This window comes from Corynebacterium sp. HMSC064E08 (assembly GCF_001811805.1).
GTDB lineage: Bacteria > Actinomycetota > Actinomycetes > Mycobacteriales > Mycobacteriaceae > Corynebacterium > Corynebacterium jeikeium_D.
In genome coordinates this window covers 171,166-347,398 of the sequence record NZ_KV806698.1, presented here as the reverse complement: position 1 = coordinate 347,398, position 176,233 = coordinate 171,166, and the positions used below count along the sequence as shown (strand labels likewise).

General features: G+C 58.9%; 149 protein-coding genes, 3 tRNA genes, 1 other RNA gene and 3 pseudogenes (1 of these 156 cut by a window edge). 78 read left to right on the top strand and 78 right to left on the bottom strand.

Annotation, left to right across the window (positions count from 1 at the left end):
• The 6 genes from sucB to HMPREF2820_RS04725 all read left to right on the top strand — a co-directional run.
• The coding region (sucB, locus tag HMPREF2820_RS04750) for a 2-oxoglutarate dehydrogenase, E2 component, dihydrolipoamide succinyltransferase (protein ID WP_070603041.1) at positions 1 to 1,469 on the top strand (1,469 nt) is incomplete at its 5' end.
• A gap of 569 nt (positions 1,470 to 2,038) precedes the next feature.
• On the top strand, positions 2,039 to 3,664 hold the full coding sequence (locus tag HMPREF2820_RS04745) for an inorganic phosphate transporter (RefSeq protein ID WP_016423042.1): 1,626 nt from the start codon (positions 2,039 to 2,041) through the stop codon (positions 3,662 to 3,664).
• Between the two features lie 152 nt (positions 3,665 to 3,816).
• Entirely contained in the window at positions 3,817 to 4,620 is an 804-nt protein-coding gene (lipB, locus tag HMPREF2820_RS04740) for a lipoyl(octanoyl) transferase LipB (protein ID WP_049192903.1), read from the top strand.
• 9 nt (positions 4,621 to 4,629) lie between these two features.
• Entirely contained in the window at positions 4,630 to 5,688 is a 1,059-nt protein-coding gene (gene lipA, locus HMPREF2820_RS04735; protein ID WP_070603040.1) for a lipoyl synthase, read from the top strand.
• Between the two features lie 93 nt (positions 5,689 to 5,781).
• Positions 5,782 to 6,561, top strand: coding sequence for a DUF4191 domain-containing protein (locus HMPREF2820_RS04730; protein ID WP_070603038.1), 780 nt, complete (start codon positions 5,782 to 5,784; stop codon positions 6,559 to 6,561).
• A 264-nt stretch (positions 6,562 to 6,825) separates the two neighbouring features.
• Positions 6,826 to 8,445, top strand: coding sequence for an aspartate:alanine exchanger family transporter (locus HMPREF2820_RS04725; RefSeq protein ID WP_188015579.1), 1,620 nt, complete (start codon positions 6,826 to 6,828; stop codon positions 8,443 to 8,445).
• 2 nt (positions 8,446 to 8,447) lie between these two features.
• Here HMPREF2820_RS04725 and HMPREF2820_RS04720 read toward each other — a convergent pair whose 3' ends face one another.
• On the bottom strand, positions 8,448 to 8,966 hold the full coding sequence (locus tag HMPREF2820_RS04720) for an RDD family protein (protein ID WP_016423046.1): 519 nt from the start codon (positions 8,964 to 8,966) through the stop codon (positions 8,448 to 8,450).
• Positions 8,967 to 9,370: 404 nt separating this feature from the next.
• Here HMPREF2820_RS04720 and glnA (HMPREF2820_RS04715) point away from each other — a divergent pair, with 404 nt between their 5' ends.
• The 6 genes from glnA (HMPREF2820_RS04715) (at position 9,371) to HMPREF2820_RS04690 (ending at position 16,134) form a co-directional block, all read left to right on the top strand.
• Complete coding sequence (gene glnA / locus HMPREF2820_RS04715; RefSeq protein WP_070603034.1) at positions 9,371 to 10,807, top strand: type I glutamate--ammonia ligase; 1,437 nt, start codon at positions 9,371 to 9,373, stop codon at positions 10,805 to 10,807.
• 955 nt (positions 10,808 to 11,762) lie between these two features.
• Complete coding sequence (locus HMPREF2820_RS04710) at positions 11,763 to 12,935, top strand: ornithine cyclodeaminase family protein (RefSeq protein WP_070603033.1); 1,173 nt, start codon at positions 11,763 to 11,765, stop codon at positions 12,933 to 12,935.
• A gap of 72 nt (positions 12,936 to 13,007) precedes the next feature.
• Complete coding sequence (gene glnA, locus HMPREF2820_RS04705) at positions 13,008 to 14,465, top strand: type I glutamate--ammonia ligase (protein ID WP_049170204.1); 1,458 nt, start codon at positions 13,008 to 13,010, stop codon at positions 14,463 to 14,465.
• A gap of 162 nt (positions 14,466 to 14,627) precedes the next feature.
• The gene (locus HMPREF2820_RS04700; protein ID WP_048732581.1) at positions 14,628 to 14,822 is read left to right on the top strand and encodes a PspC domain-containing protein; all 195 of its coding nucleotides are present in this window, start codon (positions 14,628 to 14,630) and stop codon (positions 14,820 to 14,822) included.
• Between the two features lie 52 nt (positions 14,823 to 14,874).
• Positions 14,875 to 15,165, top strand: coding sequence for a PspC domain-containing protein (locus HMPREF2820_RS04695; RefSeq protein ID WP_070603031.1), 291 nt, complete (start codon positions 14,875 to 14,877; stop codon positions 15,163 to 15,165).
• 309 nt (positions 15,166 to 15,474) lie between these two features.
• On the top strand, positions 15,475 to 16,134 hold the full coding sequence (locus HMPREF2820_RS04690; RefSeq protein ID WP_049189581.1) for a hypothetical protein: 660 nt from the start codon (positions 15,475 to 15,477) through the stop codon (positions 16,132 to 16,134).
• 83 nt (positions 16,135 to 16,217) lie between these two features.
• Here the strand turns inward: HMPREF2820_RS04690 and HMPREF2820_RS04685 are convergent, their stop codons facing one another.
• Positions 16,218 to 16,835, bottom strand: coding sequence for a DNA-3-methyladenine glycosylase I (locus HMPREF2820_RS04685; protein WP_049189582.1), 618 nt, complete (start codon positions 16,833 to 16,835; stop codon positions 16,218 to 16,220).
• 52 nt (positions 16,836 to 16,887) lie between these two features.
• A complete protein-coding gene (locus tag HMPREF2820_RS04680; protein WP_049189583.1) occupies positions 16,888 to 17,805 on the bottom strand; it encodes a 2-dehydropantoate 2-reductase in 918 nt (305 codons plus the stop codon).
• A 261-nt stretch (positions 17,806 to 18,066) separates the two neighbouring features.
• On the opposite strand from HMPREF2820_RS04680, the gene HMPREF2820_RS04675 reads away from it, so the two are divergent.
• The 9 genes and pseudogenes from HMPREF2820_RS04675 (at position 18,067) to HMPREF2820_RS04640 (ending at position 31,439) form a co-directional block, all read left to right on the top strand.
• Positions 18,067 to 20,187, top strand: coding sequence for a glucose PTS transporter subunit IIA (locus tag HMPREF2820_RS04675; RefSeq protein WP_049189584.1), 2,121 nt, complete (start codon positions 18,067 to 18,069; stop codon positions 20,185 to 20,187).
• A gap of 41 nt (positions 20,188 to 20,228) precedes the next feature.
• A pseudogene (locus tag HMPREF2820_RS11035) lies at positions 20,229 to 21,068 on the top strand (PRD domain-containing protein); the annotation flags it as partial.
• 177 nt (positions 21,069 to 21,245) lie between these two features.
• Positions 21,246 to 21,512 (top strand): HPr family phosphocarrier protein, encoded by a 267-nt coding sequence (locus HMPREF2820_RS11030; RefSeq protein ID WP_224433282.1) that lies wholly within the window; start codon positions 21,246 to 21,248, stop codon positions 21,510 to 21,512.
• 88 nt (positions 21,513 to 21,600) lie between these two features.
• Entirely contained in the window at positions 21,601 to 23,292 is a 1,692-nt protein-coding gene (gene ptsP, locus HMPREF2820_RS04665; protein ID WP_070603027.1) for a phosphoenolpyruvate--protein phosphotransferase, read from the top strand.
• 467 nt (positions 23,293 to 23,759) lie between these two features.
• Entirely contained in the window at positions 23,760 to 25,163 is a 1,404-nt protein-coding gene (gene brnQ / locus HMPREF2820_RS04660; protein WP_069359208.1) for a branched-chain amino acid transport system II carrier protein, read from the top strand.
• Positions 25,164 to 25,243: 80 nt separating this feature from the next.
• The gene (locus HMPREF2820_RS04655; RefSeq protein ID WP_070603023.1) at positions 25,244 to 26,488 is read left to right on the top strand and encodes a dicarboxylate/amino acid:cation symporter; all 1,245 of its coding nucleotides are present in this window, start codon (positions 25,244 to 25,246) and stop codon (positions 26,486 to 26,488) included.
• Positions 26,489 to 26,611: 123 nt separating this feature from the next.
• Positions 26,612 to 28,060 carry a threonine synthase gene (thrC, locus tag HMPREF2820_RS04650; protein WP_070603020.1) on the top strand — a complete coding sequence of 483 codons (1,449 nt, stop codon included), beginning with the start codon at positions 26,612 to 26,614 and terminating at the stop codon, positions 28,058 to 28,060.
• A gap of 137 nt (positions 28,061 to 28,197) precedes the next feature.
• The gene (locus HMPREF2820_RS04645) at positions 28,198 to 29,934 is read left to right on the top strand and encodes a thiamine pyrophosphate-binding protein (RefSeq protein WP_246822217.1); all 1,737 of its coding nucleotides are present in this window, start codon (positions 28,198 to 28,200) and stop codon (positions 29,932 to 29,934) included.
• A gap of 77 nt (positions 29,935 to 30,011) precedes the next feature.
• Positions 30,012 to 31,439, top strand: a complete 1,428-nt coding sequence (locus HMPREF2820_RS04640; RefSeq protein ID WP_070603017.1) for an MFS transporter — start codon at positions 30,012 to 30,014, stop codon at positions 31,437 to 31,439.
• 29 nt (positions 31,440 to 31,468) lie between these two features.
• Here the strand turns inward: HMPREF2820_RS04640 and HMPREF2820_RS04635 are convergent, their stop codons facing one another.
• The 3 genes from HMPREF2820_RS04635 to HMPREF2820_RS04625 all read right to left on the bottom strand — a co-directional run bounded on the left by HMPREF2820_RS04635 (position 31,469) and on the right by HMPREF2820_RS04625 (position 38,367).
• Positions 31,469 to 33,682 carry a hypothetical protein gene (locus HMPREF2820_RS04635; RefSeq protein WP_070603015.1) on the bottom strand — a complete coding sequence of 738 codons (2,214 nt, stop codon included), beginning with the start codon at positions 33,680 to 33,682 and terminating at the stop codon, positions 31,469 to 31,471.
• 98 nt (positions 33,683 to 33,780) lie between these two features.
• Positions 33,781 to 36,963 carry a bifunctional [glutamine synthetase] adenylyltransferase/[glutamine synthetase]-adenylyl-L-tyrosine phosphorylase gene (locus HMPREF2820_RS04630; protein WP_070595652.1) on the bottom strand — a complete coding sequence of 1,061 codons (3,183 nt, stop codon included), beginning with the start codon at positions 36,961 to 36,963 and terminating at the stop codon, positions 33,781 to 33,783.
• A 63-nt stretch (positions 36,964 to 37,026) separates the two neighbouring features.
• A complete protein-coding gene (locus HMPREF2820_RS04625) occupies positions 37,027 to 38,367 on the bottom strand; it encodes a glutamine synthetase family protein (RefSeq protein ID WP_005511085.1) in 1,341 nt (446 codons plus the stop codon).
• A 140-nt stretch (positions 38,368 to 38,507) separates the two neighbouring features.
• Between HMPREF2820_RS04625 and panB the strand changes: the two genes are divergently transcribed.
• On the top strand, positions 38,508 to 39,317 hold the full coding sequence (gene panB / locus HMPREF2820_RS04620) for a 3-methyl-2-oxobutanoate hydroxymethyltransferase (protein ID WP_101687482.1): 810 nt from the start codon (positions 38,508 to 38,510) through the stop codon (positions 39,315 to 39,317).
• A 30-nt stretch (positions 39,318 to 39,347) separates the two neighbouring features.
• Positions 39,348 to 41,171, top strand: coding sequence for a CYTH and CHAD domain-containing protein (locus HMPREF2820_RS04615; RefSeq protein WP_070546228.1), 1,824 nt, complete (start codon positions 39,348 to 39,350; stop codon positions 41,169 to 41,171).
• A 10-nt stretch (positions 41,172 to 41,181) separates the two neighbouring features.
• Here the strand turns inward: HMPREF2820_RS04615 and HMPREF2820_RS04610 are convergent, their stop codons facing one another.
• Complete coding sequence (locus HMPREF2820_RS04610; protein ID WP_016423068.1) at positions 41,182 to 41,385, bottom strand: SPOR domain-containing protein; 204 nt, start codon at positions 41,383 to 41,385, stop codon at positions 41,182 to 41,184.
• Between the two features lie 263 nt (positions 41,386 to 41,648).
• Between HMPREF2820_RS04610 and HMPREF2820_RS04605 the strand changes: the two genes are divergently transcribed.
• Complete coding sequence (locus HMPREF2820_RS04605; RefSeq protein ID WP_070438627.1) at positions 41,649 to 42,812, top strand: galactokinase family protein; 1,164 nt, start codon at positions 41,649 to 41,651, stop codon at positions 42,810 to 42,812.
• An 11-nt stretch (positions 42,813 to 42,823) separates the two neighbouring features.
• Here the strand turns inward: HMPREF2820_RS04605 and rnpB are convergent.
• The 5 genes and pseudogenes from rnpB to cobC all read right to left on the bottom strand — a co-directional run bounded on the left by rnpB (position 42,824) and on the right by cobC (position 47,177).
• Positions 42,824 to 43,288, bottom strand: an RNA gene (gene rnpB, locus HMPREF2820_RS04600) — RNase P RNA component class A.
• 59 nt (positions 43,289 to 43,347) lie between these two features.
• Positions 43,348 to 44,013, bottom strand: a pseudogene (locus HMPREF2820_RS04595) (histidine phosphatase family protein); the annotation flags it as partial.
• Positions 44,014 to 44,037: 24 nt separating this feature from the next.
• The gene (locus HMPREF2820_RS04590; protein ID WP_049189597.1) at positions 44,038 to 44,781 is read right to left on the bottom strand and encodes a zinc ribbon domain-containing protein; all 744 of its coding nucleotides are present in this window, start codon (positions 44,779 to 44,781) and stop codon (positions 44,038 to 44,040) included.
• A gap of 5 nt (positions 44,782 to 44,786) precedes the next feature.
• Complete coding sequence (locus HMPREF2820_RS04585) at positions 44,787 to 45,974, bottom strand: Nif3-like dinuclear metal center hexameric protein (RefSeq protein ID WP_070603011.1); 1,188 nt, start codon at positions 45,972 to 45,974, stop codon at positions 44,787 to 44,789.
• A gap of 69 nt (positions 45,975 to 46,043) precedes the next feature.
• A complete protein-coding gene (cobC, locus tag HMPREF2820_RS04580) occupies positions 46,044 to 47,177 on the bottom strand; it encodes an aminotransferase class I/II-fold pyridoxal phosphate-dependent enzyme (RefSeq protein ID WP_070603008.1) in 1,134 nt (377 codons plus the stop codon).
• Positions 47,178 to 47,212: 35 nt separating this feature from the next.
• Here cobC and HMPREF2820_RS04575 point away from each other — a divergent pair, with 35 nt between their 5' ends.
• Together HMPREF2820_RS04575 and HMPREF2820_RS04570 are read left to right on the top strand one after the other, a co-directional pair.
• Complete coding sequence (locus tag HMPREF2820_RS04575) at positions 47,213 to 47,893, top strand: HAD hydrolase-like protein (RefSeq protein WP_070603006.1); 681 nt, start codon at positions 47,213 to 47,215, stop codon at positions 47,891 to 47,893.
• Positions 47,894 to 47,961: 68 nt separating this feature from the next.
• Positions 47,962 to 48,465: a low molecular weight protein-tyrosine-phosphatase gene (locus HMPREF2820_RS04570; RefSeq protein WP_369707166.1), complete on the top strand. Its 504-nt coding sequence runs from the start codon at positions 47,962 to 47,964 to the stop codon at positions 48,463 to 48,465.
• Here HMPREF2820_RS04570 and HMPREF2820_RS04565 read toward each other — a convergent pair.
• Complete coding sequence (locus HMPREF2820_RS04565) at positions 48,462 to 49,043, bottom strand: GtrA family protein (protein WP_042388795.1); 582 nt, start codon at positions 49,041 to 49,043, stop codon at positions 48,462 to 48,464. The two genes, HMPREF2820_RS04570 and HMPREF2820_RS04565, sit on opposite strands and share 4 nt — an antisense overlap.
• Positions 49,044 to 49,179: 136 nt before the next feature.
• Between HMPREF2820_RS04565 and HMPREF2820_RS04560 the strand changes: the two genes are divergently transcribed.
• A complete protein-coding gene (locus HMPREF2820_RS04560) occupies positions 49,180 to 50,166 on the top strand; it encodes an SURF1 family cytochrome oxidase biogenesis protein (RefSeq protein ID WP_049170162.1) in 987 nt (328 codons plus the stop codon).
• Here the strand turns inward: HMPREF2820_RS04560 and HMPREF2820_RS04555 are convergent.
• From HMPREF2820_RS04555 to HMPREF2820_RS04540, 4 genes are all read right to left on the bottom strand, one after another.
• Positions 50,163 to 51,122 carry a cobalamin biosynthesis protein gene (locus tag HMPREF2820_RS04555; protein WP_222864964.1) on the bottom strand — a complete coding sequence of 320 codons (960 nt, stop codon included), beginning with the start codon at positions 51,120 to 51,122 and terminating at the stop codon, positions 50,163 to 50,165. The two genes, HMPREF2820_RS04560 and HMPREF2820_RS04555, sit on opposite strands and share 4 nt — an antisense overlap.
• A gap of 1 nt (position 51,123) precedes the next feature.
• Positions 51,124 to 51,729 carry a zinc metalloprotease gene (locus tag HMPREF2820_RS04550; RefSeq protein ID WP_141698021.1) on the bottom strand — a complete coding sequence of 202 codons (606 nt, stop codon included), beginning with the start codon at positions 51,727 to 51,729 and terminating at the stop codon, positions 51,124 to 51,126.
• A gap of 72 nt (positions 51,730 to 51,801) precedes the next feature.
• Positions 51,802 to 51,873, bottom strand: a tRNA-Val gene (locus tag HMPREF2820_RS04545).
• Positions 51,874 to 52,060: 187 nt separating this feature from the next.
• Positions 52,061 to 52,471, bottom strand: a complete 411-nt coding sequence (locus HMPREF2820_RS04540) for a DUF3052 domain-containing protein (protein ID WP_005511050.1) — start codon at positions 52,469 to 52,471, stop codon at positions 52,061 to 52,063.
• A 276-nt stretch (positions 52,472 to 52,747) separates the two neighbouring features.
• Here HMPREF2820_RS04540 and aceE point away from each other — a divergent pair, with 276 nt between their 5' ends.
• Together aceE and HMPREF2820_RS10680 are read left to right on the top strand one after the other, a co-directional pair.
• Positions 52,748 to 55,504: a pyruvate dehydrogenase (acetyl-transferring), homodimeric type gene (gene aceE, locus HMPREF2820_RS04535; protein ID WP_070603004.1), complete on the top strand. Its 2,757-nt coding sequence runs from the start codon at positions 52,748 to 52,750 to the stop codon at positions 55,502 to 55,504.
• Entirely contained in the window at positions 55,504 to 55,869 is a 366-nt protein-coding gene (locus HMPREF2820_RS10680) for an acyl carrier protein (RefSeq protein ID WP_083308422.1), read from the top strand. Before aceE ends, HMPREF2820_RS10680 begins: the two co-directional genes overlap by 1 nt.
• On the opposite strand, the gene HMPREF2820_RS04525 is transcribed toward HMPREF2820_RS10680, so the two are convergent.
• The 4 genes from HMPREF2820_RS04525 to HMPREF2820_RS04510 form a co-directional block, all read right to left on the bottom strand.
• Positions 55,845 to 56,468 carry a DUF3145 family protein gene (locus tag HMPREF2820_RS04525; protein ID WP_070603002.1) on the bottom strand — a complete coding sequence of 208 codons (624 nt, stop codon included), beginning with the start codon at positions 56,466 to 56,468 and terminating at the stop codon, positions 55,845 to 55,847. The two genes, HMPREF2820_RS10680 and HMPREF2820_RS04525, sit on opposite strands and share 25 nt — an antisense overlap.
• Before the next feature lie 268 nt (positions 56,469 to 56,736).
• Positions 56,737 to 57,591, bottom strand: a complete 855-nt coding sequence (locus tag HMPREF2820_RS04520) for a serine hydrolase domain-containing protein (protein ID WP_070603000.1) — start codon at positions 57,589 to 57,591, stop codon at positions 56,737 to 56,739.
• A 10-nt stretch (positions 57,592 to 57,601) separates the two neighbouring features.
• Entirely contained in the window at positions 57,602 to 58,984 is a 1,383-nt protein-coding gene (locus tag HMPREF2820_RS04515; RefSeq protein ID WP_070602998.1) for a dicarboxylate/amino acid:cation symporter, read from the bottom strand.
• 330 nt (positions 58,985 to 59,314) lie between these two features.
• Positions 59,315 to 60,964: a DHA2 family efflux MFS transporter permease subunit gene (locus HMPREF2820_RS04510; protein WP_246822216.1), complete on the bottom strand. Its 1,650-nt coding sequence runs from the start codon at positions 60,962 to 60,964 to the stop codon at positions 59,315 to 59,317.
• Between the two features lie 279 nt (positions 60,965 to 61,243).
• On the opposite strand from HMPREF2820_RS04510, the gene HMPREF2820_RS04505 reads away from it, so the two are divergent.
• Positions 61,244 to 61,317 (top strand) — tRNA-Ile (locus tag HMPREF2820_RS04505).
• Between the two features lie 212 nt (positions 61,318 to 61,529).
• Here HMPREF2820_RS04505 and HMPREF2820_RS10895 read toward each other — a convergent pair.
• The 3 genes from HMPREF2820_RS10895 to HMPREF2820_RS04490 form a co-directional block, all read right to left on the bottom strand.
• The gene (locus tag HMPREF2820_RS10895; RefSeq protein ID WP_210398700.1) at positions 61,530 to 61,685 is read right to left on the bottom strand and encodes a hypothetical protein; all 156 of its coding nucleotides are present in this window, start codon (positions 61,683 to 61,685) and stop codon (positions 61,530 to 61,532) included.
• 424 nt (positions 61,686 to 62,109) lie between these two features.
• A complete protein-coding gene (locus tag HMPREF2820_RS04495) occupies positions 62,110 to 63,294 on the bottom strand; it encodes a hypothetical protein (protein WP_070602993.1) in 1,185 nt (394 codons plus the stop codon).
• On the bottom strand, positions 63,291 to 63,851 hold the full coding sequence (locus HMPREF2820_RS04490) for a DUF4365 domain-containing protein (protein WP_070602991.1): 561 nt from the start codon (positions 63,849 to 63,851) through the stop codon (positions 63,291 to 63,293). Before HMPREF2820_RS04490 ends, HMPREF2820_RS04495 begins: the two co-directional genes overlap by 4 nt.
• 197 nt (positions 63,852 to 64,048) lie before the next feature.
• Here HMPREF2820_RS04490 and HMPREF2820_RS04485 point away from each other — a divergent pair, with 197 nt between their 5' ends.
• On the top strand, positions 64,049 to 65,191 hold the full coding sequence (locus HMPREF2820_RS04485) for a HindVP family restriction endonuclease (protein WP_070602989.1): 1,143 nt from the start codon (positions 64,049 to 64,051) through the stop codon (positions 65,189 to 65,191).
• On the opposite strand, the gene dcm is transcribed toward HMPREF2820_RS04485, so the two are convergent.
• Positions 65,188 to 66,330, bottom strand: coding sequence for a DNA (cytosine-5-)-methyltransferase (dcm, locus tag HMPREF2820_RS04480; RefSeq protein WP_083308421.1), 1,143 nt, complete (start codon positions 66,328 to 66,330; stop codon positions 65,188 to 65,190). The genes HMPREF2820_RS04485 and dcm overlap by 4 nt on opposite strands.
• Before the next feature lie 281 nt (positions 66,331 to 66,611).
• On the bottom strand, positions 66,612 to 66,824 hold the full coding sequence (locus tag HMPREF2820_RS04475; protein WP_070602987.1) for a hypothetical protein: 213 nt from the start codon (positions 66,822 to 66,824) through the stop codon (positions 66,612 to 66,614).
• 1,394 nt (positions 66,825 to 68,218) lie between these two features.
• Between HMPREF2820_RS04475 and HMPREF2820_RS04470 the strand changes: the two genes are divergently transcribed.
• Together HMPREF2820_RS04470 and HMPREF2820_RS04465 are read left to right on the top strand one after the other, a co-directional pair.
• Positions 68,219 to 68,587: a proline racemase gene (locus tag HMPREF2820_RS04470; RefSeq protein ID WP_070602985.1), complete on the top strand. Its 369-nt coding sequence runs from the start codon at positions 68,219 to 68,221 to the stop codon at positions 68,585 to 68,587.
• Positions 68,588 to 68,680: 93 nt separating this feature from the next.
• Positions 68,681 to 69,958 carry a Shedu immune nuclease family protein gene (locus HMPREF2820_RS04465; protein ID WP_070602983.1) on the top strand — a complete coding sequence of 426 codons (1,278 nt, stop codon included), beginning with the start codon at positions 68,681 to 68,683 and terminating at the stop codon, positions 69,956 to 69,958.
• A 134-nt stretch (positions 69,959 to 70,092) separates the two neighbouring features.
• On the opposite strand, the gene HMPREF2820_RS04460 is transcribed toward HMPREF2820_RS04465, so the two are convergent.
• A complete protein-coding gene (locus tag HMPREF2820_RS04460) occupies positions 70,093 to 70,659 on the bottom strand; it encodes a thymidine kinase (RefSeq protein ID WP_070602981.1) in 567 nt (188 codons plus the stop codon).
• A gap of 95 nt (positions 70,660 to 70,754) precedes the next feature.
• Here HMPREF2820_RS04460 and HMPREF2820_RS04455 point away from each other — a divergent pair, with 95 nt between their 5' ends.
• The gene (locus HMPREF2820_RS04455; protein WP_070602978.1) at positions 70,755 to 71,759 is read left to right on the top strand and encodes a PfkB family carbohydrate kinase; all 1,005 of its coding nucleotides are present in this window, start codon (positions 70,755 to 70,757) and stop codon (positions 71,757 to 71,759) included.
• Positions 71,760 to 71,837: 78 nt separating this feature from the next.
• On the opposite strand, the gene HMPREF2820_RS04450 is transcribed toward HMPREF2820_RS04455, so the two are convergent.
• The 9 genes from HMPREF2820_RS04450 to HMPREF2820_RS04410 form a co-directional block, all read right to left on the bottom strand.
• Positions 71,838 to 72,470: a MusI family membrane protein gene (locus HMPREF2820_RS04450; RefSeq protein ID WP_070602977.1), complete on the bottom strand. Its 633-nt coding sequence runs from the start codon at positions 72,468 to 72,470 to the stop codon at positions 71,838 to 71,840.
• 115 nt (positions 72,471 to 72,585) lie between these two features.
• Positions 72,586 to 73,482: a carbohydrate ABC transporter permease gene (locus HMPREF2820_RS04445; RefSeq protein WP_042389412.1), complete on the bottom strand. Its 897-nt coding sequence runs from the start codon at positions 73,480 to 73,482 to the stop codon at positions 72,586 to 72,588.
• 18 nt (positions 73,483 to 73,500) lie between these two features.
• The gene (locus HMPREF2820_RS04440; protein ID WP_016423090.1) at positions 73,501 to 74,346 is read right to left on the bottom strand and encodes a carbohydrate ABC transporter permease; all 846 of its coding nucleotides are present in this window, start codon (positions 74,344 to 74,346) and stop codon (positions 73,501 to 73,503) included.
• A gap of 179 nt (positions 74,347 to 74,525) precedes the next feature.
• Entirely contained in the window at positions 74,526 to 75,809 is a 1,284-nt protein-coding gene (locus HMPREF2820_RS04435; RefSeq protein ID WP_088611979.1) for an ABC transporter substrate-binding protein, read from the bottom strand.
• Positions 75,810 to 76,334: 525 nt separating this feature from the next.
• Positions 76,335 to 77,546, bottom strand: coding sequence for a DUF4032 domain-containing protein (locus HMPREF2820_RS04430; protein ID WP_172620277.1), 1,212 nt, complete (start codon positions 77,544 to 77,546; stop codon positions 76,335 to 76,337).
• Positions 77,547 to 77,627: 81 nt separating this feature from the next.
• Complete coding sequence (locus tag HMPREF2820_RS04425; RefSeq protein WP_070602974.1) at positions 77,628 to 78,764, bottom strand: ABC transporter ATP-binding protein; 1,137 nt, start codon at positions 78,762 to 78,764, stop codon at positions 77,628 to 77,630.
• A 97-nt stretch (positions 78,765 to 78,861) separates the two neighbouring features.
• A complete protein-coding gene (locus HMPREF2820_RS04420; RefSeq protein ID WP_070602972.1) occupies positions 78,862 to 80,136 on the bottom strand; it encodes a PhoH family protein in 1,275 nt (424 codons plus the stop codon).
• 188 nt (positions 80,137 to 80,324) lie between these two features.
• A complete protein-coding gene (locus tag HMPREF2820_RS04415; RefSeq protein ID WP_070549793.1) occupies positions 80,325 to 81,761 on the bottom strand; it encodes an FtsX-like permease family protein in 1,437 nt (478 codons plus the stop codon).
• Positions 81,758 to 82,474, bottom strand: a complete 717-nt coding sequence (locus HMPREF2820_RS04410) for an ABC transporter ATP-binding protein (protein ID WP_042389415.1) — start codon at positions 82,472 to 82,474, stop codon at positions 81,758 to 81,760. The genes HMPREF2820_RS04415 and HMPREF2820_RS04410 overlap by 4 nt, the downstream gene beginning before the upstream one ends.
• 126 nt (positions 82,475 to 82,600) lie before the next feature.
• Here HMPREF2820_RS04410 and HMPREF2820_RS04405 point away from each other — a divergent pair, with 126 nt between their 5' ends.
• The 3 genes from HMPREF2820_RS04405 (at position 82,601) to HMPREF2820_RS04395 (ending at position 85,756) form a co-directional block, all read left to right on the top strand.
• Complete coding sequence (locus HMPREF2820_RS04405; RefSeq protein ID WP_083308420.1) at positions 82,601 to 83,341, top strand: sensor histidine kinase; 741 nt, start codon at positions 82,601 to 82,603, stop codon at positions 83,339 to 83,341.
• Positions 83,342 to 83,376: 35 nt separating this feature from the next.
• A complete protein-coding gene (locus tag HMPREF2820_RS04400) occupies positions 83,377 to 84,114 on the top strand; it encodes a LuxR C-terminal-related transcriptional regulator (RefSeq protein ID WP_070602970.1) in 738 nt (245 codons plus the stop codon).
• A gap of 121 nt (positions 84,115 to 84,235) precedes the next feature.
• On the top strand, positions 84,236 to 85,756 hold the full coding sequence (locus HMPREF2820_RS04395) for an acetaldehyde dehydrogenase ExaC (protein ID WP_070602968.1): 1,521 nt from the start codon (positions 84,236 to 84,238) through the stop codon (positions 85,754 to 85,756).
• Between the two features lie 186 nt (positions 85,757 to 85,942).
• Here the strand turns inward: HMPREF2820_RS04395 and HMPREF2820_RS04390 are convergent, their stop codons facing one another.
• Both HMPREF2820_RS04390 and HMPREF2820_RS04385 read right to left on the bottom strand, forming a co-directional pair.
• Positions 85,943 to 86,380 (bottom strand): hypothetical protein, encoded by a 438-nt coding sequence (locus HMPREF2820_RS04390; protein ID WP_070602966.1) that lies wholly within the window; start codon positions 86,378 to 86,380, stop codon positions 85,943 to 85,945.
• 429 nt (positions 86,381 to 86,809) lie between these two features.
• A tRNA-Asn gene (locus HMPREF2820_RS04385) sits at positions 86,810 to 86,881 on the bottom strand.
• Between the two features lie 274 nt (positions 86,882 to 87,155).
• Between HMPREF2820_RS04385 and HMPREF2820_RS04380 the strand changes: the two genes are divergently transcribed.
• Positions 87,156 to 88,313, top strand: a complete 1,158-nt coding sequence (locus HMPREF2820_RS04380; RefSeq protein WP_070602963.1) for an S-(hydroxymethyl)mycothiol dehydrogenase — start codon at positions 87,156 to 87,158, stop codon at positions 88,311 to 88,313.
• A complete protein-coding gene (locus HMPREF2820_RS04375) occupies positions 88,310 to 88,942 on the top strand; it encodes an MBL fold metallo-hydrolase (protein WP_048732678.1) in 633 nt (210 codons plus the stop codon). The genes HMPREF2820_RS04380 and HMPREF2820_RS04375 overlap by 4 nt, the downstream gene beginning before the upstream one ends.
• Before the next feature lie 14 nt (positions 88,943 to 88,956).
• Here the strand turns inward: HMPREF2820_RS04375 and dnaG are convergent, their stop codons facing one another.
• Positions 88,957 to 90,888: a DNA primase gene (gene dnaG, locus HMPREF2820_RS04370; protein WP_083308437.1), complete on the bottom strand. Its 1,932-nt coding sequence runs from the start codon at positions 90,886 to 90,888 to the stop codon at positions 88,957 to 88,959.
• Between the two features lie 120 nt (positions 90,889 to 91,008).
• Between dnaG and HMPREF2820_RS04365 the strand changes: the two genes are divergently transcribed.
• The gene (locus HMPREF2820_RS04365; RefSeq protein WP_049170742.1) at positions 91,009 to 91,512 is read left to right on the top strand and encodes a guanyl-specific ribonuclease; all 504 of its coding nucleotides are present in this window, start codon (positions 91,009 to 91,011) and stop codon (positions 91,510 to 91,512) included.
• Positions 91,513 to 91,538: 26 nt separating this feature from the next.
• Here the strand turns inward: HMPREF2820_RS04365 and HMPREF2820_RS04360 are convergent, their stop codons facing one another.
• Positions 91,539 to 92,249, bottom strand: coding sequence for a GAP family protein (locus tag HMPREF2820_RS04360; protein ID WP_246822215.1), 711 nt, complete (start codon positions 92,247 to 92,249; stop codon positions 91,539 to 91,541).
• A gap of 69 nt (positions 92,250 to 92,318) precedes the next feature.
• Between HMPREF2820_RS04360 and HMPREF2820_RS04355 the strand changes: the two genes are divergently transcribed.
• Positions 92,319 to 92,894, top strand: coding sequence for a TetR/AcrR family transcriptional regulator (locus tag HMPREF2820_RS04355; protein ID WP_070602961.1), 576 nt, complete (start codon positions 92,319 to 92,321; stop codon positions 92,892 to 92,894).
• 15 nt (positions 92,895 to 92,909) lie between these two features.
• On the opposite strand, the gene HMPREF2820_RS04350 is transcribed toward HMPREF2820_RS04355, so the two are convergent.
• A complete protein-coding gene (locus tag HMPREF2820_RS04350) occupies positions 92,910 to 94,202 on the bottom strand; it encodes a deoxyguanosinetriphosphate triphosphohydrolase (RefSeq protein ID WP_016423106.1) in 1,293 nt (430 codons plus the stop codon).
• 28 nt (positions 94,203 to 94,230) lie between these two features.
• Between HMPREF2820_RS04350 and HMPREF2820_RS04345 the strand changes: the two genes are divergently transcribed.
• Positions 94,231 to 96,264, top strand: a complete 2,034-nt coding sequence (locus HMPREF2820_RS04345) for a TPM domain-containing protein (protein ID WP_246822214.1) — start codon at positions 94,231 to 94,233, stop codon at positions 96,262 to 96,264.
• An 8-nt stretch (positions 96,265 to 96,272) separates the two neighbouring features.
• On the opposite strand, the gene HMPREF2820_RS04340 is transcribed toward HMPREF2820_RS04345, so the two are convergent.
• The 3 genes from HMPREF2820_RS04340 to HMPREF2820_RS04330 are packed head-to-tail and all read right to left on the bottom strand — an operon-like array spanning position 96,273 to position 98,631.
• The gene (locus tag HMPREF2820_RS04340) at positions 96,273 to 96,689 is read right to left on the bottom strand and encodes a hypothetical protein (RefSeq protein ID WP_070602957.1); all 417 of its coding nucleotides are present in this window, start codon (positions 96,687 to 96,689) and stop codon (positions 96,273 to 96,275) included.
• The gene (locus tag HMPREF2820_RS04335) at positions 96,677 to 97,246 is read right to left on the bottom strand and encodes a hypothetical protein (protein WP_070602954.1); all 570 of its coding nucleotides are present in this window, start codon (positions 97,244 to 97,246) and stop codon (positions 96,677 to 96,679) included. Before HMPREF2820_RS04335 ends, HMPREF2820_RS04340 begins: the two co-directional genes overlap by 13 nt.
• On the bottom strand, positions 97,246 to 98,631 hold the full coding sequence (locus HMPREF2820_RS04330; RefSeq protein WP_049189626.1) for a glycine--tRNA ligase: 1,386 nt from the start codon (positions 98,629 to 98,631) through the stop codon (positions 97,246 to 97,248). The genes HMPREF2820_RS04335 and HMPREF2820_RS04330 overlap by 1 nt, the downstream gene beginning before the upstream one ends.
• Before the next feature lie 190 nt (positions 98,632 to 98,821).
• On the opposite strand from HMPREF2820_RS04330, the gene HMPREF2820_RS04325 reads away from it, so the two are divergent.
• The gene (locus HMPREF2820_RS04325) at positions 98,822 to 99,316 is read left to right on the top strand and encodes a Fur family transcriptional regulator (RefSeq protein ID WP_016423111.1); all 495 of its coding nucleotides are present in this window, start codon (positions 98,822 to 98,824) and stop codon (positions 99,314 to 99,316) included.
• 30 nt (positions 99,317 to 99,346) lie between these two features.
• Here the strand turns inward: HMPREF2820_RS04325 and HMPREF2820_RS04320 are convergent, their stop codons facing one another.
• The 12 genes from HMPREF2820_RS04320 to HMPREF2820_RS04265 all read right to left on the bottom strand — a co-directional run bounded on the left by HMPREF2820_RS04320 (position 99,347) and on the right by HMPREF2820_RS04265 (position 111,602).
• On the bottom strand, positions 99,347 to 100,069 hold the full coding sequence (locus HMPREF2820_RS04320; protein WP_016423112.1) for an isoprenyl transferase: 723 nt from the start codon (positions 100,067 to 100,069) through the stop codon (positions 99,347 to 99,349).
• Positions 100,070 to 100,097: 28 nt separating this feature from the next.
• On the bottom strand, positions 100,098 to 100,847 hold the full coding sequence (gene recO, locus HMPREF2820_RS04315; RefSeq protein ID WP_016423113.1) for a DNA repair protein RecO: 750 nt from the start codon (positions 100,845 to 100,847) through the stop codon (positions 100,098 to 100,100).
• 4 nt (positions 100,848 to 100,851) lie between these two features.
• Complete coding sequence (gene era, locus HMPREF2820_RS04310) at positions 100,852 to 101,793, bottom strand: GTPase Era (RefSeq protein WP_049192908.1); 942 nt, start codon at positions 101,791 to 101,793, stop codon at positions 100,852 to 100,854.
• A gap of 4 nt (positions 101,794 to 101,797) precedes the next feature.
• Positions 101,798 to 103,126 (bottom strand): hemolysin family protein, encoded by a 1,329-nt coding sequence (locus tag HMPREF2820_RS04305; protein ID WP_016423115.1) that lies wholly within the window; start codon positions 103,124 to 103,126, stop codon positions 101,798 to 101,800.
• Entirely contained in the window at positions 103,123 to 103,656 is a 534-nt protein-coding gene (gene ybeY / locus HMPREF2820_RS04300) for an rRNA maturation RNase YbeY (protein ID WP_005511056.1), read from the bottom strand. The genes HMPREF2820_RS04305 and ybeY overlap by 4 nt, the downstream gene beginning before the upstream one ends.
• A 16-nt stretch (positions 103,657 to 103,672) precedes the next feature.
• Positions 103,673 to 104,701 (bottom strand): PhoH family protein, encoded by a 1,029-nt coding sequence (locus tag HMPREF2820_RS04295; protein WP_005511086.1) that lies wholly within the window; start codon positions 104,699 to 104,701, stop codon positions 103,673 to 103,675.
• Between the two features lie 12 nt (positions 104,702 to 104,713).
• Complete coding sequence (locus tag HMPREF2820_RS04290) at positions 104,714 to 105,493, bottom strand: 16S rRNA (uracil(1498)-N(3))-methyltransferase (RefSeq protein ID WP_070602952.1); 780 nt, start codon at positions 105,491 to 105,493, stop codon at positions 104,714 to 104,716.
• A gap of 44 nt (positions 105,494 to 105,537) precedes the next feature.
• Positions 105,538 to 106,668 (bottom strand): molecular chaperone DnaJ, encoded by a 1,131-nt coding sequence (gene dnaJ / locus HMPREF2820_RS04285; protein WP_049170716.1) that lies wholly within the window; start codon positions 106,666 to 106,668, stop codon positions 105,538 to 105,540.
• A 2-nt stretch (positions 106,669 to 106,670) separates the two neighbouring features.
• Positions 106,671 to 107,708, bottom strand: coding sequence for a heat-inducible transcriptional repressor HrcA (hrcA, locus tag HMPREF2820_RS04280; RefSeq protein ID WP_016423119.1), 1,038 nt, complete (start codon positions 107,706 to 107,708; stop codon positions 106,671 to 106,673).
• Positions 107,709 to 107,717: 9 nt separating this feature from the next.
• Complete coding sequence (hemW, locus tag HMPREF2820_RS04275) at positions 107,718 to 108,881, bottom strand: radical SAM family heme chaperone HemW (RefSeq protein ID WP_070602950.1); 1,164 nt, start codon at positions 108,879 to 108,881, stop codon at positions 107,718 to 107,720.
• On the bottom strand, positions 108,878 to 109,651 hold the full coding sequence (locus tag HMPREF2820_RS04270; RefSeq protein WP_246822213.1) for a hypothetical protein: 774 nt from the start codon (positions 109,649 to 109,651) through the stop codon (positions 108,878 to 108,880). The genes hemW and HMPREF2820_RS04270 overlap by 4 nt, the downstream gene beginning before the upstream one ends.
• Positions 109,652 to 109,769: 118 nt before the next feature.
• Positions 109,770 to 111,602 (bottom strand): AMP-dependent synthetase/ligase, encoded by a 1,833-nt coding sequence (locus HMPREF2820_RS04265; RefSeq protein WP_016423122.1) that lies wholly within the window; start codon positions 111,600 to 111,602, stop codon positions 109,770 to 109,772.
• A gap of 154 nt (positions 111,603 to 111,756) precedes the next feature.
• Here HMPREF2820_RS04265 and malQ point away from each other — a divergent pair, with 154 nt between their 5' ends.
• Positions 111,757 to 113,964, top strand: a complete 2,208-nt coding sequence (gene malQ, locus HMPREF2820_RS04260) for a 4-alpha-glucanotransferase (protein ID WP_070602948.1) — start codon at positions 111,757 to 111,759, stop codon at positions 113,962 to 113,964.
• A 360-nt stretch (positions 113,965 to 114,324) separates the two neighbouring features.
• Here malQ and HMPREF2820_RS04255 read toward each other — a convergent pair whose 3' ends face one another.
• Positions 114,325 to 114,540, bottom strand: a complete 216-nt coding sequence (locus tag HMPREF2820_RS04255) for a hypothetical protein (protein ID WP_070602946.1) — start codon at positions 114,538 to 114,540, stop codon at positions 114,325 to 114,327.
• Between the two features lie 75 nt (positions 114,541 to 114,615).
• Positions 114,616 to 116,670, bottom strand: a complete 2,055-nt coding sequence (locus tag HMPREF2820_RS04250) for a M3 family metallopeptidase (protein WP_070602944.1) — start codon at positions 116,668 to 116,670, stop codon at positions 114,616 to 114,618.
• Positions 116,671 to 116,778: 108 nt separating this feature from the next.
• On the opposite strand from HMPREF2820_RS04250, the gene HMPREF2820_RS04245 reads away from it, so the two are divergent.
• The 6 genes from HMPREF2820_RS04245 (at position 116,779) to HMPREF2820_RS04220 (ending at position 125,423) form a co-directional block, all read left to right on the top strand.
• Positions 116,779 to 118,053, top strand: coding sequence for a carboxylesterase family protein (locus HMPREF2820_RS04245; protein WP_070602942.1), 1,275 nt, complete (start codon positions 116,779 to 116,781; stop codon positions 118,051 to 118,053).
• Positions 118,054 to 118,284: 231 nt separating this feature from the next.
• A complete protein-coding gene (locus tag HMPREF2820_RS04240) occupies positions 118,285 to 118,773 on the top strand; it encodes a PH domain-containing protein (RefSeq protein WP_070602940.1) in 489 nt (162 codons plus the stop codon).
• A gap of 60 nt (positions 118,774 to 118,833) precedes the next feature.
• Entirely contained in the window at positions 118,834 to 120,153 is a 1,320-nt protein-coding gene (locus tag HMPREF2820_RS04235; RefSeq protein WP_070602938.1) for a PH domain-containing protein, read from the top strand.
• A 108-nt stretch (positions 120,154 to 120,261) separates the two neighbouring features.
• On the top strand, positions 120,262 to 122,061 hold the full coding sequence (gene treS / locus HMPREF2820_RS04230) for a maltose alpha-D-glucosyltransferase (protein WP_070602936.1): 1,800 nt from the start codon (positions 120,262 to 120,264) through the stop codon (positions 122,059 to 122,061).
• Between the two features lie 32 nt (positions 122,062 to 122,093).
• Positions 122,094 to 123,446: a maltokinase N-terminal cap-like domain-containing protein gene (locus HMPREF2820_RS04225; protein WP_070602935.1), complete on the top strand. Its 1,353-nt coding sequence runs from the start codon at positions 122,094 to 122,096 to the stop codon at positions 123,444 to 123,446.
• A gap of 60 nt (positions 123,447 to 123,506) precedes the next feature.
• Entirely contained in the window at positions 123,507 to 125,423 is a 1,917-nt protein-coding gene (locus HMPREF2820_RS04220; protein WP_070602932.1) for an ABC transporter ATP-binding protein, read from the top strand.
• Between the two features lie 54 nt (positions 125,424 to 125,477).
• Here the strand turns inward: HMPREF2820_RS04220 and HMPREF2820_RS04215 are convergent, their stop codons facing one another.
• Positions 125,478 to 126,437 carry a diacylglycerol kinase gene (locus HMPREF2820_RS04215; RefSeq protein ID WP_070602930.1) on the bottom strand — a complete coding sequence of 320 codons (960 nt, stop codon included), beginning with the start codon at positions 126,435 to 126,437 and terminating at the stop codon, positions 125,478 to 125,480.
• A 224-nt stretch (positions 126,438 to 126,661) separates the two neighbouring features.
• On the opposite strand from HMPREF2820_RS04215, the gene HMPREF2820_RS04210 reads away from it, so the two are divergent.
• From HMPREF2820_RS04210 to HMPREF2820_RS04200, 3 genes are all read left to right on the top strand, one after another.
• On the top strand, positions 126,662 to 128,356 hold the full coding sequence (locus tag HMPREF2820_RS04210) for an FAD-binding oxidoreductase (protein ID WP_083308418.1): 1,695 nt from the start codon (positions 126,662 to 126,664) through the stop codon (positions 128,354 to 128,356).
• A gap of 684 nt (positions 128,357 to 129,040) precedes the next feature.
• Complete coding sequence (locus HMPREF2820_RS04205) at positions 129,041 to 130,624, top strand: glycerol-3-phosphate dehydrogenase/oxidase (protein ID WP_070602928.1); 1,584 nt, start codon at positions 129,041 to 129,043, stop codon at positions 130,622 to 130,624.
• 97 nt (positions 130,625 to 130,721) lie between these two features.
• Positions 130,722 to 131,873, top strand: a complete 1,152-nt coding sequence (locus tag HMPREF2820_RS04200) for a MalY/PatB family protein (RefSeq protein WP_070602926.1) — start codon at positions 130,722 to 130,724, stop codon at positions 131,871 to 131,873.
• A gap of 8 nt (positions 131,874 to 131,881) precedes the next feature.
• Here HMPREF2820_RS04200 and HMPREF2820_RS04195 read toward each other — a convergent pair whose 3' ends face one another.
• From HMPREF2820_RS04195 to HMPREF2820_RS04175, 4 genes are all read right to left on the bottom strand, one after another.
• Entirely contained in the window at positions 131,882 to 133,240 is a 1,359-nt protein-coding gene (locus HMPREF2820_RS04195) for an acid phosphatase (RefSeq protein WP_049170684.1), read from the bottom strand.
• Positions 133,241 to 133,520: 280 nt separating this feature from the next.
• Positions 133,521 to 134,387: a 3-hydroxybutyryl-CoA dehydrogenase gene (locus tag HMPREF2820_RS04185; protein ID WP_070602923.1), complete on the bottom strand. Its 867-nt coding sequence runs from the start codon at positions 134,385 to 134,387 to the stop codon at positions 133,521 to 133,523.
• A 188-nt stretch (positions 134,388 to 134,575) separates the two neighbouring features.
• The gene (locus tag HMPREF2820_RS04180) at positions 134,576 to 135,193 is read right to left on the bottom strand and encodes a hypothetical protein (RefSeq protein WP_049189381.1); all 618 of its coding nucleotides are present in this window, start codon (positions 135,191 to 135,193) and stop codon (positions 134,576 to 134,578) included.
• Positions 135,193 to 135,516 carry a putative quinol monooxygenase gene (locus tag HMPREF2820_RS04175; RefSeq protein ID WP_038629105.1) on the bottom strand — a complete coding sequence of 108 codons (324 nt, stop codon included), beginning with the start codon at positions 135,514 to 135,516 and terminating at the stop codon, positions 135,193 to 135,195. Before HMPREF2820_RS04175 ends, HMPREF2820_RS04180 begins: the two co-directional genes overlap by 1 nt.
• Before the next feature lie 106 nt (positions 135,517 to 135,622).
• Here HMPREF2820_RS04175 and HMPREF2820_RS04170 point away from each other — a divergent pair, with 106 nt between their 5' ends.
• Positions 135,623 to 136,177, top strand: coding sequence for a gamma carbonic anhydrase family protein (locus tag HMPREF2820_RS04170; protein ID WP_005510604.1), 555 nt, complete (start codon positions 135,623 to 135,625; stop codon positions 136,175 to 136,177).
• A 62-nt stretch (positions 136,178 to 136,239) separates the two neighbouring features.
• Here the strand turns inward: HMPREF2820_RS04170 and HMPREF2820_RS04165 are convergent, their stop codons facing one another.
• Positions 136,240 to 136,947, bottom strand: a complete 708-nt coding sequence (locus tag HMPREF2820_RS04165; protein WP_016423140.1) for an isochorismatase family protein — start codon at positions 136,945 to 136,947, stop codon at positions 136,240 to 136,242.
• A 171-nt stretch (positions 136,948 to 137,118) separates the two neighbouring features.
• On the opposite strand from HMPREF2820_RS04165, the gene HMPREF2820_RS04160 reads away from it, so the two are divergent.
• Entirely contained in the window at positions 137,119 to 138,072 is a 954-nt protein-coding gene (locus tag HMPREF2820_RS04160) for a DUF808 domain-containing protein (protein WP_049189378.1), read from the top strand.
• Here HMPREF2820_RS04160 and HMPREF2820_RS04155 read toward each other — a convergent pair.
• Both HMPREF2820_RS04155 and HMPREF2820_RS04150 read right to left on the bottom strand, forming a co-directional pair.
• Positions 138,069 to 138,518, bottom strand: a complete 450-nt coding sequence (locus tag HMPREF2820_RS04155) for a YchJ family protein (RefSeq protein ID WP_088611608.1) — start codon at positions 138,516 to 138,518, stop codon at positions 138,069 to 138,071. The genes HMPREF2820_RS04160 and HMPREF2820_RS04155 overlap by 4 nt on opposite strands.
• Before the next feature lie 167 nt (positions 138,519 to 138,685).
• Positions 138,686 to 140,119, bottom strand: coding sequence for a GuaB1 family IMP dehydrogenase-related protein (locus HMPREF2820_RS04150; protein ID WP_070602922.1), 1,434 nt, complete (start codon positions 140,117 to 140,119; stop codon positions 138,686 to 138,688).
• Between the two features lie 152 nt (positions 140,120 to 140,271).
• On the opposite strand from HMPREF2820_RS04150, the gene HMPREF2820_RS04145 reads away from it, so the two are divergent.
• From HMPREF2820_RS04145 to HMPREF2820_RS04125, 5 genes are all read left to right on the top strand, one after another.
• Complete coding sequence (locus tag HMPREF2820_RS04145) at positions 140,272 to 141,522, top strand: glutaminase (RefSeq protein ID WP_070602919.1); 1,251 nt, start codon at positions 140,272 to 140,274, stop codon at positions 141,520 to 141,522.
• A 98-nt stretch (positions 141,523 to 141,620) separates the two neighbouring features.
• Entirely contained in the window at positions 141,621 to 142,493 is an 873-nt protein-coding gene (locus HMPREF2820_RS04140) for a patatin-like phospholipase family protein (RefSeq protein WP_070602917.1), read from the top strand.
• Between the two features lie 295 nt (positions 142,494 to 142,788).
• A complete protein-coding gene (locus HMPREF2820_RS04135; RefSeq protein ID WP_049189374.1) occupies positions 142,789 to 143,313 on the top strand; it encodes a CBS domain-containing protein in 525 nt (174 codons plus the stop codon).
• A 51-nt stretch (positions 143,314 to 143,364) separates the two neighbouring features.
• Positions 143,365 to 144,606, top strand: coding sequence for an MFS transporter (locus tag HMPREF2820_RS04130; RefSeq protein ID WP_070602915.1), 1,242 nt, complete (start codon positions 143,365 to 143,367; stop codon positions 144,604 to 144,606).
• Positions 144,607 to 144,752: 146 nt separating this feature from the next.
• On the top strand, positions 144,753 to 145,637 hold the full coding sequence (locus HMPREF2820_RS04125; RefSeq protein WP_070602914.1) for a hypothetical protein: 885 nt from the start codon (positions 144,753 to 144,755) through the stop codon (positions 145,635 to 145,637).
• A 47-nt stretch (positions 145,638 to 145,684) separates the two neighbouring features.
• Here HMPREF2820_RS04125 and HMPREF2820_RS04120 read toward each other — a convergent pair whose 3' ends face one another.
• A complete protein-coding gene (locus tag HMPREF2820_RS04120; protein ID WP_049170665.1) occupies positions 145,685 to 146,179 on the bottom strand; it encodes a 2'-5' RNA ligase family protein in 495 nt (164 codons plus the stop codon).
• Between the two features lie 371 nt (positions 146,180 to 146,550).
• Here HMPREF2820_RS04120 and HMPREF2820_RS10890 point away from each other — a divergent pair, with 371 nt between their 5' ends.
• The 3 genes from HMPREF2820_RS10890 (at position 146,551) to HMPREF2820_RS04105 (ending at position 149,404) form a co-directional block, all read left to right on the top strand.
• Positions 146,551 to 146,826, top strand: a complete 276-nt coding sequence (locus HMPREF2820_RS10890; protein WP_168164046.1) for an amphi-Trp domain-containing protein — start codon at positions 146,551 to 146,553, stop codon at positions 146,824 to 146,826.
• A 260-nt stretch (positions 146,827 to 147,086) separates the two neighbouring features.
• Positions 147,087 to 147,395 (top strand): hypothetical protein, encoded by a 309-nt coding sequence (locus tag HMPREF2820_RS04110; protein ID WP_070602909.1) that lies wholly within the window; start codon positions 147,087 to 147,089, stop codon positions 147,393 to 147,395.
• 284 nt (positions 147,396 to 147,679) lie between these two features.
• Entirely contained in the window at positions 147,680 to 149,404 is a 1,725-nt protein-coding gene (locus HMPREF2820_RS04105) for a SulP family inorganic anion transporter (protein WP_070602906.1), read from the top strand.
• Positions 149,405 to 149,530: 126 nt separating this feature from the next.
• Here HMPREF2820_RS04105 and HMPREF2820_RS10960 read toward each other — a convergent pair whose 3' ends face one another.
• Positions 149,531 to 149,851, bottom strand: coding sequence for a hypothetical protein (locus HMPREF2820_RS10960; protein ID WP_210384763.1), 321 nt, complete (start codon positions 149,849 to 149,851; stop codon positions 149,531 to 149,533).
• Between the two features lie 26 nt (positions 149,852 to 149,877).
• On the opposite strand from HMPREF2820_RS10960, the gene HMPREF2820_RS04100 reads away from it, so the two are divergent.
• From HMPREF2820_RS04100 to HMPREF2820_RS04090, 3 genes are all read left to right on the top strand, one after another.
• Positions 149,878 to 150,552, top strand: a complete 675-nt coding sequence (locus tag HMPREF2820_RS04100) for a DUF998 domain-containing protein (RefSeq protein ID WP_070602904.1) — start codon at positions 149,878 to 149,880, stop codon at positions 150,550 to 150,552.
• Between the two features lie 274 nt (positions 150,553 to 150,826).
• On the top strand, positions 150,827 to 151,186 hold the full coding sequence (locus HMPREF2820_RS04095) for a Cd(II)/Pb(II)-sensing metalloregulatory transcriptional regulator CmtR (RefSeq protein WP_070602902.1): 360 nt from the start codon (positions 150,827 to 150,829) through the stop codon (positions 151,184 to 151,186).
• Positions 151,183 to 153,075, top strand: a complete 1,893-nt coding sequence (locus HMPREF2820_RS04090) for a heavy metal translocating P-type ATPase (protein WP_070602900.1) — start codon at positions 151,183 to 151,185, stop codon at positions 153,073 to 153,075. Before HMPREF2820_RS04095 ends, HMPREF2820_RS04090 begins: the two co-directional genes overlap by 4 nt.
• A gap of 78 nt (positions 153,076 to 153,153) precedes the next feature.
• On the opposite strand, the gene HMPREF2820_RS10670 is transcribed toward HMPREF2820_RS04090, so the two are convergent.
• A complete protein-coding gene (locus HMPREF2820_RS10670) occupies positions 153,154 to 153,390 on the bottom strand; it encodes an oxidoreductase (protein ID WP_246822211.1) in 237 nt (78 codons plus the stop codon).
• Between HMPREF2820_RS10670 and HMPREF2820_RS11025 the strand changes: the two genes are divergently transcribed.
• Positions 153,373 to 153,528: a hypothetical protein gene (locus HMPREF2820_RS11025; RefSeq protein ID WP_246822210.1), complete on the top strand. Its 156-nt coding sequence runs from the start codon at positions 153,373 to 153,375 to the stop codon at positions 153,526 to 153,528. The genes HMPREF2820_RS10670 and HMPREF2820_RS11025 overlap by 18 nt on opposite strands.
• 458 nt (positions 153,529 to 153,986) lie before the next feature.
• Here the strand turns inward: HMPREF2820_RS11025 and HMPREF2820_RS11120 are convergent.
• From HMPREF2820_RS11120 to HMPREF2820_RS04055, 5 genes and pseudogenes are all read right to left on the bottom strand, one after another.
• Positions 153,987 to 154,675 (bottom strand): annotated as a pseudogene (locus HMPREF2820_RS11120) (DUF305 domain-containing protein).
• A gap of 88 nt (positions 154,676 to 154,763) precedes the next feature.
• The gene (locus tag HMPREF2820_RS04070) at positions 154,764 to 156,959 is read right to left on the bottom strand and encodes a copper-translocating P-type ATPase (RefSeq protein ID WP_070602896.1); all 2,196 of its coding nucleotides are present in this window, start codon (positions 156,957 to 156,959) and stop codon (positions 154,764 to 154,766) included.
• A 52-nt stretch (positions 156,960 to 157,011) separates the two neighbouring features.
• The gene (locus HMPREF2820_RS04065) at positions 157,012 to 157,338 is read right to left on the bottom strand and encodes a heavy-metal-associated domain-containing protein (protein ID WP_070602894.1); all 327 of its coding nucleotides are present in this window, start codon (positions 157,336 to 157,338) and stop codon (positions 157,012 to 157,014) included.
• Between the two features lie 115 nt (positions 157,339 to 157,453).
• Positions 157,454 to 158,581, bottom strand: coding sequence for a sensor histidine kinase (locus HMPREF2820_RS04060; RefSeq protein ID WP_070602892.1), 1,128 nt, complete (start codon positions 158,579 to 158,581; stop codon positions 157,454 to 157,456).
• Complete coding sequence (locus HMPREF2820_RS04055; RefSeq protein WP_070602890.1) at positions 158,578 to 159,300, bottom strand: response regulator transcription factor; 723 nt, start codon at positions 159,298 to 159,300, stop codon at positions 158,578 to 158,580. The genes HMPREF2820_RS04060 and HMPREF2820_RS04055 overlap by 4 nt, the downstream gene beginning before the upstream one ends.
• 404 nt (positions 159,301 to 159,704) lie before the next feature.
• Between HMPREF2820_RS04055 and HMPREF2820_RS04050 the strand changes: the two genes are divergently transcribed.
• Both HMPREF2820_RS04050 and HMPREF2820_RS04045 read left to right on the top strand, forming a co-directional pair.
• Positions 159,705 to 160,280: a CueP family metal-binding protein gene (locus HMPREF2820_RS04050; RefSeq protein WP_070602888.1), complete on the top strand. Its 576-nt coding sequence runs from the start codon at positions 159,705 to 159,707 to the stop codon at positions 160,278 to 160,280.
• Between the two features lie 71 nt (positions 160,281 to 160,351).
• Entirely contained in the window at positions 160,352 to 161,833 is a 1,482-nt protein-coding gene (locus tag HMPREF2820_RS04045) for a multicopper oxidase family protein (protein ID WP_070602886.1), read from the top strand.
• Between the two features lie 77 nt (positions 161,834 to 161,910).
• Here HMPREF2820_RS04045 and ychF read toward each other — a convergent pair whose 3' ends face one another.
• A complete protein-coding gene (gene ychF, locus HMPREF2820_RS04040; protein WP_070603206.1) occupies positions 161,911 to 162,993 on the bottom strand; it encodes a redox-regulated ATPase YchF in 1,083 nt (360 codons plus the stop codon).
• A 94-nt stretch (positions 162,994 to 163,087) separates the two neighbouring features.
• Between ychF and HMPREF2820_RS04035 the strand changes: the two genes are divergently transcribed.
• The 4 genes from HMPREF2820_RS04035 to HMPREF2820_RS04020 all read left to right on the top strand — a co-directional run bounded on the left by HMPREF2820_RS04035 (position 163,088) and on the right by HMPREF2820_RS04020 (position 167,568).
• Entirely contained in the window at positions 163,088 to 164,638 is a 1,551-nt protein-coding gene (locus tag HMPREF2820_RS04035; protein WP_049172279.1) for an AI-2E family transporter, read from the top strand.
• Between the two features lie 146 nt (positions 164,639 to 164,784).
• A complete protein-coding gene (locus HMPREF2820_RS04030) occupies positions 164,785 to 165,873 on the top strand; it encodes a DUF6542 domain-containing protein (RefSeq protein ID WP_246822221.1) in 1,089 nt (362 codons plus the stop codon).
• 107 nt (positions 165,874 to 165,980) lie between these two features.
• Positions 165,981 to 167,216: an exodeoxyribonuclease VII large subunit gene (gene xseA / locus HMPREF2820_RS04025; protein ID WP_016423170.1), complete on the top strand. Its 1,236-nt coding sequence runs from the start codon at positions 165,981 to 165,983 to the stop codon at positions 167,214 to 167,216.
• Positions 167,217 to 167,277: 61 nt separating this feature from the next.
• A complete protein-coding gene (locus tag HMPREF2820_RS04020) occupies positions 167,278 to 167,568 on the top strand; it encodes an exodeoxyribonuclease VII small subunit (RefSeq protein WP_070602881.1) in 291 nt (96 codons plus the stop codon).
• A gap of 118 nt (positions 167,569 to 167,686) precedes the next feature.
• Here HMPREF2820_RS04020 and HMPREF2820_RS04015 read toward each other — a convergent pair whose 3' ends face one another.
• Complete coding sequence (locus tag HMPREF2820_RS04015) at positions 167,687 to 168,316, bottom strand: DUF4245 domain-containing protein (protein WP_005510716.1); 630 nt, start codon at positions 168,314 to 168,316, stop codon at positions 167,687 to 167,689.
• Positions 168,317 to 168,686: 370 nt separating this feature from the next.
• Between HMPREF2820_RS04015 and glpX the strand changes: the two genes are divergently transcribed.
• The 5 genes from glpX to HMPREF2820_RS03990 all read left to right on the top strand — a co-directional run bounded on the left by glpX (position 168,687) and on the right by HMPREF2820_RS03990 (position 175,277).
• Entirely contained in the window at positions 168,687 to 169,712 is a 1,026-nt protein-coding gene (glpX, locus tag HMPREF2820_RS04010; RefSeq protein WP_005510610.1) for a class II fructose-bisphosphatase, read from the top strand.
• A gap of 163 nt (positions 169,713 to 169,875) precedes the next feature.
• Positions 169,876 to 171,276, top strand: a complete 1,401-nt coding sequence (locus HMPREF2820_RS04005) for a class II fumarate hydratase (protein WP_070602879.1) — start codon at positions 169,876 to 169,878, stop codon at positions 171,274 to 171,276.
• 283 nt (positions 171,277 to 171,559) lie between these two features.
• On the top strand, positions 171,560 to 172,801 hold the full coding sequence (locus HMPREF2820_RS04000) for a TIGR01777 family oxidoreductase (protein ID WP_246822209.1): 1,242 nt from the start codon (positions 171,560 to 171,562) through the stop codon (positions 172,799 to 172,801).
• A gap of 288 nt (positions 172,802 to 173,089) precedes the next feature.
• Entirely contained in the window at positions 173,090 to 173,689 is a 600-nt protein-coding gene (locus HMPREF2820_RS03995; protein ID WP_246822208.1) for a TetR/AcrR family transcriptional regulator, read from the top strand.
• A complete protein-coding gene (locus HMPREF2820_RS03990; RefSeq protein WP_070602872.1) occupies positions 173,679 to 175,277 on the top strand; it encodes an MDR family MFS transporter in 1,599 nt (532 codons plus the stop codon). The genes HMPREF2820_RS03995 and HMPREF2820_RS03990 overlap by 11 nt, the downstream gene beginning before the upstream one ends.
• 30 nt (positions 175,278 to 175,307) lie before the next feature.
• On the opposite strand, the gene HMPREF2820_RS03985 is transcribed toward HMPREF2820_RS03990, so the two are convergent.
• Both HMPREF2820_RS03985 and HMPREF2820_RS03980 read right to left on the bottom strand, forming a co-directional pair.
• On the bottom strand, positions 175,308 to 175,940 hold the full coding sequence (locus tag HMPREF2820_RS03985; protein ID WP_016423177.1) for a GNAT family N-acetyltransferase: 633 nt from the start codon (positions 175,938 to 175,940) through the stop codon (positions 175,308 to 175,310).
• 64 nt (positions 175,941 to 176,004) lie between these two features.
• On the bottom strand, positions 176,005 to 176,233 hold the end of the coding sequence (locus tag HMPREF2820_RS03980; protein ID WP_070602870.1) for a type 2 periplasmic-binding domain-containing protein. The gene runs 524 nt beyond the window's last position; the window shows 229 of its 753 coding nt (coding positions 525–753); its start codon lies off the right edge, out of view — the gene reads right to left on this strand; its stop codon occupies positions 176,005 to 176,007.

Here is a 176,233-nt window from a genome sequence, read left to right as displayed (position 1 = left end):
TCTACGACGAAGACGACACCGTTGACGTCGGCGAAGTCATCGCTCGCGTTGGCGATGCAGACGCTGCTCCGGCCGCCAAGGAAGAGGCCGAGGAGGCATCTGCCGCAGTCGAGAAGGACGAGGAGCCAGTAAAGGCTAACGAGGAGACTGAGGAAGACTCCACTGACGTTGACGCTGGCGACGCTACTGACGTTGAGATGCCGGAGCTCGGCGAATCCGTCACCGAAGGCACCATCACCACCTGGCTGAAGAAGGTCGGCGACACCGTCGAGGTCGACGAACCGTTGCTCGAGGTTTCCACCGACAAGGTCGACACCGAAATTCCTTCCCCGGTCGCAGGCACCCTGCTCGAGGTCCTCTACGACGAAGACGACACCGTTGACGTCGGCGAGGTCATCGCTCGCGTTGGCAGTGGCCAGCCAAAGAAGGCTGCACCGAAGAAGGAAGCTCCAAAGGCTGAATCCAAGCCGGAGCCGAAGAAGGAAGAGCCGAAGAAGGAGACTCCGAAGGCTGAGGCTCCGAAGGCTGAATCCAAGCCTTCCGCTAACAAGGACGTTCCTTACGTCACCCCGCTGGTCCGCAAGCTGGCTGACAAGCACGGCGTTGACCTGACTAAGGTCGAGGGCTCTGGAATCGGCGGCCGCATTCGTAAGCAGGATGTTCTGCGCGCTGCCGAGGGCGGCCAGGAGACTACTGCTGAGTCCGGCTCCAACTGGTCCACCAAGGGCGTTCGCCCTGAGCTCGCTGAGCTGCGCGGCACCACCCAGCGTGTCAACCGCATCCGCGAGATCACCGCTGCCAAGACCCTCGAGTCTCTGCAGACTTCCGCACAGCTGACCCAGGTCCACGAGGCCGATATGACTGCCATCTGGGATTTGCGCGCTACTAAGAAGGCTGAGTTCGAGAAGAAGCACGGCGCAAAGCTGACCTTCCTGCCATTCTTTGCAAAGGCAATCGTTGAGGCTCTGGTCAGCCACCCGAACGTCAACGCTTCCTGGAACGAAGAGACCAAGGAGATTACCTACCACGAGCAGGTCAACCTGGGTATCGCTGTCGATACCGAGCGTGGTTTGCTCTCCCCGGTCATCCACAACGCTCAGGATATGTCCCTGCCGGAGCTGGCTGCTGCTATTGCGGACATCGCAGACCGCGCTCGCAACAACAAGCTGACCCCGAACGACCTGTCCGGCGGCACCTTCACCATTACCAACATCGGCTCCGAGGGCGCTCTGACCGACACTCCGATTCTGGTTCCGCCGCAGGCCGCAATGGTCGGCACCGGCGCGATTAAGAAGCGCGCAGTAGTCGTCACCGAGAATGAGGCAGATGCCATTGGTATTCGCGCCATGGTCTTCCTGCCAATTACCTACGATCACCGCCTGATTGACGGCGCTGATGCAGGTCGCTTCATGACGACCGTTGTTGATCGCCTCGAGGTTGCTAACTTCGAATCGGATTTGCAGCTCTAAGCAGCTTGCTCCCGTCCTGGGGTAGTAGCGCCGCGGGAAGCTAGCTGGCTTGCTAGCAGGAGGTTCTACCTCTTCCCTGCCCGCGTTAGTCGCACTTTGCGGCTGACGCGGGTATTTCTTTTGCCGCATTCGTCCCGCAGTTGAACCTAATCAGCGATTCCTTCAAATGCGCAGGCCCCCTATTCTTGGCTAGTGCTCAGATTTCACGTAGCCACACATAGCTAGCAAAGGCTCCATCGGCACAAAGAATTAACGTGCTGTTATTGCGCCGTTAAGCCATTAGCAGACAGCGGGAGGGTCGAACCGAAAGCAAAGCTGCAAGTAGCAAATGCGCATACTTTTTGTCCTGCCGAAATGCGAGAACACCACACACCCCCGCACACAGTTCCGGCTATCGCTTTCAGCTACACCGACGAGAGCTGAAGATAGCGATAATTAAATTCATTATTTGTTAACCTCGCCGTCACCTAGTTAGCAATTAGCCTTTACCAATCTAAGAAATCATTAGACAGCGGGCTTCTTTGGCGTGCCTATTTTTGCTCTCTGTACGTAACTTAGAAAGGTGGAGCATGTCCTCGGCTCCAGCGAATACTAGTTCGTCGACCGGGACCACATCATCTGAGCAATCGAGCTCCTCAGATAAGTGGTGGCACCTCTTCTTCGGCGGGCTTCTCGCAATCAACATCGTAATTTTTGTCTTCTGGGCTTATGACTTTGTGGGCCCGCAGGCAAATACGGCAATCCTTCTGATTACCATCGCGTTCGCCGTCTTCATGGCGTTCAACATCGGCGGTAACGACGTTGCTAACTCCTTCGGTACTTCAGTCGGTGCCGGCACCCTGAGCATGAAGCAGGCGCTTGTTGTCGCTTCAGTCTTTGAGGTTTCGGGCGCCGTCCTCGCTGGTGGCGAGGTTACTGACACCGTCCGTTCCGGCATTGTGGACCTGAACGCAATCCACGGTTTGGACCCGATGGAGTTCGCCTTCATCATGATGTCCGCGCTTCTCGGCGCGGCAGTGTGGCTCCTCGTTGCCACCCGCATGGGTTGGCCAGTCTCCACTACCCACTCCATCGTCGGCGGTATCGTCGGTGCCGCACTGACGGTCGGTTTCATCACCGGCAAGGGTGGCTGGAGCATGGTCCAGTGGGATCAGATTGGTCAGATCGCCGTTTCCTGGGTCCTCTCTCCGCTCCTCGGCGGTTTGGTCGCGTTCCTCCTGTTCGGCGGCATTAAGAACTCGATTCTCGTCTACAACGACAAGGCTTCCAAGCAGCTGCAGGCCATCCACCAGGAAAAGGCGGACCTCAAGGCGCAGCACCGCGACGACTTCGAAAAGCTCCCTGAGCACGATCAGATCTCGTACACCAACGCGATGCTTCGCGACGCGACGACGATGCGTGACAACGACTGGACTCCGGATGACCTGGAGTCTGAGTACTTCCGCAAGCTCGTCCACATCGAATCCAAGGTTGATGATGTCCGCGCTCACCGTGCGCTGGAAGCTTGGGTTCCGGGTCTAGCAGCCCTGGGCTCTATTGTCATCTCCGCGATGATGCTGTTCAAGGGTCTGAAGAACCTTCACCTAGGGCTTTCCAGCCTGGACAACTTCCTGATTATGGGCATGATCGCCACCGCAGTGTGGCTTGCCGTTTACATCTTCGCGCGTACTTTGAAGCGTCAGGATTTGGATCGTTCCACCTTCCTGCTGTTCAGCTGGATGCAGGTCTTCACCGCTGCTGCGTTCGCTTTCTCCCACGGCTCGAACGACATCGCTAACGCGCTTGGCCCGTTCGTGGCAATTCTGGATGTTCTCCGTACCAACGAGATCTCTTCCGAGTCCGGCGTCCCGCTGGCAGTCATGACCACCATGGGTGTCGCTCTCATCTCCGGTCTGTGGTTTATCGGCCGCTTCGTTATCAAGACCGTCGGATCCGGCCTGACTGAGATCCACCCAGCATCGGGTTTTGCCGCAGAGCTTTCCGCTGCTGTGGTCGTTATGATTGCTTCCCTGCTGGGTCTGCCGGTTTCCTCCACCCACATTCTGATTGGTGCCGTTCTCGGTGTCGGTATCGTTAACCGTGCCGCTAACTGGAACCTGATGAAGCCGATTGGTTTGGCCTGGGTTATTACCCTTCCGGCCGCTGCAGGTATCTCGGCAATCACCGTTTCCATCCTCCGCGTCGTCTTCGGTTAAGCCCACAAAAGCACGCCACTTTTACCCCAGCGGTCACTTTCTAGTGACCACCGGGGTATTTTTACGTCTGGCGCTATCCAAGTAAGTTTGGCGCTATCCAAGTAACAAGTAATCTGAGGCCTACAGAATTTCGGCGTATCCTATAGGCCACCATGACTGCCCCAAGAAAACCTTTTACTCGCGCAGATAAATCCATTCGGGAATCAAGCTCCGACATCGAGATTCAACATCTCGGCCTTGTCGACTACGAAGAGACCTGGCACCTACAGGCAGACCTTGCTGCCAAGCGTGCGAAAGACCTAATTCCAGATCAGGTTCTCGTGCTTGAGCACCCGAGTCTTTACACAGCAGGAAAGCGCACCCAGCCGGAGGACCGTCCTACCAATGGGTTGCCGGTCGTCGATGTCGACCGCGGTGGCCGCATCACCTGGCACGGCCCGGGCCAGCTTGTGATGTATCCCATCATCAAGCTCGCTCAGCCGGTCGATGTGGTGGACTACGTCCGCAGACTGGAAGAAGCCCTCATTCAAACCGTTCGCCGAGCCGGCATCGCGGCTGCTGGCCGCATCGATGGCCGCTCGGGGGTATGGGTTCCCGCATCAAACGGACTGAGCGACCGAAAGATTGCGGCACTGGGAATCCGCGTGACCCATGGTGTAACCATGCACGGACTCAGTCTGAACTGCGACAACTCTATGGAGTTCTACAACTACATCATCCCGTGTGGCATCTCCGATGCTGGAGTGACCGCCCTATCCCGGGAGCTTGACCGAAATGTTAGCGTGTCAGAGATGACAGAGCCGCTTCTGGCAGATTTGCAAGATGCTTTGGAAGGCCGTTTGACCGTTGCCGACCATTCCTTCGGCTCCGCGCCCGACCCCACGAAGGACCTGCCACACCGGGTGAAGCACAACTCCACCACCGGCATATTCGAGTACTCATCAACAAAAGAGTAGGATGAAACTGTGACTGTTAAGCCAGAAGGACGTAAGTTACTGCGCGTCGAGGCACGAAATGCCGAGACCCCTATCGAGAACAAGCCCCGGTGGATTCGCAACCAGGTTCGTCCGGGCCCCAGCTACAAGGACATGAAAAACCGTGTCTCGGGTGCCTCTTTGCACACGGTCTGTCAGGAGGCTGGCTGCCCGAACATTCACGAATGTTGGGAAGACCGCGAGGCCACCTTCCTCATCGGCGGCGATAAGTGCACCCGCCGCTGCGACTTCTGCCAGATTAACTCAGCCAAGCCCGACCCATTGGATAAGGATGAGCCGCGTCGTGTTGCGGAATCCGTCCGCGAGATGGGTCTTCGTTACGCCACTATCACCGGTGTCGCCCGCGACGATCTGCCCGACGGTGCATCCTGGCTCTACGCTGAGACCTGCCGCCAGATCCACGAACTCAACCCGAATACCGGAGTCGAGCTCCTTGTCGATGACTTCCGTGGCGACGAATCTGCAGCACAGCAGGTCTTCGATGCCAAGCCTGAGGTTTTCGCCCACAACGTGGAGACGGTGCCTCGTATCTTCAAGCGCATCCGCCCCGCATTCCGCTACGAGCGTTCCTTGGAACTCATCACTCGCGCTCGCGAAGCTGGACTGGTTACCAAGTCCAACCTCATCCTGGGCATGGGCGAAACCTATGACGAGATCATCTCCGCTATGCAGGATTTGCACGATGCCGGCTGCGATATTCTGACGATTACTCAATACCTCCGCCCCACTCCACTGCACCATCCAATTGAACGTTGGGTTAAGCCGGAGGAGTTCGTCAAGCTCTCCAAGACCGCTGAAGAGATGGGCTTTGCCGGCGTCATGTCCGGCCCGCTGGTCCGCTCTTCCTACCGCGCTGGACGGCTCTACGCCCGCGCACTGGCGCACCGCGGTCAGGAACTGCCGGCGCATCTGTCCGCGCTTGCCGACGACAACGACAACAACCTCGCGCTTCAGGAAGCCTCGACTCTGCTCGACCGCTATGGCGCATCGGAGGATACGCCAGTCACTTCGACTATTCCGGCTTCCTAGAGGCCGACGGCCGCAGCGCCGTCGTAAAGCGAAACGGCGCTACGGCGCGGTCTATTGCCTAAAACTACATCGCATGCCCTAAAGTTGGTGATTATGGCGACCAATGATGCGAAAGAAATGAAGAAGGCGAACCGCGCCGCCAAGCGCGCTCAGCGTAAGCAGACTCGTAGCCAGATGTGGCAGGCGTTTAAGCTGCAGCGCTCGCGGGACAACAAGCTCGTGCCTTACATGGCACTGGGCTTCTTCGGTCCAATTATCCTGCTGTTACTGCTTGGTCTGCTCATTGGTGGAGTCTGGCCCTGGGTTCTGACGATTATTGGTATCTCGATCGGCTTTATGGTCGCGATGTACATCTTCTCTAAGCGTCTTGAGGCGTCCTTCTACACAGAGGCGGAAGGCCAGGCCGGCGCTGCGGCGTGGACGCTGGACAATATGCGTCAGGGCGTTGGCTATGTCTGGCACGTCAAGACTGGTGTTGTCGCTAATCAGCACATGGATGCTATTCACCGTGTTATTGGTAACGCCGGTGTTGTGCTGGTCGGTGAAGGTGATCCGAACCGCGTCAAGCAGATGATTGCTCGTGAGAAGAAGTCGCTGGCACGCATTGCGGGCGAAGCTCCGATTTACGACATGATTGCTGGTAGCGACGAGGGCCAGGTCCCGCCGAAGAAGCTGCAGCGCGAACTCATGCGTTTGCCGCGCAACCTGAATAAGGATCAGGCCAACGCTCTGAATGAGCGCATCCAGTCGATGGACCGTATTCGCGATGCGCGCGCGAACATGCCCAAGGGTCCAATGCCGAAGGGCGCTAACCCACAGGCCGGCATGAACCGTCGTGCGCGCCGTGCCGCCAATCGCGGCAAGAAGCACTAGAGGTTTTAGCTAGGTTTCACCAGGGTCGGTTGCTCGGGCAACCCGCCGAGGGGCAATCTAGGTTGAAGCAGAAAAAGGGGCTTTCGAGCCCCTTTTTTGTGCTCTAAAGCTTTAAAACGAAGACTAAAGCCATGACTTCAAACACAGTTATTGATGTCTTGTTGAAGTGATTGCTCTCACTTATCACGCTGTCAGCAAAGGTCATATCCTTGCTGGAAACAATGCTTAATGAAGATTACTGCTAGTTGTGCCACCATGGGATATGTGCAACTCTTGGCTGAAAATGAACTCTTAGCGCTTCTAGTGATTTTGTTTCTTGGCCTGGCAATTGGCCAGATCAAGATCTTCGGCTTCAAGCTTGGCGTGGCTGCCGTCCTCTTCGTCGGCCTTATCCTCGCGACTATTGAGCCGGAAATTCAAATCTCCCCGTTGATTTACATCGTGGGCCTGGCATTATTCGTCTACACCATCGGGCTGGAGGCGGGCCCCGAGTTCTTCAGCTCGTTACGCTCGCGCGGCATCAAGCACAACCTGTTCGGCATTGGTGTGCTCGCAGTTGTCACCATCGAGTCTTTCCTGCTGATCAAGTTTTTGCCTATCGATCCGGTGGAAGGCGCAGGCGCCTTCACAGGCGCCCTGACCAACACCCCGGCTATGGCAGCAATCGTCGATGCTCTTCCTAGCCTCATTTCGGATAAGGGCGAGCTGGCCGCTGCGCACGATATGCCGGTGATTGGTTACTCCCTGGCCTACCCAATCGGCGTGCTGGCAGTGATTGCCTCTATCGGTATTATGTCGAAGGTCTTCCGTGTCGATCACGACCAGGAAGCTATTGACGCAGGTGTCGCCGCGCTTCCGCTGCATACTCGGGACATCAAGATCCTCAAGGACGACCTGCCTTCCATCACTGACCTTCCGTCGAAGTTCGGTTTGGACATTACGGTTTCACGCATTGAGTACAAGGGCCACCTCTACATCCCATCACCGGGTGACACTGTCTCCGTCGGCGATATTATTTCCGTCGTCGGTACAGAGGAAGAAATTGCTCGTGCCGCCGAGCACCTTGGCGAGCTTATGCCAGGCGATCCGACACACGACGGCCGCCTGGACTTCCGCCGCATCTTCGTCTCTGCATCTGACGTGGTTGGCGTACCCATCGCGGAGCTTCAGACTCGCATGGACGGTATGATCATTACGCGTATCCGCCGCGGCGACCACGACATCGTCGCGGAACCAAACATGCGCCTAGAGCTTGGTGATCGCGTCCGCGTAGTTGCACCGCCAGAGAAAATCAAGGACGCAACAAAGTTCTTCGGCGACTCCTACAAGAAGCTTTCCGACGTCAACCTCTTGCCGCTCACCCTTGGGCTTACGCTGGGTGTCTTGGTGGGTCTCATCAAGATTCCGCTTCCGGGCGGCAGCTCGTTAGCCCTGGGATCTGCTGGTGGCCCACTGGTTGTGGCGCTGATCCTGGGTGCTGTCGGTCGCACTGGCCCGTTGGTTTGGCCTATCCCCTACTCGGCCAACCTGGCGTTCCGCACCATGGGTCTAGCACTGTTCCTGGCTGGTATCGGCACCACTGCTGGTAAGGGATTCCAAGCTGCGTTGTCTGACCCGGCATCACTGACAGTTCTGGGTCTTGCCGCCATCATCGCGTTTAGCTCCGCACTATTGACCCTCATTGTCGGTCACCGTGTGCTGAAGATTCCATTCGGCCAAACTGCGGGTATCCTCTCGGGCTTGCAGACTCACCCGGCAGTGCTCTCATACGTCAACGACCAGGCCAAGAACGAGTTGCCGGCAATGGGATACACAACGGTGTATCCAATGGCAATGATCATGAAGATTATTCTCGCCCAGGTCCTGGTCGTGTTGGTGCTATAGCGCTAACCCAAAATGACGGCCGTGCCAGTGGCACGGTCGTGCATGCCGCGCATATCCGAGTCGGTGATTGCTGGCGGCAGCAAGAAAAGAGTAAGCAAGCTGCGGAAGAAGGCACGAACAAAGCCAACTCGCTCGCCGGGCTTGTCCACGCGAGCGACACCCATCTTCATCATCCACTGGCCCGGAGTGCGGGCGAACAGCCAAACCGACACCGTGCCAATAATGAGGAAGACAACTGGCGAATAGGTCGCAAGGAATGACTGCCAGGCGATAAACGAATCCCCGAACTGGTCAATCTGCGCCTCGCTCGGGCCGAAGAACATCGAAAAAGCGCCGGCAATCATCAAGGAAATAATCCAGTCAATGAGAATGCCGCCGACGCGACGCATCAACGTCGCTTGCGATCCTGGGCCATCGGGGGCAAGACCCAATGCCTGGCCGGGATAGTCCGAGAGCTTGTCCGGATTATCGAACTCTCCCGGAATCTGAGGGCCATCTAACCAACTGTGCTTTTCTTCCATGGGTTCATAGTCTAATGCAGCAATCCGGCTATCAAATCACGGGCTGGGACAGCCATTCAGCGCGTGCGGGGGTAATCCGGGGGCGATGTTGCGTCGCCTTTTCCATTTTCTTATCAGCATGGGAGCTAAAGGCGCGTCGTAAAGCGTGTGTGACATGAATGCGCAGGGTATTGCCTTGTTTCCACAAATAGATAACCCGCTCCCTATTTGCGTAACCCATTCCGTATTGGCGAATTCCTCACGCGCCATGCCAGAAATTCGTGGTTCTAATTCCAGAATGAATGCGTGGTTCGTTAAGCTTGAAGGCGTCAACCGGCCAGTCCTTGACAGCGCGGCAGGTGCACGAAACAGCGTGCAAGAATTCCCTGCTGCGTACTAAACAAGGCCAACTAAGGAGACCGCACATGTCCTTCAAAACTCCCGAGGAAGTAGTCGCGTATATCAAGGAAGAGGGCGTCGAGTTCGTAGACGTCCGCTTCACGGATGTTCCCGGCATCGAGCAGCACTTCACCATCCCGGCATCCGCATTTGACGAGGACGCGATGGCCGAAGGCCTGGCATTCGACGGTTCCTCGATTCGTGGTTTCACTTCCATCGACGAGTCCGACATGGCACTGCTGCCCGACCTGAGCACTGCGCGCATTGACCCGTTCCGCAAGGCAAAGACTCTGAACGTAAAGTTCTTCGTCCACGATCCGTTTACCCTCGAGCCGTTCTCCCGCGACCCACGTAACGTCGCGAAGAAGGCGGAGGAATACCTCATCTCTACCGGCATCGCCGACACCTGTTTCTTCGGCGCTGAGGCGGAGTTTTACATCTTCGACAACGTCAAGTTCGAGACCGACACCAACCGCGGCTTCTACGAAGTTGATTCCATCGAAGGCTGGTGGAACCGCGGCAGGGACCAGAACCCGGACGGCTCTGCAAACCTGGGTTACAAGACCCGTCTGAAGGGCGGCTACTTCCCTACCGCTCCGTACGACCACTACCAGGACCTGCGCGACAAGATGTGCCTGAAGCTCGCTGACGCCGGCTTCGACCTGGAGCGCGCCCACCACGAGGTCGGCACTGGTGGCCAGCAGGAGATCAACTACAAGTTCAACACGATGTTGCACGCTGCAGACGACCTGCAAACCTTCAAGTACATCATCAAGAACACCGCCTGGGAAGAGGGCAAGTCCGTCACCTTTATGCCGAAGCCGCTGGCTGGCGACAACGGCTCGGGCATGCACGCTCACCAGTCGCTATGGAAGGACGGCAAGCCGCTGTTCCACGATGAGGCCGGTTACGCAGGCCTGTCGGACATCGCTCGCTGGTACATCGGCGGCATCCTGCACCACGCAGGTGCGGTACTGGCCTTCACCAACCCGACCCTGAACTCCTACCACCGCCTGGTCAAGGGCTTCGAGGCTCCGATTAACCTGGTCTACTCGCAGCGCAATCGCTCTGCCGCTGTTCGCATTCCGATCACCGGCTCCAACCCGAAGGCAAAGCGCATCGAGTTCCGCGCCCCGGACCCGTCGGGCAACCCGTACCTTGGCTTCGCTGCCATGATGATGGCCGGACTGGACGGCGTGAAGAACCGCATCGAGCCGCACGCTCCGGTCGACAAGGATCTCTACGAGCTCCCGCCGGAGGAAGCCGCCGACATCCCGCAGGCTCCGACCTCTCTCGAGGCCGCACTCGAGGCCCTGCGCAACGACCACGAGTTCCTGCTCGAGGGCGATGTCTTCACCGAGGACCTCATCCAGACCTACATCGACTACAAGTACGAAAACGAGATCGAGCCGGTTCGCCTGCGCCCGACTCCGCAGGAATACGAAATGTACTACGACTGCTAAAGTTTTCGCTTCACGACGGCCACAGCGAGCAGCCCCCATTGCTCCTAGTGGCCGCCCAACGAGCTTGTTAGATGCCGCCTGACCACAGTTAATGTGGCCAGGCGGTTTTTCGTTGCGGTCATGCTGGCTGCGGGCGCCTGGGCCCGCATACGCGCGCGTATGTGAGCACGAATTTGTGCGCGGTTCCGGGCCACTCCCCTGAACAGGGTCATACACCACCACAAAAGGGCCGCGACTCCTGCACGAGTAGAGTTGCACACTCTCCGCCCCAGTCTTATCGATGCAATACTCACTTGTCGATGCGCTATAGCGTGGCCATAAGTGAACAGCGCATCGACAAGTGACAGGGTGGGGAGGATACCGTGCGCATAAGTGCCGGACAGCCGTCGATAAGTGACGAAAAATCGTCGACAAGTGAAGGAAAATCATCGATAGGTGCCAGAAAATTGGCCATAAGTGCGAGGGCGGCGCTAGGGACAATGCAAGGGGCGGATGCGAGGGCAGGGATGGGCGGCCACCAAGAGCGGATGGGGCATGCTGCGAAGGTAAGGTGCCAGGCAATCACGCCCGTTGAACCAGAAATGTGTCGCAGATTAATGACATGTGACAAAGTTCATAAACATTGATGCGTGGGAGGATAATTCACTCATCTGTAATCGTTCTCAAAAAGTATCAATTGTGCATGTCGAAGTAGTTATTACGGGCAACTTATTGACGGAAATTGGGCTCTGTCGCTGTGACCGTCGTAAAGCGGGAATGTCGTGCTGAAAACTGCGTAAACGCCCCCTACGCTGTGGTTTTTCCGTATGGTAGTACGACATACCCCTCGGAAATGGCGCCTCGAGAGCCCGCGCCGAGGCGTTTTGATTGATTCTGGAGAGCATGCATCTGGAATAACTTAAGCCCAGCCGCCGCATAGGGTGGCCGATGAACATTAAGAAGGATTTGAGCATTCTTGACTAACGAAAACGCTGCCAACCCAGAAAACTCAACTCGCATTGATTTTCTCTACCTCAGCGAACCGGACATGGTTGAAGCTGGTGTCACGGATTTCGCCGAGTGTGTTGAGACCATGGAAGAAACCCTGATTCTGCTGGCTGACGGCGACTACCGGATGGCCGGCGCTTCCGCTAACTCCCACGGTGCCCAGATCAACTTCCCGGATAACCCAATCCATGAGGGTATGCCGGCAAATGGCCCTGACCGTCGTTTCATGGCAATGCCCGCTTACCTCGGTGGTCGCTTCAACGGCGCAGGTGTGAAGTGGTACGGCTCCAATGCCGATAACCGCCAGAACGACCTGCCACGTTCGATCCACCTGTTCATTCTCAACGATGCAATTACGGGTGCGCCGAAGGCTGTCATGTCGGCAAACCTCCTGTCGGCATACCGCACCGGCGCTGTTCCGGGTGTCGGCGTCAAGCACCTGGCCGTCGAAGACGCCGAGGTCGTTGGCATCATTGGCCCGGGTGTTATGAGCCGCACCATTCTCGGCTCTGCCATGTCGCAGCGTCCGAGCATTAAGAAGGTCAAGGTCAAGGGTCGCTCCCAGGCCTCGACTCAGAAGGCTGTCGATTGGATTAAGAACGAGTTCCCGCAGCTGGAAGAGGTCCGTATCGTCGAGACCGAAGAAGAGGCCATCCGCGACTCCGACATCCTCATCGCCGGCACCTCGACTTCCTCCGATGGCCCGTCCGGTTTCCCGTACTTCAAGAAGGAGTACCTGAAGCCCGGCGCGCTGCTGCTCATGCCGGCCGCTGCACGCCTCGACGACGACTTCGTGCGTTCCGACGACTGCAACCTCGTCGTTGACTACACCGGCCTGTACGAAGAGTGGTTCAACGAGAACGGCCCAGACGTGACCTATGAGCGCTTGCTCGGTATTCCGGGTAACCGCTGGTGGGACATGAAGGAAGAGGGCACTCTTCCCGCCGAGAAGCTTGTCAACATTGGCGATATCGCTTCCGGTAAGGCCCCGGGTCGCCAGAACGACGAGCAGATCTTCTGCTACTCCATCGGAGGCATGCCAGTCGAGGACGTCGCCTGGGCCACCGATGTCTACGACAACGCCCTGGCAAAGGGCATCGGCACCAAGCTGAACCTGTGGGATGTTCCGCTGCTGAAGTAATAGTGACCAGCAAGTTCGATAACACGATTAGTAAGCTCAACAAGCTAGACGCGAAGTAGGCGAGTTTTACCAATGGGTAAGTTCAAACCCAGCAGTGACCAGACAACTCCGGAAGGAATCCAACGATACATCCGGGACAATGACATTCGCTGGGTAGACGTCCAGTTCACCGACGTTCCCGGCATCGAACAGCACCTAACCGTTCCGGTATCCGAGTTTGATGAGGACTCAGCCTACGAGGGCCTCGCCTTCGACGGATCGTCCATTGCGGGTTACACCTCGGTGGATAACTCCGACATGATGCTGCTGCCCGACCTGGACACGGCTTTCATCGACCCGTTCCGCAAGTCGAAGACGCTGAACATGAAGTTCTTCGTCCATGACCCGCACACCCGCGAGCCATTTAGCCGCGACCCGCGCAATATTGCCCGTAAGGCCGAGAACTACCTGAACGAACTGGGCTTCGCCGATACCTGTAATTTTGGCGCTGAGGCAGAGTTCTACATCTTCGACTCCGTCCGCTACGACTCCAGTTCAAACAAGTCATTCCACGAGGTGGACTCGGTTGAGGGCTGGTGGAACTCCGGTGTGAAGGTAAACCCGGACGGATCGCGCAACCTCGGCCACAAGGTGCGCACCAAGGGCGGCTACTTCCCTACTGCTCCGTATGACCACATGCAGGATCTCCGTGACGAAATCGGCGAGCACCTGCAGGATGTTGGCTTCCATGTTGAGCGCTCCCACCACGAGATGGGCTCCGGCGGTCAGCAGGAGATTAACTATCGTTTCAATACCCTGCTGCACGCCGCCGATGACATGCAGACTTTCAAGTACGTGGTGAAGAACACCGCCAAGTTCAACCAGAAGTCCGCTACCTTCATGCCGAAGCCGTTGGCCGGCGATGGCGGCTCTGGTATGCACATCCACCAGTCACTGTGGAAGGATGGCAAGCCACTATTCCACGATGAAAACGGTTACGGTGGCCTGTCCGACATGGCGCGCTACTACATTGGCGGCATCCTGAAGCACGCCGGTGCAGTCCTGGCTTTCACCAACCCGACGATGAACAGCTACCACCGCCTGGTTCCGGGATTCGAGGCTCCCGTCAACTTGGTCTACAGCCAGGAGAACCGCTCGGCCGCCATCCGAATCCCGATTACCGGCGCAAACCCGAAGGCCAAGCGCATCGAGTTCCGCGCTCCGGACCCGTCGGGCAACCCGTACTTGGCTTTCACCGCCGCAATGATGGCTGGTCTCGACGGCATCAAGAACCGCATCGAGCCTGGCAAGCCGATTGACAAGGACCTCTACGAGCTGCCACCAGAGGAACTCAAGGACGTCCCTACCGTCCCGCATTCGCTGGAGGGTGCGCTGAAGGCGCTGGAGGAGGACCACGAGTTCCTGCTCGCCGGCGATGTCTTCACACAGGATCTCATCGACGCGCATATCCGCTACAAGTTCGATCAGGAGATTATGCCGGCACGTCTGCGCCCGACGACGCAGGAGTTCGAGCTCTACTACGACTGCTAGCATTCGCCCCGTAAAGCTCGCTTAACGACGCCCACACCGCTACCCCACCTAACCGTATTGGGGTAGCGGTGTTTTTAGCTGGGACACGCTGTTTTTAGTCGGCACATTTAGTAGAGCTAGCACCACTGCGAACTAAACGGATTGGGGCTACCCTTGATTGTTATGAACAACAAGTCACTGACCCGTTCCACCAATAACAAAATGGTTGCCGGTGTGCTCGGTGGGTTCGCTGAGTATTTCAACTGGGATGCGACTTTGCTGCGCGTTATATTTGTCGCGTCTTTCCTGATGCCTGGTCCGCAGTTTCTTCTCTATCTCGCAGCATGGATCATCATGCCGAAGGAAACTTACGTATAAGCGCGATCTACCGAAATATACTTAAATAGCCATACCTTGGAGTTTTTATCTAATGAGCGACGCCGCTCCCGAAAAGTCCACCAAGAAAATTTACCGCTCGCGTAATGACCGCCTCCTCGGTGGCGTCCTCGCAGGAATCGCGGAAAGCCAAGGCTGGGATATCACTTTCACACGAATGGTCTACATCATCCTTCCCTGCGTTGGATCGATGATTGGCTGGAAGATTGGCGCTGGATTCCTAGCTCTTTACCTCTTAGCCTGGTTCGTCCTGCCAGATGGCGAGTACACGCTTGACGACGATGCCCGCGGCTCCAACCACGCAGAGAAAGAAAATAAGCAATAAACGTCAAGCTTAATAAGATTGATACCTTTCCGTTACTCGCAACGCCCTCACCAGCACTATTCCAATTTCGCAATCACGCAAATTCGGTAACAAATAGAGCATAGAGTGCACAGACTCGCGCCATTTGACTTGCACAGGCCCCAGAATTACCTAGTGTTCTTTCTGTACGGCTTTGAAGCCACACCATCTTCGAATGTCCGATATTCAAAAGAATTGTCAATTTCTCTTTGAATTTAATTCGGACAAATAGTGGAAGATGCCAATAATTGAATAGGTAACTTAGTTAGCTCTCAAGAAAGTGGTTTTGAAATGCAGAACAAGAAGATGACCCGTATCGCTACCGCAATCGTTGGCTCCGCCGCCCTACTCGGCGGCCTGGCTGCATGTTCTTCCGATGATGCAAAGGATGCTGCTAACAACGCCAAGGATCAGGCTGGCCAGGTAGCAACCGACGCCACTGATAAGGCTGGCGACGCTATGGACGGCGCTAAGGACAAGGCCGGCGACGCAGCTGATGGCGCTAAGGACAAGGCCGGCGAGGCTGCTGATGGCGCTAAGGACAAGGCCGGCGAGGCTATGAACGGTCTGGGTCTGGGCGACGCTGCTGGCGAGGATGTGGCAGAGGCTGACCTGCCTGAGTCCATCACCGAGGCAGCTTCTTCCTTCACCTCCCCGTACGATGCTGAGGCTGGCGAGTTCAAGTCCGCTAAGAAGGTCGGCGACGCAGTTGCCGCTGAATACGAGAACGTCACCTTCGTTGAGTCCCCGGAGACCAACGGTGCACAGCCGCTGATCGGTAAGATTCGCGAGACCTGGGTTGCCAACGGTGCACTGGAAAACGAGATTGGTCTGCCGACCGCACCGGAGTCGGAGATTGAAAACGGCTGGGAGCAGCCGTTCACTAAGGACACCATGAAGTGGACCTCTGAGGACGGCCAGAACTACTCCGACTCCTACGAGAACAAGTAGTTCTACACGAACCGAAAGATTTTGAGCGTGCCGGGTGGCACGCTCTTTTTCTTTCCCCCTAGCTAGTTAAATCCCCCTTTCCCCTAGCCAAAAACGCCAGAGGCACCGCGCCGATGTGCGCCAACAATGTTGATATCGACAATCCCCACGGCAGCCATTGATGCAAAGACCGTGGTGGGGCCTACGAACTTAAAACCAGCTTTCTTCAATGCCTTGGCAAGCGCCTTGGACTCCTCGGAGTAGCTGGGCACCTCTTCGATTGAACGTGGCTCGGGAGACTTCTCCGGTTTAAACGACCACATCAACTCGGCTAAGCCGCCGTTTTCACGCAGAGCAATCGTCGCCGCGGCGTTATTGATTACCGCGGTAATCTTCCTGTGATTCCGAATGATTCGTTCATCATTCATCAATCTTTCGACATCTTCGTCATCGAAATCAGCAACCGCATCGGGGTCGAAGTTCGCGAAGGCTTCCTGAAACGCGGGCCGCTTCTTCAGCACTGTCTCCCACGACAACCCCGCCTGAAATACCTCCAGGCTGAGCCGTTCGAATAGTCCTTGCTCATCGCGCACCGGCATCCCCCACTCGGTGTCGTAGTACTCTCTCAGCAGCTCACTGTGAGCAGCCCATGCCGGTCGAGCCAATCCATCCTCACCGATGATGAGCCCATTGTTTTCCGTGTAGTCCGATCCAATTTTCATCAGTCTTTCCAATCCCCCAATTCCGGTTTGACTTAGCTGAGCACCGCAGCTCTTAATTCTTATGCTTGTGTTGACGCCCAACCAGAGCGCCATACACCAGATCCAGCGTCGGCGTTTCCACTTTCGCCTTCTGCCCCATCCGGCGGATTGCGCCAATCTGGGCATCGAGCTCATTGGTAAGTCCCGCGGTGTAGTCGCGCTGCATCGACGAGGTGTTGTCGTACCCTTGAGCATCAGTAAAGGCCAAGGTCCGCGACACGATGTCCTCTGGCAGCGCAACGCCGCAGGCTCGACCGACTGCCTCGGTTTCTTCAAACATCCGCGTCAAGCTGTCGCGCATTTCCGAACGCAAGTAACCAATCGGACTATCAGCCAGGGCACCTAGGGCACCGAGGTTAGCCACGAACATCGCTTTTGCCCAGATATCGACCCAGATATCCGGGAGCTGTTCGCCACCGAGCCCAGCCATGTGCAATGCCTCGATAACTGCCCCGACCAGGTCATTAGTGGAGTCATCGAATGTGCCGATGTTCAGGCTCATCGGTCCTGGTCGGAAGGTGACTTCTGCCGGGCCAGTGTGGATAAAGAAACCGCGGATAACACCCGGGAACACCTTGTCCTCACCGAACCGCCCCGCTGCCAAATAAGGGATTTCCACCGAGTTATGGGTGGTCACCACTGCTGCACCAGCCGGAACTTGCGGGAAAGGATCGTTGCCCGGCAGCGCCTTGGTTGCCGCAATCACAACATCGACGTCGACGCCATCGGCAGTGAGTTCACCCCAATTGTCGGCTGCTTTGACGGGGATAATGCTGCGTTCCCCGTGCTCGTCGATAAGCGTGAGCCCCACCTCACGAAGACGTGTCAGGGTCTCGCCGCGGGCGAGAAAGACGACATCATAACCCGCTTGCACGAGGCGACCGCCAAACCAGCCGCCGACAGCTCCTACACCTAAAACTCCAATCCTCATAGCTGCCACCTTACGACTTCCGCACTGAGCGCGAAATAGGTTGCATGCGGTTGTCCACAGACAATCCAGGCTATCCCCAAATATGAAATTTGAGCTTGAATTACTACCTTGTCAAAACTATGTAAAGCGGAGTAGGGTCGAAGTTAATAGATATCAACCCAGGGTTGTTACTCTTTTGAGGCAAGACCTGAGGCTCACAGTTTGTGGTGCCTCGGGTCTTTTTGCGTTTAACGGCCCTGCTTACTGTGAAGGAAGGTCACGATGGGGTCGTCAAAAGATTCCAGCGCGAGGGCAATAGTTGAAAACCTCGGTGGACCCGGAAACATCACAAGCATGACGCACTGTGCGACGCGTCTGCGTTTTGAACTCGGTGATGTCTCCAAGATTAACGAGGACAAGATTGACAAGGTGCCGGGCGTACTCGGTGTCGTTCACCAGGGCGATAACCGCTACCAGGTCATCTGTGGCGGTGGCGTCGAATCGATGTACACGGCAATTAAGCATCTACCGGAAATGAAGGGCGCCGGCGCAGTCGCCACTAAGTCCGACGCAGACGTTAAGGCAGAAGCTCGCTCGAAGGCACGCGGCAAGTACTCCTGGTTGGACAACTTCTTCGAGTACCTCTCCGATTCGTTCCGCCCAATCCTGGGCGTGCTGTTGGGTGCATCGCTGATTATCGCGATTGCGGCTGTACTCGACGGCCTGAACATCGTCGACTTCCGCGCTGAGGATAAGTCCGCCACCTGGATTTTCGTCGATGCCATGTGGCGCAGCGTCTTCTACTTCCTGCCAATCATGGTCGCCTACAACGCAGCGAAGAAGCTGCGGGTAGATCCATGGCTGGGCGCAGCCATCATGGCTGCCCTAATGACGCCGGAGTTTATGAGTCTGCAGGATACCGATCGCTTCTCGGACACCATCAAGACAGTCAACGAGGAACTCGGTACCGAAACTTTCACCGCCAACATCTTCGGCCTGCCAATGCAGCTCAATGACTACGGCGGACAGGTCTTTGTACCGCTGATCATGGTCGCCATCCTGGCAGTGGTCTACCACGGTTTGAAGAAGATCTTCCCGGAGAATGTGCAGATGGTCTTCGTGCCGTTTATCTCCATGCTGATCATGATTCCGCTAACGGCCTTCCTCATCGGCCCGCTGGGCATCTGGCTTGGTAACGGCATCGGCTCCGGCCTGGCATGGATGAACTCGAACGCACCGTTTGTGTTCGCAATTCTCATCCCGATGCTCTACCCGTTCCTCGTACCGCTTGGCCTGCACTGGCCACTGAATGCGCTGATGCTGGTCAATATCCAGACTCTCGGCTACGACTTCATCCAAGGCCCGATGGGTGCCTGGAACTTCGCCTGCTTCGGAGCAACTGCCGGTGTGCTGGTTCTTTCCATGCGCGACCACGACACTCAGATGCGCCAAACTGCAACGGGTGCACTCGCTGCCGGTCTCTTCGGTGGTATCTCCGAGCCGTCCCTCTACGGTATTCACCTGCGCTTCAAGCGGATCTACCCACGCATGCTGCTCGGCTGTTTCGCCGGCGGTCTGACTATCGCCATCCTGTCGGCTCCGTTCGGTGGTGTGACAACCAACGCCTTCGTCTTCACCTCCCTCATCACCACTGTCGTGTTCAAACCGATGTGGGTCTACCTGATTTCCGTCGCCGTGGCATTCTTCGTCGCCATGTTCGCCATCATTCTCACCGACTACCGCACGCCGGAAGAGAAGGCTGAGGCCGAGGCCGCACGCGCCGCAGAGCTTGACGACGAACCCAGCGACGCCACCCCACACGCTGCCACCAGTGGCTCCGATTCGGCTCCAGCTGAGGCTTCCGGTGACGCTGGTACCAACGCCGAGGCTGCCGCACCGGCTGCTGCGGCAGCTGGCGCCGGTGGTGTCGCAACTGCCGTTGATACCAAGCCTGTACAGGTGCAGGCCCCGGTTGCCGGTGAGGTTGTCAGCCTTGCCGAGGCCGGCGACGCGGTCTTTGCCTCCGGTGCTCTCGGTGACGGTGTCGGTATCAAGCCGACCAGTTCTACCGTGGTCGCACCCGTATCGGGCACGTTGATGACTGTGGCAAAGACCGGTCACGCCTTCGGTATTAAGACCGATGACGGTGTAGAGGTACTCGTCCACGTCGGTATCGACACGGTCAAGATGGCCGGTGAAGGCTTCGATGTCCAGGTTTCCAAGAAGCAGCACGTCGAGGCCGGCGATGTTCTTGCCGAAGTCGATTTCGACAAGGTCAAGGAAGCTGGCTACCCAACCACGACACTGATGACCATCACCAATACCAAGAAGCTGACCAAGGTTTCCCCGGTCACCGGCATCTCCGTCCAAGCCGGCGACACGGTCATCGAAGTTCAGCCATAATTGATTTCTAGAAGGCATACCGGCCTGAAATCCCTCAACTTATGGAGGAGTTCACGGTTACCGACATGGAAATCCTGAGAGTATTCAATAACAACGTGGTCCTGGCCAAGGACGCGACCGGCGAGAAAATCATCACCGGCCGCGGCATTGGCTTCAAGGCCCGCCCGGGGCAGCCGGTTGATTCGAGCAAAGTTGTTCGCATCTTTGTCCCAGCGGAAGGCCGTGATCCGGACCATATTGCCACGATGCTCACAGAAATTCCGCTGGCTCACATGACTCTTGTGACCGATGCGGTAACCGCAGCCGGCCTGCCGGAATCGATGACGAAGAACGCTTCCCTCCTTGTGGCGTTAGCCGATCACATTGGTTTCGCCATCATGAGGGCAGCTAACGGGCAGCGAGCCGATTACCCGCTGCTCGCGGAGGTCAGCCAACTTTATAGTGAAGAATACGCGCAGGCGCAGGCGATTTTGTCGCATATCAATCGCGCTCTCAATGACCGTCGTATAGCACCATTGCCCCGTTCCGAAGCAGTGGCTATTACGTTGCACCTGGTCAATGCTGGTTTTTCTACGGGTGATTTGAGCTTCACCTACACCATGACGGGCGTCCTGCAGCAGCTGCTCACAATCATTGAAAGTGATTTTGGCATCACGCTGGAGCCAGAGACTGTCAATGTGGGGCGCTTCATCACACACCTGCGCTACCTGTTCGTCCGGATTGCCAAGCATGAGCAGTTGAAAGATCACTCCTCCGCTATTGGCCAGGCCATCCGTGACTCCGCCCCAGAGGCGTTTCGCTGCGCACAGCGTATCTCCGCAGTCATTGAACTGCGTCTGGGGTCGGGGTTGACGGAAGACGAAGTTTCCTACCTCACCCTGCACATTGCACGCATTGTGCAGGCAGCGGCTGTATCTCCCACCGCCTCCAGGGTTTCCCGGAGCGTGCGCGACGTTGATGCTAAGCAAGCACCAGCGGGCGGCGCACCCGCGGTGGGATGTACAGGCACTGTGCCTGAGTCAGAAAATTTCACATATTCGACCCGAAAGGATTCAACCATGATTACTCGTACCGCTACCATCGGTTCCTCCGTAGGCCTGCACGCTCGCCCGGCTTCCCTGTTCACTCAAGCTGCTGCTGAGTACGACTACGACATTGTCATTTCCCTTGACGACGAAGAGGCCGATGCCGCCTCGATCCTGGAGGTCATGACCCTCGGCGCTAAGCACGGCGACGAAGTCACGCTGAGCTGCGAGGACGACTCCGCAGCTGCAGCTCTGGACGAGCTTGCAGCCATGCTCGAACGCGACCTGGATGCCGAGTAAGCCCAGCTAGAACGCTCCTGGATAACACCACGGCACACCACGACCGACGAGTATCCCCGCAGAGGTCCCGAAAAGGAGATCGGAAGCAATGAACGAGCAGCACACTGTCATCTATGGCATCGGTGTCTCGACCGGTACGGCCAGCGCTGAAGTAGTAAAGGTACTCCCCGCTCCGGGAGTTGACACTCAAGAACCGTCGTCGACCGATCCCATCGCCGATGGTGAGCGCGTCCGCGCGGCGATGGCCAACGTCGCAGAGTCGCTGAAGAAGCAGGCTGAGCACTCCAGCCCGCAGGCACGTCCGATTCTGGAGGCCACTGCGCAACTGGCTTCCGATAGGGCGCTCGCCAAGGCCGTGGTGAAGAAACTCAAGGCAGGCTCCGGCGTCACCCAGGCCGTTCACGATGCCGTTGAGGACTACGCGCAGCTCCTAACCAGTCTCGGTGGCTACATGGCTGAACGTGTCACCGACCTCTACGATGTTCGCGACCGCACAATTTGCGAGCTGCGTGGCCTGCCAAAACCGGGCGTCCCGGATGTCTCCACCCCAACTATTCTGCTTGCCGACGATCTCGCGCCCGCCGAAACCGTGGGTCTTGACCCCGAGTTGGTCGTAGGCATTGCCACCGCTGGTGGCGGGCCGACCAGTCACACGGCTATCCTCGCAGCACAGCTGGGCATTCCAGCCGTCGTTAAGGCGAAGGGCGTCATGGAGCTTGAGGCCGGAACCTTCGTCGCCATTGACGGCGGCGCCGGTGAGGTGATTGCGAATCCGACCGCCGATGAGGTCGCCGCGTTGGAAGAGCGCGCTCGACGCCGGGAAGCAGCCCTGGCGCAGTCTGTGGGCGCAGGCAAGACCGCTGATGGGTACCCCGTGAATCTGCTGGCCAACATTGGTACGGCGGAAGATGGTGAGTCTGCAGCAGCGCAAGATAATGAGGGCACCGGCCTGTTCCGTACTGAGTTCCTTTTCCTCGACCGCGACAAGGCTCCGAGTTTGGAGGAACAAACGGAAACCTACACTCGTGTGCTGAAGGCATTCGGTGAGCGACGCGTGGTTGTGCGCACGCTGGATGCGGGTGCGGATAAGCCGCTGAGCTTTGCCGACCTAGGCGAGGAAGAAAACCCGGCGCTGGGTCGCCGCGGACTGCGCCTGTCGCAGGCTCGGGAAGATTTGCTGGATACGCAGCTGGATGCACTCGCCGCTGCGTTTGACGCCACCGGGCGCAAGGCTGACCTACGGGTTATGGCTCCGATGATCGCAACGGTCGAAGAAACAAAGTGGTTTGCGGACAAAGCGCGTGAGCGTGGCCTGCCGAAGGTCGGCATCATGATTGAGGTCCCCGCAGCAGCGATTCGTGCGAAGCAGCTGCTGTCCATTGTGGACTTTGCCTCCATTGGTACTAACGACTTGTCGCAGTACACTATGGCGGCCGACCGTATGCAGGGGGCTCTGGCGGATCTCCTATCTCCATGGCAGCCGGCTGTGCTGCAAATGATTAAGTCCGCATGCAAGGGCGGCAATGCTACCGGCAAGCCCATTAGTGTCTGCGGTGAAGCCGGCGGTGACCCGCTGCTGGCACTGGTCCTGGTGGGCCTCGGCGTGAGCTCGCTGTCCATGGCTTCCAAGAAGGTGCCGGCCGTCCGCGCCGCTCTCCGCCTCCACGACCGCGCTACCTGCCAGCAGATGGCAGCATACGCTGTCGATGCCGAAACTGCGGCCGATGCGAAGGCCGCAGTGACCGCGCTGGTGGATCCGAAGGTGAAGGATCTGCTGTAGAGCGACGGAATTAGCACTAAGCCTGGCGTACACACGCTGTCAGCGTAAACGTGTGCGCCAGGCTCTTTCTCTTATGTTCGCTGCCCCATCACAGGCAGCAAATTTTCTGGGAAATTTCTTGATTTTCCCTCTCTCGAACGCCCCATTAGGATAAATAGAGTGCCTTCGTCGGCACCACCAACGCCGTCGAAGCCCCTTAATAATTCAAATAAAGACGGATCATACAAGCCGCAACTTAATTCACGCATCAGGCTCCACCCAGCCCGTGAAAATTCACAATTTCACATTAAGAGTGTCAGTTTTCGACATCGTGGCCTTTCATCTACATGGGCACACGAACTGCAATTGCGCTGCTGTAACGGGCGTTTGCGCCACCGCAGCACCGGCAACAATGGCATCGCCACAGCAGCTTGCAGCATCGCCCTTGACCTTACGGGCGACACTAATTTAGAAAGAACACAATTCTCATGACCAAGTCGAGCGGAGTGGAGTCCCCGAAGTCTTTCGCTTCCATTATCGTTGTTACAGCTCTCATGCTGTTTTCGATGTTCTTCGGCGCGGGCAACCTCATCTTCCCGCCGAAGCTCGGAGTGGATTCCGGTACCAATTTTGGCCCCTCAATCACCGGCTTCCTGCTCACCGGTGTGGCGTTGCCAGTTCTGGCCATCATCGCCATCGCCATTTCAGGCAACAACCTGCGTGACCTAGCGTTCCGCGCGGGCCGCATCTTTTCCCTGGGCTTCCCGGTAATCGCATACCTTTCCATCGGTGCTTTCTACGCTCTGCCGCGTACCGGTGCCGTGTCGTACGAAACCGGTGTCCAGCCGATTTTCGGCAGTGATTCACTGGCCGTCGCTGCGGCCTTCTACTTTGTTTTCTTCGGTATCGCCTTAGCACTTGCGTGGAATCCGAATGAAATTGTGTCCAAACTGGGCAAGATTCTCACCCCGGCTTTGCTGATTCTCTTGGTTGTATTGGTTGGAATGTCGGCATTCAAATTCGATGCCGCTCCGGCTGCGCCAATTGAGAAGTACTCCTCTACCCCATTTGCCTCCGGCCTGGTCGAGGGCTACCTCACCATGGACTCCATCGCCGGCCTGGCATTCGGCATTATTGTGATTTCCGCCCTGCGCGTCAGCGGTGTCCCAGAAGGCAAGCGCATGGTTCGCGGAACCATGACCGCAGGACTGTTCGCCGGCATTTTGCTCGCCATCATCTACTTGGGTCTGGGCTATGTCGGCCAGGTGCTGCCGAATGCCGCCTCCTTCGATAACGGCTCGGGCATTCTCGCAGAGGCTTCCAAGCTGGCCATGGGCCAGGTCGGACAGATTGTCTTCGGCCTCATCGTTCTGCTCGCATGTATGACCACGGCTGTCGGCCTAATTGCCGCCACCAGTGAGTTCTTCAACCTGCTGCTTCCGGGCATCAGTTACAAGGCCTGGGCCATTATCTTCACGGTCATGTCCTTCGTAATGGCAACACAGGGGCTGTCTCAGGTACTGGCGATTGCCGCGCCGATCATCACCTTTATTTACCCGCCGGCTATCACTCTGATTGCACTGACTCTTCTCGACCCGGTCATTTCCTACTCCTTCAAGCTGCATTACACCTACCGCCTGGGCGTCTGGGTTGCCACCATCTGGTCGGGTATCTCAGTACTCTCCGGTTTGGGTGTCGGTGGTTCTGCTTTGGCGGACTTCCTCAGTCTCGTACCTGGTCAGAGCATCGAGTTCGGATGGTTCCTGCCGACTCTGGCAGCGACGGTGATCGGATACGCAATTGACGTCGTCACGCGAAAGCAGCGCGCAAATCGCCCGGCGAGTGTGCTTGCCGACGAGACCGTTGCAGAAGAGGTAGCCGAAAAGGCGTAAAACCACACCCGGTTATTTGCGTTGCATAACGTAAATACCGCACGCTAGAGAAGTAAATTCCATCCGAACAAGGATTGACTATGAGTACCCGAATGCGTTTTACGCAAACGCTCCTTTTCCGCGTTATTGTCGCGATTATTCTGGGCATTGTCTGCAGCTTTTTCTTCCCGGACTGGCTGGCTCGAATTTTTGTCACTTTCAATGGCCTCTTTGGTAACTTCCTGGGCTTCTTTATCCCGGTGCTGATTTTTGCCCTCATCACGCCGGCGATTGCTAGCCTGGGCCGCGGCGCCGGAAAGTGGCTGGGTATTACCACTGCTATCGCCTACGGCTCGACGGTGTTTTCGGGTCTATTGGCCTACGCCGCCACCCAGGGGCTCTACCCTTGGCTGCTCGGCGCTGATCAGGCCGGCACATCGGTGGATATTGATGAGGGCGCGCTGGAGAGCTTCTTCAATGTAGAGATGCCACCACCGTTTGACGTCATGACCGCCCTGCTGCTGGCTTTCACGGTCGGTGTGGCGATGACCACCGTGAAGTCGGACTCGCTCTACCGCGGTGCGACGCAGCTGCGCGACGTGATTATGAAGATCATCTCGGCATTTATCATCCCACTGCTGCCGATTTACATCTTCGGCATGTTCCTGTCTATGGGCATGAACGGCAACCTGACCACGACGCTGTCGATGTTCTTCAAGGTGCTGCTGCTGGCAGTCATCGGCACCGTGCTCCTGTTGGCAATCCAGTTCTCCATCGCTGGCGCCATCGCTGGCCGCAGCCCGTGGACGTCCCTGAAGAACATGCTGCCGGCTTACGCCACCGCACTCGGTACCTCCTCCTCGGCCGCTACCATTCCGGTGACTTACAAGGCCGCGCTGAAGAATGGTGTCTCGGAGAAGGTCGCAGGCTTTACCGTGCCGCTGTGCGCGACCATCCACCTGGCCGGTTCGATGATGAAGATCACCCTGTTCGCGTTTGCTGTGATGTTTATGGCGGACAAGCCGCTTTCGCCGGGCATGGCCATCGGCTTCATTCTCACTTTGGGTATCACCATGATCGCGGCTCCGGGCGTTCCGGGTGGCGCAATTATGGCCGCGGTCGGAGTGCTGCAGTCCATGCTCGGCTTCGATCAGGAGCAGGTCGCTTTGATGATTGCCGCCTACATCGCCATCGACTCCTTCGGTACCGCATGTAATGTCACTGGTGACGGTGCAATTGCCATGATTGTTAACCGCTTTGCCAAGGATGATGTCATCGACCGTTCCGAAGAGCTCAGCTTCGACGCTGAAGAGACCAATTCCGCATCTTCCACAACCGAGGCCTAACTGGCTTCGGTGCATATGTAAAAATTAAAGAAAACATCCACCGGTCAACCCCGTCGCAATCTTTCAAAAGGCCTTCTTATGGGCCGATGCGGCGGGTGTTGGCATACATGTAAGGGGCCCGCCTTGGACTTCATTTCGACTCGCGACCCAGAGCGCACGCCGCACAAGTTCTCAGACATTCTCCTGGGAGGTCTCGCTAACGACGGTGGCCTCTACCTGCCGGTCGAGTACCCACAGGTTGACGATGCCACTTTGACGCGTTGGCGCTCCGTGCTTGTCGACGACGGTTACGCAGCCTTGGCTGCAGAGGTCGTCAGCCTTTTTGTGGACGACATTCCACTGGAGGATTTGCGCGGTATCTGTGCACGGGCGTACACCTACCCGAAGTTCTCCGATCCGGATATTGTGCCGGTGACGAAGCTGGAAGATCAGCTCTACATCGGTCACTTGTCCATGGGCCCCACAGCGGCATTCAAGGATATGGCGATGCAGCTGCTCGGTGAGTTCTTCGAGTATGAGCTGGCTCGTCGTGGCGAGACCCTGAACATCCTCGGCGCCACCTCTGGTGACACGGGTTCCTCGGCCGAGTATGCAATGCGCGGCCGTGAGGGAATCAGCGTGTTCATGCTAACTCCGGCTGGTCGAATGACCGCGTTCCAGCAGGCTCAGATGTTTGGTCTGCAGGATGCCAACATTCACAACGTCGCCCTCGACGGTGTCTTCGACGATTGCCAGGACATCGTTAAGGCGGTCTCCGGTGACTTGGAGTACAAGGCCAGCCGCCACATTGGCGCAGTCAACTCCATCAACTGGGCTCGCCTGATGGCTCAGATCGTGTACTACGTCTCCTCGTGGATTCGTGTCACTGGCGGCAACGGTGCTGAGGCGAACAACGCGCAGAAGGTCAGCTTCAGTGTGCCGACCGGCAACTTCGGTGATATTTGCGCCGGCCATATTGCGCGCCAGATGGGTGTGCCAATTGACCGCCTGATTGTGGCTACCAATGAAAACGATGTCTTGGATGAGTTCTTCCGCACGGGTGCCTACCGCGTGCGCAGCGCTGCGGAGACTCAGGCTACCTCTTCCCCATCGATGGATATCTCCCGCGCGTCTAACTTCGAGCGTTTCATCTTCGATCTGCTGGGGCGCGATGCTGAGCGCACTGCAGACCTCTTTGGTGTCAAGGTCAAGGAGGGCGGCTTCTCTCTTACTGCTGATCCGATCTTCCCGGAAGCTTCTGCCCAGTACGGTTTCCTCTCCGGTCGCTCGACTCACGCTGACCGCGTCGAGACCATCAAGGACTGCTGGGACCGCCTAGAGGTCATGGTCGATCCGCACACCGCTGACGGCATCCACGTCGCCCGCGGCCTGGTAGACCAGGTATCCACCCCAATTGTCTGCCTGGAGACCGCTCTGCCGGTAAAGTTCTCCGAGACCATCCTGGAGGCCACCGGACGCGAGCCGGACTGCCCGGAGCGTTTCGCGGACATCATGAATGCCCCGCGCCGCGTTACCGAGCTGCCGAATGATGTCGATGTGGTGAAGAAGTTCATCGACGACAACGTGGCTTAAAACCGGGCATAGCCCAACCTCCCCCCCCCATCCGCGCAGCAGCGATGTGGAATAGTGCCCTCTTTTTTAAGGGCAAACGGCATTATCTTGGGCTATAGGGCTGTTATTACCCCCGTGATTACCTCACAATTGTTCACATGAGTTTCACTCGAGTTAATAGCCGTCCTATGCCCCACGCGCCCGCATCTTCCCCGCTGGAAGGTTCCCAAAAGACCACCACGGTCTCGCGGGCGCTGGCCGACACACTGGCCCAGCACTGCGACCACTGCTTCGGTCTCATCGGCAACGCGAACTCCCACTTCACGTCAGCCCTTACTGAATCGGGATTCGGCTACTCCTCCGTCCGACACGAATCGGCTGCTGTCGGGGCCGCCGATGCCTTCCACCGCGCAGGCGGTGGGCTTGCTATCGCGACCGCCACTTGCGGCGCAGGATTCACCAATGCGCTAACCACTCTGGCCGAGGCTCGAGTAGCCCGTATTCCGCTAATTTTTGTCGTCGGCACGCACCCGGAACGCCCACGTCCCTTTGACCTCAATCAGGCGGCGCTCCTCGACGCCCTCGACGTCTGTCATCGCACCGCCACTCCCGAGTCCGCGCTTGACGACGCAAACTTTGCGGTCCAGCACGCACTGAGCTCTCGGCAGCCTGTCGTGCTGCTGCTCCCCTATGACATCCAAGAAGCACCGATAACGGCATCTGCGTCTGAAACAAAGTCTGCTAATCAGGAGCATCTGCACACCGGCCGACCAGAATGGTTGGAGTCAACTGTCGCGTCGCTGGCTGAGGAACTGCAGACTGCCCGTCGCCCACTCATTATTGCTGGTAGAGGTGTGTTGCTCTCTGATACCGCAGACCTAGTCCGTCGCATCGGGGACAGTGCAGGGGCACTGTTTATGCACTCAGCGATGGCTCGTCATGTGCTTTCCAGTCCGTGGCAGATTGGCACCGTGGGCGGTTTTGCGCATGCGTGGCAGGTGGAGCTAGCTCGACAGGCCGATGTGGTGCTGTTCCTAGGAGCAAGCTTCAACGCTTTCCAAAACCGTGGCGGCAACATGTTTGCACCGGACGCGAAGATTATCCAGGTTGTCGACGAGCCCCATCCCGCTGCTCAGCCGTCGGTGACACCGCTATTGGCTAAGTTGGAGGAACTTCTGCCCGTACTGGCAGAGCAGCTGGAGAAGTCCCGGGGGGCGTCGTCAAGCATATGGCGTGCGGAGTTGAAGACACTGCCGACGACAGCGGAGGTCGAATCACTGACGTGCGCGGATGGCCGGTTGGATCCGCGGGCGTGCCTGCAGTATCTGAATCGTATCCTGCCCAATGAGCGCGCTGTGTGTACCGACGGTGGCCATTTCCTGGGGTGGGTTCCGAAATATCTCGATGTGCCTGGTCCGCAGCAGCAAGTGATTGTGGGCACGGCGATTCAGTCAATTGGTTTGGGCATGGGGTCACTTGTCGGCCTCGCGGCAGCACGGCCCGAGGACTATTGCGTGCTAGTCGCCGGTGACGGGGGCGGCACGATGGGTATTGCGGATTTACCTGCGGCGATTGAGCAGCTGCGGCGTGGTCGTGGCGGTTGCGTGGTGTTCATTAACGATGCTGCCTATGGCGCGGAGCTGCACCAGTTTGGCGATGTCGGGTTGGACACCTCGTCCATGGAGATTGCCGACTACGACTTCGCCGCAGTCGGACGTGCCTATGGCGCTCACGGTTTCAGTGTCGGCAAACCTGAGGACTTTACCCAACTCGACGCCTACTTCCATGACGTTTCCAACTCCGATGAGGCTTCCGTTGCCGTAATTGATTTCAAGGTCTCACGGCTGGTGGTCGCGGACTTCGTGAAGGAAGTTCTGGCTAAGGCACAAAGGTAGTTTGCCGCAGGCATGATCGGGGCCATCTAGACCCCGGTGCGACCCCTCTTCAGGCCGGTTGGTTGATGGGGTCTACAATGTGGCGAGTGGTAAAGCAGCGTAACGGTAAAGATCAGATTTCATCAACAGATCAGCTCGCCACCGCAGTGGCAAAGGACCCGCGCGAGCATGTCACTGGTCGCGCGATTGCCGTCTGGCTGGCGGCGCTGATTACCTACATCGTTGCCATCGTCGGCCGCACCTCCATGGGTGTCGCTGGCGTCGAGGCGCTCGATCGCTTCCATATCAACGCCTCCCAACTCGCGCTGTTCACCGCCGTGCAGGTTGGCGTCTACGCCCTGGCGCAGATTCCGACGGGCATCATCATTGACCGCGTCGGCGCCAAGAAAACGATGGTCGTGGGCGCACTGATCATGGCACTGGGCCAGGTCATCATTGCGTTCACGACATCGTATCCGCTGGCTGTCATTGCTCGTGTGTTCATCGGCGCCGGCGATGCCACGGCATTCCTCGGTGCTATGCGGCTGCTTCCCGCGTGGTTCCCACTGCGCGTCACTCCGCTGTTCACGCAGCTCACGGCTGGTCTTGGCCAGCTCGGCCAGTTCATCTCTGCGGTCCCGTTCCTCGCGATTCTGCACGCCGCGGGGTGGGTGCCCGCGTTCTTGTCGCTGAGCACCGCGGGTCTTCTCATCGCTATCGTAGGCATGATCGCGCTTGCCGACGTCCCGGAGAACTCCTCCACAGCCAAGATGTCACTTCGTAAACGCCGCGCCGCCGAGAAGGCCGCGAAAACGGCTGCCGATGGCGGAGCCTCTGCCGCAGCCGATGAGAAACTAACTATCGGCCAGACTCTGAAGATTGTGACCACTCACCCGGTGTGCTGGCAGGGTTTCTTCACTCACTGGACTGGTTTGATGCATCAGTGCATCTTCACATTGCTGTGGGGCATGCCTCTGATGATGCTAGGTATGGGTCTTAAGCCCTCCGAGGCCAGTGTGGTGCTGGTCGTTAACACGCTGTCAGTAATTATCGCCGGGCCGTTGATGGGCATGGTCTCGGCACGCACCGGCCGCGACCGTATCAAGGTTGTTGTCGCAATCGCGTTTATCAACATGGCCGTCTGGATTGTGTTCCTGGCACCGAGCAACCCACCAGCGTACTGGGCAATTATCGTAGTCAACATCCTAATGGCCGGTCTTGGTGCAATGTCCAACTTCGGCTTTGACTCAGTGCGCGAAGAGGTCGATCGCAAGGTACTCGCCACCGGCACTGGGTTGGCGAATATGGGCGGTTTTGTGGCCACCATGCTCGCTGCACAAGGTGTCGGCTTCCTGCTGGATATTGCAGCTCCCGATGGAAATTACACCTGGGAGACCTTCCGCATTGGCTGGTTGGCTGTCGTCGGTGTGTGGGTGATTGGTTTCGTTGGCCTGCTGGTGGCAAAGCGTGCGGCGGCACGCTTTGTCGCCCAGCAGAGCCGTTTTGAGCTGGAACCTACGGAGTAGGAACTACAGGAAGTCGAGAGACGGAGCGGCTAGAACAGCGAAAGCTGCTCTGGTCCTTCCAGTCCCTCCGAGTCATCCGAGTCCTCCGATCGCCCAGAGGAGTCTGCGCGGCCGCTATCCGCCGTGCGTTCGCTGCCATCGGTCTGAGCACCATGGGAAACGCGCTCACCGGTGTCAGTTTCGGAGGCTGCGTTCTCCGGGACGTCGTCAAGCGAAGGCGTTGGTGCTACGGCCTCACGCTCATACATTTCCTGCAGCTTCTCGGTCTTGGTAATGCGGACTAGCTCGGCGTAGATGACCAGCTTCATAGAACTATTGACCAGTGGCCCCAGCTGGGAAAACAGGACATCGACGTCGCCGTCAACCGCGAGGCAAGCGCGACGCAGGCTCTCCTCGGAAATAATCCAGCGGGAGGTTTCCGCGCAGGTTTCGCGGTCGCCGATGAAGTCCAACGCGAGGGCAACCTGGTTGCTGGCGACGCCATCCAATGTGGCAGCCAGGCGCTCGTTAGGTGCGGCACCCTTGAACAGGCGGGCAATCTGGACTGCCTCCGCCGTCGGCACCTGGCCAGCGGCATACTCAGCGATGAGTTCGGCCATGCGCTGAGCACCGACGTGCTGATCAGTCAGCCAAATGTCGTGCAAGGCATACATGATAGCCATGGCCTGCCAGGAGGCGTGCCCATGATAGAGAATGCCCAAGATGCCGGCCTGCTCCAGCAGCCAACCGACCATCGCTTCCCCATCGGCGCCATTGCGAGCGCAGAGGTTGTCGACATTCCAAGCCATATGCCCTTCGACGCAGCAGCCATAGAACTTCTGATCTTCCTCCAGCTGCGCGGCCAGTGACACTACTTCACGCGCGGCATACGGGTAGCCGTAGGCAAGGGTGGCATGCGACAGATCATCGACACCCATGGTCACCCACGGAAACTCGCCGTGCCACGGACCGCGACCAACGAGGAAGCCCGCCGCGAGATACGCCCATCGGGTCGAGGCATCAGCGTTGTACCAGTACTGCAGTGCGCGCGGCGTCGGATGCCCGCTGTCAGCGTGAATCAATCCCGCGTTGACCAGCATCTCCACAATCCAGGGCGCCGCGAAAGCACTCGCCCCTATTGACGCTGCGAAGTCCTGAATCCACAGCAGGCTCGATTCCTCATACATGTGCAACGGGTCCTTCAGGCGCCCGTCGCCGCTGCCCGCAGCATCCATAAACGCCGAAGCAAACGCCACCGCAGCCACCGAAGCTTCGGTCAATTCCTTTGACTCCAGCGTTGCCGGGAAAGACTCCGTCGGATGCGGCTTACGAATCGACCACATGTCGCCCTTGAGCGCCAACGCGACTGCGCCCACCAGGCGGGCAACCACTGTCGATTCGTTGCGTGCTTCCGATTCTTGCTCAAATGTCGGCATCGCCGGTTCTTCTAGCACAGTCAGCAGCAGACGCTCTTCGGCCCAGCGCACCGCGTCGGCACGTAGTTCAGACCACATATGGGAGGGCAAGTACTTCTCGTCGGTTGCCATCCAGCGCAGCTCATTGCGAATATCCACCGGAGCTGTCATCACCAGAGCCCGCACCTTCACCGGATCGCAGAGGAAGCCTGCAATGTGCTCCACCTGGCGAGCCTGCACATTCCGCACCGTTAAATCGCTGGCGTTCAGGGCTCGCGATGTGCCCTCTCCCGGCGCGTTATCCGGCTCCAGCCCCATGCGCTCCATACGGCGACTCAGCACATCCGCTGGCATATTCGCCACCAAGTCGGCGACGCGGAAGCTGAGGCTCGGTTCCGCCGGGAACACCTCCGAAATATGCGGCGGCACATGCCACACGCCCGCCGGCTCCTCCCACACGAGCCCCTGACGCTGGCCACGGCGTAGCACATGCTCAAGCTGCTGCTTGCCGACGCGACGACGCTTGCGGTCCACACCCTTCGGCGTATCGTGCGCCATCACGTCCGCATCCGATGCCCAATAAGCCACTTCCGTGAGGGTATCCAGCGATGCGGAATCCTCCAGGACATGAACTAAGTGAGCCACATCGAGAACATCGGGATCACAAAAAGACAGCGCTGTATGCGCTGAATCCTGTGACATCAGCAATTCCACCGCCTCTTGCCCAGCAGCTGAGGTGTCAGCTGCTGGGCACGTGCGGCTCAATAAAAAACGCAGGTCAGTGCCATCGAGGTTGAGGATGAAATCCTCATACCTAGGGCGTACCGAGTAATCGACGTTGCGTTCCATAGCCCACCATTATGCCCGGTCGCCGTGCTAAGACAAAGGCTGCACCCCGCTGCCACATATTCAGCCTTTCATCGAAGTTCGGCAGACCTCTGTCCGGTCTACTCGTGGTCGGGGTTCTCCTCACCCCAAAACACACGATTGACGACACGGCTGGAGTGACGAGTTAGACGCAAATAGTGCTCAATAAAACCGTTGGAATCCGATGCCTCCCACCCCGCCGCACCGGCGACCTGAGTCAACTGACGCCCCGGCTGTGGCAGCTGATCCGTGCGCTTACCACGGGTGAGCACCAGCGCGTTACGAGCATTCGTCGCCATCAACCAGGCATCCCGAAGTGCGTCGGTATCCTCCGCATCTAGAATTCCGCGGTCTTTCAGCACTTCCAGACACTCCAGTGTCGACGTGTTGTGCAACTCCGGCACCTCGTGGGCATGCAGCATGGTTAGCAGCTGCACAGTCCATTCAATATCGGTCAGTGCACCGGAACCGAGTTTGGTGTGGGTACGCCGATCAGCTCCGCGAGGCAGCCGCTCGGAATCAACACGCGCCTTCATACGACGGACATCGCGGACCATCTTAGCATCAGCTCCGCCCTGTGGGTACCTCAGCGGATCGATGGCCTTAAGGAAGCGGGTGCCCAGGTCTTTGTCGCCGGCAATCCAGGTAGCCCGTAGCAGTGCCTGAATCTCCCAGGTTTCACCCCAGCGCTCGTAGTAGGTCACATAGGAATCCAGGGTCCTGACAATCGGGCCCGAGCGTCCTTCTGGGCGCAGGTCCACGTCGACCTCCAATGGCGGGTCCTGGCTTGGCTTTGCCAGCCGACGACGCAACGAGTCACAAATCCTGGTTGCCCACTTGACCGCCTCGGAATCGTCGACAAGCGGCGCTCCATCGGCGTCCTTGCGGGGTTCACAGATGAACATCACGTCGGCATCGGAGCCGTAGCCCAGTTCAGCACCGCCGAGTCGCCCCATACCGATTACGGAGATAACGCCCGGGACCTCCGAGTCAGGATGCTCCAGCGACCACGCACGGATTTCGGCGGCCAGGGCAGCTTCGAGCACGTTGTCCCACACCATCGACAGAGAGTGACAGACCTCTTGCACATCCATCAGTCCGAAAAGATCCGCGGAGGCAATTCGCGCGAGCTCTGCACGGCGCAACGCACGTGCCACACCAATGGCCTTAGCTGGACTGTTGTGTCGGGCAGCCGCTGCGACCAGCGCACGCCCGACTGCATCGGAGTCGGTATTCAGAAGCTTCGGCCCAGATGCACCGTCGCCGAACCGTTTAATTACGTCCGGCGCACTCATAATCAGATCAGACGCGTACGGCGAAGAACCGAGCACACGCATCAGCCGTTGGCCGACGACGCCCTCATCGCGCAGCGTACGCAGGAACCACGTTTCGTCGTGGAGCTTCTCAGAGAGCTTGCGATAATTGAGCAGACCCGCGTCGGGGTCTGGCGTCGACGATAGCCACTCCATCAGCGTCGGTAGCAGCATCGCCTGAATACGCGACTTGCGCGAGGTGCCCGCCGCCAGCGCAGAAAGATGCTCGTAGGCGCGATCCGGGTACTGATAGCCCAGCGCGGCCAGCTGGCGCTTTGCCGCATCGGCCGATAGCTGCAGGGTTCCAATGTCCTGCTCCACCACGGAGTTCAGCAGTGGACGGTAGAAAAGCTTGTTGTGCAGGGAGCGGATCTGTGAGCTGGCCAGTCGAACCTGCTTGGCCAGCGGTTTGCTGGCATCGGTGCCGCCCTCACCGACGATGCCAGAGGCGCGACCGAGCCACTGAAGAGCTTCGGTGTCGTCGTCGGCAGGCAACAAATGCGTCCGCCGCATCTTTTGCAGCTGCAGGCGGTGCTCCAGCAGACGGACGAACTCGTAGGCGTTAATCAGCGCGGCACCGTCTTCGCGACCGATATAGCCAGCCTCGACAAGTGCGTCGAGTGCCATCACAGTTGGCAGCACGCGGAGGCTATCGTCATAGCGACCGTGAACCAGCTGCAGCAGCTGCACCGCGAACTCGACATCCCGCAGACCACCGCGACCGAGTTTGAGCTCTCGGTAGCGAAGCTCTTCGGGGACGTTTTGGACCACGCGGGCGCGCATGCGCTGAACATCATCGACGAAGGATTCCCGCTGAGAGGCGGTCCACACCATCGGGGCCAGAGCATCGATGTATTCACGGCCCAGCTCGACATCGCCCGTCATCGGACGCGCCTTCAGTAACGCCTGGAACTCCCAGGTTTCGGCCCAACGTTTGTAGTAGGCGACGTGGGAATCCACGGTGCGTACGAGTGCACCCGACTTGCCCTCCGGGCGGAGATTCGCGTCGACCTCAAAGAAGCAGTGACAAGAAATCCGGATAAATTCGCTGGCCAAACGGGTGGCTCGGGCATCCGCCGGCTCTGCGACGAATATGACATCCACATCGGAGATGTAGTTCAGCTCTTCCGCACCGCACTTACCCATGGCGATTACGGCCAGGCGTGTTGAGACCGGCGACGAAGGAAAGACCTGTTGCACCGCGACAGAGAGCGCAGCCGTCAACGCCGCATCCGCCAAATCGCTAAGCGCCTCCGAGACCTGACGGAATGGGACTTGTGGCTGTCCCGGACGGCGAGGACCCCGTGGGTACGTGCCAGCCAAGTCGTAGCACGCAATACGCATGATCAAGTCGCGGTAGGCGCACTGCATCGCAACTTCGGCCTCACGGCCGGTTAGCTTCGCACGGTACAAACCGGGGCCTTCAAGCGTGGCGGGCGCAACGACGGGGTTGCGATACTCGGGATCCTCCTGCTTTTCCAGACTGGCCTCATCAGTGAGTTCGATGACCTCGGGCACAGCCCCGACGCTGGAGAGCATCTCGCGGAACATGTCTGCCTCAGTTGGAAACTCAGCTTGGAGCAGAACCCACTTTTCTGGGTGTGCAACCAGGTGATCGCCCAGTGCACTCGAGCCGCCGAGCAGCGCAAACATACGCGTACGTAGCGGCACCTGCTCGCGCATGGCTTCATCGAGACCGGACCAGGTGGCCCAGTTCTCCAGCTTTCCCTGCTGCTCCAGCTCGTCGAGAGCGCCTTTCAGCCGCACTAGCGCCATAAGCGCCAGCTTGGGGTCGCTGGCTCCGGCAAGACCCCACAACAGATGTAGGGACTCCTCGTTGTACCACCCCAAATCTTCCAGGTCAGCCCGCGTCCGATCGTCGTTACGCAAGCCCAGCGCTGCGGGCCGCGGCACTGATTGGCGAGATGTGCGAGGTCGATTCATCACCATTGAAACTGGTCACCCAAAAAAACAAATTAAAGACGAAAAAGGAAGGGGGGCGGTACGGGGAAACTAGTAATCCAGAGTTGTGCGCAGCTCCCACTGCGTCACCTGACGCTGGAACTCGCGCCACTCGCGCCACTTATTGAGCAGGAAGAACTCGTAGACATGGTCACCGAGAGCATCGGCCACCAGATCGGAGCGTTCCATCTCCTGCAGCGCCACCTCCAGGGATGTCGGCAAATCGCGGTAGCCCATCGCACGTCGTTCCCGCTTGGTCAACTCGGAGATGTTGTCCTCTGCCTGCTCCGGAAGCTGGTAACCCTCCTTAATTCCCTTCAAACCAGCGGCCAAAATCACCGAGTAAGCAAGATACGGGTTACAGGCCGAGTCCAAGGAACGAATTTCCACCCGGCGCGAATGTGCCTTACCCGGTGAGTACATGGGCACACGCACGAGAGCCGAGCGGTTGGCCATGCCCCATGTCGCGGACGTCGGAGCCTCATCGCCAAATGCCGTGCGCTTGTAGGAGTTGACCCACTGATTGGTCACAGCGGAAATTTCGCTGGCGTGAGTCAGAATGCCGGCAATGAAACCCTTTGCGGTGTCGGAGAGCTGGTTTTCATCATCCGGGTCGTGGAATGCATTAGTGTCCCCTTCAAAGAGGGAAATATGAGTGTGCATGCCATTGCCCGGCAAATCCTGGAAAGGTTTCGGCATGAATGTCGCCTGCACACCATTTTTCATTGCAATCTGCTTAATGATGTAGCGGAAAGACATCACGTTATCCGCCATAGTCAGCGGGTCAGCGTAGCGCAGATCGATTTCCTGCTGGCCCGGCGCGTTTTCGTGATGGGAGAACTCCACAGGGATTCCCATGTCTTCCAACACCGTGATCGCTTCTTGGCGAAAGCGCGGTGCGCGGTCGTAGACCGCCTGGTCAAAGTAACCGCCATTGTCCGTTGGCACCGGCGGCTTTCCATCAGTAGCCAGACTCTCTACGAGGAAAAACTCAATCTCCGGGTGGATGAACGCGTGGAAGCCCTCGTCGGCAAGCGCCTTAATCTGGCGGCGCAGCACCTGGCGTGGATCTGCCCACGACGGCTGCCCGTCGGGCATGACAATGTCGCAGAACATGCGCGCGGACGTGATTGTGTCTTCTTTATGTAGGCGCGGCATGACCTGGAACGTCGAGGGATCCGGCTGCGCAATGGTGTCAGCCTCGGAGACGCGGGAAAAGCCCTCTACCGCGGAGCCATCGAAACCGATGCCCTCTTCGAAAGAACCCTCGAGCTCAGCCGGTGCGACGGCAACGGATTTCAGATACCCCAAAATATCGGTAAACCAGAGGCGGATATAACGGATATCTTGCTCTTCGATTGCGCGGAGGACGAATTCCTGCTGACTGTTCATACTTTCCAACGTTACCCAGGTGCCCGGATTCGCGGTACACATTTTGACCATCCGGCGTGGCTAGCCAACTGCCGCGCCCGTGTCATAACCGCTGCCCTCGTGGCCTCGAATTGCGGGTGACTATGGCATGCTCTATTGACATGAGCGGAAAAAAGATTCGTCTGAATAATCTGGCCGAATGGAAGGCTGAGTCTCGCCCCTGGGCAATGCTGACTTGCTACGACTACTCCACCGCGCGCGCTTTTTCCGCCGCCGGTGTCGAGCTGCTGTTGGTCGGCGACTCTGCAGCAAACGTTGTCTACGGCTACGACACCACCACCGAGATCTCGCTGGAAGAAATGATCCCGCTTGCGCGCGGTGTCGTCCGGGGCGCTGGCAACGCACTTGTTGTTGCCGATCTACCCTTCGGCACTTACGAGGCCTCCGATGAGCAGGCCGTGCTGTCCGCCGCGAAGATGATGCGCGAAACCGGCGCACACATGATCAAGATCGAAGGTGGCGTTCGTATCGCTCCGCGCATCCGTGCGCTGGTCAACGCCGGCATTCCGGTCATGGCGCACATCGGTTTCACCCCGCAGTCCGTCAACGCGCTGTCCGGATTCAAGGTACAGGGGCGCGGTGCGGGGGCGGAACAGCTGCGTGCCGACGCCCATGCGGTAGCCGATGCTGGTGCCGCGGCCGTGGTCCTTGAGATGGTGCCTGCGGATCTGGCCACCGAGATTACCCGCGAGCTATCCATCCCAACCTGTGGCATTGGCGCTGGTAACCAGTGCGATGGCCAGGTTCTCGTCTGGCAGGATGCCTTTGCAGTTCCGGCCGATGGCCGCAGGCCGTCGTTTAGTTCGGTGTTCGAAGAGGTCGGCGAGATGCTGACCAAGGGAGCGAAGCAGTATGTCGACCAGGTGCACTCCCGCGAGTTCCCTACTGAGGCGCAGAACTTTTCGGGTTAGCTCTTCGATTCGGGGGTAGAATTAGTGGTTATGGCATCTAAGTCTGGTTCTAAGTCCAAAACTCCAACTGCGGCGTTGGAGGTGGAATCTAAGTTCTCAGCTACCCCAGAAGTGGTAGCCCCATCGTTCGATTTCGTTCCACAGGTTGGCTCCACCACCACTGAGGTGCGAAATCTCTCCGCGATTTACCTGGACACGGCGGACCTGCGTCTGACCCGGTCCAAGCACACTCTGCGTCGCCGAACGGGCGGCCCCGATGAGGGGTGGCATCTGAAGGCGCCGGGTACCGGCGGTCGCCTCGAATATGGCGTCGGCCTGGAAGAGGGCTCTGTTAACGGTGAAGGCCGCGATGCTGACTACATCGTGCCTACCGAGTTGCTTGCTCCCGTGCGCGCAATTGTGCGCAATCACCCGCTGCAACCAATCGCGCAGGTAGACAATGAGCGCCACGTCACCACGGTGTTTGCCCTCGATGGCACGCCCATGGCGGAGTTTGCGGATGATCACGTCACGGCGACTTCCTTCCTCGATGGCGGCGAAACCACTACCTGGCGTGAGTGGGAGATTGAGCTGCTCGGGGATTGGGCAAATCACCCGGACGGTAAGGCCGTAATGGCAGCGATGTCCAAGGTCGCTGAGGTGGCTGGCGCCGTGCCGTCGGAAAGCCCTTCGAAGTTGGCGACGGCGTTGGGTGACTCCATCGACTCCGCTCCCCTGCCGCCGGTTCCAGCGAAGCTGCCGAAGGGCACTCCGGGGCGCACTGTGGTCGATGCGCTGGCCGCTAACGTGGCCAAGATGGTCGAGTACGACCCGAAGGTACGCCGCGATGAGTTTGACTCGGTGCATCAGATGCGCGTCGCCACTCGTGAGCTACGCAGTCACATGCAGACCTTCCACGGCATTGTTGTGGGCGATAAGGTCGCTGAGCTGGAAAGCAACCTCAAGCAGCTGGCGGGTGTTCTCGGCGTGGCTCGTGACGCTGAGGTCGTCGCTATGCGCTGGGAAGAGCTGCTGGCCAATCGCGAAAGCGCCGCTTTGGGCGAGGAGCTGCGCGCGAACCTTGTCGAGGATGTCCAGAAGGACTACGAGCGCGCCCATCACCGCGTTATTCTCGCGCTGAATTCCGGCGAGTACCTGCAACTTCTCGACGATCTCGATGAGTTCCTCGCCAATCCGCCAATTGCCGCAAATGCGGACGAGGCCGAGGCTGGGGAAAAGAAGTCTAAGAAGAAGGATGATTCGCTTGTCGACGGAGCGGAGAACGCAGACTCCGAGGATACGTCGGCAGCTGGTTCCGAGGTCGCGGCTGAGGCTGATACTGCAGCCGCCGATGCAGCAGCTTCCACAACCTCAGACAAGGCCGCACCGGAGAAGGTAGCGGCCCCGAAGGAACTCGACACCACTGCGGTGCTGCTCGATCACCTGCGCAGCGCGTTTTCGAAGTTCCGTCGTCGCCACAACCTGGTACTCGATGGCCGAGAGGATGCTGACCTTCCAGAGGCAGATTTGGACGAGCGTTACCACGATGTCCGCAAGGCTGCGAAGAAGCTCCGCTACAGCGCGGAAGCTGCTCAGAACGCGGACCTGCCGACCGAGAAGCTCTATGCTGCCTGCAAGAACCTGCAGTCGGTTCTCGGTGACTTCCAGGACACCTGTACTGCGCGCGACTTCGTGCTGGCTCGCGCGAAGCGTGCCTCCCGTGCGGGCAGGGACACGTTCGGCTACGGCGTGCTTTACCAGATGGAGTACTACGACGGTCTGAAGGCCCTGACTGAGTACGACGATGCCGTGGCAAAGGTTTTCAAGGCCTTCCGCAAGATGGAAAAGAAGATTAAGAAGGGCAAGAAGGCCTAAAGGCAAAGCCTTATTTCTCAGCTACGCCCCAGTCGTCATCTTCTTCATCCCAGTCGTCGGCCGCCTTGTTGCGCTCGGCGACTTTTTCCATGGCAGCGCGGGCTTCCTCTTCGGAATCGTAGGGGCCCATTCGGTCGTCCCAACCGGTTTTCTTCCCCTGAAACACCGTGCCCGTCGACGGCTGGTAGTACCACTTACTGCTGTTGTCGCTCACGATTTTTCTCCTCTTCCACATCGAGAACATGTCGAGTTATCAAGCGGTTCTGCCACCGCCAACTCCACAGATAAGCAAACTTGCAGAGAGGCAACCATTTGACTGCCATGTGCGCTGCGGCGACATAAAATCCCAGTATATAGGTTTGTCACTGTCCCCCGACCCGGGTATTATCGACGGAATTGTTCACCTTAGAACACAAGCGTTGAACGCGAACACTGCACACCAGCACTATGAGTCCGATCTCTGGAGAGGTTTCACCCATGCCCGCCGCACCCGCTGTCGTAAACGACGTCTTCGATGCCGTCGGTTCAAATGCTTCAGTTGCATACGCCCCGGGTTCCATCAACCTGTTGGGTGAGGACTGCGCGTCCTCCGGCGGCATGCTCCTAGCCACCGCCATTCCGGCCTATGCTGCGGTCGGTATCGAGGAAATCGACGAGCAGCAGCTCATTGTCGTGTACAAGCGCGAAACTACCAAGATGGATTTCCCGGATAGCGTCCCCGCCGCTTTTTCTCAGGTGCCGACCGCTGTCGCGGCTGCCATTGTCGCATTGCAACACTCGCTGCATCTCGTTCCGCGCAACAGCAACGGCCTGAAGGTCACCATTGCCTCCACTATCGCGCCAGGTCGCGGTTTTGGAGAAATTCCGGCAATTCAGTGTGCCCTCGCACTGGCTCTCAACGCGCGTTTTGGCGACCGCGATGATGTGCCCACCCGCACGCGTATTGCCACCGCTATCCACGAGACCATGGTGCAGATTAAGGGACAGTCGTGGCCGCTGTACCCCTACACCACGGCACTGCGCAGCCGCCCGGACAGCCTGCTGTGCATCAACCACTCCGATGAGGCAGTCACGCAGACGGCGTTCCCGCAGTCGTTGGCGCTGACTGTCGCTTACTCCCCCGATGTCACCGGCGGTTCGCCCGACGAGGAGCGCTACGAGTTCTTCCAGCAAGCCTGCGCCGCTTTTGGCGTGCCGACTCTCGCTAGCCTCCCCGACTCACAGGAGCGGGTCGCGGACTGGGTGCGTGCTCGTCACGAGGTGCATCCGGACGACGAAGACATCCCCACCATCGGCCGTGCCATTCAGTGGCTTGACGAAGCCGACGCATCCTCCGACCGTGCCCGCGCAGTCATCGGCCACATCCGTCACAGCGATATTCAAGCAGCCATCGCAGGGGTTTCGCGCGATGTCAGTGAGCGTGGCTCCGCGCCGTCGGCAAGCTCTGTGCTGGGGCAGATTTCCGAGCTGACCGACACCATTGACTGCGAGAAGATTGCCCGTTGTGCGCCATGCCCGGGTGCGTCGCTGGTGATGTGGTCCCACGTCGACGACGCCGATCGGATTGCCTCCGCGCTTAACGACGGCGGTTCCGAGACCATCCGTGTGGAGAACACTGCGGCCGGCGCGGTGGTCGAGTAATAAAGCTTGTGTGAACGAGTCGGCCTATGAGCCGGATTCTGTCCCTCGGCGCTCCTTTCGGAAAGCGCCGGGTGGCGATCATCCATCTCGGTCTGCCATTGCTGACAGCCTGAAGCAGCACACCCGCGAGTATCGGACGGGCAGCCCTCAAACACTCGCGCACGCGCACGACGAAGCATGCGCGATTTTGCCTTGCTCCTGGTGGGGTTTACCTAGCCGGTGCAATCACTTGCCCCGCTGGTGCGCTCTTACCGCACCTTTTCACCCTCACCGGATCTCCACAGCTTTACGTCAAAGACATCGGCTGTGCGCCCGGCGGTCTATTTTCTGTGGCACTATTCCCGCAGGTCACCCTGGGTTGCTGTTAGCAACCACCATGCCCAGTGGAGTCCGGACTTTCCTCGACAGCGGCCTGGACACACTCTGTAAAAGAGGCGTCCGGTTCCGTTAACTGCCGCGATCACCCGGCCGGCTCGCTCGAATGGTTAGTGTACCCGCCACAACCGCAATTCAAATAACCCGCCGTGCTCGGCTGCTAACCACGCAGGTAGCTGGTGTCGTTAATCAGCCGCACTGATGTCGGCCCATCTGCGTAGAACTCCGCGATGGAGAGGCTGGCCAGGTCCAAGTGCAGGCGAGTGAAGATTTCAAAGCCGCAGCCGAGCCCCTGGCGCAGCAGCGACTTGATTGGCGTGACATGGCTGACTACCAGCACATCCGAGGCACCGAATTGTTGAGCGATGCGCTCACGCGCGGCGCTCACTCGGCTATCGACCGCGCGGAAATCCTCCCCCTCCGGTGGCGCCACGGCCGGATCCGCAAGCCAGGAACTGTGCAGCTCAGGGGTGGCGTTGTGAGCCTCGGAGAAAGTCATGCCCTCCCACTGCCCAAAGTCGGTCTCGCGCAAATCCTCTTCAACGTGGATGTCCAGCCCGAGCGCTTTGGCAGCCGCCTCTGCGGTCTGCTGTGCACGACGCTGTGGAGAGGCCACAATCGCCGAGAAACTCATGCTGCCGCTATCGACCAACGCCGCCAGATGACGTGCTGCCGCTTCCGCTTGCTGCCTGCCCACCTCTGTCAGGTCGGGGTTCGAACGACTTCCCGAGTACTCCCGGCGAATCGACATTGGCGACTGCCCATGGCGCAGCAGCACCAACCGCGTGGGATCCGTAGTCGCACCCGTCCAGCCCGGCGCGCTATCGCGCTTGTCTGCAGCCTGGCTCATCTACTTGCCTTTCACCGCTCCCAGCGTTTCCGCACGCACAATCATCGCGCCGCATTCAGGACAAAACGTCACTTCTTCCGGCGCAAGCGTGGTGAATTCATGCACGGTTCCTACATCGAGCTCCATGAAGCAGGAACCGCAGGTGCGTCCGTTCAGGCGTGCAACGGGGATCCCATTAGCAAGCGCTAGACGACGGTAAAGCTTGGCTGCCGAACCATCAATAAGCTTGTCAGCCTCCTCGATTCGGGTCTCAGCGATGGAAATGCGCGCAATGAGGTCAACCTCGGCGTCGTTAAGCCTTTGCTTGGCGGCGACGATGTCATCGTGCGCCTCGTCGGCGTCGTATTCGTGCTCAGCGTCGACCTGATAGGCCTCCTGCATGCGCTCGTACTGCTGGAGTTCCTGTTCAGCGCGTTCGCGGCGGCGCTTGGTGGAGCGCAGGTCGTGCTCGAGGTCACGGCGCGTGGATGCGTCTTCTGCGGCACCGAGCGACAGACGATCAGCCTTTTCGCGGGCTTTCAGCTTGTTGATGTCCGATTCCAGCTTGGCAATATCGCGGCCGATATCGGAGGCGCTGAGCTTGGAGCGCGCTGCCTCACTGGCCTGACGGCTGTGCTTTTTGCGCAGCTCCTGCAACTCGGCACGCTCGGGCAGAACGTTCTGGCGGGCGGTGAGCCCATCCAACAGAGTTTGGTTTTCCGCCTTTTCCAACATCGCAACTTGGATTTGTGGACTAAGCCTCATGGTCTTCACTTCCTTGCCTGTGTCGACGATTCTGCCACTGTCCAGGGATCGGTGCGCACCTCAAGGACCTCGGTCGCGACCCCGAGCCTCTCGGCCAGGATCTCTGCGGCCTGGTAGCACCAGGGGAACTCGCTGGCCCAGTGAGCCGTGTCCACCACGCAGAAGTCCGCGGTTCGCAGTGTCTCATCGACAGGATGATGCCGCAGGTCAGAGGTAACGAACGCATCGACGCCCATCTTTGCCACAGTGTCCAGGAAAGAGTCACCTGAACCAGATGCGACGGCAACCGTGCGAATCATCCGCTCCGGATCGCCTGCGCCTCGCACGCCCCATGCCGTTGCAGGCAGGCGCTCAGCCACACGGGCGACGAATTCCTTAAATGGCATCGGCGTATCCAGCGTGCCCACTCGCCCAATGCCCACAGCCTGCTGCGGATCCAAGCCGGTGGCCTGATTGTCCACGATGTCGAAGGCAGGCTCCTCATACGGATGCGCTGCAACGAGAGCCTTGACAATCGCCGCGCGCACGGACCGTGGCGCGACCATCTCCAGGCGTACTTCCTCGACATACTCAATCTGCCCCTCGGCACCGATGAAGGGATTCGCCCCGCTCAGCGGGCGGAACTGGCCGCGGCCGTTAATGCGAAACGCACAGCTGTCGTAGTCGCCGATAGTGCCCGCGCCCGCCTCAAACATGGCTTGCGCGACCTTATCGACGTGATCTGCCGGAACCTTCACTGTCCAGGTATCCAAGCCGGGAGCCGGCTGCGGAGCTAGCGGCGCACCCGGTTCAACTCCGAGAACCGTGGCCAACTGGTCGTTGACACCCGGTCGGGCGCTGTCAGCGTTGGTGTGCGCTGCAAAGAGAGCCACACCTGCCCGAATCAGCTTATGAATAATCCGACCCTTCGGTGTATCCGCCGCCACGGAATTCACACCACGCAGAAGCAGCGGATGGTGCACAACGAGCATCTGAGCACCGGAGGCAATCGCGCGATCTGCAACCTCGTCAGTGCAGTCCAGCGCCAACGCGATGCGACGCACCTCATCCTGCGGGTCACCGCAGATCAGGCCAACTTTATCCCAGCTCTCCGCCAGTGCCGGCGGGTAGGCCGCGTCCATCGCCGCACGCACGTCGGCAACGGTCACCACCGTGTTATTGCCCTCGACACGGGTCTGCGCAGAGTCCGTCATACATCCATCCCTTCAACATGCATTTCTCTCCAGCTTCTCTTCCAGCGTAGTGAACTCTGCCCCGACCCATCAGTTCTGCGACAGCAAATCCGCTACTTCCGCAATGAGCCGCCGCACACTTGTCTCGTCTCGCACAGCCAGCCGCCACCACGAACCGTCCAAACCGGCGAAGGTGTCGCAACGCCGCACGGCTACTCCACGCGCAGCGAGCCGCTGTCGCAGACGCTCGTGCTTGACGACGTCAACCTCCGCAGCGCCCGGACCATCATGCGTGCTCAGGGCAACCCCCGGGCGTGCCAGCACAAAGGGAGCCTTGGAATCCAACACCTGCCAGCCGGCGGCTACTAACAGCTGTGTCATAGCCTCGCGCTGCTGACCAATCTCAGCGCGGATTTGTGGCAACAGCTCTGCCTCGCGACGCGCGATTGCCGCCATAGCGGTAAGTTGCAGCGTGCCCAGTGGCCAGTGCGGACGCAGTCGCCCCAACTTCGCCAGGAGCTCAGGGGTTCCCAGTGCGTAACCACAGCGCAGGCCTGCGATTGCCCAGGTCTTAGTCATGCTGCGGAAAACGATGACATTATCGGGGATGCTGTTCGCTTCCCCCGGCCTGCAATCGGCTAACGAGCACCGCCGAATAATCTCACCATCGGCGACGTCCATAAATGCCTCATCCACGACCAAGATCCCACAACGGCTGGCGAGCCCCCGCAGGTCATCCGCTGAATGAGCAACGCCGGTGGGGTTAGTCGGATTGCCGATGATGACCATCCGACCGTCAAGCTGCTGGGAATGCGGGAAGGAGGCGTTCTCGTGGACGTCGGCAAGCGTAGGCGTGAGCGTGTACGGCGACGGCAGTACCAGCGAATCCACCCCGACTCCCGCGGCGTGGAACGCGGCTTCAGGTTCGGTGAACTGCGGCTGGACAATGGTGGCGGGCAAGCCCAGGTGTGGCAAGAGCGAAAAGCCCTCGGCGACGCCGTGGAGAAGCAGTACCTCGTCGGCGCTGCGATTGTGGTTGGCGGCAATGGCAGCGCGGACGTCGGCATCGAGCTGCGCAGACGGATACGCGGCAACTTCTCCGAGGGACGTGGCCAGCGAGTCCTGCAGCCACTGCGGTGTGGTGCCGTGAACATTGACGGCAAAGTCCAGGTCAGCGCCATGGGCGGCCTGATCGCCGTGATAGCGCAGCGGGTCGTCTAACATGCCATCCAGCCTAATGACCTTTTAGGATGAACAATATGTCCACTGGCCATCGCCCCACTGTCCTTATTGATGTCGACGGCACCATCGCCGATTCTCTCCCCGCAATCGCACATGGGTTCCGCCTTGCATTGAAGGCAATTGACCACCCACTTCCGCCCGAGAGCTTTATCAACACGATCCCCGGCCCGCCAATGGTGGAGACACTCGCATCCCTCGGACTTTCCGACGAACAAGTCGACCGAGCCTTCGCTGTGTATATGGAGCATCAACACGCCGGTGCTTGGCAGCGTGCCGAGATGTTCCCCGGCTGGCCGGAGCTCCTGCGCGATTGGCGGGCAGCTGGTGTCCAACTAGCCACTGCGACTTCCAAGGGCGAGTACTTCGCCCGCAAGACCCTGGACAATTTCGGGCTTCTCGACGCCTTTGACTTCATCGGCGCCGCCAGCGACGACGGCTCACGACAGACAAAGACTGAGGTCATTGAGTACACGCTCAAGGAGTTGGGCATTGAAACCGATGAAGCAGCGCGCCCGCGTGGTTCGGCCGTAATGGTTGGCGATCGCATCCATGATTTTGAGGGCGCCGCACAGTTCGGTATCCCCGCTATCGCTGTTAAATGGGGCTACGGCTCGGAATCTGAGTGGGCATCGGCTGCGGCGGTGGCGTCCTCGCCTGGGGACCTGAATCGTGTTGTGCGGGAAATGTTGTATCTTTAAGACTCGTCAACGATTAGTGACAATCCTATTTTTATTTTCCGAGAAGTTTGGTTTTGCCTATTATGCTTATGAACTCGTCGCATCGTACTGAGTCCGTGTACGTCGTGTTTGTCTGCTCCGGAAATATCTGCCGCTCCCCCATGGCTGAAATCATCGTCCGTGACGCGGTTGAAGCCAATGCGCTTGCCGACGATGTCCTGCTCGCCTCCTGCGGAATCGGCGGCTGGCATGTCGGCGAACCCGCCGACGAGCGAGCGCAAGCCGAGCTGGAAAATGCTGGCTACGATCCGAACCACACCGCGGCACAGCTGGGCGATGAGCACATGGATGCAACGCTTTTCATCGCCATGGATGAATCGCACATCAATGGTCTACTCCACGCTGGCGTGCCAAAAGAGAAGATTCGCCTGATGCGTTCCTTCGACCCGGCATCCCCGAAGGGGGCCGTCGTGGCCGATCCTTACTACGGAGGTCCGGAGGGATTCGTCCGCACTCGAAACGAAATTGAGGCCGCGACGCCGGGAATCATCGCATGGTTGCGTGAGACTCTGGCGCTGGCCTCTGAGCGCTAAGGTTTCAAAACAACCTTTTCTTTTGTTTTGCTGGCATTGCCCCGGTTTCGAAACGCCCAAATCTTATTCAAGATGAAGTTAGCGGGCGTGCCCAAAATAACGCCGATAAGGTTTGCCCAGTAGAGGCGGTTTCTAAAGCCGGTGGAGTCGTCGAAAATATCCACCGGCAGTGCCAGCGGCGAGGTGGGGTTAGTCAGCAGCGTGATGACAACCAGGTTCACAATCAGCGCTGAGATACCTGCAAATAAAAACGGGAAGAACTGCCTAAACCAGTTCGGGCGATTGTCAGTTCGGAAGGTCCAGGACCGGTTGAGCTGGAAGTTCCAGATGTTAGCCACGACAAACGCCAGAGTTGCATAGACGTGGGAGTAACGGATATTCCACCGCGTTCCGAACAGGTTCATAAACACGTCATGCTCATTGGTGCCCAGACTGAGGCCCAACTTGCGGGCAATAATCACGACAATCAGGTTGACAACCACACCTGTGCCGCCGACCAGACCGAACTTGATGAACTGGCGCGAGACTGTGCTGAAGCGGCGTGAAGGCGAAGATTTCGCTGTTTGCGTGCCCACCACGACACCTCTCTTTCCATCTATCCCCGGGTAGATTCCCCGTCAAATACGCTCAAACAACTTTACCCGAAGTTCACTCAATCTCCGCACCGCCAACCACCAGCCGCTCTAGTGCCATCCACACCACCGGGTAAGCTCAATGAATGTGTTTAAGAATGTGCGCCAGTTTCTGACCCCTGGATGGGTTCTCACTGCCATTGTCGCCATTGCGTTTTCCTATCTCGCATTTACTGTTCTGGCTCCGTGGCAGTTGGGTAAGAACACCGCGACGCAGCATCGCAATCAGCAGCTTGAGCACTCATTCGAGCTCGACCCCGTAGATGTCAATGAGCTAATGCCCAAGGGCAAAGGATTCGTCGAGGGCAACGAATGGCGTCGCGTTACCGCCACCGGGTCCTTCCTGCCGGATACACGCGTGCTATTGCGTAACCGTCCGGTCAATGGAGCCCCCGCCGTCCAGGTACTCGATGTCTTCGTCGCTAACAATGGCGAAAACTACCTGGTCAACCGCGGCTTTGTACGCCCGACAGACTCCAGCACCCCCAATGTTGAGCCAGCCCCGAAGGGCACCTTGACTATCTCGGCCTTTACCCGCCGAAACGAGATTCCCGCCGAGACCGCCCCAATCCCCGGCACCCCGCCGCAGGTCTACGGAATCAACACCAAGGAAGTGTCCGAGCTAGTCGACACCGAACTCAACCCCGATTGGCTTCAGCTCTCGGACAAATCCGATGCCGTCATCGAGGCCATTCCACTGCCCACTCTGGAGTCCGGCCCCTACCTCTCCTACGGCATTCAGTGGATCTTCTTCGGCGCTCTCGTACCGCTGGCCGTCGTCTGGTTCATTCGTGCTGAAATCGTCGAGCGCAGACGAGACCGCGCGGAGCAAGAGGAGATGGCTAAGAACCTCCGCGATGCCGAAGCCGCGGAACCAGTAGATGACGCTGATGACTCTGAGGACGCAACACCCGAATCGGACGATGCCACCACTCCCACTCCTCCGCAGGCTAAGTCCGAAGAGGATCGCGCCGCCGAGCTGCACCGCCAGCGCATGGCGCAACGCTACGGCAACACTGGCCACCGCGCCGCAGGTTACCGCGACAACCGATACGACGAACGCTTCTAGCTCGCAGCTCGCGCCTTCGCGTGCCGGACGCATCCGGCCACAACCACAGCTCCCGCACAGCTGAGCGCAACAATATTTTGCACTCGCTTGCTCAGCTCAGCCGCACGCCGAACATCTGCCACCGCAGGTCTCCGACCACTGCCCAGCACTGGGCGCATCTCCACACCGCTGGGATACACCGTCTTACCACCCAGCTGCAGCCCCAGCGCGCCTGCAGCGCTCGCCTCCACGACGCCTGCGTTCGGGCTTGGGTGGTTGCCGGCGTCTCGTCGCCACGCTGCCAATGCTTGACGACGATCCGGACCTGCAACCACAGTTGCGACAGCTGTAAGTCTCGCGGGGAGGAACCCGGCGACGTCGTCAAGCCGTGCACTAGCCCACCCGAACTGGCGATAGCGAGCGTTGCGGTACCCCACCATCGCGTCGAGGGTATTGGCCGCTCGATGAGCGACCACACCAGGAGCTCCTGCAATGGCACCCCACATGAGAGTGCCGGTGACGGCGTCGGAGGTGTTTTCGGCGAGCGATTCAACGGTGGCTCGGGCGATGCCATCAGCGTCGAGGGATTCCGGATCACGCGAGCACAGCCACGGCACTAGCGCACGAGCGGCATTGATGTCGCCGGAGGTGAGTCGGTCGGCCATGCGTTCACCAGTGCGGCGAAGAGTGGTGCCACCAAGCGACGCCCACGTGACAGCAGCCAGCGTGAGGCTCGGAGCAACTGTGCTGGCCGCAGCGGTTAGCGCTACCGGTGTGGCCACGGCGATGGTGGTGAAAGCTACACCGCACCCTTTGGAGTCGGCGTAGATTCGGCGCTCAAGCTTGCTGACAGCCTGCCCGTAGAGGGCCACCGGATGGTGATTGGTGGGATCTGCGAAAATGCGGTCAAGCGCATATCCTGCAGCGATGGCTGCACCGCGTCGCCAGAGGCGTCGACTTCTGGCTTTTATACGCAATTTAATCGAACTGTCCCTGCAGAACGGCTACGACATCGAGCGGAGTGACATGTGCTGCCGGATGACGGTGCGAAGATGCAGCCATCAAGGTGTAATCACAGGTGTGCCGGATACCGAGTAGGTGCCCAAACTCGTGTGCAAGCGTGCTGCGAATTGCATCAGGATAGAGTGTGGAAGTAACGAAAACCGTCATTTCTTTACTAATTTCCGATGCAGAAGCCAAAACGTGCGAGTTCGGCTTAGGCACGTAGCGAACGCTCACGGTATCCGAATCAGCTTTGTCTTTGGTCACTTCCCGGAGCACGACCTTGCCACCGAGCTTTTCATTCCACTCTTGGGCAGCAGCGTCCAGCTGCGCGCGGTACGGAAAGTCTGGAGCAACAACGTAGTCCAGGGTGCCGTCGGCAAGGTAGGAAGGCATCTTGTCGGAGAGATGGAGAATCGATGGATCCTCCACCGGCTCGCCTGCATTTGCGGCTTTGACCATTGCCTTACAGGTGGCAGCGTCGATTACTGGTTTACCGTCTCCTCCAATTGCGTAGGCCTGTGGGCCCGCAAGTAGAGATCCGGCAACAATGATGGTTACTAGCGATTTGGTAAAACGCACAGACCGGGAGTTTAGCACAAACAAAAATCCGCCCGGTTTCTCCATTACGAGAATCCGGACGGATTATGACTGTGCGGCGAGAGGGTTTCGAACCCCCGACCGCTGGTGTGTAAAACCAGAGCTCTACCGCTGAGCTATCGCCGCGCTGCTGCGAAACTTTAACACACGGCAAACATAGATTGCCAATTTCGCACTACACACAGCGTTTATCCAGTTTATTTAAGCAGACTTTCTCAACGACGACAGCCCGCCTCACGGCAGCCCTACCCAGCAACAGCTCAGCTAGTGGCCAAATTTAGCTGATTAGCTAAAGCCAATCAGCTAGAACCGGCTAGCTAGAGCGCTGCACCAGGCAATTGCCCTGCCAATCCCCCAGACGAAGCGCCGAGGTATTGGAGAAACCAGCAAGCTGTGCGGACTCATCAATCACGCCAGGATCAATGGCGCCCGGCTGACCAGCGCCTGGCGTGAGCAGCCAAACGCGGCCTTCATCCTCCAAAGGGCGGGAAGCATCCACAAGACCATCGACCAAGTCGCCGTCTTCTTCACGCCACCACAGCAATACGACGTCGACAACCTCATCCGTGTCTTCGTCGAGCAGGTCTGCATCCAGGAAATTCTCGACCGACTCACTGATTGCTGAGTCACAGTCTGTATCCCAGCCAACCTCCTGGACTAGCTGACCTTCCTTGATGCCGAGCCTGCTCGCATATTCATGAGCAGCGCCTGTGGCGTTGACCACTTCCCTTTTCCTCCTCTAGAAAAAATATTCAGCTCGATTTTTCGAGCTATGTGGGGAAATTTTACCGCTCAAATACATTTTTCACAGCTGCAAAATAAGAATTTCCCCAAAAAGGTGCAGTTTTCGCAGTGTTCTTCGCAATGTTCGTCGTAAAGCGGAGCGGATTGTTCGGTGAAAGCGTGTGCAAGAAACGGCTAGGGGCACAACAAACGATTCAGACGTAGAGTGGAGAAAAATAACCTTTGCCTTTCCTTCAGGGACTGAAAGGAGCTCACAATGTCCGATACATCGTCAGGCACGCCACAAGCCCACTCTGATGAGTCAAACTTTGCCCTTATTCGCGATGGGGTCGCCTCCTATCTCACGGATGCAGATCCTGAAGAGACCAAGGAGTGGCTTGAGTCTCTCGACGGCCTGTTAGAAGAGGCAGGTCCGGAGCGTGCACGCTTCCTCATGCTGCGGCTGCTGGAACGTGCCACGGCAAAGCGCGTAGCTCTACCGCCACTGACTTCGACAGACCTCGTCAACACCATCCCGACTGAGATGGAGCCGGAATTCCCTGGCGATGAGGACATTGAGCGCCGCTACCGCAAGTGGATCCGCTGGAATGCGGCAATTATGGTCCATCGCGCACAGCGTCCGGGTATCGGCGTGGGCGGACATATCTCCACCTATGCGGGCGCCGCACCGCTTTACGAGGTCGGCTTTAACCACTTCTTCCGCGGCAAAGACCACCCAGGCGGCGGTGACCACGTCTTCTTCCAGGGCCACGCTTCGCCGGGTATGTACGCCCGCGCATTCCTAGAGGGGCGTCTGACCGAAGAGGACCTCGACGGTTTCCGTCAGGAAGTCTCCCTCGGCGAGGGCAATGGCCTTCCCTCCTACCCGCACCCGCATGGCATGCCGGAGTTCTGGGAGTTCCCGACGGTGTCCATGGGCCTTGGTCCACTCAACGCCATCTACCAGGCACGCTTCAACCGCTACCTGCATGACCGCGGCATCAAGGACACCTCCCAGCAGCACGTTTGGGCCTTCCTCGGTGACGGCGAAATGGACGAGCCGGAATCCCGTGGCGCCATCCAGCATGCGGCGTTGAACAACCTGGATAACCTGACATTCGTCATTAACTGCAACCTGCAACGCCTGGACGGTCCGGTGCGCGGCAACACCAGCATCATCCAGGAGCTGGAGTCGTTCTTCCGCGGCGCTGGTTGGAATGTCATCAAGGTCGTTTGGGGCCGCGAGTGGGACGAGCTCTTCGCCAAGGACAAGGACGGCGCACTAGTCGACCTGATGAATAAGTTCTGCGATGGCGATTACCAGACGCTGAAGGCTAACAACGGCGCTTGGGTGCGCGAGCACTTCTTCGGCCGTGACCCGCGCACTGCCAAGCTGGTCGAGGACATGACCGACGAGGAGATTTGGAACCTCCGTCGCGGTGGCCACGACTACCGCAAGATTTACGCTGCCTACAAGAAAGCCTTGGAGACCAAGGATCAGCCGACCGTCATTCTGGCGCACACGGTTAAGGGCTATGGCCTCGGCCATAACTTCGAGGGCCGCAACGCGACCCACCAGATGAAGAAGCTGACGCTCGATGATCTGAAGCTTTTCCGCGATAACCAGCGCATTCCGATCTCCGACGAGGAGCTGGAGAAGGATCCATACCTGCCGCCGTACTACAACCCGGGCCCAGAGTCCGAGGAAGTGCAGTACATGCTGGAGCGCCGCAAGGAACTCGGCGGTTTCGTGCCAGAGCGTCGCACTAGCTACGAACCTCTGACAGTGCCAAAGCCAGAAAGCCTGAAGAACCTGCTCAAGGGATCAGGTAAGCAGAAGGTCGCCACCACTATGGCGACGGTGCGTGTTTTCAGGGACCTGATGCGCGATAAGGATCTCAAGGACCGCTTCGTGCCTATCATCCCTGATGAGGCCCGCACCTTCGGCATGGACTCCTGGTTCCCGACGCTGAAGATCTACAACCCGCACGGCCAGAACTACACCCCGGTCGACCATGAGCTGATGCTGTCCTACAAGGAAGCAAAGGACGGTCAGATTCTGCACGAGGGCATTTCCGAGGCGGGCTCTGTGGGGTCGTTTACCGCTGTCGGCTCGGCGTACGCCACCCATGGCGTGGCCATGATTCCGCTCTACATCTTCTACTCGATGTTCGGTTTCCAGCGCACGGCTGACTCCATCTGGGCTGCCGGTGACCAAATGTCCCGCGGCTTCCTACTCGGCGCTACCGCCGGTCGCACGACGCTGACAGGTGAAGGCCTGCAGCACATGGACGGTCACTCCCAGCTGCTGGCAGCTACGAACCCGTCCGTGGTCTCCTACGACCCAGCATTCGGCTACGAGATTGCTTACATCGTCTGCGACGGTATCGACCGCATGTATGGTCCGGAGCGCGGCGAAGATGTCATTTACTACCTGACTATCTACAATGAGCCGACTTCGCAGCCGGCTGTCCCGGAAGACCTCGATGTCGAAGGGCTGCTTGGCGGTATCTACCGCTTCCGCAAGGCTGAGGGCGACAAGCATGTCAACCTGCTGGCTTCCGGCATTGGCATGCAGGAGGCGCTGCGTGCCGCAGACATCCTGGAAGACTACGGTGTGGCTTCCTCGATTTACTCGGTGACCTCGTGGAATGAGCTGGCTCGCGATGGACACGAGCGTGACACTGAGCGTCTGCACAACCCGGCTGAAGAGGTCGAGGACGCCTTCGTTACCCGCCAGCTGTCCGACACCGATGGGCCGTTCATCGCGGTGACTGATTTCCAGCGTGCGGTCCCGGAGCAGATTCGCAAGTGGGTTCCGGGTGACTACACCGTCCTCGGCACCGACGGCTACGGCTTCTCGGATACCCGTCCGGCCGCTCGCCGCTACTTCAACTCCGACGGCGAGTCAGTCGCTGTTGCGGCCCTGGCCGCACTGGCACGCGCTGGCAAGCTCGACAAGAGTGTCGCCCAGGAAGCAGCCGAAGAGCTGCAGATTACCGATCCAACCGCAACCGCTCAGGACGCTGAATAATGACCTCTAGCCTTGGAGATCAGCTCAGCGCCCTATTGGGCACACAGGTCACCGGAGCCGGTGACGCTGACGATGCCTCTCTCAATGCAGCGAACGCGGGCTCGAAGAAGGGTTCCGCCGACGCTGACCTGCCCGCAGGTCTTCACGGAGAGGTCGCGGCAATCGTCAAAAAGATGGCTAACGACGAGGTGGAGTCCCTAGAGCTCCCCACTCCGCTGACCGACTACGGCTTTGACCGCTTGAGCGTCGTAGAGTTGGCCGTCCGCTGTGAGGAAGGGCTGGGAGTCCGCATTGAGGACGAGGACATTCCCTCGTTTAAGACCCTTGGCGATGTAGTTGACTACATCGCCGCCCGGCGCGGGTAGAGCTGCAGCACGTTAGCTGCCTCTACCCCGCCGAGGTCTGCGTTGCCAGCGGTCGAGTTGCCGCTGGCACTGTCGGGTCCGGCAGGGGTGGACGTCGTAAAGCACTCTTCGGGGGCGTAGCCTGCCGTCATCATGCGCATCGGCTCTAACACGCGATCCCACGGCCCGCCGATGGCCGCGTCGAGGGCGCCTGCGATGTCGCCGCCGCGTGCCATGATGGAACGCAGCGCATCCTCGTTGACCACGATGTTTCCGGCGGCATCGGTCTGTCCGGCGAAAGTCCCCAGCTGCGGGGTATGACAGTAGCGCATGCCATCGATGGCGGAGCCGTCATCATCCACGGCTGGGTCTTGCGCCAGCTCGAAATAGAGGCGGGGCCACCTAGCCAGGTTGTCCACCAGTGTGGCGATGGTGTCAGCACTTGCAGTGAAAGGCACCTCGGCGCACAAAGTGGCATCCTGGTCGGTCGCACGCCAAATATCCCGGCGTGGCTTCGTGCCATCGGGCATGCTGAGTCGGGCCAGCGCCCACGTGATGTGTGGTTGCAGCGGCCCTGGCATGCTGTGAATCCACAGAACGCCTGAAAGTTGGGTGCGCATAGACGAAGGTCCTCGGAAAAGTTGCGGTCAATTGGTGTAAGACGAGATTCGTCTTCCCCTACGAACTCATCCAACGACACTTGCCACACTGCAGAAAAAAGCACTGCGGTAAAACAACACTTCTGAGGTTTGCGTTGCACGTGTTTATGATTGTTATTTCCGAGACGGCTGCTGGCAACCCTCAAGTTGTCCTTAATCCCCCAGATGTGATTTATCGCTGAGACGAAAAATCGGCGCCGCAAGCGACGCCGACTTAGCTCATATCCCCTTAATCTTTAGCGTGTTCTTCCAGTTCACGCCATAGTTCATCGTTGAAATCAGTCCACAGCGGCTTTGCCCACTCCCCGAAAGCTCGGTCGGTCAAGGCGATCGCCGCCCGCCCGGTTGGACGATGCAGCCACAGGAACGTACCCGCCTGCCCGAAGTGGCCAGCGACGTCCTTGGGCATCGAAACACCAAACCACAGCCCCTGCTTGGAATCGGGGTGCCCGAAGATCTCAAAGCCCAGGCCCCAATCGGCCGGACGTTGCATACCATAGCCCGGCACCACACCATTCAGGCCCGGGAACTGCACCGTCAACGCTTCGGTCACGGTATCGGGATGCAGCAGAGTCGGGGCGAGAACCTCATCGACGAAGGCCATGAGATTAGCGACACTGCTGCGCGCGCCATGCCCTGCCGAGCCATCCAGCACGGAATCTGACATCCCCAGCGGCTCAAACACGGCCTGGCGCAGGTATTCACTAAACGGCATCTCTGCCTCCGCAGCGATGGCATCGGCGATGATGTCAAAGCCCGCGGAGGAGTAAATGCGCCGCTCCCCTGGTTCTTTTTCCAGCTCACGGCTGGCAAACCCCACTCCGCCGGCGTGCGCCAGAAGGTGACGCACAGTCGCGCCGTGACCGGGTGGCGTGAGCTCTTGGTCGAGCTCCACCGCGCCCTCTTCGACGGCCACAAGCATTCCCACAGCGGCCAGTAGCTTGGTCACGCTAGCGAGCTCAAAAACGCGACCGCTATCACCGTGGGTGTGCCAACTGCCATCGTCGGCACGCACGGCAGCCGCGACCGTGTCGGCTGGCCACTGGTCGATTTGCGCAAGAACAGAGGGCTTCCAAGAAGTCATGTCCTCAAGACTACGCAAGCGTGGCGGACTCGGACTTTTCGGCGGAATCGGACTTCTCAGCAGGCGCGTCTGCAGACTCGTCGTCCGGCTCGTCGGCTGGCGACAGGTCGGCGTTGGCGCTGGCGTCCCACTCGTCCTTATCCCAGATTCCCGCACGCTTTGCGACGACCAACGGGACCACGGCCTGACCGGTAACGTTCACCGCAGTGCGGCCCATATCCACGATCGGCTCGACAGCCAGCAGGAGGCCGACACCGGCGAGTGGCAGGCCAAGGGTCGACAGAGTCAGGGTCAGCATGACAGTAGCGCCGGTGGTGCCAGCAGTTGCAGCCGAACCGATGACGGAGACGAAGATGATGAGCAAGTAGTCCGTGAAGTCCAACGGCACACCGTAGAACTGCGAGACGAAGATAGCCGCGATAGCCGGGTAAATGGCGGCGCAACCATCCATCTTCGTGGTGGCGCCCAGCGGTACGGCGAAGGAGGCGTACTCATCCGGCACTGCCAGACGACGGGAGACAACGCGCTCAGTGACTGGCATGACGCCCATAGACGAACGGGTGAAGAAGCCGAGCGAGGTCACTGGCCAGACGCGACGGAAGAAGTCGATTGGGCTAATGCCATGAATCTTCAGCACGACTGGGTACACGACTGCAATGACCAGGAACAGGCCAACGTAAATAGCAATGGCGAACTTGCCCAGGCTGCCGAGCGCTTCCCAGCCATACTCAGCGACGGCGTGGCCGATGAGGGCTGCGGTACCAATCGGTGCCAGACGTATGACCCACCACAGGACCTTCTGCACGATGGTCAAAAGAGAGCCGGAAAACTCGATGAATGGCTCAGCCTTCGGGCCAACCTTCACCGCGGCGACGCCGAAGACAATCGCGATCACCAGCAGCTGCAGGACGTTGAAGTTCAGCGAGCCGGATACAGCACCGTCAGATTCGCTGATCTTCACGCCAAGGCCGAGGAAGTTCTGCGGGACGATGCTCTGCAGGAATCCCCACCAGGAGCCCACGGAACTCGGCTCTTGCGCTGCCGAAGCATCCACGCCAGAGTTAACGCCCGGCTTGATGACCAAGCCCAGCACGATGGCGATGACCACCGATACAAAGGACGTAATGGCAAACCAAATCAGTGTCGAAACAGCCAGCTTGGCTGCACCTGCGACCTGACGCAGGTTGGCAATCGACACTACGACCGCGGTGACCACCAGCGGCGGGATGAGCAGCTTCAACAGCGTGACGTAGGTACTGCCGACCTCGTCGAGCGCTGTGCGCAGCGAGGAGTCATCGCCAGTACTGCGGGCCATGAAGCCCAAAATGAGACCAATAATCAGGCCATAGACAACTTGGGCACCGAAGCCGGTCGCCCATTTAAATTTATTCACTTTTCCTCCTGGAGTTTTATTTCTCTGAAAACACTTGTGCCGCGCCTTATGCCGTCTGACAAATGCGCGCGACGGGATCCGAGGCCGCTGAGCTCAGCCTCGAAGAGACAGGCGCAGCGAGGCGGAAGCCCCGAAGTGTTTAGCGACAGGAGGAAGTGGAGATTCGGCCGTAATCGAGCCAACGCCGCTTTGTGAGCATTTTCATGTTGGTCATTTCTATCTAGCAAGTCCGGTTAAGAGACAAACGATAAGACTGCCACGATTGATGTTGTGACACCAATTTCCAACACAAGCTCACGACCGAATATTCCGAATCTTTAATTCGATTTCTCAGCTTGCTTGCGCATTCTCAGCCTGCCTGCGCAACTGCAGTACCTTCAGCGAGCAGAGGAAGCCAATAGTCAACGCGCCGACAGCGGAATACAGCGCAAACTGCGTGGCATGTGCAAACGCATTTGTCAGCGGCACCAACACACCGTCGGGAGCACCCTGCGCACGCAGACCAATCAGCATCGAGCCGGCGGAATCCTTCAGCCCCTGCCCCATCTGCTCCAGGCCCGGCGACAGCTTCGCGATCTCACGATCCAGCCCAATCGTCAGCGCCATACCACCGAGCGCAGCACCGAGCGCCGAACCAATCTGCCGAATCGTCGACTGCGTTGCCGATGCCTGCCCCGACAGCCGCACCGGAATATCACCAAGCACCAACGAGGTCAGCTGCGCCGATGCCAGACCAAGACCCAGACCGTAGACAATCAATGCAAACACAACCAGCCACAGCGGCAGGTCAACGCGCTCTTCGGCCGCCAACTGCAGCGAACCAAAGACCTCGAGACCAAGGCCCATAATCACCACACCGGCCGGGGTAATCCGAGCTGCCAGATGACGCGCCATGGCACCTGCGAAGAACGCACCGAGAGCCATTGCTGCCAGGACCAGGCCGGTTGCGATCGTCGATAAGCCAATCGCCGACACCAGGTAGAGCGGCAGCACGAAGACCAGCGCGAACTCACCCACCGCGACAAGCATCGCCGTGGTATTCCCCCAGCTGAACGTGGCGTAGGAGAACATCGACACGTCCAACAGCGCAGGATCCGCGTTCTTCCGACGACTGTTTTCCCACAGCACGAAAGCGACAAGCACCACCGCACCAACCAAGAGCGTGACGACGGGTGCGGAGGGAAAAGCAAACCCTATCTTGGCGCCTTGAATGATGCCGAAGACCACGGCACCAAAGCCAATTCCAGACAACACCAGGCCAAGAACATCGAAGCGACCCGCGCCATTGGTATCGCCTGCGGTGTTCGGCACCCAGCGCAGCGCAAGGACAAAAAGCACGACGGCGATAGGCACGTTGACCCAGAAGATAGCTTCCCAACCAGCAAACTGCGTAAGCACGCCACCCAGGAGTGGGCCGACTGCTGCAGCACCAGACATGACCGCACCCCAGATGCCGAATGCGGTGGCACGATCTTTATCACGGAATAGTGCGTTCACGCTGGACAGTGTTGATGGCAGAATGCACGCGCCGCCAATGCCTTGGATGACGCGGGCAATGACCAGTGGCGCCAAGGCTGTGGAAAGTGCGGCCACGACGGAGCCGACCGTGAAGATGACCAGACCGACGAGAAAAAGCGTTCGACGGCCGAAGCGGTCGCCAGCGCGGCCAGAGGTCAGGAGTAGTGCGGCGAAAACGACGGAGTAGATTGTGGTGATCCACTGCGCGCCCACGATGTCGAGACTCAGCTCCGAAATGATGGTCGGCAGTGAGACACCAACGATGGTGCCATCGAGGACAATCATGCCGAGACCAACCGCGAGCACGAGCAAACCCCACCAGCGCTGTGGTGACGCCGCAAACTCGGTGATTTGCTCATCGCTGGCAATTGCGGTGGCGGTGGTGCCCTTCACTTTCGCTGTGGCACCGGTTTGTGCGTCGGCTGAGACGTCGGCGCTGCTCAAGGAAGGTTTTGTACTCATAGGATTAATTTTAAGAATGCTCTAAGCCCGATTCATCAACCGAAAGTCGTAACTTCGCGGGGCTTTGGTTCGTTGAGCACGGGAGACGCTTTGCTTCATCGCGCCCGGGAGATGAGGTCATTGAGAACTAGGGACGGCTTCATTGAATCCGCGCAATGGCAGCAGAACCTGCTGGCTATAGGGCTTTTATCACCACGCAGTGGCAGATTGCTATGATGCTATGAGGTCTCGGGCGCTAATGAATAGCGCTTAATTGCCGCTTCGCAGTGCCCGAGCCTTGCCCCTATAGCTCAGTCGGTTAGAGCAGAGGACTCATAATCCTTTTGTCCCAGGTTCGAGCCCTGGTGGGGGCACTAAATGTCCTGGGGGGTTCACGAAACTATTCCAATCTTTTACCGAACCTCGTGCCGGCCGCGGGAAAACGGCCGTAATCGCAAAAAAGACCCGCCCCGCTCGTTCGGAGGGGACATTCTCTGTGGTTAGGCACCATTTTAGGCCGAATTTCCGCACTCGCCTACGAGTTCTGGTCTTCGTTATGGAGGACCAGCCGGTGGACTTGGTCGGACTACACCGCAAGCGGTGGCACGTTGAGGAAAGCGTCGCCCCCAGTCTCGTCACGGCCGCGGGTCTTGCGACCTCCCGGCGGGGTCGGCGGAGGCGTGGACTTCCTCGGGAAGCGCCAGCAGTACTCTGCCGGTAGCAGCCCAATGTTGGCTGCCACAGCGAACATGTGGTCGCGACAGCGTGCCGCGAAGACCGACCACAAGCCACTCGGAGTGGGCCGGATACGACTTTCCACCGCTGGAGCACGAGCAGAGGTAGATGGGGGTGCTGATTTGCGTTCGTTTTCATGAATAAAAATGGTGGTGAAACGCAAAAAAGTAGAGGCCTGAGAAAAAACTTTCCAATACGCTCGGGCTATTTGGTCGACACAATAGCCATGGTAGAGTCCAGAATGGTTGACATGCCAACAGGCCGTAAAATTTCTACGTCTCTTGTATAATCCCGGAATTGTTTAGTCAAAAGTTTGGTTGCTGCGGGTTTGCAGGACCTGTGCGACACAGATTAAGAAATAGAAACAGTGACCGTTAGAACTGGTCGAGGAATTATAGGAGTCACCGATAACCCCGGCACCGTGTCCGCCCTTAAAACAAGCCCGTTTGAGGCTCCTGCGGAGGTGTCTTATCCCCACCGACCGGAGCGTTCGTCACAATAACTTTCTCGACCTCTTCGAAGCCACCCGGAAGGACGGTTCCCATGATATTGAGCAACACACTGTCCTTGTGGGCACGTTGAGCCTTGTCGTAGTCTTCCGGGCCGAGATGCGCGACGAAATTACGCACCTTGCCATCCACCGTTGCACGTAGGCGGATACGTTGCGAGTCGGGGTCGTCGTGGACCCGGCGCAATTCAATGACCTCGCCAGAAATACTCACCGAACGGCGCTGCGGAGCCTTAGCGAGAACTTCCTTCGCCTGTGCGGCAACGCGCTTATGGTCCGGGGTGAACACGACCTCGGAAGTTCTTGGCTTGGACACCTCGCCCGTCGGTTCCAAGGAAAGGAACTCGACAGCCACCTCGGACTCCTCTTTGCCAACGATCTGTTGGACGGCTTCGAGCAACTCCCAAGAGACCCCTTGACTCACCCCGAAGTCGATGACCTCGTCAGCCGGCCTTATGAGGTATTCATCAAGCACTTCTCGGGTTCCCTGGAGCGCGGCCAAAAGAGTCTCGGTGATAACACGCCCCTGTACCTCGGCACCCTTTTTTTCTTTTGTGTCATTGTTGAGTTTGACTGCCTTTTTGTACGGGACGTAAGCCGACGCAATAAAGCTCGCAGCCTCGGTCTGCCCCAGGTAGCAGTTGTTGAGGTAGTTCTCCGCGGCTGTGTGCGCCGCGTGGTTGTGCCTAGCACGCATTTCGACCTGGGTCTTCGCACCAGTTTTGAGCATGTTCTTCATGCCCTTGAACAGGTCTACACCTTGTTCGAATTCAACAATGCCGGCGAACTCTTCGTCAGTTTGAGCGTGGACACTGAATTTGTCGAGGCACTTCTCCAACCTCAGCGTTGCGTCGTGGAGGTGCTCCTGAACGTCTACCGCGGCGAAGCGAGTGAGTTCGTTGATTGCGTGCGCCATCAGAGTGTCGAAGTCCGGTGCCGTCGCGTCCTGAGGCACGAGGACGCCAATGTCTTCCAGGTCAAAATTCTGGGCAAGCAGGCTGCTTTCACGACCGGGTGTCCAGGGCTTCATCTTGGGATTCACGCCGTCGTGGGCAACCCACCCCAAGTCGTAAAGCGCCATAGTGAGAGCGTCGAGGCTGGGCTTCACTGCTTCAACACCCCCTTGCGGGCCTGGGCGAATAACTGGATAAGTTGATTATCGTCCAGCACCTGACTGGTCGGGACGCGAACTTCTACTTCTCCAGTCGATACATTCCGTGGGCTGGCACCCGTGAGATTCAGCCAATAGTTTTTCACTCCGAATACGCTGTCATTGCCAGAGAAGTCCACCCACCTGTCCTGGTCGTCTACAACGTGTTGTGCGACAAGGAGAAATGGGGCGTTCTTACCTTCGTGGCGCATATCGTCGTATCGCTTCTCAGACATCTTGACCACGACGTTTCCCGACGGGGTGATTGGCCCCTCGGTGCATTTCAACTGAAAGTTGATGGTCAGGGAGTCAATAACGCTGTTGATCTGGTGATGGACCGCAATGTCGTTGCCCTGGTCAACGCTCTCGACGCTGTACGTGCAGCCCGCTGCGGCGACCATCGCCTGAAAAACGCCCCTATGCAACTGTTCTTTGTGGTCGGCAATGCGGCGCTGAGACCCACGCACGAGATGCGCAGGGTCGAGCCCAGGGACAGACGACACGATTGCAGCCACTCAAATGAGCTTAGGGTGAGCGACTGGTTTCAGCGGCATTTCGGCATGAAGTCTTTCTCCCGAAATGGCTTTTCTTGTCCCACCTCCCCCATTTCAGGTGCAATGCTGGCCTGTCCCCGGTTGCCTACGCCCAACCCTCGAAGTTGCGACGCCATACTCATGGGTGTTGTGCCACTTTTTGTGACAAGGAGAAACGCATGGCTCTGCTCTACGGCATGGAGCGTACCAACCACGACTCGGACGACCCGAAGTTCTTGGGGAAGAACATCTTCACCAACGCATTTCCGCTGTCGCTGGCGAACTACATCGACCGTGAGAGGAAACTTCCCATTCCGGTCGTGTCCGCAGCGGTCACAGATGATGGCGCAATAACCACCCAGCACACCGACACCGCCTGGAAAGACATCATCGGCTCCGACCCGAAAACCGCGGAGTGGAATTTCGAAACGACGTATAGCGAGTACGCGAAGTACACCAACGTCACGCCCAACGGTTCGGATGTCGTTGTGAGGGACGTAGGGGGTGAAGACACTAGCGCGTTCGAAATCAAACTGGTTGTTGTTCCGACATCCGGCTCGGCTCGCAAACCGCGCGAGAAGCAATGGTGCGAGCTGGTTATCCGGCCGGCTTCTATCGAGCAGCTGGCGTTTTCCATTGCCCGGTCGTACGGCATTGAGCAGCGCGACACCTTGCGACAGATCATTGTCGATGCGCTGGGTACCCCGCAGGATCTCGACTGGTCTTCTGCTGGGGTGATGATGGAAAACAAAAACGCGGTGATCGAGGCCGCGGAGAACATAATCCGAAACGGCATCGAAGAGCAGACCCCGTTGGTGGTCATTGCCGAGTGGCGCACCGAAGGCCAAACGCCTCGCCTAGACGAGAACGCTTTCGACGTATTCGTCGTCACTGATATGGCCTTATTGTCTGTGTTCACCCAGACTGCGAAGAACAAAGCGAAGAAGATCAGCCGACCGTACCGCTCGGTGATCTGGCTAGTGAAGTCGCTCTACGACTACTCAGTCCAGCACTCGCTGCAATTCGTTGACATCACCACAAAACTCAACTTCGGACTCCAGTCCGACAAGTCCGCGTCGTTTACCAGGCGCGCCACCGAGATGCTCGACAGCGACAACTTCCAGCGGCCGCGGGTCAAGCGCACAGAGGTGGAGAATATCTTGCCTCCCGAGGCGTTTAAGGTGCTCGCCCCGGAGCGCCGCCTCGACGGTGCGTTAATGACGCACTACATCATCAACAGGCAGCTTGAGCAGGCCGAAGCTGAGGTTGAAAAGGCCGTCAAGCAGGGCGACAACCCCGCAGACGTTGACCTGACTGACTAGAGGTCTTCCTTCCAAGCGGTCGCTATCTGGTCACCAATGAACTTGGCGAGGCGCACCGGCACGGCGTTGCCGACCATTTGCTCCGTATTGGTGCGAGAGCCGACGAAGGTGAACCCTGGCGGGAACGTCTGAATTTCCGCACGTTCAGCGGTTGTCAGGGGTCTCGCCTGGGCCACTGGGGCGGAGTCTCCTGGATGTCCTGGGTAACCGGCAGGAATAGGCCTGTTGACTCCTCGTACCGTCGGTGACGGCTCGTCAATGGAGAACACGCCGCGGCGCGCGTAGGAGCGCGGGTGGCGGTAGTAGTGGTCAGTGCCCAGACGGTCACCGAAGTAGTCTCGAAGCGTCATGGGGGTGTCAGACTGGTTCTCGACCAGGAGCTCCATAATGCGCTTGGTCTTCGCCTCATCCTTGAAGCCAACGGCAATGAGGCGCTTGCGCGTCTGTGGCACACCGCAACGGTCAGCGTTAAGCACAATGGTATCCACGAAGTACCCCGAGGCGCGCAGGGTGTCTAGTGCCCGCTGGTACGCGCCCGCGCCCTTGGCTCGTGCCACGTTCTCCATGACGAAGAACGGCGGCTCAAAGTACGAGACGACGTAGGCGTACTTTTCGGTGAGGTCAGCACGCTGGCCTTCTACCCGCTTGCCGGCTGAGGAGAAGTCTTGGCACGGCGGGCCTCCGATAATCGCAGGCGTGTTCTCCGCGGCTTCGAAGGTAGGCTTCAGCACGCGAATGGTCTCCTGCACGTCACTCAAATCAAGCAGCGTCCCGTCGTGGCCGAGGTTGGCGGTATAGGTGTCCACGGCGCATTGCCAGTTGTCGAAGCCGTGGATCACGTCGAACCCCGCGAACTGGAAGCCTAGAGACAGCCCACCGCAGCCAGAAAACAGGTCAACGACCTGGGGCAGCTCTGGGTCCGGTTCGACCCCCGCGACGTTGTTTCGTTTAGGAGCGAAGTACGCGTCGACAATTTCTTGTGCCCAGACCGCGCCGCCATTAATGTTCTCGCTCGTTGCCACGGGGAGCTGGTTGCGTGAACGCATGGTGCGAATGGTCGCTGGAGTCACACCCAAGAGCGCGGCAAGGCGCTTCACGTCGTAGAGGCCGGTGGCCTCGTCGGGACCATAGTTTGTCATGACGAAAGACTAACACGATGCCACAACTTGCAACGCATTGGCGTCATTTTACGACCCCCTGCGCAGGAGGAGGAAAAGACGCGACCCCGCAGAAGCGCTCAGGGGGGGGGGAGTTTAGCGCTGTAACTGCGGGGCCACTAGGGGATGTCCCAACCCTCGGGGGGGATGTTGGGCGGGACATGCTCATTATGACCCAGTGGCATCAGACTCGCAGCACGAAACGGGAAAGTGCCCACTTTAATGGACACCGGCACCTAAACACCTAGATAAGGGCAGGGGTGTCAACGACCGGAGTGTTTGGGCCGATTCTCCGACGACGGCCTGCACATCCGAGTGCGCTTCCGCATCTCCGTTATAGTCTCGCGGACGGTAGTCGGCTCACCCGGCTGGGCTTTGACCACACCGGTCTTCTCATCCGGAACCTTCACAGTCTCGATGTCTTTCCCCAGGATGGCGGTCACCGTCGTTGGCCCCTGCTGCTCGGTCTTGGTCACGGTCCCAGGCGAACCCTTGACGGTCTCCTTCTTGTTTTGATCATAGCGGTCGAAACCCGCTCGAAACGGTCTTCTACGCGAGCATGGTCGTCTCCGCGACTTGATTGGGATCTCAGTAACAGTGGCCGCCGGAGGCGTGATCGTTGTGGTCACGTCGGACGAGAGGGTTACGGTTGTCGCCGGTAGCGTAACTGTGGTCATTGACGGTTCTGGCGTTTCGGTTACTGCAGAGGGGACAGGGTGGGGATATTGCAGTTCTTAAAGGCTGTGACCGGCAGAAAAAGCGCTGAGCCGAACATGTCCGGAAGAGCAATTTTCCCATCCTCGAATCAGAATGCCGGATACACACGCCCGACAATTCACCCTATGAACCCGGTGCCATCTTGGTGATTTGGAAAGAGAATATCGTCAAATTCCACGGAAGCTTCGCTATAGGTGGTTAAGTTTTCATCGTCCTGGATGGTTGAGAAAACCTCATCTCGAATCACCTCTTTACCGCCTGACTCCTTCACAAAGTAGTTTCCCTGTTGCACACCCTCGTAATCACCCCTGAACGCTGCACTAGCAACCTGTCCTTGACATGGCCTGCATCCCTCAGGCGTTCCTACTTCAGTGATGGTCAGGTTTTCTGGTATGAAACTTCTGGCCCTGGACCTTCCAGATTCCGCGTCTAGATCATCCTTGGTTTCATAGGTTCTGCCCTGGTACGTGAAGACTCCATTTCCCCCAGTCGACGTTTCTCACTATCGAATTCTGGTTGAACACAGGATCCGCAAGGCAGCCATAATCGTAAAAGCCATATTGTCGGAAACTACAAAATCCTAACTGTCGCTCTCATACTCAACCATAAATGCAGACCGAGCAATCAGTTCATCTACCTCGGACCGCTTCTCGAAGTAAATGTGGTACGCGAGTCCGCCTGCCCGAGCACCCGGCAACCCCAACGACAGCGCCCCGCCATGACTACGGCTGCTAGCAACGACACGGACTTCTTGGCAATCTCTCCACGTCGCTAACCTGTTCCAATAAAGCCTTCTCGGCGAAAAAGAACCCATCAGGTTTCACACTGCTCAAACTTGTTCAAACGACCCCGAACCTGGACTTTTGACCAGACGGTTTCGTTCAGCGTAAGTCGATTCCCCAAGAAAACCGACGATGAGAAGTATTGAACTCAAAGTTTGGAACATGCGGCCGCGTTTATACAAACAGAGGTCATTTCCCTCCTGCCACGACCTGCCCCCGTCGCTCACACCGCCACACGCAGCGACTTTCTCGCCCTGAGACATTTCCAACCCTGGCAGAATATATGATTGACGCATTTCGCCCCCACGTCGAAACCGTCGCTAACCTCGGTGCTGTCCCCTCTCCAACACAACTCAACCAAGGAGCACTCAATGTCTTTTCCCGCCCCGGACACCATTGTCCAAAACTGGCTGAACGAACGCGCTGAAGCAGGCGTTGTCCGAGCCAAGGTCGTCACCGATGTCACCTACAGCGAGGGCGTGTTGACGGTGACCATCGAGCCGGAGAAGTTTATTGACCTAGACACCTGGAACTTACTCAACGAGGGCCACTCCGACTCGCTTGGCGACTTCTACGCCACCGAGCTCGGCTGGACGAACAAGCAGTCCGCCTATCTGCGCGAAATGGTCACCGCATTGCGCGTCGTGGACGCAACCCGCTCGGTGATCGAAACGGTGGACACCGCTGCCTACCAGAGGAAGAAAAACCCGCAGTTTCCTGCTGATGACTCGGTTGAATAGTCGCGCCGTCTTGTACTAGGCACCGCCGCCCGGGAAGCAACCCGACCTGTTACTCTCTGTCCGTATACCGCGGCGGGAAGGAAAGACCGCGACGTGAACCACCATGTTGACGAAGAGGGTTTCGCCAGACTCGTTTCTACCGAGCCAACCGACGTGGACTTTTTCCTTGGCCGGCTGGAACACAGAACATATTTGTCGCGCAGCTTCGAAAACTTCTCCAACCGCGACAAGGGCAAACCCTCGCGATACGTCTGGAAGGTTTTTGAGAAGACGAACACCCCAGAGCTGGGTCTTACCGGTCAGGAGAGGGCGGAAGTGACAGAAATTCCGGCACACATGGAATATAGGCGTCGCCAGCTCAAAGTCCACGTCGTTCGGGAACCTGGCGTAGTTCGGGAGATCCGAATTCAAGCGCAAAGGAAAGACCCGAACGACCCGAAACTCGATGACCTCATCATCTTGAACCGGGAAGGCTCGAACAAACTTATCGACCTCATCCGCAGCCTCGATTCGATTCCCGTTACCGGCGAGAAAACCTCCAGAGTTGACGATGACGTTCTCACACGCATCATCGACGACCAGAGCGAACTTCAGCGGCTGTACGAACAAGACCCCGAGGCAATCCAGACACTCGTGGAAACCGAAACCTCGGCCGCTGAGATTAAGGAACTGAAGAATCGTCGCGACATCGTTGACACTATGCAGTCGTGGCTCGATGACGACGAGGCGTTTGCCGAAGCGAAAGCCGCGGCAGGTGGCGCTGAGAAGGCGTGGCAAAACCTTCTCGAAGCTAACCCATGGGTCCTCGGAGTTGGCCTCGGAGGCAGGCTCTACACTACCTGGGACGAGGGAAAACTTGAGCAAACAGTTCGCGGAGCAAACCTGCACACCTCCGGTAAGCGCGCTGATGCCTTCTTAGTGTCCAACGGTCTACTGCGTTCAGTGGCGCTAGCGGAGATTAAACACCCGAACACGCCTCTGCTGACGCGGGACCAATACCGCAGTGATGTTTACGCAATCAGCCGCGAGTTCTCCGGCGCGATAGCCCAGGCCCAAGAAACGGTTCGAGCCGCCAAGGAGGGCCTCGCCGGATGGATTGCCGAGAGGGACGACGAGGGAGGCAACACTGGCGACGGTGCATACTTGGTCGAGCCACGCTCGTTTCTGGTGATTGGCTCCATGAGCGACTTATGCAGCGCTAATGGAAACCGAATTGACGCGAAGTTCCGCAGCTTTGAAAGTTTCCGCTCCAACCTCAGGTCACCGGAGGTGCTCACCTTTGACGAACTTGTCGAGCGTGCACGTTGGAATGTGGAGCTTGCCAAGAGGCAAGATGAGACGGAGACGGATTTTTCAGACACCGAATTCTAAGACAGAGCGCCTGTTCACGGCATTTAATTGACTATTGCCGTGCGACAAGAGGCGGAACTCGGTGTAACCAGGGCGTAACCGCAGACCTGGTATAACTGGTCAGGAGGTTTCGTGAAAGCCCCGCCCCAGTCACCTCACGCCCACTTACCCGACATCCGGTTGTAGCAGCTGGCACATAGGGAGATGTACTTCGGCGCTTCGAGCGCCTCAATTTCCACGGTCTCGCCGTCGAGAATAATGCTGCCGTCCGGATTCAACCGCGCAGTAAAAATCGCTTTCTGCCCACAGGTGCAAATTGTCTTGATTTCCTCAATGGTGTGGGCAACTTCGAGCAATCGCCGGGAGCCCGGGAAGGCGTGGGTTCGAAAATCGGTACGCAGGCCGTAGCAGAGCACCGGGGTACCGCGCAGGGTGATGCCCAGCAACTGATCGACCTGGCCAGGGGTAAGAAACTGTGCTTCATCGATGATTAGGCAATCGTGGCCGTCGGCAAGCGAGGAGAGGTCATCGCCGTCGTGAATGAGGTGCGCGCGTTCCGCGATTCCGATGCGGGAGTGCACGTCGCCGTCAGCCAATGTATCGACGGCCGGCTTGGCAATCAACGGTCGCATGTCGCGCTCGCGGTAGTTGTGCGCGACGCGGAGGACCTCGATGGATTTTCCGCTGTTCATGGTTCCGTAGCGGAAGTACAGTTTTGCCATAGCCATCGATTGTAGGGCATCGATTCACGCGTTCTGGTGGGCGGGACACCGGGGAAGCCAACGCGGATTTGAATTCGCGACTATCCTATATTTTTATGCAGCCGATTCCTGACCTGAATGAGAATCCAACCGTTGTTGTATGTGGCTCTATCCACCTAGATACCCTGGTACAGGTCGATAGTGTCCCCGCAGAAGGTGGCACGCTCATCGTTGATGACGGCACCAATTCGCTGGGCGGTAAGGGCGCCAACCAGGCCGTTGCTATCGCTTATAACGGTGTCCGTGCAATCATGGCCGGAACTGTTGGCGAGGACCGCGCAGCGGATTTCGTGGTCGAGGAACTCAACGCACACGGCGTAGATGTCCACTCCATTCAGACTTCCTGGGATTTGCCGACCGGCAGCGCTTTCGTCGCAACGAACCGCAAGGGTCGCCCGGTGATTTTTGTCCAGCGTGGTGCCGACGCACTGACGGACCCCACCGATTTCGTCGACGAGTTCGCATCAGCGGATGTCGTGCTCGCGCAGGGCGAGCTCCTCCCGGAAGCAACTGAGGCCATCGCGTCCGTCGCATCCATGTACAGCGCGCGACTGGTGCTGAACCTCAATCCGGTCGTAACCGTTACACCTGCCCTGATTGACCATGCAGATCCGCTGATCGTCAACATGAAGGGCGCCTGGGAAACAATCCGTCGCCTGGACATCGCCGAGGGCATCCGCGCTACCGACTACCGCGCACAGCTCGAGGCGCTTCTGCAGTACTGCCCCAGCGTCGTCATGCTCCGCGGCGACCACGGCTGTCTCTTCGCACAGCACTCCGACGGTCTCGACGACGAGCCGACAATCTACGAGCACCCCGCGCTCAAGCTGCCAGAGGAGAAGATTGTCGACGGCACTGGCTCCGGTGATGCGTTCGTCGGCACGCTCACCGCGGAACTGGCTAAGGGCACCTCGCTTTACGACGCCGTACCCCTGGCCACCGCAGCAGGCGCAGCAGCTGTACAGGCGGTCGGCGCATGCTCCGCTTTTGCACGTCGCGAAAAACTGCTGGAGATGGTCGAGGCGGAGGATTTTCCCTCTGTGAAAGAGTACGCGGGCTAAGAATTGTCAACAGCCTGGTGTGCGAGCTGGCACCGATTAAGTCAGTGCCAGCCGGGCCAGTGGGGCCAGCGGGAGAACCTACCCAGCATTGTCTGGCAGAACGGGCTCAAGCGCCAGCATCACCAAGTACCAACTCAACGCGTACCCGATGAGGAAGACATAGGTAGCAATCGCGTAGATTTTCGCCGGGAAAAAGAATATGGCCGCGGGCACGATGAGAAGCGCCAAAACTGCGAGCGCAGTCCGCGGCAGGTTTTTGACGGTCATGCTGGTGGCCGTTGCCAGGGTTCGGCGTAGCGACGACTGACCGTCGGAAAGCGAGCACAGCGAGTAGACCCACGCGGTAATTCCCAGCAGGATTAGCGCCCCGGAGGTAACTCCTGCGGCGAAGATCAGGCCGACAGTGCCGAGGTCCGCGCGGGAGATAACGTAAAACTCATAGCCAATGCCACTGGCGAGAACCACGGTGAATAGCCACCACACGGTTGGTGTGCGCCAATTGTCCAACAGTGCGCGCAAGAAGCGCCGGACGGGCCTCGAGCCTTCGTCCCGGACCATATCGCGAGCGACCACTACTCCAGCGCGAGTTGCGGCGCCTGCAGTGACTATCGGGATGGATGCGACGATCATCAGCAGGTTGATGATTACAAGGTCTGCTAACAGCGACCAGGCTGCGTAGAACTTTGTATCGGTGCTGAAAAATCTATCCACGGGTTCATATCCTAATAAAGGCTGATTAACAGACGAAAGCCTCAACCTACGCGGTTGAGGCTTTCGCTTTCGTAAAACACGGTGCTTGGTGCCCTATGCGCTAACGCTTAGGCAGCTATCCCTTAACGGCACCCGCAGCAACACCCTCGATAATGTGCTTCTGGGTGGCGACGTAGAAGATCACAATCGGAATGATTGCGAGCACCAGCATTGCCATCATCGCGCCAAGGTCACGGTTACCGTTGGAACCAACGAAGCTCTGCACGACAACCGGGATGGTCTTGTACTTAGTGGACAAGCCGATGACCAGGTACGGCAGCAGGTAGTCGTTCCAAACCCACATCGCGTTCAGAATGGCGACTGTCACTGCAGTCGGCTTGAGCATGGGCAAAACGATGCGGAAGTAGTTCTGCATCGGAGATGCGCCATCAATCATCGCGGCTTCCTCGATGTCAATCGGGATGGACTTGATGAAGCCGGCAAACATGAATACCGACAGGCCGGAGCCAAAGCCCAAGTAGAGAACCACAATGCCGATTGGGTTGTTCAAATGCAGCATGTCGGCGATCTTGACGGTCGGGAACATCACCATCTGGAACGGGATGACCATCGAGAACACAAACAGGTAATACAGCAGCGAGGTCCACCACGTCTTCACTCGCGTGATGTAGTAAGCCGTCATCGCAGAGAAGAACACAATCGCAATAACCGAGAGGATCGTGATGACAAAGGACCACACGATCGCCCAGCCGAAGCCCTCCTTCATCAGGCCGACGGCGTAGTTTTCGAACCCGACCCACATGTCACCTAGTGGCAGCTGGAAGGGATTATCTGAAATTGCGAACTTGGACTTGAACGAGTTGAAGATAATGAACGCGATTGGCCCCAAGAACACGACGGTCAAAAACACCAGAATCGCGTAGATGATGACCTTAGATACGCCTCCCACCTTGGCCTCGTCCTGCTTAGCGGGCTTGGCCTTGGGGAGCTTGGTGGCCGTTTCAGTGGTCATTGCAGCGTCGACAGACATTTATGCCTCCACTTCCTTGCTGCGAGTAGCACGCAGCTGCAGCATCGCGATCGCTACGACCACGACGACGAAAATTACTGCCTTGGCTTGACCAACGCCCTCCACACCAATTCGGTTGAACATGGTGTTGACGATGTTCAGAGCAACCATTTCTGTCTCTGAACCCGGCGCACCATTGGTCAGGGCCAAGTTTTGATCGAAGAGTTTGAAAGTGTTCGACAGGGTCAAGAAGAGGCAAATGGTAATCGATGGCATGACCATCGGGATAGTAACGTGCCGCAGAATCTCCCAGCGTCCGGCGCCATCAATCTCCGCAGCTTCGATGAGCTCCGGTGGGACATTCTGCAGACCGGCAATATAGATAATCATCATGTAACCGACCAGCTGCCAGTTGATGAGGATGATCAGACCGGCGTAACCGAACTTCCAGTCGGACACAATCGTCGTACCGTACGATGCCAGCACGGCGTTAATCATCGACTGCCAGGTATAACCGAGCACGATGCCACCGATAAGGTTCGGCATGAAGAAGACTGTGCGGAAGAAGTTCGTGCCCTTCAGCTTGCGCGTCAGAATCCATGCGATCCAGAACGCGAACAAGTTCACAGTAATGATGGAAACAACAACCACCATGAGAGTGAATCCGAAGGAGGCGACGAAGCCCTCGCGCTCACTAAAGGCCTTCTGGTAGTTCTCGATACCAACCCACTGCGCATTAGTGATGGTTGTGAAGTCAGTAAATGATAGGAAGAAACCGATAACGAACGGCACCAGGAACGCGATTGCAAAGGCAATCAGCGTGGGTAGCACGAAAATTGGGAAATACTTTTTCAATGTTGCTTGCATCTACAACACCGCTCCTAAAGCTAAAGGCGGAGCCCGGTGCCTCGAGACCGGTTTAACAGGTCACCGAGCCCCGAGCTCCGCCTTGCCATTGGATGAACTCATTCCGTCGGTTGTTCATGCGCGAGAAGCTTTCGCTTCACACTCACCGATGGAATGGATCACCATTGATTTGCTGGTATTTAATTGTTCGGAGATTCCGCATTCCAGCTGTCGGCGAAAGTCTCGACAACCTTGTCCCACGGCATCTTTCCGGAAGCGTACTGCGCCAGCGCTGCGCCAAAATCATCCTTGAACTGCTGCGACGGGAAGTACTGGAAGTCCCACGGGATGGTGGTCAGGTCCTCGTTCTCAATTGCTGCGGCCACTTCCTTGGCCAGCGGGTCATTCGGAGTGTCGGCTTCAGTGAAGTTCTGGAACGGAGCGATGAATCCGAGATCCTCGACGACGTACTTCTTGCCCTCATCGGTGTTGAACAGCCAATTGACGAAGTCCTTCGTTGCCTTTTGGGAAGCCTCCGAAGCCTTGGAGTTGACCGTCAGGTAGTTCTCAGTACCAACCGAGATGCCGGTCTTATCCTCGTCCTTCAGGCCCATGTACATAGGCATGAACTTAATCTTGTCCTGCTTGACCACGTTGCCGGAGACATCGTTGATCTGGGACCATGCCCAGTTGCCATTCTGAACCATAGCGGCCTTGCCCTGGGCGAATTCCGCCATCGAGTCGGACACAGCCTTCGACGGGGCCAGAGTCTTTTCGACAGTGGAGTTATTCAGGTACAGATCAAAGAGGTTCTTGAACTCCTTGTTGTACTTGAACTTCACATCAGCGGTTTCCTTGGTGCCAAGGTCCTCGAATTCATAATGAACCGGTCCGTTGGCCAAGTGTGTCTGCCAGCGCCAATCCTCACCGGATGCAAGCGAGGTGGAAGCGAAGGTGCCGGAAATCCCCAGCTTGTCCTTCTTGGCCTGCATGTCCTCAGCAACTTCCTTCAGCTTTCCGAAGGCCTTAATCTCGTCGATGCTCTTGGCCTTGGCATCGGGCAGCGCGAAGTACTTGTCCATGATCTCTTCGTTATAGATCAGGCCAAACCCCTCGACTGCAAACGGGACGCCGTATACCTTGCCGTCCTCGCCCTTCAGCGGCTCGATGCCCTCGTTGAGGTTTTGTGCGATCTCAGTGTCAGACATGTCTGCCATGTATTCCTGCCAAGTACGCAGGCCCGCCGGACCATTGACTTGGAACAGTGTTGGCGCGTCCTTTTTACCAATCTCGGCCTTCAGAGTTTGCTCATAGGAATTCGAAGCAGCAGTAACGACCTTGACCTGGACACCAGTCTTGTCAGTGTATGCCTTCGCAATCTTCTGATATGCGGCATCCTGCTCCGGCTTGAAGTTAAGGAAGTAGACACCACCATCTGCAACCGCATCATCACTCGAGCACGCAACCAAACCAGCGGTTGCCATCAGGCCTGCTGCACACAGAGCTGAAAGGCGCTTGAAGTTCTTCACTATATTTTCTCCCTTGAGAAGAAAGGCCACTTCAATGGCATCCTCCGAGCAATTCGGACGAATATTTGCCAGCAGCCGTGGCCTAATTGGATTATCCCGCCCTGCGGCTAGAAGTAGCCTTTCATGCGAACTTCGACGCCACCCACGCGGGTATTCGGTCTCACCAAAATCTTACTTGACCAAAACCAATTTAGGTTGGCCTTCAGCCAGCTGTGAACAAATGCAAAGGAGAAAAATAGCAAAAGCTCTCGAAAGCACACCTAGAATTTGAGCTGTTTTCGAGCTGTTTTCGCTGAACAGAGCCGCCTACCGGCACCAAAGTAAGCACCTGGCCGCGACAATCACACGCAGACCCGACAACCACCGGACCACCAAAAGCACCCCTGTTTGGCGTGAATGTATATTTTTATAATATCCTGGCGAGTCGTTTACTTGTCACTTTTGAAATAATCGTACGCTCGACAGTCTGCTTCTAGAGAGCTACTCGACCTCATCGCTCGCCGGAAGATATACGGACTCGTCGCGATGCCCGGGCAACACTCGGTCTACGTAGCTCTGCACCGCTTCTTGAAGCGGCACATCCGCACGGCGTTTTTCTGCCATGTACCAGCGATGCTCCAAGACCTCGTGGAAAACCTGCGCATCCTGCAGCCTTCCACGCAGCCCCTCGGGCACAGCCAGGATTGTGGCCTCGAAAACTTCACGCAGCCATCGGTGCGCAACCTGCTCTAGCGGAACCCCTTCAAGACCTTCCGCCAACCGAAAGGTCTGCATACTATTGAGCATCCGCCTCGCTTGCCGTTCTTGAACATCCAACCCCGTCAGTCGCATTAACTGCCTATGGTGATGCCCTGCGTCAACCACTCGTGGTCGGAACACAACGCGGCCACCATCACTGGTGACTTTCAGCTCGCCAACATCGAAACCGAGGTCGTTGAGCCTGCGAATCCGCTCATCGACAAGCCAAGGCTCCTCAACACCAATAGATTCTTCCCCCGTCAGCTCTTGCCACAGGTCCTCATAACGCTCAATAATGCGCCTACCCACCGCAATTACGTCCAACTCAGGATCGAGGAATCCGCCGGCCTGCAGATCCATGAGCTCTCCGATGATGTTGGTATGGGCAACGTCAACGTCGTAAAGCCTGCGGGAATCTGAGAGTGTGCCTTGCAAATCTCCCGTTTCCGCGTCGACAAGGTAGGCGGAGAAAGCGTCTGCGTCACGACGAAACAACGTGTTCGACAGTGACACGTCGCCCCAGTAAAAACCAAGGAGATGTAACCGAACTAGCAGGACTACCAGCGAGTCAATCAGGCGGACCACAGTTTCGCGGGTGACCTGTTGAGAAAAAACTGCACGATACGGCAGCGAATACTCGAGATGTTCTGTGACGAGTGCCGCAGTTAACGGTTCGCCATCTGGATCCTTGCGGCCAGTAATGACCGCAAGCGGGCGAACCGATGGAGCACCGAGCCTGACCAGGTCACGCAGCATTCGATACTCATGATGAGCAGTGAACTCACCAATTTCTTTCACTGCAATGACGCGGTCATCCAAGTTGACGAATCGAACAATGTGCCGCGAAATTCCCTGAGGTAGGGCGGCTAACAAATCGTCTGGCCACTGTTCCAGAGGTATATGCCAAGGAAGGCGCAAAAGCTTTGAAGCCACCGTTGTCGCGGCTATTTTCATAGTTTCCGACACGGTGGCTCCTAAAACTGTCTTACTGTCCCACTGCCCTACCAGCTACTCATTTCATCTAAACGAAAGAGTTTAGGCCGGAAGGCGCATACCAGTCGACTTCGAGAACAGGTGCAGCATGCCCGGACGAATCTTGCCGTAAACTACCGAGCCCAACTGCGGCGCGGTGCGCGGGGCGGTACGAATAACCACCTGACCGTGTTCCTCTTCGTCCGGGTTAGAGGAAGATCCGGAGCTCAATGCTCCGCCACCGACGAGATCGCCATACATGAATGCATCGGAGCCCAATTCCTCGACCAAGTTAACCTGCACCGGAATGACGTCATCTCCCGGGCCCTCGACCAGGTCGAATGCCTCCGGACGGAAGCCCACGATAATCTGGTTCTGATCCTCCGGCGTGATTGCAGCAAGTGTGGCGTCCGGCAGCTTAATCTTGGCCTCGCCCAACGTGGCGTAACCATTAGAGACGTTGAACGTGCCCAGGTTCATCGCAGGCGAGCCAATGAAGCCCGCGACGAATTCGTTTGCCGGGGTTTCGTAGAGTTCGCGCGGGGTACCGACCTGCTGCAGAACACCGAAGTTAATGACCGCGATGCGGTCGCCCATGGTCAGCGCCTCAGTCTGGTCGTGGGTGACATACATGGTGGTCACACCCATCCGACGCTGCATGGCCGCAATCTGAGTACGGGTTTGAACACGCAGCTTCGCGTCCAGGTTCGACAACGGCTCGTCCATCAGGAACACCTGCGGCTTGCGCACAATCGCACGCCCCATTGCCACACGCTGACGCTGACCACCGGACAGAGCCTTAGGCTTACGGTCCAGGAACTGAGTTAGATCCAGGGTCTTCGCAGCTTCTTCGACACGACGGTCAATCTCGTCCTTGTCCACACCAGCAATCTTGAGCGCGAAGCCCATGTTCTCGCGCACCGTCATATGCGGGTACAGGGCGTAGTTCTGGAAGACCATCGCAATATCGCGATCCTTGGGCGAGACATTGGTCACATCACGATCACCAATGAAAATCTTGCCCTCATTGACCTCTTCCAGACCGGCAAGCATGCGCAGTGTTGTGGACTTACCACAACCGGAGGGGCCTACCAGAACCAGGAACTCGCCATCGGCAATTTCCAAGTTGAACTTGTCCACAGAAGGCTTCGTCGCACCGGGGTAAATGCGAGTGGCATCAGCAAAAGTCACAGTAGCCATGTGAATACAAACCTTTCATCGGCAGGTACGTGCCGAACGATCCGAGTGAAAGTAACCGCAGGAACAGCTCCTACGTATCTGCCTCACAAGCTTACTCTTAATCGAGCAGCCCCGTCACGAGCTCCGCAATCTTCGAGCGCTCCGAGCGCTTCAGCGTGATGTGTGCAAAAAGCTCGTTGCCCTTGAGTTTTTCAATCACCGCCTGCACACCGTCATGGCGGCCGACGCGCAGGTTGTCACGCTGCGCCACGTCGTGCGTAAGGATGACCCGGGAATTGCTACCAAGACGCGACAACACCGTCAGCAGTACGTTGCGCTCCAGCGACTGTGCCTCATCGACAATCACGAAGCTGTCATGCAGGCTACGACCGCGAATGTGAGTCAGCGGCAGTACCTCCAGCATGTCGCGCGAGGCAATCTCATCCATCACGTTGTCTGAAACCAATCCCTCCAGGGTGTCGTAAACAGCCTGCGCCCACGGGTTCATCTTTTCGTCCTCGCTACCTGGCAGGTAGCCAAGGTTCTGACCACCTACCGCGTAGAGCGGACGGAACACCACGATCCGGCGATGCAGTCCGCGCTCCAGCACCGACTCCAGTCCCGCGCACAGCGCAAGCGCCGACTTACCCGTACCGGCTCGGCCACCGAGGGACACAATCCCTACCGAGTCATCCAACAGCAGGTCAAGCGCCACACGCTGCTCCGCCGACCGCCCCTTCAGGCCAAACGCCTCCGTATCGCCCCGCACAAGCTTGACGACGCCCGGGGCGCTCACCCGTGCCAGCGCAGACTGGCTACCAGCGCTGAGCTGCACACCGCAGTGCAGCGGCTGATCCTGAACCTGCTCGAGCTCAAGGAAGCCATTGGCGAAGAGACGATCAATTTCCTCCGGGTCGACGTCCACTTCCACCATTCCTGAGTACCCAGTCAGAACGACGTCTTGGGCGCGGTAATCGTCGGCAGGCAAGCCGACCGCACCAGCCTTGACGCGAAGCGGAATGTCTTTGGTGACCAGCACGACATCATGGCCATCGTGCTGAAGATTGAGGGCGCAAGCGAGAATACGGTGATCGTTTTCGGCGGTGCGGAAGCCTGCGGGAAGGATGGAGGGATCGGAGTGGTTGAGCTCAATATGCATAAACCCGCCAAGATCATTGGCGGGCACAGGCCGGTCCAGGTGGCCGTAGCGGTAACGCAGCTCTTCGAGGAAACGGAGCGCTTCTCGGGCGAACCACCCCAGCTCTGGGTGGTGGCGCTTGGCCTCCAATTCACTCACCACGACCAGCGGAAGCACAACTTGGTGCTCATCGAACTTCTTGGTGGCGTGGGGATCGGACAGCAGGACCGAGGTATCAAGCACGTAGGTACGCATGCCCTCAGGCTAAAAGTCAGAGGTAGAAATTACGTGGTTGTGAGATGAATGCTTGGTTATCAGATGAACCACAGTTGGTTACAGGCTCTAATCCTCAAGTTGAACCCTAAGGAACTGGCCGAGCACCGAGCACCACTGCCCGGCCACTCCACTGCCCTTTTAATGGCGACTAGTCGTTGCAATGGTGACTAGTCGTTGTGACGGATTTGGCGACCCAGCAACTTGTGGCGAAGCGGATCAACCGCCAAGGTCACAGCGCCAACTGATACAACTCCCACGAGATACGCCAGCGCAACAACAAGGGAGCGTTGACCAAACGTGATTTCGTTCGCAATCGGTCCGAACATGGTGGCTCCCAACAGCGCACCCATGACAAAGCCGAAGATACTGGTCGCAAGCATGGGAAAGAATGTCTGCTTGAAAGTGACCGTGCGGTGGAAGTTGATTGGCGTCCCGATGAAGTCCAGCGCCTTTGTCAGCGATGCCTCTTCATAGACGGCTGAGGCCTGAGTCAGAAGCGTTGACACCAGCAGCAGAATGAAACCGATTACGAAAGTGATAGTCACACCGGTTGCAATATCGTGCGCGAACGTGACATCTGCAACCTCTTCAATCTTGTCTTCGCCAGGCACCATCATTGTGTAGCCAAGCAGCAGAGACAGGAAGGCCATGGAACTTACTCGACGCCACGATTCCTTAGCGTTAGTCGCTACTCGTCGCGTCGCCACAAAATCACTTGACGTACCGAAGAAGCTGGAGATGCGGGCAACAAGCTGGATAAAGAAAGGCGCCACCAGGCCAATTGCCCAGACCATCAGGTACATCATCGCTGCGACACCAAGCGTGGCAGTGACGGTTCCACCCGCGATATTGGAGTTGGCAATCACGTACAGGACGATCGCACCGATAACAACGGCCACAATCATGCGCCATGCCTTCATCGACTTGGGCACTTCCTTGCGGCTAACGCCGAGTGGTGAAATCATCACCCTTCGCAAACCGACCACAGCGGCAAAGAGTGCGAGTAGCACCACTGCTACCCAAACCAGCGGGTAGCCCCACCAGGGCAGCAACATGTCCCAGGTATCCAGGTAGTCATTGTCGAACTTGATTATCGCCCAGAATGGCGCAGTGGCCACCGACAACAACGTGCCCACCACAAGCCCAACAGCTGCCAATACGAGGGTTTCGATAATCACCATGCGCGTAATTGCCCCGTTGGAGAGACCAATTAAGCGCAGAGTTGCCAACCTCTGCTCACGTCCCGCAGCGCCAAGCACCGCCGACTGTGCCACGAGCGAAACCATTGCCGGAATCACAAAAACACAGGCCACGAGTGCCAACTGCAGGTACATCTCGCCCTGACCTTGATTCATGTAATCCTCGGGCGTTGGGTTCGGCGGCAACTGTGGCTCAGCCTGCCAACGGCGGTAAAACATCGCCGTGCCACCGACGACGACCAACGCCAACCAGGTACTCACGGTCATAGCTACCACGGACAGTGCGGACAACCAGCCGTTTCCCGAATGCGATTCACGCCCGGCGCGCTGCAGCCGCGTGCTCAAGTCCGCTAGTGCGCCGGTACGAATTCTCTGGGGTTTTGGTGCTTCAGTTACGGTGCTCACTTTGTAACCTCCGCTCCTGCCAGCATGCGGTCGTCGTGAATCAGGCCATCGCGGATCTCCACACGTCGACGACACCAGTCGGCCACCTTCACATCGTGCGTGACCATCACCAATGTCGTGCCAGTCTGCTCCACCAACGCGGTGAGCTGCTGCATGACCTCATGGCCTGTGGACTGGTCCAGCGCGCCAGTCGGCTCATCGGCGAAGATGACACCTGGCTCGCCGGCCATCGCGCGGGCAATTGCTACACGCTGTGCTTGGCCGCCGGACATCTGTCCTGGGCGACGGCGCGTTAGGTCTTCTAGGCCCAGGCGGCTGAGGACATCGTCGGCAAGCGCGAGTGACTTCGAGCGCTTCTTGCCCTGCAGAATCATTGGCAGAGCAACGTTTTCCCGGGCGGTCAGTTCGGGGAGGAGTTGGCCGTCTTGGAAGACGAAGCCGAAGTCGTGCAGGCGGAGGGCGGAGCGGTCGGCATCAGAAAGCGAATTAATCTTTGTGTCACCGAAGATGACGTCGCCGTCGTCCGGCAGCAACACGCCGGACATGCAGTGCAGCAGCGTGGACTTACCAGAACCTGACGGTCCCATGACTGCCACGGTTTCGCCGGGCTCAATGGTCAGCGAAATGCCGGTGAGAACGGGAGCTGAATTGTAGGACTTAGTGATGTCACGAATACAAAGTCGTGCGTTTCTTGGGCTGTTGTTGTCTGTCATGGCACTCATTTCACTCGCACGGAGGCGATTTCAACACCGTGCCCACTTTCCTTTTGCGGTAGTGCTAGGTCTACTATGCCGGAAATTAATTCCTCCGTAGACAGAGCTTTCGTACCATAGGAAACTATGGAGCTGAAGGATTATTTCCGCAAATATATCGGCGCGAACCGCCGCGAAAAAGCGCATAAACGCAGCTACGAGGAATCCGCCGCCGCTCGCATCGCCGAACTTACCGCTTCACGACGAACAATTGCCGAAGCCTTCGAGATTGAACGTCGCCGCATTGAAAATGACCTCCACGACGGAGCTCAGCAATACATTGTTGCAGCTTCAATGAAATTGGGACTTGCAGAATTGGAGGCATCCAATACTGGCAATGAGGAATTAATGCAGCTCCTCGCGGAAACTCGCGGCCATTTGGAGGATGGATTACGCGCTTTGCGGCGGACAGTCCACGGAATTCACCCGCAGGTGTTGCGCGATCGCGGTCTGCAAGCGGCTGTTGAAGAGATTGCTGAAGGATACGGCCCTCACGTTGTTGTGCACACTCCCTATCCCCTGCCTGAATTGGAAGAAAGTGTGCTCGCCGCGGCGTATTTTTTCTGTGCAGAAGTGCTGACTAATGCGGCGAAATATGCACCGAACGCTCCTGTTTCTGTGCTGCTCACCTCGGATCAAACACTGAATATTTCAATTACGGACCAAGGCCCTGGCGGCGCAAAATTGGGGCGCGGTTTGCGGGGTATGAAAGAGCGTCTAGCCACTTTCGACGGTGCGATGACCATGCACTCTCCCGAAGGTGGGCCAACGCAGGTAATAGCCAGAATTCCTTTGATGTTGAACCGCTGGGAATCAGGTATTGGATAAATGGAAGGCATGGAAATGAAAGGTGCGGAGAAGAAATGAAAATTGTCATTGCGGATGACTCGGCACTCCTGCGGGAGGGGGTCGCGGGGCTCGTCGAAAAGCGTGGACATGAAGTGATTGCGATGGTCGACACTGCCCACGGCCTGGTGGCGGACATCGATGACCGTTTTGATGACACGGGCGAGCTGCCAGATCTGGTGATAACCGATGTGCGCATGCCTCCAAAGATGAGCGATGACGGCCTGCGGGCGGCGGTCGAGTTGCGCGAGCGCTATCCGCAGCTGAATGTGATGGTGCTGTCGCAGTATGTGGCGCCGGCGTATGCGCGTGAGTTGTTCTCGCCGGGCGGTGCTGGGGGTAGTGCTGGGGTTGGTACTGGGGTTGGTACTGGGGTTGGCTCGAGTGGCAGCAGCTCGAGTGGCGGGACTGGATATCTGCTCAAAGACCGCGTTGGCCAGGTGTTGGACTTCTTGGGTTCGCTCGAAGTCGTCGCCGGTGGTGGCGTGGTGATTGACCCAGATGTAGCGACGGCATTGATGCAGTCCGGTAAATCGGGGCTAGCCAGTTTAACGGCGCGCGAGCGCGAAGTGCTCGAGCTGATGGCACGCGGCAAGTCCAATAAGCAGATTGCCGACGACCTCGTGCTTTCCGGGGCGGCAGTGGCGAAACACGTGTCCAACATTTTTATGAAGCTGCATCTGGAGCCCGGTGAGGAAAACCGCCGCGTGCGGGCAATTTTGGAATTTCTCACGGCGACATCGGGGCAGATTTAGGGTCGGCAGCAATCGCATCTCTCACAAAGTCGATGAAAAAATAAGTGTTGATTGTGGCACGAGTCACAATTTAAAGTTGGCACATACGCTTGTTGTTTCCCTATCGAAAGGACGTGTCTACATGACTGTTTACGCCAACCCCGGCACCCCCGATGCGATCTTCACGTACAAGGAGCAGTACGAGAATTTCATCGGCGGTAAGTGGACACCTCCAGTAGACGGGCAATACATGGACAACTCCACCCCGGTTACGGGCGAGGTTTTCTGCCGGGTTCCGCGGTCTAACGAGAAAGACATTGAGCTCGCCCTCGACGCCGCACACAAAGCGAAGGACTCCTGGGCCTCGGTTCCTGCGGCCGAGCGGGCGCTGATCCTCCACCGCATCGCGGACCGTATAGAGGAAAACCTTGAGAAGATTGCCGTCGCCGAGACCTGGGAGAACGGCAAGGCCATCCGCGAGACCCTCGCCGCTGACATCCCGCTCGCAATCGACCACTTCCGCTACTTCGCCGGCGCCACCCGCACGCAGGAGGGGCGCATCTCGCAGATCGACGACAACACGGTCGCCTACCACTTCCACGAGCCACTCGGCGTCGTCGGCCAGATCATCCCGTGGAACTTCCCCCTCCTGATGGCCGCATGGAAGATCGCCCCGGCCCTCGCCGCCGGCAACTGCATCGTGCTCAAGCCTGCAGAGCAGACCCCCGCGTCGATTCTCATGCTCACCGAGATCATCGCCGATCTACTTCCGGACGGCGTCCTCAACATCGTCAATGGCCTCGGCACCGAAGCCGGTGCTGCGCTGACCGCAAGCGACCGAATCTCCAAGATTGCGTTCACCGGATCGACTGCCGTTGGCCAGGTAATCAACAAGGCAGTGTCCGACAAGATTATTCCAATCACGCTGGAGCTCGGCGGCAAGTCCCCATCCATCTTCTTCCCCGACGTCATGGATGCCGACGACGCGTTCCGTGAGAAGTGCATCGAGGGCCTGGCCATGTTCGCGCTGAACCAGGGCGAGGTCTGCACCTGCCCGTCGCGAGCCCTGGTCCACGAAGACATCGCTGATGAGTTCCTGAAGCTCGCGGTCGAGCGCGTCAAGCAGATTAAGACCGGCAACCCGCTGGATACGTCGGTACAGATGGGTGCCCAGGCGTCCCAGGAGCAGCTGGACAAAATCTCCGGATACTTGGAGTCCGGGCCGACGGAGGGCGCGGAGGTTCTCACCGGCGGCAACGTCGCCAAGCTCGAAGGGCTGGAGGGAGGCTACTACGTCGAGCCGACCATCTTTAAAGGCAACAACTCGATGCGTTTCTTCCGTGAGGAGATCTTCGGCCCGGTCCTGGCCGTGACAACCTTCAAGACTCTAGACGAGGCTCTCGACATTGCCAACGACACTATCTACGGTCTTGGCGCCGGCGTGTGGAGCCGCAACCAGAACAACGCCTACCGCGCTGCCCGCGGTATCCAGGCTGGCCGCGTATGGGTGAATAACTACCACAGCTACCCTGCTCACGCAGCCTTCGGCGGTTACAAGCAGTCCGGTATCGGCCGCGAGAATCACTTGATGATGCTCGAGCACTACCAGGAGACCAAGTGCATGCTCGTCTCTTACGACGAGAACCCGACTGGCCTGTTCTAAGAATCCGACCCCTTGGGGCTAGGCGATTTGTCGATTCCGATTCACGTCCGATGAAGGTGTCGACAATCGCCTCTGCCCCCCCCAAAAAAACGCCCTCCGCGCCTGGCAGGTTACGATGGTCGGCCTTAACCTGACGCACCAGGCGCTGGCGACTCCAAAGTTAGAGGCCTAGCTCACGGCCGCCAGCTAGGTCTCTCTTTCTTTCTTCACTTGCCGGTACCACCTACGCATCCGATTAATCGCGGCACTGGCGGCCCATCCGCCAAGAAATAGTAGCGGGATGTAGAAGAACACGACATAGGCGACGGCTAGGCCGTCCTGGCCATCGGGCGGCGTGGTGAGAAATAGGAATGCCAGATCGCCAAGCGCGGCAATTCCTGCACCGGTAGCTGCTGCGACAATGCTCCGCGCGCTGGCCATCCCCCGAGCCAACGACCCATCACCGGCGAAAACGGCTATTGCTCCAACCAGCATTACTGAGACCAACATGGACACAATCCACGACGCAATTCCTTCGTCGTAGGCGAGATTGGGCTCCGGCAAGATTAGCCCACCTAAAACACTCCACGCGACCGCGGCGAAAAAGGACGCCAGCAAGGGGCGGGTTATATTGTCGAGCCTCATGCGTCCCAGGTTACGTGAGATAACTTCCAGAAAGACCGAATCTCCCCTCCCCGGTGGAGAATCGAGTCACGCCCACAAGAACAAAGATCTCCGAGCATAAAGTGGGGTAAGGAGAGAAACTGACAACCCGAAAACTTACGGGCTGCAAATGTGAAACTGTGTAAGTTTATGACACTTTCAGGGCATTTTTCGTGCCATTTTTGACATAAACGCAGTCAGTAACTCCGATCGGCCCAACGCCATCAGCCATAAACGCAGTCAGTAACTCGCACTGGGGTAAGTAGCGAAAGGTGCCCACCGGCGACGCACCGCCCAGACACGCTTCTCCGACTTTCCTAGGGCTTGGATTATTTTCTGTCTGTTTTTGTCTTCTTCGTCTTCTTAAACGAAAACCAGGCCAGAGAAAAACTCTCTGACCTGGCTTAATTGCTCCTCCAGCTGGACTCGAACCAGCAACCCTTCGATTAACAGTCGAATGCTCTGCCATTGAGCTATGGAGGAATATCCATCGCACAGAACCCGCTAAACCGAACTTCGGCCATGCCGTTCCTTGCGACGGATAGATACTTTACCCAGCCCCCTTGAAACTCACAAATCGCCAGGTCAAGGGTCAATTTAGACGTTTTTCCCACACGTCATGACACCGTTGTGAGTTCTCAGAGCCACGCAATCCACACAATCCACGCAACCTCACACAGCGCCCACAAAGCTCCTACCAGTACTGAAAATGCTTTCCATCATGCACTTTTCATACCGCGTTCATACGATAGGGCTTATGTCTGAACAAACCAACGGAACCGAAAACACCGAGCAAACCGCACGCGTTGTGCGCGGCGTTATCGCCCGCGAAAAAGGCGCACCTGTAGAACTTACTGATATCCACATCCCGCTCCCGGGCCCGAACGATGTCATTGTCGACATCCAGGCCTGCGGTGTCTGCCATACAGACCTGGCTTACCGCGACGGCGATATCACCGACGAGTACCCGTTCTTCCTCGGCCACGAGGCCGCAGGCGTGGTCTCCGAGATTGGCGAAGAGGTCACGCATGTTGCCGTCGGCGATTTCGTCGTCCTCAATTGGCGCGCCGTCTGTGGCGAGTGCCGCGCCTGCAAGCGCGGTGAGCCACAGTACTGCTTTAGCACTTTCAACGCCTCCAAGCCCATGACGCTTGCCGACGGCACCGTCCTCACCCCAGCACTTGGAATCGGCGCTTTTGCGGATGCCACCCTCGTCCACGAGGGCCAGTGCACCAAGGTCGATTCGGCAGCCGATCCGGCCGTTGCCGGCCTGCTTGGCTGCGGCGTCATGGCCGGCATCGGTGCGGCTATTAACACCGGCGAGGTCAAGCGCGGTGAATCGGTAGCCGTCATCGGCTGCGGTGGCGTTGGTACGGCCGCTATCGCCGGTGCCAAGCTGGCCGGCGCTAGCAAGATTATTGCCATCGACATCTCGGACGAGAAGCTGGATACCGCCCGCGAATTCGGCGCGACCGAGACCATTAACTCTGCGGAGCTGGTTAAGAGCGATAAGGGCACCGGGGAAGAGGATTCCGTCGTTAAGCGAGTGCGTGAGCTGACCGACGGTTTCGGTGCTGATGTCGTGATTGATGCGGTCGGCCGTCCGGAAACCTACAAGCAGGCGTTCTACGCCCGTGACCTGGCTGGACGCGTTGTTCTGGTCGGCGTTCCGGCGCCGACAATGGAGCTGGATATCCCGCTGGCGGATGTGTTTAGCCGCGGTGGTGCGTTGAAGTCGTCCTGGTACGGCGACTGCCTGCCAGAGCGCGACTTCCCGATGCTGGTGGATCTGTCGTTGCAGAACCGCCTGCCACTAGAGGGCTTCGTGACGGAGCGCATTGGCATTGAGGATGTTGATGAGGCCTTCGAAACTATGAAGGCCGGTAAGGTACTGCGATCGGTGGTGACGCTGTGAACAAGGATTTGAGGGTTGACCACGTTCTCACGTCGGGCACGTTCTCGCTCGATGGTGGCACGTGGGACGTAGACAACAACGTATGGGTGCTCGGCGATGACCGTGAGGTCATTGTCATCGACGCGGCGCATGAGGCGCAGCCGATTATCGATGCGGTGGATGGTCGCAAGGTAAAGGCCATCGTGTGCACCCACGCACACAACGACCACATCACTGTGGCCCCTGAACTGCAGGAGAAGCTCGACGCTCCCCTGCTCGTCCACCCGGGCGACCAGATGCTGTGGGAGCAGTCCTGGCCGGATCTGGCGCACGAGGATCTCGCGCATGGTCAGCGCCTGGAGATTGCGGGCACGGAGGTTGTCATTATTAACACTCCGGGCCACTCCCCTGGCTCGTGCTGTCTGTACGTACCGGAGGCCGCGGAGCTGTTCTCTGGTGACACGCTGTTTTCCGGCGGTCCGGGGGCGACCGGTCGGTCCTACTCGGATTTCGACACGATTATTAACTCCATCCGCGACAATCTGCTGACTCTGCCTGCGGAAACGACTGTCCGCACGGGTCATGGCGACCACACGACGATTGGCCGCGAGGCTCCGCACTTGGAAGAGTGGATTCGCCGCGGCTACTAGTCGCTAGCCACTAGCTACTCAAACACGACCTTGACCGCCTCTGCTTGCAGTTCGCGGCGGTACTGCTCCATCGCGAGCAGGTCCGCGAACAGCGAGTTGTAGGCGGTTTCGTCGTCTGAGGGGCGCATTCGTGAGAGCATCGCCTTCAGCTGTGCAATTTGGTCACCGACCCACACCTCCTGCAACCGCGCCAGAATCGCCTGCGCATACGGGCGCAGCGTCTCTGCGTCGACGGCGATTTGCTCCACGCCCAGCTCAGTCACGAGATGCTTGACGACGTCCTCCCACGCCTGATCCATAATTGCGGTCGCCCAGCTATGTGGCTGTGTGGCCGCTTCCCCGCAGGCACCACCTGCAGCCATGATGGCATCGAATACCGCCCGGTAGGTCGGATGCCCAAAGGTCTCGGGTGCGAGCGCATCGAATACCGGGCCGGTGGTGGCGGGCTCTTGAATTGCCAACTTGAGAGCCTCACGCTGCGCATAGAGCACAGGGTCCCGCGGGTTTGGATACGGCAGTGCCGGGTTGCGCCGGCGCCGCGCTTCCTCTGCCTCTTCGCGGGCACGGGCCTCTTCTTGGCGACGCTGGTAGGGAGTGCGCTTTTCATTCTGTGGCCGACTGGCCTCCTCGCGGACGCGCTGCACCAGCTCGGCTTCATCATTCCAGCCAATCCAGCCGGCAACTTCGCGGGCATACTCATCGCGCAACGCCGCGTCCTTGAGCTGGGCCAGGACAGGCACCACTCGGCGCAGCCCGGAGACCCTGCCATTAGCGGTGGTCAGGTCATAGTCGGCCAGAAGTGTGCGGAGGACAAATTCGATCAATGGCCGTCGTGAAGCAACGAGATCGCGGACTGCGGCCTCGCCCTTCTTCTGGCGCAGATCACACGGATCCATGCCGTCCGGCGCGACCGCGACGTAGGACTGGCCGGTGAAGTTCTGCTCCCCCTCGAAGGCGCGCATGGCGGCCTTCTGCCCTGCCTCGTCGCCGTCGAAGGTGTAGATGAGTTCGCCGCGGAAGAAGTTGTCGTCGAGCATGAGACGGCGCAGCAGCTGGAGGTGTTCCTCGCCGAAAGCGGTACCACAGGACGCGACGGCCGTGGTCACACCTGAGGCGTGCATGGCCATGACGTCAGTGTAGCCCTCCACGATTACAGCCTGATGACCAGCGGCAATATCCTTCTTTGCCAGATCCAGGCCGAAGAGGACCTTGGACTTCTTGTACAGCATGGTCTCGGGCGTGTTCATGTACTTGCCCAGATTGTCATCGTCGAAAAGCTTGCGGGCACCAAAGCCGATGACATCGCCGGACATATTGCGGATCGGCCACATGAGACGACGGTGAAAACGATCGATCGGCCCCATGCGCCCCATCTTGGAAAGACCCGCCTTGTCCAACTCCTCGAAGCTAAAGCCCAGGCGCTGCAGGTGCTTGGTTAGAGTGTCCCAGCCGGCCGGCGAGTAGCCACAGCCGAACTGGGCCGCGTGCTCGGCGGTGAAGCCGCGGTTTTCCAGAAACTCGCGCGCGGGCGCTGCCGCTGGAGTGGAGAACTGTTCGCGGTAGAACTTCTGTGCCTCGCGGTTTGCGGCGATGAGACGCTGGCGAGTTCCCGGTTCCTCGCGACGGCCCGTGCCGCCGCCCTCATAGTTAATGTGGAAGCCAATTTTCTCCGCACAGGCTTCGACAGCCTCCGGGAAAGACAGGTGTTCCATCTCCATGAGGAAGCTGAATACATCACCGCCCTTGCCGGTGGAAAAGCAGTGGTAGTAGCCATGATTGGGGCGTACGTGGAACGACGGCGTGCGCTCGTCTTTAAAAGGCGATAGCCCTTTCAGAGAATCCGCGCCAGCCGGTTTGAGGTTCACGTATTCTGCAACGATCTCCTCAATCGGAGTCCGTTCGCGGATTGCCGCGATATCGGAGTCCGGAATTCTTCCCCTAGCCATGAAAATAACCTTACCCAACCCGTCCAATCGACTCCGCCGTAGAGGTTTCGCTTGCCGACGAGCCGCCCGCGCTCAACCCAAAAACGTGCCGGCGGCGACAGATATGGAAAGATACTAGCCATGGCTGAGTGGAAGAAGATTGCGAGCGGCGTAGGCGCTGCCGCCCTGGTGCTGGCTGGTAGTTATTTCGGGCTCGATGGCGGAGACCAGAACTCTACGGCATCCGAGAACTCACAGGGGTCGCAGGATTCCACTGCCTCCAGCGCGAAACCAGGCCCTAAACCTGGCCCCAACTCGGGCAGCAACAAGGCTGGCACCAAGGGTGCCACCTGCGCAGTAGATACCCTGCCGCAGGAGGCCGACGATGTTATCGACCGCATCCTGACCGATCAGGACCACATCTATTCGCAGCACGACGGCAAGCACTTCGGCAACTACGAGGGACGCCTGCCGAAGGAGCGCGGTGACTACTACCGCGAATACACCGTGACCACCCCGGGTAATTCCAGCCGCGGTGCACGCCGCATCGTTGTCGGCGGCGGTTCCGAAAACGATCCGGATGTCTGGTACTACACCGACGACCACTACGAGAGCTTCTGCGAAATTCCTGACGCGGAGGAGTGAGCCAAAGTATTACTGCGGAATCAGTGCTACCCGATAAAACCGAGTTGATTTGCGCTCCGGGCAACAAGAACGATGCCAATTATTGCTGCCACCCACAAAACAGTGACCTTTGTTTCATATTCCAACCGGGGGATAACGCTCACTACCCGGTTGTAGACCTTATCCCCAAAGGCTGCGAAGAGCACTCCAACAATGACTGCGGGCGAAATCATCACTACACAGTAGAGCGCGAGGATAAGCCATTGCACTGCGAAAGGCACTGCCATCGATTCAATGATTCCGATTGCCGCCAAGTACGGCAACATCGTACCGACCTCGACAACTGCTGCCGCTAAGGCTAAACCCACCATCGCAGGGAGACCGGCAGAACCTTTCTTCGTGTCCTCCGACCGAGATTCAATTACCTCTTCGACGGTCCGTTTCTTGGGATTCGGTGCCAGGATTCCGTAAGCGGCTAACAAAATACCCAAAACCATCATCACCCAACTGAACCAGGTGTTGGATGCAATGCCTGAGACTACGTCTAAAACCTGACGCAGGCCGAAAAAGAGCGCGATGCCAACCGCAAAGTAGGACAAGACAATTGTCCCTAAATAAGTAACGTATGCGGCGCCCCTCATCCGCCGCCAGACGATTAGCAGCACTACTGGAATCAGCAGGGTTCCAGCACTGAGGCTGTCAAGAAGCGCAAGCCCCACAAGAACAAGATAGTCCATCTCCATCACTCCCTCGTACATTCGTATAGTGAACTATCATACAGTCGTACGGGAAGTAGCGTGAATGAAACCCTAAAGGAGTTTTAGGACATGAGCACGATGTCACCTCAAGAAAAAGCCATTTCCGATGCAGCAATCAAAGTAATTGTTAACCAGGGATTCGACGTTGTCAGCGTTCGAAAAGTGGCTCAACAGGCGGGCGTAGCCCCTGGAACAGTGCAGTATTTTATGGGCACGAAAGACGAACTACTCAGCAGGGCACTCCTGCGCTCGGCAGCACGACAGCATGAAAGAGTCTCGTCGCTACGCTTTCAATCGAATACCTCGCCACTAGAACAGCTCCACCGCTCACTGCTCGAACTGCTCCCCATCGGCCCAATACAGCGCGAAGACGCAGCACTGTGGGTTATCCTCGGTGCCGCTGCATCAACACGCAAAGTCCTGGCCCAGGAGTACCAGACCGAACTCAGTAGATTCCAGGACCGTCTCATTTCAGCACTGTCCGCCGCCGACGCCCCCGGAGATATAGCTCAGACGGCCCGGCTCATCACAGCTATCGTAAATGGACTAACCCTCGATTACATGCATGCAAAGCCCGACGCAGAGACTACGAAGGCGCTTTCCGATGACCTCAGTAGTAGCCTTCAGCGGATACTGCAAAAATAGTAATCGCCGACAGCGCTATCCCCACGCCGCAGCCACACCAGCAATCTGGCGATCAAGCCGCTCTACACGCGACTCCGTCATCGACGCTAGCTGATCAACGATAACCCTCAGCCGCGCTTGGTCACTCTCCGCCCGGGAATAGAGCCACTGGAACATCGGATCAAGAGTTCCCGGAGCACCCTCCTGCAGATACTCGGCCACCCGGAAAAGACGATCGCGCTCACGCTCCTGACGGCGAATATGACGCGGAAGATCCATCACATACAGCACGGCGATGGTCTTCAGCATGGTGACCTCCGCCAGAATCGAGCTGGGCACCGCGAGGTCCGCGTCGTAACGCCCGAGCGGAAGCGTCGACCCGGAGGCAGCACGCGTACCCGCGACGGAAGCAGTGACAAAACGGCCGACCAGCTCCGAGGTCATCCGTTTCAGCGCGACCAGCGAGCGCAGCGAACCATCATAGGACGCCGCAGCTGATACCACCGGCAAGCTGGCAAGACGCCCGGCAGCCTCGACGAGCTCCGCTGGATCGCCACCAAATGCGGCAGCGCCCTTGTCAGCGAGCGCGGCCAGTTCCACCGTGTCCCACAGAACACCCAGGTCAACGCGGCCAGAGACGATGCCATCCTCGACATCGTGGACGGAATAGGCGACATCGTCAGACCAGTCCATGATCTGCGCCTCAAGACACTGCTTGCCGTGCGGAACGCCCTGCCGAATCCACTGCAGAATCGCGGCATCTTCCTGGTAGGCGCCGTACTTGTGGCGGAGCTGACCATCGGGACCGATTGGAGTCCACGGGTACTTACAGGCCGCATCGAGCGCCGCCCGAGTGAGATTGAGTCCACAGGGCTCACCTGTACCATCGAGCACCTTCGGCTCGAGGCGAGTGAGAATACGCAGCGTCTGCGCGTTGCCCTCGAACCCGCCGCAACCAGCGGCAATCTCGTTGAGGGCACGCTCGCCGTTGTGGCCATACGGCGGATGCCCGATGTCATGGGTCAGGCCGGCCAGCTCTGCGAGATCCTCATCTGCACCCAACTCGCTGGCGATTCCACGGGAAATCTGCGCGACCTCCAGCGAGTGAGTCAGGCGCGTGCGCGGAGTATCACCCTCTCCTGGTCCCACAACCTGGGTTTTGTCAGCCAGCCTGCGCAGCGCTGCGGAGTGCAGGACGCGGGCGCGATCTCGCGCAAACGCCGCCCGGTGGGATTCCAAGGACTGCACCCCGGGCAGCAATGACTGCTTCGGAGACTCCTCGACAATACGAGCGAGTTCAAAAGATGAATACGAAAATTTACCGGCCACGTAATTATTGTTACGTATCCTTGTAGATATGTCTGACAGGAATCGCGTGTTTCGCCCCCTTTACCTTGCCGCATCGGGTGCTTTCCTCGGCCTGAGCATGCCGCTAATTACTGCCGCACTACCGGCACAGCCACCGGTTCACGCACCTGCTTCGCTGCTGGCACTCGCACCGTCAGCATCCCTGGCGCACGCCGAGGCGCCGGCGGATGTGTCAGGTGACGTGGACGATCTCGCAGGTGTGCTGAGCAGCGGCGAAGAGGCTCGCTTAAAGGAGCAGATTCAGCAGCTCAAGACAGAGAAGCGACTCCTGTTCTCGGTGTTTTATATCAAGAGCTTCGACGGCATTCAGGGCCAGCAGTGGGCACAGCAGGCCTGGGAACACCTCGGAGCTGCCGACAACCGCGGTGTCATCGTCGTCGCTGTGGAAGACCGAAACCTCGGCGCTTTCGTCGGAGACTCCTTCCCCCGCAACGCGGAGGCCATCAACAGGGCAGCTCAAGGGCAGTTGTTAGAGGATGACAACTGGGCAGCTGCGGGTGAAGCTGCCATCGCCGAGGCAGGCGGTGGCAGCGGCTCCGCCGGTGGGTGGGCGCTCGGTGCCGGCCTCGGTGGTGCCGCCGTTGTCGGTGGCGCCACCTGGGCCGTGGGCCGTCGCAATAAGAAGAAGCGCGATGAGGAGGAGATCGCTCGTGGCCGCAACATCGACCCCAGGGATGTCTCTTCGCTGGACTCGCTGAGCACCAGCTCGCTCGATGTTCTTGCGCACGATGAGATTGTCAGTACCGATGAGTCCATTCGCAAGGCCAACACCGAGCTCGACCTCGCTCGCGCTGAGTTCGGCACCGAACGCATCCGCAGCTTCGACAACGCACTGAAGCACTCTCAGTCCACGCTCGAGCGCGCGTTTGCACTTCGCCAACAGCTTGACGACGGCTCCGTGACCGACGAAATCGAGCGCCGCAGTGTCCTACTGGAGATTATCTCCACCTGTGGTGTTGCGGATGACCAGCTCGACGGCGAGGCCGCAAACTTCCAGAAACTCCGCCAGGAGTTAATGAATGCTGAAGCGACCATTTCAAAGCTCACTCAGCGAAGCGTCGAGCTGCGCTCACGTATGCCGCGTGCCGGCGAAATTCTCGACGGTCTGCGCGCACGTTACGAAGAGCAGATGCTCAGCTCTGTGACCGACAATATCGACATGGCCACGGAGCACCTGAATCAGGCTGACCAGTCAATGACTGAGGCCCGCCGCATCGCGGACCTACCCGCCGGTGAGCAAGGTGGTCTGATTGATGCACTGTCGGCCACCGACTTTGCGCTCACACAGGCAGAGAGTCTTCTGGAGGCCATTGAACACGCCGATAGCGATATTCACGCTGCAGTCGCGGGGCTGGCTTCCCTTATCGCCGAGGTCCGGGGTGAAATCGATGAGGCCTCGCACCTGATGTCGGCACCGCAAGGCGCCAACATCAACCGCGAGCGTCTCAATGCAGCCATCGAAGCAGGCCGCGAAGCACTCGGTGTGGCAGCCAATAAGTCCGAAGTGGATCCACTGAGTTCCTGGACCGCACTGACCGATGCCGATGAGCTGCTCGACGAAGCCCTCGACTCCGCTCGAGATAAGGCCGCGTCGTTCGCCCGCGCTACCGCTACTTTGCAGCACAGCATGCAGGATGCCGACAATCACATTCGCGCCGCGGCTGACTTAATTGCTACCCGCCGCCGTGTGGTTGGCGCTGAGGCTCGCACTCGCCTCGCAGAGGCGCAGCGTGCTTACGGCTCTGCTCAGGGCTTCGCCAACGACGATCCGCGAAAGGCTTTGGCCTACGCACGTCGTGCGCGCAAGCTCGCGGCTGAGGCCGCTGACTTGGCCCGCCGTGACATCCGCCGCTACCAGGATCAGCGCCGCGGTGGCGGCAGCAACGGTTCGATGGTCGCCGGCATGGTGCTAGGCAGCATGCTCAGCAACAACAGCGGCTTTGGTGGCAGTATCGGCGGATTCGGCGGTTTCGGCGGAGGTTCGAGCCGACCAGGCGGCTCCGGCAGCACAATGGGCTTCTAGATTCCCGCCTAAATTCGCATCTGGCGTGGTCCATCCACAGACCACGTCGCCAGAGCGGCGGCAATCAGCCAGTCTTCGAAACTCCCCCGGAAGTCTCCTTTCTGGGCATAGACACCAAATACCCCTCGGCCTAGGCTGTCCTCTCTGACGATTCGGGCGAGCTCATAGCCTGGCCGTTCGATGTCGAAGACCGTGCGAATTCCCCGTCCTTCTCTGTTTAGGACGAAAGAATCCCCCTCATCCGGATTCGTCATCACTAGCGCGTTCGTGCTAAAAAAGCGGGCTTTCACCTGCCAGCCACGCCCTTGTGACGAGGTGATCCAGAAAGCACTAAAGACCCCGTCCTGACAGCTCCAGCCGTCGGACAGGGTCTTTTTGTACTCGTCGTAAACGACGCCGTCTGCAATAGTTGCTACACGATCCACACCCAAATCATATAGGCAATCAGCAAGAGCAAGCAGACAGTGAGAATCCAGGTAGAGGAAACCATGCGGGACTCCAGCACTCGACGAGCACTGTAGACCAGGAAGATCTTCTCCTCTTCCGGCAGCGCACGGCCCTCATCGGTGTCGAACTGCACCTCTGCGTGGCGCACGCCACGGGACGCACCGGTAAACTGGCCCCACTTCTCGCCGGTCTTCGCATTCTCGATGACGTAGTTCGTCGATCCCTCGCACACCAGCTTGCCTTCAGGACGCTCCGGCCCAAAGGTCACTGAAAGCTGCTTGGCTCGCGAAATCTTGTCACGGTCAGCAGCAACGGTCGAGAACACGCGGCCGTCGGGAAGCGTGGCGGAAACACGGTGATTAGCAGAGGCGTCAATGACCCACTCCCCTTCCGGGGTGTTGAGGCGATCGCCCTGCTCATCACGGATGTACGTGCCGACTTCGGTGCGTTCCTTCAGAATCGGCCAGGTTTGCTCGGATTTTTCCCGAGAACCGTCGCCGAGACTATAGGATTCCCAAAAAACTTCTTCGGCCATTAGCAGCCCACCAGGCGAGCTGCGAGGTAGCCTTCCAGCTCGTCAATCTTGACGCGCTCCTGCTCCATGGTGTCGCGGTCACGGACGGTCACAGCGTTGTCCTCGAGAGTATCGAAGTCAACGGTGACACAGAACGGAGTACCGATCTCATCCTGGCGACGGTAACGACGGCCGATAGCACCGGAGGTGTCGTAATCGACGGCCCAGTACTGGCGCAGCTTGTCGGCGACAGCCTCAGCAGTCGGAGTCAGGGTGTCCTTCTTCGACAGCGGCAAAACAGCAACCTTAACCGGCGACAGACGCGGGTCCAGCTTCAGCACAGTACGGGTGTCGGTGCCGCCCTTTGCGTTCGGCACCTCTTCCTCGGTGTAGGCATCACACAGGAAGGCCATCAGGGCGCGGGTCAGACCGAAGGACGGCTCAATGACGTACGGAACGTACTTTTCGCCGGTGACCTGGTCGTGGTAACGCAGGTCTTCCTTGGAGTGCTCGATGTGGCAGCCGAGGTCGTAGTCCGTACGGTTGGCGACACCCATCAGCTCGCCCCACTCGTTGCCCTGGAAGTGGAAACGGTACTCGAAGTCGATTGTGCGTGCAGAGTAGTGAGCGCGCTCGTCCTTCGGAACGTCGAACTGACGCATGTTCTCCGGGTTAACGCCCAGGTCAATGAACCAGTTCCAGCAGGCGTCGACCCACTCATCGAACTTCTCTTCCGCCTCGTTCGGTGCGACGAAGTACTCGATCTCCATCTGCTCGAACTCGCGGGTACGGAAGATGAAGTTGCCCGGGGTGATCTCGTTACGGAATGCCTTACCGGTCTGGCCGATACCGAACGGTGGCTTCATACGAGCCGTGGTCATAACGTTCTTGAAGTTTACGAAGATACCCTGAGCGGTCTCCGGGCGCATGTAGTGCAGGCCCTGCTCATTGTCGACCGGGCCGAGGAAGGTCTTCATCAGACCGGAGAACATCTGCGGCTCGGTCCAGTTGCCCGGCTGACCGGTCTCCGGGTCCGGAACGTCTGCCAAACCATTGGCCGGCGGGTGACCGTGCTTGGCCTCGTAGGCCTCCAGCAGGTGGTCGGCGCGGTAACGCTTGTGGGTGTGCAGGGACTCCACCAGCGGGTCGGTAAAGGTAGCGACGTGGCCGGAAGCTTCCCAGACCTGGCGCGGCAGGATAATGGAGGAATCCAGGCCGACGACATCCTTACGACCGGTGACGAAGGTCTTCCACCACTGGCGCTTGATGTTTTCCTTCAGCTCCACACCCAGGGGACCGTAATCCCATGCCGAGCGGGTACCGCCGTAAATTTCACCACACGGGTAAACGAACCCCCTGCGCTTACACAGGTTGGCGACGGTATCGACAACTGACTTAGGTGCCACGGTCTAGACCACTCCTTATAAATGGCTTCGCATCGCACACCACACGCCTTTTCCGGGCACACAATTCAGCCCGTTCCGTGCGGCGAACGACATAATGAAAAGCAAAATGTACTAACCTCAACAGGCCAGTTAAAAGTTCCCCTATACTCTAGCGCATCTTGTCCAACCGATACCGGGTAGTGTCGGTTACATGGCTGGCGAAGATATGCACGAAGTTAGTTCTGGCGAAAACCCACGTGGTACGGGCTCCCCCGCTAGCACCGGGGCACACGCCTCCGCGCGGCCGGCCGCAACCCGCATCGGCCAGCGCAGTACTCGCCAACGCCGCGCCGTCGTGTCGATTATGAGTGAGGCTCCTAATTTTCGCTCCGCTGCTGACATTCATAAGTCGCTGACGGAACGTGGGGACAAGGTCGGCTTGACGACGGTCTATCGGACGCTCCAGTCCCTTGCAGAAATGGACATTGTCGATGTTCTGCACAATGCCTCCGGAGAGGCTCTCTACCGGCTGTGCGGTGACCACCACCATCATCACCTGGTCTGCACCGATTGCGGCAGCACCGTTGAAGTCGCCGGCGGCCCTGTCGAGCAGTGGGCTCACAGCCTGGCGGAGGAGCACGGTTTTAATCTAACCGGGCACACTGCTGAGGTCTTCGGCCTGTGCAGGGACTGCCAGAAGAAGTAGCCCGGCCTCCCGCCCCAAAAAATACCGGCTCTAGGCCTTGCCGAACCTACGGTCGCGCTTGGCGTACTCCACCACTGCGGCGCGCATGTCATCCCGACCGAAATCCGGGAAAAGCTTGTCCTGATAGACCATCTCCGCATAGGCGGACTGCCAGATCAAGAAGTTGGACGTGCGCTGCTCGCCCGACGGACGCAAGAACAGATCAACATCCGGCATAGTCGGCTCATCCAGGAACTGTGCGAAAGACTTCTCGGTCAAGTCATATTCGCTGAGCTCCCCCGCTGCTGCCTGACGAGCAATCTCTCTAGCAGCATCAACAATTTCAGCGCGACCACCGTAGTTGACGCACATATACAGAGTTAGCGCGTCATTGTCCTTCGTCTGCTCCTCGGCAATCTCAAGTTCCTTAATCACCGAGCGCCACAGTCGCGGGCGACGCCCTGCCCAACGCACGCGAACGTTCTTCGAATCCAGCTCATCACGACGTCGGCGCAGCACGTCGCGATTAAAGCCCATGAGGAATCGGACCTCATCGACCGAACGGCGCCAATTCTCAGTGGAAAATGCGTAAGCCGACAGGTGCTTGACGCCCATCTCCAAACAAGCATCGACGCACTCCATCAGCACGGCCTCGCCACGCTTGTGTCCCTCGGTGCGTTTGAGCCCACGCTGTTCGGCCCATCTACCATTGCCGTCCATCACGAGCGCGATGTGATTGGGCACGAATTGCTGCGGTACAGGAGGATTCAACACGCTTCCTATTGTGCCCCACCGCTACTGTTTACTGCCAAAAAGCATCCACATGTTCCAGCGCCGGCACCCGGCGGCCCAGGTAGTACTGCAGGTACTTCGCCGTTAGGGTACGCGCCGTCGCCATCCGTCCCTCGAATTCGCTTGACGACGTATCGATGCCCGCCCATTGCTCATGAGCAAGCTGCCACATCAGATGCAGAACCTCGGTCGGCGGAGTATCTGCACCCGGTGGCCGGCAGTTAGTGCACACTGCTCCACCTAATGCGGGAGAAAACGCGTGGTGAGGCCCGGCTTTGCCGCAGCCTGCGCATTCAAAGAGGCTTGGCTGCCAACCTGCCTGCGCCATTGCTCGCAGGATGTAGGAGGTCAGCAACAAATCGGGGCGATGGCGACCGGCCGCAACGTCGTCGAGCGATTGGGTGGTGAGATCCCACAATTCGGGAGCCGGCACTTGCTCCTCGCCGACAATGCGTTCGGCGACGTCCAGGACTGCACACGCACAGGTGTAGCGCGCATAGTCGTCGACAAGCGGTGCTGCCCACGTGCGCACGGTATCTGCGCCTGCGATAGTGGACAGTCCTCGGCGTGGGTAGATGTTGACATCCACGTCGACGAATGGTGACAGGCGGGAGCCGAAGCGGCTCTTCGCGCGCCGCACGCCTTTGGCGACACCGCGGACTAGGCCGTGGTCGCGGGTGAAAAGGACGATGATGCGGTCGGCTTCTCCGAGGTCGTAGCGGCGTACGACCAGCGCACGGTCGCGATACGGCTCGACCAATTTTTTAGAATCCCAACTTGCCCAGCTGCTTCGGGTCCGACTGCCAGTCCTTCAGCACCTTCACGCGCAGGTCGAGGTAAACATTCTGACCGAGCAGCGCAATGAGTTCCTTACGAGCCTTATGAATGGTGGTGCCCATGCGTCGACCGTCGCGTCCCATGAGGATGGACTTCTGCCCCGAACGCTCGACATAGATAACGGCGTGGACATCCAGGACGCCTTCGCGGTCCTGGTTTGGCAGCACCTCATCGATCTGGACTGCCACGGAGTGCGGCAACTCATCGCGCAGACCGCCGAGGGCCGCCTCGCGAATGAGCTCCGCCATCCGGGTGTGCAAATCCTCATCGGTGATGTGACCCTTCGGATACAGGCGCGGTCCCTCCGGCAACTGGGAAGACATGACATCAATCAGCGTGTTGATGTTCTCGCCAGACTTCGACGACAGTGGCACAAGCTCGGCATCCGGACCGAGCAACTCCTGCAGCTCAATCAGGCGCTCAATAATGGTATCGCGCGAGACCTTATCCACCTTGGACACAATGCCCATGATGTTCTTGCAACCTTTGGAGACGTTCTCGTAAATCCAGCGGTCACCGGGGCCAATTTTCTCGTCGGCAGGCACGACCATCGCTACCAAGTCCACATCGGAATAGGTCTCCTGAACCATGTCATTCAGGCGCTCACCGAGCAGCGTGCGTGGCTTGTGCAGACCTGGCGTATCCACGACAACAATCTGACAGTTCTCGCGGTGGACTACACCTCGGACTGGATGACGCGTGGTTTCCGGCTGGTTAGCGGTAATAGCGATCTTCTCGCCCACCAGGGAATTGGTCAGCGTGGACTTACCGGTATTCGGACGCCCCACAATGGAAACGAACCCAGAGCGAAAGCCCTCCGGCGCACTGTAATCATCAGCATCTCCGCCAAGTCCAGCATTGGCCAGCATGTCATCAAGATTGCCCATCAGTATCTTCTTCCTCGGAGTAAAACTCCGCAGTCGGCTCCACCACCACAGTGCGTACCCGCATACGACCACGACGGTCACGCGAGCCCTCGGCGGTAAACTTCAGTCCTGCATATTCTACGTACGAACCGGGCAGTGGCACACGTCCAAGCTCATATGCCAACAGACCGGAGACCGTATCCACCTCATCGGTGACCTCGTCATCGAAGACGAGTTGGCGCCCGTGGGCTTCGTCGTAAAGCTCTATGAGCTCGCCCAAGCTGAGGCGCGCCTGCACTCGGTAGGAGGCATCCCCCAGTGGTTCGATGGGGGCCTGCTCGGCCTCGTCGTATTCGTCGGCAATCTCACCGACAATCTCCTCGAGGATGTCCTCAATAGAGATAAGACCGGCGACCGATCCATATTCGTCGATGAGAATGGCGATGTGATTGCGGGTGCGCTGCATTTCATCGAGCAGGTCATCCAGTGGCTTGGAATCGGGCACAAAAACGCAGTCACGCATGACCTCGGAGACGCGAACACCGCGGCCACCATCAGTACGCGAGTACGTCTGCTGGACAATGTCCTTCAAGTAAATGACGCCGACGATGTCCTCAACGCTCTCGCCAATCACCGGCAGCCGCGAGTGACCCGACTTCACGCATAGGGCCACTGCCTGACCACAGTGCTTATCCGCCTCAATCCACACCATCTCTGGGCGCGGAACCATAACAACGCGTGCCGACGTTTCCGCGAGATCGAACACAGACTGAATCATGCGGCGCTCATCGTGCTCCACAATGCCGCGCTCCTGGGCGATATCGACCATCTCGCGCAACTCGACTTCAGTGGCGAACGGGCCATCGCGGAAGCCACCACCAGGTGTGATGATGTTGCCGAACCAAATCAGCAACTTTTCCAGTGGCCCCAACACCTTGGCCATAAAACTCAGGACGACTGCGGTGGCGAGGGAAATCGAGTACGGATTCTTCCGACCCATGGTGCGGGAAAACACCCCGAGGACCAGGAAGGTGAACAGAGCCAGCAACACCACTGCAGCCACAATGGCCCAGCGCTCCGGCTCGAAAAGCTTAAGACAAACTGCCGCAAGCGTCACTGCACCGATTGACTCGCACAGCGTCCGCAAAATCACCAGCACATTGACGTGCCGAGCCCGATTTTCTACGACCTTGAGAAGCGCATTAGCACCCGCGACCTCGTCACGCTGCAGCTCGGCCACGCGCGCACGGGAAATCCCTGCGACCGCAGTTTCGACTGTGTTAAGTCCGCCAGCGCAGATCATCGCCACAACGGCGACAATTATCAAAGTGATCATCGCTCGTTAGAACGCTCCGGGAACGCATTGGGGTTAATTGGTTTTTCGGAAAAGCTCACGCCACGACGATCGATGTCGTCGTACCAATCCGCCAACAGGCCATTCTGCAGGGAGAACATCTGGCGCTCTTCCTCCGCCGTGACATGGTCATAACCCAACAGGTGCAGTACGCCGTGCACGGTGAGCAGAACCAACTCGTGGCTCAGCGGATGACCTGCACGCTCCGCCTGCCCCGCGGCAAACTCCGGGCACAACACAATGTCGCCCAGCATTGCAGGCCCTGGGCTAGCTGCATCTGGTCGGCCAGAGCCAGGAGTGAGCTCATCCATCGGGAAGCTCATCACATCTGTCGGACCCGGCAGATCCAGCCAGCGCACATGGAGGTCTTCGATCGTCTTCAAGTCGACAATGTGAATGCTCAGCTCGGCTGCCGGATGCACGTCCAGGCGGCCCAGCGCATAACGGGCAACGTCGATAAGCGACTCTTCATTGACGCCCTGACCGGACTCGTTGAAAACTTCAATGCTCATGTAATTTCAGCGTCCTTTATCGCTTTGTGGCGGACTGTCGCTTTTGTGGGGACTCGGCGCCCTGTTCAATACCTTCGTTATAGGCATCGTAGTCATCGTAGGCCTCGACAATTGCGGTTACCAGCGGGTTGCGCACCACATCCGCAGCCGCCAGCGCCGGAAAAGCGATTCCCGGCACACCGCGCAGCACCTCACGGGCGACAGCTAGACCGGACTTCTGCCCCCGAGGCAGGTCGACCTGGCTGGCGTCACCGGTGATGACCATCTTCGAACCGAAGCCCAGGCGGGTGAGGAACATTTTCATCTGCGCCGGAGTAGTGTTCTGTGCTTCGTCGAGAATGATGAACGCATTGTTCAAGGTACGACCGCGCATGTACGCCAGCGGTGCGACCTCCACTACCCCAGTTTCCATCAGCTTTGGAATCAGCTCTGGCTCAAGCATTTCGCGCATCGCATCGTGCAATGGGCGCAGGTAGGGGTCAATCTTCTCATGCAGAGTACCCGGCAGGAAGCCCAGGTTTTCACCGGCCTCCACTGCGGGGCGAGTCAGAATAATGCGTTCGACCTGCTTATTCTTCAGCGCAGCAACAGCCTTGGCCATGGCCAGGAAGGTCTTGCCCGTACCGGCGGGGCCGATACCGAAAACAACGTTATAGCGGTCGATGGCATCGACGTAGTTCTTTTGTCCCTCAGTCTTGGGACGCACGGTCTTGCCACGATGCGTCACGATGCCGCCACCGAGCACCTCGCTGGCGGACTTCTCCCCGCGATCCACAATGCCCACCGCGTGCCGCACCGACTCCGGGGAGAGCTCGTGCCCACGACGGGCCATTGCCTCTAACTCCTTGAAAGCGCGGACAGCCAACGAAACATCCGCCGGAGCACCCTTGATTGTCACAACTCCGCCGCGGACATGAATATCCGCTGCCAGCAGAGATTCCAGCAGACGTAGGTTCTGATCCGCATGACCGACCACAATCGGCGCGAGATTGTCATCGAGCTCGACGACGGCCGTGGTACGAGCAGTTACTGAATACTTTGTCATTATGCGTCTATCCTACTGACCAGGCGTGGGTGCGCCGCCCCAGCGCTTTGTCAACGGGCCCAGTGCGCAAAGAGCAGCAGCTCCCGCGAGGGCGCTGCGGAGAACTGTCGGGCCGAGTACTACCGAGCTAGCACCTGCGGCGCGGAAGGCCTCGAGTTCCCCAGGACTGACTCCCCCTTCTGGGCCGACGATGAAAAGAACCTTGTCAGCGTTTGCTGCCTGCGCGGCGAAGTCCACGAACGGAGCTGTTTCCTCCTCGTGCAAAACTGCTGCCACACCACCTGCTGATGTGGTTTCCCGGATGAGTTGCTCAATATCGGCGGAGCTATGCAGGTCCGCGACCGGCGGAATCCATGCACGACGAGCCTGCTTGGCTGCCTCGCGCGCAGTCGACTGCCACTTGGTGCGGGCCTTAGTGACCTTCGCGGTACCCTGCCATCGGGCTACACAATTCACGGCCGCCCAGGGGATAATCTCATCGACCCCGGCCTCGGTCATCATATCGACCGCAAGCTCAGCACGATCTGACTTCGGCAGCGCCTGCACCACAGTGACGTGCGGGCGCGGACGTGGACGTTCCTCAGCGGCAACCACACGAACGTGGACCTCACGAGGGTCTACGTGCATGAGCTGTGCTCGCACCACCTTGTCCGCACCATTGGCAAGAAGAATCTCCGAGCCCTCCTTCAGCCTGCGAACGCTGATGTGCTTTGCCTCCGACCCGAGGATTCGAATGATTTCTTCCGGGCGCGGCAGCTCGGTGAACTCACCGAGGAATACGGGCAAACTCATGTGTGCTTCACACTCACTGGAGGGGGCTTTGGGGATGGCGTGTTCTAACGGCGGCGGAATCGGGAGAAGAAACCGTTGCGCTCACTCGAGTCTGCCACCTTGGCATCATCATCGCGGTGCTCGCGTAGCTTCTCCAGCAGCTCGCGGGACTTGCGGTCCAGCTTCGTCGGCACCGTGACATCGACGTGTGCGACCACGTCGCCGTTGCCCTCGCCGCGCAGATGCGGCATGCCCTTACCCGACAGACGAATCTGCTCTGCCGGCTGGGTGCCCGAATCAACCTTGATGGTCATTGGTTCGCCGAGCAGGTCGTCGACCTCAAACTCGGTACCAAGTGCGGCATCAGCCATGGGCACCTGCACGTTAAAGTGCAGATCATCGCCCTCACGCTCGAATACAGGGTGCGGGTCCATGGCAACTTCCACGTAGAGGTCACCCGCCGGGCCACCGCCCGGACCGACCTCGCCCTGCCCTGCCATGCGAATACGCATGCCATCAGAGATACCTGCCGGAACGTTGACCGTCAGATCACGGCGAGCACGGACGCGGCCATCGCCACCGCAGTTGTTACACGGATCGGGGATGATCTCGCCGGTGCCCTCACAAGTCGGGCACGGCCGCGAGGTCATCACATTGCCCAGGAAGGAACGCTGGACCTGCTGAATCTCGCCAGTGCCATCACAGCTGGTACACATCTTCGGCTTGGATTTGGACTTCGAGCCAGTTCCCTCGCACTGCTCACACAGCACCGCGGTGTCCACCGTGATGGGCTTGCGGACACCGGTGAATGCCTCATCGAGGCCCAGCGAAATACGCAGCAGCGCATCTGCACCTGGCTGTACACGCGAGCGGCGCTGGCGGGTACCGCCGGCACCGCCGAAGAATGCTTCGAAGATATCGCCGACTCCGCCGCCACCGAAACCGCCGAAACCTCCGCCTGGCATACCGCCCTGCGGATTGAGAGGATCTCCTCCCATATCCACAATCCGGCGCTTTTCAGGATCCAGCAGGACCTCGTTCGCCTCAGATGCCTCACGGAACTTCTCCGCAGCTTCTTCATCACCCGGATTACGGTCTGGGTGGTACTTGAGCGCCAGCTTTCGGTACGCCTTCTTAATCTCAGCGTCCGTAGCGTCCTTCTCCACTCCGAGGATGCCGTAATAGTCGCGTGCCAACTTTAGCTACTTCCTTTCAATACCCGGCCAACGTACTGTGCAACAGCAGCAACCGAGGAAATTGTTCCCGGATAATCCATAAATGTGGGGCCAACTACGCCCATGCCACCCAAAATTTCGGTGCCGGTGCCATAGCCAGTTGAAACAACTGAGGTAGCGCGCAGCTCCTCGTCCTCGTTTTCCTCACCGATGGAAACGCGAACGTGGTGCAAATCCTGCGCGGCCGACAGCAGTTTCAGCACGACCACCTGTTCTTCGAGAGCTTCAAGAACCATGGGCAACGTAGAAGGTAAGCGACCGGCCATATTACCACGGGTCAAATTCGATGCCCCGGCCAGGATGAGTCTGTCATTCGGCTTCTCAATCAACGACTCCACCAGCACCGTCGAGCAGCGAATAAGCACATCCCGCAAATCACGCGGGGCGTTAGCCGCAAGATCGGAAATCGCAATCGACGCGTCGGCAAGCGTGTGCCCCGACATTGCACGGTTGAAATGCTCACGCAAGAGCGGCACGAGATCGGGATCCATCGGTGCTGGCAGCTCAACATTGCGCTGCTCCACGCGCCCGGTGTCAGTGATGACTACCAGCAACAATCGCGCGTCGGCGAGCTGGACAACCTCGCAGTGCCGGACGCGGGAGACCTCCAGCGTCGGTACCTGCACCACTGCGACCTGACGGGTTAGCTGGGCCAGCAGCTGCACACTGCGACGCAGAACGTCCTCCAAATCGACGCCGCCTTCGAGGAACTCGAGGATAGCTCGGCGCTCAGCCCGGGACAGCGGCTTAATCTGCGAAAGATTGTCCACAAAAAGGCGGTAGCCCTTCTCAGTCGGGATACGCCCGGACGATGCATGTTCCTGCTGGATATAGCCCTCGGCCTCCAGCACCGCCATGTCATTTCTAATGGTCGCCGAGGACACACCCAGATTGTGGCGCTCCACCAGAGCCTTCGAGCCGACTGGCTCCTGGGAAGCTACGTAATCCGAGACAATTGCCCGAAGAACTTCCTGCCTGCGCTTATCCGTCTGAGATGACATGCGGATAGTTTAACTAAGGATGTCAACAATTATTGCGTCGGCCAGCAAACGACCGCGATTGGTCAGCTGAATCCGCTGGCCACAATCGACGGAAACAAACTCCACCATGCCCGCTTCCGCTTGCCGACGTGCCTTGCCCAGCTCATCCTCTCCGAGCAGATTGGCATCGATACCCTCGGCCAAGCGGAGGCCCAGCATAATCTTCTCAGTGTGCCGATTCTCGGCCGTTAGCCCTTCTGAATCCTTAATCGGCAACTCTCCGCCGGAAATGGTCGCCGCGTAGCGAGCCGGATGCTTGACGTTGTAAAACCTCGTGCCATCCAGGTGCGAATGTGCACCGGGGCCCGCACCCCACCAATTTCCATCGCGCCAGTAGAGCATATTGTGACGACATTGGCCGCCCGGTTTTGCCCAGTTGGACACCTCGTACCAGGAAAAACCGGCTTGACTCAGTGCGGCATCGATGCGCTCGTAGCGGTCGGCGAGATCGTCGTCGTCAGGCATCGGCAGCTCACCGCGACGAACCTTACGCGCCATCGCGGTACCCGGTTCGACGATCAGCGAGTACGCCGAAACATGATCGACCTCCGTGGCCAGGACTGCCTCCAACGTCGTATCGAGGTTCGCCATCGACTCCCCTGGCGTGCCATAGATAACATCGAGGTTGATGTGCTCAAAACCGGCAGCGCGTGCCTCCGCCACTGCCGCCGCAGGACGCCCCGGCGTGTGCGTACGATCCAGAGTGGCCAGCACATGCGGCACAGCCGACTGCATGCCCAGACTCACCCGGGTAAACCCTGCCTCGGCCAAGCCTTCGAAAAACTCCGGGGAGGTCGACTCGGGATTCGACTCGGTGGTGACCTCGGCGTCGTCGGCAAGCCCAAAGCTGTTGCGCACACCGTCGAGCAGGCGACGAAGACCACTCGCCCCCAACATCGACGGCGTACCACCGCCGATAAACACGGTATCGGCGCCACGCGCGAGTTCGGGGTGCTTTACGACGGCCATCTCGAGCTCAGCCACGATGGCATCGAGGTAATCTCCCTGCGTTGCACCACTGCCCAGCTGACCTGGCGTATAGGTGTTGAAGTCACAGTAGCCACAACGGGTGGCGCAGAATGGGACGTGTAAGTAGACACCGAAGGAATCGGTGTGTGCGGAGGCTTCGCTCACGCATGCTCCTTGGCTCGACGTTGCTTGACGCGGCGGACAATTTCATCGATGCGGGCACGTTCCATCAGGAACTCCGGAGGCCTGCGGCCGCGCAGCGCATTGGCAACTGCCGGATGAGTCTCGGGAACAGCAACACACCAAGCGGCGGCCGCGGACAGTGCTCGGCGGCCAGACTGCGCGTAAAGCTGCGGAAGCACCACACTGCCGAGTTTCTCCACGCCTCGGATGTTTTCGGCGGAAACCCAGTCGGCGAGTTCCTCCAGGTAGGAGGCCACGGCATCGGAGCGAGCAATCATGGCCTGCGTGACCGTAGGGACTGCAACCGGATGCTTCAAAGGAGCCGGAATGAGCGACAATGACTGCACATCCGGCGACTTCGGTGCCGGATGCGGGTGTCGTCGCGGTGTCGAAGCGGAGGAAAGAGTACCGATGCGCCCCGAACGAATGCCAGAGGTAAACGCTTGGCGTAGACCATCAAGCTCACCAATCAGAGGGCGGCAGTCCTCAACGGCCTCGTCGACGATGTCAGCGAGCTCGAGGACACATTCGTCCACCAGCTCACGATCTACATCAGCAACCGCCTGAGCGAGGTGCTCGATGTGTTCGGCAACTTCGTCACCAATGTCGTAGAGCTCTTGGGTCACTTCGCGCAGGCGTAGCCGAGCATCGAAGTGGTTAATCATTGCCCGCCCTCCCACGACATCTTCGGTGTCGGTGACATCATTGCAGTTTTCCGCTTTCGAATATCGACGAATGTTGACGATTGCCAACTTTCGAAAACTGAAAACTCCTTAAAAATTTCTAGCGCCCCTCACCTTAATGGGGTGAGGGGCGCTAGCGCGGTAACAACACGCTGCCGTTTTCTATCGACGGCTGGCAGAACGTGAATTAACGCTGGTAGAGAGCCTCAATGTCACGCGAGTAGTTGTCCATGACAATGTTGCGCTTGACCTTCATGGTCGGGGTCAGCTCGCCGCTTTCCTCGGTGAAGTCACTGTCCAGAATATGGAACTTCTTAATGGCCTCTGCGTGAGAAACCAGCTCGTTAGCGGAGTTGACGGCGTCCTGAATCTCGGCGCGCAAAACTGCGCTGGAGGCAGCGAGTTCACGGATCGAGGTGTGCTCGGGGACGGAGTGCTCAATCTTCCACTTCTCCAGTGCCTCCTCATCGAGAGTGACCAACACGGAGACGAACGGACGACCATCGCCGATGACGACTGCCTGGGACACCAGCGGGTGCGCACGCATGCGGTCTTCCATCGGACCCGGCGCGACATTCTTACCACCTGCGGTGACAATGAGGTCCTTCTTGCGGCCGGTGATCTTCAGGTGGCCTTCTTCGGTCAGCTCACCGAGGTCACCAGTCTTAAACCATTCGCCGTCGATGAAGGCTTCCTTGGTAGCCTCTTCGTTCTTCCAGTAGCGGTCGAACACAACCGGACCACGCAGCAGAACTTCGCCATCATCAGCGATAGCGGCGGAACAGCCACCGACCGGACGACCGACGGTACCAATGATTTGCTCGCTCGGGTTGTTCACGGTGACGGCAGCCGTGGACTCAGTCAGACCGTAGCCTTCGTAGACAGGCACACCGAGACCACGGAAGAAGTGCCCGAGGTCAGAGGACAGAGCCGAACCACCGGAAATGGTGTACTGCACGGCCTCACCCATAGCTGCGCGAATTTTCGAGAACAGCAGGCGATCGTAGAGCTGGCGACGCAGCTTCAAGACACGCGACGGACCTGCCGGAGTATCCAGCGCCTTGGAGTACTCGATGGCGGTGGCCTCAGCACGCTCGAACATGGCCAGACCGAATGCGCCCTTCTCCTTAGCGGAGGCGTAGGCGGAGTCACGAACCTTCTCGAACACGCGCGGCACACCGAGAATCATGTGCGGACGGGAACGCTGGAACTCCAGGGTGACGGTCTTGGTATCAGCCCAGTGAGACTGGGTAGCACCGGAAATCATCGAAGCCAGGGACACTGCGTGAGCCAACACGTGCGCCAACGGCAGGAAGGTCAGAATGCGGTTACCCGGACGGGCAATCAGGCCAATCTCGTTGGTGAGGATGGCGCGGGCCTCCGCCAGCCAGTTGCTGTGCAGGAGCACGCAGCCCTTCGGACGACCAGTGGTACCGGAGGTGTAAATCACGGTTGCCAGGTCGTCGGCCTTGGTGTCCTTGATGCGGCGCTCGACCTCGTCGCCGTCAATGTCACGGCCTTCGTAGCTAATGGTGTCAGTAGCGGAAGCGTTAATCTCCAGTACACGACGCAGCTGAGACTCGCCCTCCGGGTTCTCGGTGCCCTTTTCGACCAGCAGAGGCTTCATGCGGTCGGTGTGCTCACGCGACTCAGTAAATGCGAAAACAGCACCGGAGTTTTCAATAATCCAACGAATTTGGCCAGACGAAGAAGAGCCGTAAATCGGGACAACAGCAGCGCCTGCCATCCAGATAGCGGTATTGATCAGGTTCCACTCGTAGCGAGTCTCACTGAGCAGCGCTACGCGGTCGCCCGGCTGCACACCGTTGGCAATTAGCCCCTTAGCGACCCCCTTTGCCTCGTCATAGAACTCCTGAGCGGTGACATTTACCCACTCAAAGTTCTTGGGGCGGGTGAAAAGCACCAGCTTCGGGCGCTTCTGCACCAGCTCCTGCAGCGAGGTAATAATCGTCTCGTCCTCGCCGATGACGTATTTCGCCTCGGTAGTATATTCACGCATCGAGTTACAAACCCCTACTTTCGGTAGTTCTGTCCGTCGTTGGTTTCGTTAGGAATCAACTTAGAACATCAAACCCTGCGCCGTTGTGATTTCAGTAAATATTTCGATAACGAAGTGATTTGCCTTACTGCTGGCAAAGTTTTTCTAAACTGGCATGATGGAAAGAGTGACACAGGCAGCTTCCAATCCTCCCCTTTCCTCTCCACTCGCCGACCTCGCTAAAGATGTCGGAGTTGGGGTTTCCTACTACTCCACCGAGGGCCAACTCGTGCACGTCTCTCGTGAGACAGTGCTAAAAACTCTCGCTGCTCTCGACATCGATTTGGGCCCAAATCCCAGTGATGCCGACATCAACGACGCCCGTCGTGAGTGGGCAGACGCGCAGTGGTCTCGCCTTCTCCCACCCGTGGTAGTTACCCGCCAGGGCATCTTCCACCGAGTCCTCGTTCACGTACCGCACGGCAGCAATGTCAGTGTGACTGTGAAACTGGAGGACGGCGCAGAATGGCCCTGCGCTCAGGTGCACCACTTGGTACCGCCACGCCAGGTCGGCGATGTGTTGATGGGAGAAGCCGCCTTCGCAATTCCAGAGGATCTGCCACTTGGTTGGCATCGCTTGCGCGCAGTCAACGACGACAACGTCGCTGAGTGCGATGTGGCCGTAACCCCCAACCGTCTCGCCACTGCCGACAAGTACGTGCAGAATCCTGCGCATGGTGTCATGGCGCAGCTGTACTCGGTACGCTCCAGCCGCAGCTGGGGCATCGGCGATTTCGCTACCCTCGGCGACTTGGCACAGGTCAGCGCTCAGCACGCGGGCTCTGATTTCGTCCTCATCAATCCGTTGCACGCCGCAGAGCCACTGCCTCCGGTAGAAGACTCGCCGTACCTGCCCACCACGCGCCGCTATGTCAATCCGCTGTACGCGCGCCCAGAGCTTATCGACGAGTTCGGGTACCTGGACAAGGACGAGGCCGATGAAGCCCGTGCGCTAGCGGACTCTTTCCACCAGCTCAATCACAGCCCTGATGAGATTGACCGCAACCCCATCTACGCTGCAAAGCTCAAGGTATTGCGGGCAATTCACAAGATCCCCCTGTCCAGCGCGCGCCAGGCGGAATTTGACCGTTGGCTGGAGGCCGAGGGCCGGGGCATTTACGACTACGCGTCGTGGTGCACCGAGCGTGAGCTCGCGGATCGCGCTGCTGCCCGCGATGCCACTTCCGATTCTGGTGCCGTAGCCGAGAACGATATCGAGTTGGTTCCACCGCTGGGCAACCACGCCAGTGTCGAATCTCTGCGGGAGGAAATCTTCCAGTTCCACCTCTGGGTGCAGTGGATCCTCGATCAGCAGCTCGGTCAGGCACAAGAGGCAGCCCTGGATGCGGGTATGCGCATCGGCATCATGGCCGACCTTGCCGTCGGCGTACACCCTGGCGGCGCGGATGCCGAGAACCTTGCGGATTGGCTCGCTCCTGCTATCTCTGTTGGCGCACCGCCAGACGGTTTTAACCAGCGCGGCCAAGACTGGTCGCAGCCGCCGTGGAACCCGCACAAGCTAGCCGAGGCCGGCTACCGCCCCTGGCGCGACATGCTGCGCACAATCCTTCGCCACGCAGGTGGCATTCGTGTTGACCACGTGCTGGGTATGTTCCGCCTCTGGGTCATGCCGCGGATGGAGTCCCCCGTCAATGGCACCTACCTGTACTTCGACCACGAGGCCATGGTCGGCATTCTCGCACTTGAGGCCGAGCTCGCTGGGGCCCTCGTCGTAGGTGAAGACCTGGGCACTTTCGAGCCGTGGGTGCAGGACTACCTGGCCTCGCGGGGCATCATGGGCACCTCGATTGTGTGGTTTGAATCCGAGGGCGACCAGCCGAAACCACCAAGCGCTTACCGCAGCCTGTGCCTGTCCTCCGTCACCACGCACGATCTGCCGCCGACGGCAGGCTACCTCGCAGGCGAGCACATCAAGCTACGGGAACGCCTGGGACTATTGCTTTCCGACGTCGCGGAGGAAGACCGCCGGGACTTCGAGTGGATTCGAAAGGTTCTGGGCGCTGCCAAGGAAGCCGGCTGCTTTGGTGACACGGCTGCGGCGGACATGGATGTTCATTCCCTTACCCGCGATAATCTGCCACCAATTGACGCACTGGTCACGGGGCTGCACCGCTTCCTCGACCAGACGCCATCCGCGCTGAAGTGTGAGGCCTTGGTGGACATGGTCGGCGATCGTCGTACCCAGAACCAGCCGGGCACGAGCCACGACCAATACCCGAACTGGTGCATTCCGCTAACCGATGCCGAGGGCAAGGCCGTGCTTGTCGAGGACCTGCCTCGCTTCCCCGGATTTAAGCGTTAATTGGTTCGAGAACGCTTAGTCCCTCATTTTTGCTGTTCACCGATCTTTCAAGTTATGTGCCCGGCACTAAAACCGAGGCTAAAACTGGAAATCGGTGACTGCACCAGCGATGAGGATGAGAAGAAGCAAAACGATTAGGGCAAGTAGGACCTTCGAGTGCCTCGACCGATGCATGCTAACTCAGCTCCCTACTGCGAAATATTTGCGAACTACCCAACTCTAGCCTGTTGGGCAAATTTCCTAATACTTTAAGACATACCTTAGGGCAGCGATAGCGACCCAACACTTAAAGGGGGGCTTGTCCCAGCTCAATTCACCGGGCCTCCCGGTGAGCTATCCGCAAGGCCACTACCTCATCGGCTAGCTCTCGCTGCCCGCTCCTCGACGCTCCTGCGAACGCTCCCGCCGATGCACCGACCTCTGCCACAGACGACCGCTGACAACATCGATTGCGCCAACGAGAACGAAAGCAACAAACCCTCCGACTACCAGCAGAACCGCGCATAGCACGCTGACCTGCGCAAGCAGTGGCAATTGGATAAGCCACTGCCCTACTCTGTCGAATGCTTCTGCCATGAGTGTCAACCTACCCTGCCGGTGACCGGAATAACTAGCGGGCTGCGGTCGCGGGGCTCGTCGTAAAGCGTGAAGCTAGGCATCAGTGCCCGACAGCCCGCGGCGTTCGAGGAGCGGCTGGATGTCCTTATCGCGACCTCGGAAGGCACGGTAGGCGGCCATGAAGTCGATGGCGCCACCACGGGAGAGAATCTCCTCGCGGAAGTGGCTGCCGCCGCTGATTGTGGCACCGCCGTTGTCGGTGAACCAACCGAAACCGTCCGCGTCGAGCACCTCTGCCCACAGGTAGGAGTAATAGCCCGCCGAGTAACCGCCGGCGAAGATGTGGTTGAAGTAGCGGGAGCGGTAACGCGGAGCCAGGTGGGGAACGTCGAGGCCGAGTTCGGCGAGTGCTTCCGCTTCGAAGGCATCAACATCAGTGACCTGAGCTGCTTCCTCCTCGGTGAGGCTGTGCCAGGCCAGATCGATGGCGCACGCGGCGAGGTACTCAACCGTGGCGAATCCCTCACCAGCGGTGCGGGCCTTCTTCACCGACTCGACTAGCTCGGCCGGGATCGGCTCACCGGTACGAACGTGGACGGCGTAATTGGCCAGAATGGACGGCTCAAGCGCCCAGTTCTCGTTAATCTGGGAGGGGAATTCCACGAAGTCGCGTGGGACGTTAGTGCCCGAGAAGGTCGGGTACGTGACGTCGGAAAGCAGACCGTGGAGGGCGTGCCCGAACTCGTGGAAAGCAGTGGTGACCTCGTCGAGCGTCAGTAGCACCGGGGTTCCCGGCTCGGTTTCGGCGATGTTCATCACGTTGACCACGACTGGCAGGCGCCCCAGCAGACGGGACTGGTTCCTAAACGAGCTCATCCATGCACCACCGCGCTTGGTCGGGCGCGAGAAGTAGTCCGTAATAATCAGGCCGATGGTCTCGCCTCCGCCCTGGCGTACCTCCCACACGGTCGTGCCCGGCGCGTATCCCTGCAGGTCCTCGCGCTTGACTACCTCGATGCCGTAGAGCTTGCGGGCAGCGTAGAACACGCCGTCTTCGATGACACGGTGCAGCTCGAAGTAGTTCTTGAGTTCCTCCGTGTCGACTGCGAATTCTTCCGCTTTACGACGGCGCTCCCAATACGGCCAGTCAGCGCCCGTGACCGTCTCATCGCCAGCCAGATCAGCGACCCGCTTGTACTCGCCTTCAGCATTCGCAATGGCAGCTGGCGCCAGGTCTGCAATGAGCTTCCGAGCAGCTTCTGCGGTGGTTGCCGTCTCCTTGGCAATGACGTAATCCGCATGCGTGTCGTAGCCGAGCAGCTTGGCACGGCGGGCACGCAGGCGCGCCATTTCCAGCACAATGTCGGAGTTGTCGAACTTGCCGGAGGCAGCACCCGCGCGCCCCAGTGAGGCTTCGTAGAGCTTGGCGCGAGTAGCCGGATTATCCAGGTCAGCCAGCTGTGCCGGAGTTGATGGTAGGTCCAGCGGAATCAGCCACGGCGCATCGGTGTCTGCCTTTTTCGCGTAGGCGGCGAAGGACGCAATGGCATCGTCGGAAAGCCCGGCGAGTTCCTCGCGGTCGTAGATTTCCACGGCGCGCGCGACGGTGTCCTTCAGCAGGTTTTCACCGAAAGCCGTGGAGAGCTCAGAGAGGCGGGAATTGATGCGGCTGAGCTCGGCTTTGTCCCCGTCGCTGAGGTCCGCACCGGCGCGCTGGAAGTCTTCGCGGACCTTCTTCAGCAGCAGCTTCGCCTCTTCCGGGTTGGCGGCATCGTCAACGCTGTCGATGGCATTGATGCGCTGCCACAGGTCACTGCGCATGCGAATCTGATCCAGGTGTGCAGTGAGCTGCGGGGCAATCTCGGCTTCAATTTCCATGCGGACATCGGTGGCGTCCGTACCGGCAACGTTGAAGAAATAAGCAGCAACGCGGTCCAGATCTTGGCCCGCCTTTTCCATTGCCTCGATGGTGTTAACAAAGGTCGGCGCCTCCGACGACGTGGCGATGGCGTCGATCTCGCGCGCATGGCTGCGCATTGCTTCGCTAAAGGCCTCGCGGACGTGGCTGTCATCGATTGCCGCAAAATCTGGCAATTCGCAGAACAATTCCGACGGTGTCAACAGTGGATTTCGTGCATCATTGGTCATAGTGAATTCAACTGTAGCGTGCTCGAGAAACCAGAGTGCGCCTACCGTCTGAAACAGGCTCCCCGCCGTTCTGGCAGGACCAACCGTGACGAGGAGGCGTTTTCCGCCATGACAGAGACGACTATTTCCGCTCCCTGTGGGAGGCTAACCGGCCGTATTCACGATGACGCAATACAAGTTTTCAATATCGATTACGCAGATGCTGCTCCGTTCGCCGCGTCGGCACCGGTGGCAGACGGCCCACAGTCGGGCACTCGGCGCTGTGAACCCGAGCGCGAATTAGTTCTCACCGTCACCGCACCGGCTGAGCCCGCGGACGCTTCCTATCCCGTATTGCTGTGGATCCACGGTGGTAGCTACGAGTTTGGGCATCCCTCCGAACCCTGGACGGACGCGACGGCCTTCGCACAGGCGGGCATCGTCACCGTTTCGCTTGGATACCGCAAGGGCCTCGAGGGCTTCTGGCGTGACAGTGAAACAGAGAACTACCGGGCCATTGATGACCTGTATCTGGGGCTGCAGTGGGCTCGTCGTAACGCGCCTGCCTTCGGCGGCGATATCGACAACATCACTATCTCGGGGCAATCGGCGGGTGCGGCGCTGGCGCTCACTCTCGCTGCCGACGAACGCACTCGCGGCCAGATCCAGCGCACCATCGCCATGTCGCCGGCCTTCTCGCTGCTGTCGGGCTCGCGTCTCCGCCGCACGTTGGCGGGCATCGGTGTGGGACGTGCGCCGTCCACCGACGTCTTTTCGCGTGCCGACGAACGCAGGGTCGCTCGAGCCCAGAAATTGGTGTCGGCATCCTCACCTTCGGATCCGGCAATTGGGCCTCGCTTTGACAGCTTTGCTCCCACACTGCCAACGATGGTGACTGCCACCAGCGAAGAGTTCTTCTCAGAACCGCCGGTTGTGGCGATGGACAAGTTGCCCATGCGGGAGTGGATGGCTCGGCGCTACGCCAAGGGGCATCGCGGCCACGGCGAATTTCCGGCCACCGCCTATGCCGAGCGCCCGATGGGGAATGTCATTTCTGACTCAGCGATTCGCTCATACGCTGTTAAAGTCGCCGAACGGTCCGTGGCGGCTGAGCTGGATGTGTGGGCGGCACAGTTCGAACCGGGAGAGGGGTTGGGCTATGCACCTGCTGGCCGCACCAGTGGCGCTCCGCACTGCATCGACATTGCACGCTTCTTCGGTATGAAAGAGCCCAACCATCCATTCCACCAAGTGGCGGTCGAGTTCATCCGCGAAGGCACCTCACACATGCCCCGCTACAACGACGACCGCAAGGTGACCACCTTTGCTGGCGCTAACGCCCAGGCAGTCGAGGACATTGCCATCGATGCGTGGGCGGCTCCGCGCCAGCTCTTTGGCGCATAAGGCATAAGGCGGGTGAGGCTTGCGCTGGTTAGCGCTGTGCTGTTGCGCTCAACAACTGAGCCCAGCGACTTAAGCTGGCAGAGTCTGCATGTACCGATAAATCTCTACGCAGACCAAAATGGTGATCAGCGTGATGAGTACTGCTATGAGTTTCCTGCGATCCATAGCCACCGTTCTTACCGAAGCACCAGGCCAGACGCAAGCTTTACCCTCTGTGTTTAACTGTTAACTATGGAGCCGCTTAATTTATTAGTCCCCGAGAATTCCGCGCTGCAGCCGGTCGACCCCGCGCTGGCTAAGGTGAAGCGAGTCGCGCATGCCGCTCCCCTGCTAGTTATCACGATTGCAGCCGTCGTCGCCGCTGTGATGTGGACTCCGTGGATGTGGTTGGGCGTCCTCGCCTGCGTGCTCTACTTCGCATATATCTACTGGCTCATCGGCCGCCGAGTTCGTGCCCACCGATACCTCGAAGAGGACAACGACTTCATTGTTGCGTCCGGACGCTGGTGGCGCTCGGTCACTGTTGTCCCTTACGGACGAATCCAGTTCATCGACATCGATGAAGGACCTCTCCTTCGACTATTCGGACTGGCAACGCTGAAGCTCAACACAGCATCGGCGAGCTCGGATGCAGCCGTCCACGGTTTGCCACGTGAAGAAGCGCTCGCCCTGCGCGCTCGTCTATCTCAGCGCGCCCACGACCGGATGGCGGGTCTCTAAATGAGGCATAGAGTTCATCCCCTATCTCCGCTGCTCAAAAGCTTTGCCACAATCGCTGCGGTGACTGCATTCGCAGTCGCGAATCAGTGGCAGTTGGCCGTTGCTGTCGTGACTCAGCTCTACGACTGGGCATGGCTCGGTCTCCTTGTCGGTACCGGTGCGGTCGCCATAATTATTGGTCTGATTGCATTTTTCTCATGGCTATCCTGGCGGTATACGTTCTACGAACTCACCGACGATGAGGTTCGCTACGGCTCCGGATGGCTACTGCGTTCTCGACGCGCGGCACGGCTCGACCGCGTGCAGGCGGTGGATATCAACCAACCATTGTTGGCGCGTATTTTCGGGCTCGCCGAAATTGTCATTGAAACAGCCGGCGGCTCCGATTCGCACTTCACAATCAAATACCTCACTCCCCCGCAGTGCGAACAGTTCCGCGCCGACGTGTTGGGTGAGGTAGAAAAGTTGGACACCGAACTGGCACATTCGCTTTACGACGGTGACACCCCTTCCGCGCCCCTAGACTCCAGCGCCCACATGTCCTCCCGCATGTCCGCCACAAAGACCATCTTTGGCCCGGTCGATGTCGGACGGCTGATTGCATCCGTGGCCATTGGACCCGGTCTTTTCGTCGGCATAGCTCTCATCCTCCTCGCCGTTGTCTCTGCGCTGTTCACCGACTTCATCGTGGAAATCCTCAGCGGAGTAACCATCACTACTCTGATTGTGATTGGCAGTTTCGCGCTCGGCCTTTTCGGAGTACTAAATCAGTCGTGGGATTTCACGCTGAAGGTGTCGTCGGAAAGCAGGCGTCTGGCGATTACCGCCGGACTGTTGTCGACGCGCGCCCAAACCATTCCGATTGATCGCATTCATGGCTTTAAAGTGGTGCAACCTCTCTGGTGGCGTCCGTGGAAATGGTCCCGCGCGGACGTTTCGGTGGCCGGCTATGGCCTGGACAGCACACAGTCGAACAACACACTGGTGCCAGTGGCACCGGCACCGGAGACGGACGCGATTGTCGATTACCTGATGACTGAGATTGCGGGACCGTCCTCCGCGGATGACCTGTTGGGCTCCTGGCAGACTCCACGCACGGCATGGTGGCTCAGCCCAATTGACTGGAAATTCCAAAAGGTGCAGGCCACGCGGCGGGGTCTTTTAGTGACAAAGGGCCGGTTCTGGCATACGCGGTTCATCGTTCCCTGGCAGCGTATTCAAGGACATACACTGATTATTTCTCCGCTGAAGAAAGCGGCGGGAGTGGCAAACGTGCGAATCGACATGGTGCCGGGAGCGGTCACTCCGGTGGCAACGGAGTTGAAGTTGGATGATGCGTACCAGCTCACCGCGCTGATTCAAGAACACAAGGCTGTTTAGAATGCTATTTAATGAGGTCTCCCAGGACGGCCGTCTCGCGCGGTCTTGTGGGATCTCGCAGGAAAACTCTCTCTGCAGGCTAGTGGCATAGTCATTACGCTGGGATGCATGACTATCGCCAAGGAAGATTACGAGTGGTACCGCAGCGCGGTGTTCTATGAGGTGCTCGTCCGGGCCTTCTTCGACTCCGACAACAACGGCTCCGGTGACCTCAAAGGGCTGACGGAGAAGCTCGATTATCTGCAATGGCTGGGCGTTGACTGCCTCTGGCTGCCGCCTTTCTACGACTCCCCGCTGCGCGACGGCGGTTACGATATCCGCGACTTCCGCGCCGTGCTCGACGAGTTTGGCACGGTCGAGGATTTTAAGGTGCTTCTCGACGAGGCCCATGCGCGCGGTATCCGCGTTATTACTGACCTGGTGATGAACCACACCTCCGATACCCATGAGTGGTTTCAGCAGTCGCGCACTGATCCGGATGGCCCCTACGGCGACTTTTATGTCTGGACTGATGACCCGGACACTTACTCGGGCGCACGCATTATCTTTGTCGATACCGAGGACTCCAACTGGACCTATGACCCGGTGCGTGGCCAGTACTACTGGCACCGTTTCTTCTCCCACCAGCCGGATTTGAACTATGACAATCCGGCGGTGCAGGAAGCGATGCTCGATGTGCTGCGCTTCTGGTCCGATCTCGGCATCGATGGCTTCCGCCTCGACGCTGTTCCCTACCTCTTCGAACGCGAAGGTACTAACTGCGAGAATCTGCCCGAGACCCACGCTTTTCTGAAGCGCTGCCGCAAGGTCATGGATGAGGAATACCCGGGTCGCGTCCTGCTGGCGGAGGCCAACCAGTGGCCCTCCGATGTGGTGGAATACTTCGGCGACCCGGAGGTCGGTGGCGACGAATGCCACATGGCTTTCCACTTCCCACTCATGCCACGCATTTTCATGGCGGTGCGCAAGCAGTCCCGCTTCCCCATCTCGGAGATCCTGGAGTCCACGCCAGAGATTCCGTCTTCGGCTCAGTGGGGCATTTTCCTGCGCAACCACGATGAGCTGACGCTGGAAATGGTCACCGATGCCGAGCGCGACTACATGTACGCCGAGTATGCGCACGATCCGCGGATGAAGGCCAACATCGGCATTCGCCGTCGTCTAGCGCCACTGCTGCAAAATGACCGCACACAGCTCGAGCTTTTCAATGCCCTGCTACTCTCCCTGCCGGGTTCGCCGGTGCTGTACTACGGGGACGAAATTGGTATGGGCGACAACATTTGGCTCGGTGACCGCGATGGCGTGCGCACACCGATGCAGTGGTCACCCGACCGCAACGCCGGGTTCTCCAAGGCCGACCCCGGTCGGCTCTATCTGCCGACCATTCAGGATGCGACCTACGGTTACCAGGCGGTCAATGTCGAGAACCAAGCGAGCTACTCCAATTCGCTGTTGAATTGGGTGCGTCGACTGATTCAGGTCCGCAAGCGCTATGAGGCTTTTGGCCTCGGTGATTTCCGCGAGCTGAATAGCGATACCGCCTCTGTTCTGACCTATCTGCGCACATACGGCGACGAAGTGCTGCTGTGCGTCAACAACCTGTCCTCTTACCCCGCGGCCGTCTCGCTGGATCTGTCCGAGTTCGCCGGCGCCACCCCGGTAGAGCTCACGGGTTCGGTTCCCTTCCCCACAATTGGCACTGATCCCTACCAGATCACGCTTCCTGGTCACGGTTTCTACTGGTTCGAAATCCAGTTGCCGCCAGAGACAAACCTCGAATCGAGCGCCTCCATGTCGGCGCCGACAATCCCGGTTGCGCAGGCGATATCGGACGCGCCGGTGACGTCATCACGCGAGCACTCAGGCACCGCCGCCGATGCCGTCACAAACGCCGATAATAAAGAGTGATCTTTTAAGTCCCGAAAGGCGAAAGAACTAAAATGACTATTCCCACCGCCGAATTCATTGCCGAAGAGCTGGCAGACACACTGGTCAAGATGCGCTTTTTCGCTGACAAGGTCTCTGACATCGACCACGTCGAGATCCTCGCGCTTGACCCCGTACTGCGCGACAATCCCGACAGCCCCGATGTCGATATCGCATTGGTGAGGGTGCACACCGCACATTCCGCACCGACCTATCAGCTGCCCATCGCTTGGGCGGAGGACGTCCCAGATGGCCACGAGCAGTCCCTGCTGGTTCGCGCCGAGGGCATCGTCGGCTACGACGCCCTGATTGATTCGGATGCCATCACAGCACTCGGCCAGAAGCTTTCCGACGAAGGCAAGCTCGGCCGCATGGAACTGCGACGTGTGCCGGGCTCTGAGCAGCTCCGACCGGAATCCGGCCGCCCCATGGGAGTCGAGCAGTCGAACACCTCGGTCATTTTCGACGACCGCGTGATGTGCAAGTTCTTCCGTCGCCTCTACCCCGGCACTAATGCCGATGTGGAGCTGCTGGCCGCACTCGCCCAGGCAGACTGCAAGTTCGTCCCTGAGCTCTACTCCTGGGTAGAGACCACCATTGGCGAAGACACCTACACCACCGCCATGCTGCAGGAATTCGCACCGAACTCGGTCGATGGCTGGGAGCTGGCTCTTGGCGCAGTGCGCGATGCCATCCGCGACAGTCAGACCCCGCTGGAAGATTTGGGCACCGACTTTACATCCGAAGCACGTGCGCTCGGCGAAGCAGTGGCCTCGGTACACAGCAGCCTCGCTGCCGCTGTTGCGGTAAAGGAGCGCCTGACCGGTGCGGAGCTGGTAGCCCCACTGCGAGCTCGCCTGGATTTCGTCGCTGGTGTTGTGCCGCAAATTGCTGAGGTCAAGGATAAAGCGCAGGCTATCTTCGATCGCGCGGAGGCTGCGGTTCCGGAAGGTGGTGCCGTCGTCCAGCGAATCCACGGTGATCTGCACTTGGGGCAGGTGTTGCGCACGCCGAGCTCTTGGCGCTTGATTGACTTCGAGGGCGAGCCGTCGCGCCCGTGGGAGGAGCGTCGTCTGCCGGATCACCGCCTACGCGATATCGCCGGCATGATTCGCTCCTTCGATTACGCCGCTCACTACCCGCTGCTGACCGGACGTGAGGACACCGAGGCAGCGACGGAGCGTGTTGAGCAGTGGGCTCGCCGCAATATCGATGCCTTCCTGGAAGGCTATGGCGACGCCAGCGACCCGGCACTACTGGAGGCGTTTGTGCTGGATAAAGCCATTTACGAGTGCCTTTACGAAGCTCAGAACCGCCCCAACTGGCTGCCGCTGCCGCTTGGTGCTGTGCGCTCGCTGTTAGGATAGGGCTTTTGTCGCAGTAATTTCATAGCGGGGAGTCCCCACCCCGCAAGATAGAGGTCTTTCGTGCGTCTGCTCAGCAGAATCCTGTCCACTACACGAGTGCTCTGGCCTTTCTATATCGGGGTCATCATCTGTTCGCTGGCCACCGCCGCCGCGTCGTTGATTAGCCCCTTCCTCATCCGCGATGCCACCGACGCCATCGTCGGCGCGGTATCCAGCGATGAAGGCTTGAGCCAGGCGGCGATGTCCGATACCACTCGCACGGTAATCTGGCTGGTCATCGGGCTGCTAATCGCAGATCTGACGCAAACCATCGTGCATAACATCGGTGGTTACCTGGGCGATGTGATGACTGCGCGCATGCGCGAGATTCTGTCGACCCGCTACTATGCAAAGCTGCTGTCGCTGCCGCAACGCTATTTCGACAGTCAGGTCACCGGCACAATTATCTCCCGCCTGGAACGCTCGATTACCAATATCACGCAGTTCCTCCAGGCGTTTTCCAACAACTTCTTCCCAATGCTGTTGACCGTCGGCGCGGTACTGGGCATCACCGCCTGGCACTACTGGCCACTGGCGGTGCTGTTGATTATCGTTTTCCCGGTCTACACCCTGCTGACCGCGCTGACCTCGAAGCGCTGGCAGAAGATTGAAGCGAAAAAGAACGAACAAATCGATATCGCCGGTGGCCGTTTTGCCGAGGTCATCGGCCAAGTCAAGGTTGTCCGCTCCTTCACTGCAGAGCTGCGCGAAATCGCTTTCTTTGGTTCCCGCTTCCGCCGCACCATCTCCCTGACCCGCGATCAGTCAACGTGGTGGCACCGCATGGATGCCCTTCGCGGGGGTATTTTGAACATCATCTTCGCAGGCATCTACCTGCTGCTTTTCCTGCGTACGCTGTCGGGAGAATTCTCCATCGGCACCATGGTCATGCTCATTCAGCTGATTAACATGGCGCGCCAACCAGTGACCATGATGAGCTTCCTGGTCGACGCTGCCCAACGCGCAGTCGCCGGTTCGCGCGATTACTTCAAGGTCATGGAGCTTACTCCAGAGACCCGCACGCAGCCGGAGCTGCTCAGTGCAGCGACCGCGAATAACGGCGACTTCGACTCCGCGTCCGTTGGTTCCACCGCAGACGCAGAGTCCGTCGACAGCGCCCACCGTTCCTCCCTGGAACGCGCAGCCGAACAGGAGGCAATTGGCGCTCCCATTGTCGACTTCGACGCAGTGGATTTTGCCTACGAAGAGGACAAGACGGTGCTCTCCAATGTCAGCTTCCAGGCATACTCAGGCCAGAAAATCGCCCTGGTCGGCGAGTCCGGTGGCGGCAAGTCCACCATCGTCAACTTGCTGCTCGGCTTCTACGCCCCGACCGCAGGCCGCTTGAGCGTTCTGGGGTCGGATGTCTCCGAAGTTTCCGGTTCCACTCTGCGCGCCGGCTCTGCCGTCGTGTTCCAGGACTCGTCACTGTTCTCCGGCACGATTCGGGAGAACATCGCCTACGGCAAACCCAACGCCACCGACGAAGAAATCATTGCCGCCGCGAAGAAGGCCAACGCCGACGACTTCATCCGCAGCTTCGCCGACGGCTACGACACCACTATCGGCGAGCGAGGTCTGAAGCTCTCGGGTGGCCAGAAGCAGCGCATCGCCATCGCGCGCGCAATTTTGAAGGATGCTCCCCTGCTCATCCTGGACGAAGCCACTTCGGCGCTGGACACCAAGGCCGAACGCGAAGTTCAGCGAGGCTTGGACAAGCTGATGGAGGGACGCACAACGGTTATCATCGCCCACCGCCTGTCCACGATTTCCGATGTGGACACCATCGTGACGCTGCGTGACGGTCACGTCGACGAGGTCGGCGCACCCGCAGCATTGGCGCAGACTGACGGTATCTACGCCGAGCTGCTACGTCTGACGGCTTCGGCCTCGGCGGCGGATCGTCTGCGCCTGAAGAAATACGGCATCAAGGGGTAACGCGCCGTCGTCAAGCATGCAGAAAACGCTTGACGACGGGCCCCCTGCGCCCTTTTACGGACGGGGAACGATGTAGCGGCCAGCGCCCGGAACAATTTCGACGGTAACCGGCATCGGGAACATGAGGTCGCCGTCAGCGTAGGCATTCATCTGGCGTGGCGGGCCGATGTATTCCACGTAAGCCTTCTTGGCGCGGTAGGTGCTGACCTCCCCGATTTTTTCAACGGTGCCGTCGAACACGGACTTGAAGGCCAGGGCGGCCTTGATGCGCCCGGCCTTGCCGATGACAGTGATATCCATCAGTCCGTCGGAGTGGTCTGCGGACGGGCAAATCTTCATCCCACCGCCATAAGAACGGGTGTTGCCGAAGGCGGCCAGCGTGATTGGATCTTCGAGAACCCGATCGTCATCCAGCGTGATGCGGAATGGCAGCGAGTGGAAAGCCAAGAACTCGCGGACGATAGCCAGGTTGTAGCGGTTGCGGCCATGCGGCCAGGTCATCTGATTGACGCGGTCGGAGACAATCGAGTCGAAGCCGGCACACATGATAGTGCCGAACCAGCGCTGCTCCCCTGCCTCATTGGTGATGCGGCCGAGGTCAGTGGTCGTCCAGAAGCCATCGGCGATAACGTGAGCGGCATCGCGAGCATTGCCACGCGGCAGATTGTATTCGCGGCCGTGGTCGTTTCCGGTGCCGGCCGGGATAATACCGAGGGGGATGCCGGTCTGTGCCTGCTCCTGCAGTGCGAGGTTAATCATGCCGTCGCCACCACAGACTGCCAGGGCATCAATTCGGCCGTCGGCGATGACCTCACGAATGAGCTTGCGGGCGTCGTCGGGGTTAGCACCTTGGAGAGCGATGACATCGATGCCGCGATCCGCGAACACCCGGCTCGCCCGGGCGGACGCAATCTGCGAGGCGCCATGACCCGCGTGGGGGTTAGTGACCAGAGCAAGGGTACGAATCTCAGTTGTTCCCAGCGGGTAGTTGAGGTCCTTGTCGTTAGCGTTCATCGAAGAAATACCTACTTTTACGTGGGCTTTTGACCGGTCAATACTGGCCTTTATGGGAGTGCGTTACCGCATCTAACTAAAGCTTACCAAGATTGATTGACATTTTTTGAGAAAACGTAACGTAATACCGCTATAATAAAAGATGTAAAGATGTGCTTCCGCGCAAGCTACAAATAATTCCGCAGTTCAGACTCGCAGCACCGATGCCCAAGGAGAAGCTCAGGATGTCTAACAAGCTCACGATTCCGTATCGCATGCGCTGGTGGGGCTGGGGTGTTGACGGCAACGACAAGCCAATCACCGCGGCCAGCGAGAAGCTACTGCAGCGCGAAATCGGTATGTCGTTGGACGCAAACAACCCGCCGCGCAACATCGCCGACGTCACCATTCCCGATAGCCGCCTCAGCGCCGAGGATATCGAAGCCCTGGGCGCTATTGTAGGCGCGGATGCCGTCGCCACCGACCACGACACCCGCGTCAAACACGCGGTCGGCCGGTCCTACCCCGACCTGGTTCGCCTTCGCGCAGCCAAGCTCGATGTCGCCCCAGATGCTGTTGTACTACCGAAAACTGAAAAGCATATCGAGGACCTGCTCAAGGTATGCGCTAAGCGCAAGATTGTAGTCGTCCCCTTCGGTGGCGGCACCTCGGTCGTAGGCGGCGTGGAGGCTGTTGACGGAGGCATGGGTAAGGCCATCGCAGTGTCCATGACCGCCTTTAACAAGATCATCGACATCGACAAAGTCGCTGGCACTGTCACCGCCCAGACCGGCGTTTTCGGCCCCGACCTGGAAAAAGAGCTGTCCAAGGCCGGCTTCACCGCAGGTCACTTCCCGCAGTCCTTCGAGTACTCCACTGTCGGCGGTTGGGTTTCCTGCCGCTCGGCAGGCCAGGAATCCTCTGGTTACGGTCGTATCGACCGCAACGTGATTGGCATGCGCGTCGTCACGCCAGCCGGCACCATGGAATTCCGCGACATGCCGTCGTCGGCATCCGGCCCGAACCCGCGTGAGCTTTTCCTGGGTTCGGAGGGCACCCTGGGCATCATCACGCATGTGACGATTGCCCTGAATCAGCGTCCGCAAAAGGAGATGCTCTTCGACACCTACTTCTTCAACTCCTTTGAAGAAGCCGCCGAGGAGCTGCGCAAGCTGGAGCAGAGCGGCAATATCCCGCACCTAGCGCGCATCTCCGACGAGAAGGAGACGCTGTTCGGCCTCACTCAGCTCGGCTCTGCCAGCATGTCCGAGAAGGTCACAAAGTACCTGAAGCTGCGTGGCATCGACACCCCGTGCATGGTGATTTTTGGCTTCGCGCAGACTGATCCGGTCGGCGCCCGCGTCACCCGTGAGCGCCTGGCCGCTCGCCTGCTGACCAAGAAGTGCGTCCGCATGGGCTCCATCCCCGGTATGGCTTGGGTTAACCACCGCTTCTCCTCGCCGTACCTGCGCGATGTCATGATGACTCGCCGCGTCGGCGTCGACACCCTGGAGACCGCCACCACCTGGGATAACGCCGCTACACTGCGCCGCGAGATCGCCTCCGCAATGGAAGCCGCTGGCGAGAAGCACGGCACCCCGGTGTACGTCTTCTGCCACATCTCGCACATGTACGAATCCGGCTGCTCGCTGTACTTCACGTACTTCTTCCGCGAGACCGAGGGCGAGATCCTCCAGCAGTGGATGGACATCAAGACTGCGGCGTCGGAGGCCATGATGAACTTCGGCGGCACCATCACGCACCACCATGGCATTGGCCAGGATCACAGCCCGCAGTACTACGAGGAGAACACCGAGTTGTTCGCCAAGGTCATGCGCGCAATTAAGGACGAACTCGACCCGGCTGGCATCCTCAACCCGGGCAAGTTGGCTACCGGTCCGCGCTCCCTGGAAGAGCGTTACGACGGCAACATGATCTAACCCTGTCGCCGCCAGCTTCGGCCCAACCGCTATTTGCTGCTGAACACGGCAAACCCGGCCTGTCTAGCCGCCAGCCTCGGTTAGCGAGCTAGACTGACCAGTTCACTGGCGTAGATTTCTGGCGACGTTGGGCCGTCATAAATAAACAGTGAAACGTAATCGTCAAGGGTAAAAGATTCGAGTGCTGCGATCATTGTCGCTGTCGCTTCTTCCTAGAATTCCAAGCGAGAATGCTCGGATGGTGGGATGGGTCGGCTCAATCGGTGCGATTTCGTCCGTGCGACCGCAAACAGCGTGGCGTTTTACATGCCTATGCGCGTCTTTTTAGTTACGACCTGTCTGGGGCGGCACGGACTGGAGACAGCAGCAACACATCTGCAGCGATGGTGCAATAGCGGCGAAAGCTCGGTTCATGGACTCAGAGCGGTTGGACGCTGGGTGCATAGCCATCGAGGTGTCTCCTTCCTTGTGATCCCCGGGATATGATTCGCAACTAAGAAAGACTTCTTGAATCAATATCCGTGCCGGTCGTTGATAATGAACAACTTAGTCTATTTCTAATTGCCTTGCAATGGGTTACGCCCCGAAATAGTTCACGCTCACTACGCACTCCACAACTTCATCACGTACGCCAGATCGTTTCATCACTATTACCGTCTTCGGGAAAGTCGAGGAAGAAAAACTATGACTGCCACGCACGCTCCTCAGCGCGATCGCTCAGCTGCGGTTTTGAACAAGGCTCGTCGGCAAGCGGACTTGAATCGTCTGCGCGAAGAAACCGCTAAGGGCAACATCCCCGATCTGCTGGTCATCGGCGCCGGTATCACTGGTGTCGGCATCGCTTTAGATGCAGCATCGAGGGGTTTGAATACCGTTCTCGTCGAATCGAAGGATCTAGCTTTCGGTACCTCTCGTTGGTCGTCGAAGCTCGCCCACGGCGGCCTGCGCTACCTTGCCAGCGGCAATGTCGGTATCGCTCGCCGCTCAGCTATTGAACGTGGTGCGCTGCTCGACGTCACCGCTCCGCACCTGGTGCATAACCTGCCGCAGGTCGTACCGGTGATGGATAAGTTTGCACCGCTGACCCGAATTTTGCCACGGTTAGGCTTTTTGGCCGGTGACTTTTTGCGCATTATCGCTGGTACCTCCGCCACTACCCTGCCGCTGTCCCGCACTGTCGGTTCCCGCCGAGTCAGCCAGCTTTCGCCGACCGTACGTAAGCGCGAGGTGAGATTCGGCTACGTCAACTACGACGGTCAGCTGCGTGACGACGCACGCTTGGTCACCGCTATCGCTCGAACTGCCGCTAGCTACGGTGCAACTATTCTGACCCGGGTGCGCTGCGAGACTGCCTCTGGCACGAGCGCCACACTAGTCGACGAGCTCACTGGCGATTCCTTCGAGCTGCCGGCTCACGCTGTGGTCAATGCCACTGGTGTGTGGGCAGCCGGACTGGCGACGAACATCAAGATTCGCCCATCTCGCGGCACACACCTGGTTCTCGACGCCGCGAAGCTAGGCAACCCTACCGGCTCTCTCACGGTACCGGTGCCCGGTCACACCAACCGTTTCTGTTTTGTCCTGCCCGCAGAGCACAACCGCGTCTACATTGGCCTGACAGATGAGGATGCACCGGGCCCGATCCCGGATGTTCCGGAAGTACCGGAGGATGACATCGCTTTTCTGCTCGATGTCATCAACCAGGCACTCGAGGTTCCGCTCACTCGCGACGATGTCATCGGCGCTTTCGCCGGCCTGCGTCCACTCATCGACGCCGGCGAGGCACACACCGCTGACCTCTCTCGCGAACACGCCTTGTTGGAGGCCCCGAACGGCCTGATTTCCATTACTGGTGGCAAGCTCACCGAGTACCGTCTTATGGCTGAGCAAACCGTGGACAAGGTCGAAGAGAAGCTCGGTGTTTCGCTTGCCCCGTGCTCCACCCGCACGATCCCTGTGCTGGGCTCCGAGCCGGAGGAGCTCGACCGCGCTCGCACCGCTGCCGCTGCAGGCCGTATCCCGATGCCGCTGTTTAATCGCTACGGTGCCGAATCCTTCGAGCTCATCGAATCCTGTCCGCTCGATCGACCGCTCGCCCCGGTAGCGGAGGGTCTCGATGTCACCCGCGCCGAGTTCGCCTGGCATGTGACGCACGAGGGAGCTCTCAGTGTCGACGATATTCTCGATCGCCGCACACGCCTGGGGCTGGTCAAGGCTGATCGCGAAGCTGCCCTGCCAGCTGCTGAGGAGGCACTGAGGCTGGCCTAGCGCTGGTCATTGCTGTGGCTGCTTCTGATGCGGCCGTAGCTACTGGATAAAACGGGGAGTCTTCGGACTTCCCGCTTTTTCTGTATACACGGAAACTATGAGTGTAAATAACGCTGTCACTTTCCCCTCCCTCGATGAACTCCGCTCCCGCAGGACAGTCAAATGGACCGCATATTCACCGGACGTGCTGCCACTGTGGGTCGCCGAATCCGATGCCACAACCTGCCCTGCCGTCAGTGCCGCAATCGACGAGGCGTGTCAGCGCGAACAATTCGGATACCTCTCGCAGGACATCACCGCGCTTACGACCGCAACCGCGGACTTTTCTGCACAACGCTACGGATGGCGCCCGAACCCCGACAATATCTTTGCCGTCGCTGACGTCGTCCGCGGTGTCACACTCGCGGTTGAACGCTTCACCCGCCCCGATTCCGCAATTGTCGTCCCCACTCCCGCCTACATGCCGTTTTTCCAGGTAGGTCCCGCGCTGGGACGCGAGACAGTGTGCATTCCCACGCTTGCCGACGGCCCGGATCTCGGCGCCCTCGAACGCGCCTTCGCCGACGGTGCCGGTTGCCTGATCTTGTGTAACCCGAATAATCCTCTCGGCTTTACCTACTACCCCGAAAAACTGCGTGAGATTACCGATTTAGCCGCTCGCTTTGGTGCGCGCGTTATCTCAGACGAGATTCACGGCCCAGTTGTTCTAGATGGCACTCACACTCCAACCGCGTCGGTGTCGGATACTGCGGCGGCCGTGACTATCACGGTGACTGCTACCTCGAAGGGATGGAATACCGCCGGCCTCAAGTGTGCGCAGATCATCTTTAACGACGAAGATGCCAAAACCTGGCTGGAGCTGCCCTTCATTGTGCGCGAAGGCGCTTCTATTCTTGGTGTCGCCGCGGCCACCGCCGCCTACCGCGATGGTGTGCCCTGGTTGGACAATTTTGTCGATGTCCTGCGTACCAACCGTGAGACTCTGCAAACACGTTTGTCCACTATTGCGCCGCAGGCTCGCTTTACCCCACCGCAAGCGTCATTCTTGGCGTGGTTGGATTTGGGTGACGTGCCTGGTGTTGACAGCGATGACCCAGCTGCGTGGCTGGTTGAAAACGCCAAAATAGCACTCAACCCCGGCTTCGCATTCGGCGAAGGCGGGGCTGGACATGTGCGGCTTAACTTTGCGACCTCCCCGGAAATCCTCGGTGAGGCCCTGGACCGTCTTGACGCGGCCCTGCGCTTGTAGTTGACGTTTTAGTTGGTGACAGTGACGCTGCCGTCGGCGTTGACAACAACGTTGGCGGCCAGAGCGCGAGCCAGGTTCATGCGAACGTGCTGGCCCTCACCGTCAGTGCGATCGAGCGGGTAGCCGGATGGGATTGCGGTCTGAGCGAGGACGGAGCTGCGCTGTTCCTCAGTCAGCTGCGGGAAGCGGGTCTCCAGCAAACCTGCGTAACGCTTCGGAACAACAACTGGCTCGTTAGCCGGGCCAACCTGCTTGAAGTCGTAGGTCATGCGTTCGGTGTACTGCTGAACGGCAGCTGCGGTGCTCATGTACGGAGTGTCCTTGGCAACGCAGTTGGCGATGGTGTCGCCACAGCGGTACTCGAGCTCCGTACGCAGCTCATCCATGGCTTCTTCGATGAGTGGGCGGAACTCTGGGTCTGCCCAACGATCAGCTGCGGCCTGGTTGCCCATCATGCGGCCGCCCATAACGTCCAGCGGGTAGTGGACGCCCATGACAAGGCGAGAATGACCAGCCTCGGACGCACGCGCCTGAATTTGTGGTGCAACCTCCGGCAGCATCATGGCCAGCATGGTTGAAGTCCATGCAGCCTTGTTGGTGTGGCCCGACGGGTAGGACGGGGTGGTCGAGTACGGGTCGTCCTGACCTTCGCGGTAGTAGCGCTCGATGCGCTCCGGTGCCACCACAAACGGGCGATCGTAGCCGTAGACGTACTTCTCGAAGAAGGTCGAGCTGACCAGACCGCCACCGCGAGCAAGGTTGCCGGACAGCAGGGCCTTTACCTTCGGCAGGCGATCCTCGTCATAGGCATCACGGAAGTGCTGGCCCAGGTTTGCACCGAAAGCAGTGGAAATATTGGCCAGTGGGTCCAGGTAGTCGTCATCAAGAGCGAGTTCCTGTGCCTGCGGGTCATTCTTGGCAGCGTTGTTAATGCGGACGACCGTTTCGAGGTTCTGGTCCATAACCTCTGGGTGGTTCTTCTCCAGCTCCACGAAAGGATGCACAACGTAGAAGTAGAACCAGTTATCGGTGGCGGCATCCGACGGGTACGCGCGTGCAATCTGGTCCGGGCGATACGAGGTTGGCTTCGGCGCATTCGGGTCGGTGTTTTCACCGGAAGATGACGGCAGCGAGATGGAATCCGGGACCTCGAAGCCACCGCCGGGGAGCTTGATTCCCTCTGGAGCTGCCACATTAGCTGGAAGATCAGAAACAGAGTCCAGGCGGTTGCCGAGCTCGGCCAACGGGTTGACCGGAGCTGCCACGGCCGTTGCCGGTGTAAGCCCCATTACAACTGCCATTGCTGCGGTAGCAGCGCCGACGCGAGTACGTGTTGCAGTGCGCTTGTGCGGCTTCAAAGAAGACACTGAAGCATTCCTTTCCAGATTGCTGCGTGGGAGGCACCAGTTGTGAAGTGCTCTATAAGCCAAGGTCTGACAAAATCTTCACTTATGTTAAGCGCACTGTGAGGTTTCGGCGCGTTGAAAAGAAACAAGTTTTCAAAATGCTAGCGCCGATCGTGGGAGCTTTCCCCATCAGACTCCGGGTTTTCACTGATAAATGCATAAAAGAAACCGGTTGGCGGGATAAACGCCCGTCAACCGGTAAGAACTCAATACTCGCCCCAAACGGGGCTAAAAGCGTGGACTACTTGGAGTAGTCGTAGAAGCCACGGCCGGACTTGCGGCCGAAGTGACCCGCCTCAACCATGCGCTTGAGCAGCGGAGGTGCCGCGTAAGTCGGCTCCTTGTACTCATCGAACATGGCATCGGCAATGAACTTGATGGTGTCCAGACCAACCATGTCGGCCAGAGTCAGCGGACCCATCGGGTGCGCACAGCCATTGACCATTCCGGCATCGATGTCTTCTGCAGTAGCAATGCCGTCCTGCAGCATGCGAATAGCGCCGAGGATGTACGGAACCAGCAGGGCGTTAACAATGAAGCCCGAGCGATCCTTAGCGCGAATGACGGTCTTGCCCAGCGCCTCGGAAGCGTACTCGTACGCACGCTCCGACTGAACATCACCGGTCGTCAGAGTAACGACATGCTCTACCAGAGGCAGAACCGGAACCGGGTTGAAGAAGTGCAGACCCATGACGCGCTCCGGGCGCTTGGTAGCTGCAGCAATGGACTGAATCGGCAGCGAGGAGGTGTTGGAAGCCAGGATGGCATCTTCCGACTCAACAATCTCATCGAGCTGCGAGAATACGCTGGCCTTTACTTCCGGGTTCTCCACGATGGCCTCGATGACCAGCTCACGGTCAGCGAAGCCTTCCAGCTTGGTGGTGAAGCTAATACGTCCCAGAATCTCATCACGTGCAGACTGCTCTAGCTTGCCACGGGAAACGGCCTTATCCAGCGACTTTTCAATACGGGCGCGACCGGACTCAAGGAACTCCTCCTTGGCCTCCCAGACCTTGACATCGCTACCGGCCTTCGCACAGACCTCAATAATTCCGGAGCCCATCTGACCGGCGCCGACGATACCTACTCGCGAGATACTATTTGCCATTGGCGTGTTTTCCTACCTTCTACTCTGGGTTATTAGCCAGCATTGTGCTTCATCCGAGTGCGCATTCGCTTGACGACGATCACAGCGCACTGGCTTTATTTACACGCTACTCACTTCCCCGGTTCCCCGGGCACGCTTTGCAGGACTTTTTACTTGAATTTCCCCCCCCCACGAGCTTTGGGCAGCGGCTAGTACTGCATACGTTTTTCCAGCGCCTGCTGAATATCTTCCAGCTGCTGCTGAGAAGAGCGTGCCAACTCTTGCAGGTCGTTTCCGCCATGCTTTTCCAGCTCTTCCCACTGTCCGAGCATCTTATCCAGGCTGCCTTCCATCAACGTCAGATAAGCCATATCTGCGTGTGGCCCCTCCTCGTTCTCGAGGCGAGTCATGGTGGCGGTGTCGAGCTTGGTCTCCGACGGATCAACATCGACGCCGAGAGTCTTGACTAGCTGCGCTTCCTCTTCAGCAAAGATTGGCTCCGCCTGCTGCGCAATCTTTCGAGTCTCTTCCGAGACCGATTCCTTTGCAATCAGCGTCTGCGATGCTGTCTTCAGCGCCGCAGTATCTGCCGCCAGCTGAGCCAAGTTATCCCGAATGGCGGCAGTGGAGGCAACAGCACTCTGCTCCTGGCTTGACTGATTCTGGCTACCCTCGAGGGCTGCCTCATCGCTATCTCCACAAGCACTGAGACCAACGACGAGAGCAGAGGCCAGCACAGCGGAGCCAATACGCAGGCCACGCCCAATCAGAGAATAGGTGTCGCTGCTGGAAGCGGCTGCGCTATCGCGAATGGTGTCAGAGGACATTAGTCGACCTGCAGCTCGCCCATGCGATCCCAGTCCTGCTTATCAGGCAGCACCTGCGAGACAATCTTCGGGGTCTCAGCGAGCAGCGGCTTCATCGCCTCCAGGCCCTTGGCGAAGTGCTCGGAATTGACGTGGGCTTCACCAGCGTCATCATCGAACGCCTCGACGAGGATGTACTGGTTGGGGTCTTCTACGCTGCGGGACCATTCAAACCACTTGTTGCCAGCCTCTGCGCGGGTGGCAGCGGTGAACTCAGCGACGTGGTCCATCCATTCGTCGGCAAACTCCGGCTTAACTTGGTAATTCACAACGATAAAAATCATGTCGCCCACTGTATGCGCGTCCAAGCAGAATTGCACCCTTCGACGAATAGAGTTTCGCTGAGAATTTTTCTTACGCTGACCTCAGGTGACAGTTATATTGGTTTGTATGATGAACACTCCGCTCATTCTCACCTACCAAGATAAGACCCCACGCATTCATTCCAGCGCCTGGATTGCGCCCGGCGCGGTCATTATCGGTGATGTCGAAATCGGTGCGGATAGCTCCGTGTTCTACGGTTCTGTTCTCCGAGGAGACGTCGCACCAATCCGCATCGGCCAGCGCACCAATATTCAGGACAACTCCACAGTCCATGTCGACCGAGGCGTGCCCACGATTCTCGGCGATGATGTCACCGTCGGACACATGGCCTTGGTCCACGGCACCACGGTTGAAAATGGTTGCCTCATCGGCATGAAGTCCACCCTGCTTTCGCGTTCCCGTATCGGCGCTGGCAGCCTCATTGCTGCAGGTGCCGTGGTGTTGGAAGATCAGATTATCGACCCCAGGTCGCTGGCTGCAGGCGTTCCCGCCAAGGTGCGTCGTGAACTCTCCGCCGAGGAAGCAGAGGGCTTCATCGCCCATGCAGGGCGTTATGTGGAAACAGCGTCCAACCACCGCCACCTCCGCGAGGTCGACCTGGATATGGTGACTTTTAACTAGGCGGCTGCCGAGGCGCCTAGCTAAGCGGCTAGGCGGATTGTTTGACGGTCAGCGTCGCAGCACTACACCACTGTCGCGCCCGCCGCGGCCAATTCCGCTAGTGCAGCCTTGCCGCGCTCCGGGTCCACCGCCGCGACCTGATTGCTCAGAACACGAACGGAAAAGCCCTCCTTGAGGCCATCGAGCACTGTGGCGCGGACGCAGTGGTCAGTCGCAACTCCCACCACATCGATTTCTTCGATGTCAGAGGCGCGGAGAGCGTCGGCAAGCGAAACGCCAGCCTCCGTTGTTCCCTCGAAACCGGAGTAGGCGGCGGCGTACTCCCCTTTTGTGACATCGATACGCACAGCAGCGGGGTTGAGCTGCTCAAAAAACGCGATGGCGCGCTGCATGCCGGGGTGAATCTCTGCGCCCGGGGTACCTGCAACACAGTGTTTCGGCCAGGTATCGACGAAATCCGGGGTTTCAGAGAAGTGCGTGCCTGGGTCGATGTGATTGTCACGGGTGGTCGCAAGAACCGAGTACTTGTTAGCTGTGCCCGCAACATGCAGATATGTAGCGGTGTACGCTGCCTCAGCACCGTCGACGGCAAGTGCGCCACCCGCGGAAAAATCATTCTGAGCGTCGACGACTACCAGTGCCATGCGGGGACGCGCCGGGCGCTGCTGTTCCTCGGAGTGGGCGTCATTGCTGGTGTCTGCCTCGGTGCCAGCGTTATCCGAGTTGTCCGCATTGACCTGTCGGTAGATTTCGGAGAAGGAAGCGTTCATGGCCTATATCTTGCCACGTGCCCACGTTCAGAGGAGCACGTGAACTATCGACCGGACATCGACGCCCTACCGACAACACAGAGTCAATCCGGGAAAGCGGTTAAAATTGCTCCGGTAATTCTTTGATACGACGACGGCTCCTGGTCGCGTCCTCCAATACGGGAGGTTTTTATGGCAGGCGGACTTGTCGCGCTGCTTGACGACGTTGCCACGATTGCACGCGCTGCAGCGGCAACAACAGACGATATTGCGGCTGCGGCCGGCAAAGCTAGCGCTAAAGCCGCCGGTGTTGTGGTTGACGACGCTGCGGTGACACCTAAATTCGTCGAGGGTGTCTCGCCGAAACGCGAGCTGCCGATTATTTGGCGTATCGCCAAGGGCTCCTTGGTCAATAAAATTGTCATTATTCTGCCGATTGCATTGCTGCTAAGTCAGTTTCTGCCCTGGGCGCTGACGCCGATTTTGATGCTCGGTGGCTCCTACCTGTGCTTTGAGGGCATGGAAAAGGTCTGGGAGAAGATTAAGCACCGAATCTCTCCCGATCAGACTGAGCAGGAGCGGATGGAGGCGGCGACCAACCGCACACCACAGAATGAAGATTCCCTGGTGAAGTCTGCAATTTTCACAGACTTGATTCTCTCTGCGGAAATCATGGTGATCTCTCTCAATGAGGTCGCTGATCAGCCACTGCTCAATCGCGCGCTGATTCTTATTGTGGTCGCACTCATCATCACGCTTGCGGTCTACGGCGTGGTGGGCTTCTTGGTCAAGATTGATGATATTGGCCTGCACCTGCAGTCCAAGAAGTCAGCCGGTATCAGCAAGTTTGGTGCGGCGCTGGTCAAAGCCATGCCAATCGTTTTGAACACAATCGGTATTATCGGCACGTTTGCCATGCTGTGGGTCGGTGGCCACATCATGGTGGTCGGCCTCGACGAGCTGGGCTGGCACCTCCCCTACCAGCTGGTCCACAACCTTGAGCAGCTGTTTACCGGTGGCTTCCTCGGCTGGTTGGCCAACACCACCGGCTCACTGATTTTCGGCGCCATCTGGGGAGCAATCATTGTGGCGATTGTCGCCGTGCTGCCATTCGGCCACGGCAAGCACAACAAGTCTGACGCTTAGGAGTACGTGACCTCGCCGTCGACGTAGACCCAACGTCGCGCACGACGAACAAAACGGGAACGCTCGTGCATCGTACCGACACCGTCATGGTCATGAAAAGCCGCTTCAAATTCCACGATGCCTTCGCGGTCATCCTCGCCGCCATCGACAGCGTTGATGATGGTGAGTCCTTCCCATTCCACACCGTCATCGACATTGATAACTTCCGGGCGGTAGCGCGGATGCCACGTCCGCCAGATGTAATCCGCCTCGTGGGCAGCGTAAGCGCTGTACCTCGCTGCCATCAGCTCAGCTGCGGTCACCGCCTCCCGCTCACCGCGGTGCAGCGGGCCACAGCACTGCCCGTAGAGTCCCCCACCACACGGGCACAAATCGGAATCAGTAACGCGGGCGCGAGCGAAAAATGCGTTCCCGCTTCCTGCTCTAGCACCGTTTCCTGCTACCAATCCAGACTCCGTTACAGCACTGTTTTCTCTTATCTGCCGACCCATAATTGCCAGCCCCTCCCCAATCTCGCACGTGGTACTAAACACGTCCTAACAACGTCTTTACATACCTACCAATTGGCCCGCAGCACCGCTAGTCGGCTTAGCCCCGAGAGGCTTGACGACGGCTACCGCGTCGCCCTCGGCATTCCTTCCGCAAAGCCCGCAGCGGATTGAATTCCCACCACTGCCCGCTCAGCGAACTGCTCGATGGTGGCCGAACCCGCGTATGTGAACGAAGAACGTACACCCGAGATAATGCGATCGATCTGGTCCTCCACACCTTCGCGGCCTGGCTCCAGGTAGATTTTCGCAGTCGAGATGCCCTCTTCGAACATCTCGCGCCGAGCCTTCTCAAAGGCCTCTACCTGCGCATTTCGGCTCTCCACTGCGCGGTGTGAAGCCATACCGAAGGACTCCTTGAACATGCGCCCGTCGACGTCCTTCTGGACATCCCCTGGGGATTCGAAAGTACCGGCAAACCACGAGCCAATCATCACGTTGGACGCCCCCGCAGCCAGCGCGAGCGCAACATCGCGAGGATCCTTCACCCCACCGTCAGCCCAGACATGCACGCCACATTCCCGAGCAGCTGCAGCACATTCGAGCACGGCGGAGAACTGTGGACGCCCAACACCGGTCTGCATTCGGGTTGTGCACATCGCACCCGGACCGACGCCGACCTTAATAATGTCGGCTCCCGCCTCCGCTAGGTCGCGAACACCATCGGCGGTCACGACATTGCCAGCGGCAATTGGCACAGGTGGGTTGAGCGCGCGGACTCGTCGTAAAGCATGGAGCATCGATTCCTGATGACCGTGGGCGGTATCGACAACGAGCACGTCGGCACCTGCGTCGAGCAGTGTCTTCGCGCGCCCTTCAACATCACCGTTGATGCCGAGCGCCGCACCGACGCGGAGCTTGCCCTCCGCGTCGACAGCTGGCTTGTAAAGCGTCGCACGCAGCGCGCCCTTGCGGGTGAGAATGCCCACCAGCGCGCCATCGGCGTCCACCACTGGAGCGAGTTTGCGCCCGGATGCGGTGAGCTGGTCGAAAGCGTCACGGGGCTCAATATCGGCCGGAAGCGTAAATAGCGAAGTGGACATGAGCGTCCCCACCTGCGCAAAGTTGTCAACGCCCGCCAGATCACGGCCGGTAATCAGACCAACCGGTTTGTTGTCTTCCACCACCACTGCCGCACCGTGCGCGCGCTTCGGCAGAAGATGGCGCGCATACCCCGCGGTGTGGTGAGGCTTGACGACGATTGGAGTGTCGAAAACCAGCCCAGCGGACTTGACCTTGCGGATGGTCTCAGCGGCAATGTCAGCTGGGACGTCCTGCGGCAGGATGGCAATTCCGCCTCGGCGTGCGGTGGTTTCGGCCATCCGGCGACCGGAGATGGCCGTCATATTGGAGACGACAATCGGAATGGTTGTGCCGGTGCCATCATTGGTGGCCAAATCGACACCCATGCGAGAGCCGACGGATGACTTTGACGGCACCATGAAGACATCGCTGTAGGTCAACTCGTAGGGCGCGGACTGATTGTTGAGGAATTTCACACACCCCAGGATATGCCGATTTTTCCCGCACGCACGGTGAGAGTGCGCAGAGGTGAGCATCAGTGGCTGACCTCGCCTGGTGTAGGTTCGAACGGGACTCCGTTGACTCAACCGGGATTTTTCAGCCCAGGAAAGATGCTTAGCAAAATCTGATGAAAACGCCGATCAAAGATTACTTGTCCGAAATCGTCGAATCCGTCCGCCCCGATGAGTCTGGCGAGGTAGCGGACTATATTCCCACCCTTGCCCAAGCTAATCCCGACCGCCTGGCCCTTGCTATGACCACCGTGTCAGGGCGCACCTATACCGCTGGCGACACCGATGCTGAATTCACCATTCAATCGATGTCCAAGCCCTTCGCTTATGCCGCAGCCATCACCGAGCACGGCACAGACAAAATCGACAGCATTGTGGGCACCGAACCTTCCGGTGAGGCATTCAACGAGCTGTCGCTGGAGCAGGGCACGCACCGACCAAAGAATCCGATGATTAATGTCGGCGCACTGGCCATCAACCAGTTCATATGCCAGCCAGGTGCCAACTGGAAGACTCGCACCAAGCACATGGTGGAGCTTCTCTCGACTTTGGCTGGCCGTAAGCTCCGCGTTGACTACGATGCCTATGAAAGCGAAATGGACACTGCCCATCGAAACATGTCCATCGCACATATGCTGGCAGCTTACGGTTTCATCGAAACCACGCCCCACGATGCTGTCCGCGGCTACACCGCACAGTGCTCCGTGCTGGTCAACACTCGCGATGTCGCCATGATGACCGCAGTGTTGGCCAACGGTGGCGTTAACCCGGTCACCAATCAGACTGTGCTCGGCCGCTCGGTTGTTCGCAGAGTCTTGTCCGTGATGGCTATTGCCGGCATGTATGACGAGGCCGGTGAATGGTTTACCGAGGTCGGGATTCCCGCCAAGAGCGGTGTCGCCGGCGGCTTGCTGGGAGCGCTGCCTGGACAGGCGGGTCTCGCAGCCTTTTCGCCGCGATTGAACGACCACGGCAACAGCGTCCGCAGCATTGCCATCTTCCGGAAGCTCTCCGAAGATTTGGGTCTTCATCTCATGGATGCCGATGCGATTGGTTCGCGTGCGCTGCGCGGTACACGCGTCAGCAATGGCCGCTCGATCATCGAGATTCAGGGCCCAGTCAACTTCACTGCGGCCGAGATCATTCTCAACAGGTTGGCGACTTCCACACCGTCGGAAAGCGAAGTTGTCTTCGACGTCAGCCGCGTTGGCGTTGTCAACCCGGTGGGACGCACGTTGATTCTGGAAGCGATGCGACGTCTGAGCCACGAGGGCAAGGAGATCTTGTTCTACGACCCGGAGGGCGTACTGCCGAACCCAGATATGGGCGAGGGGCTGCTGCCGGTCATCCTCCAGGATGCGCCGTAAACTACGCTAACCGAAATCCAATATGGTGACGTTCGGGTAGTCTTGAACGATCGTAACGCCCGAAAAGCAGCAGCGCGAGAACAACCGGAGGGATGTAAATGCAGGTCAGCGATGTAGCATTAGTCTTCGAGGGTGGAGGGACTCGCAATAGTTACACGGCACCTTTCGTCGAACGGTTACTTCGCGAGGGCATCGATGTCGGCTGGGTCGGTGGCGTAAGCGCCGGCGCCTCTCACGTCGTCAATTACCTTTCCCAGGATATCCAGCGCTCTATAAAAAGCTTCACTGACTTCATCGCGCAGCCGGACAGCAGTGGCTGGCGCCCAATGTTGCGCGGACGCGGCTATTTCGATGCCGAGTACATCTACGAAGACGCGGGACTTCCCGACGGCGCCATGCCCCTGGATTACGAGACTTTTAAGAACAATCCAACTCCCTACCGGATTTCTGCTGTCCGAGCGGATACGGGCGAGACCATCAACTGGGGGCCAGACGATATCCCAGATCTACCTACGCTGATGAAGTACACTCGCGCCAGTTCGACGATTCCGGGTGTCATGCGTATGCCCTATATTGATGGCGTTCCGTTCGTCGACGGTGCACTGGGATCATCAGGTGGCATTCCCATTAATGCCGCCGAAGCAGATGGTTTCAAGAAGTTCCTCATCGTCCTGACTCGCCCGAAGGGATTCCGTCGCACCGCCCCTAAGCGCCCACAGCTACTGCGCCAGATTTTCCGCAGTAACCCGGTGGTGGCTGAGCTGCTTATCACTAGACACGAGCGCTACAACGCCTCTCTCGATTGGGCTGCTGAGCTTGAACGAAAAGGCCAAGCATATGTTTTCTACGCCAATAACATGAGTATCACAAAGGCGGAGCGGAGACGGTCGAAGCTGCTGCACAACTACGAGCTCGGCCGGGCGCAAACCGATGCCGAATGGCCAGCAATTCGAGAGTTCATGGGCTTATAACTTCCGCCACCTCTAGGAAGCTTTTCATTCATTCCTCTTTACTGTGTACGTAACCTTGTGTTAACCTTTGCGTAGCGAACAACCTCGTTAGGTAAGGCTCCTATATCCACATAGGCCGCTACCCTGCACTTCATCGAGAGTTTCGAAAGCCTCTCGAAGCAAGGTTCCATCTCAAGTGGCCACCTTTAGTTACGGCATTACATTGCCAACACTCTTAGGCGGGGAGCCATAATTTTTCAATCAACAGAAATTCCCTCCTAGCAAAGGAGCTGGGATACCTGGAAAAGGATCCACAATGACACAGACACAGAACACCATCGCCAACTTCTTCAAGCCGAAATCTTCAATCAGCCCGTACAGCCTCCTGCCTGACACCGTAAGCATGCACATGACGGATTCTTACATTGCGCTGCCGGAGGACATCACTGTCGGTGAGGCACTAAGCACCTACGCAGCCGAATTTGCTGGTCTCGATGACGATACCTGTGTCTTCCTCGTCGACGATGAAGGCTACCTGACCAGCGATATTACGCTGAAGGAACTCCGTGAGTACGCCGACCGCGATGCCTACATGAACACCGTCGGCGCCCCGGTGAAGGTCTTTGTCAAGCCCGAGGATCCAGCTGCAATCAGGGCTCGCCAGCTTATTGACGGGCCCCTCAGCGAGCTGCCCGTCGTCCGCAGCGGCAAGCTGGTAGGTGTCCTCACCGACCGCATCTCTGAGCGCATTCTTGGCAGGACAAAGGCAGCTAAGAAGTCAAAGAAGTCCAAGGGATTCTTCTCGCCGATTACCGCGTTTTTCGGCGCCGCCAATAACTAGGGCGACTAACTTGGGTAGACGACCCGAGCGACTCAATAGGCCAGCTAGCGTTTGTTAGCTGGCCTATTGTTGTTACCACACTGTTCTATCCCCACAGATGAGAGCCCTCAGGAGGCAACCGTGATACGAGACTGGATTCGGGTAGCCCTGGGCATGTTCGCGGTTGCGTTTGGAGCCAACCTCTTCGCACCACTCCTGCCCGCGTATCGAATAACCGATGCTCTCAACCAGTCCCAGGTCACCTTTCTCTTCGCCATCTACGTCGCAGGACTCATCCCCGCGCTACTCATCTGCGGCCCACTTTCCGACCGGCTCGGCCGTCGCGCCATCATCCGGCCTGCACTCATAACCTCTGCCGTTGGCTCAGCCGTGCTACTCACCGGCGTCTGGTTCCACTTCCCATCACTTCTGGTAGGACGTCTTATCATCGGCATTTCGATGGGCATGGTAATGGCCGCCGGTGCCTCGTGGATCAAAGAAATTGCGCCCGTCGCACCTCAAATTTCCGCCCGGCGCGCAACCGTTGCGCTCTCCGCCGGATTCTCCCTCGGCCCCCTGGCTTCCGGGTTGGTCGCAGAATTCACTCCGCGCCCTGATGTCATCCCCTATCTTGTTCATCTCGCACTGTTGCTTAGCATCACACCACTGACATGGAACGCCTCCGGCGGATTACCGGCGGCAGGGCACAGCGACTCTCCGCAACGGTTCTTCTCCTCCGCCACTCTAAGCCCGAGGTTCCTGTGGGCAGTCGCCGCTTGGGCACCGTGGGTCTTCGGCGCTGCATGCACATCCTTCGTCGTCCTGCCGACAATCGCCGAATCCCGCTACCCCATCGCCTTCGCAGGACTCATCGCCTGCCTTACGATGGGCACCGGTGTTCTGGTGCAACCACTGGTCACTCGCATCAGTTCCAGCAGCTTTATCCCGCCAGCTATTTTCGGTCTTGGCTTAACGACGGTCGGAATGCTGCTCAGCCTCATCGTCGCACTCACCCAGAATGTGTGGAGCGTTTTCCCCGCTGCCCTGGCTCTCGGTGCCGCGTACGGCGTGATGATGGTCTCCGGCCTCCGCGAAGTGCAAATTATCGCACCGCCAGCCGAGTTGGGTGCTGCCACCGCTATTTACTATTCGCTGACCTATGTTGGTTTCTTCGCCCCTTTTGTTATTTCTTTCGCAGCACCGAAATTCGGATTCGTGCCCGTTTTCATCTTCGGTGCGATTGTTGCGTTGGTATCCACGTATCCCGTGGCAAAGGTTGCACAGTCTGCGGTGAGGTCCGACGGAGCGTCGTAAAGCAGACGCGACTGAAATTCTTGTTTTTGGGAAGCGTGCCGAGGCGAGCTCTTGTATTCTTTCTTTCACAAAATATTGGCTCCGGCTCAGGACATCTGAGCAGGTTGCATAGGTTGTTGAAATTCAGCTCGATGGAATGAGGAATCATGAAGCAGCGCAGCTCTGGAATGTGGAAGAAAATTGCGACAACCGTCGTCGCAGGTTGTACAAGCGCCGCCCTGCTCACCGCATGCGGCTCGGGGGAAGAAAGCAGCAATGCCGGTGGCGAGGCAGGCAAAGAGTCGACCAGCAAGATGACGAAGGCAGACGGGTCAGCTCCAGCTGCAGCCGAAGATCAGCTCCTGCTCACTAATGAAGTTCAAGGTGTGGACTTCTCCAACAACAGGATTAATGGGTACAAGGACGCAATGGAGATGTTTTCGGAGGATTCTTTAGATATAGAGCCGGCCGAATGTGCCACTTTCATCAAGCCAACGGAAGAATTGGAGCGAGCTGTCAGTTCTTTCGCTAATTTGGACGCGGAAAAGGTCACCATCGCTGTCTCAGTATTGAAGAACCCTCAGACCTACCAGGAGTACACAGATGTTCTTAACAAGTGCTCTGAGGTGACCGCTTCGATGGATGCTTCCGACCTCGTAAACGAATCCATGGAAGGCCAGGAACTTCCTCCTGAGGCGCAGGAGATGCTCAATGACATGGATATGACAACCACCATGAAAATGCACCGGGAAAAGTGGGAGCCGGATCTTTCCGTCAAGCCAGATGAGCTCACTGCACACGCGACAGTTGTGGACATTAGCTCCGGTGGCACTAATACTGATGCCACCAGCTACGACATTGTCGGCGTTGTCAATGGCGTGATGGTGATGGTGTCCGCTGCCCCGATTCCAGACGTTCCATCAACCGGCGCGGAAAATGCGACACAACCGATGGAACTTGCACAGGCGACCCCAGAGTCCAAGGAAGCGGCAAAGAAGCGCGCCTTGGAGGTCTTCGATGCCCAGGCAAAGAAGATTATGGACGCCGCTTAGTGGCCGCTTGGCTGCGCTGCTTTTGAAAAGTTGCGGCGTGCGGCGCGCTAAAACTCCGTTAATTCCTGCACTTTGGGGCTCCAGAACGCAGCGCGTGGTGCACTAAGAGTTTTGAAGTGCGGGCTTGTTAGTTCATCAAGAGCCCGGACGTAACCGGGAACCATATCCCGCGGGATTCGCAGCCCCATAGTCAGGTGCGGAATCCAGCGGGAGCCGCGACCTTCAGGGTTAAGACGACTGATCTCACGAGCGGCTTCTTCCAGCTCATCGCTTGTTTCTAATAACCATGCGACAGTCTGTTTACTCTTTGTGCCGAACACTACCGTTCCTACCCTGCGGAATTCCGCAGGCATCAGCGGTGGGAGAATTTCGGCTGCTCGTTGGATTACCTCCGGGCTCATGGTCGGTGCGAAGGTGACAGTGATGTGGGGCTTTTGATTCTGCTGCGGGAATCCACGCTCTGCCAGTTGCACAAATATCTCTTTAACCTGCGCCTCTTGCTCAGGCAGAAGGTACATCAGGATGTTGTCGGGTGACACCATGTGACGTTTACTCCTCCCCTATTGCTGTCGGTCAACACGTTTGAGGCGCTACCCAAGGGCGCCGTTACTAGAGCTCCTCACCTAAGGCACTTAGGACCTTGCACCCCAGAGCATAGCGTAGGGATTTTCCACAATTTATAACCTACCTATAGAAATTTCTAGCCTCTTGTTATTTAGCCCGGTAAAAACCACTTTTTATTGGGATAATGGGGATAGACAGGCTTCCTGAAAGCTTTCTAGACCATCTTCAAAGACAGTGTGGAGTGACGGCCGATTCTCCACACTGCACAAATACCTACACGGCTGGAAAGGTAAGTAAAGACATGGCACCGAAACCTAAAAAAATTACACCCCCGAAGAATCAAAAGCTGGTGAAGAGCAAGGCAAGCTTCAGCCGCGATGAGCTCGCGGATTTGCTGGAGACGCTGGCAGCTCGCATCCGCGCCGGGGAAATGACTCTCGGCACTGGTGAGTCCACGGTGACGATGACCATGCCGACATCGTTTAATACCACGATGGGAGTCGTCGATTCCCGAAAGCGTGCTGGCATCGAGCGCGAGCTGGAGCTGGAAATTGACTGGATGGTCGACGAGGCTGGCGAGCCCGTTGAAAAACCTGGACCAGCATCTGGCTTCGCAATCTCCTAGCAGGCTTGTTGCTGCCCGGTTTTGTTCCGCGCAGTATTGACTGAGCAAAAGGCGACTTCGGAAGTGTCTTCCGGAGTCGCCTTTTGTCTTGGCTTCTAATTCTGCAGGCTTTACGCCTTAAGCACGTATCGCAGAATCTCTACAACCTGGTCGGTCGTCGTGCACCACGCCGAATACACCCGCCATACACCCACGCCTACCCACATCGCATGAGGTGACGCTAACCTAATTCGGGAAAATCCGCGACGAAGGGAACGCGCATGGCCAAGGGCAAGAAAGGCGACAAGGGCAAGAAGAAGCACGCCGCCAAAACCAAGAAAAAGGCTGCGGCAACGACCTCGCTACGCCTGCCCGAATACTCGAAGGCCGAGGCCAAGGCCGCGAAAAAGCTCGCCGGCAAGGACCCCTTCAAACTGGCCGCAATGACGCCGAAGAAGAAGTGCTGCAAATCCGGCATCCGCTGCCTGCGCTGCCCCGTGGTGCTACACAAGCTCAATCGCGAGATCAAAAACGGCGAAGTCGACCACGCCGCCCTGCTGCTCGTCGCCGCGAAAGCCCGGATCCGGTAGCCGGCCCTCGCCCCCCAGCCCGCCGTCGGGCCCGTCCTATGAGCAGTGGTGTCGCGCACTGTATGGCACTGGTACCGATTCTCCCGGGCTGTCTGCTCTTCGGACACCGGCTCACACGCGTCACTCCAAGCACCGCGACAACGCTCCAGCGAACTCCCGCCAGGTCAGGAAGTTTTATTCCGTCGACATGAGGCCTCGGCCAGAACCGAGAATGCGGCCGTCGGAGGATGACACCTTGTGTATCCTTTGAGTGTCATTGAGCCCTGAAGGAGCAAGAAAGTAGCATGACCCGCCCCTCCTCCGCCGCCTCTACGGTGGGCTTCCAATCTCGTGCCCTGCGTTTCGCACCGCGCCGCTCGGACTGGTCCCGCGCGACGATTGGGCGCGACCTCTCGGCAGGCCTCATGGTGGCCCTCGTCGCACTCCCCCTCGCGCTCGGCTTCGGCGTTGCGTCCGGTGTCGGCGCGGCGGCCGGAATTACGACGGCCATCGTTGCGGGTATCCTGGCCGCGATCTTCGGCGGTAGTAACGTCCAAGTAAGCGGCCCGACCGGCGCAATGACCGTCGTGTTAATCCCCATCGTGGCCAACCATGGTGCCGATGGGGTTCTCGTCGTCGGCGTGCTGGCAGGGCTCATGCTGCTCGTACTGGCGTTCACCGGCGCTGGCCGCGCGATGAAGTACATGCCACTACCTGTCGTCGAAGGTTTCACCGCCGGTATTGCGTTAATCATCGGCTTACAACAGCTGCCTGCAGCACTTGGTGTTGACGTGGAGGGCGAGAAAGTCCTCGGGTTGGCGTGGGGCTCAATCAATGCTTGGTTAGATACTCCGGCATGGCAGGCGCCCGTGATGACCCTTGCAGTAGCGGCTGGAATCGTGCTTGCTGCGCGCGTCCGTAGTGGCTTCCCCGCGGCGCTAGTGTTGGTAGCTGCAGCAACGGCCATCAACATGCTGGCAGACAGCGGCCTGAAGACAATCGGCTACATCCCGTCGACATTGCCTGCTCCGCGCTGGCCAGAGATTCCGTGGGAGCACCTGGATTCCTTGCTGTTTGCAGCGGTCGCCGTCGCAGCTCTCGGTGCGCTGGAATCGTTGCTGTCTGCGACGGTTGCCGACGCAATGACTGTCGGCGACCGGCACGATCCCGACCGCGAACTCTTCGGGCAGGGCGTGGCCAACGTCGTCGCGCCCCTGTTCGGCGGGATTCCCGCAACCGCCGCGATTGCCCGAACTGCCGTCAACGTGCGTGCAGGCGCAGGCACACGCCTGGCAGCGGTGTTCCATTCGCTGCTCCTGCTCGTGGCCGTGCTCGTCGCGGCCCGGTGGGTGGGCGAGATTCCTCTCGCCGCGCTCGCCGGCGTGCTCATCGCCACTGCGATTCAGATGATCCACCCGCGGAACCTCCGCTCGGTGATACGCGCCACCAAGGGCGACGGGGCGACCCTGCTCATCACAGCTGCCGCCACCGTCGTGTTCGACCTTGTCGTCGCCGTACTCATCGGCCTTGTAATGGCGGGCTTCTTCGCACTGCGCGAGACCGCCCGCACTGCGGTGTTGGAAGCCGCCCCACTAGACGAGGGAGACCACCGCGACAAGGAACGCGAGCTCCTCGACGAGCACATCGCCGCCTTCCGTATGGAAGGCCCCCTCTTCTTTGGCGCAGCGCACGATTTCCTCCTCGAGCTCGCTGATGCCTCGTCGGTCAAGGTTGTCGTACTCCGCATGCGCTACGTCACGACGATCGACGCCACTGGCGCCCAGATGCTCGCCGACACAATCGGGCACCTCGAACGCCGTGGCACCACGGTCTTACTCGCAGCCACGAAACCCGAACATATTCCTGTGTTGCGCGAACTCGGCGTATTCGACCAGCTTGCGCACGGGAATCACGTCTTCGACAACACCCCTGACGCCATCGCCCACGCCCGACTGCATGCCTCACGCATTCAGCACGAAGAGTCTGATGGCACATCCGCAGCATCGCAAAGCAATCAGCACGACGAGTAGCGCTGTCGAACCTGTGGTCGTGAAGCCAAGTTCTAAGGTGACGACTCACGCTACCGCCATAATGTGAAGCGCCAATGACGCTAAACATTAAATTTGAACTCCACCGAGTTCCGGCGCGTAACGCCATCACCGAGGCCGCACGAGCCTCTGACCACGCCGAGTCGAGGGGGTCAACCACTCTGCCATAGTCACGCACTCGTCGAGATGCCGGACAGCACAAGCTCCAACCAGCGACGACACACCTCGGCCTTCGGGTCCGTGGGCGCGGTGGCCATTAGGAGGTAGAAGTCGTCGATAGTGATCACCGGACTCCGACGCCACCTTGCGCACCGACAACCCATCCAAGCCATCCCGCACGAGGACGCGCACTGCCGCATCCACCACGAGCTCGGCGTCGGCTGCCTGCGCACGTTGAACACGTCGACAATCGCCGCTAGCATTTATCATACGATCGTATGCTAAAGGAGGCCCGTATGAAGCGGCACCGCGTCGGCGCGATGGCCTGGGTGCTCAGCGCACTGGTGCTCCCGATTCAGTTGTTCGTGGCGCTGGGCTGGCCAAATCGCTACTCGCTCTCTCGCAACACCATCAGCGATCTCGGTGTGACCACCTGCGGGGAGTACTCCGAACTCGGTCAGCAGATACGTCAGGTGTGCTCGCCGGAACACGCGGTCTTCAACATCGGCATGGTCGCTTCCGGGGCTCTAGTCCTGCTCGGCGCGGTTGCCCTGCATGGATACTGGGCTCGGCTCGCCGGCAAAGGCGGAACCATCCTGATGGCGATTGCCGGAGCCTCGGTCATCGGCGTCGGCCTTCTCCCTTGGGACGTGTCGCCCGCAGCCCACGACGGCTTCGCCCTGCTTCAAGCCGCCGCGCAGTGGATCGCCATGACGCTCATCGCCGTCGCCGCCGGGCCGGGCAGTTTCCGGAAGGTCACGGCCGCGGTCGTGATCCTCTCCGTCGCAAGCTTCATCATGTTCGTCGCAGCACTGGATGGGTACGAGATGCCTTGGATTGGGCTCGGCGGTGCCGAGCGGCTCTCCTTCGACTCGCTGACGCTCTGGACCGCGCTGACCGGCGTTGCGCTCGTGAGGGCTCACAAGCCGTCCGCTCAGGTGCGGGAGCGGGCCTCTCTGCGACGGCCATGAGACAGCACTGCTGTCTCGATGCGTGAGCCCTGCGCTGAGAACCGGACATGAGCTTTCGGCTACACGTTGAACTTGAACTCCACGGTATGTAGTTGCAAAGTTACTTTCTCGAGAACCTCGCCGCCCACGTCGCTCCCGCGTTGGGCGGCAGCCGAACCACAAAGGATCAGTCATCTGCTATCCATCGACTAATTCTTGCAGGTCGCAGGACCTTCGCGTAACTGTCAGTTCAGCGCATTTTGAATAGTTCAGCACACGATGTATAGTTCAGTACATGCTGACCATTGCTTCACGCCTCGACGTCATGAACCGGCTCGGCCGGGCCATGGCGGATCCGACGCGCTCCAGAATCCTGATGACACTACTCGACGGCCCGAGCTACCCGGCCGTGCTTTCGCGCGACCTGGACCTGACCCGCTCGAACGTCTCGAACCACCTGACCTGCTTGCGTGACTGCGGCATCGTCGTCGCCGAGCCGGAGGGCCGCAAGACACGCTACGAAATCACCGATCCCCACCTCGCGACAGCGCTCAACGCGCTAGTGAACGCGACGTTGGCTGTCGACGAAAACGCCCCGTGCATCGACCCTGAGTGCTCGGTGCCTGGCTGCGACGGAAAAGGAGCGGACGCATGAGTTCAGCATGTGGATGCGAACACGAACCAGCCACGGAGATCGAAGATCTCGATCGGCCATGGTGGAAGGACCCCGAGTTACTACTGCCAATCTTCTCCGGCGTAGCCCTCTGCATAGGTCTGGCGCTGGGCTGGTCCGGGCTAGAGACACCCGCGACAGTACTGTTCTGGGTCGGCCTGCTGCTAGGGGCGTATACGTTCGCGCCCGGCGCTATCCGGAACCTTGCCACGAAGCGCAAGCTCGGCATTGGTTTGCTGATGACGATCAGCGCGGTCGGCGCGGTAATCCTCGGTTACGTCGGAGAGGCCGCGGCGCTAGCGTTCCTGTACTCGATCGCCGAGGCACTGGAAGACAAGGCGATGGACCGGGCCCAAGGCGGACTGCGGGCACTGTTGAAGTTGGTACCGCAGACCGCGACGGTGCTGCGCGACCGTACAGCGGTTGAGGTCGCAGCGAATGACCTCGTGGCTGGCGAGCTGATGCTCGTGCGCCCCGGAGAGCGGATCGCCACGGACGGCATCATTCGGTCTGGGCGCTCCAGCCTTGACACCTCAGCGATCACCGGAGAATCCATTCCGGAGGAGGTTGCGCCCGGCGACGAGGTGCCCGCGGGAGCAATCAACTCCGCCGGCGTGCTGGAGGTCGAGACGACCGCAGCTGGAACGGACAACTCGCTGACCACACTCGTGGACCTGGTCGAGCAGGCGCAGGCGGAAAAGGGCGACCGCGCCCGGATCGCCGACCGGATTGCCCAACCCCTAGTGCCCGGGGTGATGATCCTGGCGGTGCTGGTCGGCGTGATTGGCTCGCTGCTGGGCGACCCCGAGACGTGGATCACCCGCGCGTTGGTGGTTCTGGTCGCAGCATCGCCGTGTGCGCTGGCAATCTCCGTGCCGCTGACGGTCGTGGCCGCGATCGGCGCGGCCAGCCAGTTCGGCGTGGTCATCAAGTCCGGTGCGGCGTTCGAGCGACTCGGCGGCATCCGTCACCTGGCGGTGGACAAGACCGGAACCCTTACCCGCAACCAGCCCGAGGTTACCGACGTGGTCCCGGCAGACGGATTCGATCGGGCTCAGGTGCTTGCTTTCGCGGCGGCAGTTGAGCAGCAATCGACGCACCCCCTCGCCGCTGCGATCGCGGCAGCGGGGCCCGAAGCGCCCGCTGCCTTGGACATCAGCGAGGAAGCCGGGCATGGCATCGGCGGCACCGTCGAAGGTCGACGGGTACTTGTGGGCAGTCCCCGGTGGATCGACGCCGGGCCACTGAAGGCAGACGTTGAGCGCATGGAGTCCGAGGGTCAAACCTGCGTCCTTGTCACCGTCGATGACGCCCTCTCCGGGGCGATCGGGGTCCGCGACGAACTGCGGCCCGAGGTGCCCGAAGCTGTGCAGACCCTGCACGCCAACGGCGTGGAAGTGAGCATGCTCACCGGCGACAACACTCGCACCGCCCGGGCGCTGGCTGAAATCGCCGGAATCGACGACGTGCGCGCCGAGCTGCGTCCAGAGGACAAGGCAAGCATCGTCGCCGAGCTCTCCGCCAAGACGCCGACGGCGATGATCGGCGACGGCATCAACGACGCGCCGGCATTGGCGGGCGCGACGGTGGGCATCGCGATGGGGGCAACCGGTTCTGACGCCGCGATCGAGTCCGCTGACGTCGCCTTCACCGGCCACGACCTCCGGCTGATCCCGCAGGCGCTGCAGCACGCCCGTCGAGGCAGCAGGATTATTAACCAGAACATCGTGCTGTCTCTGGCCATCATCATCGTGTTGATGCCGCTGGCGATTAGCGGCGTGCTGGGTCTGGCCGCCGTCGTATTGGTTCACGAGGTCGCTGAAGTTATCGTGATCTTGAACGGCCTGCGGGCCGCGCGAGCGAAGCGCTGAGACACACCTTCGCCCAGCGCGCTGACTCTCCAGCGCGGATCTTGGAAGGATCGAGCTGCTCAGGGACCAAGCGTCGCCTCAAAACTTTTGATGCCGAGCTTCATCGATACGACCCGCGACTACCTTGGCAGTGTATTTGGCAAAGGGCCCGACACCCATCAGGGTTGCCGAGCCGTCGCCGGTCCAGTTGCCGTAACCAACTAGATGGAGATTCTTCATCGCGGTTTCACGGCCACGCATGAGGTGGCGGAATGGGCCGAGGGCCGGACGGAAACCAGTGCACCAGATTAGATGGTCGTGGTCGAGCTCGCTCAAGCTATCGAAGATGGAGGTAGCGGTGAGCTGGCCGGCGTCGCGGAGCTCACGTCGATGAGGAAGCGCGAGAATGTCCTCGAGGTTCGGGCCGGAATCGCCACCGAGAATCCGGCGGCGGCTGCCCGCGTTAAACGTTGAACTTGAACTCCACGACGTGTCGTTGCTAAATACCCTTTACCCTATGGACATACAGTAGAAGCTGCTAGAGATTGAGTAGATACAAGAAGTAAAAAGCGATAGCTAGGATCGCAGTACAACCTTCGAGACCGCGACGACGGCTGCTACCGTAGGCCTCGTTGCCTAACTGACACCAACGCCGTGGCCACTACTCGGGGGACACCCCCAACATTAATGCTGCCCTGCCGGCAGACCAGGGTGGCCGTGTGAGTATCGGACAATAATGCGTAGTCCTCCAAGGGTCTGGACACAGGGGCTTTCCCCTTTCCTCAGTGGTGCGACCAGAGGGAGTAGAAACATCCACCCCGGTGCACCCGCTGCGGTGACAACGACCCATCGCCCGCAGCAGGTGGCAATCGTCACGGTTATCCCTCTTTTTCAGATTCCTGTCCTCGGGATCAGAAAAAGACGGGGACCTGTCATAGGTCAGTGAGCATTTGCTGCATCTGGGCGATCTCGGCCTCCTGGTCGTTGATAATTTGTTCGGCCAGGGTGATTGCATGGGGATTCTGGCCGTCAGCAACCTCGTCACGGGCCATGTCGACCGCACCTTCGTGGTGGGCGGTCATCTGCTCCAGGTAAAGGCGGGCGGCGCCGGTGCCCTGGGCTTCCTCAAGGGCTGTCATGTCCTCCTGGCTCATCATCCCGCTCATGCCACCCATCTAGCCGTGATCCATTCCACCTATCTCATCCATGGTCCCCATGCCCCCCCAGAGTCGGTGACCGGCTGCTGGCCCCAGGCCTCGAGCATGGCGTTCATCCGGTCAATCTCCGGTCCCTGGGCGTCAATAACCCCCTGGGCAAACTCCACGACCTGGGCGGGGATGCCCTCCTTGGCCAGGAGCATCTCACTCATTTCCACGGCCTGCTTGTGATGGGGAATCATCATCTGGGCAAACATGATGTCCGCGTCGTTGTGATCGGCGGAGATCTCCCCGTCCTCCTCAGTCGCCGCCCTGGTGGCCTCGGTCGTCTCAGCGGTAGTCGTCGCAGTGCTGGTGGCCGAGGTGGTGGCGTCGGTGTTGCCTGAGTCGGTGGCCTCACCGCAGGCGGCCAGCGCCAGGGTGGAGGCTACGGCGAGAGCGGAAAGAACAAGGGTGTGCTTTATGGTGGAGCCCTTTCAGGGTCATATGGGGTCAGTGGAGAGAAGTGATGGATCAGTGGACGGCGGTGGATTTCGGAGTAGGCGTGGTGTGTTACTCCTTCGGACTGGTGGGAGCCAGGTGGGCCGGATCCAAATCAATGCGGCGCAACAGCTGGGCGTTCAGGGCCACCACGATGGTCGAGGCAGACATCAAGATCGCGCCCACGGCCGGGGACAGCACGAACCCGATCGGGGCGAGCACTCCGGCGGCCAGCGGCACGGCGAGGATGTTGTAGCCAGAGGCCCAGATGAGGTTCTGGATCATCTTGCGGTAGCTGGCCTGCGAGAGCTCAATCATCGACAGCACTGCCCGCGGGTCATCACTGGCCAGGACCACTCCGGCGGATTCCATGGCCACATCCGTGCCGGCCCCGATGGCGATACCGACCTCCGCGCGGGTCAGAGCGGGGGCGTCGTTGACACCGTCGCCGACCATGGCCACGCTCAGGCCACGCTCCTGTAACTGGGTGACCTTGGTGTCCTTGTCCTGGGGCAGGACCTCGGCGAAGACCTCATCGATCCCCAGGTCCTGGCCAACCGCCTGGGCCACCTGCTGCGCGTCACCGGTGATCATCGCGACCTTCACCCCGCGGTCCTGCAGGGCTTTCACGGCGGCTCGGGATTCGGGGCGGATCTTGTCCTCGACGGCCACCGCACCGATAATCTGACCGTCGCGGACAATATGGAGCACACCGGCCCCACGCCCGGTCCAGGCGCTGGTGGTGTCGGTGAGCTCGGCCGGGGTGGTGAGGTTGAACTCGCGCAGCATGTTCGGCCCGCCCACGAGGATCTCAGCGCCATCGACAGTGGCCCGGACCCCCCGACCGGAGGCGGCGCTGAAACCAGTTGCACGCATTTGCCGACGGGAGGCCTCGGGATGGGCGGCCGCGGCCGCCACGATGGCGCGGGCCACGGGGTGCTCGCTGTCGGCCTCCGCGGCGGAAGCCAGGGCCAGCAGCTCGCCCTCGGTGACGCCGCCAGCTGCCGCGACACCGGTCACCGCGTGCGCTCCCTCGGTCAGGGTGCCGGTTTTGTCGAAGAGCACCACGTCGATGGTGCGCATCCGCTCAAGCGCCATCCGGTCCTTGATGAGCACCCCGGATTCCGAGGCCCGCTCGGTGGAGATCGCAATGACCAGCGGAATCGCCAGGCCCAGGGCGTGCGGGCAGGCGATGACCAGCACCGTGACCGTGCGCGCCACGGCATCGTCCGGGCTGCCGATGATGGTCCACACCACCGCGGTTATCAGAGCGGAGATCAGCGCGAACCAGAACAACAACGCCGCCGCCCGATCCGCCAGGGCCTGGGCCCGTGAGGAGGACTCCTGGGCGTCGGCAACCAAGCGTTGGATCCCGGCCAGGGCGGTGTCCCCGCCGGTAGCCTCCACCCGGATGCGGACGGTGTTGTCGGTGGCCACAGTACCGGCGACCACCTTGTCACCGGTGTCGCGGAAGACGGGTCGGGATTCGCCGGTGATCATCGCCTCATCGAATTCGGCGGCTCCGTCGAGGATGGTTCCGTCGGCCGGCACCCGGGCACCGGCCCTCACCAGCACGACGTCGTCGACGGCCAGCTCGGAGATGGACACGGTGCGGGTGGTCCCGTCGATGACTTTCTCGGCCTCATCCGGCAGCAGGGCAGCCAGCGCGTCAAGCGCGGAGGACGCGGCCCCGAGAGCACGCATCTCCAGCCAGTGGCCCAGCAGCATGATGGTCACCAGCAGGGCCAGCTCCCACCAGAAGTCCAGGTCAAGATCGCCCAGCCCCAGAGTGGTGACCCAGGAGGCGACAAACGCCACGGTGATGGCCATGGCGATCAGGAGCATCATTCCGGGTTGGCGGGATTTCAGTTCGTTCCATCCGCCCTTGAGGAAAGGCGTTCCGCCGTAGACGAAGATGATCGTGCCCAGCACCGGGGGGATCCAGGTGGATCCGGGGAATGCCGGGAGGTGGTAGCCTAGCAGCTGGGCGACCATGGGGCTGAAAATAACGACGGGAATGGACAGAATCAGCGACCACCAGAAGCGGTCCCGAAACATTGCGGTGCTGTGTCCGGCGTGTTCGCCGTGACCATGAACGTGGTGGTCTTCGTCCATGGCGGAGTGTGGGTGATCGTGGGGCATCGCCTGGCCGTGGGTGTCGGCATCTGCGTGGTGTTCGTGGCTGGCATGATCCGGGTGGTGGGTGTGGTCTGTTTCCGGAGCGGGGTGATCACCATGGTGCTTGCTGGAATGGTGGGGAGTGTTCATGACGTTCCTTTCCGCTCAACCCGGTCGGGGTCGAGATGATGGGTAAAACTGATCAGGATAAAACGGTGTAGCCGGCCTCCTCGATGGCCCCGCGAACCATCTCCGGAGGTACGACACCGGTGACCGTGACGGTGGAAACACCACCAGCAGCGAGATCAATCTGGACGTCGTCGACCTGGGGGAGGCCCTGAAGGGCCTGGGTCACGCTTTTCGCGCAATGCCCGCAGGTCAGGCCGGTGACCTGGTAGCTCGGGGAGGACCCTCCTGCTGACGAGTCGCTGGCGGCAGGGACGGAGGCGGTGTCGGCGCGTGAGGCAGGTCCGCAACAGCTGCAGCCGTGGGAGGCCATCGGCAAGAGGCGGGGCGGGAAGGTGATCATGGGAAGGCCCCTTCGGTTCGGTGGGGTGTGGCAATTCCGCTCTCTAGCGTATACCCCCCCCAGGGTATATTTTCAAGGAGTGGAGGGCACGGCCCTCACGCGGGGCAGGGTGTGGTCACCGAGCAGCCCCCTCACTGTCGGGAGGGGACATCGGGAGGCGGAGGGCAAACACCGCTCCACGACCGGGTCCGGGGGAGGTGGCAGCGAGAGTGCCGCCGTGGGCCTCGATCAATGCCCTGGAGATGGTCAGACCGATACCGGACCCGCCGTTGTCCCGGCTGCGGGCGGCATCCCCCCGGTAGAAGCGTTCGAAGATGTGTCCGAGCTGGCCAGGTGGGATGCCCTCGCCGTCATCGGCGACGTGGATGAGCGCGGTGGACGCCCCCTGGCGGTGGACGCTGATCCGGACCTGCCCGCCGGCCGGGGTGTGCCGTAGCGCGTTCGACAGGAGGTTGCTCATCACCTGGCCGAAGCGTTGCCGGTCCACGATCACCCGGGCGGTGTCCGTAATGGTCTCGACCTGTAAATCGACGCCTTTGTCAGCATAAGCTTCCCCCGCGGCAGCAGCGGCGGTATGGAGCAGATCCCCGAGCCCTTCCTCCGCCAGGTCCAAATCGATCCGGTGTTCCTGGGCCCGGGAGACATCGTCAATGTCCTCCATCAACCGGGTCAGGCGGGTGAGTTGGTCAGCCATGATCGTGTGGTTGGCATTATTCCAGTCCACGACCCCGTCCTGGAGACCATCGAGGTAGGCCGTGAGCACCGATAAGGGGGTGCCCATTTCGTGGGCCAGATCAGAGAGCATCTGGCGGCGGACCTGTTCGGTGTGTTCCAGTCGGTCGGCCATGGTGTTGAAGGCATGCGCCAGGGTGGTGACCTCGGGGCCTGCTTCTCCGGCGGGCACGCGGATACGGTAGTTACCGGCCGCCAGGCTGGTAGCGGCGCGGGTGAGATCCTGCAGGGGGGTGCGCAGGCGACGCGATAACCACAGGCTGGCCAGTAGGGCGCTGATTAAGGCAGTGGGCAGGGCGACGGCCAGGGTGATCAGGTTGGCGTCCCGGTAGGCCTGCTCGGCATGGAACAGCTCCAGCGAGGGGTCCTCCCGGCCGGCCATCAACATATGATCATGGAACAGGGTCGGCCCCACCGTCGTGGCCACGGCCGCGGCCACCATCAGGCTAATCACCACGACCAACACCTGGGCGGCCAGGAAGCGGAAGGTCAAGCCGGGTCCGTGATTCATGGCTGCCCCATCCGGTAGCCCACGCCACGCACGGTGTCGATAAACCCCCGGCCTCGGGTGTCGGTGCCGAGCTTGCGACGCAAGTTGCCTATGTGGACATCGACGATGCGTTCATCACCGACCCAGGTGGTGTCCCAGACCTCGGTGACCAGGTCGTGGCGGGTCAGCGCCTGGCCGGGGCGCAGGGCCAGGGCAACCAGCAGCTCGAACTCCGTGCGGGTGAGCTCCACGGTCGTCTCCCCCACCCGCACCTGATGGGCGACGGGGTCAAGGATGAGGTCACCAACGATCAAGGGGGTGGTCACCTGCGGTGGGGTGGTGCTGGTGCGCGGGCGGCGCAGCACTGCATGCACCCGGGTCACCAGTTCCCGGATGCTAAAAGGTTTGGTGATGTAGTCATCCGCCCCCAGGGTCAAACCGCTGATCTTGTCGTCCTCGCTGCCACGCGCGGTGAGCATGAGGATGTAGCAGTCCGAGAAGGTGCGGATCCGTCGGCACACCTCCAGGCCGTCGAGTTCGGGCAGCCCCAGATCCAGCACCACAACATCGGGGGAAAAGCGACGGGTCTCGTCCACGGCCTGGGTGCCGGTGTGCGCCTGACGGGTATCGAAGCCTGCCCGGATGAGGTAGGAGGCCACCATCTGAGCCAGGGGTTGTTCATCATCGACGACCAGCACCCGCCCCGGGGGCGTGGCGGTGGTCGGTGTGTGGTCAGCCATAGACCCCAGTATCGCTCCGGCCAGGAGGGAATACCATCCTCGCTCAGTGCCCGGCGGGGAATCTTCATCAAATCTTCAAACATAACCCTTCGACCGCCGTCACCCCTGTGCCCCACCCCGGGCCGGCGGCATCGCCTCCCCTGGTCGGTTCAGCAGGCACCACCAGGGATTTCACTGCAAGCACCGCATACCCGGGGCGGGTAGAAGGACATCGCCCACGGCTGTGGGGTGGTGTCCCGGTGGTGACCCAGCTCACCGAATTCACCCTCTTTTCGCCCTGCTATAAGGCCGTGAGCAGGGTTTTTGATTTCTAGTCCGTCAGGCACCCGTGCTAGATAAAGGTATGGCATCGACCTTGAGGCGGTGTCTTCTCACGGTCCTACCCACGATCCAAGGAGATTGACGTGAAACGAGCAGCGATCGCAGTCGCCGCCCTTGCCCTCGCCCTCACGGGGTGTTCGGCCGCCGACCCGGAACCCACGGCCGACGGGACGGTGTCCCAGGATACATTCCTGACTACCCATGGCCTGGCCGACATGGACGCGGTGGAGATCATTGATCACCTCGACCGGCAGAAGGTCACTGAGCGTCCCACGGATTTGATCGCCTCAGTGCGCGCCGATGAACTGCTGCTCTCGAGCGGTGACCAGGAAGTCGTGGTCGATCTTCCCGACAATCAGACGTATGTCTCGATCGCACCCTATCTCACCTCCACCCACGACTGCTTCTACCACAGCCTCACGACCTGCCTGGGGGAACTCAACAATGAGGATATCCAGGTCACGATCACCGATGAGGCGACCGGTGAGGTGCTGGTGGACGAGGCGACAACCACCTTCGACAACGGGTTTATTGGCTTCTGGCTTCCCGATGATGTCACCGGCCTGATTGAGGTCAGCTACCAGGGGCGTACCGGCACCACGGAGTTTTCCACCACCGACGACGGTGCCACCTGTGTCACAGACCTGCGCCTGACGTGATGGCTCAGCAGGGTCCTCACCTGCGCCTGTCTCCCGTATCTCTGAAATCTTGCACCAAGGAAGGTTAAATCATGTCGAACGCGTTTTCCCGACGACAGTTTCTGCTCGGCGGGCTCGTCCTCGCCGGCACCGGGGCCGTGGCCGCCTGCACCAGCGACCCTGGACCCGCTGCCTCGGCACCAGGTTCCTCCCTTCACCCCACTCCCACCCCCACTGCGCTCGGTGAGCCGACGGTGCACCGGACACTGACCGCCCGGCCCCTCTCTCTGGATATCGGCGGTATCGAAGCCAAGACGTGGGGATACGTCTCTGACACCGGGGATGCGGCCATTGAGGCCACCGCCGGCGACGTCCTCCAGGTCGATATCACCAATGAACTGCCTGAGAGCACCTCCATCCACTGGCATGGCATCGCACTCCACAACGCAGCCGACGGTGTGCCCGGCATGACCCAGGACCCCATTGAACCTGGCGAGTCTTTCTCCTATGTTTTTGAAGTCCCCCACGGTGGCACCTACTTCTACCATTCCCACTCCGGCCTGCAGCTTGATCGCGGCCTCCACGCCCCACTGATCGTCCGTGACCCGCAAGACGCTGAGGACCAGGACGTCGAGTGGACCATCGTGCTCGACGACTGGGTCGATGGCATTCAGGGCACTCCCGACGATGCGCTCGACAAGCTCACCGGAATGGGTTCGGACGACCATAACGGGAAGAAGGGGATGGGAGGTCACGGCCATATGATGCACGGCACCCCGGACCGGGTACTGGGCGGGGATGCCGGCGATGTGATGTATCCGCACTACCTCATCAACGGACGTATCCCCCGTGCTCACCGGACCTTCGAGGCTCGCCCGGGCGACAAGGCCCGCCTGCGGTTTATCAACTCCGGCGGTGACACCATCTTCAAGGTGGCCCTCGGTGGTCACCGCATGACCGTCACCCACACCGACGGCTTCCCCGTCCAGCCCCGGGAGACCGAATCGATCTACCTGTCGATGGGCGAGCGTGTTGACGTCGAGGTCATCCTCGACGACGGCGTCTTCCCGCTCACGGCTTTGGCGGTGGGTAAGGACGACCGCGCCTTCGCCGTCATCCGCACCGCCGGCGGCCAGGCCCCACGCCCCGATGTCGACTTTCCCGAGTTGTCGTCCACCGGACTGCTCCTGTCCTCTCTGAAGCCTGCAGACCGTGCACTCCTGCCCGAGGGCACACCAGACCGAGAAGTTGGCATCGACCTGGGCGGGCAGATGATGCCGTATGAATGGAGCATTCTCACCGACGGCCAATCGTCCTCCGCGACCGTGCAGGAGGGCCAGCGCCTGCGGATGGTCATGCGCAACAGGACCATGATGCCCCATCCCATGCACATCCACGGCCACACGTGGGCGCTGCCCGGCAGCGGCGGGCTACGCAAGGACACCGTCCTTCTCCGCCACGGTGAAACCATGATCGCCGACCTGATCGCTGACAACCCCGGTGAGTGGGCATTTCACTGCCATAACGCCTATCACATGGAAACCGGGATGCTCAGCTCGCTTCGCTACGAGTAACCCCCACAGCAGGGCATCGAGCGAGATGCGAAGGTAAATGGCAGCACGTGTTGTTATACGACTAACACTAGCGCGCCTTAGGTTACGTTGAACTTGAATTCGACCACGTCACCGTCGTGCATGATGTAGTCCTTGCCCTCCTGGCGGACCTTGCCCTTGGCCTTCGCTTCAGCGATTGAGCCGGCCTCGACCAGATCACTGAAGGACACAATTTCAGCCTTAATGAAGCCACGCTCAAAGTCAGTGTGAATCACGCCGGCAGCCTGCGGGGCCGTAGCACCCTTCGGAATGGTCCAGGCGCGAGACTCCTTCGGGCCAGCGGTCAGGTAAGTCTGCAGACCAAGAGTGCGGAAACCAGCGCGAGCAAGCGAATGCAGACCCGGCTCGGTCTGGCCAATTTCAGCCAGGAGCTCATTGCGGGATTCCTCATCCAGCTCCAGAAGGTCCGACTCAGCCTTGGCGTCGAGGAACACACAGTCCGCCGGTTCCACAGCAGCGGCCAGATCCGCGCGGCGGTCCTCGTCGGCAAGCACTTCCTCGTCAGCGTTGAAGACGTAGAGGAACGGCTTTGCGGTGAGCAAGTGCAGCTCGCGCAGAGCGGAGAGCTTCACATCATCGGAAGCAGCGAAGAGAGTGCGCCCTTCTTCCAGTACGGCAAGAGCCTGCTTGACGGCTTCAACCTCACCGACCTTTTCCTTATCCTTCTTGGCTTCCTTTTCCAGACGCGGCAGCGCCTTCTCAATAGTCTGGATATCAGCCAGGATGAGCTCGGTTTCAATCACACCGATGTCAGAGGCCGGGTCAACCTTGCCGTCGACATGCACAACGTCATCATCATTGAAGACACGGACGACCTGACAGATAGCGTCAGCCTCGCGGATGTTGGCGAGGAACTTGTTACCTAGACCTTCGCCCTCCGATGCACCCTTGACGATGCCGGCGATGTCCACAAACGACACCGTAGCCGGAAGAATACGCTCGGAGCCGTAAATTTCGGCGAGCTTATTCAAACGGGGATCGGGAAGCTCCACAACGCCGACGTTCGGCTCGATGGTGGCGAACGGATAATTCGCAGCCAGCACATCGTTGCGTGTCAAGGCGTTAAACAGGGTTGACTTTCCGACATTGGGCAGACCGACGATTCCAAGTGTAAGACTCACATTGCTCATCTTACGGGCTCGGGGAGAAAGATTTGAACTCGCCCTAACTTCGTGAAGTTGCCCCCTATCCCCTCCGAACCCCCATAATGAATACGTGAGCAATAAACCCAATGAAGGCGAAGAGTGGACTGCGCAGTCCGAAAAAGACGCTATCGATCACGTAATGGGATCGGAGCCTCTGCGTATAGAACAGTCTCTGTCTATCCCCTCCGACGCCCATAAGTCAGCGGCAACGCAACCGGATCTGCCGGAAGATGCTGAAAACCTCGATGAGCTTATGAGCGAAAATGACTCCGAGTCCATCGACCGCGCCGACGTCATTGGCGAGGGCGCCCGATGGTTCGCAGGTTGGTGCCTGCGTTTCCTCATCACCGCAGCGGCGCTGTATGTCAGCGCTATGATTCTGGGAAAGATTTGGGCTGGCGTTCTGCCGATTCTGCTGGCTCTGATTGTCTCCACGGTGCTGGCTCCGCCCGCCGTGTTCCTGATGAAACACCGCTGGCCCCGCGCACTCTCCGCACTGACGGTCATCCTAGGCGCGCTGGCGCTGCTTGGCGGCGTTGTCGCGTTCCTCGCACCGACTGTGCAGTCGCAATTCCCAGAATTGCGTCGCCAGTTCACCGACGGCATTCAGGAAGTCCAGAACATCATTCAGGCTCCACCATTTAACGTCAAGGATGAGCAGATTCTCGACGCACTGGACCAGGGGTCCACATGGCTTCAGGAGCGCTCCGGCGATATCGCCAACACAGTCTTCCAGGGCATCTCGGTGGTCTCCTCGGCCGCCGTAACCTTGATGGCAATGCTGGTTCTGACGTTCTTCTTCATCAAGGACGGCCAAGACTTCCTGCCGTGGCTCCGCCGCCTGACTGGACGTCGCCTCGGCTGGCATCTCACGGAGGTGCTCACCCGCTCCTGGAACACGCTGTCGGGTTACATCCGCACGCAGGCTATCGTTTCGCTTATCGACGCGGTCTTCATCGGTGCCGGTCTTGCGATTTTGAATGTGCCGCTGGCAATGGTCCTGGCCGTGGTGACTTTCTTCGCTGGCTTCATTCCTATTGTCGGTGCGTTCACCGCCGGCTTCATTGCGGTGGTTGTCGCACTTGTTGCCAACGGCCTGACCACAGCAATCTTTGTCTTGCTCATCATCATTGCCGTCCAGCAGATTGAGGGCAATATTCTCTCCCCGATTCTGCAGTCCAAGGCTATGGACCTGCACGCCGCAATCGTCCTGCTGGTTGTCCTACTCGGTGGCGGTATCTTCGGCATCATCGGCGCCTTCCTGGCGGTGCCGGTCACTGCAGTCGTCGCGGTCTGGTTCCGCTACCTCGGCGACCTCACTGATTTGCGTACGGGCGACAAGACTGCAAAGGATATCGAGTTCGCCACGGACGCCGGATCAATCTCCGGCATTCAGATTGAAGCTGCCGGCCGTGCGATGCGCGACCGACTGGCTTCGTTCCGTCTGGGCAGTGATGACTCCGACAGCTCCGCGGAGAGCGCTGTGAAGGCAGATGCTCGCACCGCCGGTAAGGTTTCCCCCGATGCTGGTCCGACCAAGCAGGAAGAGGGAACGATGACCAAGGCCTTCCACAAGGTCACTGAAGTCGTCTCCGGGCCTTTCTCTAAGAAAAACAAGTAGGGCGAGATTCCAAGACACGGGCAGGCTCTTATACCGGGCTTGCCCGTTTTTATCACTAATAACCGGTAGGATACGCATTCGTGTCGAACAGATCAGCAATAACCCGTAAAGGCAGTGGGAACAAACCCCTGCTTCCACGCGTGCCAATGTTTGTGCCGCCGTTGCTGATGCTTCTGGCCGGAGTTTTTGGTTTGCTCTTTTCTGTTCCCAACGGTTCGCTTGGCAAGCCCTACTTCATTGCTTTTGCCGTGGCTGCTGTCGCCGGAACACTGTTGGTGGTTCCTCGCGGCCTGGTAGTTACCGTCGCTCAAATCCCCATTTTGTTCGCGCTTGTCACGTTTTTCACAGCGTGGTTTACCGGTTCTCTCGCCGATCCCGAAAATGGTGGCGCGACCGCGACGACCTCTAAACGCGCTCGCCTGGTGACCTCGGCATATCCCATCATCCAGCAGTTCCCGTGGCTGCTGATCTTGATGATCATCTGTGTCATCATCGCAGTATGGCGTTACCTCGAAATCACCCGCACCCAGGAGAAATCCCTCAACACCCAGCGCAAGGCCGCTAAACAGCGCCAGCATCGTGACGAAGCCGCTGTCGAATCCAGCTCTCAGGTGCGCCGTCGTCTCGCCGAATCTGATCGCCGCGTAGCTTCTCGCTCTCAGGAACGCCCTGCTTCACGACGTCCCGCTGCGGACATTATCCGAGATGCCGAAGCTCGCCGCCAGGCGCGCCAGCAGGCTGCACGCTCTCGGCAGGAGACTTCTCGTTCTGGTGCCCGACCGGCAGCGAGCGCCAGCTCGGCATCGCGCAACGCCGAGCAACTGCGTGAGCGACCAGTTGACCGCTCTAGGGAGCGCGCCCAGCAGCGCTCGAATTTCGCACAGCGGGTCCAGCAGCCAACATCCCGTTGGCAGTCTCGCCCGCATCCGGGCCAGGCGCAGTTCACTCAGGATTCCACTTCGCCAAACTCGACCAGACAGCAGCCTCGTCGTCCGATTGAACGGCCAAACGCACCGCAGCGGCCAACGCAGGAGTTTCCCCGTCGTCAAGCGGCAGGAACGGCACGGATGTGGGGAGAACAGTCTTCGCCGGAGTCTCGGTCCGAAAAGCCTCAACAGAGTCCCGCACGCCCGGGGAGCAACCACCGTCGCACCGAAGAGTGGCCACCGCGACAGCAGCGCCCTCGCCAGGAGCGCATAACCGGGCGCGATAGCAGGTCTCGTTACCGCAAGTAGCTCGGGCTTGCACTTTTACCGTCACAGTTGCCCACAGGCAGATTTAGCCTGTGGGCAACGTGCGTTTATTAGCAGGACGATCCGCCCCATCGTGTAAGTGTTGATGTATGTCGAAATTGGAAACGTCGGCCGAGAAACCGGTTCAGGTTCGACGCCTGAACCAGTTAGTCAAGGACTACATTGAGCGCCTTGGACAGATTTGGGTCGAGGGGGAAATCGCCCAGGTCAACTCCAAGCCGAGCTGGAAGCTCTCCTACATCACTCTGCGTGACACCTCCGCGGAGTTTTCGGTGTCGGTGACTTGTTCTACGGCGGCTCTGCGCAATAATCCGTTGCGCAATGGCGACCGAGTAGTGGTTTTGGGCAAGCCTGCGTTTTATGCCGGGCGGGGACAGTTTTCCCTGTGGGCTACGGAGTGGAGGCCCGTAGGTTTGGGGCAACTATTGGCGCGGCTGGAACAGCTGCGCCAGGCACTAGCGGCGGAAGGCCTCTTTGATCCACGGCTGAAACGCCCTCTGCCCTACCTCCCCAACAAGATCGGGTTGATTACCGGTCGCGGTTCGGCAGCTGAACGCGATGTGCTTTCGGTCGCGGGTGCCCGCTGGCCCGAAGTGGATTTCCGGGTAATCAACACAATTGTGCAGGGCGCCAAGGCTGTTCCGGAGATTATTGAAGCGCTGGCACAGCTCGACGCCGACCCGGAGGTCGATGTCATCATCGTCGCCCGTGGCGGTGGCAGTGTCGAAGATTTGCTGCCTTTTTCAGATGAGGCTCTGATTCGTGCGGTGAGTAAGGCGACAACACCGGTGGTTTCTGCAATCGGGCACGAGCCGGATACTCCGCTGTTGGACTACGTCGCTGATTTACGTGCTGCCACACCGACGGATGCGGCAAAGAAAACAGTGCCCGATGCTGCTGAGGAACGACGCCTCATTGCACAGCTTCGTGAGCGCTCCTCGGCATCCCTGCGGCGATGGGTTGACCGTGAAGTAGCTACTCTGAGGGATTTAACGTCGCGGCCGGTACTGCGCGATCCGCTCACTCCAATCCGCGTGCGTGAAGAGTTTGTCACGGCGCAGGTCGATCGGCTACGTTTTCTCATCCACCGCAGTCTGGAACGTGAGGAAGCCGTGGTATCGGGATTGCGCGGCAAGGTTTCAGCACTTGGCCCCTCTGCCACACTCGCTCGCGGCTATGCCATCGTGCAGGCACAATCGGCTACTCAGCCGGAACCACAGATTGTGACCTCTATTGCAGATGCTCCGATGGGTTCCCAACTGCGAATTCGCGTCAGTGACGGCTCCATCTCTGCAGCGACGCTAGCTACGAAGCCGGCGAATTAGTAAGCAATGACTTTTCCAACTTTGAATCTTTAACTACTAGATGTAAAGGACGTATTCGCTAATGAATGACAATGTTTTCGGCGCGGGCCAGGCTCCCTCTTCGGAGGAACAGGTACCGGTGGAGAACCTGAGCTACGAGCAGGCTCGAGATGCTCTGGTCGAGACCGTCAAGCTCCTAGAACTCGGACAGATGAGCCTGGATGAATCCCTGGCGCTGTGGGAGCGAGGCGAGGCGCTGGCCCGCCGCTGCGAGGAGCATTTGGCTGGCGCACGGGCAAAGGTTGAAGCCGCCTTGGCCAGCAAGAATCAGGATGTCTCGGCTTCTGCCGAGAATGCGGGCGGTGAGGAATAAAAAGAGACGAGAAACGACCGTCAGTTCATATCGTTTCTCGTCTCTTCGTCGATAGCTGAGTTCAGCTATTTTATTCCCCTAGTTGGGATTACCCATCCTAGTGAGCGCTCGACTCGGCCTACTTTGCTGGTGCCGACGGCATCTCGGACGCAGTCGGCTGCGGCTGTGACGAATCCGGCATTGTCGCGTCCGGATCGATTGGCTCGGCCTTCTGCATAGCCGCCGCCAACTGTGTGAACTCCTCGTCGTTGGCAGTGCCCTCGATAATTGCGCGGGAGTCACCGAGGTCCCCAACCCATACGCGACGCACGTTGTCCTCAGCCGGCTCATACTTAGTCCAGGTTGTACCTTCCACGTCAGTAGTACCGTCCCGGAGACGGTTCTTACCATCATCCGGCAGCTGACCTGCTTCCGCATCTGTTTGCGTGACCTGAATGAATGCTCCGCTAGCGGTGACATAGCCAATAATGGTCGTCTGCTTCCCCGCCGCCATACCCGCGCGGGTCGAGTTTGAAGTCCAGCCCTCAGGCACCTTCGGCAGGCGAACTGGATAGTCCACGCGCCGAGCCTCCACGTTCACGAATGGGGCAGCATCGACTTCGTGCACCGGACCGTTTTCCGGCTTCCCGGGGTTAAAACTGCACAGGCCGGTAAAGCCGATGGTGACAGCCACCGCAAGAAACATCACCACGAGGGTGAGAATCATGTCTCGACTGTCCTGCAAAATCCTAGGTTTCTCATTCGCCACGCGCTCAAGTATGCCAAAGGCCCCGCAACGAACCTAGTCATCAGTCGCACCCGCACAGCTGCAGCTAGCAATACTTGATGACGGACGCTGTCGACGTCGTCAAGCGAACTGACGCCGGAACAAACTTTTGATAACCGCGTGATGTGGGGGTTTAGCCCTGAAACTCCCCCCACTTTGGCGCTGCGTCCACCCCCGAACACCAAAAAGGTGGAACACTAGTAACAGATGCAAAGGCGCTAAAACTGATGCGCCAAACATCAATCAATAGAAATTGTTGCAACGCTAAACCCCAGTTTCCTGGCGTGGCGTCTCCCAGCACATTCTCAAACCTCAAAAGAGTTCTCAAAAACCACGGAAGGGCCAGAAGTCAATGAACGCCTCGAATCCTGAAGCACCAGATCGCAACCTTGCGATGGAGCTCGTCCGAGTTACTGAGTCCGCTGCACTGGCAGCTGGTCAGTGGGTCGGTCGTGGTCAGAAGGAAAAGGGCGACGGCGCTGCCGTCGATGCCATGCGTCAGCTCATCAACACCGTGGCTATGAACGGTGTCGTTGTTATTGGCGAGGGCGAAAAGGACGAAGCCCCGATGCTGTTCAACGGCGAAAAGGTCGGCAACGGCCAAGGCCCGGCCGTTGACATCGCGGTTGACCCGATTGACGGCACGACTCTGATGGCAGAGGGCCGCCCGAACTCTATCGCTGTTCTTGCTGCTGCAGACCGCGGCTCCATGTACGACCCGTCGGCTGTGTTCTACATGGATAAGATTGCTGTTGGCCCGGAGGCTGCCGGCAAGATTGACATCGAGGCTCCAGTTGAGCACAACATCAAGGTCGTTGCTAAGGCCAAGGGGCTGCGTCCGGAAGATGTCACTGTTGTCGTGCTGGATCGCCCGCGCCACGCTGACATGATTCGTGACATCCGCGAAGCTGGCGCCAAGGTTCGCCTGATCGGCGATGGTGACGTTGCTGGCGCTGTTGCCGCAGCTCAGAACACAAACTCGGTTGATATCATGATGGGCGTCGGCGGCACCCCAGAAGGTGTCATCACCGCATGCGCCATGAAGTGTATGGGCGGCGAGATCCAGGGCAAACTGCACCCGCGCGATGAGGCCGAAATTAAGAAGGCTCTCGACGCTGGGCACGATCTTTCTCGTGTTCTGACCACCGATGACCTGGTCGCATCCGACAACTGCTACTTCGTTGCCACTGGTGTCACCAACGGTGACATGCTGCGCGGTGTCGCTTACCGCGGTAACGGCGCGTGGACCCGCTCGCTGGTTATGCGCTCCAAGTCCGGCACCATTCGTCGCATCGAGGCTTTCCACTCCCTGGAGAAGCTGCGCAAGTACGCCAGCATCGACTACGGCAAGGGCGAGATGCCTGACATCGATCTGTAAGTAACTACCCCTTTAGTGGTGCCCTCAGGGCACCACTTTTTTAACAAACTGATTCATACTTGAAGACGAATGCGCTAACGGTTCTGCATCGCATGAAAATTGCATGCGCAATGAGGGGCCGTTCTGCGCGCACTCAAGTTCCCCTAACTGAAAGAGGCAACGAATGACAGAGCAGCAGTTCCGCATCGAGCACGACACCATGGGCGAGGTTAAGGTTCCGGTTAATGCCCTGTGGCGCGCACAGACTCAGCGTGCAGTTGAGAACTTCCCGATTTCCGGCCGTCCGCTGGAGTCTGCACAGATTCGCGCTATGGGTCTGCTGAAGGCAGCTTGCGCCATCGTCAACAAGGAGCGCGGCCTGCTGTCTGCTGAGCAGGCAGATGCCATCGTCGCCGCTGCCAAGGAAATTGCCGAAGGCAAGCACGATGCTGAGTTCCCGATTGACGTCTTCCAGACCGGTTCGGGCACTTCTTCCAACATGAACACCAACGAAGTCATTGCGTCCATCGCAAAGGCCAACGGCGTTGAGGTTCACCCGAATGACCACGTCAACATGGGTCAGTCTTCCAACGACACCTTCCCGACTGCCACTCACGTCGCAGCAACCGAGGCAGCTGTCAAGGACCTCGTCCCGGGACTGAAGGTTCTGCAGGAGTCCCTGGCTAAGAAGGCCAAGGAATGGGAGACCGTTGTTAAGTCCGGCCGCACTCACCTGATGGACGCTGTCCCGGTGACCCTGGGTCAGGAGTTCTCGGGTTACGCTCGCCAGATTGAGGCTGGCATTGAGCGCATCGAGGCCACCCTGCCGCGTCTGGGCGAGCTGCCAATCGGTGGTACCGCTGTTGGCACCGGCCTGAACACCCCGGCGGACTTCGGTGCCAAGGTCACCGCTGAGCTCGTCGAACTGACCGGCATCAAGGAGCTGCGCGAGGCTCAGAACCACTTCGAGGCTCAGGCTAACCGCGATGCCCTGGTCGAATTCTCCGGCGCTATGCGCACCGTCGCAGTCTCCCTGAACAAGATCTCTAACGACATCCGCTGGATGGGCTCCGGCCCGCTGACCGGCCTTGCTGAGATTCACCTGCCGGATCTGCAGCCGGGTTCCTCCATCATGCCGGGTAAGGTCAACCCGGTTCTGTGTGAGACTGCCACCCAGGTCGCAGCGCAGGTTCTGGGCAACGACACCGCTGTTGAGTTTGCTGGCGCTAACGGCGCATTCGAGCTGAACGTCTTCATCCCGGTCATGGCACGTAACGTGCTGGAGTCCGCTAAGCTGCTGGCGAACACCGCACGCGTCTTCGCCGAGAAGCTGGTGGACGGCATCGAGCCGAACGTTGAGCGTATGAAGACTCTGGCTGAGTCCTCCCCGTCGATTGTGACCCCGCTGAACTCCGCCATCGGCTACGAGAACGCAGCTAAGGTCGCTAAGACTGCTCTGAAGGAAGGTAAGACCATCCGTCAGACTGTTATCGACATGGGCTTCGTCGACGGCGAGAAGCTGACCGAGGAAGAGCTGGACAAGCGCCTCGACGTGCTGGCAATGGCCAACACTGATCGTGACTAGTTCTTTCTGAACTCGAAGGTGTGAGAGCACCTTACGCATAAGACCCCGTAGTCTCACTTCGCTGAAAGACTTCGGGGTCTACTATTTTTTTCCTAAACGTCGGACAAGTTTCAGAGAGTGACTAACTATTCCCACCTATCGCCACACCATCACATTTCCTCGCCGTTGCGTCGCCGAGTGGTTCTCCCGCCCCGGCGCTGTCACCCGCCTAACACCGGGGCTTCTCCCGATTTCACCGAAATCCGAAGCCGCCAACCTCGCCGACGGCACGACCGTATTCTCCGTGCCGGCTGGCCTCAAATGGATTGCACGTCACGACCCGGCCGGTTTCCTCCCCGGCCAGAGATTCATTGACGAAGTCACCAGCGAACCCTTTCGCCGCATCACGGGGTGGAAGCACACCCACGTTCTCTCCGATACTCCGCTTGACGACGGCAGCGCTGGCACGGTTTTAGAGGACACCGTTGACACCAAGGTTCCGGTACCCGGGTTAGATTCGATGTTCGCCTACCGTGCTACGAAGGTTGCTGGAGACCTTGCGGCCGTCGATAGGCTTTCGGAGTATTTGGGGCATGTGCCGGAGCCGCTGACAGTGGCGATCAGTGGAGCTACGGGGACCATCGGAACGCAGCTGCGCGCGCTACTGACCACGGCCGGACATGAGGTGATTTCGCTGGTGCGCTCACGTGAACAGACGGGTGTGGACAAGCGATATTGGGATACTGCGGCACCCGCAGCTGACTTGCTGGAGGGAGTCGACGCGGTCATCCATCTGGCCGGCGCACCGATTGCGGGGCGCTTCACGGAGGCGCATCTTCGAAAGGTTCGCCATTCCCGTGTCGAACCAACGCGAGCTCTGGCAAAGCTCGTTGCATCTACTGACAGCGTGAAGGTCGCAGTTGGAGCGTCGGCGGTGGGGTTCTACGGTGCGGATCGTGGCCCAGAGGTACTCACCGAGGACGCTGGCCCTGGCGTGGAAGCGCAGCGTTACGACGGCAGCGCCGCCGCGGACAGTCTCTCGGCTATTGTGCGCGATTGGGAAAATGCATGGGATCCCGCTCGCGATGCAGGCAAGCGGGTCGTAAACGTCCGCACTGGTCTCGTGCTTGCTGGTGGCGGCGGTCTCTTGCCGCTACTAGCGGGCGTGGTGTTCACCGGGCTTGGAGGCAGATTGGGGTCGGGCGAGCAGTGGTTCCCGTGGATTGCTTTGGACGACCTGTTGGACATCTATCACCGGTCGTTGGCAGATTCCGCACTTGCCGGACCTGTCAATGCGGTGGTGCCACTGGCTTCCGGAGTGAATAATGCGGAGTTCACGAGGGTATTGGGAGAGGTCTTGCACCGCCCGACGGCGGTTCCGATTCCTTCACTGGGGCCTGCAGTACTGCTGGGCAAACGCGGTGCTGCGGAGTTGGCTCTCGCGAATCAGAGAGTAGAGGCAGCAGCGCTGCAAAAGGCGGGGCACAGGTTCCGCTTCACTTCGCTTAACGACGCCCTGCGCCACGAGCTATTGAAGGAGACGTAGCCTTCCACCGTGCCTACACAAAACACGAAGGTTGTGTAATTGAATGGCGCGTTGCGACTATCAACAACCCGACCCCTGCGCCTGATTCCACGGCATCCTGAACAACCCAAAGATGCTCTCTGCATAGGTACTCAAACACCTGTTGACTCATCAACTTGCCATCACATTGCACTCGGTGTAACTTTGCACCTCGTGCAAATTGATGAGAATACCTATCCCAGATTGGACCCGGGCCAACGCCCCGAGTGCGGTCTCCGGGAGCTCAAAAGGTTTCAAACACACTGCGCTTTGGCCGATGCCGCGACCGCTCTTGTGCTGGATCACGGATACGACCAAGTCAACATCGAAGACATCTGTCAGCGGGTCAATATCAGTCGACGCACATTCTTCAATTACTTCGACTCCAAGGATCAAGCCATCTTCGGCAACGGCATCATGTCATTCGATGCTGACGATGAAGAGGTATTCCTCGCCCAAATTCACCAAGACCCCATCGCGGACATGCTCGATTTCATCGAGAAAAAGCAGCAATCCCAGCTACTCCGATATAAAGAGCTGGGGGCAACCGAAGAGTTTCACCGTCTGCTCAAGGAGCGTATCCGCGAGATTTTGCGCAATGAGCCAAAGCTATCGACGGTTGTCATTTCGAATTTTGGCAACTCAATGCGCCGCGTCCGTTCTGCCTTTGAGCGCTATTTCGAGATGAATCCACAGTCGCGCACGCACCCCGAGCTGCCCGTCGGGCACGAGGTAGCACTGTCGGTCGGTTTCGTCCGCGAATGCGTGCTGTACTCATCGGCTCATCGGGACGAATTCACAACAGATACACCGCTTCACGACGCCGCCGACGTCGTTAAAAATTTCTGGAGGAGGAATAGTGACAGCTAGCAACACCACTGCTCAAGATCAAACCGACACCACGGTTTCTGACAACAAGTCCCACTTGGGAATCATTTTCTTCGCGCTCATTCTCACTATGCTGATGAGCTCGCTGGGGCAGATGATTTTCGCCACCGCCCTGCCGACCATCGTCGGCGAGCTCGGCGGAGTTGACCACATGTCGTGGGTTATTTCTGCATTCCTGTTGGCACAGACTGTGGCAATGCCGATTGTCGGCAAGCTCGGTGACATGATTGGGCGCAAGGGCCTGTTCATGATGGGCATCGCGCTGTTCATGGTCGGTTCCGTCATGGGTGCAATCACCAACTCCATGAGCCTGCTCATCGCCGCCCGCGCCTTTCAGGGATTTGCTGGCGGTACATTGATGGTTTCCTCGCAGGCCATCCTGGCCGAGGTTATTCCCGCACGCCAGCGCGGTAAGTACATGGGCATCATGGGTGCTGTGTTCGGTCTGAGTTCCGTGCTGGGACCAGTGCTGGGAGGCTGGTTCACCGACGGCCCGGGCTGGCGCTGGGGCCTGTGGATCAACGTCCCGATGGGCGTGGTTGCACTATCGGCAGCTGCAGCCTTCCTGAAGCTGCCCCGACGCCAGAGTGAAGGAAACTTCGACTACATCGGCACGATGTTCTTGACTGCCGCTGCCTCGACGCTAATTCTCACCACCACGTGGGGCGGTACACAGTACGACTGGAACTCCGGAGTCATCATCTCGCTTATCGTTGCCTCCGTGGTTTCCTGGGTGCTGTTCTTCCTCACCGAGACTCGTGTTTCCAACCCACTGATTCCGACGCACTTGTTTAATAACCGGAACTTCGTGCTCACGACTGTGTCGGGTCTCATTCTGGGTATCGCGATGTTCGGCACTATGGCCTATATTCCGACCTACCTGCAGATGGTGCACTCAATGTCACCGACCGCTGCAGGCTTGATGATGACGCCGATGATGGTCGGCATGCTGCTCACCTCAATTGGCGTTGGCCAGATTATTTCGCGGACTGGTAAGTATCGCTTCTACCCCTTCGTCGGCCTGATGATTATGGCTGTCTCCCTCTACTTGCTGTCCACGCTGGAGACCACCACCCCGCTGTGGCAGGTTGGTGTTTACCTGTTCATCATGGGCTTCGGCCTGGGCACCGGCATGCAGGTTCTGGTTCTCATCGTGCAGAACTCCTTCCCGGTCGCCATGGTCGGTACCGCTACCGCTGCGAGTAACTTCTTCCGCCAGATTGGTGGTGCGGTCGGTTCCTCCATTGTGGGTTCGATTTTCATCCACCGCATGAAGGACCTGGCAGGCGAACGCGTTCCGGCGGCTATCGAACAGATCAAGGCCGCATCACCGGAGGCTGCAGCAGAGTTCGCAAAGCAGATGGGCCCGGAGGGCTTTTCCTCTAAGTCGATTGGTTCACTGACGCCGCACGTCCTAGATAGCATGCCGGCGCCAATCCACGAAGCGCTGATCTCCAGCTACAACGATGGTTTGACGCCAATCTTCTTGGTACTAATGCCAGTGATTATTCTGGCAGCAATCATTGTGTTCTTTGTTCGCGAGGATCCGTTGAAGGAAACCGTCGAATAATTAATTCGCGGGAGCCGCGGCTCCCGGCAGCTATGCCCCCACCTGGCCGTCGGCGCGGTCGAGCTTGTCCAGAATCGGACGGTTCGGCTCACCGGCGGCTTCTGCTTCTTCCTGGACGCGCTTCAGCGCGCGCTCCTCTGGCTTTTCCAGGAGCTTTTCCAAAATAATGACATCGCGCCACTGCCCCGCCATTGGACCGTAGGTCATCTTTGCCATGTGGTGGTAAATCCCCACTTCACGGAAGCCAAGCTTTCGATGCAACTTTAACGATCCCACATTCTCCGGGAAGACCCACGAGTGAATCGACCAGCAGTCGAGCTCCGTGGCATCGTCGATAAGCTTCTGCAGCAGCGTCGCTGCCAGCCCCATGCCCTGCCCGTCAGGATGGACGTAGATGGAGTCTTCGATGACGCCATTGAAAATCGGGCGCTTGGATACCGGCGCTGCCGATGCCCAAGCCAGAATCTTGTCCGGGTTTTCTGCGTCGACGGCGACGTAACACAAATCCACTCGTTTGAGTGCGATGAATTCGTCCCACTCGGGAGCGGAGTGCTCCCAGGACGCGTGCCCCGTATCCAGGCCAATCTCGTAGATCTCTTGGATCTGTGGATAGTCCTCTTCACGCATCATTCGAATCGTGAAATCGCGCTTCTTTTCAGCCATAACTACAAGTGTGGCTAATTTTTCCGCGCACGTCGAACGAAACGACAAAAATATTGTAAAAAGATTACTTTCGCCTGCGCGGTCGCCCGTTTCCGCCGCTGCTTCGACGTCCACCACGACCACTGCGCGCATGCTTTACGACGCTCCCAGCGCGCTGCCGGCGGGCTTGCTTAGCAAGCGTCTTTTCTCGGGCCGATAACTTCTTTGGAGCTTCGTCAGCCTTCTTGCGCCCCAGCTGTGTGCGCGTCGAGCCTTCCCTGCGCCCCTGGACAATGCCGACGAACTCCTGCCGG

Coding starts and splice junctions, on each gene's coding strand:
- HMPREF2820_RS04410 (WP_042389415.1), bottom strand. CDS start 82,474: ATGACAGACAACAACAGCCCAAGAAACGCACGACTTTGTATTCGTGAC.
- HMPREF2820_RS04140 (WP_070602917.1), top strand. CDS start 141,621: ATGCAGGTCAGCGATGTAGCATTAGTCTTCGAGGGTGGAGGGACTCGC.
- HMPREF2820_RS04560 (WP_049170162.1), top strand. CDS start 49,180: ATGAATGTGTTTAAGAATGTGCGCCAGTTTCTGACCCCTGGATGGGTT.
- HMPREF2820_RS04585 (WP_070603011.1), bottom strand. CDS start 45,974: ATGACGGACTCTGCGCAGACCCGTGTCGAGGGCAATAACACGGTGGTG.
- HMPREF2820_RS04380 (WP_070602963.1), top strand. CDS start 87,156: ATGTCTGAACAAACCAACGGAACCGAAAACACCGAGCAAACCGCACGC.
- HMPREF2820_RS10960 (WP_210384763.1), bottom strand. CDS start 149,851: ATGATAAATGCTAGCGGCGATTGTCGACGTGTTCAACGTGCGCAGGCA.
- HMPREF2820_RS04470 (WP_070602985.1), top strand. CDS start 68,219: ATGTCTTTTCCCGCCCCGGACACCATTGTCCAAAACTGGCTGAACGAA.
- HMPREF2820_RS04225 (WP_070602935.1), top strand. CDS start 122,094: ATGACTATTCCCACCGCCGAATTCATTGCCGAAGAGCTGGCAGACACA.
- HMPREF2820_RS04125 (WP_070602914.1), top strand. CDS start 144,753: ATGAAGCAGCGCAGCTCTGGAATGTGGAAGAAAATTGCGACAACCGTC.
- HMPREF2820_RS04685 (WP_049189582.1), bottom strand. CDS start 16,835: ATGAAAATTGGATCGGACTACACGGAAAACAATGGGCTCATCATCGGT.
- HMPREF2820_RS04110 (WP_070602909.1), top strand. CDS start 147,087: ATGGCCAAGGGCAAGAAAGGCGACAAGGGCAAGAAGAAGCACGCCGCC.
- HMPREF2820_RS04395 (WP_070602968.1), top strand. CDS start 84,236: ATGACTGTTTACGCCAACCCCGGCACCCCCGATGCGATCTTCACGTAC.
- HMPREF2820_RS04635 (WP_070603015.1), bottom strand. CDS start 33,682: ATGGAACGCAACGTCGATTACTCGGTACGCCCTAGGTATGAGGATTTC.
- HMPREF2820_RS04695 (WP_070603031.1), top strand. CDS start 14,875: ATGAGCGACGCCGCTCCCGAAAAGTCCACCAAGAAAATTTACCGCTCG.
- HMPREF2820_RS04365 (WP_049170742.1), top strand. CDS start 91,009: ATGGCTGAGTGGAAGAAGATTGCGAGCGGCGTAGGCGCTGCCGCCCTG.
- HMPREF2820_RS04510 (WP_246822216.1), bottom strand. CDS start 60,964: ATGAGTACAAAACCTTCCTTGAGCAGCGCCGACGTCTCAGCCGACGCA.
- HMPREF2820_RS04360 (WP_246822215.1), bottom strand. CDS start 92,249: ATGTACGAGGGAGTGATGGAGATGGACTATCTTGTTCTTGTGGGGCTT.
- HMPREF2820_RS11030 (WP_224433282.1), top strand. CDS start 21,246: ATGATTACTCGTACCGCTACCATCGGTTCCTCCGTAGGCCTGCACGCT.
- HMPREF2820_RS04455 (WP_070602978.1), top strand. CDS start 70,755: ATGCAGCCGATTCCTGACCTGAATGAGAATCCAACCGTTGTTGTATGT.
- HMPREF2820_RS04240 (WP_070602940.1), top strand. CDS start 118,285: ATGGAGCCGCTTAATTTATTAGTCCCCGAGAATTCCGCGCTGCAGCCG.
- HMPREF2820_RS04745 (WP_016423042.1), top strand. CDS start 2,039: ATGTCCTCGGCTCCAGCGAATACTAGTTCGTCGACCGGGACCACATCA.
- HMPREF2820_RS04460 (WP_070602981.1), bottom strand. CDS start 70,659: ATGGCAAAACTGTACTTCCGCTACGGAACCATGAACAGCGGAAAATCC.
- HMPREF2820_RS04625 (WP_005511085.1), bottom strand. CDS start 38,367: ATGAACAGTCAGCAGGAATTCGTCCTCCGCGCAATCGAAGAGCAAGAT.
- ybeY (WP_005511056.1), bottom strand. CDS start 103,656: ATGAGCATTGAAGTTTTCAACGAGTCCGGTCAGGGCGTCAATGAAGAG.
- dcm (WP_083308421.1), bottom strand. CDS start 66,330: ATGACAAACTATGGTCCCGACGAGGCCACCGGCCTCTACGACGTGAAG.
- HMPREF2820_RS04645 (WP_246822217.1), top strand. CDS start 28,198: ATGAGTTTCACTCGAGTTAATAGCCGTCCTATGCCCCACGCGCCCGCA.
- HMPREF2820_RS04290 (WP_070602952.1), bottom strand. CDS start 105,493: ATGAGTTTGCCCGTATTCCTCGGTGAGTTCACCGAGCTGCCGCGCCCG.
- HMPREF2820_RS04440 (WP_016423090.1), bottom strand. CDS start 74,346: ATGCAAGCAACATTGAAAAAGTATTTCCCAATTTTCGTGCTACCCACG.
- HMPREF2820_RS04680 (WP_049189583.1), bottom strand. CDS start 17,805: ATGAGGATTGGAGTTTTAGGTGTAGGAGCTGTCGGCGGCTGGTTTGGC.
- HMPREF2820_RS04690 (WP_049189581.1), top strand. CDS start 15,475: ATGCAGAACAAGAAGATGACCCGTATCGCTACCGCAATCGTTGGCTCC.
- cobC (WP_070603008.1), bottom strand. CDS start 47,177: ATGTTAGACGACCCGCTGCGCTATCACGGCGATCAGGCCGCCCATGGC.
- HMPREF2820_RS04020 (WP_070602881.1), top strand. CDS start 167,278: ATGAATGACAATGTTTTCGGCGCGGGCCAGGCTCCCTCTTCGGAGGAA.
- HMPREF2820_RS04255 (WP_070602946.1), bottom strand. CDS start 114,540: ATGGCAGAAGCATTCGACAGAGTAGGGCAGTGGCTTATCCAATTGCCA.
- HMPREF2820_RS04005 (WP_070602879.1), top strand. CDS start 169,876: ATGACAGAGCAGCAGTTCCGCATCGAGCACGACACCATGGGCGAGGTT.
- HMPREF2820_RS04335 (WP_070602954.1), bottom strand. CDS start 97,246: ATGGCCGAAGAAGTTTTTTGGGAATCCTATAGTCTCGGCGACGGTTCT.
- HMPREF2820_RS04095 (WP_070602902.1), top strand. CDS start 150,827: ATGCTGACCATTGCTTCACGCCTCGACGTCATGAACCGGCTCGGCCGG.
- HMPREF2820_RS04345 (WP_246822214.1), top strand. CDS start 94,231: ATGTCTGACAGGAATCGCGTGTTTCGCCCCCTTTACCTTGCCGCATCG.
- ptsP (WP_070603027.1), top strand. CDS start 21,601: ATGAACGAGCAGCACACTGTCATCTATGGCATCGGTGTCTCGACCGGT.
- HMPREF2820_RS04160 (WP_049189378.1), top strand. CDS start 137,119: ATGGCAGGCGGACTTGTCGCGCTGCTTGACGACGTTGCCACGATTGCA.
- HMPREF2820_RS04215 (WP_070602930.1), bottom strand. CDS start 126,437: ATGAACGCTAACGACAAGGACCTCAACTACCCGCTGGGAACAACTGAG.
- HMPREF2820_RS04135 (WP_049189374.1), top strand. CDS start 142,789: ATGACACAGACACAGAACACCATCGCCAACTTCTTCAAGCCGAAATCT.
- HMPREF2820_RS04245 (WP_070602942.1), top strand. CDS start 116,779: ATGACAGAGACGACTATTTCCGCTCCCTGTGGGAGGCTAACCGGCCGT.
- HMPREF2820_RS04090 (WP_070602900.1), top strand. CDS start 151,183: ATGAGTTCAGCATGTGGATGCGAACACGAACCAGCCACGGAGATCGAA.
- era (WP_049192908.1), bottom strand. CDS start 101,793: ATGCTGGCCAATGCTGGACTTGGCGGAGATGCTGATGATTACAGTGCG.
- HMPREF2820_RS04165 (WP_016423140.1), bottom strand. CDS start 136,947: ATGAACGCTTCCTTCTCCGAAATCTACCGACAGGTCAATGCGGACAAC.
- HMPREF2820_RS10680 (WP_083308422.1), top strand. CDS start 55,504: ATGACCTCTAGCCTTGGAGATCAGCTCAGCGCCCTATTGGGCACACAG.
- HMPREF2820_RS04435 (WP_088611979.1), bottom strand. CDS start 75,809: ATGGCAACCGCTGGTTTGGTTGCGTGCTCGAGTGATGATGCGGTTGCA.
- HMPREF2820_RS04400 (WP_070602970.1), top strand. CDS start 83,377: ATGAAAATTGTCATTGCGGATGACTCGGCACTCCTGCGGGAGGGGGTC.
- HMPREF2820_RS04305 (WP_016423115.1), bottom strand. CDS start 103,126: ATGATCACTTTGATAATTGTCGCCGTTGTGGCGATGATCTGCGCTGGC.
- HMPREF2820_RS04675 (WP_049189584.1), top strand. CDS start 18,067: ATGGGGTCGTCAAAAGATTCCAGCGCGAGGGCAATAGTTGAAAACCTC.
- HMPREF2820_RS04200 (WP_070602926.1), top strand. CDS start 130,722: ATGAGTGTAAATAACGCTGTCACTTTCCCCTCCCTCGATGAACTCCGC.
- HMPREF2820_RS04525 (WP_070603002.1), bottom strand. CDS start 56,468: ATGCGCACCCAACTTTCAGGCGTTCTGTGGATTCACAGCATGCCAGGG.
- HMPREF2820_RS04250 (WP_070602944.1), bottom strand. CDS start 116,670: ATGACCAATGATGCACGAAATCCACTGTTGACACCGTCGGAATTGTTC.
- HMPREF2820_RS04640 (WP_070603017.1), top strand. CDS start 30,012: ATGTGGCGAGTGGTAAAGCAGCGTAACGGTAAAGATCAGATTTCATCA.
- HMPREF2820_RS04120 (WP_049170665.1), bottom strand. CDS start 146,179: ATGGTGTCACCCGACAACATCCTGATGTACCTTCTGCCTGAGCAAGAG.
- HMPREF2820_RS03985 (WP_016423177.1), bottom strand. CDS start 175,940: ATGGCTGAAAAGAAGCGCGATTTCACGATTCGAATGATGCGTGAAGAG.
- HMPREF2820_RS04060 (WP_070602892.1), bottom strand. CDS start 158,581: ATGAATCACGGACCCGGCTTGACCTTCCGCTTCCTGGCCGCCCAGGTG.
- HMPREF2820_RS04590 (WP_049189597.1), bottom strand. CDS start 44,781: ATGAGGCTTAGTCCACAAATCCAAGTTGCGATGTTGGAAAAGGCGGAA.
- HMPREF2820_RS04145 (WP_070602919.1), top strand. CDS start 140,272: ATGAAAACGCCGATCAAAGATTACTTGTCCGAAATCGTCGAATCCGTC.
- treS (WP_070602936.1), top strand. CDS start 120,262: ATGACTATCGCCAAGGAAGATTACGAGTGGTACCGCAGCGCGGTGTTC.
- HMPREF2820_RS04355 (WP_070602961.1), top strand. CDS start 92,319: ATGAGCACGATGTCACCTCAAGAAAAAGCCATTTCCGATGCAGCAATC.
- dnaG (WP_083308437.1), bottom strand. CDS start 90,888: ATGGCTAGGGGAAGAATTCCGGACTCCGATATCGCGGCAATCCGCGAA.
- HMPREF2820_RS04430 (WP_172620277.1), bottom strand. CDS start 77,546: ATGAAAATAGCCGCGACAACGGTGGCTTCAAAGCTTTTGCGCCTTCCT.
- lipB (WP_049192903.1), top strand. CDS start 3,817: ATGACTGCCCCAAGAAAACCTTTTACTCGCGCAGATAAATCCATTCGG.
- HMPREF2820_RS04055 (WP_070602890.1), bottom strand. CDS start 159,300: ATGGCTGACCACACACCGACCACCGCCACGCCCCCGGGGCGGGTGCTG.
- HMPREF2820_RS04265 (WP_016423122.1), bottom strand. CDS start 111,602: ATGCGTGAATATACTACCGAGGCGAAATACGTCATCGGCGAGGACGAG.
- HMPREF2820_RS04445 (WP_042389412.1), bottom strand. CDS start 73,482: ATGACCACTGAAACGGCCACCAAGCTCCCCAAGGCCAAGCCCGCTAAG.
- HMPREF2820_RS04295 (WP_005511086.1), bottom strand. CDS start 104,701: ATGACAAAGTATTCAGTAACTGCTCGTACCACGGCCGTCGTCGAGCTC.
- HMPREF2820_RS04170 (WP_005510604.1), top strand. CDS start 135,623: ATGATGAACACTCCGCTCATTCTCACCTACCAAGATAAGACCCCACGC.
- HMPREF2820_RS04100 (WP_070602904.1), top strand. CDS start 149,878: ATGAAGCGGCACCGCGTCGGCGCGATGGCCTGGGTGCTCAGCGCACTG.
- brnQ (WP_069359208.1), top strand. CDS start 23,760: ATGACCAAGTCGAGCGGAGTGGAGTCCCCGAAGTCTTTCGCTTCCATT.
- HMPREF2820_RS04030 (WP_246822221.1), top strand. CDS start 164,785: ATGTTTGTGCCGCCGTTGCTGATGCTTCTGGCCGGAGTTTTTGGTTTG.
- HMPREF2820_RS04420 (WP_070602972.1), bottom strand. CDS start 80,136: ATGCGTACCTACGTGCTTGATACCTCGGTCCTGCTGTCCGATCCCCAC.
- HMPREF2820_RS04605 (WP_070438627.1), top strand. CDS start 41,649: ATGCCCGCCGCACCCGCTGTCGTAAACGACGTCTTCGATGCCGTCGGT.
- HMPREF2820_RS04210 (WP_083308418.1), top strand. CDS start 126,662: ATGTCTAACAAGCTCACGATTCCGTATCGCATGCGCTGGTGGGGCTGG.
- hrcA (WP_016423119.1), bottom strand. CDS start 107,708: ATGTCATCTCAGACGGATAAGCGCAGGCAGGAAGTTCTTCGGGCAATT.
- HMPREF2820_RS04180 (WP_049189381.1), bottom strand. CDS start 135,193: ATGTCCTCTGACACCATTCGCGATAGCGCAGCCGCTTCCAGCAGCGAC.
- HMPREF2820_RS04485 (WP_070602989.1), top strand. CDS start 64,049: ATGGCTCTGCTCTACGGCATGGAGCGTACCAACCACGACTCGGACGAC.
- HMPREF2820_RS04185 (WP_070602923.1), bottom strand. CDS start 134,387: ATGGCAAATAGTATCTCGCGAGTAGGTATCGTCGGCGCCGGTCAGATG.
- HMPREF2820_RS04105 (WP_070602906.1), top strand. CDS start 147,680: ATGACCCGCCCCTCCTCCGCCGCCTCTACGGTGGGCTTCCAATCTCGT.
- glpX (WP_005510610.1), top strand. CDS start 168,687: ATGAACGCCTCGAATCCTGAAGCACCAGATCGCAACCTTGCGATGGAG.
- HMPREF2820_RS04175 (WP_038629105.1), bottom strand. CDS start 135,516: ATGATTTTTATCGTTGTGAATTACCAAGTTAAGCCGGAGTTTGCCGAC.
- HMPREF2820_RS04700 (WP_048732581.1), top strand. CDS start 14,628: ATGAACAACAAGTCACTGACCCGTTCCACCAATAACAAAATGGTTGCC.
- HMPREF2820_RS04205 (WP_070602928.1), top strand. CDS start 129,041: ATGACTGCCACGCACGCTCCTCAGCGCGATCGCTCAGCTGCGGTTTTG.
- HMPREF2820_RS04425 (WP_070602974.1), bottom strand. CDS start 78,764: ATGGCTACTGTGACTTTTGCTGATGCCACTCGCATTTACCCCGGTGCG.
- malQ (WP_070602948.1), top strand. CDS start 111,757: ATGATGGAAAGAGTGACACAGGCAGCTTCCAATCCTCCCCTTTCCTCT.
- xseA (WP_016423170.1), top strand. CDS start 165,981: ATGTCGAAATTGGAAACGTCGGCCGAGAAACCGGTTCAGGTTCGACGC.
- HMPREF2820_RS04575 (WP_070603006.1), top strand. CDS start 47,213: ATGTCCACTGGCCATCGCCCCACTGTCCTTATTGATGTCGACGGCACC.
- HMPREF2820_RS04405 (WP_083308420.1), top strand. CDS start 82,601: ATGGAGCTGAAGGATTATTTCCGCAAATATATCGGCGCGAACCGCCGC.
- HMPREF2820_RS04070 (WP_070602896.1), bottom strand. CDS start 156,959: ATGAACACTCCCCACCATTCCAGCAAGCACCATGGTGATCACCCCGCT.
- HMPREF2820_RS04730 (WP_070603038.1), top strand. CDS start 5,782: ATGGCGACCAATGATGCGAAAGAAATGAAGAAGGCGAACCGCGCCGCC.
- HMPREF2820_RS04655 (WP_070603023.1), top strand. CDS start 25,244: ATGAGTACCCGAATGCGTTTTACGCAAACGCTCCTTTTCCGCGTTATT.
- glnA (WP_049170204.1), top strand. CDS start 13,008: ATGGGTAAGTTCAAACCCAGCAGTGACCAGACAACTCCGGAAGGAATC.
- HMPREF2820_RS04390 (WP_070602966.1), bottom strand. CDS start 86,380: ATGAGGCTCGACAATATAACCCGCCCCTTGCTGGCGTCCTTTTTCGCC.
- glnA (WP_070603034.1), top strand. CDS start 9,371: ATGTCCTTCAAAACTCCCGAGGAAGTAGTCGCGTATATCAAGGAAGAG.
- aceE (WP_070603004.1), top strand. CDS start 52,748: ATGTCCGATACATCGTCAGGCACGCCACAAGCCCACTCTGATGAGTCA.
- HMPREF2820_RS04720 (WP_016423046.1), bottom strand. CDS start 8,966: ATGGAAGAAAAGCACAGTTGGTTAGATGGCCCTCAGATTCCGGGAGAG.
- HMPREF2820_RS04520 (WP_070603000.1), bottom strand. CDS start 57,591: ATGACTTCTTGGAAGCCCTCTGTTCTTGCGCAAATCGACCAGTGGCCA.
- HMPREF2820_RS04065 (WP_070602894.1), bottom strand. CDS start 157,338: ATGATCACCTTCCCGCCCCGCCTCTTGCCGATGGCCTCCCACGGCTGC.
- HMPREF2820_RS04045 (WP_070602886.1), top strand. CDS start 160,352: ATGTCGAACGCGTTTTCCCGACGACAGTTTCTGCTCGGCGGGCTCGTC.
- HMPREF2820_RS04630 (WP_070595652.1), bottom strand. CDS start 36,963: ATGGTGATGAATCGACCTCGCACATCTCGCCAATCAGTGCCGCGGCCC.
- panB (WP_101687482.1), top strand. CDS start 38,508: ATGAGCGGAAAAAAGATTCGTCTGAATAATCTGGCCGAATGGAAGGCT.
- HMPREF2820_RS04570 (WP_369707166.1), top strand. CDS start 47,962: ATGAACTCGTCGCATCGTACTGAGTCCGTGTACGTCGTGTTTGTCTGC.
- HMPREF2820_RS04325 (WP_016423111.1), top strand. CDS start 98,822: ATGGCTGGCGAAGATATGCACGAAGTTAGTTCTGGCGAAAACCCACGT.
- HMPREF2820_RS04615 (WP_070546228.1), top strand. CDS start 39,348: ATGGCATCTAAGTCTGGTTCTAAGTCCAAAACTCCAACTGCGGCGTTG.